Genomic DNA, 230,686 nt, shown 5'->3' on the forward strand with positions numbered 1-230,686 from the left:
GGCCCTGGCCACGGAGAATCCCGGCGGGCCCGCCTCCGAGGACTCCCTCACGCACGCCAAGAACGCGCTCTCGCTGGACGGCTGATCGCCACGGTGTCTCGTTGCGAGCGGTGGCCGGGCTTCAGCCGTCCCTTGCCTGCGGCGCGGTGAACGTCTTCGGGTGGCGCGTGGGGATGGGATTGGGGATCTCGCACCCGAGGCCCACGCCCCGGGTCGGCCCCGTAGACTTGCCGCGTGGCATTCATGAGCATCCCGCACTACTGCTTCCTGTGATCGGAAGTTCTTGAGGGCGACGCCGGACGGCATCGCCCTCCTCGGTGTGCCTGCTGCGTGAACCATGTTCCCCGTGCTGCCCGTAAAGGGCGGCCGGACGTGGGGTGTTCCGCTCCTTCATGGCGGCGCCCTTCCGCGCGCGTGCGGGCACGGTCCCTTCCCTTCACCGTGTGCCAGGAGTGCCTCATGCCCGCGTTGCTTCGCCCTGCCCTCGAACCGTTCCTCGACCTGTTGCGCTGCCCGGCCTGCCATGCCCGCCTCCACCCCGCCCGCGGCGCACTGCGCTGCCCGGTGGGTCACACCTACGACATCGCCCGCCACGGTTACGTCAGCCTGCTGACGGGCAACCGCGCCACCAGCGGTGACGACGCGCCCATGGCCCGGGCCCGGGCCCGGTTCCTGGCCACCGGCGGCTATGCGCCCATCCGCCGGGCCGTGGCCCGTCTGGCGTCCGCCAGCATGCCTGAGGAGGGCACGATCGTGGACGTGGGATGCGGCACGGGCTACTACCTGGCGGGCGCACTCGACCAGTGGCCGGGCGCCCGTGGTCTGGGGCTGGACACCTCGGTGCGCGCACTGCGCTCGGCAGCCCGAGCCCACGAACGAGCGGCGGCAGCGACCTGGGACGCCTTCCGTCCCTTCCCGCTGGCCGACGGGGTGGCGGACGTCGTGCTGGACGTGTTCGCCCCGCGCAACCCGTCCGAGTTCCACCGGGTGCTGCGCCCGGCCGGCCGGTTGGTCGTGGTACGTCCCACCGGCCGCCACCTGGCCGAGCTGCGCGGGTTGCCCGCGATGGTCTCGATCGACCCGGCCAAGGAACAGCGCCTGCACCAAGCGCTGAATCCCTGCTTCAAGGCCACCGTCACGGAACGCGTCGAGTACGCCCTGCCCCTGACCGAGCAGGAGGCCCTCGACCTGGTGGGGATGACGCCGAGCGCACGCCACGGGGCCCCTGCGGATCTGGCCGACAGCGGTTCCCTGCCCGGCCAGGTCACCGTCTCCGTGCTGGCCACCGCCTTCAGGGCCCGGTGACCGCGGGCGAACGGGGGCCTGCTCGGTAGCCTGTTCGGATGGACTGGGAGGAACGGGCGGTCGGCGCGGTCGTGGGCTCGGCGGTGGGTGATGCGCTGGGAGGCCCGTTCGAGTTCGGTCCCGAGGGGGCGTTCTCCGCCCGGTTCCCGGTGCCGGGGATCGGCGGCGAGATGTGCGGAGGAGGCGGCTGGGATCCGGGTGAGGCGACGGACGACACGCAGATGGCGGTCCTCGTCGCGGAGTCGTTGATCGAGCGGGGTGGGCTGGATCTGCCGGACGTCTTCGCCCGCTTTCAGCGGTGGGCCGCGTCCGAGCCGAAAGACATCGGTTTGCAGACCGAAGACGTGCTCACCAACGGCATGCCCTGGGACCTGGCCGCCGCCATCCACTTTCAGGTCAACCTGCGGGCGGCGGGCAACGGATCGCTCATGCGGGCATCCACGTCAGCGGTCCACTTCGCCCGCCACGGACGGCTGGCCACCATGGATGCGGCACGGCGCATCGCCGCCCTCACCCACGGCGACCGCGCCGCCTGGGAAGGCACCGCCGTCTTCCACGAACTCGTACGCCTCGCGCTCCACGGCGCCGATCCTCTCGCCGCGCTGCCGGAGATCCTGGACCTGGTGCACCCCGGGCACCGGGACCGGTACGCGGCCGTCCTCGCCCCCGGCTGGCACCCCGACCAGGCCACCGAGGTCAACGGCGCCGTCTGGCCCTGTCTGGGCTCCGCCGTATGGGCGCTTCGCACCACCGGCACGTTCGAAGAGGCGGTACGGGCGGCGATCGACCTCGGCGGCGACACCGACACCGTCGCCGCGGTCACCGGTGGCCTCGCCGGTGCCTGCTACGGACACGACGCCATCCCGCCCCGCTGGACCGGGTCACTCCACGTTCCGCTGCCGGGCTTCGGCCGGGTGCTGCGGCTCCCGGATCTGCTCGATCTCGTGCATCGTCTCGTGAGGTGACCCGCGGCCCCTGATCCGCTCCGACCCGTCAGGCGACCGGCTCCTGCCGACGGAGGGTGCGGCCTGGTGAAACAGGGGCGGGACGGCGCGCGCCGTCCCGCCAGGTGGTGCCGCTCTATACGTTCGGGACGCGCAGCTTGTCCCAGCTCTTCTTGCCCGGGATGCCGTCGGCGTCATCGCCGGAGTAGCCCAGCTTCCGCTGCCACGCCGCGTACGACTTCTTGTCGGCGGCCGTCCACTCCGGGCCCGGGCCCTCCTCGTAGCGGTCGCAGTCCTCGGCGACGAGCCGCTTGCCCATGGCGGTGATGATCTTGCTCACGCGGCCGTCGCGGAAGAAGTCGGCGCCCGGGAAGGGCTCGTACGACGCCGGGGGCTTCGGCTTGGTCTCGGTCGGGCCGTCGGGCTTGGTGTCGAGCCGCTTGCCGATGCGCGTGCGCATGGAGCTCATCGTGAAGCCCCGGGGGTCCACCTTGCCCGGCTGCCACTCCAGGTGGCCGATCACGGACCGCTCGCTCCAGCCGTGGGCGCGGCAAATGGCGGCGGACACCTTTTCGATGGCCAGCTTCTGTGCCTCCGGCCACGGGTCCTTGCCGTCGCCGAGATTGACGCATTCGAAGCCGTAGAAGCGGGCGTTGCCGTCCTTGTCGGCCTCGTTGTCGGTGGGCAGCTTGGTCTCGTTGATCACCGCGTTCAGGACGTCATTGTCGCCGAGGCCCGCGTGGTTGGCGCGGCCGTTGCCGACGAGGTGGACCTCGCCCTTCTTGTCGATGACGCCGTGGCACAGCGGTCCCGGCAGCGAGGCGTGGCCCTCGTAGCAGAGTTCGACGGAGCCGGCGGTGCCCGAGGTCACGGTGTGGTGGATCATGACACCGTGCACCGGGCCCCAGGCGCCCTGGGAATTGCGGTTGTGCGAGCGCCAGTTGCGGACTTCGTGGACGGTCAGACCCTCACCACGCAGGGCCTTCAGAAGTCTGTCGGCGCTCAGGGGTGTTGCCATATGGGTGCTCCTTCGGTGCTGCTTGGTATCCGTCTATATACGGATGCCCAGATGGCATGACTCAGTTGCGGTCGGTGTGCGGTGCATCAACTGCCGTACAGACGTGCGTTTCCGGCCTCGCAGTTCGACATCGCGTGCGCGAGGCGGCCTGTTCGGTCCGGCCGGTGCGCGGGGGATGTCGGTAGCATCGCGGTGAACCGCCAGTGGCCAGCCAGTCCGTGAAGGAGTGCCGACGTGCGACTCAGCCCGCGAACCGTGCATGAGATCGATTCGCCGATGGGTGCGACGTACGCCCTGCTGGCGGGCCGCAGTGGTGAGCGTGCGCTGCTCGACCTGGCCCAGGCGGCGCCGAGCTACCCGCCCGCCGCCGAGATGATCGAGCACGTCGCCGCGGTCGCGCACGAGCCGAACGGCGCCGCCTACGTGCCGGCCCCCGGGCTGCCGCGGCTGCGGGAGGCCTTCGCCGCCGATCTCGGCCATGGGTACGGGAGTCCGGTGGGGGCCGGCCAGATGGTCGTCACCGCCGGGTGTAATCAGGCGTTCTGCCTCGTCGCCCAGGCGCTCACCGAGCCGGGTGACGAGGTCATCGAAGTCCTGCCGTACTACTTCAACTACGACATGTGGCTGCGCATGAACGGCGTCGTGCCCCGCTATCTGGAGCCCGGGCCCGATCTCGTGCCGACCCCGGAAGCGGCCGAAGCGCTCATCACGCCGCGCACCCGGGCGATCGTGCTGGTCACCCCGGGCAATCCGAGTGGTGTCACCCTTCCGCCGGAGGTGCTCGCGGGTTTCTACGAGGTGGCGAAGCGGCATGACATCGCGCTGATCCTGGACGAGACCTACCGCTCGTTCCGCGACACCGAGCAGCCGGCGCACCGGCTGTTCGCCGAGCCGGACTGGGCGGGGACCCTGGTGAGCCTGCACAGCTTCTCCAAGGACCTCGCCATTCCCGGCTACCGGGTGGGCGCGGTCGTCGCTTCGCCGGAGCTGAACCGCGAGGTGATGAAGCTGCTCGACTGCGTGGCGATCTGCCCTCCGCGAGTCGGGCAGGAGGCCGCCTGGGCGGGGCTGACCTCGGCCCGGGAGTGGCGGCGTGCGCGGGCGGACGAGGTCACGGAGAAGCGGCGTTGGCTGGAGACCGTGATGGCCGACCGGCCGGGCGGTTTCGAGCTGCTGAGCTGCGGAGGGTTCTTCGGCTGGGTCCGCCACCCCTTCGCCGGGCGCGGCACCGACGAGGTCGTGCGCGACCTCGTCACCCGCTACGACACGCTCGTCATCCCGGGCACCGCCTTCCTGCCCGACGACCGCCAGGTGTTCCGGGTCAGCTTCGGCAACGTCGACCGGGCCGGGCTCACCGAGTTCGCCGGGCGGCTCCGGCTGATGGCCAAGGATGTCCTCGGCTGACCCTGCTCAGCCGGTCAGGTCGTCTCCAGGTCGCTGGTGTGGGTCTCCTTCAGGAACCACACGCACAGCGCGGAGACCACGGCGACCACCACGATGTAGCCGGACACCGGCACCGAGGAGCCGGTGGAGGCGACGAGCTGGGTGGCGAGGAGGGGCGTGATGCCACCGCCGACGATGCCGCTCGCGTTGTAGGCCACGGACGCGCCGGTGTAGCGGTAGCGGGTGGCGAACATCTCGGGGAGGAAGGCGCCCATCGGGCCGTACAGCGCGGCGAAGGCGAGCATCCCGACGGCCATCGCGAGCCCGATGAGCAGGGGCTCACCGGTGTTGATCAGGGCGAACATGGGGTACGCCCATACCGCGGCCAGTACCCCCGCGCTCAGGCAGACGTTGCGGCGGCCGACCCGGTCGGAGAGGACGGCCAGCAGCGGGGTGGCGACGCCCAGGACGAGGGCCGCGGCCATCGCGCACAGCAGCAGCATGTCCTTGTCGAGGTCCAGCACGGTGGTGCCGTAGGAGAGCGCGAAGGTCGTGATGGTGTAGAAGAGCGTGTGCGCGAGGATGAACGCGCAGGTCGCCAGGGCCAGGGTGGTGCCCTGACGGCGGACCACCTCGACGATGGGCGCCTTGGCCCGCTCGTGCTGTTCCAGCGCCTTCCGGAACACCGGTGTTTCGGCGATCCGCATCCGGATGTAGAAGCCGACCACCACCAGCGCCGCGCTGGCGAGGAACGGGATCCGCCACCCCCAGGACTCGAACGCCGCGTCGTCCATCACCCGGCCCAGCAGCAGGAACGAACCGCCCGCGGCGATGAAGCCGATGGCGGGGCCCATCTGCGGGAAGCTCGACCACAGCCCCCGCTTGTCCCGGGGCGCGTACTCCGTGGCCAGCAGCACCGCGCCGCCCCACTCGCCGCCCAGCCCCACGCCTTGCAGGAACCGGCACAGGACCAGCAGGACCGGTGCCGCGATGCCGACGTCCCGGTAGGTGGGCAGCAGTCCGATGGCGACCGTTCCCGTGCCCATGACGAGGAGGGAGGTGACCAGCATCGTCTTGCGGCCGGTGCGGTCGCCGAAGTGTCCGAAGATGACTGCGCCGATCGGGCGGGCGACGAAGCCGACACCGAAGGTGGCGAACGCGGCCAGGGTGCCCGCGAGCGCGGAGAAGGTGGGGAAGAACAGCTTGCCGAGGACGAGCGCGGCGGCGGTCCCGTAGATGTAGAAGTCGTAGAACTCGATGGCCGTTCCGACGAAACTGGCCACCGCGATCCGTGTGGTGGACACCGTACGGACGGCGGGTGGGGCGATGGTGGACATGGCGACGGCTCCTGGGTGACCTTGACTGCGGTCGGAGTATGGGGCGCGGCGGCGGGGCACGCCACCGTTGCCTGTCGGGAATCGGCCGGGTGCTTTCCTCGCTTTGTCGAAATCCCCCGGGGTGCGCGCCTTCCCTGCCGCACCATCCCGCCGGCCCGCCTGGCATGCTGCGGGCATGGTCACGGAAGCTGCCGCGGAGTTCGAATCGCACCGGCCTCGGCTCTTCTCGCTCGCGTACCGGATGCTCGGTTCGGCGAGTGAGGCCGAGGACGTCGTGCAGGACACGTATCTGCGCTGGAGCACGGCCGACCACTCCGCCGTCCGTACACCGGCCGCCTGGCTGACCAAGGTCATGACGAACCTCTGCATCAACCAGCTCACCTCCGCCCGTGCGCGAGTCCGTGTCCCTCGCGCTGCTCACCCTGATGGAGCGGCTCACCCCGGCCGAACGTGCGGTGTTCGTCCTGCGCGAGGCGTTCGGCCACAGCCACCGGGAGATCGCCGAAGCCGTCGGTATCGAGGAGGCTCACTCGCGGCAGTTGCACCGTCGGGCCCGCGACCAACTCAGCCACCCGCGAAGGCACTTCGACGTCGACGACGCACAACGCAAGAAGATCGTCGAGCGCTTCTTCGCTGCCACCTTCGAAGGCGATGTGGCCGGACTCGAGCAGCTGCTCGCCGACGATGTCGTTGCCTGGGCCGACGGCGGCGGCCAGGTGACCGCGGCACGCCGGCCGATCACCGGACACGAGAAGGTGCTTCGCTATCTGCTGGGCCTGGGCTCCCGGCCGGAGGCGGCGCGGGTCAGGGTCGGGTTCGCCGAGGTGAACGGCGAGTCGGGGGCTGTCGTCTTCGCAGGTCGGGCGCTGCTTGCCATCGTCGTACCGGAAATCCACGAGGGCCGGGTGAGCGCGGTTCGTACGGTCATCAACCCCGGCAAGCTGGCCTTCGCCGCCGGCCAGCTCGCGTGATCCACTTCACGTCATGAGCTGTCACGGATGCGCCGGCCCGCCGGTTCAGGAGGCATGACACATCACATCGTGGTTCTGGGAGCCGGGTACGCCGGACTGTCCGCCGCCAAGGGCGTGTCCCGCACATTGCGCCGCGGCGACATACGCATCACGCTGGTCAATGCCGTCGGCCATTTCGTGGAGCGGGTACGTCTGCACCAGCTCGCCGCCGGTCAGCCGCTCAAAGAACCAAGGTTCGCTGGCCGTGGCCGGGGCGGGCCTGACCGGCATCGAGGTGGCCACCGAGCTGGCCGAGGCCTACCCGGGGCGCACGGTGCAACTGGTCACCGGCGGTGAGCTGGGCACCGGGCTCTCGGAGCGCGGCCGACGATACCTCCGCACCGCCCTGGACCGGCACGGCGTCACGCTCCGGGAACACACCCGCGTCTGCGAAGTCGCCGCACACGGCCTGGTCCTCGCCGACGGCGGCGAGATCCCGACCGACGCCGTCGTCTGGACGGCAGGATTCCGCGTACCCGACCTGGCACGCGAGGCCGGGTTCGCGGTCGATCCCCGCGGCCTGATCATGGTCGACACGACGCTGCGCTCGATCTCCCACCCGGAGGTCTTCGCAGCGGGCGACGCCGCAGCGGCGTACGGACCTGACGGCGCCGCATCCCGCATGTCGTGCCAGACGGGGCTGCCGATGGGCGCGTACGTCGCGGGCAGCGTCGCCGCCTCGCTCACCGGCCGTGCCCCCAAACCGCTGCGCCTGCGCTACGTCTGGCAGAACATCAGCCTCGGTCGGCACGACGGCCTCACCCAGTTCACCCGCGCCGACGACAGCCCAGTCGCCGCCGTCCTCACCGGACGCGCCTCGGCCCGGTTCAAGGAGGCCGTCACGAGGGGCACGGTGCTGGCCCTGCGCCGCTGACCCGGGCCGCCACCGGCACCACGGACTCACGTACGGAGCGTCCTGCGCATCAGCGCGTGGAGGCGGAGCCCGAGGTGGAGCGTGAGCCGGTTGTCGCCGTCGGCCAGGTCGAGCCCGGTGAGTTCGGTGATCCGCTGGAGCCGGTAGTACAGCGATGTGCGGTGGAGGTGGAGGGCGCGTGCGGTGCGCGGGGCCGAACCTCCGTGGTCGAGGTAGGTGGTGAGGGTTTCGGTGAGGCGGCCCGACGGGTCCTGCGCGAGGAGGGTGCGCAGCGGTCCGGGCAGCAGCGCGGGGGTCAGGCGGTCCGGCGGGAGCAGCGACAGGGGTGCCAGCGCGCCGAGTTGCTCCCAGTGGACGATGCCGTCGCCGCCGGGCCGCGCACCGGCCGCCCGTGCGGCACCGGTGGCCTGCTCGTACGACATCCACGCCGCTTCGGCGCCGCCGTCCGCGGTCTCGCCGATTCCCGCGACGCACTCCGCCGTCCCGGCCAGCACCGACCGTGCCTGTTCGAGGAGGGCCGAGGCGCGGGCGCGCAGCGACTCGTCCGGCGGGGGGCGGTCGGAGAAGGTCAGCAGCACGCCGTGCGGTCCGTTGAGGCAGAACTCGGTCCGCCACGATCTGTCGGCCGCCACCCGTTCCAGCCCCGTGCGCAGCGCCACCTCCGCCGCTCCCCCGCGGTCGGCGGGTGGGTCACCGGCCACCGTTGCGACCGTGGCGGTGGCGTAGCGGGACGACGGCAGCCATCCACCGCGTGCGAGCGCGTCGCGCCCGGTTTCGCGCACGGTGGCCGAGGGGTTCAGCAGCTGGCGCAGCGCTCCCTCGCGGGCCGTGCGTTCGGTGTCCCCGGCGGCGAAGTCCTGGTACATCAGGGGCGCGAGGGTGTGCGTGGCGGCGGTGACGGCGTCGATGCTGGAGGAGGGCAGGGAGCCGTCGGGGTCGATGACGACGAGCAGGCCCAGCAGTTGGTGCCGCCACCGGATCGGTGCGCACAGCCGGGCCCGCATGCCGAGGTCGGCGCGCGGCGGGATGACGCCGGGTGCGGTCCAGCGGTCGACGCCCTGGGCGAGGATGTGTCCGGCGGCGGCGCTCCCCGCATCGCGCTGGAGCACGGCGCGCACCCGTACCCGGTCCTCGTCGCCGAAGTGGCGGCTGGCGCAGAGGATGTGAACGCGTGGATCGTTGACCGCGACGGAGCGGCCTATGCGCTCGGCCAAGTCGTCCACGACGTCCTGGAGTCGGGCTCCGGGCATCGCGCATCACCTCCCACCGGACGCTGTCACTGACAAGTGAAGATCATTACGCATGTCGGCTGCCAGGTGAAGGGTTATGACCTGGTGTTTTCTACAAATCGAGGATCCGGTACGGCAGGTTTGCGACGGCCGTCGGTGGTCCGGACACGTCGCGACGCGCAGGATCGGGCCATGCGCAGGGGACGACGGCTGGACGGCCGCACCGCACTCGTCTTCGGGGCCGGTTCGAGCGGTGACGGGGTGAGCAACGGCCAGGCGGCCGCGCTCGCGTTCGCCCGGGAGGGCGCGCGCGTCGCGACGATCGACATCGACGGGGACCAGGCGCGGCGTACGGCCGAGGCGATCACGGCCGAGGGCGGTGAGGCGCTGCCCCTGACGGCCGATGTGACGGTCGAGGAACAGGTGGCGGCCGCCGTCGTGGCGGCCGAGCGCGCCTTCGGCGCGCCGACGGTGCTGCACAACAACGTGGGCGTGGCCCGCTTGGGCGATGTCACCGGGCTGAGCCTCGCCGAGTGGCGGTCCACCCTCGCGGTCAACGTGGACGGTGTCTTCCTGACCTGCAAGCATGTGCTGCCGCGGATGGTGGCGGCGGGCGGTGGCGCGGTCGTCAACGTGTCGTCGATCGCCGCGATACGCGACACCGGTTACCCGTACCCCGGCTACAGCGCGGCGAAGGCGGCGGTCAATCAGCTCACGGTCACCCTGGCCCTGCGCCACGCCGCCGAGGGCATCCGCGTCAACGCCGTCCTTCCGGGGCTGATCGACACCCCGCTGGTGGCCCGGCAGATCGTGGCCGGTGCCGACGACCCCGGGGCCGCACTGGCGGCCCGCCACGCGGCGAGCCCGACGGGACGCATGGGCAGCCCCTGGGATGTCGCGGCGGCCGCCGTCTTCCTCGCCTCCGACGAGGCGGGTTACGTCAACAGCGTGTGCCTGCCGGTGGACGGCGGTCTCACGGCGCGCTGCTGAACTCCGCTCCGGGGTGCTTCGAATGCCGCGTTGCAGGTCCCCTCTTCGCCGTCGAAGGGCTCGACGACGAAGAGGAGGCCGGGCCCGTCATGAGGCGAACTCCGCGACGTCGCCCAGCGCTTGGTCGACCGCGACGACGATTTCCTCGATCTCCTCGGAGGAGATCACCAGCGGCCACTTGGCGAGTGTGGACACCAGAACACCCCTCGCCTCCATCGCCAGACGGAGCAGATCCGGCTCGTCGGACTCGATCGCGTACATCAGGCCGGTTCCCCGGACCGAGGTGACCTGCGGGTGCCTCTTGACGACGGAGGTCAGCCGACGTTCCAGCTCCGCACCGCGGGCCCGGACGTTCTCCAGGATTCCCTCGGTGGTCAGCGCTTCGACCACCGCCATCGACGCGGCGAGCGACAGCGGGTGCCCGTCGTTCGTCGAACCGATGAAGAACTGTTGGTCGTAGGGCAGGCCCCGGACCGCCTGGTACACCTCGTCGGACAGCACCACGGCCGACAGCGGGGCGTAGCCCGAGGTCAGCCCCTTGCCGAGGGTGAGCATGTCCGGCCGCAGGTCCAGTTGCCCGCTGCGGGTGAAGGCGCCGGTTCGGCCCATCCCGGTGGTGACCTCGTCGACGATGAGATGGATGCCGTGCGTCCGGCAGAACTGCGCCAGCGAGGTCAGGTACTCCCGTGTCAGCACGTGTCCGCCCTCGCCGACAACGGGTTCGACCACGACCGCGCTGACGCGTTCCGGGCCGAAGTCCGTCATCAGCCGTTCGAGATCGCTCGCCTGCCCGTCACCGTGCGCCTCGAACGGCCCCGGTGCGTGCATGACGTCCGGCAGGAGCGGCCCGGCCTGGTGATGCACGTACGGTATGCCGGTCAGGGCACCGCCGCCCGCCCCGAGCCCGTGGAAGCCGCGCCACATCCCGAAGACCGTGTTGCGCTCCGGGGCTCCCTGTGCCCGGTGCAGGAACCGCGACAGCAGGACCGCCGTCTCCACCGCCTGGGAGCCGTTGCTGCAATAACGGATCTTGTTCAGATGCGACGGCAGGTGCGGCAGCAGCGCCTCGGCCGCCTCCATCGAGAGGGCGCTGGGCCGTCCGTAGCCGATCAGGTTGGCGTACGGCAGGGTGTCCAGCTGCCGTCTGATGGCTTCCTTGATGCCCGGGTGGTCGTATCCGAGCGTGACGTTCCACAGGCCGGAGCGGGCGTCCAGCAACCACCTCCCGCCGGTGTCCCGCACCCGCACGCCCCGCCCCTCGGCCAGCATCGTCTCCGGGGAGACGGTCTTGAGGTAGGCGCCCATGGCGGGACTGTTCCACAGGGGATAGTCCTCAGAGCTGATCATTCGTCACCGGCGACGAATTCGTCGATAGCCTTGGCCAGTTCGGTGACCGTCGGGTTCTCGAAAACCATCATCAGCGGCAACTCCTTGTCGAACTTCTCCCGCAGCTTGTACGTCGCGAGAGTCGCCAGCATCGAGTTCCCGCCCACGGCGAAGAAGTCGTCGCTCGTGCTGAAGGTGTCCTTCTTCAGCACCTCGACCCAGACCTCGGCCACCGTCTTCTCGGTCGCGGTCTCGGCGCCGTCCACGGCCGGCGTTCCGGTTTCGGAGCTCATGACACGGTTCCCTTCGTTGGTGTCCCGGCCAGGCGGGACAGCGGAGTGTGCGGAGTGCGCAGAGCCGTGTTCAGCACGCGTACGAACTCGGCGCACAGGTACTCGACCCGGGACGGGCCGAAGACATCGAGGCTGTACTCGGCCACGCCGGATACGCCGTCGTCACCGCGGGTGAGCAGGACGTCCAGGTCGAACTTCGACGTGCCGTTGTAGACCTCCAGTACCTCCGCCCGGACACCCGGCAGGCGCAGGGCGCGTCCGCGTACGTCCTGGAGGGAGAACATGACCTGGAACAGCGGGGAGTACAGCGCGTCCCGCTTCGGGTTGAGCACGCCGACCAGCTCGTCGAACGGCAGGTCCTGGTGCGCGAAGGCGCCCACGGCCGTGTCCCTGGCCCGGCCCAGGATCTCGGTGAAGGCGGGGTCTCCGGACACATCGGTGCGCAGGACCAGCGTGTTGACGAAGAACCCGATGAGCGAGTCGGCGGCCGGGTCCGTGCGGCCGGACACGGCGGTTCCCACCGCCAGGTCCGTGCTGCCGCTGAAGGCGGCCAGGGCCGCCTTCAGCCCGGCCAGCAGCCCGGTGAACTCCGTCGCGCCGTGCCGCGCGCACAGCTCGGCGAGCCGCTGTGCCGCGTCGCCGTCCAGCAGCCGGAAGCGGTGCAGCCCGCCCGCTCCCGTGGGCCGCGACGGTCGGGGAGCCCCGTCCGACAGGTCCAGGGGCGGCACACCGGCGAGCCTGGTGCGCCAGTAGGCCAGGCTCTCCCCGCCCGGCCCGGGGGGTTCGGCGGCGACGCGGAACCAGGGGAAGGCGGCGCCTTTCGGAACCCGGAAAACCCCGGCGGGGCCCAGCTGCGAAACGGTCATGCCCTGTGCGAGTATGGCCGCCGAGTACGCCAGGCAGCAACAGTCAGGTGCTGTTCCACCAGCGGATCGCGGGCGTCCCGTTCCGCTGTGTCGTACGGCATGATCTCCCCGGGAGACTGGACATGCGCGCATACTTATCCCTGCTGAGCAGACCGCAAGTGGCCCGCCTGGCCATCTCGGCGGTAGCGAGCCGTATCGCCGCGCCGATGCTCAGCCTGAGTCTGCTCCTGGCGGTGAACTCCTCCCTCGGCTCGTACGGTTCGGCCGCCGGGGTTCCTCTCGGGGTACGCGGCGGCGCTGGCCGTGGCCGTTCCGGTGGCCGGCCGGCTCGTGGACCGGCTGCGGCCCCGCCGGGTCCTGGCCTACTACCTGGTGGCGAACATGGCCGCGTACGCGGTGCTGCTGTGGGCCCTCACCCAGCACGCCTCCGTGGGAGTGCTGATCGCGAGCGCGGCGGCGCTCGGCGCCACCACCCCGCCCGCGGGCCCCGTGGTGCGCTCCAGCTGGCCGGTGCTGGTGTCCGGGGAGCAGCTGAAGACGGCCTTCGCCCTGGACGCGGTGCTCAACGAGGTCATGTTCGTCACCGGCCCCCTGATCGTCTCGGGCCTGATGGCCTTCGCGTCGCCGAACGCCGCGGTGGTCTTCGCGGCGTGCAGCACGACCGCCGGAGTGCTGCTGTTGCTGACGGTCTCCCTGCCGCCGCCGAAGGGGGAACGTGCGGAGCGGCATTTCCTCGGTCCCCTGTCACACGGGCAGGTCCGGGTGCTGCTCGGCATCGTCGTCTGCGACACGGTCGCGTACGGCGGAATGGTCGTGGCGATCGCGGCGCTGGCCGGTGGGGACGGCGCCGGCGGTTCGTCCGGTGTGCTCCTGAGCGTCCTGTCCCTGGGCGCGGTGATCAGCGCGCTGATCTACGGGGCGCGCGAGCGCAAGGGACGTCCGGGGCCCCAGCTCGCCCTGTACCACGCCGCCTCCGCGGCACTCCTCCTGATCAGCGCCCAGGTGTCCCATCTGGTGTGGGCCGGGCTGGTCCTGCTGGCGGTGGGCATGGTCGGCGGCCCCCGGGACACCCTGCACCAGGTCGTGCTGGGCGAGGCCACGCCGGAGGAGTACCGCACCGAGGCGTTCGCCTGGATGAGCACCTTCATGTGGGGTGGTTACGCGCTCGGCTCGTCGCTCTCCGGCCAGCTGGTCAGCGCGGACGACGGCTCTCACACCTGGGCGTTCGCGGCCGCGGCAGCGGCGGCGGCACTGGCCGCGGTGGTGTCCCTGCTCGTGCGCCCGACTCCGGCCACGACCGGCGTGGCGGAACAGGCGTCCGCGGGCGAGGACGGCAAGGCCGCGGCCCGCCAGCCCGGTGCCGACCCCGCCACCGACTCCTCCCCCGGCGAGTCCTGAGCCGACGAGGACCGGCGTGGACCGGGCGAGGACCAGGCGAGCAGCGGCGGGAAATCCTTTAGCTGCGCAGCATCTTGACACTTCGTCACCCGTGCCTTCTCTTAATACCGCACAAAGTCGAACGCCCCCACACAGCACCGCACGGATGACGAGGAGTACCGGACATGACGTCACCCCACCCCAGACGCCGGGCCATGGCCGCCGCTCTGGCGGCCGTCACGTTCACGATGGCCGCGCCGGTCGTGGCGCAGGCAGCCGCCCCCGCGAAGGCACCGAGCGCCGCCCAACAGCGTTCGCCGCAGGCCGCGTTGGCGACCATCACCTGGACGCTGCAAAAGGTCAGCAATCCCACCCCGGACCAGCAGGACGCGTACAACCGCATCACCGCGGCCATGAACGCCGCGGTGGCCCGCTACAACAACCTCAGCGATCTCGGCAAGAACATCACCGTGCAGTACAACCCGGGTGTTCCCACCGCGGACGGCAACATCAACGGGACGATCCGCTTCGGCAACCGCGCCTATATGACCGAGCGCACCGCACTGCACGAGATCGCGCACACGATAGGCGTCGGCACGAGCAGCCGTTGGGCCGCGCTCACCAGCGGCGGCACATGGCGTGGCGCGGAGGCCACCAGGCTCGTCCGGCAGTACGACGGCGCCAGTGCCACGCTGTCCGCCGGAGGCGGCCACTTCTGGCCGTACGGTCTGAACTACGACAACGAGTTCTCCCAGACCGCGGCCGACCGGCACGTCAACATCGTCGCCGCGATGGTACGAGACGGCCTGTAGCGAACCCCGTGGCCCGTCATGCGGCGTGGCCGTAGTCGGGCAGGACCAGGCCGGTGTCGGCCGCGCGGAACTCGGCGCCCGTCAGCTCGGCGGGGTTGAGCAGGGCCGCGTTGCGGGCGTCGAGCACTTCCCGGGTGCCGGGGATCGTGATGGCAGCACCCGCGGTGGCCAGGGCCTGGTTCTGCGCCGCCGGTGATGGCTTCGGGGCGGAGCGAGCCGATGAGGTGTCCGTCGGCGTCCACGTACGAGTGTCGACGTGGGCTTTCCGCAGCTGCGGGAGCAGTCCCATGCGGTCCGCGACGCCGCGGGCCGTGCCGCGGATGTCGATGGGATAGCCGCCGCCGCGGATCGCGGATGCCTTCTCGACGACGGTGACCTCGAAGCCGTAGCGATCGCTCAGCCGAGCAGGTCCAGGACGGGCGCGAGCCCCGCCGGACGCCGGTCGACCGGCAGATGGTCGACGAAGTGCACCGGACAGCCCAGCGCCTCCGCGCCACCGTCCGCGACGCGGTTGTCCCCGACCATCAACACGTCGGAGGGTGACAGGCCGAGCGCGTCGCAGGCGGCCCCGAAGATGGCGGGGTCGGGCTTCTGCGTGCCCAGCTCGTAGGAGAGCACATAGGCGTCCACCAGCCCATCGAGGTCATGCGCCCGGAACACCGGCCGCAGGTCCCAGCCGATGTTGCTGACCACGGCCACCGGGATCCCGCGTCGGCGCAGTTCCCGCAGCGTTGTTCCGGTGTCCGGGTAGGGGTGCCAGGCGGCGGGCATCCGGTGGCGGTCGTACAGCGCCTGCGTCAGCTCCGCCCGCGGCAGCCCGGCCTCCTCGATCAACCCGCTGTAGGCCGCACGATGCTGATGGGAACTCAGATCCCGTTCGTGCCACAACCCTTCGAGCCGCGAGGGGATGCGCTGGGGCGAGGGTCCGCCCGGCAGTGCTCCGCACTCCGTCAGCCGCCGCACCCAGTCGGCGAACTCCTCGCCGTCCACCGGGACCGCGGTCTCCGCCAGGACCGCGCCGAGCCACTCCTCGACCGACTCGCACCGCAGCAACGTTCCGGAGAAGTCGAACATCACTCCCTTGACCATGCCGTCATCGTAAGCCGCCGCCGCTCACGGGGACATGGCAATCCGTACGCGGTCGCTGTCGTTCTCGGACAGGAACGAGGCCAGGCCCTGGCCCTCCTCGGTGACGGCCGCGCGCTCGGCCCGGGAGAAGCCCCGCAGCGGGGTGACCACGACGGTGTCCGCGTCGACCGTCCAGGTCGCGGCGACCCGGCCGTCCACCAGCACCATGCGGGCGCCCGCGACGGACAGGCCACGGTGGACATCGTCGATGATCCGGCTGCGGTCGTGGTAGCCGAGGATCGCGTTGTCGAACGCGGGCAGGAAACGCACCGGGGCGGGTGTGCCGGGGTCGGGGCGCGGCGCGTCGGGCAGGTCGAGCAGTTCGCGGCCGCGCGCGTCGCGGAAGGTGACCAGCTCCCCGCGGACGGCGGCCACCGCGGCGGGCAGTCCGGCGAGGCCGCACCAGGCGCGCAGGTCGGCCGAGGCCGCGGGGCCGAACGCGGCCAGATAGCGGCGCACCAGCGCTTCGCCGACCGGGTCGGTCCCCTCAGGGGCGGACGGGGCGATCTCGCGGCCCAGCCAGCGGGTGAGCGGGGTGTTGCGCACCCCCGACCTGACGCGCCACAGCCCGCGCGGCGGCAACTGCGCGACCGGGACGAGGGCGGCGATCGCCATCTCGCCCAGTGCCCTCGGGTTCGGCGCGGGCCAGCGGTCGGCGAGGATCCGCGCGACCTCGGCCATCGAGCGGGGCTCGCCGTCGGCCAGCACCGCGCGGGCCGCGGCGGCGAGTTCGGCGAGGTCCACCCCCTCCAGATCGCGGCGGTAGGTGCCCATCACCTTCTGGCGCAGCATGGTGTCATGGCGCGCCCGCCAGGCCAGGGTGTCGTCGGCGGTGAGGAGGTGCACGGTGCGGCGCATGAGGTGGGTTCGTACCACGTGCCGCCCGGTCAGCAGGCCGTCCAGGGCCGCCGGGTCGAACGCGCGCAGCCGCGACCAGAGGCCGGTGAACGGTTCCTGCGGCTCCTGCGCCTGAAGACCGCCGAGGTGCGCTACGGCGTCGAGCACCGGTACGTCGGCGCGGTCGAGCAGCAGCTGCCGGGCCAGCGTCGCGCGGCCCAGCGCCCGGTTGTCGAGGACGGTCATCCTCATCGTCACACGTGGTCCCTTCGGTCCTGCCGATTGCTGTCGGGTGCGGGACGACGATCGCAGGGGATGCGGTCAGGATGTGACCGCATCCCGGACCGCGTCGTCGGTCCCGCACCCGATGCGGGAACCGTGTTCCTCTGGCGCTACGACAGCGCCGGGCCCCCACTACGGCAGCGCCGGGCCGCGGTACTCGCTCATCGCGTCGATGAGCCAGCGCGCCAGGTAGTCGGCGAACGAGGACCGGGGGAACAGCCGGTACGTCGGGGCCTCGTCCACCTGCCAGAGCAGCACCGCGACCGGCCCCACCGTGGTCGACACCGCCCGGCCGGGGCCGAAGGCCCGGGGGTGCAGGTCCAGGGGGCAGCCCTTCTCCAGCACCTGCCGGGCGGACGGGCCGCTCAGCTCCAGCGTGGTGCGGTTCGCCGAGACGTCCACCACCGACCCCGGGTCTCCGGCGAGCGCCTCCCGCAACTCGGCGGCCACGGACGTCCCGCCCGCCGGAGACACCACGAGCCACTCGTCGGGGCCCAGCCACAGGAGCGTGTGGGGGCCGGATACGGCGGTCTGACCGCACTGCCGCGGGAGCGGTGCGCCCAGGGTCTTCTCGATGCGGTCGGCCGCTTCGGAGGCGGGGGCGACGCGCAGGTTCACCATGGTGATGAACGGCCACTCGGCAAGTCGGACGCCACGCTCACCGGTGACGGCGGCGGCGCGCATCCGCGCCTCCAGATGGGCCAGGGGGCTGGTGCGCAGGGCCACCGGGCCCGCGCCCGCGTCGATCGTCGGCTCAGCCATCGCGCTTGGTCCCTTCGGGGTCGTACAGGACGGAGTCGGCCACCAGGACGGGCACCAGTTCCTCGCCCACCGGGGCGAGCAGGGTCTGTCCGATCCTCGCCCGCCCACCGGCGACGAGGGCGAGGGCGAAGGGGCGGCCGAGGGCCGGGCTGTGGTAGCTGGAGGTGACGTGGCCGAGCATCGGCACCGGCCCGGCCTCGGGGGTGAGGGGCACGTCCGGCGCGACGAGCTGGGCGCCCTCGGGCAGCCGGGTCCTGCCGTCGCTCGGCAGCAGGCCGACCAGCTGCTTGCGGTCGGTGCGGGAGGTGTCCACGCGGGAGTAGGAGCGCTTTCCGACGAAGTCCTTCTGCTTGGAGACCACCCAGGACATGCCCGCGTCCTGCGGGGTCACGGTGCCGTCGGTGTCCTGGCCGACGATGATGTAGCCCTTCTCGGCGCGCAGGACGTGCATGGTCTCGGTGCCGTACGGGGTGATGTCGTACGGTCGGCCGATCGCGTACACCTCCTCCCAGACCGCCAGGCCGTACCACGCCGGGACGTTGATTTCGTAGGCGAGTTCGCCGGAGAAGGAGATCCGGCAGATGCGGGCCGGGACACCGGAGGCCAGGGTGGTCTCGCGGAAGGCCATGAAGGGGAACGCCTCGGCGGACAGGTCGACGTCGGGCGCGAGACCGGCGACGACCTCGCGGGACTGGGGGCCGACGACGGCGATCGTCGTCCACTGCTCGGTCACCGAGGTGCAGTGGACGTCGAGTTCGGGCCACTCGGTCTGAAGCCACTCCTCCAGCCAGTCCAGGACCCCGGCGGCCCCACCGGTCGTGGTGGTCATGAAGTAGCGGTTCTCGTCCAGTCGCAGCGTCACGCCGTCGTCGAAGATCATCCCGTCGGGCTTGCACATGACGCCGTAGCGGGCCATGCCGGGCTTCAGCTTCTTGAAGCCGTTGGTGTAGATCCGGCCCAGGAACTCGCCCGCGTCCGCGCCCCAGATCTCGATCTTGCCGAGGGTGGTGGCGTCCATGAACGCCACCCCCTCACGGGCCGCGCGGCACTCGCGGGCCACGGCAGTGTCCATGTCCTCGCCGGGCCGGGGGTAGTACCGGGGGCGCTTCCACTGCCCGACGTCCTCGAACTCCGCGCCGTGCGCCACGTGCCAGCCGTGGACGGACGTGGTCCGCTCCGGGTCGAACAGCTCGCCGCGCTCACGCCCGGCCAGGGCGGCGAAGGCCACCGGCGTGTACGGCGCCCGGTAGGAGGTGGTGCCGATGTCTCCGGGTGAGGCGCCCGCGCCGAGGGCCTGGGCGATCACACCGATCGCGTTGACGCCGGACGTCTTGCCCTGGTCGTTCGCCGTGCCGAGCGAGGTGTAGCGCTTGACGTGCTCGACACCGCGCATACCGGCGCCGACCGACCGCCAGACATCGGCGACCGACACATCGCGCTGGAGGTCGACGAAGTGGGTGTCCCAGCTGCCGGGTTCGCCCTCGGACGCGGGGACCAGCCACAGGGCCCGCACCGGGCCCCCTTCGGACCGCGCATCGTCGGACGGGGGCACGGGCACCGGGAACCCGGCCTCCGTCGCGGCCCGCGCACCGGCCCGCGCACCCTCGGCCAGACAGCCGTCGAGGCCGTACGTCCCGCGGGCCGCGCCGACGACCTGCTGGTCCCGCACGGTGCCGTCGGGCACGAAGGCGGCCAGGTCCTCGTCCCAGCGCAGTTTGCCCTGACGCTGGCTGTGCAGGTGCACCACCGGGCTCCATCCGCCCGAGACGGCCAGCAGGTCGCAGTCGAACGACTCGGGGGCGCCGGTGAGTTGCCCCTCGGCGTCGAGGGCCTGGACGGTGACACCGGTGATGCGGCTCTCCCCCGCGGTGCCGGCCACCGCGCTGCCCGTCAGCACCCGCGCCCCGGTCGCCACGGCCACTTCGGCGGCCCGGTGGGACAGCTCGGGCCGCGCGTCCACGACGGCGGCGATGTCGATCCCGGCGGCGTGCAGATCGGCGACCGTGTCATAGGCGCTGTCGTTGGTGGTGCTCACCACGGCCCGCGATCCCGGGGCCACGGCGTACCGGTTGAGGTACGAGCGCACGGCGGCGGCGAGCATCACCCCGGGGCGGTCGTTGCCCGCGAAGACCAGCGGACGCTCGTGGGCGCCGGTCGCCAGGACCACCCGGCGGGCCCGGATGTGCCACACCCGCTGGCGCGAGACGCCTTCGGACGGCTGGGGAGCGTTGGCCCCGAGGTGGTCGGTGCGGCGCTGGACGGCCAGCACGTAGTTGTCGTCGTACGAGCCGAATGCCGTGGTGCGCCGCAGGACGACGACCTCGGGCGCGGCGTCGAGGGCCGCGCGGACCTCGGCGGCCCACGCGAGGGCGCTCTGCTCGCCGACCGTCTCGGTGCTCCCGGAGAGCAGCGAGCCGCCCGGCTCGGACTGCTCGTCGAGGAGGATCACCCGGGCGCCGGAGCCCGCGGCGGCGGTGGCGGCGGCGAGCCCGGCGGGTCCGGCGCCGACGACCAGGACATCGGTATGGAGGTACTTCTTGTCGTAGACGGCGGGGTCGGGGGCCGGGTCGAGGCGGCCCATCCCGGACAGCGTGGTGGCGGACAGGCCGTCGTACAGCTCTGCCGTCGTCGCGGGCAGCATGCCCTCCGAGCACGGGCCGTCGATCTGCACCAGGGCGTTGGGCTCCTCGGGGCCCGCGGCGACGATGCCGCGCGGACGGCCGCGGTAGATCGACGGGGCGACCTCCACGAGCCCGTTCGCCAGCATCGCCGAGGCGACGGTGTCCCCGGGGTGCCCGGTCAGCTCACGGCCGTCGACGGTGAAACGCAGCACGGAGCCGCGGTCGACGCGGCCCCCGCCCGGGAGCCGGAATGGCTGGTCGGTCATCGGTTCCCTCCGGCCTGGGGCAGTGCGGGGCGGGGCTCGTCGAGCCGGTAGGCGGCCAGCACCTCGTACGTGGTGGTGTCGCGCAGGACGTTGAACCAGCGGCGGCACCCGGTGCCGTGCATCCACCGCTCGGCGAAGGGCCCCTTGGGGTTGTCGCGGTAGAAGACGTACGCGGCCCATTCCTCGTCGGTGAGGTCCGCGGTGTTTCCGGGGTAGGGGACGTGAGCCTGTCCCCCGTAGTGGTACTCGGCCTCGTCGCGAGGACCGCACCATGGGCAGGTGATCAGCAGCACGGTGTTCTCCTCAGTGGGCCACGGCCGCGGCGCCGTGTTCGTCGATCAGTGCGCCCGTCGTGAAGCGTTCGAGGGCGAAGGGGGCGTTCAGCGGGTGGGGCTCGCCGGTGGCGATGGTGTGCGCGAAGGTCCATCCGGCGGCCGGGGTGGCCTTGAAGCCACCGGTGCCCCAGCCGCAGTTGACGTAGAGGTTCTCGACGGGGGTGGCGCCGATGATCGGGGAGGCGTCCGGGGTGACGTCGACGATGCCGCCCCAGGTGCGCAGCACGTGCGCACGGGCGAAGACGGGGAACAGCTCGACGGCGGCGGCCATCTGGTGCTCGATCACATGGAACGAGCCGCGCTGCCCGTAGCCGTTGTACGCGTCGACGCCCGCGCCCATCACCAGCTCGCCCTTGTGGGCCTGGGACACGTAGACGTGCACGTGGTTGGACATCACCACCGTGGGGTGCACCGGCTCGTGCAGCTCGGACACCAGCGCCTGGAGCGGGTGGGACTGCACCGGCAGCCGGAAACCGGCCATCTCGGCCAGGACGCTGCTGTGTCCGGCGGCCGCGAGGCCGACCCGGCCCGCGAGGATGCGCCCGCGGCTGGTCTCCACGCCCACGACCCGGTCGCCGTCCTTGACGAAGCCGGTGACCTCGCACCCCTGGATCAGGTCCACGCCCAGCTCGTCCGCCCGCCGGGCCAGCGCCCAGGCCACGTGGTCGTGCTTGGCGATACCGGCTCGCGGCTGGAAGGTGGCGCCGAGGACCGGATACCGGGTGTCGGGCGAGACGTTGAGGATGGGGCAGACCTCGGCGACCTCGTCCGGGGTGAGCCACTGGGCGTCGACGCCGTTGAGGCGGTTGGCGCCCACGCGGCGCACCCCTTCGCGGACGTCCTGGAGGGTGTGCGCGAGGTTGAGGACGCCGCGCTGGCTGAACAGGAAGTCGTACTCCAGCTCCTCCGGGAGCCGCTCCCAGAGCCCCAGCGCGTGCTCGTACATCGCCGCGCTCTCGTCCCACAGGTAGTTGGAGCGGATGATCGTCGTGTTGCGGGCCATGTTGCCGCCGGCCAGCCAGCCCTTCTCCAGGACGGCCACGTTGGTGATGCCGTGGTTCTTGGCGAGGTAGTAGGCGGTGGCCAGGCCGTGGCCTCCCGCGCCGACGATGACGACGTCGTAGGAGGAGCGCGGCTCCGGGTTGCGCCAGAGGAAGTCCGGGTGCTCCGGCAGCGGCTGGGTGGTCATGCCGCGTCTCCGTTCAGGTGGGGATGTTCAGGTGGGGGTAGAGGGGGAACGCGGCGGCGAGCTTTTCGACCCGGTCGCGCAGCAGGCCCGCGTGCTCGTCGCCGAACTTCTCGTCCTTCAGGGCCTGGGCGATGATGTCGGCCACCTCGCGGAACTCCGTCTCGCCGAAGCCCCGGGCGGCCAGGGCCGGGGTGCCGATGCGCAGCCCCGAGGAGACCATCGGGGGACGCGGGTCGAACGGTACGGCGTTGCGGTTGACGGTGATGCCGATGCGGTGCAGCCGGTCCTCGGCCTGCTGCCCGTCGAGCGCGGAGGCGCGCAGGTCGACGAGGATCAGATGGACTTCGGTGCCACCGGTCAGCACCGTGATCCCGGCCTCGGCCACGTCGTCGGACAGCAGCCGCCCGGCGAGGATGCGGGCACCGGCCAGGGTGCGCTGCTGGCGCTCGGCGAACTCCTCGCTCGCCGCCACCTTGAAGGCCACCGCCTTCGCGGCGATGACGTGCTCCAGCGGGCCGCCCTGCTGGCCCGGGAAGACCGCGGAGTTGATCTTCTTGGCCAGGTCGGCGCGGCTGAGGATCACACCGCCGCGCGGGCCGCCGAGGGTCTTGTGGGTGGTGGTCGTCACCACGTCGGCGTACGGCACCGGGCTCGGGTGGAGGCCCGCGGCCACCAGCCCGGCGAAGTGCGCCATGTCCACCATCAGATACGCGCCCACCGCGTCGGCGATGCGCCGGAACGCGGCGAAGTCCAGCCGGCGGGGATAGGCCGACCAGCCGGCGACGATCATCTTGGGCCGGTGGGCGTGGGCGAGCCGCTCGACCTCGTCCATGTCGATGCGCATGTCGGACTCGCGCACGTGGTACGGCACGACGTTGTACAGCTTGCCGGAGTAGTTGATGCGCATGCCGTGGGTGAGATGGCCGCCGTGCGCCAGGTCGAGGCCGAGGATCGTGTCGCCGGGGTCCAGCAGCGCGAACATGGCGGCCGCGTTGGCCTGGGCGCCGGAGTGCGGCTGTACGTTGGCGGCCTCCGCGCCGAAGAGCTGCTTCACCCGGGCGATGGCCAGCTGCTCGACGACGTCGACGTGTTCGCAGCCGCCGTAGTAGCGGCGGCCCGGGTAGCCCTCCGCGTACTTGTTGGTCAGGACCGAGCCCTGTGCCTCCATGACAGCGGCCGGAGCGAAGTTCTCCGAGGCGATCATCTCGAGGGTGGACTGCTGACGGTGCAGCTCGGCGTCCACCGCGGTGGCGATATCCGGGTCGAGTGTGCTGAGCGGAAGGGTGAGGTGGGAGGTGACCGTGGTGATCGACGGGGTGGTTGCCATCTGTGCACCATCCTGAGAGCCAACTAATGGGCAACTGATATATCAGCCTCTGCGGTAAGGTATGGGAGCCCGCCGGGAGAGGTCAAGGGGGTTTCATGCAGCATGTGGCGACCGAGCCGAGGGGCGAGGAGCTGTCCCTCGCCGAGCGCGCCTACCGCGCCATCCGCGACCGGCTCGTCATGCTCGAGATCCGCCCGGGCGCGCCGATCAACGAGGACCAGCTGGCCCAGTCCCTCGGCGTCGGCCGGACGCCGGTGCGCGAGGCGCTCAAGCGGCTCCAGTACGAGCGCCTGATCACGACCTACCCCCGGCGCGGCACCTTCGCCACCGACGTCAACATCACCGACCTGGCCCACATCTCCGAGGTGCGCCAGGAGCTGGAGCCGCTGGCCGCCGCCCAGGCCGCGCGGCGCGCCACGGCGGCGGACCGTGCGGTCCTGACGGCGGCGCTACGGGAGCTGGGGAGCGTGGATTCCCGTCGGCACGGCGCCGATGAGCTGATGCGCCTGGACCTTCAGGTACACCGCGCCATCTACGCCGCCACCCACAACCCGTACCTGGAGGACACCCTCGTCCGCCACGACAACCTGGCCACGCGCATCTGGTGCCTGTTCATCGACCGGCTGTCCGACATGGCGGGCCACGTCGAAGAGCACGGACCGCTGCTCGAGGCGATCGTCGCCGGTGACGCCGAGAAGGCGGCCCAGCTCGCCCGCGACCATGTCGAGGGCTTCGAGCGGGCCATTCGCGCCGCGATCTGAGACGCCGTAAGGCATGAGCTGAAGCGCCGTTTCCGCGTCAGTGCGCGGCGTCCCGCGGATCGTCCCGGCGCAGTCGGGGCCTGCCCGCCAGGGTGGTCCACAGATGCGGGGCGGCGTCGTCCTCGGGGAGCTGGGCGATCATGAAGCGGACGCAGCGTTCGATCTTGACCCGCCACAGGCGGGCCGCCTCGTTTCCGTCGGCCTTGCGCAACGCCTCGTGGACGGCGGTGTCTTCGTCGCTGATGGTGTCGCACGCCTGGCTGTAGTCCATGTCCAGCACCGTGACGAACATGCGCAGACGGGCCGTGAGGCGTTCGAAGGTGTGCGCCGCCTGCGGGAGGTCCGCCGTGCGGGCGAGGGCGTCCTGATACCGCAAGTCCACTTCGCGTATGCGGGCGTGGTCGTTGTCCCGGGCGGCGTCGCGGACCTCCGCCAGGGCCGCTGAGGCCCTGGCGAGCTGGTCGCGCCCGAGCATGGCGACGCGCCGGATGAGCAGCGCGCCCAGGCTGGCGCGCAGGGCGTAGAGATCGAGGACGTCCTTCGCCCTGACGGTGGGGACGGCGGTCGCACCGCCCGGGAGCAGATCCAGCATGCCCTCCTCGGCCAGCGCCCGGAGCCCCGCGCGGACGACCCGGCGCGAGAGGCCGAGGCGGGCCGCGAGCGGCGCCTCCCGGACCCGGTCGCCGGGCCGGTGGCCGCCGGCGAGCACGGCTTCGCGCAACAGGCCCACGACGGGATCGGTCGTGAGGGGAGCACCGGGCGGCTCGTCGGGGGATGTGAACGTGGTCGCCGTGGGGACGTCGGCGTGGCCGGGCGCGCACACGTCCCGGGCGTTCGAGTCGTTTCCGGAGCCGCAGATGGCCGGGGTGTCGTACACCGGGCGCGGGGCGGCGACCCGGGTGAAGGGGTCCGCGGACGGGGTCCATGTGGTGGACCAGGTCAGCAGCGCGTCACGGAGGCGGTGCGGCCCGGGGGCGGTCCGGGGGGCCGTCTCGGGGGCGGTCTCGTGAGCGGGCCGGGCATCGGCGGCGAGGAGGCGCCGGGTCTCGTCGGTCCACGCCGCCGGGCCGGGTACGTGGTGCCAGCGCAGCCTCGGGGACACGTCCTGGCACACGGCGGGGCCCTCCGCGGGCACGCCGTGTGCCAGGAGATGCACCGCTCCCCCGGTATCGGCCGCCGCCCCCGCCCGCTCCAGGAACGTGCGCAGGGCGGGGTGGTCCGTCCAGGGCGTGTCCCGCGTGTCCCGCCCGCCCCGGAGCGCGGCGAAGGCGGAGGCCACGGCCAGGACGTGGGGCGCATCCCGCTCCTGGCCGAACAACCGGCCCGCGCAGGTGCGCGCGGCCCCGCCCCGTCCCGTCCGGACCGTCACGGCGAGCACGCACACCGGTGGCGCGATGAACAGACCGACCACCTCCTCGGCGCGGTCCGGCAGGGACCACGCCCGGCGCGGCCCGGCCGTGGCACCCGCCCCCGGCCGGATGCGGTAGGCGCGCCAGATCCGGCTCACGGTGCTCTGGTTCAGCCCGGTTTCGGCCGCCATGGAACGCGTCGACCAGGCGTGTCCGGCACCGGGCGGCGGTGGGGTGAGGGTGCGGACGAGGACATGGGCCACGGTGTCGTCATCCGCCGCGGGAGGCCGCCCGGGACGGGGTTGCTCGTCCAGGCCCGCCAGCCCACAAGAAACTGGCGCTGTACTCCTCCGGGGGACCGTTCCTCGATGGCTACGTCCTGAGCATCATCGGCGTCGCCATGGTGCAGATCACGCCGCAGCTGGACCTGTCCGACTCCGCGCAGGGCCTCATCGGCGCCTCGGCGCTCATCGGCATCTTCCTCGGTGCCTTCGTGGGCGGCTGGCTGACCGACAAGTTCGGCCGGCAACTCCTGTACACCATCGACCTGATCGCCATCATCGTCTGCTCGGTCGCCCAGTTCTGGGCCGCCGATCCGGTGTGGCTGTTCATCCTGCGCCTGCTGATCGGCATGGCGGTCGGCGCGGACTACCCCATCGCCACCTCCCTGCTGGCCGAGTTCACGCCGCGCCGTTACCGGGGGCCGCTGCTCGGCGGCCTGGTCGTCATGTGGTTCGTGGGCGCCGCCACCGCGTACGTCGTCGGAGAGGTCCTGCTGTCGGTCGGCGACGACGGGTGGCGGTGGATGCTCGCCAGCGCCACGCTGCCCGCCACGATCATCGTGCTGCTGCGCCATGGCACGCCCGAGTCCCCGCGCTGGCTGGCGAACAAGGGCCGCACCGACGAGGCCGAGGCCGTCCTCAAGCAGGTCTACGGTCCCGACGCGACGATCGCCGACCTGACCGCGGAGGAGCACGAGAACGTCGACGTCAAGGCGATCATGCGGTCCGGTTACGGCGGACGCATGCTGTACATCTCCGTCTTCTGGACCTGTTCCGTCGTCCCGCTGTTCGCCATCTACGCCTTCGGCCCGAAGATCCTGGACGCGCTTCAGCTCGAAGGCGGCCTCGCCAATATCGGGGAGGCGCTGATCACCGTCATGTTCCTCCTCGGCTGTGTGATCGCCCTGCTCGGGGTGAACCGGATGGGCCGCCGCACGCTGGTCATCCACAGTTTCGTCTGGTCGGGGCTGGCCCTGCTGCTGCTCGGCATCTTCCCCCACGCCCCCTCGGGCGTGATCATGACCCTGTTCGCCCTGTACGCGATCATCATCGGCGGCACCCAGATCCTCCAGTGGATCTACCCGAACGAACTGTTCCCGACCGAGGTACGCGGCTCCGCCGTCGGACTGGCCTCCTCCGTCAGCCGTATCGGCGCCGCCGTCGGCACCTATCTCGTCCCTGTGGCCCTGACCAGTTGGGGCATCGGCGGCACCATGATCGCCGCCGCCGCGATCAGCCTCGTCGGCGCCCTCGTGTCCGTCCTGTGGGCGCCCGAGACACGGGACATGGCCCTGCACGAAGCCGCCGCGTTGCATCCCCACACCGGCGAGACCGCCGAGACCGCCGGGCGCCCGGCAAGTGTCTGACCGCAGTCATCTCCCCCCGCAACGGCTAGGGAAGGACATGATGAAGGACGTAGTGATCGTCGGAGGCGGCATCGCGGGACTGGCCGCGGGCTGGCGACTGCGGCACTGGGACACGCTCCTGCTGGAGTCGGAGGGCCGGGTCGGCGGACGCATCCGCTCGGAGCGCCGCGGACCGTACTGGCTCAACTGGGGCGGGCACGTCTACGCAGGCGGAAACTCCTCCACGGCGTGGCTCCTGCGCGACACCGGCATCGACTCGACCCCGGTGACGGGATCGCTGGCCGGGCTGGCCATGAACGGCAAGCTGCTCCTCAAGGGCCGGGTGGAGAGCTATCCGTTCCGGATTCCGATGCCGTGGTCCGCCCGCGCCGGGATGGTGAAGGCCGGTGCCAAGGTCGCGCTCGCCGTCGCCAAGTACGCGAGGATCGTGCGGTTGCGGCCCGGCGAGGACGAGGCCGCCCGCCAGCGGCGGGTCTACAGCTTCATGAACGACCGCAGCTTCTCCGACTTCGTGGGCGACCTGCCCGAAGACGCCGAAGCGCTGTTCAAGCCCACGGTGACCCGCTCCGCCGCCGACATCGACCAGATCTCCGCCGGTGCCGGTGTCGGCTACTTCAGCCTGGTGTGGAACATCGGCGGTGGCCTCACGCAGAGCATCCTCGGCGGCCCCTCCACCCTCACCGAGGGCATCGCCGCGGCCCTGTCGGACCGGGTGCGGCTGAACGCGGCCGTCGACGAGATCGTCCAGAAGAAGGGCTCGGTCGTCGTCCGCTACCGGCAGGACGGGGTGGAACGGGAGGTCGAGGCGCGCTGCGTGGTGCTGGCCACTCCCGCGAACGTCAGCCACCGCATCGCGGTCGACCTCGACCGCGACGTCCGAGAGGCCCTGTCGAAGGTCGTCTACGGCCCGTACGTGAGCGCGGCGTTCCTCACCGACGAGACCGGGCGTCAGGTCTGGGACGACGCCTACGCCATCGCGACGCCGAAGCGGTCCTTCAACGTGCTGCTGAACATGTCGAACATCGCGCGCGGTCTGGAGCCGGAACGCCGTCCCGGCAGCAGCATCATGACCTTCTCGCCGGGCAGTCTGGCGCGGTCGCTGCTCGAACGCGACGACGACGAGATCCGCCGGACCTACCTCGACGACCTCGGCCAGGTCCTGCCGGGATTCCCCGAGAAGGTCGTCGAAGCCGAGGTGCAGCGCTGGCCCACCGGCGCGCCCTACTGCTTCCCCGGCCGCGGGACGTTGCAGTCGACGCTGACCCGCCGCAGCGGCCGGGTCCTCCTGGCCGGTGACTACCTCGGCACCCTCTACACCGAGACCGCGATCCAGACCGGCCTGTCCGCCGCGCAAGAGGCGCAGAGCCTGCTGGCCACCGACCGGCAGACCATCCCGCACGGCCTGGCGCCCCTGCGCGCCGTCACCTGAGTCCACCGCCCCCCCCTGTCCCCCAGTTTCTTCCGAGGAGACTCAAAGCATGTCGTCACAGCTGAGCGGTGTCCTGACCGCCCTTGCCTCACCGTTCGCGCCGGACGGACAGATCGACGAGAAGACGCTGCGCCGCCTGGTCGACCGCAGCGTCGACGGCGGGGTCGACGGAGTCGTCGCCTGTGGATCCACCGGTGAGTTCGCGGCGATGAGCGGCGCGGAGCGGCGCCAGGTGGTCGAGACCGTCGTCGACCAGGTGGCCGGACGGGTGCCGGTGATCGCGCAGACCGGGGCACTGAGCACGAAGGAAGCCGTCGCGCTGTCCCGCCACGCAGAAGCCGCCGGAGCCTCGGTCCTGATGGTCGTCGCCCCGTACTACGAGCCGCTCACGCTGGACGAGACGCTGCGCTACCTGCGCACCGTGGCCGACGCCGTGGACATCCCGATCATGCTCTACAACCTGCCCGCGGCCACCGGTGTCCCGCTCCCGCCGGAAACCGTCGGACAGCTCGCCCGCGAGGTCGAGAACATCCAGTACATCAAGGACACCAGCGCCGACATGGCCCAGGCCGGACAGCTGATCCACCGTTACGGCGACGTCATCTCCACCTTCATCGGCTGGGACAGCCTCCTTCTGACCGCGATCTCCGAGGGCGCCGCCGGTGTCATGGCCGGGACCGCGAACGTGATACCGGCCGAACTCGTCTCGATCCACCGTGCCTTGCGCGACGGCGAACTCGGGCGCGCGCGAGCCGAGTGGGCGCGGATCTACCCGCTGATGGACACCATGATGTCCGCGCCGTTCATTCCCGCGGTCAAGGCCGCCCTGGAGGCGGCCGGGTTCCCCATCGGGCCTCCCCGTGAGCCGCTGCTCGGGCTCGACGCCGCCACGACCGCCAGGATCTCCGCCCTGTACGAGGAGCTTCGCCAGCGGTCGGCGTGACGGCCCTCGGGCCCACGACCGCATCCCGGCTGTTTCCCACCACCACCCAGGGAGCCACTGCTCATGAGCACTGCCGCCGCTTCCACGACGGTCACCGTTCGCCGCGCAACGGACGCACCGGCGCTGATCTCCGCGGCCGACCTTCCTCCGACCGGCCACTTCGTGGACGGGACCTTCCTCGAGGGATCTTCCGGTCGCGTCATCGACGTGGTCGATCCGAGCACGGAGAGCGTCATCGCCCGGATTCCCGAGGGAACCGCCGAGGACATCGACCGAGCGGTCGCCGCCGCGGCCCGGGCCAAAGGCCCGTGGGCGCGGCTGGTCCCCAAGGACCGCTCGGAGGTGCTGCACGCCATCGCCGACCGGCTGGCCGAGCACACCGACCTCCTCGTCAGGCTGGAGTCGGCGAACACCGGCAAGCCGCTCGCGGTGTCACGGGACGACGTCGCCATGACCGTCGACACCTTCCGCTTCATGGCCGGTGCGGTGCGCGCGGCCACGTCGATGGCCGCCGGTGACTACGTCGAGGACCACCTGTCGGTCATCCTGCGGGAACCGCTCGGGGTCATCGGCGTGATCACACCGTGGAACTATCCGCTGCTCATGGCGGCCTGGAAGCTCGCGCCCATCCTCGCCGCGGGCAACACCCTGGTCATCAAGCCGTCCGAGCAGACCCCGCTGACCACGCTGAAGTTCGCCGAGCTCGTCGCCGATCTCCTGCCGCCCGGAGTGGTGAACGTGGTGACCGGCTACGGCGCGGTCGCCGGTGCCCGGCTCGCCGAGCACCCGGAGGTGGACATGATCGCCCTGACCGGTTCGGTCCCCAGCGGCCGCGCCGTGGCCCGGGCCGCCGCCGACACCCTCAAGCGCGTGCACCTCGAACTCGGCGGCAAGGCCCCGGTTCTGATCTTCCCGGACGCCGATCTCGCCGCGGCCGCCTCGGCCCTCCGCGAAGCCGGATTCTGGAACTCGGGCCAGGAATGCGGGGCCGCCTGCCGCGTCCTCGTCCACGAGTCGGTCGCCGAGGAGTTCGTCGACCACCTCGTCGGCGAGGTACGGGCATTGGTCGTCGGTGACCCACGCTCCGGCGAGGAGGTCGAGGTCGGCCCCATGGTTTCGAAGGCACACTTCGACCGTGTGACCGGGTACGTGGAGCGCGCGAAGAACGAAGGCGCCCGCGCGGCGACGGGAGGCGAAGCCCTCGACGGCCCCGGCTACTTCGTCGCCCCGACCGTGCTGGTCGACCTCCCCGAAGGCGCCGAAGCCACGCGCCAGGAGATCTTCGGCCCGGTGGTCACCGTCGAGACCTTCACCGACGAGGACGAGGCGGTACGCCGGGCCAACGACGTGCCCCTGGGCCTGTCCGCCTCGGTGTGGACCGAGAACGCCCGCCGCAGTCACGACGTCGCCGCACGCCTCGACAGCGGAACGGTCTGGGTGAACTCGCACCTCGTACTGGCCAGCGAGGTCCCGTGGGGCGGGTTCAAGGGATCCGGCTACGGCCGGGACCTGTCGATCTACGCCCTCCAGGACTACTCGCGCACCAAGCACGTCATGCACCACCACGGTCGCTGATCCCGCCTCAGGCTCCGGCCCGCTTCTCGGGCGGCTCCCACGCGGCGTGGTCGTGGGCGAAGGGCACACGACGCGGGTCGAAGTCGTGGGCCTGACCGGCCAGGACGACCGTGCCGTCCGGCCGGCGGGCGGTGGCCAGTTCCGTGGTCTGGACGAGGATGGGGGTGCCCGCCAGCAGCGGGTTGCCGCCGCAGTGGTCGAAGTGGAGGTGGCAGTTCACCACGAGCGTGATGTCGGCGAGGGCGGCACCGGCCGCCGCCAGCGCGGCCGGGAGGGCGCGGCGGTGAGGCCGGTAGTGGGCGTCGGCCTCGGGGCTGCCGGTGCCGATGCCCGTGTCGAAGAGGAGCAGGCCCCGCTCGTGCCGCACCAGATAGCCGAGCACCGGCTCGACCCGCGGGTACGAGCCGCCCGTCTCCGAGGACGGGCGGATGAAGCAGCCGAGGTCGAGCTGCCGGATCCGGATGTCGTTGGCCATGGCCCCAGCCTGGCAGGCCGCCCCCGGGGCCGCGCATGCCTCTGCTCTCGGCAGAGGCATGCGGGCCGGGCCGTCTGGATCCGCTGACGCCCATGAACGACGGGGTGGACGGTTACCCGACCGCGGCGATGACCGTCAGGAGCGCTTGTCGATGGTGATGAACGGGTCCCATTGGAAGTACCCCACCGGCTTCAGGTCACTGTCCAGGATCTGGAAGTAGAAGCGGTACGTGACCCGGCCGGTCTTGCGGACGTCCGCCTCCCAGTAGTGGTCCTCGTAGTCCTGGGTGACGAAGTCCGGCCTGCCGTCGGACCCCTCCTTCGGCATCGGATAGGTGCCGTCGCCCACCACGATCCGCGGCGTGCTGATCAGCGGATCGCCGCTCACGTACCGGTACAGCAGGGCGCTGTACTCGCTGTTGAGCGACAGTGTCGTCTCGCGCCAGCGGATGATGTCCCGGGGGTTGGCCCGGAAGTTCAGCTCGGCTCCCGACGTGCCGACGACGCGGTCGTGGCGGGTCGTCATGTAGATCAGGTCGTGGTCGACCTGGGTGGGCGCGTCGGGGTTCCTCGACGCACTGGGGTAGCGCTTGGCGATCGAGAACGCGTCGAACGCGATCATCACGTTGATGAACTCGGACATGTTCCTAACCCCTTTTCTGTTGCACCTTGTACGCCATGGCCCGCGGGTAGTCGTGCCGGTGCAGGCGGACGCGGACCAGCAGCGGCCCGGCGTTGAGCGGGTCGGTGGGGTCGGCGAGGCGGGCCAGCAGCTCGTCCAGCTCGGAGGTGTGCGCGATGCTGATCCCGTTCGCCGGGGTGTTCTTGCCGGAGAACACTTCCGCGAGGCGGTCGTAGTGCCACGGGTGGAGGACGTTGTAGAAGTCCGCCTCCTCCGGGTCGCCCGTGCCGTCGCGGGAGTCCCGGTCGGCGTAGTAGGACGGGTGCACCAGCATCTGCTCGATGCCGTAGAAGTGCCCGTTGTCCATGACGAACACCACCGACCGCAGCCCGAGCCGGGTGTGGGTGGAGATCTCCTGGCAGGTCTCCTGGAAGGCGCCGTCGCCGACGAACACCATCGGGCGGGCGTGATGGCGTTCGGGGGCGAGCGCGGCGCCGGTGGCCGCGCCGACGGACCAGCCGATGGACAGCCAGCTGATCTGCGACAGGAACCCGCCCTCGGGCAGGCTCAGGTTCATCGAGCCGATGAGGGAGAACGCGGCGTCGGACACGACCGTCCAGTCGTCTTGCGTCTCATGGCCCAGGAAGTGGTTGATCCGGTCGAACACGCCGTCGTAGGTGAGCCGTTCGGCGTGCCGGGATCGCGCGCCGCCGGTGCGGAGCGTGGCGCGGTGGCTCCGCAGGCTGGCGGGGCGGTCGCCGGGCGCGCCGTGGTGGGCGTGGGCCTCGGCGTAGTAGTCGGCGGTCAGTTCGCCGGAGCCGAAGCGCTTCACCAGCGCGTCCTGGAGGGCGGGCAGGAGCCGCTCCAGCTGGACGTCGGGGAAGTACCGGGTGCCGACGCTGACACCGCCCTGGGCCGCCATCACCCAGTCGGTGCCGACGCACTGCTCCCCGCCGAGGTTCTTCGACGTGGACCAGGCGCCGAGGCCGATCCGGCAGGTGGCCCACTCCTTGAAGATCCAGTGCACGTCCGAGTGGCTGGCAGCGCCGTTGTAGACGCCGTGGAACTGCCGCAGTTCCTCGTCGACGACGGCCTTGGCGCCGACGGTGGTGCAGAAGGGCACCCCGGTGGCGTCCGTCAGCTCGGTGAGCCGCCCGCCGAGGCGGAACCGGTCGATCTCCTCACCGGCCCAGATGATCGGGCGCGGCCTGCCGTCCGGGCCGGGGTGTTCGTCGATCAGGGTGAGGATGGCGTCCACCGCGTTGTCCAGCATCGTCTGGTTGCGGGTGCTGAACGGCCGCTCGCGGCGGAGGAGGGGCTGCTCGGCGACGGCGCAGGGCTCGTCCCACAGGTCCTCCATGACCTCCAGGTAGACGGGACTGCGCTCGGACAGGCAGGCGGTGAGCGCGGCGTCGATCTGGCCGGGGGCGAGGCCGGGGTTGGAGATGACCTGCGCCTCCACCGTGACCTGCCGGTAGACGTCCAGGTTGCTCTCCCGGCGGGGGCTCATGTGGGAGGTGAGGAGGCCGAGGGCGCGGTAGTTCTGCCACTGCTCGTAGGGCGGGCAGGCGTTGATGGCGACGAGCGGGACGTGTTCGACGTAGGCGCCGCCGCAGGCGTTGAGCAGGTTGAACGCGCCGACGCTGTAGGTGACCGCGGCCGCGCCGATGCCGTGGACGCGGGCGTAGGCGTCGGCGGCCTGGCCCGCGCCGCCCTCGGTGGGGGTGCCGACCCACTCGATGTCGCCCTCGGCCCGCAGGGTGGTGAGGAACGGGCCCAGGTGGTTGCCGGGGACGCCGAACAGATGGGTGATGCCCAACTCGGCCAGGCGGCGGGCCAGATAGCGGGCGACCGTGCACTCGGGGAAGACCGCGGTCACGAGCGGCCCTCCCGGTGCGCGCCCGGGGTGGTGACCAACGGGGCCTGGTGGACGGCGGTGGCGGCGCGGACGGCGCTCTCCAGGGCGCCCTCGATCCAGGCGTGCTTGAGGGAGGTGTGCTCCCCGGCGAAGTGGACGGGGCCTTCGGGGCGGGACACGTCCAGGTGGAAGCTGGTCATCTGGTGCGCGGTGTAGATGGCGGCCTCGCCGAACGCGTACGGGTCGCGCGCCCAGCTCTTGGTGGCGCCCCGGCCGGTGAAGAACACCTCGATGCGGCGGCCGTGCAAGGCCTGGAGGTTGCGCAGGGCGTAGACGTAGCGCTCGTCGTTGCGCATGGAGTCCCAGCGCGCGGCGTCGTCGGACCAGGAGTACGAGGCGAGCACCACGCCGCCGGTGCTGCCCTCGACCCGGTGCGACGGGTAGTACATGAACCGGTTGGGGTTGTCCGTGGCGGAGCCCCCTCCGAAGCAGTGGGAGGCGGGGCGGATAGCGGGGCCGCGCAGCGGCATGGTGTTGTTGAGCTGCCGCATGTCCTCGGTGACGCTGCTGTCCTTGACCGCGGCACCGAGCAGCCCGGCGCCCGCCTCGGCGACGAACGCGAGGGCGGGGGCGGTGTCGGTGTCCTGCTCGCCGCCCTGCTGGTAGTGCTCGTAGAGGCCCGGGCCGATGCTCTCCAGTTCGTTGCGCCAGTCGTCCTCGGTGAACTCCCACCACCGGTGGCTGAACTCCAGCAGCACCTTGGTGGCCTGGTCGTAGTGGGTCTCGATGATGGCGCGGCGCTTCTTGTACGACATCGAGGGGACGATCTCCACGAAGCGCAGGGCGGAGAACGGGATGGTGACGATCGCCAGGTCCGCCGTCCACAGGCGCGGCGGGGCCTGCGGGTCGTTCTCGGGAACGGTCTGCACGGCCACGCCCCACCCGTCGGGCCCGACGGCACCGGTGCCCTCGGGGTCGGCATCGCGGCTGGGGTCGTGGTATTCGAGGCGGATCATGCGGTGGCCGAGCTTCACCTCGTCGCGCAGGCCCTGGTGGAGGGCGTGCGGCAGGCGCCAACTGCCGCCGGGCACCTCCCAGTAGCGGACGCCCGGGTTGATGTCGCTGCGGCTCAGGAAGCTGTGGAAGAAGGAGAGGTGCAGCCGCGAGGACATGTTCTCCAGGGTTCCGACGGCCTCGATCGCCTCATCGCTGAGCCCGCCGCACTCGCGCAGGAAGCCGCCCATGGAGTAGCCGTCGAAGTCGCGGATGACCCGGGCCCAGCCCTCGATCCACTCGTCGAACGGCTTGTTGACGCGCCGCCCGTCGACAATGTCGGAGTAGTAGTCGCGTACGTACTCCAGCGCGTCATCGACCATCTTCACGACGGGCGCGCGGACCTCGTCGTCGGTGAGGTGGAAGCCCTCGTTGATCCGTTCCGGCGCGGTGCTGTAGTCGGCCCGCCGCACCTGGACGCGGTTGGCACGGATCCAGGAGTTGCCGCGCTTGTCGGGTTCCTGGAAGCCGGGGCTGTCCTCGCCGTGGGTCCAGGTGCGGCCGGTGAAGGACGTGTACGTCACCGGCGGGACGGCGGCCTCAGGGCCGCTGCCGGTGGAGGGGTCGATGTCCACGTTGTAGAACTGGCGGCGGCCGAGCCCGAGCTTGTCGACGAGGGCGAGGACGAGCGGATGGAAGTCGGGCAACCGCATGGCCCCGGCCTCGGCGTACTGGGCGGAGTCGTCGAAGGGCTGGTGGTGCTTGGTGGCGCGGAAGGTCTTGATGCGTCCGCCGACCCGGCTGGCGTTGGCCTCCAGGATGGTGACGTCGTGACCGGCGTCCTTGAGCAGACGGCCGGCGACGAGGCCGGTGATACCGGCGCCGACGATGAGGATCTTCTTGCGCGGATGCGGGGTGGGGCCGAGGTCGCCCGTGTCGATCAGAGTCTGGAGATAACCGAGCTTGAGATCCTTGTCGTCCGGCCCGATGAGGAGGAGCTCGCGAGCGAGCTTGAGACACGTCTGCCAGCGCGCACGGGTGGCGGAGTTGCCGCGTGGAGTGTCCGTCATAGCCCGCGATCCTAAATATGAAGAAACGATTATCTAGTTATCCAGGAAGGCAATGCATTGGCAAAGTCCCAAAAGGGCCGAACCAGCACATGACGGGATTTCAACTTGCCGACGATTCCCGGCAAGAGACTAGAACTCACGCCCGGGACGGAAGAGAAAAGAGAGTGACACGGAGGGCGCCGCAGGTGAGTGCACCGGCCGATCCATCGAACTGACCAGCGAATACGCACGGTCAGATATCGTGGGGTAGAACTGATTCGAACGCGAGAACGCCATCGCGCTGACGAATTCCATGGCCAACGCTTTCAGGGTTGCCCTCGTCCGGATTCATAAACCCGGCTCGGTCCAGCACCGGCGGCGCCCCCATGGTCAGTTGTCCCGCAGGACCGTCGTGGTCTTGTTCCCGGCGTAGTCCTCCAGGACCGCGACGACCTTGCTGGTGGCGCTGGACATGGTGACGGTCATCGCCGAACGGGTGGTGCGGCCGCGGACGATATACGGCTTGTTGCCCGATCCGTAGGTCGTGGCGAACGACTTCGGCTGGCCGTTCTCCAGGACCGTCAGCGTGTGCCAGTCACCAAGGGTGGGGCGGGAGAAGGCGAAGGTGTTTCCCGTGATCTTCACGGCGGACTTGGGATAGGGGCTGATGGCGGTGTCGGCGAAGGTGCCGCGCACACCGGTGGCCGTGCCGTCGGCCGTCTTCACGGTGAGCAGGTACTCATCTCCGCTCACGGGCACGTCGGTCAGGGTCGCGCCCGGCTGGTTGCCCGGCACCGTGACCTCCTTGGTGAAGGGCTTGGAGGTGTCGAGGCTGCGGACGGCCACGGTGACGGGCCGACCGGTCTGTCCCGGGGACCATGTGGCTTTCAGGGTGCCGTCGGGTGCCGCCTTGGCGGTCACGTCGGACGGGGCCGTGGAGAGGTCGAACGACACGGTCGCGGGCTTGCTCCGGGTGCCGTCGGTGCCGACCGCGACGAGCTTGATCTGCCCCGAGGTGGCGGTGAATCGCTTGACGTAGTAGACGTCGTCGTAGATGCCGCCGAGGTAGGTGTCGTCGAGGTAGACGTCGTAGCGGCGGACCGTGTCGTAGTCGCTGCGCTGCCAGGACAGGAACAGCTCGTCGCTTCCGGGCAGCAGCTGGTCGATGCGCAGCTTCTTCGGTGTCGCCGGGGTGCGGTCGACGCCGTCGTGCAATGCCAGGGCGCCCAGGTTGACCTGGTAGTCCTTGATCGGCTGTGCGCCCGCGGCAACCACGAGGCCGAGGGAGGCGATGCGCTCCCCGGCGTACTTCGACAGATCGGCGGAGACGGTGGTCCAGCCGTCCGTGTGCTTGCCGGAGCCGGACAGCGGCACCTGGACCACCTTGCCCGGGTCGGAGGCGAGCACCAGCGCGAGCCGCAGCTGGGAGTCGTCGTCCGCCGAGGGCTTGTTGTAGGTCAGGTCGAGTGTCGACGCCTTCGTGACGCTCAGGTCGGTCTTGTAGAGGCGCACGGTGTTGTCGCTGTCGAGCGTGCCGCTGAGGACCAGGGAGCTGCCCCCGTTGTAGCCGCCGATCTTCCGGTACGAGAAGCGGTCGGCGGGCGTGTACTCCGGGCCGTAGTCGAAGTCGGCCTCGAGGGACGACTTCGCGGCGTCGATCCACCACTGCCAGGTCACCGGGATGTCCTGGAGGTTGATGTTGCCCCACTCCGCGTCGTTGGAGAGCTTGCCGTCGCTCCAGGTCGACAGGCCGTGTCCGGTGTTGAAGGACGTCGCGAAGGTGCTGCCCTTGATGACGGAGCGCTCGGCGATGTACTTCGACATGCCCTTCCACGTGCCCTCCGGCGTGGTGGCGCCGTGGGACGAGCCGGTCCACCAGCGGCGTTCCCGGTCGAAGACGGCCGACTGGGCCGTGTCGTCGGTCTTCTTGGCGTAGTCGGAGGAGACGAAGTCGGCGCCGAGCGTGGCGATGCCGTTCATGGGTGCGCCGTCGGCGTCGAGGTTGTTGTCGAGGTCATACGGCTGGTCGAACTGGTACATGCCCGCCTCGACACCGGCGAAGACGCTCTTGCGCGGATCGAGCCCCAGGCCCTTCGCGTAGGTCTTCGACTTGGTGAGCTTGGACTTGTTCCACCAGTAGTTGAGGAAGATGGAGTCGGACACATCGCCCGCGGCCGCGTCCCGGACGAACGGGCCGTTCACCGCGTTGAACTCGTTCTGGTACGAGATCCTGCCGGTGGAGTTGTCGATCGAGTCGTACCACTGCACATACAGGCCGCCGTCGCGCAACTGCTTGAGGAACTTCTTGTAGGTGGGGATGTCGGCAGGGGCGACCGCCTCCTCCTGGTTGAGGAAATAGCCGTCGAAGCCGTAGTACCGGGCGACCTCGATGAGCTTCGCGGCGGCGGGGAACCTGCCGTCGGCGTCCCGCTGGAGCAGTTCGGAGTACGCCTGGTCGCCGCGGTCGTTCGGGGAGAAGAAGATGCAGCCCAGCGACCGTACGCCGTTGGCGTGGGCGGCGTTGGTGTAGCCGGGGTTGGGGAGGTTGACCGCCCCGAACTCGAACCACTTCTCCTTCCAGTCGAGGTCGGGGTCGTAGTAGTCCACGGGCACGCCTTCGGTGGGCATGCCGTGCCAGGACGCGTACACGTCGCTGTACTGCCAGTAGTTGAAGAGGTACTGGCTGAACTCGTTGGTGTACGGGTGGCTTTCGAAGAACGCGTTGCCGTAGTCGCCCGCGAGGGTGAGCATCTGGGTGTCGGCCGGCAGCGACGGTGTGCGCTGGGTCTGTGCGTTGGGGGCGATGCGGGTCTGGAGGGGCACCTTGGCGCGCAGCAGCTCGGCGTCGGTGTCGTCCGCGGGGTTCCACCGCAGCAGGTCGGTGGAGGAGTAGCCGTGCTGGTAGGGCTGGTTGGCTCCGACGGCGCTCTCCCCCGGCCAGGGGAGGGTGTCGCTCGCCAGGGCGCTGCCGGCGCCCAGGGTCAGGGCCAGTACGGCCGCGAGCACACCGGTGCGTATGCGGGCCGTGGTCCGTCTTCCGGTGCGGTGGTGTCGCCGTTGTCGTGCCATGCCGTGTCCTCGCTTCCCTGGTGGGGGCGGATCGTCGTACGGAGATCCATCACGTACAGATCGGTGCGGGCCCGTGCGGTCGCGCCCTCGGCGAAGCAGCGCGCGGCGGGCAGGTCCCAGGCGACGGTGACGCGGCCGCGCGGCGGGGCGGTGACCCGGCGGAAGGCGAGGAGTTCCCGTCGCCGGGGCAGTACCGCCCCGCCGGTGCGGTGGCCGAACAGCGGCACGATGACCTCGGCTTCGGTGGCGGCGGGGTTGGTGAGGCCGACTTCGACGTGGACGGATCGCCCGGTCACGGCGGCGGTGAGGTGGTCGAAGGCGACGGTCCCGTAGCGCAGGCCGAACCCGAAGGGGAACAGCACCGGGTCCGGCGCGTCCCGGTAGACGTCGGCGGCCGAGTGGCGGTCGTTGTACCGCACGGGCACGGCTCCGGAGTGGCGGAGCGCGGTGAACGGCAGCAGACCGACGGGTTCACAGCCGCCGAGGAGCGCGCCGGTGAGCGCATCGGCGCCGTGGGGGCCGGGGTACCCGGCCCACAGCACCGCGTCCGTGTGCTCCGTCACGGTGGTGAGCACGTGCGGCCTGCCCGCGACGACCACCGCCACGACGGGGCATGCGGACCGGGCGCGTACCGCGGTGACCAGGTCGTCCTGGTCTCCGGGCAGCGACACGTCCGCGAGGTCGACGCCCTCTCCGGCGGTCGCCACCACGGCGGGTCCCGCGACGGCCCCGTTGTCGGCGAAGGCGTCGTCGTAGGCGCGGTGGCTCGTCCCACCGAGGGCGAGGATCACGACGTCGGCGCCGCCCAGGTCGCTCCGGGAGGGCAGGCCCGGCGGGCACACGATCTCGGCGTGGGGCAGCGCCCGGCGCAGCGCGTGTTCCAGGGAGAGGGCCGATGACGCGGGCAGGGGCGGTACGTAGTCGCCCAGCATCGCGGTGACGTCGTGGGCGTTGGGCCCGGCGAGCACCACCTTGGTGAGGGATTGCGGGGTCAGCGGCAGCAGGTGGTCCGCGTTGTGCAGCAGGACGAGAGACTGGCGGGCCAGGCGGCGGGACAGCCGGTCCGTCGTGCGGGCGGCCAGAGTGAGCCGCTCCCGGCCGGGGACGGGCCGGGCCGGGTCGGTGTCCGGCAGAAGGCCCAGTCGGTGCTTGAGGGTGAGCACCCGGCGGCAGGCGGCGTCGACCAGCTCGGCCACGCGCGGGTCCTGGGCGGCGGTGGTTTCCAGCAGGGCGAAGGACTCGTCCCACAGGGACAGGTCCACACCGGCATTGAGGGCGGCCACGGCCGCGGCCTCGGGGCTTCCGGTCATCGCGGTCAGGCGGTCCACGGCCCGGCCGTCCGCCATGACGATGCCGTCGAACCCGCACTCGGCGCGCAGGAAGCCGGTGAGCAGGTCGCGGTTGGCACAGCAGGGCACGCCGTCGATGTCGTTGTAGGCGGCCATGAAGCCCAGCGCCCCCGCCTCGACCGCTGCCCGGACGCTCGGCAGGTGCAGTTCGCGCAGGTCGCGGGGGCCGATGACGGAGGACTGGCCGTTGCGTCCGCCGACCGCCTCGCCCTGGCCCGCCAAGTGCTTGAGGACGACGGCGACGCTGTCGGTGCCGGGCGCGTTCTGGTGGCCGCCCTGCATTCCGGTCACCACGGCACGGGTGAGTTCGGCGGCCAGCAGCGGGTCCTCGCCGAAACACTCCTCCGCCCGCCCCCAGCGCGGGTCGCGCAGCAGATCCAGCGCCGAGACCAGCGCCAGATGCACCCCGCTCGCCGCCAGTTCCGCGGCGACGGCCGCCGCCGCCTCGGTCAGCAGGTCGGGATCCCATCCGGCGGCGACGGCCAGGTTGGTGGGCAGCAGCGTCCCGCCGAGGGCCTGGTGGCCATGGGGTGCCTCTTCCGAGAGGAGCACCCCGATACGGTGGCGGCCGCCCCGGGCCACTTCCTCCTGCACCAGGGCCGCGACCTCGGCACGCTCCTCGGGCCGGATGCCGTCGTGCCAGGAGCGGCCCGACCAGGCGTCGGCGCGGAACAGCCCGTACAGGGCGCCGAGGCCACCCCAGCGGTCGATCTCGGTGCGGGCCCGGCGGGTGAGCCGGAAACCGCCGCGCCGGTCGCGTTCGACGGCCTGCCAGCCGTACAGGCGCTGGTTGAGCTGGCCGACCTTCTCCCGCGGGGTCAGCTCGGTGAGGAGGCGTTCGACGGCGGCGGGAACGGGGGCGGGCGCGGCGGCGGGCGCGGCCGGGTGTTCAGTGTTCGGCATGGGTGTGGGTCCGGTTGAGTACGTCCGCGTCGCTGACCGAGGTGTAGAAGGTGCGCCCGGTCGGTTCGGCGTGGACGAGGGAGGTGATGCCGCGGGCGCTCAGCGCGCCCGGGTCGGCGGCGGTCGCGGACGTGACCAGGGCGGGACGTGCTCCGGCGCGGGCGCGCCGCATCCAGGTCTCGAACACGCCGCCTCCCGGGGACAGTTCGGCTCGGGATACGGGGACGTCCTCGCCGTCGACCGGGACCACGACGGCTTCGCGCCGGGGCGCGGGGCGCGACCGGCCGCGGAGTTCGGTGGCGAGTGCGGCGAAGCGCTCCCCGATGGGCTTCACCGCGCCATCGGTGGCGATCAGGCCGAGGCTGTGTTCGAGGTCCGGGAAGTCTCCGAGCCGCCGTTCCACGTCGTGGGAGCACCACCAGGTGATGCCCCACAGCGCCTCGCTGTCGGCCGCCGCCCGTACCGTCCGTTCAAGGAAGTCGGGCGCCTGCTCCTCGGCGAGGTGGTTGAGCGGGGCGCCGACCTCCTGGAGCCACACCGGGCGGGCGGGGTCGACGGCGAAGGCGCGGGACAGCTCGATGAGATACGCGGCGTGGTGGACGCTCTCGTGGGACATGGCGCCGTACCCCTGCGCCGTGCCGTTGAAGATCCACGAGTGGACGACGCTCATGTGGCCGTACCGCGCGGAGTGGGCCGGGACGAAGGCGTGGCCGTCGGCGTACCAGACGGCGTCGTATTCGGCGTTCAGCCGGAAGTGGCGGGGGTCGCGCGGCCCGGTGCCGTGCAGGGCGTCGAGCCAGGAGGTCACCTGGTGTGACGTGGCGGGCATCGGGTTGGGGTGCACCGCCGAGGTGAACTGGTTGACCTCGTTGCCCAGGGTCAGGCCGAGGAAGTTGGGCAGGTCGTGCAGCTGCTCGTCGATCGCCTCCACCAGCCGGGCCTGGGCGGCGATGGCGTCGGGGTCGCTGAACATGCTGCGCCGGTGCCAGTCCGTCAGCCAGCTGGGCACGAAGTCGAAGCCGGACAGGTGTCCCTGGAGGACGTCGACGGCGGCGTCGAGACCGGCGTCGCCCGCGATCTCCACGACCGCGCGGATGTCCTGGAGGGCGCGGCGGCGGATCAGGGTGCGGTTGGGCTGCACCACGGGCCACAGCGGCAGGATGCGCACATGGTCGATTCCCAGGCCGGCCAGGGCCTTCATGTCGCTGCGGGTGCTCTCCGGGTCCGGGGCCAGCCAGGAGTAGAACCAGTCCTGGGAGGGCGTGTAGTTGACTCCAAACCTCAGCATCTCAACCTTTCAGACCGCCGGCTTCCAGCCCACGGAAGAAGTAGCGCTGGAGGACGGCGAAGAACGCCACGATGGGGGCCAGGGCGATGATGGTGCCGGCCGCGATGAGGCGCGGGTCCTCGTAGAAGGTGCCGCGCAGCCGGTTCAGGCCGACGGTGAGGGTGTAGTTCTGTTCGTCCGACAGGACGATGAGGGGCCAGAGGAAGTCGTTCCACGAGCCGACGAAGGCGAAGATGGCCACCACCGCGATGACGCCCTTGACCTGCGGCACGGAGATGCGGATGAACCGCTGCCAGGCGTTGGCGCCGTCGACGATGGCGGCCTCTTCCAGCTCGCCGGGAAGGTTGCGGAAGGCGTTGCGCATGAGCAGTACGTTCAGCGCCGCCACCAGGGTCGGCAGGGCGACCCCGAACAGCGTGTTCACCAGCCCGGTGGCCCTGACGGTGAGGAACTGCGCGATCAGGACGGTCTCGGACGGGACCAGCAGGGCGGCGACGCAGATGGCGGTCGCCACGCCCCGGCCACGGAAGCGCAGCTTGCCCAGCGCGTATCCGGCGCAGGTGGCTCCGACGACGTTGCCCACCACGGCCATGGCCGCCACGGCCAGGGAGTTCAGCAGATAGCGCGGCACCGGAATGCGGTCGAGCACCGTGGCGAAGTGGTCGAGCGTGGGGTGTTCGGGGATCAGCTTCGGTGGCTGTGTGTACAGCGGCTCTCCGGCTCCTTTCAGGGACAGCGAGAGCTGCCACACCAGCGGCCCCGCCAGGAGCACGGCCATGAGGAGGAGGACGAGGTAGCGCGCCGCGGAGCCCGGCGTGACCCTGCGCCGCCGGGCGGCGGTGGTGCGCGGGCGCGGAGAAGGCCGGGCCATCAGGAGTTCCTCCTGCGCTGGAGGGCGAGCTGCGCGAGCAGCAGCCCGCCGAGGATCACGAACATGACGAGACTGATCGCGCCCGCGTACCCGGTGCGCGCCTGGAGCCCGGTGCCCTCGCGCTGGATCAGCATGGTCATGGTGAGATCGCCCCCGCCCACTCCCCCGGTGCCGCCGGTGAGGACGTAGACCTCGCCGAACACGCGGAAGGCCGCCACGGAGGACAGCACGGCAATGAGCGTCATCGTGGACCGCACACCGGGAACCGTGACGGCCAGGAAGCTGCGCACCGCCCCGGCGCCGTCCATCGCCGCCGCGTCGTACAGGCTCTGGTCTATGTTGGCCAGGGCCGCCAGGTAGATGACCATGTAGTAGCCCAGGCCGGTCCATATGGTGACGAACATGGCGCTGAAGAGCAGCAGCCACCGGTCGGTGAGGAAGGGAAGGGGCCCGGCCACCGCGTGGAGCGTGGAGAACAGGGCGTTGACCAGGCCACGTTTGTCGAGCATGGTCGTCCAGATCAGGCCGACGACCACGGGCGACATCACGACGGGCAGGTACATGGTGGTGCGGAAGAAGCCGGTCAGCCGTCCCGCGCTGCTCACCAGGGTGGCGAGGACGAGCGGGAGGACCACCATGCAGGGCACCACGCACACGGTGTAGAGCGTGGAGTTCAGCAGGGCGGTGGTGAAGCGCTCATCGTCGAACATCCGGCGGAAGTTGTCCCAGCCGACGAACTCCCCCTGCCGCAGCAGGGTCGAGTCCGTGAACGACAGCCCCAGTGTGTTCGCGAACGGCACCAGGACCAGAGCCACAATGACCGTCAGTCCCGGCAGCAGGAACAGCCACGGGGTCAGGCTCCAGCGGTGCGTGGCCAGGACGCTCCCCCGGTGGCGGGAGAGGCGTTCGCGGTCCCCTCGCTTCACGGAGGTCCCACGGTGAAGGGAGAGGGTCACTTGTCCGCTTTCAGGCGCTCGTTGGAGTACCGGACGGAGGCGTCCAGTGCCGCCTTCACGGGCTTCTTGCCCAGCAGCGCCTGGGCGATCTGCTCCCGCAGCGTCTGGCTGTCGGCCGCGCCCGAGAACGCGGGCGGCCACCACACGACCGCCTTCCTCACCTGGGCCGCGCTCTCCCGTCGCACCGTGGTGGCCCGGTCCTTGTCGTCCTTGGTGAAGTAGGCGTCGTCCAGCGTCCCGGCGGACGAGGGGAAGACCGACGCCTTCTTGGCGAAGGTGAGCTGATGGGCGGAGTTCGTGACGTACGTGGCGAAGGCGGTGGCCAGGGACTGGTTCTTGGTCGCGGCGTTGACGACCAGGGACTCGAGGTACATGTTGGGGGCGCTGTCGCTGATGCGCGGCCCGATGCCCAGGTTCTTGTAGACGTCGGGCGCGGTGGCCTTCAGATCGTCCAGGGTGTACGAGCTGCCGGGCAGATAGGCCAGGCGCCCCGCCTTGAACTCCTCCACCTCCTTCGTCTGGAGGTTGTTCAGCGCTTCTTCGCCGATGCCCTTCTTGGCGTAGAGCGTGCGGAACCGCTCGACGTACTCCACGCCCTTGGCGTTGTTGTAGGTGAACTTCTTCCCGCCCGCGTCCATGAGCGGTACGCCGTACTCGCCGAAGGTCTCGATGGCGGGCATCCTGGCGATCATCATCGTGTCCGAGCACTTCTCGGCCATGGTTTCCGCCTGGTCGAACAGCTCGTCGTAGGTGGCGGGCAGGTTGCCGGGGTTCAGACCGCACTTCTTGAACAGCGACTTGTTGAAGAAGGACGGCCCGGTGTTCAGGTACCACGGGTAGCCGTACGTGCCGCCGCCCAGGCCCTCGAAGGTCATGGCCTTCCACGCCTTGTCCACGTAACGGCCCTCGGCCTTCGGGTCGGCCTTGCTCAGGTCGAGCAGGACACCCGCCTTGGCCAGGGTGTAGGCGGACTCCGGGCCCATGTCGACCACGTCGGGGAGGGAGCCGGCCGCGGCGTCGGCCGACAGCTTGTCCTGGTAGCCCTCCGCGGGCTGGTCGACCCACCTGATGTCGGTGCCCGGGTGGGCCTTCTCGAAGGAGGCGATGAGGTCGTTGAAGTACGAGGTGAACTTGTCGTTCTTCAGGTTCCAGGTCTGGAAGGTGATCTTGCCGGACACCTTTCCGTCCTCTGCCTTCGTCGTACTGTCGCCGCCGCCCATGACGCAGGCGGACAGCATCAGCGATCCCGCAGCGAGTCCCGCGATGAGCGCGGTCCGTCTTCCCGCTGGCGTCATTCGTCTTCTCCTCGTCCGGTGGGTGGGGTGGCGCCTTCGCACGCGGCGGAGCCGCACGTCGGCTCGGTGCCGGGGGCGATCCGCAGGGTCGCCACCTGGAAGGGGCCGAGGTCCAGGGCCGCACTCATCGCGGGACGGCGCGTACCGGCCGGTGTCCGGGGCAGGGCCGTGGGCAGGTCGTCCCCGGGCGCGAGTGCGCGTTCCAGCAGGTCGGTCTCCTCCACGGCGGCGCCCGCGCCGAGTTCCGCGCAGGGGCGGAGCAGGGCCTTCGCCCGGCTTCCCTGCGTTTCGTAGACCCGTACGACGACGTCCCCCGAACCGTCGTCGGCGAGTTTGATCCAGTCGACGACCGCGTGGCCTTGCAGCAGCTCGATCGCCACCAGGGGGTCCAGGGGCGGGAGCGGCGGGATGTCGGGCGCGTTGAACACGGAGGCGGCCTCGACCGTGGCGGGCACGTCGGCGCCGGGGAGCAGCGCCCAGCGGAAGTGGTGGGTTCCTGCGTCGGCGTCGGGGTCGGGGAAGCGGCTGCCCCTCAGCAGCGACAGCCGGACGACGGTGGCGTCGCGGTCGGCGCGCGCGTCGGCGCCGTACATGGTGTCGTTGAGGATGCCCACGCCGAAGGTGCCGTCGGCCACGTGGACGTACCGGTGCATGGCGGCCTCGAACATCGCGTCCTGCGCCTCGGTGTTCACCAGAAGCGGCCGCTCGACGTATCCGTACTGCGTCTCGAAGCGTGCCGTTGGCGCCATGACGTGGACCGGCAGGGCGACCTTGAGCAGGCGCTCGCGCTCCTGCCAGTCGACCGCGCACTCCGTCTCGAACCGGCCGGTGCCCGCCCTCAGCCACATCGTCAGCGTGACCGTCGACGCGCCGAACCGCCGGACGACCTCGACACCGGCGTCCGGCCCGTCATGCACCACCGTCCGGCTGGTGACGTCGTCCACCACCTGGAAGGTGCGCAGGGTGTGGCGGTCCACGTCCCACGCGTCCCACCGCACCGGCTCGTCCCGGAACAGCTGGAGTACGCCCGCGCGCCCGCCGGGCGGCACCACCTCACGTCCGCTGCGCGCGTCGTGGAGCGAGGTGAGGTGGCCATCGGCGTCCACGACGACCCGCAGCAGACCGTCGTCCAGCACGGTGGCACCGGCTTCCCCGTCGGTGACACGCACGGGGTCGGGCTCCGTGTCGGCGGTACGCGCAGGGACGAACGGAGGGAGCAGCCCCGCCGTCCCGCCCGCGGCGCCCAGCGCCTCGGCGGCCCGCTCGATGAGCCCGCGCAGCCGGGACTCCGTCGCCCGGTAGGTGGCTCGGGCCTCGCGGTGCACCCAGCTGATCGACGTGCCCGGCAGGATGTCGTGGAACTGGTGCAGCAGCACACCGCGCCAGATCTCGTCCAGGCTCTCCCCCGGATAGGGCACGCCCCGCAGGACCGTGGCCGCCGCACCGAGGTACTCGGCCGCCCGGAGCAGCGATTCGCAAGCCCGGTTGTGGCGCTTCATCGCCACCTGCGACGTCAGGGTGCCCCGGTGCAGCTCCAGGTACAGCTCGCCGCGGTGGACGGGCGCCAGTGGCCGTGCGACCGACTCGACCTCGCGCAGCTCCGCCTCGGCGTCCTCGAAGAACTCCGCCGGAGTGCGGGACACCACGCGTGGCGCGCCTTCCAGGTCGGCGAAGCGGCGCAGCCGTTCGGCCATCTCCCGGGTGGGGCCGCCTCCGCCGTCGCCGTAGCCGTAGGGCAGCAGCGAGTGTGAGGCGATCGCCTTGTCCTTGAAGGTGGTGACCGCGTGGCGCAGTTCGCGGGCGGTGACCTCGGCGGCGTAGGTCTCCGCGGGCGGGAAGTGGGTGAAGATCCGGGTGCCGTCGGTGCCCTCCCACCAGAAGGAGTGGTGCGGGAAGGTCGTGGTGTCGTTCCAGGAGATCTTCTGCGTCAGGAACCAGCGGGCCCCGGCCCGGCGTGCGAGCTGCGGCAGCGCTCCCGAGTAGCCGAAGGAGTCGGGCAGCCACACCTCCCGCGCTTCGAGACCGAAGCGGTCGAGGAAGTACCGTTTGCCGTAGGTGAGTTGGCGCACCATGGACTCACCGGTGGGGATGACGCCGTCCGGCTCCACCCACATGCCGCCGACGGGCACCAGCCGCCCTCGCTCCACGTGGTGCCGCACCCGCGCGAAGAGTTCGGGGTAGTGGTCTTCGAGCCAGGCGAAGTGCTGCGCGGCCGACATGGTGTAGACGAGGTCCGGGTTAGCGTCCAGCAGGGCGAGGGCGTTGGAAACGGTCCGGGCGAGTTTGCGCACCGTCTCGCGCAGCGGCCACAGCCACGCCGAGTCCATGTGGGCGTGGCCCACCGCGGTGATCCGGTGGGCGGAGGCATGGGCGGGGGCGGCCAGCAGCGGGGCGAGGTGGGCGCGTGCCCGGCGCGCACTGGCCGCGGCGTCCGTCTCGTCGTAGGCGTCGAGGGCGCGTTCGATGCCGTACAGCAGGCGCCAGTGGCGCGGTTCGTCCTCGGTGAGTTCGGCGGCCAGGCCGCCGAGGACGTCCAGGTCGGAGAGGAGGGCGTGCACCTCCGGCGAGAACACGGCGGTCTCCGCGCGCCGTAACCGGAACTGCTCGAAGGGTACCCGCGCGCCCTTCTCGCCGTGCTCGGTGGCGACGAAGGGCGGCAGGCCCAGCAGCAGGGGGTTTGCGGCGCCCTCCACATAGAGCACGAAGCGGCCGTCCGGGTCCAGCAGCCCTGGGCCGGTGTCCCCCATCCCTAGCCGGATCGCCGTCTGCCGCGGGTGCAGGCCCTTGACGACGGTGCCGTCCGGCGTGAAGACCAGGCCCTCGCAGTGGCCGCCGACGGAGTGGTCGAACCAGCCCAGGTCGAGCAGCAGGTCGACCGGTCCGGGCGTCCGGGGCTCGACCTTGCCGCTGACGCGGAACCAGGTCGTGGACCACGCGGGCCCCCACGCGTCGCCCAGGGCGAAGGGACGGTAGTCGGGGCGGCCGCGACGCGGCTCCGCCGTCAGCCCGAGGGCGTGACGGGGGCTCACCGGCTCGCCGTCGTCCCCGACCGTCCATGCCTCGATCCCGACGTCCCCCAGGCGGCTGTGGACCCGGGGAAGGATGCGCTCACGACGTACGCGGTCAAGCCGCTCAAGTGTCCTGCTGAAGTGACGGTGCATGCGTGGTCCTCATCGCGGAGGAGAAGCAACAGGTCGTCTAATACGTTTTAGTAAAATCGCGAGTGGCCGCAGATTAATACGTTTCAGTTCGTCAGTCACCGCGGCGGATCATCACGTTTACGTAAAGTCGACGTGGGTCACGAGGGAGGGCCGATGCCACCGAGGAACCATGCCTCGTCAGGAGCGGGGGCGGACGCGGACCCGGGCTCCCCCGGTCGCCCGCACACCGCGGAATCACCGGCCCGGCTGCGCAGCACCGACATCGCACGACTCGCGGGCGTCTCCGTCGCGGCGGTGTCCATCGCGGTCAACGGACGCCCCGGGCTGAGCGATGCGACCCGCAAGCGCATCCTCGATGTCGCGAACGAACTCAACTGGCGCCCGCACCTGGCCGCCCGCGCGCTCAAGGGCGCGGCCAACGACGTGGTCGGCATCGTCATCGCCCGTCCCGCGCGCACGCTCGGCGTCGAGCCCTTCTTCGCCCAGTTCCTCTCCGGCCTCCAGTCCTGCCTGTCCAACCGGGGGATCGCCACGCAGTTGCTCATCGTCGAGGACACCGAGACCCAGGTGGCGGTCTATCGGCGCTGGGCGGCGGAGAACCGCGTGGACGGGCTCGTCCTGCTCGACCTCGCGGTCGACGACGTCCGGCCCCAACTCGTCGCCGATCTGGGCATCCCCGCGGTGGTGCTGGGCAGCCACGGGAACCCCATGCCGCTGACCAGCGTCTGGGGGGACGACCACGCCGCGACGGTCAGCATCCTGCGCCATCTGGTCGCCCTCGGACACCGGCGCATCGGCCACGTCAGCGGCACGGTGGCCTACCAGCACACCCAGCGCCGACTGCGGGCCATCGGCGACGTACGCGACTCCACCGGCATCGACGTGACGTCCATCGCCACCGACTACTCCGATGCCCAGGGCGCTTCGGCGACCCGCCGCCTGCTCGAAACCCGCCCCCGCTACACGGCGGTGGTCTACGACAACGACGTCATGGCAGTCGCCGGGCTCGGCGTGGCCACCGAGATGGGCATCGCCGTTCCCGGCGAGGTCTCCGTGGTGTCCTTCGACGACTCCGTGCTCACCACCATGGCGCACCCCTCGCTCACCGCGCTCACGCGCGACACCTTCGCCCTCGGCACGCTGACGGCCACCGAACTGCTCCGCGTCATGGCCGAACGCCCCGCGCCCCGCCCCGTACAGGCCCCCACCCCTCAGCTCGTCATACGACAGAGCACCGCCGCTCCCGCCGAGCGGTGACGCTTCAGGCATCAGGAGGAGACCGTCATGGCCCAGCCCTTCCCGCCCACCGAACCGGACGCGCACGGACTCCTCGATGTCGGCGACGGAAACCGGATGTACTGGGAGACCGGCGGAAACCCCGAGGGGAAGGCGGCGCTGTGCGTGCACGGCGGCCCCGGCAGCGGCGGACACCGCGGCAGTCGCACGATGTTCGACCCCGAGGTCTACCGGGTCGTCGTGTTCGACCAGCGTGGCTGCGGTGACAGCCTGCCGCATGCCTCCGACCCGGCAGTCGGCCTCGCTCACAACACCACCCACCACCTCATCGCCGACATGGAGCGGCTGCGCGAGCACCTGGGCATCGAGCGCTGGCTCCTCTACGGCGGCTCCTGGGGCTCGACGCTGATCCTGGCCTACGCGGAGCGCCACCCCGAGCGGGTCTCCGAGATCGTCGTCCCCGGCGTCACCATGACCCGGCCCGACGAAATCGACTGGCTCTACCGCGGCGTCGGCCGTCTGCTGCCCGGCCCCTGGGAAGCGTTCCGCGACGCAGTGCCCGAGCCGGACCGCGGCGGCAATCTCGTGGCCGCCTACGACCGGCTGCTGAACAGCCCGGACGAGGCGGTCCGGGTCAAGGCGGCGCGGGACTGGTGCGCCTGGGAGGACGCGGTCATCGCCCATGAGGTGCTGGGCCGGCCGGGCTACTACAGCGACAAACCCGACGACGCGCTGATGGCCTTCACCCGGATCTGCGCGCACTACTTCGCCCACAACGCCTGGCTGGAGGACGGGCAACTGCTGCGGGACGCGCACCGGCTGGCGGGCATCCCCGGGGTGCTGATCCACGGGCGGCTCGACCTGGGCAGCCCGCTGAAGACCGCGTGGGAGTTGTCCAAGGCGTGGCCGGACGCGGAGCTGAAGGTGATCGACGACTCGGGGCACACAGGTAGTCCCGCGATGCGGGACGCGATCCTGGAAGCGATCGCCCGGTTCGGGAAGAACGCGTAGCGACCGCGGATCGGGGGGGGCGGTCCCCGTGCCGTCGGAGGCGGTCAGGCGGACGGCAGCGCGGCGGCGGCCGCCCCGGCGAGATCGGTGGCCATCTCGCAGGGCCGGTCCTTGCGGCCCGCTCCCTTGACGACCAGGGCCACCCGCTCCGTCCCCTTCACCCGGTCCACGCCGGGGTACTCGCGATGGACCACCTCGACGCGGCAGCTCCCCGGGCCCTCGTCCTCCGGCAGAACGATGGCCTGGTGATCGCTGAGCCGCGTCGACCGGGCGTTCTCGTCGTCGGGCAGGCTGCCCTGGTCGAAGCGCAGGTCCACCTCGTACTCGCTGGTGGTGCTCTTCCACTGGCAGTCCCAGCGGCCGAATCCGACGTCCGGGTCCTGGGCGTCGATGCCGGGCACCTCTTCCAGCGCCTTGATGTCGAGCAACGTACAGGCGTCCTGGTGCGCCAGCGAACTGGCCGGAAAGTCCGGGGAACGCCGGGGAATGGCGCCGCGGTTGAGCACCTTGACCGCGCGTCCCGTGGCTCTGTCGGCGGTGTCGCACAGCGGCTCCTTGACCTCATCAGGGCGTCTCGCGGCCGCGGTGACCCGGAGGCTGTTCTCGCGGGCGCCCGTCACCGCCACGGCCCGCTCGCACTCATCGCGCTCGGCGGCACGCTCCACGACGGTGACCCTGCCGGTGGTCCTCCTCGTCACGCCCTCCGGCAGCGGATCGGCGTCGAGCTCCACCCTGACGTCCACGACCTCCTCGCCGCGCTGCTTCAGGATGACGTCGCATCGGTTGAAGTTGCCGTAGTCGGCGTCCAGTTCGGCTTGCTCGTAACCGTGGAACACGTCTGCGTTCAGCAGGGCACAGGGGTTGGCCGTACGGGGGTCGCCGATGAAGTCCGCGCTGGTCAGCTTGGCCGGTTTCGCGGACGGCGGAGCGGGCTTGTCCGCCCCGGAATCGTCGCCCAGGCTCATCACGGCGAACGGAACGGCGATGGCCAGCGCGGTGACGGCGGCGGCACCGGCCATCAGCAGCGGGCGGCGCCGAGGGAGGCTCGCCGTCAGGCGCGGCTGCCGCCCTCCCGCGGCGTCCTCGCGGTACGCCACCGTGGCCGTATAGGGCGTGGTCGCCGCGGCCTCGGGGAGCGTCGGGAACTGCTCGGGCGGGCCCGCGATGTCCGCGAGGACGCCGAGCGCGTCGGCGGCCGTGGGCCGGGCCCCGGGGTCATGCTGGAGCATCGCGGTGAGCACTCCCCTGAGCGGCCCGACCCGGGGGCTGATGGCCTCCAGCCGGACCATGCGCCCGGCGCCGCGCAGCGGTGGAGTCCCCGTCACCAGGCAGTACAGGGTGGCGCCGAGGGAGAACACGTCGGACGCGCGCTCGGGTGCGCCCCGGAACGCCTCGGGAGCGGCGTAGTACGGGGTGAGGCTGACCGGTCCGTTGGGCGTGATCGTCTCGCTGCCGTCCACCCGGTACGCGGCGCCGAAGTCAGCCAGTTTGGCGACCCTCTCGTGGGTGACCACGATGTTGCCGGGCTTGACGTCGCAGTGCACGATGCCCTTGGCGTGCAGGGCCGCCAGCGCGCCCGCGATCTGCGCGCCGACGTGCGCCGCGAGCTCCGGGGCCATCTTCACCGGGACGTCCAGGCTCCCGCCGGTCACATGTTCCATCACCAGCCAGAACGTGGACCTCTTGCCCTTGCCCGCGCGGACGGCGTCGTAGAGGGTGACGACATTCGGGTGGCTGAACTTCGCGAGGGCGCGCGCTTCGGCCAGCAACTCGTCGAAGTCGGCCTGGCTGTTGTCCTCGAGCAGGGCCCGTTTGAGGACGACGGGTCGGCCCAGCTCCGTGTCGACGGCGAACCAGACCGCGCCTCTCCCTCCCTCGACGGGCCCCCTTGTGAGCCGGTATTTGCCCACCCTCTCCCCCCGCCGCACGGCGAACTCCCCTCTCGCGGAACCAGGATCCCTGCTGCCACCAGGCACGTAGACCGAACTTAGCGCCCACGGGGCGGACCCGCACCGGTTGTGCTGCCCTTGAGGGCGGCTCCGGGCACGGCGCGCGCCCGCGGCGAGCCCGACCTGGCCAGTTGAGAAGGGAATTCACGCGCCACTGCGAAAATCTTCACGTTTGTGAGGGTTGTGGCCGCCCGAAAGCGCATGCGGCGGTGCCGGGCTCGCCCGCGACGGGGAGGCCCGGCACCGCGTTGCGCCGGTCAGGAGTGGGTGACCTTGAGACCGGATATGCGGACCTCGCCGTAGTTGTCGCCGTCGCACGGGTCCGAGTTCTCGCAGTTGGCCTGCGTGTAGGCCCCTGCCTTGAAGTAGTTGGTGTCGCCGTCGTCGGAGATCGTGGTCTCACGCTCCCCGTTGTAATAGACGTCGATCTTGCCGTCCCGCGCCACGAACTTGGCCTCGAACTCGGTGCCCAGCTCGTAGTCGTCGGTGACGAGGTGGTGGCGGGAGTCGTCGCCCTTGGTGATGTAGAGCTTGCTGCCTTCGAGACGGAAGACCGTGACGTCGTCGTCCCCGCCGTGGATCTGGGCACCGACGAGATGCGGCTTGTCGTTGGGGAGCGCCATGAACGCCTCATTGACCACCAGGGTGTGGGTGCCTTCGGTGGTCGACCAGGCGGCCTCCTCTTCCCCGCCATCGGTCATCTCCCGCAGCTCGGCGCGCGGGTAGCTGGAGCCCCCCGTCGTCACGCCGTCGACGGCGGACCGGAACCGGACCGCGTCGCAGTCCTCGGTGACCTGGAACCAGGGCTTGGCGGAGAAGGTGGCGAGATCGGGCTGGGTGATCTCGGTCGGGTCCTCGTCCTCGCCGGTGGGCAGGGTCATCTTCCAGTTGGTGAGGTCGAGGACGTCGGCGGGGTACGTGCACCGGGCAGCCGCGGCGTCATGGGGGTCGGCGGCGTCGGCCTGCGCCGGAATCGCGAGGGCGGCCGCCGAGGCGACCGCGGTGATACCCGCGAGAGCGACGATGCGCATGCGCGTCATGGGAATGTTCCTTCCTGTGTCAGCCGTCGCCATCGTTCGCCGGCACTTCCGGGACGGGTCCCGAAGACGGGCACGGAGACGGACACGGGGGAACCGGCCCGACGATCACGCGGGATCGGGCCAGGGGGCGTCGTCCTCGATCAGGTCCAGGTCCGGCGGGACGAGCGTCGTGGACTCCACCAATCCCTTGAGCAGGTTGTGCAGCAGACCATTGTCGGCGGGGCGCCCCTGCGACTTGTCGTGCATCAGCGGGTACTTGAAGCCGGTTCGGTGCAGGCGGCGGCGTACGGCCTCGATCCGGTACTCGATCTTGCGTTCGTTCCAGCCCGCGTCCGGGCGGAGGTAGCCGAGCTGCCTGGCCGCCATGGCGTAGCTCATGGGGCGCGGATCCTCCTCGTACAGCAGGTAGCGCTGGCCGAGGACGACCAGCAGCAGCCGTTCGTCGTCGTCGAGGGGCCAGATCTCCGGCCGCAGGGTCTCGGCGCGCCGCCGCGAGACCGGCCCTTGGTCGTCGTGGCCCGCGACGTACAGCTCGACCAGGTGTTCCCGGTAGCCGGAGCCCTTGACGAACAGCGGGGTGTAGCCGGTGTCGAGCGGGATCGGCTCGGTGCTGAGATGTATCATCCGGCCGCGGGGCAGCCGGACGAGCTGCCGCCCGGTGTTCCGCAGCCACCACTGCCCCTGGCGGTAGGTCAGCTCGCCGTGGCGCCGGCTCACCCGGAGGTCGTCCACGCCGACCCCCAGGTCCACGTCCGGCTTCTGACCGCGCCCGAAGCAGACCGTCAGACCCGGCCAGGGCAGGGCGCTGAGGTCACCGGCCAGGGTGCGGGCATGCAGGCTGCCGGGCGCGGTGGGCGCGACTCCGCGCGCGAGGCTGGCGGAGAGGGGCATCGGGTGTCTCCTCGGTTCGGGGGATGCGCGGCACGTGCGCGGTCACACGCGCCCAGGGTCCGCTCCCTGCTCCGGGACCCGTCCCCACAGCTCGTTCCCCTCACAGCGTACGAGTCAACTCGCGTGTGACGGGTGCGGAACGGGACGGGTCCCGAAGCCGCGGACGGACGATCCCGGTACGACCCCCGGCATGGCCGACCCCGGCCACCGGACCAGCGGACCCGCGGACAGGGAGGGCACGATGACCAGCTCACCGGACGAGGACGACTGGCCGGAAGCGGCCCCGGCCCGGCGCCCGTCCCAGGTCACCGCGGCCGCCTCGCTCCTCATCGTCTCGGCGTTTCTCGGTACCACCATCGCCGTGAACGACCCGGCGATGACTCAGTTCGTGTACCTGCTGCTCTTCGTCACCATCGGTGCCGCCGTCCGCATCCTCGGCGGCGGACGTAAGGCCCGCGTCACGGGGACGGTGACGGCCGTGCTGTTGCTCCTCTATCTGGGCCCGCACGCGATCTGGGGGCTGGCGGCGCCGGGCGGGGTGTTCCAGCCGGATTACGCGGTGCGCGCCATCCTCGCCATCGGCGCCTCCGGCACCGGTGTGAGCCTCCTCTACGCACCGCGGAGCCGCGCGTACTTTCGCGTACGCCCCCGGCAGACCGTCCGGTGACGGCCCCTCGCCGCCCGGCAGGACTACCCGAATTCCGTCGGGTGAGTTAGGTTAGGCATACCTAAGTAGCTCGCTTGGTGTCCGCCCTACCCGCGCCTGGAGTCTCCGGATGCGTCCTTTCGCCACCCGCGCCACCACCCCGACCGCCGCCGAGCGCGTCCGGTCGATCCTCGCCGCCGCCCATTCGATGTCCGTGGTGAGCGACGGGGTCAGCACCGAAGTCCGCCGCCTCGACGGCACGGGGGCAATGGGCCACTTCCACCTCCACCCGCCGTTCGAGGGCACCCCGGGGGCCCGGACGGCGATGCGCATCCCGGTGCGGCTGGAGCTCACCGACATCGCCCCCACGCCCGTACGCGACCGCCTGCGCGCCCGCGTCACCGTGACCGGGCTGCTGGCCGCTCCGTACGACGCGGAGGCCAAGGAGAGCACCTGCCTGGAGTTCGGCCAGGCGGTCCTGGAGGACGACCGGGGGCGCACGTACGTCACCCTCCACACCCTCCAGGCGGCGCCCCTCGACCCCATCGCGACCAGCGAGGCGAGCATGCTGACCCATCTCGTCGACGACCACAGCGAGCTCGTCCCCCTGCTGCTGCGCCTCGTCCACCCCCACCCGGACAAGGACATGGTGCGCGCCCTCCCCGTGGCGATGGACCGCTACGGCATCACCCTGCGCCTGGAGCACCCGCGCACCCACCACGACGTCCGGCTGCCGTTCAAAACCCCCGTGACCGACATCAACCAGGCCGGACCCCAGATCCACGCCCTCCTCACCACGGCGCGCCGCCTCTCCCACTCGGGCAACCTGCTGGCCTGAACCACCGGCACCTCACCCGGCTTCGGCCCGGTGGCCGCTCATCACGGCCAGGCTTTCGTCGCGGATGGGCCGTGAGGTGTCGCGGTCGGGGCGGTAGGGAGCCAGGGCGGGATCGGGGGTGGCGGTGGTGAGTTCCTCGGCGGCGAGGGCGGCGAGGAGCGGCGCGAGGGTGACACCGCTGTGAGTCGCGATGGTGTAGAGGCCGGGCGCGTGGGGGTGCGGGCCGACCAGGGGAAGGCCGTCTTCGGGAACGGGGCGGACGCCGATCCGGGTGCCTCCCAGGGCGCGGAAGGCGGGCAGGACCGCGGCGCACCGGCCGAGGAGGTCCGCTTCGGGCGGCACCCGGGTTTCCGGGGTCGGGGCGAGGAGGGCGTCGACCGGCCAGGAGATGGCGCACACCCGGTTGCCCGGGGCGGGGCGCAGATCGACGCCGGGGGTGGCGACGATGGCGCGCAGCGGCTCGGCGAGCGGGACGGACTCGCCGACCAGGCCGGGGATCCGGCGCAACGGCAGCCGCACCCCGGCCAGTCCGGCGATGCGTCCGGCGTCGGGGCCCGCGCAGTTGACGACGTGGTCGGCCTCGAAGTGGCGGCCCCGCGCCTCGGCTCCGCGTACCCGTTCACCGTCCCGCAGCAGGGCGGTGACGGGGGTGTCGTAGCGGATGTCGGCGCCCAGGGCGGCGGCCCGGTCGAGGAGGGTGTGCGCGAGGTGGGGGGCGTCGTACCAGGTGGCGTCGTCGTGCACGACGAGTTCGGTGGCGCGGCAGGAGGCGGGGGCGACGGCGGGTGCGAGGGTGCGCAGTTCGCCGGGGTCGGCCGTACGGCAGGGGTGTCCCCAGTCGGCGAGGCGCTCGGCACGCGCGCGGAGGGTGCGCTGTTCCTCCTCGGTGTGGCCCCACTGGACGAGCGGTGCGGGGTGACGCCAGCCGGGGGCTCCGGTGCGGGCCCGGATCTCCCGCTCCAGTTCCCGGTGGAGCGCGGCGCTGCGCTGGTTGAGCAGGTAGTAGGAGTGGGGGGTCTTCAGGTGGGTGACGTCGATGGAGAAGGTGGCGCTCGAGGTGCCCGGGGTGCGGCCGCCGGCGTCGAGCACGGTGACGTCGGCACCTGCCTCGGCCAGGCGGTGGGCGGTGGCGGCGCCTATCACTCCGGCGCCGATGACGAGGGCACGGGTCATGGAGACTCCTTCAGAGGCGAGGCGGTTCAGAGGACCTTGCTGAGGAACGCGCGGGTGCGTTCGTGGCGCGGGTCGCTCAGCACGTCCGCGGGCGGGCCGGTCTCGATGACGGCGCCGTCGTCCATGAACACCAGCGTGTCGCCGACCTCCCGGGCGAAGCCCATCTCATGGGTGACGACGACCATGGTCATGCCGTCGTCGGCGAGCGCCCGCATCACCTCCAGCACTTCTCCGACGAGTTCGGGGTCGAGCGCGGAGGTGGGCTCGTCGAACAGCATCAGTTCGGGTCGCATGGCCAGGGCGCGGGCGATGGCAATGCGCTGCTGCTGGCCGCCGGAGAGCTGGGCGGGGTAGCTGTGTGTCTTGTCGGCGAGGCCGACGCGGTCGAGGAGTTCCGCGCCGCGTTCACGGGCCCGTGCCTTCGGCTCCTTGCCCACCTGGACGGGAGCCTCGATGACGTTTTCCAGCGCGGTCATGTGCGGAAAGAGGTTGAAGCGCTGGAAGACCATGCCGATGCCCCGGCGGCGCCGGGAGACGGCCTTCTCGCTCAGCTCGTGGAGCTTGCCGTCCCGCTCTTCGTAGCCGACGAGTTCGCCGCGGACGTAAAGGCGCCCCCGGTCGATGGTCTCCAGGTGGTTGATGCAGCGCAGGAAGGTGGACTTGCCGGAGCCGGAGGGGCCCACCAGGCACATTACCTCGCCGGGCGCGACGGTCAGGTCGATGCCCTTGAGCACGTCGGTGCGGCCGAAGCTCTTGTGCACGCTCTCGGCTCTGATCACGGCTGGGGTCAACGTGCGGTCTCCTCACGGTGTTTCCGGGCCGCGGCGCGCAGCCGCTGGAGCGGGGTGGGCGGCAGGGTGCGGCTGGTGCCGCGGCCGAAGCGCCGTTCCAGGTAGTACTGGCCGACGTTGAGCACGGAGGTGGCCACGAGGTACCAGAAGCAGGCGACGACCAGCAGCGGCACCTGCTGGAAGTTGCGCGAGTAGATGCCCTGGATGGAGGTCAGCAGCTCGGGCACGGCGATGGCGAAGACCAGCGAGGTGGTCTTCAGCATGGAGATCGCCTGGTTGCCGGTGGGCGGGATGATGATGCGCAGCGCCTGCGGCAGCACGATGCGGCGCAGGGTCTGCCCGCGGGACATGCCCAGTGCCTGCGCGGCCTCGCTCTGGCCGTCGTCGACGGAGGTGATGCCCGCGCGGACGATCTCGGCCATGTACGCCGCCTCGTGCAGCCCGAGGCCGAGGACGGCGGCGGTGAGCTGGGTGATGAGGACGTTCGTCTCGGCCTCCACGAACGTCGGCCCCCAGGGGACGCCGAGGCCGATCGTGGGGACGATCGCGGAGAGGAAGTACCAGAAGAGGAGCTGGACCAGCAGCGGGGTGCCTCGGAAGAGCCAGATGTAGGCCCAGCTGAGCCGGGACAGGATCGGGTTGGCGGACATCCGCAGAACGGCGAGGACGACACCGCCGACGATGCCGACCGCCATGGCGAGGGCGGTCAGCAGCAGGGTGGTCCGCAGCCCCTCCATGATCACCGGCGAGAAGAGGAACTCACCGACGGTCCCCCACTGCATCCGGGGATTGGTGATCCAGCCCTCCAGGAGGAAGACCAGCAGGAAGGTCACGACGACCGCGGCGACGCGCTGCCCCGGACGCCGCACGGGGACGGCGCGCAGGGTTTCCGCGGCGGGGCCGGAGCCTGTGCCGCCGGAGTCGGCCCGGGTGAGGGTCTCGGTCATGCCGCACCCCCGTTCACCGTGGCGTGCTTCAGCGCCCCGGACGTGAGCTTCCACTGCTTGAGGATCTTCGCGTAGGTGCCGTTGTCGATGAGTTTCTGAAGGGCACCGCGGACAGCCCGTACCAAGGTCCGCTCCTCCTTGTTGATCAGGATTCCGTACGGCAGGAAGCGGTACGGCTCACCGGCCGTGCGGAACCTGCCGTGCGACATCTCGGCCTGGTAGTCGACGGTGGGGGTGCCGCCGACGAACGCGTCGGCGCGGCCCGTGGACAGGGCCTGGAAACAGCCGACGGAGTCGGGGAAGACCAGTTTCTCCAGCTCGGGCTTGCCGTCCGCCGCACACTTCTTCGCCTGCGCCGCCACGTCGTCCACCTGCGAGGTGCCCTGCTCGACGGCGACCTGGCTGCCGCACAGGCTGGTGAGGGAGCGGATGTTCCCGGCGGCCTTCTCGGAGGCCAGGATCGAGCTGCTGGTCTTCATGTAGTCGACGAACGTGACCTGCGACTGGCGTTCCTTCTTGTCGAGCATCGCCTGGATCGCCACGTCGTAGCGGTGGGACCGGACACCGCCGATGATGCTGTCGAAGTTCGCCTGCACCAGGTGGACGCGGAGGCCGAGGACCTGGCCGACCGCGCGGATGAGGTCGGGTTCGGCGCCGATGACGGTCTTGTTGTCGAGGTCCAGAAGGGACAGCGGCGGGTAGTCGTTGCCGACGGCCGAGGTGAGCGAGCCCTTGTCGCGGATGTCCCGCGGGAGCAGGGCACGGAGTGCGGGGTCGACGCGCTGCTCGGGCACCTTGGACTGGTTGACGGACGTGGTGCCGCCACACGCCGTCACGGTCGGCGTGAGCAGTGCCGCGAGCGCGAGGGGAAGTGCGGTGGCGCGGGCTCGCGCCTGCCTTCCGGGCACGGTGCCTCCCTTCTGGGCTGCTGGTCAGGGGATCTGCGCAGGGCTGGTGGACGCCCAATCTGCGCGACGGCGAGGGCCCGGGCAAGAACAGGGAGAATGAACGTTTCCACGCGGAGTGTTAAGTTCCTTTGATGCTGACCCCGCCGCAGCTTCAGGCGATATGCGAGGTGGTCGCCGCGGGCTCGTTCCGTTCGGCCGCCCAGCGCCTCGGCTACACGCCCTCCGCCGTCTCCCAGCAGATCTCCACCATCGAACGCGCCCTGGGCGTCGCGCTCTTCGAGCGCTCACCGCGCAGCGTGCGCCCCACCCCGGCCGGGCTCCAGCTCGCCCGGCGCGCGGGGCGGCTGCTGGCCGACCTGTCCGCGACGGAGGACGAGATGCGCGCGTACGCCGCCGCCGAGCGGGGGCGGCTGCGGCTGGGCAGCTTCTGGTCCGCGGGGTTCCGGCTGGTGCCGACGGTGTTGACGGGGTTCCTCCGTGACCGGCCCGAGGTCGACGTCCGCTACGAGGAGGGCGACCCGCAGGTGACCGTGCCCGCGGTGGTGGAGGGGCGGCTGGATCTCGCCGTGATCTTCGAGTACGGCGTGGTGCCGCACAGTTGGCCCGATGGCCTCGACCACACGCTGGTACGGGAGGAGCCGCTGTACGTGCTCCTCCCGGCGGGGCACCCGCTGGGCGGACGGCGGCGCATCCGCCTCGCCGACCTGCGGGACGAGCGCTGGATCAGCTACCACGAGGACACCGACGCCGCCCGCTGTCTGCGCCACATCTGCGCGGCCGGCGGCTTCCTGCCCGAGGTGCTCTTCCGTACGAACGACTACAACCTGCCCTACGAACTGGTCCGGCAGGGCCTGGGGGTGGCGATCGCACCCGAACTCGCCATCATGGACACCTCCGCCTCACCCGACGCCGCCGGCACCCACCTCGTCCGGCTCACCGATCCCGCCCACACCCGCCGGGTCTATGCCACCCGGCGCACCAGCGACCCCAACCCGTTCCTCCCCCAGGCCCTCGCCCTCCTGCACACCGCCGCGGCCGCCCTGCCCGGGCGGGACGGCGGGGAATGGCCCACGGTCACCGGCTGACACCGGACCGCGCGGGCTCCTTGTCCTTCTTTTGCCACGCGTTCGCCGGGCATTGGCCTGAGCTTGTTTGCATGCAGGAATGGACCACATCACCTTCCTGGTGGCGGTCGTCGTCGTCACGGCCCTCGCCTTCGACTTCACCAACGGATTCCACGACACGGCGAACGCGATGGCGACCTCCATCGCCACCGGCGCGCTCACGCCCAGAACGGCGGTTCTGGTGAGCGGCGTCCTCAACGTGGTCGGGGCCTTCCTGTCCACCGAGGTCGCCAAGACCATCTCCGGCGGCATCGTCGACGACTCCCTGGTCACCCCAGGGATGATCTTCGCGGGACTGGTCGGTGCCATTCTCTGGAATCTGCTGACCTGGCTGGTCGGGCTGCCGTCGAGTTCGTCGCACGCCCTGTTCGGCGGGCTGATCGGGGCCGTGTGGGTCGGGGCGGGCACCCATGGTGTGCACTTCGACAAGGTCGTCGAGAAGGTGCTCATCCCGGCGGTGGCCTCGCCGGTCGTGGCCGGTGCCGCCGCGCTGCTGGCCACCTACCTCGCGTACCGGCTCACCGACCACGCCCGCAAGAGGTCGGTGACCAAGGGCTTCCGGGCCGGTCAGATCGCCTCGGCCTCGCTCGTCTCCCTCGCGCACGGCACGAACGACGCGCAGAAGACCATGGGGGTCATCACGCTGACCCTGATCTCGGCGGGCGCGCTCGGCCATGACGCCGGTCCGCCGCTGTGGGTGATCGCCTCCGCGGGGCTCGCCATCGGCCTCGGCACGTATCTGGGCGGCTGGCGGATCATCCGCACCATGGGCAAGGGCCTCACCGAGATCCAGTCGCCGCAGGGCTTCGCCGCCGAGACCGCCTCCACCACCGTCATCCTCACCTCCGCGCACCTCGGCTTCGCCCTGTCCACCACCCAGGTGGCCTCCGGCAGCATCCTCGGCGCGGGACTGGGGCGGCGGCTGGCGGAGGTGCGCTGGGGCGTCGCGGGCCGCATGGTCATCGCCTGGATGGTCACGCTGCCCGCCGCCGCGGTGGTCGGTGGCGTCTCCGCGAGCGTGGTCACCAACGGCGGCAACATCGGCGCCGCGGTGGTCGCCCTCGTCGGCGCGGCCCTCGCCGCGGGCATCGTGGTCCTCTCGCGCCGCAACCCCGTGCACGCGCGGAACGTGAACGACACCCACGAGGTCACCCTCCGCACCGAGCCGCCGGCCACGGTCGGCTCGGCCGCGTAACTCCTTTCCCGGCACGGCTGAATCACGGAGAGTGGAAAACGATGCAACTCGACTGGAGCGCCCTCGGCCAGGTCGCCGCGGTGAGCGTCGGCGTCACCGTCGCCGTGGTCACCGTCTTCGCCCTCGGCATCCTGGGCCTCGCCCGCGTCGAGGCGGCCCGTGAGGAGAACGGCACCGGCTCACCCGTCGGCCTCACCCAGGCCGGGCTGTGCTTCGTGGCATGCGCCGCGGTGGTGGGTTACGGAATCTATCTGATCGTGCCGCAGTTCCACTGAGGCACCGTGGCGGAAAGGAACACCGGATGACGACACCGCCCTTGCTGTCCGAGCTGGCCGACCTGCGGGTCGACTACAGCGACCACGACGACCCCGTGCTCATCCGGCCGGACGGAAGCCCGGTCGACACGTGGCGGGAGAACTATCCGTACGCGCAGCGCATGGAGCGCCCGGAGTACGAGTGGCACAAGCGGCTCCAGCAGATCGAACTGCTGAAGCTCCAGAGCTGGATCAAGGAGACCGGACGCCGGCTCGTCATCGTCTTCGAGGGCCGGGACGCCGCGGGCAAGGGCGGCACGATCAAGCGCTTCACCGAGCATCTCAACCCGCGCGGCGCACGCGTCGTCGCGCTGGAGAAGCCGACCGAGCGCGAGCGCGGCCAGTGGTACTTCCAGCGGTACGTGGAGCATCTGCCGACCGCGGGCGAGATCGTGCTCTTCGACCGGTCCTGGTACAACCGGGCCGGTGTCGAGCGGGTCATGGGCTTCTGCACGGAGGACGAGTACCGGCGCTTCATGCGCCAGGCGCCGATGTTCGAGCGGATGCTCGTGGACGACGGCGTGGACCTGGTGAAGTTCTGGTTCTCGGTGTCCCAGGGCGAGCAGCGCACGCGTTTCACGATCCGCCAGGTGGATCCCGTACGGCAGTGGAAGCTCAGCCCGATGGACCTCGCCTCGCTGGACCGCTGGGACGACTACACCGCCGCGAAGGTGGCCATGTTCCGCGACACGGACACCGATCACGCGCCCTGGACGGTGGTCAAGAGCAACGACAAGAAACGGGCCCGCGTCGAGGCCATGCGCAGCGTGCTCGCCCGTTTCGACTACGCCGACAAGGACGAGGAGGTCGTCGGCACCGCCGATCCGCGCATCGTGGGCGCGGCGGCGGGTCTGCTGGAGGCGGGCGAAGACGACACCGTCGACACCGACGGGGTTCGGTAGTCGCCCGGGCTCAGCCCCCCCCCGTGGCGGGGCGGCCGGTGCGCAGGGACGCGTAGGCGGCCAGGACGATGCGCAGCCGACGAGGAGACGGCCGAGAAGGTCTACCGGCTCGCCAACGAGGCGACGGCCGCACACTGCGCGCGGGCCCCCGGCCGGCTGTACGGACTCGGCCTGATTCCCCTCCAGCACCCGGACCAAGCCGTACCCGCGCTCGAACACGCCCTGGAACAGGGCCTGTTGGGTGTTGAGATCTCCAGCCACGCGCCCGGGCGGGAGCTGTCGGACCCGGCGTACGAACCCCTCTGGACGCGGGCCGAGCAGACCGACGCGATCCTCTTCCTGCATCCCTTCGGCTGCACGCTCGACGAGCGCCTGGCCCGGTGGTACCTGTCCAACACCGTCGGCCAGCCCACCGAGAACGCCGTCGCACTGTCCCACCTGATCTTCTCCGGTGTGCTGGACCGCCACCCCGGGCTGAAGCTGATCGCCGCGCACGGGGGTGGCTATCTGCCCACCCACATCGGCCGCTCCGACCACGCCTGGTCCGCCCGCTCCGACGCGGCCGCGGGCTGCGCACACCTGCCCAGCAGCTATCTGCGCCACCTGTACTTCGACTCCCTCGTCCACGACCCGCACGTACTGCGGGAGTTGATCCGCGTCGTCGGCGCCGACCGCGTCCTGCTCGGCTCCGACTACCCCTTCGACATGGGCACCGAGGACCCGGTCGGGGCGCTGCGCGCCGCCCGGCTGCCGGACCACGACACCGATGCCGTACGCGGCGGCAACGCGGCGCGCCTACTGCACCTGATCTGACCCCCACCCGCCCCGCCTGACCCCACACAGGAGGAAACCCGCCATGAGCGCACGTCTGCTCACCCACCTGCGGCACGTCGACCTCGCCGTGCCCGACTACGACAAGCAGCTCGACTTCTACTCCGGCGTCTGGGGCCTGGCCACGGTCGCCGAGGACTCCGGCATCTCCTTCCTGGCCGCCGAGGGCTCCCCGGAGCAGTAGGTCATACGGCTGCGCAGGGCGGAGGAGAAGCGGCTCGACCTCGTCTCCTACGGCGCCGCGAACCCGGCCGACGTGGACACCCTGGCCGAACAACTCCTCGCGGACCGAGTGCAGTTGATTTCTCAGCCGGGCAAGGTCGACACGCCCGGCGGCGGCTACGGCTTCCGCTTCTTCGACGTCGACGGACGCACCGTCGAGGTCTCGGCCGACGTCCGGGTACGGCAGCACCGCAGGATCGAGGAGAAGGAGGCGATCCCGGTCAAGCTGTCCCATGTGGTCCTCAATTCCCCCGATCTGAACCGCACCCGGGAGTGGTACGAGCGCCACCTCGGCTTCCGTCTCTCCGACACCCTGCACTCGCCGCACATGGGCGAGGTCATGCACTTCATGCGGATCAGCAGCCAGCACCACTCCATGGCCATCGCCCAGGGCCCGCACACCGCGCTGCACCACGTCTCCTTCGAGATGCGCGGCATCGACGAGTACATGCGCGGCACCGGCCGTCTGCTGCGGGCCGGGGTCCGCAAGGTCTGGGGCCCGGGCCGGCACATGGCGGGTGACAACACCTTCTCGTACTTCCTGGACCCACACGGCAACACCGTCGAGTACACCACCGAGCTGGAGCAGCTCGACGAGGACACCTGGCACCCGCACATCTACGACTTCTCCCGGCCCGAGGTCACCGACCAGTGGGGCACGGCCAACCCGATGAACGAACTGGTGGCCAAGGAGTCGTTCAACGACGTCGACCGCGGCGTGTTCGTCGCCCCGCCGGTCTGATCCCCCCACGACATCCGAGCTGGAGCCCTGACGATGCGCTTCGCCGCCTACGAACACCACCATCAGCAGCACGTCGCCGTCGTCGGGGAACACGGCACCCTCCATCCGGTCCCCGGCGCACGATCGCTCACCGAGCTGATCTCGCCGCGGCCCGCGGACGCAGTGGCGGCGCTCCTCGACGCGGGCACGGCCGCCCTCGATGCCGCGGGCGGCCCTCATGTGTCCCAGGTGCGGCTGCTGCCCCCGTTGCAGCCGCCCACCGTACGGGACTTCGTGACCTTCGAGGAGCATGTGGAGGGCGTGCGGCGGTCGGTCGACGGGACCGCCGGGGTACCGGAGGCCTGGTACGACGCGCCGGTCTTCTACTTCACCAACCCCTACGCGGTCATCGGCCCGTACGACGACGTCCCCGTGCCACCGGGCTCGCACGTCCTGGACTTCGAGCTGGAGGTCGCCGCCGTCATCGGGCGCGAGGGCCGCGACCTCACCCCCGCGCAGGCCCGCGACCACATCCTCGGCTACACCGTCTTCAACGACTGGTCGGCCCGTGACCTCCAGTCCCGGGAGATGCAGGTACGCCTCGGCCCGTGCAAGGGCAAGGACTCGGCCACCACGCTCGGCCCGTACCTGGTGACCGCCGACGAGCTGGAGCCGTACCGGGACGCCCAAGGTTTTCTGCGTCTCGCGCTCACCGCCGAGGTCAACGGAGAGGTGGTCGGCCAGGACCTGCTGTCCAATATGAGCTGGACCTTCGAGGAGATGGCCGCCTACGCCTCGCGCGGCACCCGGGTCCGCCCCGGTGACGTACTCGGCTCGGGCACCTGCGGCAACGGCGGCTGCCTCGCCGAGTTGTGGGGCCTGCGCGGGGAACGGACCCCTCCCCCGCTGAGGCCCGGCGACACCGTCACCCTCACCGTGGAAGGCATCGGTTCCGTGTCCAACACCGTGGTGGCGGGCCCCGTTCCGGTCCCGCTCCCCGCCGCCCGCCGACGCACCCGGGAGCGGCCATGACCACGCCGCGCCACTGGGCGCCCCTCGCCCCTCCGGCGGAGCCGAAAGCTCACGGGAGGCTGACGGGCAGGTTCGTGGTCGTCACGGGAGCCGCCCGTGGCCAGGGCGCGGCCGAGGCCGAGGCGCTCGCCCGTGAGGGGGCCCGGGTCATCGCGACCGACATCGAGCCGGTGGGCGATTGCCGCCGTCTGGACGTCACCAGCGACCAGGAGTGGTCCGTACTCGCCGCCGTGCTGCGGGAGACGTACGGCCAGGTCCACGGCCTGGTCAACAACGCGGGCGTCACATGGCGGGCCCGCCTCGGCGAGGTACGCCCGGAGGACTTCGACCGCGTCCACACGGTCAACGTCACCGGGCCGCTGTTGGGCATCCAGCATCTGGCCCCGCTGATGCCGCCCGGCTCGTCCATCGTCAACGTGGAGTCCGCCGCCGGGCTCACCGGCCACTATCCGGTCGCCTACACCGCGAGCAAGTGGGCGCTGCGGGGCATGTCGAGGACGGCGGCGACCGAGCTCGGTCCGCGCGGTATCCGCGTCAACACCATCCACCCGGGTTTCATCGAGTCCGAGATGACCGCCTCCGCCGCCCCCGCCTTCCGGGAGGCCAACATCCGCGAGACCCCGCTCGGCCGCACCGGCACCGTCGACGAGATCACCCCGCTCGTCGTGTTCCTGCTGTCCGACGAGGCGTCCTTCATCACCGGCGCCGAGATCCCGGTCGACGGCGGCCTCACCGCACACGGAGGCGCCAAGTCGATCTCCGACGCCTTGCGCGCCGAGGCACCGTGAGGCGGCCCGCGCGGTCCTATGACCGGCAAGACGCTCGTCGTCAGCGGCGGGCTCACGGTTCGCTGACCGGCGGGAGGGCGCGGGCGATGAGCTGGGCGAGATGGGTGCCGGTGCGCTCGGTGCGCTGGGCGATCTGCGTACGGCAGCTGAATCCGTCGGCGAGGATGTGGGTGCCGGGCGCGGCCGCGCGTACGGCGGGCAGCAGGACCTGCTCGCCCGCGGCCACCGATACGTCGTAGTGGCCGCGTTCGAAGCCGAAGTTTCCGGCCAGGCCGCAGCAGCCGGAAGCAAGGCTGGTGTTGTCGACTCCCATACGGTGCAACAGGGTGCCGTCGGCGCCGAAGCCCGAGGTCGCGTGCTGGTGGCAGTGGGTCTGGCTGATGGAGCGGGCCGGTACGGCCGGGGGCTGCCAGTCGGGTGCGTGGTGGACGAGGAGTTCGGCGAGGGTGACGGTGGCACGGGCCAGGGCGCGGGCGTCGTCGCCGGTGCCGTCTCCGTCGAGGAGTTCGGGCAGGTCGCTCTTGAGGGCCGCCGTGCAGCTCGGTTCCAGGCCGACCACCGGGATGCCCGCGCGGACCGCGGGGGCGAGAGCGGCGGTGGTGCGCCGGGCGATGCGGCGGGCGACGCCGAGCTGTCCGGTGGTGATCCAGGTCAGCCCGCAGCACTGGGTTCCCTCCGGAACCCGGACCCGGAACCCGGCGTTCTCCAGTACCGCCACCCCGGCTCGGAGCACATCGGGGGTGAAGTGGTTGTTGAACGAGTCGACCCACAGCAGCACCAGCCCCCGGTGCCCGTCGCCTTCCGGTGTGCGGGCGCGGAACCAGGACAGGAAGGTCTGGTCCGCGAAGCGCGGTATCTCCCGTTCCGCGGCGATGCCGCCCAGCCGTTTGACCAGGGGCGCGAGCCGGGACGACGTCAGCGCGTTGACCAGCCGCGGCATGCGGGCGGCCGGGCGGGACAGCAGGGGCAGCCAGCCCATGGTGTAGTGCGAGGCGGGCCGGATGCGCCGCTTGTAGTGATGGTGCAGGAACTCCGACTTGTAGGTGGCCATGTCGACGCCGACCGGGCAGTCGGTGCTGCATCCCTTGCAGGACAGACACAGGTCCAGCGCGTCGCGGACCTCGCGGGAGCGCCAGCCGTCGGTGATGACCTCGCCTTGGGTCATCTCGTGCAGCAGCCGGGCGCGGCCCCGGGTGGAGTCCTTCTCGTCCCGGGTGACCCGGTAGCTGGGGCACATGACGCCGCTGCCAGGGGCGGCGGTACGGCACTTGCCGACGCCGACGCAGCGGCGGGTGGCCTTGGCGAAGTCACCGTCGTCGGCGTGGAAGGGGAGGACCGTGGTCAGCGGGAGCGGAGTGCGGTGCGGGGTGACCCGCAGATTGCCGTCGACGGGCAGCGGCCGCACGATCATGCCGGGGTTGAGGCCGTTGTCGGGGTCCCAGATGTGCTTGAACTCCTCGAACAGGGCGATGACACCGGGCCCGTACATGAGCGGCAGCAGTTCGGAGCGGGCCTGGCCGTCGCCGTGTTCGCCGGACAGCGAGCCGCCGTGCGCGACGACCAGCTTGGCCGCGTCGATGACGAAGGCGCGGAAGACGGCCGTGCCGTGCTCGGTGGTGAAGTCGAAGTCGATGCGCACATGCAGACAGCCCTCGCCGAAGTGTCCGTACACGGCGCCGCTCAGCCGGTGCCGGTCCAGCAGGGCGGTGAACTGGCGTAGGTACGAGCCGAGTTGGCCGGGCGGTACGGCCGCGTCCTCCCATCCGGGCCAGGCTTCGGACCCGTCGGGCAGGCGGGTCGCCAGACCCGCCCCGTCCTCGCGGATCCGCCACAGCCGACGGGCCCGTACGGGGTCGGTGATGATCTCGCTGCCGGTGAGTCCCGTGGTCTGCCGGGCCGCTGTGACGAGCGCCCGGGCGCGTAGCGGGAGTTCGCCGGCCGGGCCGCCGAGTTCGGCGAACAGCCAGGCCCTCGCGGCGGGCAGGGTGTCGATGGCCGCGCGGGTCTCGGGCCGGGTGACGACATCGGTCAGCGCCTGGTCGAGCCCTTCGAGCGCGAGCAACGAGTGGTCCAGCAGGGCGGGCACCGCGTCGGCGGCCGCGCAGGCGTCCTCGTAGCCGAGAACCACCAGGGCTCGTGCGGGCGGGCGCGGAACGAGGCGGACGGTGGCCGAGAGGACGACCGCCAGGGTGCCCTCGCTGCCGACCAGCGCCCTGGCGAGGTGGAAGCGGCGTTCGGGCAGCAGGTGCTCCAGCGCGTAGCCCGACACCTGGCGCGGGAACCGCCCCAACTCGGTGCGCAGCGCGGCCAGGTTGTTCCGGGCGAGGTCGTACAGGGAGGCGATGAGCCGGCCGCGGTCGCCGCCGGAGGCGATGGCCTCGTCGATCTCGTCCTCGGTCATCTCTCCGAGGCGCACCACGGTGCCGCGGTAGGTGACGACTTCGAGTTCCACGATGTTGTCGGCGGTGCGGCCCCAGGCCACGGAGTGGGTTCCGCACGCGTTGTTGCCGATCATTCCGCCCAGGGTGCAGCGGCTGTGGGTGGAGGGGTCGGCGCCGAACAGCAGGTCGTGTCCGGCGGCGGCCGTCTGGAGGTCGTCCAGGACGATGCCCGGCTGTACGGTCGCGGTGCGCGCCTGCGGGTCGAGGTCGAGCAGCCGGTTGAAGTGGCGGGAGAAGTCGAGCACCACGCCCGGGCCGACGGCCTGTCCGGAGGTGCTGGTGCCCGCGCCACGGGCGGTGACGGGCACGCCGAGGCGGCGGCAGGTGGCGAGCGCGGCGAAGACGTGCTGCCGTGTCCGGGGGACGACCACGGCCAGCGGGACCTGCCGGTAGTTGGAGGCGTCGGACGCGTACTGCGCCCGGCGGCCCGCGTCGCCGTGCACCTCGCCGCAGTCCGCCCGGGCGAGGGCGTCGGTCACCGCTGCCGGGTCGACGCCGCCGATGCCTGGTGCTGTCGTGCTCACCGCGCTCGCTCCTCCTGTGCTCACCGGTCACCTGGGACTCACCGGTCGTATCCGCCCCGGCCGCCCCACGATGTGGGCAGGCGCGGACACACCACAAGGCCCAGCAGGGCGATAGTCTTGACGGAGGAGGGCAAGCGATCCTTATGCTCCTGTGGCCCCGTTCCGCCCCCGCCCGCTCCCTGCCCCCGAGGAGCCGCCGTGTTGAAGCCCCTGCATCTCCTCACGCTGAAGGCCGTCGTCGGCAGCGGCTCGTTCGCCGTCGCGGCCCGCGACCTCGGCTACACCGCCTCCGCGATCTCGCAGCAGATCTCGACCCTGGAGAAGGAGACCGGTCTGGTCCTGTTCGAGCGGGAGGCACACGGGATCCGTCCGACCGCCGCGGCCCACCGGCTGGTCGACCTCAGCGGCCGGGCGCTGGCCGCCCTGGACGATCTGGACCAGCAGGTGCGGGAGCTGGCCACCGGGGTCACCGGGCGGCTGAGGCTGGGCAGCTTCCCGACGGCCAGCGTCCGGCTGGTGCCCGCGGCGCTGTCGGCGCTCGCCGAGACCCACCCCCGGGCGCGGATCCAGCTGGAGGAGGGCGAACCGGAGGATCTCGTCGCCTTGCTCACCAGCGGCGACCTGGACATCGCCCTGGTCTACGAGTACGGGCTCAGCCCCCGGCAGTGGCCCGACGGGCTGACCCGCCACCCGTTGCTGCGGGAGGACCTAGTCCTGCTGCGGGCCGCCGACAGCAGGCTGGGGGCGAGCCTTCCCCAGCTGGCCGAGGCGCGCTGGATCACCAGCGGGGAGGGCACGGCCGGGGCCCGCTCGCTGGTCCGGCTCTGCGCGGCCGCCGGTTTCGACGCGGAGGTCGCGTTCCGGAGCAACAACTACGACGTCGTACGGGAGTTGGTGTCCACGGGGCTCGGAGTGGCGGTCGTCCCGGCGCTCGGCCACGCGCCCAGCGGGGCGATCCAGGCCACCCGGGTCGCCCAGCGGTCCGCGCACCGCCAGGTGATGGCCCTGCACCGCGCCGAGAACACCAATCCCCTGCTCGGCACGGTGCTCGACACCCTGCGGCGCGCGGTGCCCGCCGACGAGCCGTATCTGCACCCGGTCGAGGAGCCCGCGCCGTAGGGGGTGTCCGCAAAGTCCCCGCTACCGGGGCGGGACCTGGTCCGGCTCGGGCTCGGGCCGGTCGGAGTCGGCCATGGCGTCGAGGGCATCGAGGTCCACCGAGTCCCCCGGCATGACGCTCCGGGTGCGGCGGTATCCGTACAGGGCGTAGATGAGCAGGCCCGCGACGAGCCAGGCGCCCATCCGGAGCCAGGTCTCCCAGTGCAGGAACGACATCAGCCAGACGGAGAACACCATGCCGAGGACCGGCACGAAGGGCATGCCCGGGCAGCGGAAGCCCCGCTTGAGGTGGGGCTTGGTGTAGCGCAGGACCAGGACGGCCGCACAGACCACCACGAAGGCCAGCAGCACGCCGATGTTGGTGAGGTCGGCGACGGCCTTGATGGGCAGCAGGCCCGCCAGGACGGCGGCCACGCTGCCGATCACCCAGGTGGCGCGGTGCGGAACCTTGCGCTTCGGGTGGATGGCGCCGAACCACGTGGGCATCAGCCCGTCCCGGCTCAGGGCGTACCACAGGCGGGACGCGCCCATCATGAAGGAGAAGGTCACGGTGACGATGCCGATCACCGCGCCGACGGCGATGACATTGGCCAGCCCGTTCAGCCCGACGCTCGCGAAGGCGCTGGAGATGCCGCTGTTCGGGTCGAGCTCGCTGTAGTGCTGGACGCCGGTCAGCACGATGCATACCAGGACGTACAGCCCCATCGAGATCGCCAGGGAGAGCATCATCGCCTTGGGGAGCTTGCTGCGGGCCTCCACCGACTCCTCCGCGGCCGTGCTCAGGGCGTCGTAGCCGAACACGGCGAAGAAGACGGTCGCCGCTCCGGTGAACGCCCCGTCGAGCCCGAAGGGGGCGAAGGGCGTCAGATTGCCGGAGTCGACCTTGGTGAAGCCGACCACGATCACGACGAGCACGATGGCGATCTTGACGAAGGTCAGGACCGTCTCCACGCGTGCGGAGGTACGGGTGCCACGCGTCAGCAGCCAGGCCACGCCCAGGCAGATGATGCTCGCCAGCAGATCGATCCTGTGTCCGTCGCCGGTGCCGGGCGCTCCCAGCGCCCAGGTGGGCAGGTGGATGCCGACGTTCTCCAGCAGGAAGCCCATGTAGCCCGACATGCCGATCGCGACGACGGCGACGATGGCGGTGTACTCCAGCAGCAGGTCCCAGCCGACGATCCAGCCGACGATCTCGCCGAGGACGGCGGCGCAGTACGTGTACGACGATCCGGCCTTCGGGACCATCCCTGCGAACTCCGCGTAGGCGAAGGCGGCACACAGGGAGGCCGCACCGGCCACCAGGAACGAGATCAGCACGGCCGGACCGGCGACATCCTTGGCCACGGCCGCGGCCAAGGAGAAGATTCCGGCCCCGATGATGGCACCGATGCCGATCATGGTGAGCTGGGTGAGGCCGAGCGTGCGCACCATGCGCTCACCGGCGGGCTGCTCGGAGGGGAGGGTGCGCCGGAAGACTCCCTGGGGCCCTCTGCCCAGCAACGGGGGAACGGTGGATTTCGGGTGATTCGTGGACATCGCTCTCTCCCTGTCGGCCGGCGGCGGCCCGGAGGCCGCCGTCGTGGCGGGATCACCACTGGCCCGAAACCATCGCCCACGGCTCGCGGTGGGCAAAAGACACTTCAGCGCAACAACTTAAGGGCCTGAGACCAAGCAAAGCTGGCGCAGGCGCGGGGGCCGACCGCCCCGCGCCCACGCCGAGCCACGGGTCAGGGCCGAGCAGCCGCCTCCTTCCATGCCCGCGCCAGCCGCTCCGCCATCACGGTCTGGTCCCACAGCCCGGCCGGGTCGTCGGGCAGGACGGCGTCGTACAGCTCCAGGCGGGTGGCCTCCGGCAGGCGGCGGAGCGTGTCGCGGGCGGCCTTGGCCTCCGCCACCTTCAGGCCCAGGGCCTTACGGGTCTGTGGCGGCAGGAAATTGTGCCCGTCGTCCTTGATGTGCGGCAGGCCCGCCATCAGCAGGGCCGCCGCGGCGCGGTCGAGACCGGTGGCTTCGGCGAGCCGGGCGGCCGCGGCGGGGTCGAAGGGGACCGGTCCGACGCGTTCCAGCTCGTCCACGATCCGGTGCAGCCGCTCGGGCGTGGCCCGGCCCTCGGGCACCTCCTGGATGTCCAGGACACCTGCGGGGCGGGGCACGGTCCCCCGTTGCAGAAACGCCGCGATGTCCCAGGTGTCACCGGCATGGGAACGACCCCACTCGCTGTTGAGCATGGTGATGCTCAACGGCATCAGTGCGCCGTTCTCGTCGGACAGCGCGGCCCGCTGCTCGCTGTCCAGCAGTCCTCGCCGCAGTCCCGGTTCGGCCAGCGGTGTCAGGGCCCAGAACCTCAGCAGCCGGGACAGCGCCCGGCGGTGGGTGTCAGGGGTGACGGCGCTGACCGCACGGACCGCGAGGCCCCCGACGCGCCCCGGAAGCCCGGTCCAGTCGAAGGCGCTGCCGTGGTCCAGCCAGCGTTCCATCGCGGTGTCCGCGTCGATGGCACCGGAGAAGAACGCCGAGGTCAGCTCGATCTGCGCCACCGTGCCGCGGTAGCCGCTGCTGCACTTGCCGACCAGCCCCTCCAGCGCCCCGCCCAGGTCCTCCTCCGACACCTTCAGTCGTGCCCGGCGGGCCCGCTTCAGCCGGGTCAGGATCCGGTCCCGGTGGGTCCTCAGCCCGGCGGCTTCCCGGACGCATCCGACGACGCCGCGGACGAGCAGCGGATGGCTCACCTCGGGCAGCAGCCGTCCGACGGCGGTCCGCAGCGCCTCCTCGGAGGTGGCCGCGGCCTTCAGCAGGCGCCGCACGGTGTCCTCGGTGATCTGCCGCAGGGCCTGGGATCCGGCGGGGTCGCGCGGCGTGAGGAAGTGCCAGAAGGCGGGCGGCGGTATGAGCCGGGTCCCGGCGGCCACCGGGTCGGGCTCGCTGTCGACCCAGCCGTCGTTCTTCAGCTCGGCCTGCCAGTAGCACTCACCCGTGTCGGCGTCGCGGGCCACCACCGGGCGGTACTTGCCGACACCGCCGCTGAGCACCAGCCGCTTCTCGGAGCCCGGTATGTCGAGCAGACCCCAGATGGCGGTGGGCCCGGCCCCGTCGAGCGTGCCGTGGACGCCGTCGATCCGGTGATAGCGGACCTCTCCGGTCGTGCTGTCGCGGGCGACCCGCAGGCCCACCCGCGTGCCGTCGCTGCCGAGCGGTGAGTCCTTGACGCCGTAGGGCAGCGGCGCCAGGGACGAGGACTCGATGTCCCATCGTTCGTCCGCGGCGAGCAGGGACGGGCCGAAGAACTCCGGCAGCCCGGCTTCGGCGAGCTCCCCGGTCGTCAGGTCGACTCGGTGTGCCTGCGCTTCCCCGCCGTCGCCGGTGTGCCACCAGAAGTCCCGGCCGTCATGGAACATGTGGCCGTTCGGGCCGACCCGCTCCTCGCGCGGGCCGAGGACCCGGTGGCCCATGAACCGGCGGCCGTTCGGCGCCATGAACGTGTATCCGTGCCGATCCCTCTCGTAGTGGAGCGACTGCCACATCCGGGGCCGTACGGCGAAGGTCTCGTCCGGCGCGTCCGACCAGTAGTGCCGCTGCTTGCCGTTGACGTAGTGGAGGACGAGGAACTGTCCGTCGGAGAAGTGGACCTGGGGTGTGTGGTCGAAGCGGGCGGCTTCGTCCGGCACCCGCAGCCGGTGCTCCGCGATGCGGCCGCCGGGCCCTATCGCGATGGCCTTCCGGCGGTCGTGGACGGTCAGGACGGGCCAACTGGCCCGGCCCCAGAAGTTCTTGCCCTTCATCTCGGCGGCGGCCTCGTCCAGGGCGGCCCAGCCCAGCTCGTCCAGGATGCCCGCGCGCAGGGTGCGGGTCAGCGGCGTCACCATGTCGAGGTCCGCCATCCGGGCAGCCAGGTCGGGCGTCTCCTTCAGCGAGTCCGCTCGCAGGTTGTCCTCCAGCCAGCGGAGCGCGAGGACGGCGTCCGCCAGGGCGCCCGACCGTACGCGCCGGACGTTGCCGTCGATGATCCCGCGGAGGCCGGGCCGGAGGGAGCTCGCCCTCCACAGCCCGCGGAAGTCGTCCCCGCCCCGAGGAACGGAGCGGAGCAGCACCGGCCCGAACCGCTCGTCATCGAGCAGCGCCCGCAGATCGGCATCGGGAGACCCCTGCCAGTTCCTGAGCCACACCTTCGGGCCGGGGTCGGCCACCGGGATCCCCGCGTCCAGGCAGCGGACCAGCGCGACGGCGTCGATGCCGCACCGGTCCTCGGGCGCGCCGGAGCCGAATCGCACCGGTGTCCGCGCTTCCCGGATACGGTCCGCCAGCAGGGCCAGCAGCCGCAGCACCTCCTCGGGTACGGCGGGGGACGAGGCCCTGCCGTACCGGCCGAGCACCGCGGACAGCCACTCCCCCGCGTCCCCGGAGAGCTGGTCGAGGGCCCCGGCCTCCTGGAGCAGGCCGCACCACCAGGCATCCATCTCCGAGGGCGGCACCTCGGTCAGCCGCCACAGCAGCCGCTTCTTCAGCGCCGCGGAGGCGGCGACCGCGGGCACCAGCAGCTTGCGCTGCGCCGTCCAGAAGCCGTCCGCCGCCCGCCACAGGGCCGGGGTGTCCACCAGGCCCTCCAGCAGCAGCCGGTGCTCGGTGACGACGTCCAGCCCCGCGGCCTTGGCGAGCTTGCCGATGTCCTTGAGCATTGCGGGCCATGGGGCGAGCCCGCCCGTCGTCCGCCGCAGGGCCAGCTCCCGCAGATCGCGGTACGCCGCCACGGGATCGGGCCGCCCGGACAGCTCGCCGACGTACGCCGTGATGTCCTTGGCCGACAGGGCTCCGGCCAGCGCGAACTCCAGGAACACCGCGCGCCGTCGGGCCGGATCCATGCCCAGGGTGGCGTGCCGGTCGGCGGCCCGCGCCCGGCCGAACATCAGCGCGCCCTGCTTGTCCCGCCCGGCGGCGATGAACATCCGGCCGACCTCTTCCCAGAACACCGGCAGATGGTCATCGGGAAGTGTCGCCGCGATGCGCTGGAACTCCTCCAGCGCGGGGCCCGGCCGAGGGTCGACCAGCCGCCCGGCCCGCGCCATCTCGACGCCCGCGGACAGCGCGGTCCCGGTGTGGGCAGGGTCGTGGACCAGCGCCCAGGCCGGGTAGCGGAGGGCCAGGTCCTGCCCCGCCGCCACGGGTTCCCCCACGTCCGGCGCGGCGTACCCGAGGTCGGCCAGGAGCCGGTCCTCGACGGGCGCGACCGTCTGTCCCGTCAGCCGGACCACGGGCCGCGCGCCCAGCAGCGGATGGCCGTAGGTGCGGGCGGTGACCTCCTCCCCGCCCGGGGTGCCGGGCGGGGCCAGCCCCGCCGCCAGCGTTGACTGGGTGGTGTCCGTGTGCAGGTCGTGCGTCATCGGTCTTCGGACCCCCGTGGTTCGGTTCCCCCGTACATCAGCTCCGCCATCCGGCGTCCTTCGGACCAGGCCACCGGCCCCACCTCGCCGAGCGGGACCGGCCGCTCCGCCTCGTCGACCCACACCAGCCGCCCGGTCTCCGGGGACGAGCCGGGCTCGTCGCTCCCCAGCCAACAGCGGGCCTCCACCGTGACACCGCGCTCGGTGATCCTCAGCACGGCGAATCCGCCCCGCACATCGAAGCCGTGCTCGGCGGCGCGCGACCGCGCGAATCCGAACAGCTCGGCGTGTTCCTCCCCGCACACGTCGATGCCGGTGGCCCCGGGATCGCTCCCCTCCCGGGAGCGGTGAATCCTACGGTCCAACTGCTCGATCCCCTGGGTGACCCCCCGCTCCTCCAACAGCCGCCGCCACGGCTGGAGATCGTCCAGCAGGACGGGATGCACCAGCGTCACGGGCGACCCGGTCGGCGGCTCGTACGGCGCGCCGTCCTCCTCCCGCACGCACACCCGCCCCTCCGCGGACACCTTCTCCAGCAGTCCGGTCCGCCCATCGACACGCACCACCAGATACCGCAATCGGGTCCGCCAGCCGGGATCCGGCCACACCCGGGCGAGCAGCCCGGCGGGGACCGGTATCCCGCACAGCAGCCATGACTCCACGGTGGCGCGGCACTCCTTCTCGTGCCGGGCCAACTGTTCCTGGAGCGCCGCGAATTGCTCGCCGACCGGGCTTCTCCGTACGGCACCGGGGATGGATTTCAGGACCTGACCATTGGTCTTACGGCATCTCAGGTTCGTCCCGTCCAGGGCCAGTTCATGGCCGTGGATCGCGGGCACCCACGCGAGCGGAGTCATCATGCCGCCGACTATGACAGCACCCACCGACAATCGGCCCGAGAACCCTTGCCTCACTGAGGTTAGGCTAAGCTAAGAAAATCTTGGCGGTTCGAGCGGTGCGGGAGCACACATGAGACCGGTCGTCAGCGAGTGCAGGGACGCGGACCCGGCGGATCCGCCCACCGGGTTACCTCTCCCGGCGGAGGGACCGCGGGGCAGCACCATCGTCGTCAAGTTCGGCGGCCACGCCATGGTGGATGCCGGACTGCACCGCACCTTCGCCGCCGATGTCGTGGAGCTGTGGCACGCGGGTCTGCGTCCGGTCGTCGTCCACGGCGGCGGGCCGCAGATCAGCGCGATGCTCGACCGGCTCGGCCTGGAGACCCGTTTCGAGGCGGGCCTGCGGGTGACCACGGCGGAGACCATGGAAGTGGTGCGCATGGTGCTCACCGGCCGGGTCCAGCGGGAGCTGGTCGGCCACATCAACGCCCATGGCCCCTTCGCCGTGGGGATGACGGGCGAGGACGCGCACACGATGACCGCCGTGCGGCGGCCCGCCTGGGTGGACGGGCGGCCGGTGGACATCGGCCTCGTCGGCGACGTCGTGGACGTGAACCCGGGCATGGTGCGCACGCTCCTGGAGCGCGGGCACATCCCGGTGGTCTCCCCCGTGGCGCGCGGCGCGGACGGGCAGGTCTACAACGTCAACGCCGACCTCGCCGCGTCCGCCCTGGCCGTGGCCCTCGGCGCCGAGCGGCTGGTGATGCTCACCGATGTGGCGGGCCTCTACGCGAACTGGCCGCACAGCACCGAGGTGATCAAGCGCCTGACGGCCGACGCGCTGGACGAGCTGCTGCCGGGGCTGGCGAGCGGGATGCTGCCGAAGATGGAGGGCTGCCTGCGGGCCGTCCGGGGTGGCGTACGCGGGGCACACGTGCTCGACGGCCGCGTGCCGCACGCGGTGCTGCGCGGCGCCCTCGGCGAGACCGGCCACGGCACCACCGTCGTGCCGGACAACAGCCCTGTGGCACCCCGCCGCTGACGCCGCCCCCGTCACAGGCTCCGCGCGAGGATCCGCGCATTGCGCCGGGGATCCAGCGACTCCACCCAGGACGGAGGCGCCAGGCGTACGGCCGAGGGGACGAATCCGTACCGGAGGAACAGACCGCCACCGCCGGTCGTCGCCGTGAACAGGGCATCGAGCGACTGGGCGCGCGCCTTGGCCAGCACCCCGCGCAGGAGCCCGGCTCCCACGCCGCTCCCCTGCCTCCGCCCGGCCACGCAGAAGTTGTACACGACGCCCGCGGATCCGCGGCCCTCCCCCGGCGCGGCGGAGTGCACGCGCAGGCCCACGCAGCCCTCGACGGTGCCGTCGGGGGCCTCCGTCACGAGGAAGTCGGCCGCGTGGGCGGCGTAGAGCGAGACGGGCCGCTCCCGCAGCGCGCCCGAGCGCACGAAGGGCCGGGAGAGCGCGGCGAGTTCGGCGGCGTCCTCCTGGCGGGCGGTGCGTACGGGGGACGTCGGCGCACGGCGCACGACAAGCGCCGACGTACCGCTCACGACGCCGACTTCCCGGTCGCGTGGCCGTCGACGTACGTCGCCACCACCTCGATGGCCCCGATGCGCGAAGCGCCGACCCGCCGGGGGTCGTCGCCGAGCACGACCAGGTCGGCGCGCTTGCCCGGGGTGAGGCTTCCGACGCTGTCCTCCAGGTGGCAGGCGAACGCGCCCGCGACCGTGTAGGCGTGCAGGGCCTCGTCGACGGTGATGCCCTCGTCCGGGCCGATCACCCGGCCGGAGCCGGAGGCGCGCTCGACCATGAACTGGATGGCCCTCAGCGGAGATCCGTCCGTGACGGGGCGGTCGGAGCTGCCGACGAGGGGAATGCCGTGGTCCAGGAACGCCCTGCCGCGATAGAGCCAGGGCGCCCGCTCCTCGCCCATGATCGCCGCGTAGTCGTCGCCGAAGGAGCGCAGGAAGTTGGGCTGGACGACGGCGCTGACGCCGAGCCGCGCGAAGCGCGGGAGCTGATCGGGGCGGATCAAACCGGCGTGCTCGATGCGGTGGCGGGCGCCGGGGCGGGGGCGGAGGCGCTGGGCCCGCTCCAGGGCGTCCAGGGCGATGTCGGCCGCGCGGTCGCCGATCGCGTGGACGGCGAGCTGCCACCCGGCCAGATGGCCGTCCACGATGGTGTCCGCGAGCACCTCCGGGTCGTCCTGCACCTCACCCGCGTGGTCCAGCCCCTCGTACGGGCTGCTGAGCGCGGCGGTGCGGGCCATCATCCCGCCGTCGGTGAAGATCTTCAGCGCGCCCACGGAGAGCCGGTCGTCGCCGAAACCGGTGCGCAGGCCGAGGTCGAGGGATCGGGGAATGCCGTCGGCGTCGTGCGCGGCGACCGTACGCAGCCGGTCGGCGGAGACCATGAGCTGGACCCGCAGCGGCAACAGGCCCTCTTCGCGGGCGAGTTGATAGGCGCCCAGTTCGACCGGGCTGTGGCCGAAGAGGGTGCCGCCGATGCCCGCCTCGGCGCAGGTGGTGACGCCCTCGGCCAGACAGGTCCGGGCGGCGCGCCCGATCGCCTCGGCCAGGTCCGCCTGGGAGTGCGGCAGGCGCAGCGCGCGGGCGGCCCCCATGGCGCCCTCGGCCAGGAAGCCGTTCTCGTGCGGAAGATCGGCCGGGAGCAGCTCCAGGACCGCGGAGTTGACGACGCAGCCATGGCCGGAGTCGTGCAGCATGAACACCTTGCGCCCGTGGCTGACCCGGTCCAGTTCGGCGGCGGTCAGATGGCGACCCAGGGCCCGCTGGTCGTAACCGGCGATGCTCACCCAGGCGCCGGGCGGGCCCTGCCGGGTGACGGTCTCCTCCACGATGGCGAGCACTTGGTCGACCCGTACGCACCCCGCGATGCTCGGAGTGTTCTGCTTGAAGCCGGTCCAGGCCAGGTGCACATGGGCGTCGATGAATCCGGGCAGTACGGTGGCGCCCTGAAGGTCGATCACCTCGCGGGCGGGGAGGGAGGTCACGGCCTCGTCCAGGCCCACGATCCGGCCCCGCCACACGCCCAGGTCGTGGGCGACGGGATGGTCGGGGTCCATGGTGAGGAACCGTGCGTTCGTCAGTCTGGTGCAGAGCATCGGTCAGGGTTCTCCTGATGTGAACGCCAAACTTAGGTTAGGCTCGCCTAATTGACAGGAGCTTATCTGTGTCCCTTCCCTCTCACAAGGAGACGTTCATGCGCCTGGGCACGTCCGGCAGGGAGAACGCCTTCGTCGAGTTCGGACTGCCCGGCACGCCCGGCACCGACGAGTTCTGGGCGGCGGCGGGGACACCCGCGTCCTTACCCGCCGACGGCGGCGGCTGGGTGACCCTGTTCCTGTGGCGCGGGTCCCCGGCGGCCCTCGGCTTCGAGAGCTGGTCGGAGCCGGTGCCCCTGCGCCGGTGGGGCGACACCGACTGCTGGTACGCCGAGGTGCGCATGCCCGCGCGGCTGCGGGTGACGTACCAGTTCCTCGTGGACGACGCGGCGCACGCCGATCCGTTCAACCCGGTCGGCGCCGGTGGCGACCGGTCCATCGCCGCGACCCCGGATGCCCCGGCCCAGCCGCACTGGCCCGCCGTCGGCGACACGGACGTCCTGCCCCTCCCGCGCACCCGGATCCGCTGGAGCAGCGAACGGCTCGGCGGGCGGCGCACCGTGCGCGTCCACCCGGTGGGCGGCGGCGGGCCCGTGGTCCTGCTGCTCGACGGGGACGACTGGCTGTATCTGCACCCGGCCATGACGGCGTTCGACGCGGCCCACGCCAGTGGCGAGATGCCCGCCGTCACGCTCGTCTTCCTCCCGGCCACGGACCGGGAGACCGAGTTCGCGTGCCGGCCCGAGCTGTGGGAGGCGATCCGGGACGAACTGCTGCCGCTGGTGGCGGAGTCCGGCGTGCCCGCCGACCCGGACCGGCTGGTGGTCGCCGGGCAGAGCCTGGGCGGGCTGAGCGCGATGTACGCGGCGCTGGAGTTCCCGGACCTGGTGTCCCGCATCGCCTGCCAGTCGGGGTCGTTCTGGTGGACGCCCGGCGCCGCGGACCTGCCGGACCCCTTGGGCGGCCCGGTCGGCGGCACCCTCGCCGCACGTCTGCGGGAGCGCCCCGACCTGTCCGGTCTGCGCGTCGCGTTCGACGTGGGGGAACACGAGACCGCGATGCTCCCCCACTGCGAGCTCACCGAGACCCTGGCCGAACGCAGCGGCGCGACCGTACGGGTCTCGCGGTCGGCGTCCGGCCACGACCGGGCGGGCTGGCGGCAGGCCCTGCTCAGGGACGTCGCCTGGGCGCTGGGCTAGCGGGGTCACCTCGTTGGGCCGGGTTCACCTCGTTGGGCCGACGTCACCTCGTTGGGCCGGGTTCACCTCGCCACCGCCGCGCAGTAGCCCTCGTCGGTGGCGAGGAGGCGGCGATGGGTGCCCTCGGCGGTGATGACGCCGTCGTCCAGCACGAGGACACGGTCGGCGGCGTCCAGGAGGGCCGGGCTGCTGGTGATCACGACGGTGGTGCGGCCCCGGCGCAGCTTCGCCACGTTGCGCGCGATGAGCTGCTCGGTGACCGCGTCGACGGCTGTCGTCGGGTCGTGCAGGACGAGGACGTCGGTGTCGGCCGCCAAGGCCCGTGCCAGTGACAGCCGTTGGCGTTGGCCGCCCGAGAGGTTCGCACCGCGGTCGCGGACAGCGTAGTCGAGTCCTTCGCGGTGGAGGGCGACGACATCGGTCAGCATGGACGCCTCGACGGCCTCGGGCACCATCCGGCTGGTGCCCGACGGGTCGATGTTCGTACGGAGGGTGCCCGCGAAGATCTCCCCGTCGTACGGGTTCACCAGCATGTACCCGCGGACCTCCTCGATCGACAGGTCCACCAGTTCCTCCCCGCCGACCCGCACCACTCCCTCGTACGCGCCGGGCGGGACGTTCACGGCCAGGACCGACGCCAGGTCGGCGGCCGCACGCGGCTGGTAGGCGGCGATGGCCACGAACTCACCCGCGGCCACCTTGAACTTCAGCCTGCGCAGGGACCCGTACCGGACACCGTCGACGTCGAGGTCCCCGCCCGCGGCCGGGTGTCCCGGCCCGGGGGCCGTCACCGGCGGCGCGGCCAGCACCAGCGCCATCCGCTCGGCCGAGGCGCGCGCCATCATCACGTACTTCGGCATCTCCGAGAACAGCTTGAGGGGCTCCATGATGAACTGCGCCAGCCCCACGGCCATGACGAGTTCCCCGATGTTGATCCGGCCGCTCCACGCCAGCGAGCCCGCCGTGAGGGTCACGGCGGCGGCGAGGACCGCGTTGAGGGCCAGCGCGGTGCCCGCGTACACGCCGTTCACCTTGGCGACCGTGATCGCCTGGTGCTTCGCCTCCGTGCTGACCTTGCGGTAGGAGCGGAACGCCGCGTGGTTGCCGCCGAAGCCGTGCAGCGGGCGCAGGCCGGTGATCAGGTCGGCGACCTTCGCCCCCGCCCGCGCCACCCGGGCCTGCTGTTCGCGGGTACTGGAGCCGATCCGCTTGGACAGCACGCTGAGGACCGACAGGATCGCGACGGTGCCCACGATCACCAGCAGGCCGAGCCGGAAGTCGGCCAGGCCCAGCGCGACCGCCGCGACCAGCACCGCGACCAGCGAGCTGATCAGCAGCGGCACCACCTCGATGATGTCGGCGGTCTGGTCGGCGTCCTCAGTGGCGATGGTCAGCACCTCGCCGGACTTGAGGTCCATGTCCCTGGCCACCGGCTGGAGCCCGCAGGCCGCGACCTTCACCCGCCAGCGGTGTGCCTCGGTGGTGTTGGCCTTCTGGAGGATGCGCATCCCGAACCGCCACGACAGCGACACCGTCGTGATGATCACCGCCAGCGCGGCGATCGACAGGCCGAGCGCGCCGAGGTTCCGGTCCCGCATCGTGTGTTCCACGATCAGCCCGAGCGCGATGGGGAAGGCCGTCTCACCGGCCTGGTACAGGCCCATGAGGACGGTGCCCCAGGCCATGGCGCCGATGTTGCGGCGCAGGGCGGTCCGGAGGATGTCGGACCCCGGCCGGGGCCGCTGCGTGTCAGGAGTGGTCATCGAGGACTCAGGCATCGTTGTGGCGGGCATCGAGGTGGCTGGCAATCGCTTCCGGGGTTCGCAGGGTGAACAGGTCTCGGATCGTGATCACGGGGCCGTACTCCCGGCGGAGCAGCCCGATCAGCCGCACCGCCAGCATGGAGTGTCCTCCGAGGGACACGAAGTCGCTCACCGCGCTCACCTCGTCGTCGTCCAGGTCCAGTGCCTCGGCGAAGAACTCGCACACCACGGTCTCGGTCTCCGTCGCCGGTGCCCGCTCCCCCGCCGTGGTCAGCGCGCCCAGCGGCTTGGCCTCCGGCAATGCCTTGGTGTCAGCCTTCCCGTTGACCGTCAGCGGGATGCTGTCGACCTGGGCGTAGTGCGTCGGGCGCAGGAAGTCCGGCAGCCCGGCGCCCACTTCGGCCGCGACCGCCGCCAGCTCAGCCCCCTCCAGCACCAGATAGGCGGCCAGCCGGTACGCGCCGTCGACCTGCGGGTCGGGCTGGGCGACCGCGGCGACGAACCGCACCGCCGGGTGTGCCGCGAAGGCGGCCTCGACCTCGCCCAGTTCGACCCGGTGCCCCCGGATCTTGACCTGCTGGTCGGTGCGGCCCAGGTACATCAGGTTGCCGTCGGGCCGCCGGACCACCAGGTCCCCGGTGCGGTACATGCGCTCGCCGGGTGCGCCGAACGGGCACGCCACGAAGCGGTGCGCGGTCTGGGCGGGCTGCCCGAGATAGCCGCGCGCGATGCCGATGCCCGACACGTACAGCTCGCCGGGGACTCCGTCCGGAAGCGGCCGCAGCCACGGGTCCAGTACGTAGACATCGGTGTTGTCGATGGCCACGCCCACCACCGGGTCCTCGCATTCGAAGGTGCCGACGCCGAGGGTGTTGATGGTGTACTCGGTGGGTCCGTACAGGTTGTAGCCGACCGTCCCCTCGGTCTCGGCGAGCCGCTGCCACAGCGTCGGCGTGACGGCCTCGCCGCCCAGCAGCACCAGCGGCGGCCGTCGATCCGGATGGTCCAACAGTCCCTCGGCTACGAGCTGTTGGGCGTAGGTCGGGGTCACGTTGATGACGTCGATGCCGTGCTCCAGGCAGTACTCGACCAGCCGGGGCGCGTCACGGCGCAACTCCTCGTCGCAGATGTGGACCTCGTGCCCGTCGGCGAGCCACAGCAGCTCCTCCCACGACATGTCGAACGCGAACGACACCGTGTGCGCGATCCGGAAGACCCGGTGGCCGTGCTCCGCCAGCACCGGTTCGAAGATCCGGCGCTGGTGGTTGATCAGCATGTTGGTGAGCCCGGCGTACTCGGTCACCACGCCCTTCGGCTTCCCGGTCGATCCGGAGGTGTAGATCGTGTACGCGGGGTGCCGCAGCCGGTCCGGGTCGTCCGGTGCGAAGGTCACGTACGGCTCGGCGTCGGGCAGCGGACGGTCCAGCTCGATCAGCTCGCCCGTCAGACGGGGAGACACGGCGCTCACGGTGAGGATCACCTCGGGGCGGGCGTCCGCGACGATCGCGGCGATCCGCTCGTCCGGGTGGTCCAGCTCCAGCGGCACATACGCGGCGCCGACGCGCAGCACGGCGAACAGCGCCACGATCGAGTCGAGGGAGCGCGGGATCGCGAGACCCACGGTCGCCTCGGGGCCGATGCCGCGCCGCGCGAGCACACCGGCCACGGCGCGGCTGCGGTCCCGCAGCTCGGCGAAGGTCATGGTCGAGCCGTGGGCGACGAGCGCCACCCGCTGCGGGTCGCGGTCCGCCGCCTGGTCGAACCGGTCGACCACGGTGTCCGTGCCGATGTCCGTCCGCTCCCCGCGCGCGGGTTCCGGTCCCAGGCCGCGCAGCGCGCCGACCGGCCCGGTGGCCCGGGCCAGGTCTTCGAGCACGCGCAGATAGTCGCCGAGGAGACGACGGGCGTTCGCGGTGTCCTCGTCGCGGTATTCCAGCTTGACCGTGAGCCGGTCGCCGGGCGTGACGACCCAGGTGAACGGGTAGTGGGTGGAGTCGTCGGCCTTCACCGAGGTGATGCCGTGCCGGGCGTTCATCTCGGCGAACGCGTCCATGTCCAGGAAGTTCTGGAGCACGAACAGGTTGTCGAACAGGGTGTCGTGCCCGCTGGCCCGCTGGATCTCGCCGAGCCCCAGGTGTTCGTGCTCCATCGCCTCGACCCTGGCCGCCTGGACGGCCGACAGATACGCGCCGACCGTGTCGTCCGGCCGGGCCCGCGTCCACAGGGGCACGGTGTTGAGCAGCACGCCGACGATGGCGTCCAGGCCCTCGCCCTCCCGGCCGGAGACGGTCACGCCGAACACGGCGTCGCTGCGGCCCGTATGGGCGCCCAGCAGAAGGCCGAACGCGCCGGTCAGCACCGAGTTCAGCGTGACGCCGTGGGCCCTGGCCGCGTCCCGCAGCAGCTCCGACAGCTCGGCGGACAGCGTGTGCACGAGCGTGGCCGGGAGGCCGTCGGTGAGGGAGGGCGCCGGTCCGGCGAGCAGCGTCGGGCCGGGGAGCCCGGCCAGGTGTTCCGCCCAGAAGCGCTCCGATACGGCGGAGTCCCTGGCATCGAGCGCCCGGGCGTGGTCCTCGAAGCTCGGCGTGGCCGGGGTCGGCTCCGGCAACTCGCCCGCGAGGGCGGCTTGATAGGCGTCAAACAGCTCCCGCAGCACGATCTCGCGGGACCAGCCGTCCCACAGCAGCAGGTGGTAGCTGAGCAGCAGCCCGTCGCGGTCGTCGGGCAGCCGCACCACGGTCAGCCGGATCAGCGGCGGCTCCCCCGGATCGAATCCGGTGTCGCGGTCCCGGGCGCGCAGGGCGTCGACTTCCGCGTCCGTGGCGAGTGTGACCGTACGGACGTCGACCCGTCGGCCCGCCCCCAGCACCTGGACCGGGTTTCCGTCGTCGTCGGTGGCGAATCCGGCGCCCACGACCGGATACCGCGCGATCACGTACGCCATCGCCTCGGCCAGCGCATCGGTGTCCAGGCGCCGGTCGAAGGTGAACCAGCTCTGCGCGACATAGTGTCCGGCCGAGCCCGCCATCTGCGCCTGGAAGAACAGGCCCCGCTGGAGCGGGGTGACGGGTGCGGTGCGCTCGGCCGTCACGGAGGCGTCCGCGAGGTGTTCCAGTGCGCTCCGCCAGTGCTCGGCGATCTCGTCCGGGATGCCCTCGGCGAGGGTGAAGTCCGCGTGCAGGCTTCCGGTGGTCGCGTCGGTCCAGGCGTTGACCTCGACGGCGTACGGGCTGCCCTGGTCACCGCCCATGATGCGCGGCGCCTGGGACTCGCCGCCCCGGCCGAGGTAGTTGAACAGCACCTGCGGGCGGGCGTTCAGCAGCGGGGCCGTCTGCGGGTTGAGGTATCTCAGCTGCCCGTAGGCGAGGTGTCCGCGCTCGTCCGGCTGGCGTTCCGCCACCTCGTACGCCGCCGCGACGGGGTCGGTGTGCGCGCTGAGCCGTACGGGCGCGATGGAGGTGAACCAGCCGACGGTGCGGGTGTAGTCGTGGTGTTCCAGCGCCGGGACCCGGCCGTGCCGCTCCAGCTCGATGGCGAGGTCGGTGGGCGACGGCTGGACGCGGGTCAGCGCGGTGCGCAGGGCGCCGCACAGCAGCTCGGTGAGACCGACGCCGAGGGCAGCGGGCGCGGTGCGTGTCACGCGGTCGCTCACCTCGGGCGCGAGCACGACGGTGGCCTCGCGCAACTCCCCGATGCGCGGCAGCAGTTGGGGCGCCTCGAGCGTGGTGACCCACGCCCCGAGGCCGTCGATCGCCTGGGCGGACCGGAGGGTCAGCGCTTCGGCGTACTCGGCGTACGACGTGGTCGGCGGCGCCAGAGGCTCCCCGCGCAGGGCGGTGGCCAGGTCGTCCAGCAGGATCAGCCAGGACACCGCGTCGACGGCGAGGTGGTGCACGGTGACCACCAGGGTCCGGCTCGCCTCCCGCCACGAGAACGCGACGACGTTCCCGGACTCGGGGTCGAGCCGTCCGGCGGCCTCGTTCGCCACGGCCGTCGCGTCGGTGGTGTCCGCCGTCTCGACGGTGACCTCGCGGGCGGGCTCGGTACGCAGGGCCCACACCCCGTGCTCGACGCGCAGCCGCAGCCGGAGGGCCGGGTGCGCGGCCACGACGGCGTTCGCGGCGCGCTCGACGTCGGCGAATCCGGTGCCCTCGGGCGCCACAAGCGTCCTGGCCTGGGCGAGCCGGTCCAGAGATCCGCCCAGTTCCCGCTGGCGCAGGATGATCGGCGTCGGCGTGAGCGGGCCGTCCGCGCGGCGGGTGTGCGTCGGCACCGGCGCCTCGGCCCGCGGGGTACGCGATCCCAGGTGCTCGGCGAGCGCGCGCGGTGTCCTGTACAGGAACACGTCCCGTGGCACGATCGGCAGGCCGAGCGCCCTGGCCCGGTTGATCACGGTGATGGCGACGATGCTGTCGCCCCCGGCCCGGAAGAAGTCGGTGTCGCCGTCCACAGTGGATTCGGGCAGCGTCTCGGCGAAGATGCCGATCAGCGCGGTGAGCGCGTCGTCGCTCGCCGCCACCGGCGTGTCGTCCTGTGCGGCGCGCTCGATCAGGGCCTTGCGGTCCAGCTTGCCGTTGACCGTCAGCGGCAGGGCGTCGACCGGCAGCACCCGGCCGGGCACCATGTGCACGGGCAGCTTCGCGGACAGCAGGGCGGTGAGGTCGCCGGGCACCCGGCCCACGACGTGTGCGACCAGGTGGTCGCCGCCGTCCGCCACGGTGACGGCCACGTCGACCACGCCGTCGAGTGCCCTGATCGCCGATTCGACCTCGCCCAACTCGATCCGGAACCCCTTGAGTTGGACTTGGTCGTCGGCGCGGCCGGTGAACTCCAGCTCGCCGTCGAGGGTGCGGACGGCGAGGTCGCCCGTGTGGTACATGCGGGAGCCGTCGCCCGCGAACGGGTCGGCCACGAACCGGCCCGCGGTGAGCCCCGGCCTGCCCAGGTAGCCGAGCGCCACCTGATCACCGGCGACGTAGATGGCGCCCACCCGGCCCGGCGGCACCGGCCGGAGCCGGTCGTCGAGCAGATAGGTGACCAGGCCCGGAATCGGCCCGCCGATCGGGCTGACGTCGTCACCGGCGCCGAAGTCCTCGTCGGTCAGCACCCGGTGGGTGACATGGACGGTGGTCTCGGTGATGCCGTACATGTTGACCAGCTCGGGCGATCCGGTGCCGTGCCGCTCGACCCAGCCGCGCAGCCGCCCGAGGTCCAGTGCCTCACCGCCGAAGATGATCCGGCGCAGTGCGGGCAACGGCTCGTCGGCATGCCGGTCGGCCTCGATGAACTGGTAGAACGCCGACGGGGTCTGGTTGAGCACGGTCACTCCGCGCTCGCGGACCAGCCGGTGGAAGTCGACCGGCGAGCGGGTCAGCCCGTACTCCGGCACCAGCAGCTCACCCCCGTGCGCCAGCGCGCCCCACAGCTCCCAGACCGCGAAGTCGAAGGAGAAGGAGTGGAACTGGACCCATACGTCGTGCGGGCCGAAGTCCATGTCGGAGCGCGTGTTCGCGAGCAGCGACACCACGCTGGAGTGCGGGACGACGACACCCTTGGGCCGACCGGTCGATCCGGACGTGTAGATCACGTACGCGGGGTCGCGCCAACCGGGCCCGGGGCCGGGCTCGGTAGTGCCCCGTGGCAGCTCGTCTCCCTGCACCAGCACCCGGGCCCGCACATCCGCCCGAGCCAGCAGCCGGGTGAAGCGGTCACGCTGCTCGCGGTCCACCAGGACGACCTGCGGGGCGGCGTCGGCAAGGAGGTACTCCAGCCGGTCGTCCGGATAGGCCAGGTCCAGCGGTACGTACGCGCCGCCCGCGCTGACGATCGCGACCAGGGCGACGACCTGCTCGACGGAGCGCGGGACGGCGACGGCGACCCGCCGGCCCGGCCCGACCCCGGCCGCGCGCAGGGCCGAGACCAGCTCGTTCTTCGCGTCCGCCAGTTCGCCGTAGGTGAGCGACCGGGTGCCGCCGTCGAGATCGCACCGGGTGACGGCGGTGGCGGCCGGGTCGCGGCGCGCTGCGGCGTCGAACAGCGCGCCCAGGGTCGTCGGGGTGACCGGCGACGCGGGCCGCCAGGCGTCGCCGTCCGGCGCCAGGTCGTCGACCGGGGCGTCCGGCCGGGTGAGCAGGCCGGTGAGGGTCCGGGTGAACGTGCGCAGGATCGCCTGGGCGGTCGCCTCCCCCAGCAGTGCGCCGTCGTAGATCAGGTTGAAGCGCGGACGGCCGTCGAGCGCGCGCTCGACCACCAGCGTCAACGGGTAGTGCGGGGCGCCCTCGTTGACGATGTCGGCGATGACCAGTGTGTCGTCGGGCCGCCGCAGCGCGTCCACATCGGTCGCCACGTCGAACACCACCAGGGTGTCGAACAGCGTGCCCGCACCGGCCTGACGGCCGATCCTCGCCAGCGAGACATGCTGGTGCGGCAGCACCGCGCTCTGGTGTTCCCGCACGGCGGCGAGCAGCTCGCGGGCCGTGGTGGCACCGGCCCACCGGGCGCGCACGGGGATCGTGTTGATGAACAGACCCACCATGTCCTCGATGCCGGGCACCTCCGCGTCCCGCCCGGACACCGTGGAACCGAACACCACGTCCCTGCCGTGCAGGATGCCGCCCAGCGTCACCGCCCAGGCGCTGTGCACGGCCACGCTCAGCGGCACACCGGCCGCGCGGACGGCCGCGTCGATGTCGTCCTCCGGCACCACGGCGGTGTCGGCGAACCGGTCGGACGGGGTGTGCCCCTCGGCGATCAGCGAGGGGCCGGGCAGCTCGGCGAGCTGATCGCGCCACACCCGGTCGCTCTCGTCGTCGTCGCGTTCGGCGAGGTGGCGTACGTAGTCGGGGAAGCCGCCACGCGGGTACCCGGTCCCCGGCGCGTGGTACTCGGCCAGCAGCGCACGGAGCATGGGCGGTACCGACCAGCCGTCGGCGATGATGTGGTGCACGGTCTGCACCAGGATGTTCCGGCCGGAGCCCCCGCGGACGAGCGTGTAGCGCATCAGCGGGCCGGTGGCCAGGTCGAACCCGGCGCGGCGGTCCCGCTCGGCCAGGGCGCGGATCTCGTCGTCGGTGATGCCGGGGCGGTCCAGCGTGGTGAAGGGCGCCTCCCCACCGCTTTCCAGCACGGAGACCACGCGGCCGTCGGCGAGGGCCGTGAACCGCGCGGCCAGGTTCGGGTACAGCGTGAGCAGCCGGGTGGCCGCCGCCGCGAGCCGGTCGGCGTCCACCTCGCCGTCCAGCGTCAGCAGCTGCTGCTCGACGTACGCGCCCGCCGAGTCGTCGTCGAAGACCGAGTGGAAGTACAGGCCCTCCTGCAACGGGGTCAGCGGCAGGATGTCGCGCAGCGCCGGGCCGTCGAGGGCGTCGACGTCGGCCTGCGTCAGCGCCACCGCGCCGAAGTCGCTGGGAGAGTGGCCGCCCCGGTCGAGCGCGGCCAGCCCGGCCAGGGCCTCCTGGAAGTACGCGCCGAGGGTCGCGATGTCCTCGTCGGTGAACATCCCGTCGGGCCAGGAGATGGTGGTGACGAGTTCGTCGTCGCCGGTCGAGGCGGGTTCGGTGATCGCGTTGAACTCCAGGGCGCGGGGCAGCCGCATCCTCGGGTCGCGCTTCTCTCCCAACTGTCCGGTGGTGCCCGTGAGTTGCCAGTCCCCGGAGGCGCCCGCGTCGAAGCGGCCCAGGTAGTTGAAGAGCACCTGCGGGGCGGGCGCGTCGAACTCGGTGCCGTGCAGATACCGCAGGGCACCGTAGGAGACGCCGTTGCCCGGCACCCGGGCGAGGTCTTCCTTGACCGCCTTGAGCGCGGCGGCCAGGTACGCGGGCGCGGTGAAATCGGCTGCCGCTCCGGGGTCCACGGTCACCGGGAAGAGGGTGGTGAACCAGCCCACGGTCCGCGACAGCTCCGGTTCGAATCCGGCGGCGTCCGCCACGAACCGTCCTTCGCGGCCGTGGCCCTCCAGTTCGATGTGCGCGAACGTCTGCTCCTGTCCGAGGTCGCGGCGCCACCGGGCGAGGGTGACGGCGAGCGCGGTCAGCAGCACATCGTTGACGCCCGCGTGGAACTTCGCGGGAATCTCGCCCAGCAGCGCGGCCGTGACCTCGGGGCCGACCGAGACGGTCCGCACCCGCTCCCCCGCCACGGTGTCGGCCTCGGACAGCGCGCGCCTGCCCACGGGCCCGTCCGCTCCCGGCAGGGGACGCCGGTAGTAGGCGCGGTCCGCGTCGAACGCGGCCTGCTCCAGCAACTGCGTCCAGCGCCGGAACGACGTGCCCACCCCGGGCAGCTCGATCGGCGCGCCGGATGCGAACTGCCGCCACGCGGTGGCCAGGTCGTCCATGAGGACACGCCAGGACACGCCGTCGATCACCACGTGGTGAACGACCACGACCAGCTGCCGTTGCTCGCGTCGCCAGACGGCACGCAGCATCACGCCGCCCGCCGGGTCCAGCCCGTCGGTGGCGAGCGCGACACACTCCTCCAGCGGCCGGTCGCTCTCCTGCCACGAGGCCTGCCGTAACGCGACGGCCCGGTCCGCCTCCGGGATGTCGAAGCTCCAGCTGTCGCCGCGCACCAGCCGGGCGCGCAGCATGTCGTGGCGCCCGACCACGGCGGTGAGGATCGCGTCGAGGGCGTCGGCGGTCAGGTCCGCGGGGGTGTTCAGCACGACCGACTGCACGAAGCCGTCGATCGCGTCCGTGGTCTCGCCGAGCCACTGCACGATGGGCGATCCCACGACGGCACCGGTCGCGACATCGCCGTCGTCCACGGTGGCGGTGTCCTCGTCGAGCGCCACCGCCGCCAGCGCCCCCACGGTGCTGTGGGTGAAGATGTGCCGTGCCGTGAGGTGCAGGCCCGCGTCGCGCACCGCGCTCAGCAGCGAGATCGCCAGCAGGCTGTCCCCGCCGAGCTGGAAGAAGTCCTGGTCGACGCCGACCTCGTCCAGCCGCAGCACCTTGGCGACCGCCGCGCACAGCACGCGCTCGTTCTCGGTGGTGGGCGGTACGAGCGAGCCCCGTCCGGTCTCGGGCTCCGGCAGCGCGCGGCGGTCGAGCTTGCCGTTCGCGGTGAGCGGGAACTCCTTCATCACGACGACGTGGGCGGGCACCATGTACTCCACCATGTGCTCGGTGGCCCACGCCTTGACCTCGTCCGCGCGCAGCTCCTCGCTCCCGGCGGCCGGGATCACGTACCCCACCAGGTAGGTGCCGCCCGACGCGTTCTTCTTCGCGACGACGCAGGTGTGCCGTACCCCGGGGTGCTCCGCGAGACCGACTTCGACGTCCTCGATCTCCAGCCGCATACCGCGGATCTTGATCTGGTTGTCGGCCCGGCCGAGGAAGTCCAGCGACCCGTCGGGGGCGAACCGCGCGAGGTCACCGGTCCGGTACAGCCGGGACCCGTCCCCCGCGAAGGGGTTGGCCACGAACCGGGACGCCGTCAGGCCGGGCGCTCCGATGTACCCGCGCCCCAGCAGGAACCCTCCCACGTACAGTTCCCCGCCGACCCCGACCGGGACCGGGCGCAGTTCGTCGTCCAGCACGTACAACTGGGTGTTGGGGTTGGCCTTGCCGATCGACGTCGACAGGCGTTCCGCGGCGCCCCGGTAGATGACGTGCGAGACGCCGATCGTCGTCTCGGCCGGGCCGTAGCCGTGGTACAGCGGGATGTCGAGCCGGGTGCGGAACCGCTCGTACAGCTCCGGGGTCAGCACCTCGCCGCCGCACCACACGTGCCGCAGGCTGTCCAGCCGTCCGGAGTCGCCCGCGATCTCCAGCAGCACGTCCAGCATGGACGACACCAGGTAGGTGAAGGTGACGCGCTGCTCGTCGATCACACTGAGCAGATGGTGCGGGTCGCGTTCGCCGCCGGGGCGCAGGACCACCAGCCGGCCGCCGTGCACCAGCGGCAGGAAGATCTCGTTGATGGAGATGTCGAAGGAGAGCGGCGCCTTGAACAGCGACGCGTCGTCGTGGCCGAAGCCCAGGATCTCGTTGCCCTGCCACAGCAGGCGCTCGCTGATCGCCTCGTGCCGGATCATCGCGCCCTTGGGCCGCCCGGTCGAACCGGACGTGAAGATCACGTAGGCCAGGGAGCTGCCGGGGACGGTGACCCCGGTGCCCTCCGCGGGGCAGGAACCGTAGCGCCAGTCGCCGAGGTCGACGGCCACGGCTTCGGGTTCGCCCGGGGCGTGTTCGCCCGAGTCGTTGAGCTGCATCACGACGCGGGCGTCGTCGATGACGACGGCGCGGCGCGCGGCGGGCCACTGCGGATCGAGCGGTACGAACGCGCCCCCCGCCTGGAGGACGCCGAGCAGCCCGATCACCATGTCGGCGGAGCGGCCGAGGGAGATGCCGACGACCTGTTCGGGGCGGAGTCCGCGGTCGAGCAGATGGTGGGCCAGCCGACCCGCCAGCTCGGCCGTCTCACGGTAGGTCAGCGAGCGGTGCTCGTCGACGACGGCGATGGCGTCCGGCCTGGTCCGCGCCTGCTCGTGGAACATCTCCACGATGGTCGGGCGGACCCGGTCGGCGTGGGTGTCGTTCCACTCGGCCAGGGTGTCGAGCCTCGCCGCGACACTGGACGGGCCGATGGTGCCGAGGGGCCGGTCCGGGAAGTCGGCCAGGTCGTCCAGCGCGAGCTGTGCGTCGGCCGGTACGACGCCCTCCGGGACGGTGATGCTCCGGCCGTCCGCGCCGACCTCCCACTCGCCGGGCGTGGCACCGCCGTTGTCGACCCATCCGAGGACGTCGGCGAACAGGGTGGCGGGGGTGAGGTCGATGCCGTCGGGGCTGCGGCCCGTCGCCCAGTACGACAGCCCGATGGCGCACGCTTCGGCGATGGTCCGGTCGGAGAAGTCACCGGTCCGGCGGCGTACGTCGGCAACGCGCGTGGGAGGAAGCAGTACGCGACGAGCGCTCGGTTCCCTCATCGAAGACTCGGCCATCGAAGACTCAGCATTCCTTCCGCGTCATGAAAACCTCACCTGAATCCGGGGGGGGATCCCGGGGGTCTAACTGCCTTCGCGCCAGGCCCGCCACAGCCGCGCGTACCGCCCGCCCAGGGCCACCAGCTCCTCGTGGGTGCCCTGCTCCACCACGCGTCCCGCGTCCAGCACCGCGATCCGGTCCGCCGCCATCGCCTGGGTCAGCCGGTGCGCCACGAACAGCGTGGTCCGGCCCGAGCAGGCGGCCAGCACGGCCCGGTCCAGTTCGGCGGCGCCCTCGCTGCCCGCCTCCGCGGTCGACTCGTCGAGCACCACCACCGGCGAACGGCCCAGCACCAGCCGGGCCAGGGCGATCTGGGCGACCTTGGTGACGTCCAGCCGCTCGCCGCCCTCGCCGACCATGGTGTTCAGCCCGTCGGGCAGCGCGTCGACCCACCCGTCGGCGCCGACCGTGCGCAGGGCGTCCATCAGCTCGGCGTCGGTCGCCTCCGGCGCGGCCAGCCGCAGGTCGTCGGCGAGCGGACCGGAGAACACGTGGGTGTCCTGCGTCAGGATGCTCACCAGGGCCCGCGCCCCGGCCTCGTCCAGACCGGCGAGGTCGGTCGGCCCGATGTGCACCGATCCGGCCTGCGGGGTTCCGATGCCCGCGATCAGCGCGGCCAGGGTGGTCTTGCCCGCGCCCGTCGCGCCCACCAGCGCGAGCGAACCACCGGCCGGGATCGTCAGGCTGACGTCCCGGAGGACGGTCTCCTCGGCGTCGGGATAGCGATACGTCAGCCCCCTGACCGTCACCGGATGCGGCACGGCGTCCGCCGGTGCGACGGCCGCGCCGCCCACCAGCCGGTCCTCCGCGCCTTCCCCCAGCACCCCGACCAGCCGGGTCAGGCTCGCGCCCGACTTCTGCGCCTCGTCGAAGGTGAACATGATGGAGCCCAGCGGGGTGAACAGCCGGTGGAACATCAGCGGGGCCGACGACACCTCGCCCAGGCTGGCGGCATCGGCCTCCAGCAGGGCGTACCCCACCACGATGATCAGGACCAGCCCGATGAACTCGGCGCGGTTCTCCCTGCCGACGAACCGGCCGAAGAACCGGAACACGTCGATGCCGAGATTCCGCACCCGCCACGACTCGCTGGTGACCTTCTCGCGGAAGGCGCCCTCCAGGCGGTACGCCCGAACCGTGTCGATCCCGTTCAGGCCGCTGATCAGCGCCTGCGCGCGGTCCGCCTGGGCCGCCCGCTGCTTCTGGTAGAGCGGGGCGGAGCGGGGCAGGTACCAGCGCAGGGCCAGCGCGTACGCGGGCAGCGCGCCGGCGCCCGCCAGGCCGAGCCGCCAGTCCAGCCCGAACATGCCGACCGTGGCGATGACGACCAGCACGCCCGCCGAGAACACCGTGGGGACGGCCGTGCGGATGCCCTTGGACAGCACGGCCACGTCGTCACCGACCCGGGACAGCACGTCTCCCCGGCCGACCTGCTCGATCCGTGCGCTCGGCATCCCCAGCACCGCGCGGACGGCGCCTTCCCGCAGCCGTGCGAGCAGATCCGCGCCCAGCCGCCCGATCAGATACGTCGACACCGCGGTGGCCGCCGCGCCGAGCAGTGCGGCGGCCCCCATCAGCACCCCGATCGTGACCAGGGCCGAGCGCGGTTCGCCCTCGGCCACCCCGTCGACCACCTGGCCGAGCAGGAGCACCGGGAGCACCTGGAGCGCCGCCCCGGCCACCGTGGTGAGCACGGTGGCGGCCGTCAGCCAGGGCACCTCGCGGCAGTGCGCCGTGACCCATCGGGTGGCCACGCGTCCGGTGGCCGTGCGCAGGGTGGCCGGGGTGGCACGCGCGTCGGTGACGCTCACCCCCGGCCGGCCGACGTGACGAGCTGGTCGATCGCGTACGGCAGGGACAGCAGGGTGCTCTGGGACATGGCCGCGCCGACGGCCGGGCCCTCGCTGTCCAGCAGGTACGACACCTTGCCCTTCTTCACGGCGTCCAGGTTGGTGAACAGCTTGAACTTCTTCAGCTTCTGCTGGTCCGCCTTGTCGTTGACGACGAAGACGCGGTCGACGTCGACCAGGTCGACGCGCTCGGGGGAAAGGACGGTGAAGAACTTTCCGTCCGCGACCTTGTCGATCTCGGTCTGGTAGGAGAAGCCGATGCCCGTCACCAGCCGTCCGCGCACATCGGTGGAGGTGAACGGCGCCACCGAGTTCTCGTACCAGGACAGCGCGACAGCCTTCTGGTCGGCGAACTTCGGATGCGCCTTCTTGGCCGCGTCGAGCTTGTCCTGGATGCCCTGCACCAGCTCGGTGCCCTCGTCCTCCTTGCCCAGCGCCTTGGCGATCTGCACCGCGTTGTCCTGCCAGGGGGCGCTGAACGGCTCCTTCTCGCCCTTGGTGCGGCCCACGGTCGGGGCGATCTTGGAGAGCTTGCCGTAGGCGGCCTTGTCGATCTCGGAGTAGACCGCCACGATCAGGTCCGGCCGCAGGGCGGCGATCTTCTCGTAGTCGGGGCCGGAGTCGCCGTTCTTCATGACGACCTCGGGCCGGGTGTCGCCCCACTTGTCCTTCACCCAGGGCCACTGGGTGTTGATGTCGGGCTTCTTGCCCGCCGGGTTCGGGTACTGGTCGACCATGCCGACCGGCTTGACGCCGAGCGCCAGCATGGCCTGGTCGTCCGTGTAGCCCACGGAGACCACCCGCTTGGGCGCCTGGCTGATCTTCGTGGATCCGAACGCGTGCTCCACGGTGACCGGGAAGGCGCCGGAGGCGGCGGCCGGGGCGTCGTCGCTCGACGTGTCCGCCGAGTCGGAACCACATCCCGCGAGGAGGCCGACGCCGAGGGCCGCGGCGGAGAGTGCCGCCGCTAACCGCCGCCAGGGCGTCATACGCGTCGTTCTGTGGAGGAGCATCCGGAATCCCTTGCTGTCGCGCTGTCCGTTACGCCCTGTCTCAGGGCAGACACACTTTATCCCGGGCAAGTGAGGCTAGCCTAGCCTTACTTGCACATTCCTTACGGGATCTGGTCGAGCTGAACGTGCGTGCGGCCGATCGGCACGATGAGCGGCCGTTCGCCCACCGGATCGTCAACCACCGCGGCACGCAGCCCGAATGCCTCATCCAGCAACTCGGCCGTGATCACGTCGCGCGGATGTCCCTGCGCCAGGATCGAACCCGCCCGCATCACGATGAGGTTGTCGCTGTACCGCGTGGCCAGGTTGAGGTCGTGCAGCACCATGACCACGGTGCAGCCCGACTCGTGCAGGTCGTCCACCAGGTCGAGCACGTCGATCGCGTGTGCCAGATCCAGGTAGGTGGTCGGCTCGTCGAGGAGCAGCAGATCGGTGCCCTGGGCCAGGGTCATCGAGATCCACACGCGCTGACGCTGCCCGCCGGACAGCGAGTCGACCGGGCGGTCGGCCAGATCCGACACCCCCGTCATAGCCAGCGCGCGCTCCACGACACCGGCGTCGTCCGACGACCACTGCCGCAGCCAACTCTGGTGCGGATGACGGCCCCTGGCGACCAGGTCGGCCACCGTCAGACCCTCCGGCGCGACGGGAGCCTGCGGCAGCAGGCCCAGCTTCTTCGCCACCTCCCTGGTCCTGAGCTTGACGATGTCCTCGCCGTCCAGCACGACGGTCCCCTTGGACGGCTTGAGCAACCGCGTCAGGGTGCGCAGGAGGGTTGACTTGCCGCAGCCGTTGGGGCCGATGATCGTGGTGATCACGCCCGGCGGGATCGCCACATCCAGGCCGTCGATGACGTTCCGGCCGCCGTACCCGACCGTGACGCCCTTGGCCGCCAGCCGTGCGAGGCCCTGGGCCCCGGACTCGATCTCGGTGATGCACTCGGTGCTCACACGTCCCCCTGTATTCAGGATTGCCCAATTTCTTGCCATCTATCTGAGGTTCGCCCGCACCAGCAGATAGACGAGGAAGGGGCCGCCGATCGCGGCGGTGACCACGCCGACCGGGAGGGCGATCGGCAGTGCCGTGCGCGCGACCAGATCCGCGCCGATCAGCAGCAACGCGCCCACCATGCCGGAGGCCACCAGCGGCGGCGTCGGACACCTGGCCAGACGCATCGCCACCTGCGGCGCCACCAGCGCGACGAACGGGACCGGGCCCGCCGCGCTCACCGCCACACCGGCCAGCAGCACCGCGCACAGCAGCAGGACGGCCCGTACCGCCGTGTACCGGACGCCCAGGCCCGCGGCGACCTCGTCGCCCAGGTGCAGCGGCTTGAACTGGAACGCGACGCAGGACACGACGACCAGAAGGACGAGCGTGCACCACGTGCCCGTCCGGACCTCGCCCCACGACCGGTCGTCCAGCGAGCCGACCAGCCACGCCTGAGCCCGGGCCACGTCCTTGATGTCGGCCGTGACCAGCAGCCATGTCGTGATCGCCTCCATCACGGCGCTCACCGAGATGCCGATGAGGATGAGCCGGAAGCCGTCGATCCCGCGCCGCCACGCCAGGAAGTACACCAGCAGCCCCGTGCCGAGCCCGCCCGCGAGCGCCGCCGCGGACAGGCCCACGGTGCCTTCGACCGCCGCGGCGGCCCCGCCCGACGCCGTCACCAGGAACACCGAGACCGCCCCGGCGCCGCCGGTGATCCCCAGAATGTCCGGGCTGGCCAGCGGATTGCGCGCGATGGACTGCGTCAGCGCCCCGGACACCCCCAGCGCGATCCCCACGACCAGCCCGGCCAGGGCACGTGGCATCCGCAGGTCCATGATGACGAACTGGTCGACCCGCTCGCCCCCGCCGAGGACCGTGGCGATCACCCGGGACAGCCCGATGGGGAACTCCCCGACGCCGATGGACAGGCAGAACACCAGGAAGGTCGCCGCCACCAGCAGCAGCGTGACGCATACGAGCCAGGGCCGCCACACGAACGACACCTGGCCGAGCCGCACACCCGGCGCGACCACCGATCGCTTCACCTCTGTTCCGCTCATGCTTCCTTGAACTTTCCGCGCCACACCAGAACCGCGAAGAACGGGGCGCCCAGGAGGGCCACGACCACGCCCGCCTCCAACTCCCCCGGCCGCACGACCAAACGGCCCACGATGTCGCAGACCAGGAGTACGACGGCCCCGAGCAGACCCGCGTACGGCACCAGCCAGCGATAGTCCGGCCCGGTCAGATACCGCGCCACGTGGGCCACCATGAGCCCGAGGAACGCGATGGGCCCGCACGCCGCCGTCGCCGCGCCCGCCAGCAGGGTGATGGCGACGATGCCGACGGTCCGGCTCAGCGCGATGTTCACCCCGAGCCCCCGCGCCACGTCGTCCCCCAGGTTGAGCAGGTTGATGGCGGGCAGCGTGATCAGTGCCAGCACCAGCCCGACCGCGATGAACGCGGTCACCGGCCAGATGACGTCGAATCCGACACCGGCCACGGAGCCCGCGTTCCAGAACCGCAGCGCGTTCAGCGACTTCTGGTCCGACAGCGCGACCGCCGTGGTCATCGCCGCCAGGAACACCGTGATCCCCTGCCCGGCCAGGGCGAGCGTCAGCGGATTGCCGGCGCCCCGGCCGATGCTCGCCAGCCCGAACACGACGACTCCGGCGACCGCCGCCCCCAGGAAGGCGAACCAGACGTACTGGAACGGATCGGCGAACCCGAACACGGCGATCACCGACACCACGGCGAACGAGGCGCCGGAGTTCACCCCCAGCAGCCCCGTGTCCGCGATCGGGTTGCGCGTATATCCCTGGATCAGCGCCCCGCCGACCCCCAGCGCGATGCCCGCCACGATCGCGAGCACCGTCCGGGGCACCCGCACGGTCCGCACGATGAGCCTGATCTCGGTGAGCCGCTGGTCGGGGTCCGGCCCGGCGAACAGCCCGTGCCACACCTCGGCCGGGCTCAACGCGCGCGCGCCGACGGCCAGCGACACCGCCGCCACGGCCGCGAGGACGACGACGAGCGCGCCCAGACCCACCCCCCGCCGCCGACGGACCTCTGTGGTGCCCCCGGATACGGGGCGTTCGATTGCAGTCGTGCCCATGTCTCAGTACGTCATCCCTACCGCGCCGTGCTGCCGACTCCGTCGGCGACCGGCCGGGCCTCACCGGACGCGGACGTGACGCCCCGGTCGAGGAGCGAGTCCAGGATCTCGCCGACCCTGATCGCGGTGTTGGACAGCAGGGACGAGGTGATGCCGTGCGTGTGCTCCGTACCGCCCTGGAGATAGATGCCGCAGCGCAGGCCGGGATCGGTCGCGATGCGGTAGTCGCGCTCGACGCGGACGCGGCCCTCGTCGTCGCGGAGGCAGCGGTCGGCCACTTCGCCGAGGAGGCCGATGGGGTCGACGGGGCTGTAGCCGGTGGCGAAGACCACGACGTCCGCGTCCAGGAATGTCTCCTCGCCGGTGACGAGGGACCTCACGGTGGCGCGGACCTGGGCGGGGGTCTCCTTGACGTCGGTGAGCCGGGACACGTTGAGGAAGCGCAGCCGCTCGGCGCCGAGGACCTTCTCCCGGTACATCTGCCGGTACAGGTCGTCGATCAGGTCGATGTCCACCACGGAGTAGTTGGTGTTGCCGTGGTAGTCCATCAGCTGCCGCTTGACGTCCTCGGGCGCGGCGAAGTAGTCGTCGACCGCCTCGGGGTCGAAGATCCGGTTGGCGAAGCCGCTGTCGTCGGCGGGGCTGTAGCCGTAGCGGGAGAAGACCGCGCAGACCTCGGCCCCGGGGAAGCGGCGGTGCAGGTAGGCGACGTTCTCGGCGGCGCTCTGCCCGGCGCCCACGACGATGAACCGGGAGGGCGACGTGCCCTCCAGTCCGTCGGCCTTCGCCAGCAGCTCGGAGGTGTGCCAGACGCGGTCACCGCGCTCCACGCCCTCCGGCATGAGGGGGCGCAGCCCGGTACCGATGACGAGGTTGCGGGCCCGGTGGACCTCAAGACCCTCCCCCGACCGGACCGTCACGTCCAGGTACTCCACGGCCCCGTCACGGACGACGGGCGCGACGCCGACGACCTCGTGGCCGTAGGACACCATGTCCTCGACCTTGGCCGCGGCCCACTCGAAGTAGTCGTGGAACTCCACCCGCAGCGGGAAGAGGTTCTTGTGGTTGATGAAGTCGATCAGCCGCCCCTTGCTCTGGAGGTAGCAGAGGAAGCTGAACTCGCTGGCCGGGTTCCGCAGCGTCACCAGGTCCTTGAGAAAGGACACCTGCATGGTCGCGTCGTCGATCAGCATGCCACGGTGCCAGCCGAAGCGCGGCTGCTGCTCGAAGAAGTGAGCGCTGACCGCCTCGTGTCCGCCGACGCGTGCGTTGTGCTCACCGAGTGCGATCGCCATGGCCACGTTGGACGGCCCGAAGCCGATGCCAATGAGGTCGTGGACCGGTAAGTCGCGGACCGGCAATGCGTCACCAGGAAGAACCCGTGACATGTCACTCCCATCGTGCGGGGCAATCGCCTGTCAGGCGTGCGGAAGGTGCGAAGGGTGGGCACGCCGACGGAGCGACAGCCCACAACTTAGGCGAGCCTAAGCTAAACCCGCGGGGCTGTCGATAGGTCACGACGGGGAATCGGATGTCCGTACTCGCCAACTAAGAGATCACATGGGTCCGTTGCGGAATAAGGTAAGCCTTGCTTTACTTTTCCCCGGTCATCCCCTGCTTCGAGGAGGAACCCCATGCGGGTCGTCATGTTCGGTTACCAGACCTGGGGGCACCGCACCCTGCAAGCCCTCCTGGACTCCGAACACGACGTCTTACTGGTCGTGACGCACCCCAAGAGCGAGCACGCGTACGAGAAGATCTGGAGCGACTCCGTCGCCGACCTCGCCGAGGAGCACGGCGTCCCCGTGCTGATCCGCAACCGCCCCGACGACGAGTTGTTCGAGCGCCTCAAGGAGGCCGACCCGGACATCATCGTGGCGAACAACTGGCGCACGTGGATCCCGCCGCGCATCTTCGACCTGCCCCGCCGCGGCACGCTGAACGTCCACGACTCGCTGCTCCCGAAGTACGCCGGGTTCTCCCCGCTGATCTGGGCCCTGATCAACGGCGAGACCGAAGTGGGCGTCACCGCTCACATGATGAACGACGAACTCGACGCCGGCGACATCGTCCGGCAGGAGGCGGTCCCGGTCGGCCCGAAGGACACCGCCACCGACCTGTTCCACAAGACCGTCGACCTCATCGCCCCGGTCACGATCGGCGCGCTCGACCTCATCGCCACCGGGCAGACGGAGTTCACCAAGCAGGACCGGTCCCAGGCGAGCTTCTTCCACAAGCGGTCCGTCGAGGACATCCGCATCGACTGGACCTGGCCCGCGGAAGACCTCGAACGCCTGGTGCGCGCCCAGTCCGAGCCGTACCCCAGCACCTACGCCTTCCACAAGGGCAAGCGCCTCGAAATCCTGGCCGCGGTCGTGTCCGAGGGGCGGTACGGCGGCACTCCCGGCCGCATCTTCTACCGCGAGGGCGACGGCGTCGTGATCGTCGCCGGAGCCGACGCCCGCACCGGCCGCAACCACGGCCTGGCCATCACGCGCGTACGCACCGAGGACGGCCACGAGATGGCCGCCACCGAGTACTTCACCTCCATGGGCGGGTACCTGACCAGCCACCCCTGAGCCGCCGATATCACTCCTCGGTCCGGAAACAAGGGCCGATACGAGCCGTGGCCCCGTATCCGCTCATGCGGGTACGCGGCCACGGGTGTCAGGTACGCGGTGCGGTCAGAGGTCGGCCGCGGCGCTGTGCAGGTTCTTGGCGGCCAGGGCGAGGCCCTCGGTCTGGGTGTAGGCCGCGTCCTCGTGCTCGATGTTCACGGCCATGTCCGGGTCGACTTCCGCGAGGGCGCGCAGGAACTCGGTCCAGTAGGCGTTGTCGTGGCCGAGGCCGACGGCGACGAACTTCCACGCCGGGTTCTCCGGCCAGGCGTTGCACCAGAAGCCGTAGCCGGTGGGCACCTTGCCGGGGGCGTCGGCGGGCACGCGGGTGAACGACGAGTCCAGGACGCCGCGGATGTCGGCGCCCGGGCAGAGCGTCGCGTCCTTCGCGGCGGCGTGGAACACCAGCGGGCCGAGCCACTTGATGGAGGCCACGATGTCCATGCCCTGCCACATCAGGTGCGAGGGGTCCATCTCCGCGCCGACGTTGGTGGCGCCGGTCTCGTCGACCAGCCGCTTCAGGGTGACCGGGGAGAACACCAGGTTGTGCGGGTGCATCTCGACGGCGACCCGGACGTCGTTCTCCCGGGCCAGCGCGTCGATCTCCTTCCAGAACTCGACGGCCACGCCCCACTGGTAGTCCAGGACGTCCATGTAGACGCCGTCCCACGGGTTCACGACCCAGGAGGGGTACTTGGCGTCGGGGTCGGAGCCCGGTGTGCCGGACATGGTCACCACGTGCTTCACCCCGAGCAGCCCCGCGAGCCGGATGGTGCGGCGCAGGTCGTCGGCGTGTTTCGGGCCGACCCCGGGCAGCGGGTTGAGCGGGTTGCCGTTGCAGTTGAGGCCGGTGAGCTCCATCCCGCGGTCGGCGAAGGTGGCCAGGTACTCGTCCCGTGCGGTGGCCGAGGACAGCAGCAGGTCGACCGGGCAGTGGGGGGCGGGGATGAAGCCGCCGGTGTTGACCTCCACGGAGGTCAGCCCGTTCTCCTCGAGGATGTCGAGGGCCTCGGTGAGCGTGCGGTCGTGCAGACAGGCGGTGTAGGCGCCGAGCTTGAGAGCCATGGGGTGTCTCCCTCGTATGGGGGTGGTCAGGAGGTGGCCGGGATGGTGACGGCGGCACCGTCGTGCCGGGAGGACTCGACGACGGCCCGGATGATCTCCATGGTCCGCAGCCCGTCGGCGAAGGTGGCGCAGGCCGGCAGCGGGTCCTCGACGCCCGCGACCTGGTCGAGGAAGGCCCGTGCCTGGTAGGTGAACATCTCGGCGTTGCCGCCGCCCACGCCCGGTGCCTCCATCGGGTAGCCGCCCTTGAAGTACGGCATCTGCGGGCCCGCGATGATGTGGCGCGCGCCGCGTGTCCGGGCGTCCGGCTGGGCGTCGTCGAAGAGGTACTCGGCGGGCCGGTGCTGGTCGAACGCCGCCCGGCCGCCGAGCCCCACGACGTCGAAGCCGAGCCCGTTGGGCAGCCCGAAGGCGGTCCGCGACAGCGAGAAGGTGCCCACGAGACCGGACTCGAAGCGCGCGGTGAAGGACGCGGTGTCCTCGTTCTCGACCTCGCCGAACTCATCCGAGACGGGCGCGGCGTTGTGGCCGACGACCGCGCCCAGCGGCAGCGGGCGCTTGGGGATCTGCGTCGACAGCGAGGCGCCGGAGACCGCGGCGATGGGACCGGCGATGTACTCGGCGGTGTCGATCACGTGCGCACCGACGTCCCCGAGCGCGCCGGAGCCGGGGCCGCCCTTGAAGCGCCAGCTCAGCGGCCCGTTCGGGTCGGTGGCGTAGTCACACCAGTAGCGGCCGCTGAACAGCGTGAGGTCGCCCAGCTCACCACGCTGGACGTGATCGCGGACCGCGGAGATGGCGGGAGAGCGCCGGAAGGTGTATCCGACGGCCGTCACGACGTCGGCGGTGCGCTCCAGCTCGGCCATCGCGCGGGCGTCGTCGAGCGATCCGGCCAGGGGCTTCTCGCACAGCACGTGCTTGCCCGCGGCGACCAGGGCCTCGGCGATCGGGCGGTGCAGGTCGTTGCCGACGACGATGCTGACGGCGTCGATCGTCGGGTCCTCGGCCACCGCCTCCCAGCTGGGGAGCGCCTTCTCGTAGCCGTACCGGCGGGCGGCGTCCTCGCCGAGTGCGACGTTGGCGTCGGCTATGGCGGCCAGGCGGACCGGCGGCAGGCCGGCCCCGAAGACCGTGTTGACGTTGCGGTAACCGGCGGCGTGGGTGCGGCCGGCCATGCCGGCTCCGATTACCGCGACGGAAAGGGGCTTGCCGGACGTGGCCATGGGGTGTGCCTTTCAGCGTGTGGGGGTGGTCAGGTCGACGTGGAGTGGTGGTCAGGCAGCGGACTGGCCGCGGAAGTGGGCCTCGATGGCTTCCATCGAGCGGCCTCGCGTCTCGGGGACGGTGCGGAGGTAGTAGAAGATGGTGACGGTGTTGACCGCCGCGAAGAGCAGGAAGGTGGCACCGCCGACCGCGGCGATCAGCGGCGGGAAGGCCAGGGTCACCACGAAGTTGGCCGTCCAGGTGCCGAACACGGCCATGCCCATCGCGAATCCACGCAGACGGAGCGGGAAGATCTCGGAAAGCATCAGCCAGAAGACGGTCGCGACACACCCCTGCATGAACAGCAGGAACGTCAGCATGGACGCCAGGACGAGATAGCTGCGGGCGGCCGACTCGGGCAGGACCAGGAAACAGAAGGCGATCAGCACCAGGGACGCGGTGACGCCGATCTGTCCGGTGAGCAGCATCGGGCGCCGCCCGTACCGGCCGAGCAGCCACATGCCGGTGGAGACGGCGAGCACCGCGACGACACCGTTGGCGATGGTGGCGGTCAGCGCGGCCTGGGTGCCGAGTCCGGTGTCCAGCAGGATCGTGGGCGCGAAGTACATGATCGAGTTGACGCCGGTGAGCTGGGTCAGCGTGGCGAGCGCGAAGCCGAATATCACCAGGCGCCGTACCCACGGTGTGCGCAGATCGCCCCAACTGGCCCGGGGCTCCTCGGCGTCGGCCATGACGCGCCGCTTGATCTCGGCGAACTCCGGCTCGACCGCCTCCGGGTCGCGGATGAGGCCCAGGGTGCGGGCCGCGTCGTCGAAGCGGCCGCGGGAGGCGAGCCAGCGCGGTGACTCGGGAACGAACAGCATGCCGATCCACAGCAGCACGGCCGGGATCGTGGCCAGCGCGAGCATCCAGCGCCAGACGCCGCCTTCGCCCATGGTCTTCGCGATGACCGCGTTCGAGGTGTACGCCAGGAGCTGGCCGGTCACGATCATCAGCTCGTTCTGGGTCACCAGGCGGCCGCGGTGTGCGGCGGGGGCCAGCTCGGCGATGAAGACCGGCACGGTGGCGGACGCGCCGCCGACGGCGAGCCCGAGCAGGACCCGGAAGAGCACCATCACCACGAGGTCCGGTGCCAGCGCGGTGCCCAGGGCGCCGATGAAGAACAGCACGGCGAGCCCGAGGATCGCCCGTTTGCGCCCGTAGCGGTCGGAGAGGCGCCCGCCGTACAGGGCGCCGAACGCGGCGCCCGCCACGAGGGAGGACGCGACGATCCCCTCGGTCAGGGGGGTGAGTCCGAGTCCGCCCCGCTCGGCCGAGAGGGCCATGAAGGGCAGCGCGCCGGAGATGACGCCGGTGTCGTAGCCGAAGAGCAGTCCGCCGAACGTGGCGATGACGGTGATGACGCGCAGTCTCCGGTAGACCTCCGGCGAGGCGTGGTCCGTGACTGCGGTGCCGTGTGCGGGGGCCTGGGGCGTGTCGTCCCTGACGTCCATGGCCACCTCCTACTGGTTGGTGTGCGGGCGTAGTGGGTTTCCTGCGATGCGTCAGTCGGCGGCGGCGTACGGTTCGCGCTCGCCGGTCGCCACCTCGCACCCCTCGAGGTTGCCGACGGCCACCACGCCGGTCTGGAGCGGATACACATCCACTCCCACCCGGCCCATGGTCAGCACTTCCAACGGCATAGGGCGGTTTCCCTTCGCTTCTGCGGCCCGGGGGTGGCGGAATTAAAGCGCTTTAAAAGCACCTTCAGCGAGTACGATGCCCTCGCGTAAATGTCATGTCAATAGGTTGTCTCTACGCTGACGCGGGTCACCCTGCCGGGGCGGACGCCCCCGCCGGTGGCGTGGTCACCGGCGGGGCTGCCTGCTGGGCTGCGCTCATCACCGGTTGCCCTTCGCGGCGAACGTGGCGACGGTGTCGACGTTGGACTTGTCGACGAAGGCCGGGCCGGTCAGCACGGGTTCCTCGCCGCCACCGCTGTAGTTGCCGTTGTTCTTGTAGAGCCACAGCGAGTCGACCGCCAAGTAGCCCTGAAGGTAGGGCTGCTGGTCGACGGCGAACTGCACACTGCCCTTCTCGATGGCGGAGATGAGGTCCTTGTTGAGGTCGAAGGTGGCGACCTTCGCCTTGCTGCCCGCCTCGGACGCCGCCTGCGTGGCCGTGAGCGCGATCGGGGCGCCGAGCGTGACCACCTCGTCGATGGACTTGTCCTGCGAGAGCTTGGCTTTGATCGTCGACTTCACCGAGGGCATGTCGGTGCCGTTGACGTAGAGGATGTCGGTCTTGCCGCGGAAGGTCTTCTTGACCCCGTCGCAGCGCTCTTCGAGGTTGACGTCTCCCTGGGCCTGGATGACACACAGCGCGTGCTTGCCGCCGGTGGTGTTGAGCTTGCTGCCGAGTGCCCGGCCTGAGACGGACTCGTCCTGGCCGACGAACGACAACAGGCCCTGCTCCTTCCAGGCGGACAGGCCCGCGTTGAAGCCGACGACCGGGATACCGGCCTTCTCGGCCTTGGCGACCACGGCCTTCAGGGCGTCCGGCTTGGCCAGGGTGACGGCGATGCCGTCGACCTTCTGGTTGATCGCGTTCCGCACCAGGTTGGCCTGGTCGCCCGCGTTCTCGTCACTGGAGTAGATGAGCTTGACGTTGTCCTTGGCCGCGGCGGCCAGGGCGCCCTTGCGGATGGTGTCCCAGAAGGTGTCGCCCGCGGGGGCGTGAGTGACCATCGCGATCGTCATGCGGGGCGTGGAGGCCTTGCCCCCGGACACGTTGTTACCGGCCTCTGCGGCCTTCTTCCCGCCGGAGCTGCTGGAACAGCCCGCGAGGATCAGGGCGGCCGATGCGGCCACTGCCACGACGGGAACGGCTCTTCGGGAGCGGGAGCGGGAGAGGGAGACGCGGTTCATGGCTCGTGCACCTCACTGCGCAATTGGAAGGGGACGGGAGGGAGAGCGGAGGGAAGCCGGGCGCACGCGCCCGTACGGTGCCGTACTCGCGAGCCGGCTTCGCCGGGGTGACCAGAAGTGGCCAAGAGCGATTAAAGCGCTTTAAGTGCTGGTACTATCGACTCGTTTCGAGAGCGTGTCAAGGGCGTTGTGCGAGGAGATCGCTGTCCGGGAGGTACAGGTGGACGATGCCGATTCCGAGCGCCGCCAGAACGGTGCGAACAAGCGCCCCCGACTGGAGGACGTGGCGGCGCGCGTAGGCGTGTCCACCGCGTCCGTCTCCCTGGTGCTGCGCGGGGTGTCCGGCCCCAGCGAGCGCACCCGGCAGCGGGTCCTGAAAGCCGCCGCCGAGCTGGGCTACCAGGCGGATCGCACCGCCAGCCTGCTCGCCAGCAGGCGCACCCGGCTGCTCGGCGTCATGGTCGACGTCCACAGCCCGTACCACGCCGAAGTGGTCGACTACCTCCACACGGCCGCCGAAGAGGTCGGCTACGACCTCGTCCTCAGCACCCTGACCCGGACCCGCGACGAGCACACCGCCGTCGATACGCTGCTGGCCTTCCGCAGCGAGGCCCTGATCCTCCTCGGCCCGACCGCCCCCGCCGACACCCTCGCCGCCCTCGACCGCAAGGCCCCGGTGATCGTCGTCGGCCGCCGGATCACCGACGAGCAGCTGGACGTGGTCCGCACCGCGGACGACGACGGGGTCGGTCAGATCGTCGACCACCTGGTGGGGCTCGGCCACCGTGCGATCACCTACGTCGACGGCGGCAAGGGCGTCATCGCCACCGACCGGCGCCGCGGCTACCGCACCGCCATGCGCCGCCACGGCCTGGACCCGCACATCAACGTCCTGCGCGGCGACAACACCGAGGCGGCCGGTGAGCGCGCCGCCCGCCACCTCCTCGACGGCGCCACCCTGCCCACCGCCGTGGTGGCCTTCAACGACCAGTGCGCCATCGGCGTCCTGGCCGCCCTCTCCCGCGCCGGTGTCGCCGTCCCCGGCGAGGTGTCCGTGGCCGGATACGACGACGACACCCTCTCCCGGCTGAGCTGCTTCAACCTGACCACGGTCAGCCAGAACGCCGAGCAGCAGGCCCGGCACGCGGTGGCCGCCGCCGTCGAACGCCTCGACCACGGCCGCACCGACGCCCGCGAGGTCGTCCTGAGTCCGCAACTCGTCGTCCGCGGCACCGTGGCCGAGCCCGCCTGACCCGCTCCACACAAGGGCTCCATACAAGAGCTCCGCACAAAGCTCCGCACAAAAACGAGGGACTCCCGGCGCGCCCTGCGCACCGGGAGTCCCTCATTGCCACGCGGCAGAGCGCCTCAGATCAGGACTGGGGGCGGCTGCCGTGGTTGGCGCCGTTCTTACGACGGGCCTTCTTCTTGCGACGTCGCTTCGACGACATGTCGCCCTCCTTCCAACGATGCTCTACCTGTACCGATCACTTCGGTGTTCCACGTGGTGATCATGGCGCGCGTACCCAGCTCGCCACGCGTCACCCTTCATTGTGAAGCACCTCACGCCATCTTCACGCGATGGCCTAGCTTGCTAGGATGCTAGCATCGCCGATGTGGGTGATGAGGACGTCAAGCAGTTCAACGTGTACCTGCCGATCGGGCTGATCAAGCAGGTCAAGTACCGCGCCATCGAGTCGGGCATGTCGTTGTCGGCGCTGGTCGCCGACGCACTGCGCGCCTATCTCGACGACGCCGACGAATCCGGGCAGCAATCGAGCGAGCAGGAGACCTGACATGGCGACCGAAGGCATCGAGGCCGTGTTCCTGACGACACACAACTGGGGCAAGGCGGCCAAGTTCTTCCAGACCCTCGGCTACGAGCTGGAGTTCGCGACGGACCACAGCTCCGGCCAACTCCGCAACGGCGACGGGCCTTACGTGTTCATCGCCGAGGTCCCCGAGGACCAGGAGCCCGAGACGCGGATCGTGCTGAAGGTGCCCGACACGGACGCGCTCCGCCCCGATCCGGCGGCCGTCGAGGTGGTCACGCCATTCGAGGACACGCATTACGGGACCAGGGAGATGACCGTCCGCGACCCCGACGGGCGCGTGTGGAGCCTCCAGGCTCCCGCCGGGAACTGACCCACGGCGAAGGGGAACACCATGGCAGACGAGCAGTTCGAGGCGCCGGACAGCAGCGCGGTGCGGACCGCGCTCTGGCGGGCCATGCACGTCCGGGTCGACGCGCCCCCACACGTGGTCGAGGACGAGATCGGGCTGCGGCTGGCGGCCCCCGGGGACGACTGGCGGGACCGGCCGGACATGGACCCGCAGACCACCAGTGGGTTCCGGGCGGCCATGGTGGCGCGCGCCCGGTTCATCGAGGACCTGATCACCGAGCAGGCCGGGCGCGGGGTGGGCCAGCACGTCATCCTGGGCGCCGGCCTGGACACCTTCGCCCAGCGCAGGCCGGAGATCGCCTCCCGGCTGCGGATCTTCGAGGTCGACCAGCCCGGCCCCCAGGCATGGAAGCGCCGCCGCCTCGCCGAACTCGGCTACGGCATCCCGGAATGGCTGCACCTGGTGCCGTTCGACTTCGAGGCGGGCGGCTCCTGGCTGGAGCGGCTGGCCGCCGCCGGTTTCGATCCCGGGCAGCCGGCGGTCATCGTCTCCACCGGCGTCAGCATGTACCTCACCAAGGACGCCACCACCGCCACCCTCCGCCGGGTCGCCGGACTCGCCCCCGGCTCAACGCTCGCCATGACGTTCCTGCTGCCGACCGAACTCGTCGACGACGCCGACCGCCCCGGCCTGCGGGCGAGCGAGGAGGGCGCGCGGGCATCGGGAACGCCGTTCCTCAGCTTCTACACCCCGCAGGAGATGCTGGCCCTCGCCCGCGAAGCCGGTTTCCGGGACGCCCGCCATGTGCCGGGGGCATCGCACGCCGGGCGTTACTTCGCCGACCGCACCGATGGTCTCCGCCCGTCGAGTGGTGAGGATCTGCTATTGGCCACCGTCTGACGCCTCGTCAATCCCCGAGGAGCCGTGTCACATGGTCGTGGAAGGCGTGGGACGCGGGGTGCGTGGGGGCGTCGGGCAGGACCAGGTGGACGGTGAGGGGCGGGGCGTCGGACACCGGGAGATACCGGATGCCGGGGTGCGGGTGGCTGTGTTCGGTGCCCTCCGCGGTGACCCCCACGGCGTCGCCGACCGCGATGGCGGTCAGCCACTCGTCGACGTTGGCGACGTCGAAGGTCTGCGGGCGCTGGCCGCGCGGCCAGAGGTCGGCAGTGGTGGTGCTGGCGGTGGCGCAGAGCGCGACCGCGCGCGTGGCGAGGTCGGCCAGCCGCACGGCCGGGAGTTGCGCCAGCGGGTCGGTCTCGGGCACCGCGGCCACGCGGCGTTCGCCGTAGAGGGGGAAGGACCGCAGGCCGGTGTTCCCCGACGGCTCCGTCCGCAGGAACGCCACGTCGATCTGCCCGTGGCGCAGTGCGGTCTCCGGGTCGTCCCGGCGATGGACCTGCACCGGGGTGTCCGGGTGGTCCTGGCGCCAGCCGCGCAACAGTGGCACCGTGTGGCGGCCGAGCGCGGCCCAGGCGAAGCCGACCCGCAGCGGGCCCGAACCGGTCGTGATGTCCGCCAGCGCGGTCTCCACCTGGCTCAGGATGCGGTGTGCGTGTTCCCAGAGCCGCCTTCCGGCGTCGGTGAGGGCGAGGTGGCGGGTGGTGCGTTCGACGAGCTGGGTGCCGGTCCGGCGTTCCAACTGGTCGAGGGTGCGGGAGACGGCGGGCTGACTGATGCGCAGGACCGCCGCCGCGTCGGTGAAGGTGCCTTCGTCTCCGATCGCGGCCAGGACGCGCAGGTGCCGCAGCTCCACGTTCATAACCCCGGAGCATAGATGGCGCGCGGCGGACATTTCCCTCGCCGAGGAGCCGCGCGTAGCGTCCCGGCCATGAAGATCCTTCTGATCGGAGCAACCGGCAAGCTGGGTACGGCCGTTGGCGAGGCGCTGACCGGACGCGGCCATGAGGTCATCACCGTCGGGCGGACCGGCGGTGATCTGCGGTACGACATCGCAGATCCCGCGCAGGTCACGGAGATGTACGAGCGCGCGGGGTCGGTGGGCGCCGTGGTCGGCACGGCGGGCGACGTCCCGTACAAGCCGGTCCTGGAGATGAGCCCCGAGGACTATCGGTCCGCCTTCCACGGAAAGGTGCTGAACCAGATCGAGCTGGTGCGGCAGGGCGTCCCCCGTGTCGCGGAGCGCGGCTCGTTCACGCTGATCACGGGGGTGCTGGGGCGCGACCCGATCCCGACGAGCAGCGCGGCGTCGATGGCCAATGGCGCCGTCGAGGCGTTCGTGCGCGCGGCGGCCATCGAGATCGCCCCGCAGCGGATCAACGCGATCAGCCCGACCGTCTTCACCGAATCCCTGGAGAAGTACGGGGACTTCTTCCCCGGCATCCGGCCGGTCGACCTCGCCGAGGTGGCCCAGGCCTACGTCCGGTCCGTCGAAGGCGGCCAGACGGGGCAGGTCTACATTCTGGAGTGAGGACTCAGCACAGGTCACACTCGTCGTGAGCGCGCTGCTCCTGCTGCCCTTCCCCAGCTGGTACCAGCTCGTCCGGGCTGTTCATCGTCCACGCCACCGGGTTCTCCCCGCCCCCGAACCGCCCGCGCCCGATGTGGTAAATCCGCATTCGGGTGGGTAGGTGGCATGATGTGCGCTGGCTGAGCAACATCCGGACAGCGATAGCGTTCGCCCTGGTGGGGCCGCTGATCGTTTCCTTGCTGCTGGTGCCGTTCCGTACCGTCTTCCCCCCGACCGACGCGGCTCTCGTGCTGGTGGCGGTGGTGGTGGCCGTGGCGGCCCTGGGGTACCGGAGCGCCGGAGTGGTCGCGGCGCTGTCGGCCACCCTCTGGTTCGACTTCTTCCTGACCCGCCCGTGGGGTGCGCTGTCCGTCACCAGCGCCCAGGAGGGCTGGACGGCAGCTCTGCTGCTCGCCATCAGCCTCGCCGTCTCGGAGCTGGCGGTTCGCGCCCTCAGCCAGCGGGATCGGGCACGGTCGGCGCACGACCGCCTCAAGCTGCTGCACGACGCGGGCACGGCCATCGGCGCCACCCTCGACGCGGAGCGGACCGCGCAGGAGCTGGCGCAGGTGGCGGTGGGCCGGTTCGCCGACTTCGTCACCGTCGATCTGGCGGTGTGCGTCCTGGCCGGGGAGGAGATGCCCTCGGAGGGTGCCACATACGTGCGTCGGGTGGCCGTGGCCGGGGTCCGCCGGGACCATCCGCTGCTCCCCGAGGGCGGGCCGCCCCGCCTTGCCCTGTGCGATCCGCGGGCCCGTGGTTCGCCCTGCGGGCGGGCGAGGATCGAACCCGACCTGCGGGCCTGCGTCGACTGGCAGGCGCTGGTCCCCGAGCCCGCCGGGGCGGTGCTGGACCACGGCATGCGTTCGCTGATCACGGCTCCGCTGCGGGCGCGGGGCAGCGTGCTGGGGATGGTCGCCTTCTGGCGTACGCGGGACACCCGGCCCTTCACCGACAGCGACCTGTCCGACGCTCGGGAGCTGGCCGCCAAGGCCGCAGCGGCCATCGACAACGCGCGCCGTTACACGCGTGAGCGGGCCACCGCCCTGGCGCTCCAGCGCAATCTGCTGCCCCGGCATCTGCCCCAGCAGACGGCAGTCGATGTGGCGTCCCGCTATCTTCCGGCGGATTCGCGGGCCGGAGTGGGCGGCGACTGGTTCGATGTGATCCCGCTGTCCGGCAGCCGCGTGGCGCTCGTCGTCGGGGATGTGGTCGGCCACGGCATCAACGCCTCCGCCACCATGGGACGGCTGCGCACCGCCGTGCGCACCCTGGCCGATGTCGACCTGCCGCCCGACGAACTCCTCACCTACCTCGACGACCTGATCATCCACCTCACCGATGACGAACGGGACACCACCGCCGAAGAGGACGAAGAGGACACGGACACGGAGACCACCGGCGGGCTGGGAGCGACCTGTCTGTACGTGGTCTACGACCCGGTCTCCCGGCACTGCGCACTGGCGTCGGCCGGCCATCCGCTGCCCGTCCTCGTCACCCCCGGCGGCCGGGCCGACCTGATGCGCGGCTTCACCGGCCCGCCCCTCGGCCTGGGCGGCTTCCCGTTCGAGACCACCGAGCTGGACCTGGCCGAGGGCAGCGTACTCGCCCTGTACTCCGACGGTCTGGTGCGCGCGAGCGACCGCGACATCGACGCGGGGCTGACCAAGCTGTGCGACGCGCTGTCGGTGCCGGACGCCTCACTGAACGCGGCCTGCGACACCGTTCTGCGCACACTGGCTGCCGACCGCCCGGCGGACGACATCACCCTGCTGCTCGCCCGTACCCGCGCCCTGACCCCCGACCGGGTCGCCGGCTGGGACATCGCCGCCGACCCGGCCCTGGTCGTGCAGGCCCGGAAGCTGGCCGTGGAGCAGCTCGACACCTGGGGGCTGTGGGACATGGCCTTCATCACCGAGCTGCTGGTCAGCGAGCTGGTCACCAATGCCATCCGCTACGGCGCCGCACCGATCCGGCTGCGGCTGATCCGCGACCGCAAGCTGATCTGCGAGGTGTCCGACGCCAGCAGCACCACCCCCCATCTGCGCCGCACCCTCGCCTACGACGAGGGCGGCCGCGGCCTGGTGCTCGTCGCCCAGCTCAGCCACAACTGGGGAACGCGCCAGACCACCGCCGGAAAGACCATCTGGTGCGAGCAGATGCTGCCGGTCACGGAGTGAGCGGCCGAACTCACCCCGATACGGCAGCCGGCGGGACCGCGTCCTGGGCCCCGGCCTCGAGGAGCAGGTGCCAGCCCGGGGTGTAGGCGCTGTGCAGCACCAGCGACGCCGCGCCGACGGCGCCGACCGCGTCTCCGATGAGGCTCGGCTCGATGGCGATGGTGCGTACGGCGCGTGCGATGGAGCGGTCGTTGACCCAGGTGTCCATCGCGCGGCAGACCGTCTCCTCGATGTCGTGCAGCGCCTCGCCGCCGATCACGATACGGCGGACGTCGAGCAGGTTCACCGCGGTCACCGCCGCGCGGCCGATGCGCTCCGCCGCCCGGTCGACCGCCTCGGCGGCGTGCGGATCTCCCTTCGCCGCCGCGGCACACAGCCTGCCCCAGTCGGCACGTGTCCGCTTCGGGTCCAGGGTCAGGCCGAGCCGTTCGGCCTCGCACCTGCCGTGCTGGGCGGCGAAGGCCGCGAGGACCGCGTGGGGTGCCGCGTACGCCTCCAGGCAGCCGTGTGCACCGCAGTGGCACGCGGCCCCGCCCGACTCGACCACGACATGGCCGAACTCCCCCGCATTGCCGGAGTTTCCCCGCAGGACCGAGTCGGCGAGCATGATCCCGCCACCGATCCCGGCGCCCAGGTAGACGAAGAGGAAGTCGCCCGCCCGGTTCGCACCTCCGGCCCAGCGCTCCCCTATGGCGGCGGCAGTGGCGTCGTTGTCCATCACCACCGGCGGCCCGGTGGCCTCGGCCAGCAGGTCGGCGAGCGGTACGTGGTGCCAGGAGGGGAAGTTGGGCGGGTCGAGCACCATGCCACGGCGGCTGTCTATCGGCCCGGGAACGGCCACGCCCAGTCCGAGCACCCGGCGGGGCTCCACGCCCGACTCCCTGATCAGCGCCTTCACTCCGCGGCCCACCACCCGCACCAGCCGGTTCGGGTCGGTCTCGGAGGAGGTGCGCAGCCTGCGCCGCCGCAGCACCCGGCCGGACAGGTCGAGCAGGACGGCCACCGTGGTGTCGGGGTCGAGATGGACGCCGACGGCGTACGCGGCCTCCGGGCGCAGCGACAGCAGCGTACGCGGCTTGCCGCCGCGGGACGGGGCCTGGCCGGTCTCCTGGATCAGCCCCTCGTCGAGCAGCCGGCGCACCACGTTGGAGACGGTCTGGTTGGTCAGGCCGGTGGCCTCGGACGGCGGTACGACGACCACCGTACGGCTGTCCCTGCTGCGCGCGCCGCGCTTCCCCGACCCGGACACCGACCAGGGTGTGCACCGCTTCCGGTACGCCTTCGTCCCCGGCGCGGGCATCGCGGAGGCGGTGCGCGAGGGGTACCGGATCAACCTGCCGGAGCGTTCCGTGCCGGGTGACTCGGCGGTGGCGCCGCTCGTGGCGGTGGACGGCGATCCGGTGGTCGTGGAGTCGGTGAAGCTGGCCGACGACCGTTCGGGGGCGGTGGTGGTACGGCTGTACGAGGCGCTGGGCCGACGGGCGCGGTCCCCGGTCACCGCGGGGTTCCGGGTCGCCTCGGCCGTCGCCGTCGACCTGCTGGAGCGCCCGTTGCCGGACGGTCACGCGGCGTTCGAGGTGTCGGACGACGGTGCGGTGCCGCTCTCCCTGCGCCCTTTCCAGATCATCACTCTGCGCATGTTCCCGGCGATCGATTAGGCTCGGCAGATGGCGAAGTACTTCGATGTGCACCCCGACAATCCTCAAGCGCGCACGATCAGCAATGTGGCCGACAGGATCCGCTCCGGCGCGCTTGTCGCCTACCCGACGGACTCCTGCTTCGCGCTGGGCTGCCAGATGGGCAACCGCGACGGCATCAGCCGGATCCGGTCGATCCGTAACCTCGACGACCGTCACCACTTCACCCTGGTGTGCCAGGATTTCGCGCAGCTGGGTCAGTTCGTGCACATCGACAAGGACGTGTTCCGCGCGATCAAGGCGGCGACGCCCGGCAGCTACACCTTCATCCTGCCCGCCACGAAGGACGTGCCGCGGGCGCTGCCGCATCCGAAGAAGAAGACGGTCGGGGTGCGGATTCCGGACCACGCCGTCACTCAGGCGCTGCTCGCCGACCTCGGCGAGCCGCTGCTGTCCAGCACCCTGCTGCTGCCCGGCGAGGACGAGCCGATGACGCAGGGCTGGGAGATCAAGGAGCGGCTCGACCATGTGGTGGACGCCGTGGTCGACTCGGGAGACTGTGGCACCGAGCCGACCACGGTCATCGACTTCTCCGGCGGCGAAGCCCAGATCGTACGCCGAGGAGCGGGCGACACCGCGCGGTTCGAGTAGGACTAACCGTCGATGCACTTGGGGTACTTCGAGCCCCGGTTGCAGTCGTGGTAGTCGTACTTGCTGACCCGGAACTTCTTCTCCTCGCCCCCCTTAGCGGGATCGACGACCAGATAGAACTTCTTCCCGTCCTTCACCTTCTCGGTGACCTTCCCCTCCGGCCCTTTCTCGAAGTCCTGTGCGCACCCGGTGAGTGCGAGGGCGGTCACGGCCACGAGAGCGAGGGCGGGGGCGAGGCGGCGTTGCATGTGGTGCTCCTGATCGACTTGAAGACGAGGGCAGTCTAAGGTCATCCGCCGCCCCGCTGAGCAGGCAGGGTCCGGCGATCACACCCCCTTCACACACGGCGTCCCGGCACCGGCCGAATCGGGGCCTCGCGGGCTACCGTTGGAGCGAATGGCTCCACCGGTCCCAGCTTCTTGACCGACGCCGTGAGGACCAGCCATGACCGATGCCCCGAAGGCCGACCTGCACGAAGGGTTCCGCGACCCGCTGCGCGCCGGATCTGCTGCGCACGGCACGGCAGCGCGCCGTCCCGTCGCCGCCCAACCTCACCTGGCTCCACACGGCTCTCGAGACGTCGGAGCTGGAAGAGGGTTCGTACGACGCGGTCCGCAGGCCGGGCGTGACGACGACGCGCTGGTGCGCCCCCTGGACGATCTGCTGGAGCGTGCGCTTCCCCAGCCGCTGGCGGGGCGGAAGATCCCGCTGGAGCTGGCGGCGCGCGGAATGGCGGAGGTGGGGCTGGAGGCTCAGGCCGCCGGAGCCCACGACAGCCCGTTTCTCGCCGCGTTCACGGGGGTGCTCACCACCGCTCGCCGCCCGGATGAGGCGTGACCCTCGTTTTACTCAACTGCGCCTTCCGTCAAATCTCTTGACGCCCCACCACCTCGGCCTTAGCTTCGGCGTTTATAAATGCAGATTGAGTACGCACATGTAGACAGTCTCGGGGGCCAGGATGAGATCCGACCGGGCGCGCACCGTGCTCACCCTTGTGGTCTCGGGGACGATGCTGGTGACCAGCGCGTGTGCCGTGGCGAACAGCGACGCCGCCGGTGATGCCGGGAGCGCGGGCGGCGGCACGCTGCGGGTGGTGCTCACCCAGGAACCCCCGACGCTGGAGCCCTGCGAGTCGTCGCTGACCGCGACCGGAGTCGTCGTCCGCTCGAACGTCACCGAACCGCTGGTGGAACGGGACCCCACATCGGGCAGGCTGGAACCGCTGCTGGCGACCGGCTGGCGGCAGACGAAGCCCACGACGTGGACCTTCGGCATCCGCTCGGGCGTCACCTTCCAGAACGGGCGGCCGTTCACCGCGGAGGACGCCGCCTTCTCCATCGAACGCGCCGTCAACTCGGACCTCGCCTGCAACGTGGACGGCTATGTCTTCGGCGACGAGAAGCTCGACGTGCGCGCCGTCAGCCCCACCCGGCTGACCGTCACCACCCGGAAGGCCGACCCCATCCTCCCGCTGCGGCTCAGCTTCATCGAGATCGTGCCGCGCACCACCGACACCCGGGCCAAGGTGCGCGTACCGGTCGGGACCGGCCCCTACGCCGTCAGGAAGTGGGAAACCGGGGTCTCGATCTCCCTTGCCCGCAACGACACGTACTGGGGCAAGGCTCCCGCCTACCCCCGCGCCCGATATGTGTGGCGCAGCGACGCCAGTGTCCGTGCCGCGATGATCGACAAGGGCGAGGCCGACATCGCGACGGCGCTGGACCCCGTGGACGCGTCCAAGGACAGCACCGTCGCCTACCCCAACAACGAGACGACCGCCCTGCGGCTGGACGGCCGTGAGGCACCGCTGAACGACATCCGGGTGCGCAGGGCGATCGGCATGGCCGTCGACCGCACGGGCATCGTCGACGCCCTGCTCGGGGGACTCGCCAAGCCCGCCGCGCAACTCGTCCCGCCCGGCGTGGTGGGTCACGACGACGGCCTCGCCACCGCCCCGTACCGGGTGGCCGCGGCCCGCGCGCTGGTCGAGCGGGCGGCCGCCGACGGCGTCCCGGTCGAGCGGCGGATCACCCTCGTCGCGCGCAACGGCCAGTTCGCCGGGATCGCGGAGGTGGCCGAGGCGCTCCAGTACCAGATGGCGCGCATCGGGCTGAACGTACGGATCCGGATGGCGGACACCGCCACCCACCTCCAGTACCAGCTGCGCCCGCTCCCCCGCGGCGTCGGGCCGATAGCGCTGCTGATCATGCACGGCAACCAGGCCGGGGACGCGGCCTTCACCACCAGTCAGTACCTGCTGAGCGACGGCCCCCAGTCCACCTTCGGCACCCCGCGGCTCGACCGGCGCATCGCCGCGGCGAACGCGCTGTCCGGCAAGGCCCGCCAGAGGGCCTTCGCCGAGGTGCTCGCCTACCAGAACGAGAAGGTGGCGCAGTACGCCTACCTGGCCCATATGCGCGGGCTGCTCGGGCTGTCGCCCTCGGTGCGGTACCGCCCGGACTCCGCCACCGGGGACGAGATGCGGCTGGCCGAGGTCCGTCCCGTGAAGGCGGGGAACCACTGACATGGCGTCCTTCCTGCGCAAGCGCATCATCTCCAGCGCGATCCCCCTGGTGTTCGTGGTGCTGGGCGTGTTCTGCCTGGCCCGCCTCACCGGCAACCCCGTCGACCTCTACCTCCCGCTGAGCGCCACCCCCGAGCAGCGCGCGGAATTCTCCGCCGCCCACGGCTTCGACGACTCCGTCCCGGTGCAGCTGTGGGACTACCTCGGCAATGCCGCGCGGCTCGACTTCGGCGTATCGCTGCGCACCGGGGAGCCCGCCGACTCGATGGTGCTGGAGGCGTTTCCCGTCACCCTCCAGCTCGCCGGGATGACGATGCTGCTGGCGGTCCTCGGCGCCCTGCTGGTCGGCAGCCTCGCCGCCTACCGGCCCCAGTCGGCCGTCGACCGGCTCGCGGGGCTGCTGTCGATGACCGCGGCCAGCATCCCCGACTTCTGGTTCGCGATCATGGGTGTGCTGGTCTTCGGAGTGGCTCTGGACTGGCTGCCGACCTCCGGCACCCTGGGCGGTCCCGAGGTGTGGGTGCTGCCGCTGGCCACCTTGCTGATCCGCCCGTTCGGGGTGCTCGTCCAGGTGGTCCGCGGCAGCATGGTCGGCGCGCTGTCGGCTCCTTACGTCAAGGTCGCCCGCAGCAAGGGCGCCGATGCCACGCGCGTGGTGTTCGGGCACGCCCTGCGCAACGCCATCACACCCGTCCTGACCGTGGCCGGGGATCTCGCCGTCGGCCTCGTCAACGGCGCGGTGGTGGTGGAAACGGTCTTCGGCTGGCCCGGGATCGGCAAGCTCATGATCGACTCGATTCTCCAGCGCGACTTCGCGGTGTTGCAGGCCGCCGTCCTGCTCACCGCCGTGACGATCTTCGCGCTGAACATCCTCGTCGACGTCTGCCACGCGCTGATCGACCCCCGAGTGCGCCAGGCGGTACCGGCGTGAGCGAAGGAGCCACCATGCCCGCCCCCGACGACCGCACTTCGTCCGCGGCCACCTCGTCGCGTACCCGGCCGCCCCGCTGGTGGCGGCTGCTCGGCAGGGACCGGGGCGCGGCCGCCGCGGCCGTCATCCTGGCCCTGGTGTTCCTCGTCGCGCTGTTCGGCCGGCTGTTCCTCGGCGACCGGGCGGTACGGCAGGATCTGCGGGCCTCGCTGCGTCCGCCCTCCCTCGACCACGGCTTCTACGGGCTGCTCGGCACGGACGTCCTGGGCCGCAGCGTGCTGGCCCGGCTGGTGGACGCCGCCGCGACGACTCTGTCCATCGCGGTGCCCGCGGTGCTGTGCTCGCTGCTGATCGGCTCCGCCCTGGGGCTGTGGGCCGGGTACCACGGGGGCGTGCGCGAGAACGTCGCGATGCGCGTCGCCGATGTCATCCTCAGCTTTCCGTCCCTGCTGATCGCGGTGGTCGTGCTGTACGTGTTCGCACCCAGCGCGACGAACATCGTGCTGATCCTCGCCGTCGCGCGCATCCCCGTCTATCTGCGCACCGCCCGCGCCGAGGCGGCCGAGCTGAGAAGCCGTCTGTTCGTCGACGCGGCCCGGACCTTCGGTACGCCCGGCCCGGCCATCATCCGGCGGCACCTCCTGCCGATCGCGCTGCCGACCCTGCTGACCGTGGCCACGCTCGACTTCTGCTTCGTCATGCTGACCGAGTCCTCTTTGAGTTTCCTCGGCATCGGCATCCAGCCGCCCGAGGTGAGCTGGGGGCTGATGGTGGCCCAGGGGCGCCAGTACCTCCGGACCGCCTGGTGGATCGCCGTGCTGCCGGGGCTCGCCATCATGCTCACCACGGTGTCGGCCACGGTGCTCGCCGCCTGGGTACGCCTGGCCACCGACCCCGGCCAGCGGTGGCGGCTGACGCTGCCCCGGAAGCGGCGCGGCGAGCGGGCCGCCGTACCCCCGGAGATGATCGCATGAAGCCGTCCGCCCTCCCCTCGCCCGCCGCGACCGGCCGCCCCGCGCTCGAGGTCGAGGGGCTCCGCGTCGATCTGCACACCCCCTCCGGCACGGTCCGCGCCGTGGACGGCGTCAGCTTCGGCGTACACAAGGGGCGCACCCTGGCGCTCCTCGGCGAGTCCGGCTGCGGGAAGTCGATGACCGCGCTGTCCATCGCCGGGCTGCTCGACCCCGTGGCCGAGGTGACGGGCGGCTCGGTACGGGTGTCCGGCACCGAGGTGGTGGGGCTGGGCCGGGCCGAGCGCAGGAAGCTGGCCGGTCCCGTGCTGTCGATCGTCTTCCAGGACGCGCTGGCCGCGCTCAACCCCGTCCAGCCGGTCGGCCGCCAGCTCGCCGAGCCGTTCCGCATCCATCGCGGGCTCTCGCGCCGCCAGGCCGCGGAGAAGGCGGTGGAGCTGATGACACGCGTCGGCATCCCCGAGCCCCGGCTGCGGGCCCGCTCGTACCCGCATCAGTTCTCCGGCGGCATGCGCCAGCGGCTGCTGATCGCGATGGCCGTCGCCCTGGACCCCGATGTGCTGATCGCCGACGAGCCCACGACCGCGCTCGACGTCACCGTACAGGCGCAGATCATGCGGCTGCTGCGGGACCTCCAGACCGAACGGGACATGGCGCTCGTGCTGATCACCCACGACTTGGCGGTGGTCGCCCGGCGCGCGGACGACGTCGTGGTGATGTACGCGGGCAACGTGGTGGAGACCGGCCCGGTGCGAGAGGTGTTCTCCCGCCCCCGCCACCCCTACACCAGGGCGCTGCTGGACTCCGTGCCCGAACACGCCGTCAGGGGGCGTCCGTTGCCCGCCGTCCCCGGCAGCCCGCCCGAGCTGAGCGCGGTACCGTCCGGCTGTGTCTTCCGGGCCAGATGTCCGCTGGCCGACGAACGCTGCGCCCGGGAACGCCCTCCCCTGGAGCCCGTGGGCGCCTCGCGCTCGGCCGCCTGCCACTTCTCCGAGGAGCTCGACCGTGGCTGAGAACCCCGGAACACCTCTGCTCGACGTGCGCGGCGTGACGAAGTCGTTCGGCCACGGCCGCCGCCGGCTGACCGCGGTCGACGGAGTCGACATCCGGGTCGAGCGCGGACAGACCCTCGGCCTGGTGGGCGAGTCCGGATGCGGAAAGTCGACCCTGGCCCGGGTGGTCCTCGGGCTGGAGCGGCCGGACGCGGGAACGGTGCGCTTCGACGGCACCGATCCGTTCACCCTGAAGGGCAGGGAACTGCTGGCGTGGCGGCGCCGGGTGCAGATGGTGTTCCAGGACCCGTTCGCCTCGCTCAACGCCCGGATGTCCGCGGCCGACCTCATCGGCGAGCCGTGGCGCACCCACCGCGACATCGTGCCCACCGCACGGGAGCGGGACCGCCGGGTCGTTGAGCTGCTGTCCCTCGTCGGACTGCGGGAGAGCGACGCCCACCGCTATCCGAACGAGTTCTCCGGCGGGCAGCGGCAGCGCATCGGCATCGCCCGTGCGCTGGCCCTCGAACCCGACCTCATCGTGTGCGACGAACCCGTGTCCGCGCTGGACCTGTCGGTGCAGGCCCAGGTGCTCAATGTGCTCTCCGAGCTGCGGACGCGGCTCGGCGTCTCCTATGTGTTCATCTCCCACGACCTGTCCGTGGTCCGGTACGTCTCCGACCGGGTGGCGGTGATGTACCTGGGCAAGGTCATCGAACACGGCCGCGCCGACGATGTCTTCGACCGCCCGCTGCACCCCTACACCGCCGCCCTGATGTCATCCGCTCCCCGGCTGGAGGTGTCCGGGGCGGCACACGATACGGAGATCCCCCTGCACGGGGAGATCCCCTCCCCGTACGGCATTCCCTCGGGCTGCCGGTTCCGGACCCGCTGCTGGAAGAGCGAGCCCCGCTGCGCCGAGACCGCCCCCGCGGCCATCAGCCGCGAACCCGCGGCGCACACCGGGCGCGAGCCGCACGAGGCCCTGTGCCACTTCCCGCTCGACGGCTGATGCCGGTCCGGGCGGGCCGGGCGTCCCGATGCGGACGTCCGGCCTGCCGCTCCTGCCGTGGACGGTCAGGAAGGGTTGTCCGCGTGGGTGAGGGTGGTCCAGGCGTTGAAGTAGTTGTCGGTGCCGGACGGGCGGTGCGCCTCGGTGTACTTCTGCGTGTTGGACATGGCGATGCCGAGCCGGTTGTGGAGGGCGTTGAAGCCGACCTCGGTGACCTCGTCGAGGCCCTTCTTGACCGAGCCGCCGCACAGCCAGGACGGCACGGTGGCGCCGTTCTCGTAGGAGGTGTGGAAGCCCAGGGCCTGGCGCAACCGGTCCTGGATCTTCGGGTAGAGGTCCTGGCCCTGGATGCGGCTGGTCTCGGCGATGTCCGCGATGGAGGCGAGGCCCCAGCCGGTGTGCCCGAAGTCGCGGCAGGTCTCCTGGGAAAGGCCGTCGGTGAAAGTGCTCTGGCCCTGCCAGTACTTGACGATCTCGGCCTTGGTATCGATGCTGCTGTTCGCGGGCGGCTTGGGGAGATCGCCGTCGGCGGCCAGGTAGACGTACGCCGGGACGCGGGCGAGGTAGGTGCTGACGGCCTTGTCGTAACTGGTGCGGTCCTCGATGAAGACGGAGATGCCGATCGCCGCCTCGGTCATGACCAGTTGCCAGTTGCCGTTCTTGGTCTCGGCGCCGCTGATCACCTCGGGCAGGTACACGTTGCGCAGCATGGTGGCGAAGCGGCCGGAGTTCGCCCAGCCGCCGTCGTAGGTGTACTTGATGATCTCGGCGGCGCGTGGCCAGGTGGATCCGGCCCAGCCGGTCTGGAGCGGGGCGTTGCTGTTGGTGTGATCGGTGATGGTCGCGGACCAGGCGTCCATGATCTCGATCGCCTTCTTGGCGTACCTGCTGTCCCGGGTGAAGTACCAGGCGAGCGCGTCGGTGTAGGCCGCGATGGCATCTTGGCGCTCGTCGGTGCAGCCGTAGTTGGGGTTGGACGACGATCCGCATTCCACGATGGCGCGTGGCTTGGGGTTACGCGACAGTGAGGCGTAGGAGCTGGCCATCATGTTGTCGTACGCGGCCTTCCAGGGCTGCTGACCGGCCTGCACCTTCGCCCGGGCGTAGTCGAGCTGGCCCCGGCTCACCAGCACTCCGGGGTGGGTGAAGGTGGTCGGCGCGGCGGTCGCGCGCGGGGCCGAACCGGTGAGCTGAAGGCTCAACAGCCCGGCCAGCAGGGCGAGAACACTGAGCAGCGCGGTTCTGGTTCTGGTTCTGGCTCGTGCCATTCGATGACCTCTTCCATGCTCGTTGGCCTGGACCATTGGATAGTCGTGGGCATGTCAATACTTGTCAATGCTCGCGTATGTAGCCGGTGTTCATCTCCTTGTCCATGAAGGTCATTGCGAACGCGAGCCCCGATCCGGCGCCGCGGCCCGCCGCCACGCTGGTGAGGATGTCCTGAGGCGTGCGGGCGCAGTGGCCCATGATGCCCACCCGCAGGGTGCGCACACCCGCCGACGGGGCGAGGGCGGCCTCGGTCACGTCCTCGACGGCCGCGCTCGCGGCGGCGAGCAGGGCGCGGGCGTGGGAGACGAGCCGCTGCCCGGCGACGGTGGGCACGACGGGGCCCCTGCCGCGGTCCAGCAGCCGGGTGCCGAACTCCCCTGTGATCACACCGGCGTAGACGGTCTCCCAGCCCTTCAGCCCGACGTCGACCCCGTGGCGACCCGGTGCCGGGCGGCAGAGCGACCGCGCGAACGGCGCCACGATGATGCCCGCGCCCGGGGTGACGGCGGGCGCCATCGGGCTGGCCGCCATCGCCCTCGGACTGCTGGTGTCCGCGCTCGCCGCGGCGCAGGCCCAGCCCGTGGTCGCGCTGCTCGCCGCGATCGTGATCGGCGCCGGGTACGGCCTGTGCGTCGCGTACGGCCTGACCGAGGTCGCCGCCCTCGCGCCGCCGCACCAGCTGGCGCGCCTGACCTCGTACTTCTGGACGATGGCCTACCTGGGCTTCCTCGCCCCCTACGTCATCACCCTGTTCAACGGGGTCTTCTCCCCGCCCGCGATCCTCACCGGCGCGGCCGTGCTCGCGGTGGTCACGCTCGCGGCGGTCACCTACCGCGGCACCCGTCACCACGCCGAAAACTAAGGTGGCCCCAACACAGCCAGCGGAGAGGCGAGCCGGTAAAAATGGGGAAGATGGAATCATTGCCCGAGTCCTTCTATCGGCACCTGGGCGGCGGCCGCTATGCGTCCAGTCCTGCCACGGCGGGGCCGTGGAGCCCGAAGACGCAGCACGGCGGCCCTCCCTCCGCGCTGCTGGGCAGGGCGCTGGAACGGCACGCGGCCCGGGAGGGGTTGCGCATCGCGCGCATCACGCTGGATCTGCCGCGCCCGGTTCCCGTGGGCGAGCTGGAGGTCCACGTCCGTACGCTCCGCTCGGGCGGGCGCACCGAGCTGCTGGAGGGCGAGCTGACCGCCGACGGCAAGAGCGTGCTGGTGGCCCGGGCCTGGAAAATCGCCACCAGTCCTGCCGACACCCCGTCGCTGCGGCCGGTTCCGGACCCGCCCGAGCTGCCGCGGGCGCAGCCCGCGCAGACGATGGCGGGCGCTCACCTGGACGGCTACATCTCCGCGATGGAGTGGCGGTTCGAGCCGGGGAACGCGTTCGACACGCCCGGCCCGGGCACGGCCTGGGCGCGGCAGCGCATTCCGCTGGTGGCCGGTGAGGAGGACACTCCCCTGACCCGCGCCCTCACGCTGGCCGACAGCAACTGGGCCGTGGCCTTCGAACTCGACCATCAGCAGCGGTTCGTCATCAACACCGACATCACGCTGGCGCTGCACCGGGAACCCGTCGGCGAATGGTTCTGCATACGCGCCGCCACCGCGGCCAGCCCCCACGGGTCCGGCCTGGCGCTCGGGCAGCTCGACGACGAGGCCGGGGACTGCGGCCGCATCCTCCAGACCCTGCTGGTCGCCGACCGCTCGGACGCCTCCGGACAGTGAGCACCGGGGGGGGCGTCTCTTGGGCTCGGGCGCACCCGGCACGTACCATCCCGGCAGTGTGGGGCCCGCCATTTCCTCCGGCCCGCCCCGCCACCCGTCAGCAAGGAGTTCTCATGTCCAAGCCGCCGCTGCCGCCCGAGGCCGTCGCCCTGCTGCGCCGCCCCAATCCGGCCGTCATGGCCACCGTGCGCTCGGACGGCACCCCCGTGTCCACTCCCACCTGGTACGCGTGGGAGGACGGCCGGGTCCTGGTCAACCTGGACGACGGCCGGGTACGGCTGAAGCACCTGCGCCGCGATCCCCGGGTGACCCTCACCGTCCTGGACAAGGACGACTGGTACACCCATGTCACGCTCATCGGACGTGTCGTCGAGCTGCGTGAGGACGAGGGCCTGGCCGACATCGACCGCATCGCGCACCACTACATCGGTGGCCCGTATCCGGACCGGGTCCGCGCCCGGACCAGCGCGTGGATCGAGGTCGAGCGGTGGCACGGCTGGGGTTCGATGAAGGACAACGACCAGGCTTCCGGGTAAGCGTCGAACATCCCGGCCGCCCCGGCCCCAGGAAGCCCCGGAGCCGGGGCAGGGACCTTCGTGTCAGGCGGTGACGGTCTCCCTCAGGTGTTCCGGGGACGCCGTCGCCCCCTGCTCGTCCTCCGTGATGCCGAGCTCCACCCGCGCGCGGTCCACCATCCGGCGGGCGTGCCGCAGCCCGATCCGGTCCAGCGCACCGGCCAGTTCGGCGAGATCGGCGGCCGTTCCGTCCCGGTCGCGTCCCAGCCGGGCCAGGGACTTGACGAGCCCCAGTCTGGCGAGGGCCTCGCCGCGCGGCTCGCTCATGGTGCGGAACTCGGTCAGCGCCTCCTGGTAGATGTCACGCGCCTCGGCGAAGCGGCCCGCGCGATAGAGCACATTGCCGCGCATCTTGTGGTTGTAGGCCAGCGCGCTCATGAGGTTCATCGTGCGGCACGTCACCTCCGCCTCGGCGAGCAGCTCCAGCGCACGGTCCGCGTCGCCGTCGCGCACCGAGACGATGTCGGCCAGGCCGCGCAGCGCCCAGGCGTGTCCGCGCCGGTCGTCGGCCTGCGCGGCGATCGCCGCGGACTCCTCGAACATCGCGTACGCCGTGTCGTACGACCCGGTGTTGCGATGCATCTGGGCGATGCCCTCCAGCGCCCATACGGTGTGCCGTGCCTCGCCACGTTCCCGCGCCTCGGCGAGGAGTTGCTCGTGCAGCGCGCTCACGGCCTCGTAATCCCCTTGGATGCGGCCCGTCTCCGCCATGCCCGCGAGCGCGTAGCCGCGGGCGAGGATGTCCCCTCCGTGTTCGGCGAGTTCGGCCGCGAAGCCGAGCAGCCGCCATGCCAGCGCCAGTGCGCCCCGCTGCCGGGCGAGCGTGCCGCCGCTCCACAGCGCCCACGCCATGGCCCCGGCGTCCCCCGCCGTGCGGGCCGCCCGATAGCTGGCCTTCCACTCGCGGTCGGCATCCGTCACGTGTCCCAGCCTGCGGTGGGCTTCGGCCACCGCCAGCCCCACGCGTGCCGTCTCACGCGGGCAGCCGCTCCGCTCGGCCGCCCGCAACTGCTCGGTGCCCGCGGCCAGTACGTCGACCAACGATGAGTTCACGGACAGGGTGGTGGTGAGGGAGCCCTGGTACTCCGGGGCGAATGCCTTGCCGTACATGGATGCCTTTCCGTCGGTGATTCCCGCGGAAGCGCATGCCACCCGCTATACACCGCGTCTATACATCACGTGCATAGCAGGGTGCAAACGACCCCCTCTCCGGTGGCCGCCGCGCGTCCGCTGCCGATCAAGACGCGATACGGCCCGGGGAGGTTGTTCCGGATCCGTGTCATCCACATACGGGTTCCCGGACGGCCGGACGCCCGGGAACCCGCCACGGTCAGGTGGTGCGCAGTGCCTGGCCCGGGAGCGAGGCCAGCAGTTCCCGGGTGTACGCGTGGCGCGGGGCCTTCAGGACCTCGTCCACATCGCCCCGCTCCACGACCCGCCCCTCCTTGAACACCAGCACGCGGTCGGCGAGATGGTGCACCACGCCCAGGTCGTGCGAGATGAAGAGCAGCGAGGTCCCGAGTTCCGCCCGCAGGTCCCCGATCAGGTCGAGCACCTGGGCCTGGATCAGGACGTCCAGTGCGGACAGCGGCTCGTCGCACACGATGATCTCCGGCTCGGCGATCAGCGCCCGCGCTATCGCCACCCGCTGACGCTGCCCGCCGGACAGCGAGCGGGGGCGGCGGGTGAGATGGCCCGCGGTCAGCCCGACGCGTTCGAGGGCGGCGACGGCCAGGTCACGCCGCTGGGCCCGGGAGTCCTGCCGCGGGATGTTCTCCGCCAGCACCTGGCCCACGGTCCAGCGCGGGTCGAAGGAGCTGAGCGGGTCCTGCGGTACGTACTGGACCAGCCGCCGCGAGGCCCTGCGCTCCCGCTCGGTCAGCACGCTCCAGGGGTGGCCGTGCAGCCGTACCTCGCCGGAGTCGGGCCGGGTGAGGGCGAGCACGATGTCGGCGCAGGTCGTCTTGCCCGAGCCGGACTCCCCGACGATGCCCAGCGCCTCCCCGCGGTGGAGCCGGAACGACACGTCGTCCAGGGCGGTGAACCGCTCCTGACCGGGGCCGCGCAGGGCGTACGTCTTGGTCAGGCGGCTCGCCTCCAGGACCACCTCGTCGTCGGACCGCCGCGGGGAGCCCGGTTCGCCGGGGGTGGCGGTGGCGGTGGGGCGGTCACCGGTCAGCCGCGCGCCGCGCGAGGCGGCCGAGGGGATCGCCGCCAGCAGCTGCCGGGTGTACGGGGCGCGGGGGCGCCGGAGCACCTCGCGCACCGGCCCGTCCTCCACCACCCGGCCGCGTTCCATCACCAGGACGCGGTCGGCGATGTCCGCGACGACGGCCAGGTCATGGCTGATCAGCAGCAGCCCCGTGCCGTCGGCGACGCGGGCGGCGAGGAGTTCGACGATCTGCCGCTGCACGGTCACGTCCAGCGCCGTGGTCGGCTCGTCGGCGATGATCAGCCGGGGTTCGGCGGCGATGGCGGAGGCGATCAGGGCGCGCTGGCGCAGTCCCCCGGACAGCTCGTGCGGATGGGCGTCGATCCGCCGTTCCGGCTCCGGCATGCCGACCGCCCGCAAGGTGTCCAGGACACGTTCGCGCGCCCGGGCGCGGGGCACCAGCCGGTGGTGCCGGATCGCCTCGCCCACCTCCTGGCCCACGGTACGGAGCGGGTCGAGGGAGACCAGCGCGTCCTGGAGGACGAGTCCGGCGAACCGGCCGCGCAGCGCACGCCAGTCCCGCTGGGAGAAGCGGGTCGCGTCCCGGCCGTCGACCCGCAGCGCGTCGGCCCGGATCACCGCCTCCCGGGGGTTCAGCCCGACGAGGGAGCGGGCGGTGACGCTCTTGCCCGAGCCCGATGCGCCGACGATCGCCACGCACTCCCCCGGGTGGACCGCGAAGGAGACGCCGTGCACGGCGGGTACCGTGCCGCCGCGCGCACGGAAACCGACGCGCAGCGCGTCCACTTCGACGAGCGGGCGGGCGGAGGCCGTGTCGCTTGCGGTCATGAGGTCCTGCCTTCCAGGAGGAGTTGCAGCTTGCGGCCGACGACGGTGAAGGCGATCACCGTGGCGGTCATCGCCAGCCCCGGGAAGAGCCCGGCCCACCAGGCGGTACGGAGGATGTCGCGGCCCTCGGACAGCATCACGCCCCACTCGGGCACCGGGGGCTGGGGGCCGAGGCCGAGGAAGCTCAGCCCGGAGACGGCCACGATCGAGGTGCCGATGTCGATGGTGGCGATGACGGGGATGGCGACCAGGACGTTGGGGGCGATGTGGCGTGCCAGGATCCAGCCGCGGCCGCGTCCCTGGACCACGGCGTGGGTGACGTATCCGGCGTCCTTCACCGCCCGGGTCTGCGCGCGGATCACCCGGGCGAACTTCGGTACGCCCGAGATGCCGATCGCCACCGCGATGTTGAAGACACCGGGCCCGGTGAAGACCACCACGAGCATCGCCAGCAGCACGCCCGGAAACGCGGAGACCACGTCGAGCACCCGCGCCACGGCCTCGTCGGCTGCCCGGCCGGACAGCCCGGCGAGGACGCCGGTCAGCAGGCCGAGGACCAGGCTGATGAGCATGGCCGCCACGCCGAGCAGCAGGGAGTAGCGCGCCCCGTGCACGACCCTGGCGAACACGTCCCGGCCGAGCAGGTCGGTGCCGAACCAGTGCCGCGCGCCGGGTGCCTGGAGGGATTCGGGCATCGAGGAGCGGAGCGGGTCGGTGTCGCCGAAGAGACCGGGGAAGGCGGCGGCGAGCAGCAATACGGCGATGAGTGCGGCGCACAGCGCGGTGCCGGTGTGGCGCAGCAAACCAAGACGTGGGGTCATCGGGTCCTCAGCCTCGGGTCGATGAGCAGGTTGACGATGTCGACGAGCGTGGAGATGACCACGTACGCGAAAGCGGCGAGCAGGACGACGGCGAGCACGACCGGCACGTCCTTGTTGGTCACGGCGGTCAGTGTGACGGCGCCGAGCCCGGGACGGCCGAAGACGGTTTCGGTGATGACGGCGCCGCCGAGCAGGTTGCCGATCATCCAGCCGCCCAGGTTGATCACCGGTGGCAGCGCGTGGGCCAGGGCGTGGCGCAGCCGCACCAGGGTCTCGCCGACGCCCCGCGCCCGTACGGTGGTGATGAACGGCTGCTCCAGCGTGGATTCCAGTGCTTCCCGCAGGACTTGGGACAGCAGTCCGGCCATGGGCAGTCCGAGGGTGACGGCGGGCAGGACGAGGGAGGCCGCCCCGCGGTCGGCGGTGACCGGGAACCAGCCCAGCTCGAACGAGAACACCATCAGCAGCAGGATCCCGAGCCAGTACACCGGCGTGGAGGTGGCGACGAGTTCGGCCAGTGAGGCCAGTGCGCGCAGGGGACGCGCCCGGCCCGCGGTGGCGGTCGCCACCGACAGGGCGAGGACGAGGGCCAGGCCCGCCGCGAGCAGGGTCAGTTGGGCCGTGGGCCACAGCTGGTCGCCGACGATGGAGGCGACCGGCTGCCGCATCGCGTAGGAGGTGCCGAGGTCGCCGTGCAGCAGCCGTCCCAGATAGTCCAGGTACTGCACGAGGGGCGGCCGGTCCAGGCCCCATTCGGCGGCGACCGCCTCCTGGGCTCCCGGATAGGTCTGGTCGCCGAGCAGGATGTCCTCGATCTTTCCCGGCATGGTGTGCAGCACGACGTAGGCCACGGTGGCGGCCGCCCACATCACACCGAGACCGGTGGCGACGCGGGTGGCGATCCTCCGCCGGGCCACGGCTCCCGGCCGGGCCGGGCGGGTGTCCGCGGGGCGGTCGGTGGTGGCGGCGGCCGTGGTCATCGGCCGACCCGTACCGCGTAGGAGGTGGCGGGCGAGTCGAGCTGGGTCTCGAAGCCGAGCCCGTGGACCGTGTCGGAGGCGGCGATCTGGTAGTGCGGGGCGAACAGCGGGACGATGTACGCCCGGTCCACGGCGCGCCGCTGGATCTTCGCGAGCAGGGGGCGGCGCCGCTCCAGGTCGGTGGTGGCCAGGGCCCGGTTGATCATGGCGTCGAGCTTTCTGTCGTACCCGTGGACGTTGCCGTAGAGGAACTCGGTGCTGCCGAGGACCTGCCGCAGCTCCAGCCCGGCGTCCAGCGGATTGAGTGTGTTCGGGTAGATGCTCCAGTTGCCGGTGGCCTTCTGGTCGGTGAACTCCCCGGCAGTGTTGATCTTCAGATCGAGGTCGAGTCCGATGTTCTGCCGCAGCTCGGCCTGGAGCGCCTCGATCAGCACATCGCGGTTGTCGCGCACATACGGCTGGGGATAGCCGACCTCGAGGGTGAGCCTCTCGCCGTCCTTGGTGCGGTAGCCGTCGCCGTCGCGGCCGGTCCACCCCGCCTCGTCCAGCAGCCGGTTGGCCTTCTTCGGGTCGTTGCCCCAGGTGCCCTTCAGCGAGGCGTCGTAGTCGGAGTTGTCCGGGCCGATGTTGGACCAGGCGCGCGGCACGGTGCCCCGGTAGACGGCCTTCACCACCGCGTCCAGATCGGCGCCGTCGCGCAGCGCGCGCCGGACCCGGATGTCGGCGCCGGGCCCCCGGGTGTAGTTGATGTTGAGGGTGAACGAGGTCTGCCGGGACGGTCCGGTGCGGTACTGGAAACCCTTCACGCCCTTGAACAGCGGTACGTCCAGGGGCTGTACGCCCTCGATGGCGTCCACCTGCCCCGAGGCGAGCGCGCCGGAACGAGTGGAGTACTCGGGCAGGAAGCGGTAGGTGACGGCGTCGAGATACGCCGGGCCGCGGTGCCGCGAGAAGCCGGGCGGCCAGTCGTAGCGGGGGTTCTTGCGGAAGCGCACGGACTGGCCGCGGGTGTAGTTGTCGAGGGTGAACGGGCCGGTGCCGACGAGCGACCGGCTCGCGTTGCACAGCGTGTCGCCCTTCTTCAGCGAGGACGGCGAGAGGAAGCCCAGCTTGACGCTGGAGAGCGACTCCAGGAGCGAGGAGTCGGGCTTCTTCAGCTCGATCCGCAGCGTGTGCGGGTCGGGCGCGGTGCTGCGCTCGTAGTTGACGAGCAGGCTGGCGGCGTCCGCGGCGTTCGCCGGGTCGGCGACGTAGTCGAAGTTGGCCTTCGCGGCCGTCGCGTCGAAGCGGGTGCCGTCGCTGAACGTCACGTCGTCACGGAGCCGGAAGGTGTAGACCGTGCCGCCGTCGGAGATCTTCCAGTGCGTGGCCAGCCAGGGCGCGAAGGTGCCGTCCGGCTTCTTAGCGATCAGCGAGTCGACGTAGTTGCGGATGATGATGAACGCGTTCTGCTGTGTGGAGCGGTGCGGGTCGAAGCACTGCGGCTCCGTGGTGACACCCCAGGTCAGGGAGTTGCCCGCAGCGGAAGTGCGGGACCCGGCCCCGGAGGGCGCGCAGCCGGCGAGCAGCAGCAGCGCCTCGAGGGCGGCGGCGAGGAGGCGGCGGTTACGCATGGCTCCCCCGCTCGGCGTCGCGGGCGGTGTGCAGCGGCTTCGCGAAGCAGACGCTGTACGGGTCGAGCGCGTACGGCGGATACGCCGGGATGCGATGCCAGCCCTCGCGGGCGTAGAGGGCGGCGGCCTCCGGCTGCTCGATCCCGGTCTGGAGCATCAGCCGGGTGATGCCCCGCTTGGCGGCGGACGCCTCGACGGCCGCCAGCGCCGCCACGGCCAGCCCGCGCCCGCGGTGGTCGGCGTGTACGAACACCCGCTTGATCTCCCACCGGCCACCGGTGAGCGCGCGCAGCGAGGCGGTGGCGACGGGTTCGCCGGACCCGGTGAAGGCGACCCAGGTGACGGCGACCTCGTCGGGGGTGGGAGGGGGCGGCAGATGTGGGCGTGGCCCGTACTTCGCGTACCGCGGCTTGATCTCCGCGTCCATCAGCGCCCGCAGTTCGGCGGCCGCAGGGTCGTCCCACCCGAGTGCCACCCAGTGGACGGGGACGGGACCGCCGGGGGCGGGCAGGGCCGCGGAGAGGGCGGTGGGTGTGTGGGTCATCGGGCCGCCTCCGGCTTCAGTGCCCCGGCCAGTCGGCCCACGGCCGTGGCCACGTCGTCCTCGGCCACCGCGCCGATGCCGAGCCGGATGCGCCCCGGGGAGCCGGTGCCGCCGGGCGGGGAGAAGTGGCTGCCGACACCGAAGTCGGTACCGAGGGCGTGGGCCCGCGTCCGCGCCGCGTGCAGATCCAGACCCTCGTCCGCCACGGTGGCCCACAGGAACAGCCCGCCCTCCGGCAGCCGGGCCTCGATGCGGCCGGGGAGCGCCGTGGCGAGCGCCTCGTGGAGGGCGCGGGCCCTGCGCCCGTACAGCGCCCGTGCGTCGGCGGTGATGCGGTCGAAGAGGCCGGGCGTGGTCAGCAGTGCGGTGGCGATGGTCTGGGTGAAGGTCGAGGAGTGCTGGTCCTGGTTGGCGCGCAGCCGCGCCACCGCCGGGAGCAGCCATGGCGGGCCGACGATCCAGCCGAGGCGCAGACCGGGCCCGAGGGTCTTGGAGAAGCTGTTGACGCGGACCACCCGGTCGCTGTCGGTGCTCGGCTGGGGGACGGTGTCGCCGGAGTACCGCAGTTCGCGGTACGGGCTGTCGGCGACGACCGTGAAGCCGTAAGCCTCGGCGAGTTCGACGAGCCGGACGCGGGCGGCGGCGGGCAGCGTGGCGCCGGTCGGGTTGTGGAAGTCGGGCACGGTGTAGAGCACCTTGGGGCGGGCGCCGCCTTCGAGCGCCCCGGCGAGGGCGTCGATGTCCAGGCCGTCCGGGCCGGTGGGGACCGGCAGGTACGTGACGTGGGACCGGCCGAGGACGCGCAGTGCGAGCGGGTAGCCGGGGTCCTCGACCGCGACCAGGTCGCCGGGGTCGAGCAGGGCGTCGAAGACCAGCGAGAGCGAATGCAGTGCCCCGTTGGTGACGAGCACGCGGTCCGCGGAGACCCCTTCGTGGTGGCCGATCCATGCGCGCAGCTCCGGCGTCCCCTCCACACCGGAGTACTGGAACGCGGCGGCTGCCGACGGGCCACCGAGCAGGCCGGCCGCGGCCTCGGCCAGCTCCTTGACCGGCAGTGCCTCATCGGCGGGAGTGCCGCTGGTGAGCGGGAGGAAGCCGGGGACTCCGGCCGGTGGCGGGGCGCCGAAGCCGCCCAGGGCGGTGGTGTCGGCGCCGCGGCGGGAGAGGGCCATGAGGTGATCTCCAGAGCAGGTGGGTGTTTCGTTGGGTGGCCGGAGCGCCCGGGGCGGCTCGGCGGGCAGGGCGTTCAGAGGGCCTTGCCGGGGTTGAGGATGCCGAGCGGGTCGAACACGGCCTTGACGCCTCGCTGGAGCGCGAGTCCGGCCGCGCCGAGTTCGTCCTCCAGCCAGCGCCGCTTGGTGACACCGACCCCGTGCTCGCCGGTGATGGTCCCTCCCAGGGCCAGCGCCGCGCGCACCAACTCATCGGCTGCGGCGTCCAGTTCGGGTGGCGCGGGGGAGGTGGCGGCGGTGCCCTCGGGGATGGGCAGGGAGAGCACCGGATGCAGATTGCCGTCGGCGGCGTGGGCGACGGCCGCGAAGTCCAGCCCGTACCGTCGCCCGATGCGCTCCCCCTCCTCGTACATCCGCGCCACCTTCGACTTGGGTACGGCGACGTCCTCGCCGACCGTCCACAGCGGGCGGGTCCGGCCGCGTCCGGAACGGCGCAGCTCCCACAGCCGTTCGGCCTCCGCCTCATCGGTGATCCGGCGCGCGTCCCCGCCGGTGTGGCGCAGCGCCGCGGCGACGTCCTCGGCCTCGGCCGCGGCGGCGTGTCCGTCCGTCTGCACCAGCAGCAGGACGTGGCCGCCGTCGGTGAGCCGGGAGCCGCTGTGCTCGTCGATGTTGCGGAGACTGGCGTGGTCGATCAGTTCGGCGACCGCCGGGACGACGCCGGTGCGCGAGATCTGCCGTACCCCGTCCAGCGCGGCGCGTACAGAGGGGTAGTACGCGCTGACCGTGGCGGTGGCGGCGGGGAGCGGACGCAGTCGTACGGTGGCGCCGACGATCACTCCGAGGGTGCCCTCGGAGCCGACGAACAGGGCGGTCAGGTCCAGTCCGGTGACCCCTTTGACGCTGCGGTGGCCGGTGCGCAGGGCGGTTCCGTCGGCGAGCACGACATCGAGCGCCAGGACGGAGTCACGGGTGACGCCGTACTTGGCGGAGCGCAGGCCGCCCGCGTTGGTGGCGATGTTGCCGCCGATGGTGGAGATGGCCTGGCTGGCCGGGTCGGGCGCGTAGTACAGCCCGTACGCGGCCAGAGCGCCGTTGAGGTCGGAGTTGATCACCCCGGGCTGGACGACGGCCACCTCGTCCTCGGGCGAGATCTCCACGATGCGGTTCAGCCGCTCGGTGCTGAGCACCAGGCAGCCGTCGACGGCGGTCGCGCCACCAGAGAGGCCGGTGCCCGCGCCACGGGTCACCACGGGGACGCGGTGCCGGTGAGCGAGTGTCAGGACGGTGGCCACCTCGGCCGCGTCTCCAGGGCGCACGACGGCGAGCGCCCGGGCCCCGGCCGCTCCGGAGCGGTCGTCGAGGTACGGGAGGAGGTCCGCTTCGTCGGCCAGGGGCGCGGACGGCTCGGCGAGGGCTTGGCCGAGCTCCCGCAGGAACGTGTCGGTCACGATGGTTTTCCTCAGGGGATGCGTGGCCTCTTCGGTGCCGACGCAGGCGAGTTGACGAGCCGTCATGACTCACGGGCGCACGAGAGCACCGGCCCGTACGGGCAGACGGAGCACGTCAGAACAAGTGAAAGAGGAAGGCGCCCGACGGGCAGCCGTCAATGCCTCAACAACACTGCGCGCTCACCACTCGACCGAAGTCGACGTGGTGGCGGTGCACCAAAAGCGTGGAGGCCATGGGCGTCACCCAACACCGGCATTCGTGTACTGGTCAAGCAGCGACCACCATGCGGAACGGCGGACGGCCACCGGACACACCGCCCATCTCACCATGCGGTCTATTCTTGACCTGGGCAGACAGGAATGTGAGCATCCCATCCCATGTCGCGGACCCTCTTCTGCACGCGCCGCCGCACGGTCGATCACATGGTGATCACCAGTGCCGCCTGTTTCTCTCACTGATCTCATTCCCGCTCGGGGCCGGCCCGTCTCCCTTCGGCGTGCCCGCCCGCACTCTCTTCAGAGCGTCGAGGAGTCCACACGGTGATCCGTGTAGAGAAACTGCATAAAACCTTCGGTACCGGTACCGGTAGCCGTGCGCGGCCGGTGCTCCATGAAGTCGACCTGGACATCGCGCAGGGCACCATCGGCGCCGTCGTCGGCCCCAGCGGCGCGGGGAAGAGTACCCTGGCACGCTGCGTCAATCTACTCGAACGCCCCACATCCGGGCGGGTATGGGTGGCCGGAACCGATGTGACGGACCTTCCGGAGCGTGAACTCCGCCCTGCCCGGCGGGCCATCGGAACCGTCTTCCAGTCCGCCAATCTGCTGCGCAGGCGTACGGCGGCGGAGAACGTCGCCATGCCACTGCGGTATCTCGGGGTGACCGCACGGGACGAGAAGCGCCGCGTCGCCGAACTGCTGGAGCGGGTCGGCCTCGCGGACCGGGCCGACGACTACCCCGCGCAGCTGTCCGGCGGTCAGCGCCAACGCGTGGGCATCGCACGGGCGTTGGCCCTGCGCCCCAAGGTGCTGCTGTCCGACGAGGCCACCTCCGGCCTCGACCCCGCCGCCACCCGGTCCGTCCTGGCCCTGCTGCGCGAGCTGCGGACGGACCTGGATCTGGCCATCCTCCTGATCACCCACGAGATGGAGGTGGTCCGCGAAGTGGCGGACACCGCCGCCCTGCTGCGCGAGGGGCGCGTCGTCGAGTCGGGCCCCGTCGACCGGCTCGTGGCCGACCCGCACTCCGCGCTCGGCAACGCGCTGCTCCCCGACCGGCCGGTCTCCCCGAACCGGCAGGGCCTCGGCACCTGGCGGCTCACCTACCAGGGACACGCGGTGCCCACGGACTGGCTGACGCGGCTCGGCGCGGACCACGGACTCGACGTCCACGTACTGTCCGCGACGGTGGAGGAGATCGCCGGGCGGGTGGCGGGCCGCGCGACCGTCGCGGTCGGCCACGACCGGGCGGACGAGCTGACGTCCGTCCTGGCGGGCTGGGGCATCCACGCCGAACCGGTGCCCCCGGAGCGGACCCCACCCGCCGACGAACCGGTGCGCTTCGCGCCGGTGCGCGAGGCGGTCACGGAGGCGGTCGCATGAGCACCGAACCCGACCAGCTCTGGCCCCTGCTCTTCCCCGCGATCGGCCAGACCCTCCAGATGGTCGTGGCCGTCATGCTCATCGTCGTCGCCGTGGGCACCCCGGTGGGCGTGGTGCTCCACAACGCCTCGCCCGGCGCGCTGTTTCCGCACCGGGCCCTGCGGGCCGCGCTCAGCTGGGTGGTCAACCTGGGCCGTTCGCTGCCGTTCCTGATCCTGATGGCCGCGATCATCCCGTTCACCCGGTACGTGGCGGGCACGACCATCGGGGTGTCCGCCGCGATCGTCCCGATGTCGCTCGCGGGCATCCCCTACGTCGCGCGGCTGGTGGAAACGGCCCTGCGCGAGGTGCCCCGCGAAGCCGCCGAAGCGGGGCGCGCCGCGGGCGGCTCACGCCTTCAGGTGATCGTGTCCGTGCAGCTGGCGGAGGCGCTGCCCGCGCTCGCGGGAAGTCTGACGATCGCGATCGTCGGCATGCTGGAGTTCTCCGCCATCGCCGGGACCATCGGGGCCGGTGGCATCGGCTACCTGGCCATCAGTTACGGCTACGAGCGCTTCGACACGACGGTCATGGCCGCCACGATCGTCACCCTCATCGTCATGGTGCAGCTGATCCAGTTCACCGGTGACCGCATGGTGCGCCGTCTGGCCCACTGAGACGCCCGCTGAGACGCCCGCTGAGACGCCCGCTGAGGCCGCTCAGCCCCGCCGCGCCCCCGCACCCTCCTCATCCCACCGGGGAACACCCATGCCTTTCGTCCATGACCACGGCTTCGAACTGAAGTCAAGACTGCCCCGCCGCATCGCCGTCACGGCCGCGACCAGTGCCGTTGCCCTCGCCATCGGCTCGCTGGTCGCCGCGCGGGTGGGCGGCGAGGACCACCCGCCCCTGGGAAGGACCCTGAGGGTCGGCTACAACCAGGGCAGCATCCCGCAGAGCGCCATCGTGAAGTACCTCGCCGCCAAGGTCGACCAGGACCACGGCATCACGGTCAAGCCGTATCCCGTCAACGAGGCCAACCAGGTCAACGGCTCGACCGCGGACGGCAAGCTGGCCGCGAACATCACCCAGCATGCCGAGTGGCTCAAGGTCATCGTGGCCAACGAGGGCTACCAGGCGAAGGCCGTGCAGCCCCTCTTCACCCAGGCGTTCGCCCTCTACTCGCAGAAGTACGGCAGCGTGAAGGACCTCCCGCACGGCGCACGGATCACCCTCCCCAACGACCCGGCGAACCAGACCCAGGCGCTGCTGACCCTCCAGAAGGTGGGGCTGATCAAGCTCAAGAAGGACGTGGACCCACTCACCGCGCAGCTGGGCGACATCGCCGGGAACCCCCACGGCTTCCGCTGGCACGAGGTGTCCCTGGACGCCATCGCCCGCTCCCTCCCCGACGTCGACGCCGCCATCAACTACGCCTACAAGTTCCGCGTCGCCAAGATCCCGATCAAGCAGCGCATCCTGCTGCCGCGGGCCGACGAACGCTTCGCCATCCAGCTCGTCGTCGGCACCGCCTATGCCGACGACCCCGCCATCACCCGGCTCAAGGCCGCGTTCGCCGACCCCAGGGTGGCCCGCTTCATCAGACACCACCTGGACGTGGAGACCCAGCCCGCCACGATCCCCGCCGACCAGCGACAGCGAGCCGCCCCATGACCCTCTCGCCCGGCAGGCGACACCTGCACCTCAACGTCAACATCTTCCAGTCCGGGATCTTCGCCGGTGCGTGGCGGGCCCCCGACGGCGACCCGCGCGCCGCCTTCTCCCTCGACCACTACCTCACCACCGCCCGCATCGCCGAGGCCGCGAAGCTCGACGCCGTCTTCCTCGCGGACACCCCCGTGCTCACCCCCGACGTGGCCCACCGCCCCGAATACGCCCTGGAACCCACCGTCATCCTCGCCGGGATCGCGGCGCACACCAGCCGCATCGGCCTCATCGCCACCGCCTCCACCAGCTACAACGAGCCCTACAACATCGCCCGCCGGTTCGCCTCGCTGGACCACCTCAGCCGGGGCCGCGCCGGGTTCAACGCGGTGACCACGGCCGGCCCCGCCGCCGCCCGCAACTTCGGGCTGGATCAGGCACCCACCCACCGCGACCGCTACCGGCGCGCCGCCGAGTTCGTCGAGACCGTCGGCGAGCTGTGGGACAGCTGGGACGACGACGCCCTCATCGGGGACCCCGCGCGGGGCGTGTTCGCCGACCCGGCCCGTATCCACACCATCGACCACCGGGGCGAGTTCTTCCGCGTACGGGGGCCGCTCAACACCCCGCGCTCGCCGCAGGGCCGTCCCGTCCTCGTCCAGGCGGGCGGATCGCCCGACGGCATCGAACTCGCCGCCGCGCACGCCGAGGCCGTCTTCAGCGCCGCACAGACCCTGGACGAGGGCACGGCGTACTACCGGGCTGTGAAGTCCCGGGCCGCCGCGCTCGGCCGCGACCCCGAGGGGCTCGTCGTGCTGCCCGGGCTGTCGACGGTCGTCGCCGCCACCCGCGATGAGGCGCTGGAGCGGCTGAACAGCCTCCAGGACCTCATCCCGCTCCGCTACGGTCTTGACCGGCTCGCCGCCCTCCTCGGCATCGACGCCGACGCCCTCGACCCGGACGCGGAACTGCCGTGGGACCTCATCGGCCCCGCCGAAGACGTCCAAGGGCTCCAGACCTTCTTCACCGTCACCACCGACCTCGCCCGGCGCGAGCGGCTCACCGCCCGGCAGCTGATCCGGCGGCTCGGCGGCGGACTCGGCCACCGCGTCGTCGCCGGCAGTCCGGCCGACATCGCCGACACCATCGAGGAGTGGTTCACCGCGGGCGCGGCCGACGGCTTCAACCTGATGCCCGACGTGCTCCCGAGCGGACTCGCCTCCTTCGCCGAGCACGTGGTCCCGGAGCTGCGCCGCCGAGGGCTGTTCCGTGACACTTACGCGGGCGCCACGCTCCGCGACCACTTCGGCCTGGCCCGGCCACTGGTGGCCCGCCACGCACCCGACACGGCGGAGGTTCTGGCCCGATGACACGCCAACTCAGGATGACACGCCAACTCAGTCTGCTGGTGAACATCACCGGCGTCGGCGCCCACCCCGGCGCCTGGACCCTGCCCGGTCCGGCCCCGGACGCCTACGTCGACCCCGAACACCATCTGCGGGTGGCCCGCACCGCCGAGCACGGCGCCCTCGACGGGTTGTTCCTGGCCGACATCCCCGCCCTCCACGGCGACATCGGCCAGGGCCCCGGGCAGGCCCTGGAACCGTCGATGCTGCTGACCTACCTCGCCGCCGCCACCGAGCGCATCGGGGTCGTCTTCACCGGGTCCACCACCTTCAACGAGCCCTACAACCTGGCCCGCCGGGTGCTCTCGATCGACCACGCCTCGCGGGGGCGCGCCGGATGGAACGCGGTCGCCACCTTCTTCCCCGAGGCGGCGCGGAACTTCGGCCTCGACACCGTCCTCGACCCCGGCACCCGCTACCGCAGGGCGGAGGAGTTCATCGGCTTGGTGCACCGGCTGTGGGATTCCTGGGAGGACGGCGCGCTCATCGCGGACACCGACGGCGCGCGCTTCGCCGACCCCGGCCGGATTCACTCCGCCGACCACACCGGTGAGTTCTTCGACGTGGCGGGGCCGCTCAACGTGCCGCGCTCCCCGCAGGGCCGCCCCGTGCAACTCCAGGCCGGGGCCTCGCCGCAGGGCGTGGCGCTCGCGGGACGGTTCGCCGAGGCGGTCTACGCCCCGCTGCTCGACGAGGAGGCGGCCCGCGGCTACCGCGCGCGGCTCGCCGGGCAGGCGCACCGGTACGGACGCGACGTGTCCGGCATCCGGCTGCTGCCCGGCCTCACCCCGGTGATCGGCAGCACCGAGGCCGAGGCCCGCGCCCGCTTCTCCGCGCTCGAGGCGGGCGTACGCCAGGACGCGCGGCAGGTCGGCCGGGTGGCCCGTACGCTGGGCCTCGATCCCGCCACCACCGACCCCGAAGCCCCGCTGACCGAGGCCCAGTTGTCCGGGCCGCCACCGGACCGGCTGCCCACCGGCTTCTTCCGCACCCACGCCGAGATCGCCCGCCGGGAGGGGCTGTCCCTGGCCGGGCTCGCCGCACGCACCATCGGCGGCCACCGGTCGGTCATCGGCACTCCCGAGCGGATCGCCGACGACATCACCGGCTGGTGGTCGGCCGGTCTGGTGGACGGCTTCACCCTGCTGCCCGACGCGCTGCCCGACGGCCTGGACACCTTCGTCGACCACGTCGTGCCGCTCCTGCGGCAGCGCGGCGTCTTCCGCCACGGCTACACGGGCACGACCCTCCGCGACCACCTGGGGCTCCCCGTACCGGCACCGTCCTCCGAACAGAAAGGGGCCCCGGCCCGATGAACACCACCACCGCCCCACGGGCCGTCACCGTACGGGACGTCCTCGACCGCGTCGCCGGGCTGACCGACACCCTCGCCGTCGACACCGCGCGCCGCGAGGCCGAGCGGGAGCTGCCGTACGGGTCCATGGACGCGGTGCGGGCGAGCGCCATCGGATGCCTGCGGGTCCCGGCGGCGTACGGAGGCCCGGGGGCGAGCCTCGTCGACGTGTTCCAGACCGTCGTCGACCTGGCCGAAGCGGACTCCAATGTGGCACAGGCGCTCCGCCCGCACTTCGGCTTCCTCGAGAAGCTCATCAGCGACGGCGGGAAGGCGGACCGCGAGCGGTGGTTCACCGCGGCGCTGGCGGGCGAACTCTTCGGCAACGCCACCGGGGAGACCGCGGCCAAGCACCCCGGCGACATCCACACCGCCCTGGTGCCCGACGGCGATCGCTACCGGCTCAGCGGCACGAAGTACTACAGCACCGGCAGCCTGTTCGCCGACTGGGTGGTCATCGCCGCGAAGAACCACCTCGACCAGCGGGTCCGCGTCGTCCTCCCCCATGACCGCCCCGGGCTGCGGCTGCTCGACGACTGGGACGGCATGGGCCAGCGCATGACGGCGAGCGGCACCACGGAGCTGGACGAGGTGGTGGTGTACCCGCGGGAGGTCATCGTGGACGAGGCCGTGGGCGTGCGCCGGACCCACCTCGGCGCGTACCACCAGCTCTACCTCGCCGCCGTGGAGACCGGCATCGCCAAGAACGCGGTGCGCGACGCGATCGGCTACGCCCGAGACCGCGCCCGCGCGGTCCGGCACAGCGGCGTCGACCACGCGGTTCAGGACCCGTTCGTGCAGCACACTGTGGGCGAGATGGCGGCGCTCGGGTACGGGGCGGAGGCCACCGTGCTGCGCGCCGCGGCCGCCATCGACCGCGCCCTCGCAGGCCCCCGCGGCGAGGACGGTGTCGCAGGCGACGAACCGGCGCTCGCGGACGCGGCCACCGAGGTGGCGCAGGCGCAGGTGGTCGCCGCCCAGGCAGCTCTGCGGGCGGCGGAACGGCTGTACGACGTGGGCGGGGCCTCCGCCACCCGGCGCGCGTTCAACTTCGACCGCCACTGGCGCAATGCCCGCACCCTGGTCAGCCACAATCCGATCGCCCACAAGGCACGCGTGGTGGGCGACTACCTCCTCAACGCCGAGCCGCCGCCGCTGACGGGGTTCTTCTGAGCGGGGGCACGGGCAGCCGATGACACACAGCCGTCACCCGGTGCTCGTCTCCAGCCAGCCAGCCGCCCGCCGGGCAGCGCCCGAGGGGGCCGAGCCGAATATTGGCCTTCCCTTAACGAAACGCTGGAGCCACGCTGGCTCTGCCCTGAACCAGGGGCAACTACGGTGGTCTGCGGTCCCGCCCGTACGGAGGAAACATGCCACCCGATTCCGGATCGCCCCCTTTACCGGACGACCACTCGGCCGCCGAGACCCGCGTCGGGCCAGGTGAGGAGGGGAACGACGCGTCAAGCGTCCGGGACCGCTGGAGGGACCGCAAGACCACGGTCCTCACCGCGGCCGGTACCGCGCTGGTCCTCGCCGGATGTGCCCTGGCCATGTCGACGATCATCGACTCGGCCTCCGTCTCCTTCGGCAGCAGGCAGCCCGCAGGGGGACAAGTCTCGCTCACCGCCCCTCCGAGCCAGGAGGACGAGTCCGCTCCACCATCCGCCCCGTCATCCGCCCCCGAGGAGACTCCTCCGACCGGCTCCACCGCCCCTCAACCGTCGGCCAGCAGCGGTCCGGCAAGCCCCTCTCAGGGCGACGACGAGGATGACCGCGAAGACCGCTATGACGATGAAGACGACGAGGCGGACGACGACGGGTAGACCGTCTCCGCGCTGAACCCCAGCCCGGACGACGAGGCCGTCGTGGTGATCGCCCGCAGCGCCGAGGAGGCCATCGTCGTCTCATGAGGCCGCCCGGCGGGGGCCGGTGCGACGGCGGGCTCCGCGAGGCCGAGGTGGTCGCGCAGGGTGGTGCCCGTGTAGTCGTGCCGGAACACGCCGCGTTCCTGGAGCAGCGGGACGACGGTGTCGGCGAACGCGTCGAGGCCGCCGGGGGTGATGTGCGGGACCAGGATGAAGCCGTCGGCGGCGTCCGCCTGGACGAGCGCGTTGATGGTGTCGGCGACCGTGGCCGGGGAGCCGACGAACGACTGCCGTCCGGTGGTCTCGATGACCAGCTCGCGGATCGACAGGCTCTCCGCGGCGGCGCGCTCGCGCCACTCCCGGGCGATGGCGCGCGGGTCCCGGTGGGTGCGTACGCTGGCCCTGCCCCGGGCGACGGTGTTCTCGCCGGGGGCGGGATCGATGGCGGGGAGCGGGCCGTCGGGGTCGTAGACGGAGAGGTCGCGGTTCCAGACGTGTTCCAGATACCGGAGCGCGGTCTGTCCGCTGACCTGTTGCCGTCGCACCTCGTGGGCCAGTTCCTGTGCCTCGGCGTCGGTGTCGGCGAGCGCGAAGGTCGCCGCCGGCAGGATCAGCAGCTGGTCGGGGGTGCGGCCATGGTGCGCCAGGCGGCCCTTGACGTCGGCGTAGAACTCCCGGCCCGGGCTCCAGGGTGCTGTACCGGCTGAAGATCGCGTCCGCGCTCGATGCGGCGAATTCGCGCCCCTCCTCGGAGTCGCCCGCCTGGAAGATCACCGGGCGTCCCTGCGGGCTGCGCGGCACGTTGAACTATCCGGCGATGTCGAAGTGCTGTCCCTCGTGGACGAACGCACCGGCGCGCGCGTCCTCGAGGAAGACGCCGGTCTCCTGGTCGGCGACGATCTCGTCGCCGTGCCAGGAGTCCGCGATCGCCTTGGAGAGGTGGAACGGCTCGGTGTGGGTGGCGACCGCGGTCGGCACCAGCCCGATGTGCCGGGTCAGGGGCGCGACCCGGGCCGCGACGAGGACCGCGTCGAGTCGGCCGCGCACCTGGTCGGTACGTTCGTCGGGCTGCGTACGGTGCGAGGACTGGAGCGCGAGCCCGTCTTCGAGGGTCACGAAGTCGAGCAGGCCGCGTTCGGCCTCGGTGACCACATCGGTCCAGTACTCGGCGGTGAGCAGGTCGCGGGGCCGGGCCCCCGGCTCGCGCCATGCGGCCGGGTGCCAGCCCGCACCGTCGAGTGCGACGGCGAGATGGAGTGGCGAGGGGCGGCCCCCGCGACTGCCCGTCATGAGGTCTGCTCGGGCGGGTTGATCCGCGAGGTCTTGATCGCGGATGGCTTGGTGCCCCACTTGTCGAGGATGCGGGCATAGGTCCCGTTCTTGATCAGCTCGTTGACGGCGGCCTGGAAGGCCCGGGTGAGCCGCGAGCCCTTCTTGAAGGCGAAGCCCACATCGAGCCGGTGGTACTCACCGAGGAAGGTGGTCTGCGCGGCCTTCTGGGCCGCCTGGTAGCGGAGGCCGTTGATGGTGGACATCTCCACGTCGATCCGGCCCTGCTGGAGCGCGGTGAGGATCGCCCCGTTCTCCGAGTAGACCTTCACCTCGTACGGCTTCTTGCCCGCCTCGGCGCACACCTCCTTCTGTGCTTCGAGGGTCGCCTCGAAGGTGGTGCCCGCGCCGGTGCCGATGGTCAGGCCGCACAGCCGGGTGAGGTCGGTGACCTTGCCGCCGAGCGCGGTGTTGCCCTTCTTCACCGCGAAGCCCTGGCCGTCGTTGATGTAGGTGGCGAAGTCGACGGTCTTCAGCCGCTCGGCGGTGACGCCGAAGTTGCCGGTTCCGACGTCGAACTTGCCGCTGCCGAGGGCGGGCAGGATCGTCTCGAACGAGGCGTCCTGACGCTTCAGCGTGACGCCGAGGACCTTGGCCACCGCGTTCGCGAGGTCGATGTCCTGGCCCACCGGCTTCCCGCCCGTCCCCTGCGGGTAGTACGCGTTCGGCGGTCCCCCCACCGAGCTGCCGATCCGCAGCGTGCCCGACTTCCTGACATCGGCGGGCAGCAGGGCGGCGACGGAGCCGACCTTGTGCACCGAGGCGACCGGGTTCTCGGTCGGCGCGGGGGACGCGGCGCCCGCCGCCGAGGTCCCTCCGGTGCCGCCGGAGCCGCAGCCCGCCAGCGTCGACGCGAGCACGGTTGCGGCAACGGCCGGACGGAGGCGCGGTCTCGCGCGGGTGTGGTTCACGGGGTGTGGGCCTTTCGGATACGGGCGTCGGTGCGGGTGCCACGGTCGGTGGCGAGGTGTTTCTCGAACGGGAGCGGGCCGATGGTCTCCGGGTCGGCCTCGGTGTCGAACAGCGGTGTGTAGCCGGTGGCCAGGTAGAGGCCGCGGGCCTCGGGCTGGCGCGGCCCGGTGGTCAGGTAGACGCGCCGGTAGCCGTAGTTCCCCGCCTCGCGCTCCAGTTCGGCCACGACCCGGCGGGCGAGGCCGCGCCGGCGATGGGCGGAGTGGGTCCAGATCCGTTTCAGTTCGGCCGTGGTCGCGTCGTACCGGCGGAAGGCGCCACCCGCGGCCGGCTCCCCGTGTTCCAGCAGCAGGAGCAGCACGCCGCCGTGGGCGGGGGTGAACTCCTCGTCGGGGTACCGGGCGAGTTCGGCGTGCGCGTCCTTGCCGTAACGGGTGGAGTACTCGTCACCCAGTCCACGCAACAGCGGCGCCACGCGCGGGTCGCCGACCTCGGCGGGGACGACGGTCAGCCCGGTGGACGGCCGCTGCGTGACTGCGGTCATGCGCGCACCGCCGCGAGGGCCTGTGGGCCGCGCGCCGCGCGCTCGGCGTCGCGCTTGGCGACCTCCTCGCGGACGATGGGGATCACGTGCCGTCCGAAGTCGATCGCGTCGCCCAGCAGGTCGTAGCCCCGGGCCGAGAGGATGTCGACGCCCAGGTCGTAGTAGTCCAGCAGCGCCTGGGCCACCGTCTCGGGGGTGCCGACCAGGGCGTTGGAGTTGCCCGCGCCACCGGTGGCGGCCGCGGTCGGGGTCCACAGGGCGCGGTCGTAGCGCTCCCCCTGCTCCGCGATGGCGATCAGCCGCTGGGAGCCGGTGTTCTCGGGGGCGCCGTTGCGGTGGTGTCGTACGAGCCCCCGCTCACGCCGCGCGCGGATCGCGCCGACCGTGCGGTGGGCCTTCTCCCAGGCCAGTTCCTCGGTGGGAGCGATGATCGGCCGGAACGCCGCCTGGATGCGCGGGACATCGGTGCGGCCCGCCGCCCGCGCGGCCGCTTTCACCGCCTCGATCTGTTCCGCGGTCTTCTCCAGGGGCTCGCCCCACAGGCAGTAGATGTCGGCCTCCGCTCCCCCGGCCGCGTAGGCCGCCGGGGAGGAGCCGCCGAAGGAAACCCGGGGTCCGGGCTGCTGTACGGGGAGGACATCGCTGACGAAGTCGTGGAAGCGGTAGTACTCCCCCTCGTGGTCGAAGGGCTCGCGGGCCGTCCAGATCTTCTTCACGATCCGGATGTACTCGCGGGTGCGCTCGTAGCGCTGGTCCTTGGTGCGGGTGTCGCCCTCCCGGCCCTGCTCGTGGTCGTTGCCGCCGGTGATGAAGTGCACCGTCAGCCGCCCCTCGCTGATCTGGTCGAGGGTGGCGAACGTCTTGGCGGCGTACGTGGGGTACGAGACGTTGGGCCGGTGGGCGAGCAGGATCTGGAGGCGCTCCAGCCTGCTCGCGATGTACGCGGCGGCCGGGGCGGGATCCGGCGCTCCGGAGCCGTAGGCGAAGAGCACCCGGTCCCAGCCGTGGTCCTCGTGCGCCCGGGCGAGCCGGAGCGTGTACTCCTTGTCGAAGGCGGCGCCGGAGCGCGGGGTGGTCTCGGAGCCGTCATGGGTGGCGGCGATGCCGAGGAATTCCACGGGCATGCGAAGGGCCTTTCGGAAAAGGGCGGAGGAGTCCCGCGGACGGGCGGGGTGCCGCTGGCCCAGCCGCATATGACGGTGGATCAGCGTGGTGCGGAGCGCGGGTGGCACAGGCGTGATGAGGCCGGAGGGGTGCGAAGGCAGCGCGTGTCCGGGTTCGCAGGACCGTTCGCACCCGGGCGGCGCCCGTGTGCTGCGGTCGTGCGAGGAGAGAACTCGGCCCGCGACGGGGCCACCGAGGGAGGGAAGGGCCGGTCAGACAGCCCGCTGCCGAGTCAGGCGCAACACATCGCGGACCACACACGACCGAAGTCGATGTGGTCGCGGGAGACCAAGCGCAGCTGGGCAGTCATGGGACTAATTGAGCAGGACGAACGGCGTCGCGTCAACCAGTGCTCGGATGGCGGACCGGCGGTGACGGACCGGTGATGACCGACTCCCCCGCCACATTGACATTCACGCCCTGCCGACACATACCATCGCCCCTGGACCGGCTCCGCTGCGCGCGGCAGCCCCTCCGGCCGCGTTGAGGGACGCGGCGAGCGTGATGAACCGCCCCGCCCCGGGCCACACCGTGCCACCGGGGTGCTCACCCCCCACGCCCGCGATCCTTCCCCCGGAGAAGCCTCAGATGGCCACGCCTTCCGATGTCACCGCCCCCGACGCCGTGTCCGTGTCCGCATCCGCGCGCAAGCAGCCGGGAGACGCGGCCCCGGGCCCCGGTGATTCCGGCGACCTGCCGCCGATCGTGCCGCGTCGGCACCTCGGCCGGTGGTTCGCCGCGGCCGTCGCGCTGCTGGTGTTCGCCATGGTGGTGAACTCCGTCGTCCGCAACCCCGCCTTCCAGTGGCACGTGGTGGGGAGCTACTTCACCACCAGCGCCGTGCTGGGCGGGCTGCTGCTGACCCTGTGGCTGACCGCGGTGGTCATGGTGCTCGGCTTTCTGCTCGGCACCCTGCTGGCCGTGATGCGGCTGTCCGCCAACCCGGTGCTGAGTACGCTGAGTTGGGGCTACGTGTGGATCTTCCGCTCCACACCGCTGCTGGTCCAGCTGCTGTTCTGGTTCAACATCGGCGCCCTCTACCCGACGCTCGGTGTCGGTGTCCCCTTCGGCCCCCAGTTCGTCACCGTCAAGACCGTCAACCTGTTCGGCCCCGCCCTCACCGCCGTCATCGGCCTGACCCTGCACGAGGCCGCGTACGCAGCCGAGGTGGTACGCGGTGGCATCCTCTCCGTGGACTCCGGCCAGACCCAGGCCGCCCAGGCGCTCGGCCTGGGGCGGTGGCGCACACTGCGCCGGATCGTCGTCCCCCAGGCGATGCGCTCCATCGTGCCGACGGCCGGGAACATGCTGATCGGCACCCTGAAGGGCACCAGCATCGTCAGCGTCCTGGCCGTGCACGACCTGCTGTACTCGGTGCAGCTGGTCTACAACCAGACCTACCAGGTCATCCCTCTGCTGATGGTGGCCACCCTCTGGTACATCGCCGTCACGACGGTGCTGAGCGCAGGGCAGTTCTACGTCGAGCGGCACTACGCGCGCGGGGCCGCCCGTACCCTGCCGCCCACTCCTGTGCAACGCCTGCGCGGACAGGTGGCCGCCCTGCGCGCCCGGCTGCGGTGAGCTGCGCACAGGGCGGCCCGTCAAATGACCGGTGGCGTGGCTGTGACGTGGCCCGTGACGTGGCGTCAGCTGGGCTCGACGGGGGTCCTGAGCCGGGTGTGCGCCGCCCAGTCCAGGATCTGCACCGCGGCTCCGGCGGCCTCCAGGCCCCGGCAGTGCGCGTGGTGTCGGCGGGCGATGCCGTCGAGATCGAGGTGGCGGCCGAACGCCGGGTGGGCGGCCAGTCTCCGTGCGTAGGCCCACACATGCGGATGATCGGTGATGCGGTGCACCGCGGCGGCGTCCAGATGGTGCCGGTGCACGGTGTCGAGCCACACCAGGGTCACCCACACCTGCACATCGGCGGCGGTCAGTTCGTCGCCGAGGACGTGGGCCCGGGTCGCGAGCCGCCGCTCCAGCGCGTCCAGCGCGCCGAACACGGTGTCGAGCGCGGTGTCGCGCGCCACGTCGTCGGTGCCCGGCTGTCCGGCGCGCTGGGCGGCGTCGTCGATGCCGTGCTCGCAGAGGCGTGCGATCGTCTCCATCTCCCCCTCCGTGCCGCACGGGTGGAGCACGGGGCGGTCGGGGCTCGCGCCGCCGAAGCGGTGGTCCAGGTCGCGCAGGATGTCGGGGGTGTGCGTGCTGACGATCCTGCCCGACCAGTCGTCGCTGAGCACCGGTGCGGCGGTCGGCCCGGTGTAGCGGTGCGCGCTGGCCTCGTACATCAGGCCCAGGGCCGAGTGCCCGCCGTCCGGTCCGTCGGGCACGGCGGGCAACAGGGTCACCGGGAGGGTGTCACCGAGGCCGAGCAGACTGTGGGTGATGGCGATCCGCAGACAGTGGCGGCACGACAGCGACAGATGGAGGCGGTAGCGGCGCGGCACGGCGTAGTGTCCACTGCGCGCGTCCCGGCCGATCCTGCCCCGGAACGATGCGACGGACAGCGAGGACGGCGCGGCTTTCCCAGGTGTGACGGACACGTTTCTCCCCAGGTCGGGTTCTTCGCTGGTGGTGAGACGTACGGTGAGCGGCCGGCGGTGGACGGCGTGCGGTGAGCGCGCGGCGGCGTTCGTCGCATCGCCGCATGACGACGCTGTCAGATACCCCCGGAGGCCGATCGGCTCAGGTCAGAGGACTTGCGGCGCTGCACACGCGCAGCAGGTCGATGTGACGGCGGGAGGTCAGAAGGGGAGATGGCCGCTGCGTGCGGACCGCTCGTTCGGCGGCCGCCTGCCCTGGCCTCATCATTCCCCACCTATTCGCTAGGAATCCCTCACGAGGAGTGTCGAGTGCCTCACGGATTCCGTCAAGAGGTGTCCCACGTCCTGGCTACGGGGCCCTACGGGTTGGTCCACGCCTCGGGGTCCTCGGCGAGGTCCAGAACCTCCTCGGGCAGCTCGGCCGCGGCGACCTCGGCGAGGGTGACCTCACCGAGGATCTTGCGGACATTGGCCCGCACCGCGATCCACAGCGGCAGCAGCGACTCCGCCGGGCCGCAGTACGACAGCTCGGGCGGGCGTACGCCCCGTACGGACACCAGGGGCCCGTCGACCACACGGATCACATCGGCGATCGTGATCTCGTCGGCGGGGCGGGCCAGCCGATAGCCGCCCTTCCCGCCGCGCTGGCTGGCCACCAGGCCACCCCGGCGCAGATCGCCCAGGATCCCTTCGAGGAACTTGTGCGGAACGCCCTGCGACGCGGCGATCACCTCAGCCTTGAGAGAGGTACCTTCCGCCGCCACCGCCAGCTCCAGGGCCGCCCGCACCGCATAGTCCGCCTTCGCAGAGATCCGCATGCGGTGATTATCCGCCACCGGGAGCCGCGGCGATCAGAAGGGCAGGGCGAACGGAGGGTGCTCGCCGTGGAGGAAGTAGTCCCCCACCTCCTGGAGCCGGGGCGCGACCGGGACGCAGAGGGTGTGGGTGCGCACGTTGCGCCAGAACCGGTCGAATCCGTACGCCGAGGCGGCGGAGCGTGCACCGAGGACGTCCAGCGCGCGGGCCGTGACGTCCTGCGCGGCACCGGCGGCGGCCGCCTCGGCCGCCGCCGCCAGCATGGTGATCTCGGCGCACTCGTCGTCGGTGAGGTCCTCGCCGCGCGCCAGCCCGCAGTCCAGCGCTTCCAGCGCCTGGTCGGCGAGGGCGGACGCGGAGAACGTGGCGACGGTCAGCTCCCCGTAGGTCGTCAGCACGTACGGATTGCGGGGCGAGCCGTACGACGGCCCGTCCAGCCGCCAGGGCACGTCCGCGGCCCGGGTGTACTCGCGGGCTTCGGCGAGCACGCCCTGGGCGATCCCGAGACAGATCTGGGCCGAGACCAGCCGCCCGGTCGGCGCGGACAGCCCGGCGAAGGGCGACATGGTGCCGTCGTCCGAGGACAGCGGGCCGAGAACGGCGTCGCTCTCGACCGCCACCGCGTCGAACTCCACGCTCCCGCCCGCCGCCAGCCGCTGCCCGAAGGTGTCGCCGCCGTCGCCCCCGGCCACCACGCCGGGCCGCCGGGCGTCGACGAGCACGGCCAGCGGCTCCCCCGTCTCGGCGTGGTCGGCGCGCACCGCGAGCCGGTCGGCGACGAGGACGCCGGTCGCGTACCCCTGGCGTCCGTTCAGCACATAGCCCCCCGGCCCCGGGGTGAGCGTCAGACGCGGCTCCACGGAGGCCAGCCCGCCGCCCCAGCACCACTGACCGGCCGCGGACTCCCGTTCGACGCGGGCGGCGAGGCCGGGCCCGCCGAAGAACCTCGCGCTCGACGACAGCAGGTAGTGACAGCCGAGCACTTGGCCGATCGCCCCGTCGGCCGCGGCTATCGTCCGTATGACGGCGTGAGCCGTGGGCCAGTCCGCGCCGCCGCCCCCGCTCTCGACGGGTATCAGCAACGACAGGAGTCCCGCCTCCCGAAGCCGCGAGACCTCGTCGAAGGGCGTCTTCCCGGCCTGGTCGCGGACCACCGCGTCGGTGGCCAGGTCGTCCGCCGCCTCGTGGGCGACCTGTAGCCAACGCGCGCGGTCGCGTGTTTCCGTTACCGCATCCACCACCGTCACGCCTGCTCCTCTTCCTTCGGCTAGGGTCGGCCACCTGCCATGATTCCCTATTAACCCAGTAGGAAAAATAGGGAATCCAGCCGCAGACGTCCACCCGCTATCGTCTGTGCGTGAACGCGAGCGCAGGGCACGAGATGATCGACATCCCGTCGGGGCAGGTGACACTGTCGGACCGGCGGACCCAGCGCAGTTGGCCGGTCCGGCTCACGCCGTACCAGCTGGGTGTGTTTCCGGTCACCCAGGCGCTGTACGCCCGGATCACCGGCCTGCGGCCGAGCACCGCCCAGGGGGACTCATCGCCCGTCGAGGGTGTTTCCTGGCGGGACGCGGTGGAGTTCTGCAACGCCCTGTCACAGCGCGACGGATTCGCGCCCGCCTACCGCCTGGACGCCGAGGGCGAAGGCGTCGAGTGGGACGCGGCCGCGGATGGCTACCGGCTGCCGACGGAAGCAGAGTGGGAGCACGCCTGCCGAGCAGGTACGACCGGACCGCGTTACGGGCCGCTCGACGACATCGCCTGGTACCGCGGCAACGCCCGGGAGCAACTCCACGACGTGGGCGGCAAACAGCCCAACGCGTGGGGCCTCCACGACATGCTCGGCAACGTCTGGGAATGGTGCTGGGACCTTTACGACGCCGAGGTCTACGGCAGCTACCGGGTGCTCCGCGGCGGTGGCTGGTTCGATGAGCACTGGAGCTGCCGGGCCTCCGTGCGACGCCGCAGCCACCCGACCTTCCGGGTGGACGACGTCGGATTCCGCGTCGCGCGGTCCGCAGTGCGCTGACCCTACGAGAGGCTCCGGCCCGGAGGTGGCAGGTGACGGCGGACAGCGGCGGCAACAGGTCGCAGTTCGAGGCGGCCACGGGCGACGAGGCGCCCCTCGGCGCGGACCCCCGGGAGCGGGCGGCGGCGGTGCGGGCGGCGTTCGACGGCCTGCGGGAGATCCGCAGGCTGATGAACACCGACCGGGACGACCCCCTCGCCACGCCCGCCCCCTGGGAGCGGCACCAGCCGGTACGGGCCGTGGCCATCGCCCTGGAGGCGGCGGCCATCCCACCCTCGGCCGTCGGCGCCGACGGCCACCGGCTGGCGACGGGATACCGCTGCGGCGAGGCCGAGCAGCCGGGGGTGGTCCGGGTCGAGTGGCTGGGGCCCCCGGGAAGTGGCGCCGCGTACGCGGCGGGAGAAGAGCTGGCCCGCTGCGCTCGCGTGCTGCGCGAGCTGGGCTGGGAGGCCCTGGAGTACCGCGGGCGCGGCCGCCACCGCTACTTGGAGGTCGAGCCGCTTCCCTGACGCCGGGCAGGCGCCCCGCATCCCGCGGCGACGCACGCGGCGGCGAGGAGGATGCCGAAGCCGACCGTCAGGGCGGTGGTGTAGCCGTGCACCGATGCCGCGGTCGGCGTGGCGTCGCGTACCGACGCGAGGTGGGACGCCGTGGCACTGGCCGCGATGGTGTTGAGCAGTGCGGTGCCGAGCGCGGCTCCCAGTTGCTGGGAGGCGTTGTAGGCGGCCGATGCGGCTCCGACGTCGTTCCGGGACATGTCCGCCGTGGCCAGGCTCGCCGTCGGGGGCATGACGCAGCCGAGACCGAGCCCGGTGAGCACCAGGGCGGGCACCAGGTGGAGCGGCAGGATGTCCGTGCTCTGCGGTGTCAGGCGGGTCAGGACGAACATCCCGGCGGCCGCGGCGAGCAGACCGGGGAGGATCAACGCCGCGGGTGCGACGCGTCCGTGCAGTCTCCCGGCGATGAGGGTGGAACCGAGCAGGGCGGCCAGGGCGTTGATGATGAGCGTCAGGCCTGCCTGGACCGGCGAATAGCCCAGGACGGTCTGGGTGTAGTAGCTCATGAACAGGTAGAAGCCGAACATCGCGACGAACATCAGGGTGATCGAGAGGAACGCACCGGCGCGGGCCCGGTGCAGGAGCACCCGCATCGGCAGCAGCGGGCGGGGCGCCCGGACCTCGACGGCCGCGAACGCGGCCAGCAGCAGGACACCCCCGGCCAGCAGCGCCAGCACCTTCGGCGCGCCCCAGCCGAGCGGTTCGGCTTCGTTGAAGGCGTACACCACTGCGGCGAACCCGGTGGCGCTGAGCAGTGCGCCCGCGACGTCGAGCCTCCCGCCGCCGCGGACCGGGCGGTCCGGTGGCACGAACGTCGCACCGAGGACGGCGAGGAGGGCGACGGGGACGTTGATGTACAGGCACCAGCGCCAGCTGACGTACTCCGTCAGCAGTCCCCCGGCGACCAGGCCCAGGGCCGACCCGGCGGCACCGACCGCGGCGAACACACCGAACGCCCGGCCGCGTTCGCGCGGCTCCGTGAACGTCATGGTCAGCAACGACAACCCGGCGGGCGCGAGGACGGCGGCGAAAACACCCTGGAGGGCCCGGGCCCCGAAGAACATCCCGGGATCCACGGCGGCCCCACCCAGCGCGGACGCCGCGGCGAAGCCGACCAGGCCGATGACGAACGCCCGCCGGTGGCCCAGCGCGCCACTGATCCGGCCCCCGATCAGCAGCAACCCGCCGAAGGCCAGGGCATACGCGGTGATCGCCCATTGCCGATTCGCATCGGACATCCCGAGCGCGCTCTGCGCGGAGGGCAGCGCGATGTTCACGATCGTCCCGTCCAGCACCACGAGCAGCTGGGCCGCACTCACCGCCGGCAGTGTCCACCACCGCCGCTGCGGCGCGGTGCGTTCCGTGGTGTCGGGGGTGTCGGGCGTGTCGGCGGCAGGCTCCGCCTCGGGCGGTTCGATGTCTTGGGCATCCATGAGTTCAAGTGTTTCGTTGAAGTCATCCCGGAGACTTTCCTCGCCCCTGGGGCGAGGAATCAGGGCCGGTGGGCGGACAACCCTCAAGCCGCCGGTTGAACCCGGCCACGCAGGATCACCATGGCGAGCCCCTCCGCATCGAGCCGTTCCGCCCGCTCCCATCCGGCACTCAGCAGGCCGATCTCCGTCTCGTCCAGCGCGATGTCCCGCCGCTCCTCGGGGATCGTCGCGGCGAGCGGTGTGATCACCACGATCGCGCCGCCTTCCCTCAGCCGACGGCCGAGGTCGTCCATGGCCCGTGTGGGGTTACGGAGGAAGGGATAGACCAGCCGGAGCGTGATCAGGTCGTAGCCGTCCCGGCCCAACGCGGCGAGATCGTCCCGCTCGATGTCCAGGCGCAGCCACCGCACACCCGCCGGGTGATCGGCACCGGCCCGGTCGAGGGCGCTGTCGGCCCAGTCGACCGCGTCGACGGCGTAGCCCACCGAGGCCAGATGCGCGGCCAGTTCGCCCAGGCCGCAGCCCACATCCAGGGCGCGGCCGCCCCCGGCGGGGGCGGGCACGTGCGCGGACAGCAGTGCGCGTTCGGTGTCCCCCAGGGGCCGGAATGTCTTTCCGTCGGCGTAGTGGGCGTCCCATTCATCCTGCCGTGTGTGTCCCAACGGACTACTCCTCGGGGGCTCAGGGGGCGGGGTCGGGTCCAGCCGTTCTCGGTGCAGAGCTGTCGAACACTTCCCCTCCCCGTCGGGACCTACGCTCGGATCGACGAGCGCCGGAGGAGCGGCCCGGGTTTCCGCTGGTCCAACCAGTCGGTATGTTGGCGGGTCTGCCGAACAGACCCATTGGGAGTGCCCCATGACGCAGCAGTCCGTGCCGCCCGCACCGCGCATCGAAGGCCACTGCGACCCGCGGTTCGCCGCCGTGCGCGCCGCGTTCGAAGCCAACTTCACCGAGCGCGAGGAACTGGGCGCGGCGGTGGCCGTCCACGTGGGCGGGCGGACCGTGGTGGACCTGTGGGGCGGCTGGGCGGATGCCGGGCGCGAACGGGCGTGGGAGCGGGACACCGTGGCGAACGTCTGGTCCACCACCAAGGGTGTGACGGCCCTGTGCGCGCATGTGCTCGCGGACCGGGGGCTGCTGGACTTCGACGCCCCGGTGGCCTCGTACTGGCCGGAGTTCGCGGCGGCGGGCAAGGGCACCCTGCCGGTGCGCCATCTGCTCTCCCACCGGGCGGGGCTGGCCGGGCTGCGGGAGAAGCACACCGTGGCCGACCTGTGCGACTGGGAGAAGACCTGCGCGCGGCTGGCCGCCACCGAGCCGTGGTGGGAGCCCGGAACGCGGTCCGGCTACCACGCGATAACGTACGGCCACTTGGTCGGCGAGGTGATCCGGCGCATCACCGGTGTCCTGCCCGGGGAGTTCCTGCGCCGGGAGATCACCGGGCCGCTGGGGATCGATTTCAGCATCGGTCTGCCGGAGAAGGAGGCCGGGCGGGTGGCGGAGCTGGTCCATCCGCCCGCCGCCGCGTCCAGCGAACAGGCCGCGGTGTTCGCCCAGTTGGAGCCCGTCGCGATCGCCGCGCTGGCCAATCCGCTCGTCGGGGCCGCCGAGGCCAACACTCCGCGGTGGCGGGCCGCCGAGATCCCGGCCGCCAACGGCCACGGGACGGCCCGTGCGATCGCCGCCCTCTACGGCATCTACGCCCGCCATGGCCTGTCCGGGGACCACCGTGTGCTCTCGCCCGAGGCCGTCGAGCGGGCCCGCGAGGGGCAGGGGGCGTGCCGTGACCTGATCCTGGGGCACGGCTTCACCCATGACACCGAAACCGGGCTCGGTGTGTGGCTGAGCGGTCCGAACAACTCCTACGGCCCCAACCACCGCGCCTTCGGCCACGACGGCTTCGGCGGCTCCTGCGGCCACGCCGATCCCGAAGCCCAGGTCAGCCTCGGCTATGTCATGAACCGCATGGGTCCGCGCATCGCCGACGACCCCCGGAAGATGGCCCTGATCGACGCGGTGTACACGGCACTGCGTTGACGCTGCGGTCGGCGTTGCCGACGGTCTGAGAAAAAACTGTTATCGGCGGTGGTGTGGCTCCGTCTCCTGAGCGTCCCGTGTCATTCCCGTTCAGGAGTTGAGCCACATGCCGCACGACAACAAGCACCGCCTCAGCCGCAGGAGCCTCTTCACGCTCGGCGGTGGCCTCGTGGCGGCCGGGGCCGTCGGCGGCGGGGTCGCCGCGCTCGCCGGGGGCGGCGCCTCGGCCGCCCCGGCGGACGTCGCGCACCCCGGCGCGCTGCACGGCGCCGGGGATCTGCATCGCGCCAAGGTGCGCGTGGCGGCGGGCGACGACCCGTGGCTGGCGGGCTGGAAGAGATTGACCGCCAACCGGCACTCCGCGAGCACCTGGCAGCCCAGGCCCCAGGCCACCGTCGTCCGCGGCGGCAGCGGCCAGAACTACCCCACCCTGTACCACGACGTCCACGCCGCCTATCAGAACGCCCTGCGCTGGAGGATCGGCGGCACCAAGGCGAACGGCGACACCGCCGTCGCGATCCTCAACGCCTGGTCGGCCACGCTGAAGGAGATCACCGGCAACGCGGACCGCTTCCTGGCCGCCGGTCTCTACGGCTACCAGTTCGCGAACGCCGCCGAGCTGATGCGCGGCTACGACGGCTTTCACCTCACCCGCTTCCAGTCGATGATGAAGCGCGTCTTCCAGCCGCTCAACGAGGACTTCCTGACCCGTCACAACGACGCCTGCGTCACCAATTACTGGGCCAACTGGGACCTCTGCAACACCGCGTCGCTCATGGCGATCGGCATCCTCCGCGACGACGCCACCGCGTTCGACCGCGCCGTGACGTACATGAAGTCCGGCGAGGGCAACGGCTCCATCCGGCACGCCGTCCCCTTCGTCTACGAAGGCCAGGGGCTCGCGCAGTGGCAGGAGAGCGGCCGCGACCAGGGCCACACCATGATGGGCATGGGGCAGATGGGCGCGATCTGCGAGATGGCCTGGAATCAGGGCGTCGACCTGTACGGCTACGACGACAACCGGTTCATGAAGGCCGCCGAGTACGTCGCCAAGTACAACCTCGGACAGGACGTGCCCTTCACCACCTACACCTGGGGCACCGGCCAGAACTGCGCGCAGCGGTCGCAGACTGTGATCTCCGACGCGGGGCGTGGGCAGATTCGCCCTGTCTGGGCGTCTTTGCGCTACCACTACGCGCGGCGCCGCGGGCTCTCCGTCCCCTTCATCACGGCGATGGCTGAGAAGGTGGGCGTCGAGGGCGGAGGCGGCGACTACGGACCGAACAGCGGAGGCTTCGACCAGCTCGGCTTCGGGACGCTCCTCTACGCGAAGTGATCGCCCCGTACGAGAAGGGACGGCGGAAGGGCAGGTTTTGGACGGGCGCAGTGTGAACGGGCGGCAGTGGCGCGCCACCATCGCGGCGGCGCAGAACGGCGACCGGCGCGCGCTCGACGAGCTGATCGAGGGCTGGCTGCCGCTCGTCTACAACATCGTCGGACGGGCCCTGAACGGCCACGCGGACGTGGACGACGTCGTGCAGGAGACCATGCTGCGCGCCGTCCACGGCCTGGGCTCGCTGCGCGATCCGGACGGCTTCCGGTCCTGGCTGGTCGCCATCACCATGCGCCAGATACGCGACCGGGCGCGTCGGCGGACCGCCGACGCGCTGCCCGGCAACGGACGCGACGCACACGATGCCCACGGCGCCCACGGCGCCCCGGATTTCGCGGAACTGACCGTATTGCGGCTCCAGTTGGAGGGGCAGCGGCGGGAGGTCGCGGAGGCGGTGCGCTGGCTCGCGGACGAAGACCGGGAACTGCTGTCGCTGTGGTGGCTGGAGGTCGCGGGCGAACTCACCCGGCGCGAGCTGGCGGCGGCCGTCGGCATCAGCCGTCAGCACGCCGCCGTGCGGGTCCAGCGGATGAAGGCGCGCCTGGAGACCGCGCGGGGCATCGTCCGGGCGCTCGACTCCTCGTGTCCGGACCTGCGCGAGGTGGCCGACGGCTGGGACGGACGGCCCGATTCGGTGTGGCGCAAGCGGCTGGCCCGGCACATCCGGGGGTGTGCGCGCTGCTCCGGAGGGCGCGAGGATGCCGTACCGGCCGAGCGGCTGCTCGTCGGCATCGCGCTGGTGCCGCTGCCGGTCGGCTTCACGCTCGCGACGGCGCTGGGCGGCAAGACGGCGGCTGCGGCCGCCACGGCCTCTGCGGCCACCGCCTCGGCCGCCTCCGCCTCTGCGGGTGCCGCCTCTTCGGGTGCCGCCTCGGCCGCGGCTCCGGCGGGCTGGTCGGCCAAGGTGCTCGGCGCGCTGGCCAAGCCCGCGGTGGCGGTGACCGCCGGGGCGGCCATCGCCGCGGGCGGCGCGTACGTCGTGACGCAAGCGCCGGACGAGCCCCCGCCGCGCGCCGCGCCGCCCACCGCCGCGAGCACGGCGCGACCGCCGTCGTCCGCGCCCCCGCCCTCCCCCACGCCGTCGCCCTCGCGCCCCGAGAGGCAGCTGTACGGCACGGTCGTGGACACGGTCGACCGCGCTCCCGCGGCCGGCACCCGGCCCGCGGCGCTGCCGCGGCGCGCCGACGGCACGGTGACGCTGACGGGGGCGCCGCCGACCGGGCTGACCCACCGGGGCGAGCAGGTCACGTTCACGGGGCGCGGATACTTCCGGGTGCGCTGGCAGGTGCTGCCCGGACAGCGCCCCGGCGCGCTCGTCATGCCGACGTGGACCGGCCTGCGCGGCAAGCTGTTCCACGTGGCCTCCGGCGGCGGGCGGCGCCTGGACGACGTACAGCCGGGTTCGGTGGACGGCACGACCTGGATGGGCGGCCCCGCCACCGGCACCACCGTGCTGCCCACCGGGACCCAGCAGATGTGGCAGAACGAGTACTACTGGCTGGACGGCAGCGTCACCCTCCACCAGAACGAACGGGGCGCGGACTACAACCTCTTCGCCCAGGCGTCCCGTTGGGACCAGGTGACCGACGACGTGGCCACGCCGCCCGACGCGGGCGCGGGCATCGTCCGTTACGGGCTGGTCCGCGACACCGGCGAGGACACGGCACCGGTGCCGCAGTATCTGACGCGCGCACGGCCCGCGGACCCCGCGACCGTGCGGCAGCGGTCCCGGGTCACTCCCCCGCCCCACTGAGGCGTGCGCCAACTCTCGTTCCATCTATTGACGTGTCCTGACCGGCGTTCTACTTTCTGGTCGCCTTTCCGAACGACGTTTGACATATCGAACACCCGTCTGCCCGTCGCCCCCAGAAACGAGGCCATCCATGGCACCCGCACCCGCCAGACGAGCCGTCCTCCGTGCCGCCGCACTCGTCGCGGCGGCCCCGGCACTGACCTCGCTCGCCGTCGGCCGGGCAACTGCCGCTTCAGGGGCCGCGACCGGTGCCGAGGTCCCGGCCGCCTGGACACTCCAGCCGTTCAGCCCCGAGGACGTGGCGCTCCGGAAAAGCGTCTTCACGGCCAAGCGCCAACTGATGCTGGACTTCGGCCGCGGCTACGACGTCAACCGGCTGCTCCAGGTCTTCCGGGCCAACGCGGGCCTCTCCACCCGTGGCGCGGTCGCCCCCGGCGGCTGGGAGGGGCTGGACGGCGAGGCCAACGGAAACCTCCGCGGACACTTCACCGGCCACTTCCTCACCATGCTCTCCCAGGCGTACACCGGCACCGGCGAGAAGGTGTACGCGGACAAGATCCGCCACATGGTCGGGGCGCTGGACGAGGTCCGCGAGGCGCTGCGGCGCGATCCGGCGGTGCTCAGCGTTCCGGGTAGGTTCGGCGCCGCCGCGGAGAACGTCCGCGGGTCCTACCAGTACGTGGACCTGCCGGACACCGTGCTCGACGGCGCCACCGCGGTCACCTTCGCGGCCTGGGTCAAGCCCGCCCACGACGCGGGCTGGACCCGGATCCTCGACTTCGGCGACGACACCACCCGCTATCTCTATCTGACCGCCCGCAACGCGAAGGGCAACCCCCGCTTCGCCATCACCACCTCGGGGGCGGGCGGCGAGCAGGCCCTCGACGGCACGGCGCCCCTGCCCCTGGACGAGTGGAGCCATGTGGCGGTGACGATCGCGGACGGCACCGGGATCCTGTACGTCAATGGCTCGGCGGTCGCGAAGAACACCGCGATGACCCTCACCCCGGCCGCCCTGGGCACCCTGCGCGACCACTGGCTCGGCCGGTCCCACTACGCCGCCGACCCGGTGTTCGCGGGCGCCTTCGACGAGGTCGGCATCTGGTCGCGGGCCCTGACCGCGGCCCAGGTAGCGGAGCTCCAGGACCACCCGGCCGCCGAGTCGTCCGCCGGGGCCGGAAACCTGGCCGCGTACACCTTCGAGGAGACCTCCGGCGGCACCTTCGCCGACTCCTCGGGCCACGACCGCCACGCCACCCTGCGCCGCACCTGGGGAGCGCCGAGCCACCCCGGGTTCCTCGCGGCCTACCCGGAGACGCAGTTCATCACCCTGGAGTCGATGACGAGCGGCGACTACACCGTGGTCTGGGCGCCGTACTACACCGCGCACAAGATCCTGCGCGGGCTGCTCGACGCCCATCTCGGCACGGGCGACGCACGGGCCCTGGACCTCGCCGAGGGCATGTGCGACTGGATGTACTCCCGGCTGTCCAAGCTGCCCCGCAGCACGCTCCAGCGGATGTGGGGGATCTTCTCCAGCGGCGAGTTCGGGGGCATCGTCGAGGCGATCTGCGATCTGTACGCGATCAGCGGCAAGGCCCAGCACCTGGCGCTGGCCCGCCTGTTCGACCTCGACAAGCTCATCGACGCCTGCGCCGCGGGCAACGACACCCTGGACGGACTGCACGCCAACCAGCACATCCCGATCTTCACCGGTCTGGTCCGGCTGTACGACGAGACGAAGGAGGAGCGCTACCTCACCGCGGCGAAGAACTTCTGGGACATGGTCGTCCCGACCCGGATGTACGGCATCGGCGGCACCAGCAACCGGGAGTTCTGGGGCGCGCGCGGCGCCATCGCCAAGACCCTCGGCGACACCACCGCCGAGACCTGCTGCGCCTACAACATGCTCAAGCTGAGCAGGATGCTGTTCTTCCACGAGCAGGACCCGGCGTACATGGACTACTACGAGCGCGCCCTGTACAACCAGGTGCTCGGCTCCAAGCAGGACAAGGCCGACGCGGAGAAGCCGCTCGTCACGTACTTCATCGGCCTGGTGCCGGGGCATGTGCGCGACTACACCCCGAAGGCGGGCACGACCTGCTGCGAGGGCACCGGCATGGAGAGCGCCACCAAGTACCAGGACTCGGTGTACTTCAGGCGAGCCGACGGCACCGCGCTGTACGTCAACCTGTACAGCCCGTCCACGCTCACCTGGGCCGAGAAGGGCATCACCGTCACCCAGTCCACCGGCTATCCGAGGGAGCAGGGTTCCACGCTCACCGTCCGGGGCCGCACCGCCGCCTTCGATCTGCGGCTGCGCGTGCCCGCGTGGGCGACGGGCGGCTTCCGGGTGACGGTCAACGGCAAGGCGGTGAAGGGGACCTGGACCCCCGGCAGCTATGCCTCGGTGTCCCGCACCTGGCGCGACGGGGACACCGTCCGGGTCGACATCCCGTTCCGGCTGCGGGTGGAGAAGGCGCTCGACGACCCCCGCGTGCAGACCCTGTTCTACGGTCCGGTCAACCTGGTGGCGCGCGACGCACGGACGTCCTTCCTCACCTTCGGCCTCTACCGCAACGCCGCCCTCTCCGGCGACCTGCTGCCCACGCTCACCCCCGTACCGGGCAAGCCGCTCCACTACACGCTCGACGGCGTCGAGTTCGCCCCGTTCTCCGAAGGCACCGAGGAACCGACGCACGCCTACTTCCACCGGTCCGAGCCGACCGTGGTCTTCGGCGCGACCGACTCCGGCGTCGCCAACCCCGCCCGGGACGACGGCACCACCCTCCTCGACGCGATCTGGGCCGCCGCCCCGTACCGGAACAAGAGCGCTCTGGTCAGGCGCGTCCAGTCCACCGTGGACGCCTGGGTGACCGCGGGACTGCTCACCGCTGCGGACGGCCGGCGCGTCGTCGCCGCGGCGAAGAAGGCCGACTACCTATCCTGAACGAACGCACGTGCGACGGCGCTTGGTGCAAGCCCGGCGCCGCGCGCCCTGCCTCAACGCGGCCGTCCGCGGCTATGGTGAGCGGGTCCGAGGGGTACGGGCCCCGGCGGGGGAAGCGCGTCGGCGCTGGTGAGAGAGGGGCTGCTGTGGACGGCGGCACGGTGGGGCTCCGGATCGCATCGGCAGTGGTCGTGCCGGTGGTCAAACGACTGCTGGTGCCGCCCGCGAGCGCTCCGGCGGCCGAGTTCGGCGAGCGCCCGGTCCCGATCCGCCGGCTGGTGTCCTTCGCCAAGGAGCACCGCACCCTGACCGAGGACGATCTGCACAAGCTCGCCCGGGAGCTGGTCCGCCGCGCCGTGCGGGCCGCGGGTCCCCACGATCCGCCGATCGGCGCCGACGAGCACGACTCCGTCGGGCAGGCGCTGACCCGCACCCTGCACGCGCTCGGCGACCTGGACATGGACGACGTCCACGCCTTCGCGCTCGGCCCCGAGCGGCTGGCCGCGGAGCTGTCCAGGAGCGCGGGCCCCGACACCCGCAGGCTCCTCAGCGACGACGCCGCCCGCTTCCACGACCGCCTCCTGGAGACGGCGTGCGTCCATCTCATGCGCTTCTTCAGCCAGCGGCCCGGGTTCGCGGCCCGTGCGCAAATCGAGCAGAGCCGCGAGATCCGGGAGCAGAGCGAGAAATTGGACAGGATCCTGCGGCGGCTGCCCGACATCAGCCGCCAGGACGCGGAGTTCGAGGAGGACTACGCGCGCTACGTCGTCGAGTGCCACGGCAGGCTCACGATCTACGGCGTCGATCTGCGCGAACCCGATGGCCAGGACTGGCCGCTGGAGACCGCGTATCTGAGCCTGGAGGCCAGGCCGTACCGCGAGGGGACCGATCCGGTCCCGGTGGAGAACGGTGAACCGGGCAGCGACCGGGACGCGGAGGCCGAGCGGGCCGCGGGCCCGGCCGAGGCGGTCTTCACCCGCCACGAGCGGGTGCTGCTGCGCGGGGTCGCCGGCACCGGCAAGACGACCGTGGTGCAGTGGCTGGCCCTCGCCACGGCGCAGCAGGAGCGGGTGCCGGGCGGGCTGTCGCAGCTGTTCGGCCGCGTCCCCTTCGTCCTGCCGCTGCGCACCCTGGCGCGCAAGGGCGCCGAGCTGCCCATGCCCGAGGACTTCCTGCGCTGGATCGGCTGTCCACTGGTGGGTACGGAACCGGAGGGATGGGCGGCACGGGTGCTTCAGCACGGGCGCGGCGTGCTCCTGATCGACGGGGCCGACGAGATCCCGAAGGAGGACCGGACCCGCACTCGGGCCTGGCTCAAGAAGCTGCTCGGCGTCTTCCCCGGCAATCTGTGGCTGCTCACCTCCCGCCCGTCGGCCCTGGAGCGGGGCTGGCTGGCGCGCGAGGGCTTCCAGGAGTTCGCGCTCGCCGCGATGCGGCCCGCCGACATGAAGCAGTTCATCCGGCGCTGGCACGCGGCGGCCGGGGCGTCGGAGGAGCTGGGCGAGTCGCTGACGCTGTCGCTGCGCAGGAGCCCCGAGTTGAGCCGCCTGGCGACCAATCCGCTGATGTGCGGCCTGATCTGCGCCCTGCACCGGGAGCGCCGCGGCTTCCTGCCCCAGGGCCGCGCCTCGCTGTACGAGGCGGCGCTGTCGATGCTCCTGGAGCGGCGTGACCTGGAGCGCGAGGTGTACGGCCGCAGCCGCCCGGTGCTGGACCAGAAGTCGGCGACGGAGCCGCTCCAGAAGCTGGCGTACTGGCTGATCCGCAACGAGCGGACGCAGCTGGACCGTCCGGACGCGGTGGATGTGGTGCGACGGCTACAGCCCTCCGTCCCCCGTCTGGCGGAAGTCGGGACGGCGGAGGAAGCTTTGCAGCATCTGCTGGAGCGTTCCGGTTTGTTGCGGGAACCCGCCACAGGTGCGGTGAACTTCATTCACCGGACTTTTCAGGATTTCCTGGGCGCCAGGGCCGTACTGGAAGAGCGCGACATGGGCATGCTGGTGAACAACGCGCACTTGGACCAGTGGGAGGACGTGGTTCAGATGGCCGTCGCACAGGCCCGTCACCAGGAGCGCGCCGACCTGCTGACCCGCCTCCGCGAGCGGGGCGACCGCGAGCAGGACGCGGCGGTGCGGGCGCGGTTACGGCTCCTCGCCCTCGCCTCCCTCGAACAGGCCACCCGCCTGGAGCCGACCGTGCGGGAAGCGATCGAGGACCGGGCCGCGCGGCTGCTCCCACCGCGCAGTCTGCGGGAGGCCAGGTCACTGGCGCAGACGGGCCCGCTGCTGCTCGGCCTGCTGCCCGCCGCGAAGGACCTGGAGGGCGACGAGGAGCTGGCCACCGTCCACGCGATATGCCAGATCGGCGGAGACGCCGCCATCCCCAGGCTGCGGGAGTTCCTGCGCACCGGCCAGCCCGCGGTGCGCGCTCAGCTCCTCGGCCACTGGGACCGGTTCGACACGACGGCGTACGCCGAGGAGATCGTGCGCCCGCTCCTCGACACCGCCCCCGAGGAGATCGTCACGGTGCGCTCGCACGCCGAGCTGGACGCGCTGCGCACCATGTCCGGGTATCAACGCGTGGGGCTGCACGGCGACTTCAGCCCCGACGAGATCCGCGACTCGCTCGACCCGCGGCGGCTGCGCGAGCTGCGCCTGCGCAACACCCTCCAGCTGGAGGATCTCGGTCTGCTCTCCGCCTACCCCGAGCTGGAGACGCTCGCCCTCCAGGGCTGCCGGAACGTCAAAGACCCGGCGCCGCTGACCCGGCTGCCGCGGCTGCGGCGGCTGGAGCTGCGGGATCTCCCCCAGTTCGAGACGCTGCTGAAGCTGGCGGACTGCCCTCGGCTGGAGGGCCTCCTCGTCGGCCGGGAAGTGCCCTGGCGCGGTCTGTCCGATCTTCCGCGCGCCGCCGAGCTGCGGCTGCTGGCGCTGCCGTCGTCGGCGGCCCAGCTCGCGGGCATCGTGGCGTGCCGGGGGCTCGAGGAGCTGCGGCTACAGGACGCGAGCGAGCGGCTGACGCCCGACGAGTGGGGCTCGCTCGTCGCCGAGTTGCCGAACCTGCGCAAGCTGACGCTCTCCCCGCAGCAGCTGAGCATGCTGCTGTTCGCCCCTCGTACCGAGATCCCCCAGGTCACCCATCTGGATGTGCGGGCCAGGGCGGGTGCCGCGGTTCCGCTGCGGCGGATCGCCCGGCGCCTTCCGGGACTCGAGGAGATCCATCTGTCGCAGGTCGCGGAACTCGACCTCGCCTCCCTCGCCGGACTGCGCCGACTGCGCCGGGTGCGGCTCGTCTACCCCGGCGAGGTCCGCGGAGCGGACTCGCTTCCCGACAGCGTCGAACTGGATGTCTATCCGCACCCCTGACACGCGGCACCGCCCCGCACCCGTGTTCGACACGGAGTCCCCGCTGGTCACTACCTCGTACCGATCCTGCCTTCACCTGGTGTGTTGCTCCCGCGACGGGTAAATTCTCTGTTTACAGGCGTAGTTGGTACGGATGTCAGCGGCTGATGTCTCGGGGGAGCGGTGCCGCCCGCCTCCGGAGTTGTGGCCGCCGGCAGCGTTGAGCAACGGAGGCGGGACACAGCCAGATGCGCGTATCGGAAGGGTCACCGCTCTATGGCCGGGACCCCCTGCTGCGCTCGCTCGTTCCGCGGCTCACCGGCCTGGCCTTCGACGAGAGATCCCGTACGGCCCGGGAACACCAGGGCGATCTGCCCGTGGTGCTGGTGACCGGCCACCACGGCATCGGGCGCAGCGCCGTCCTCACGGAACTGGCCGCGTGCTACCGGGACCGGCTGCCGCTCGCCCACGTACGGGTCGTCGCCACCGAAACCGCCGCCTTCCCGTCCGCACCGGCCGACGGGGGCGCTCCCACCGCCTCCACCCTGGTCGAGATCCTGACGGAGCTGGTGTGCGGGCTCGCGCCCGGGCTGCGCCGCCGCTTCCCCGTTCTGGTGCCGGGGCTGTTCGCCGTCTCCGGCTGGCACCACGGCAACGCCGAGCAGCGGGACGCGGCGTGTCTCCGGTTCGCCCGGCTGCTGCTCGCCTGCCGCCTCACCGGCGGGGACGAGAACGCGCTGCGGCACGCCTGGGCCACCGCCGTCGAAGGCCGTCTGGATGCCGTCGGCGCGGACGACGGTATCGGCGCGGAGCCGGAGTCGTCGGACGCTTCCGACCCGTCGGGCGCTTCGGACCCGTCGGACCGGGACGCGGTCACCGCCGCCGTGGTGGCCGAGTACGCCGAACGGTACCCGTCGGCCACGCCCCAGGAGTGGTACCGGCGGCGCTTTCCCCGGGGCGCGGAGGGGCAGGATCCGCTGGTACTGCTCGGGCAGTGGTTCCAGCAGGGCGGGGACTACCGGCATGCGGCCGAGCAGAGCCTGATGGCCGCCTTCCTGCACGATGTGGCCGCCTCCTACGGCAGGTTGCAGCGGTGGAACCGGGAGCCGTGGCCGCTCATCCTGCTCGACGACACCCACCACCCGCCCGGGCAGAACTTCCTCGATCTGCTCCTGGAGCACCGGGCGGGGCCCGAGCGCCCCGACCGTGAGGAGCTGGTCGTCGTGGCCACCCGGCTCGGCGGCCCGCCGGAGGACGCCTCCGCCGCGGTCCACCGCCACCTCCCCGACCTGGTGAAGTCCTCCGGCTGGGAACGCAAGGGCCTCAGCCCCTCCGCCGGGCTGCTCACCGTCCCCCTCACCCCGCTGAGCCGGGACGACATCCTGCCGCTCCTGGTGCCGGACCGGCCCGCCCGGCCGCTGCACCCCTATCTGGCCTCCGCCGTGCACTCCCTCACCGGCGGGCATCCCGCGGTGACCACCGTGCTGTGCGCGGCGGTGCTGGACGCCACCGCGAAGGGCACCGTCGTCGGCCCGCGGGACCTGCTCCACCTCCACGCCGAGGACGGGCGCCCGGTCACCGAAGCGCTCCTCGAGCAGCTGCTGCCGGACCGGCGCCAGCGCGACCGGCTGACCCTGCTCTCGCTCGCCCGCGACAGCACGGCGGCCGAGGCGCTGGCCGACCATCTGCGCCTCCAGGGCCCCGATCAGCTGCCCGCCAACTCCGCCACGGACTACCTCGAAGAGCAGCAGTGGCAGCGCCTCACCCCGCCGGACGAGCCGCTGGTCACCGACCCCCTGCTGCGGACCCTGCTGGTGCACGAGGCGCGCCGCACCTCGCGGGCGGCCGACGACGGCCGCGGCTGGCAGGACATCCACCGCTTTCTGCGGATGCACCACGCGCAGCGCGGCGAGATCGGCGAGGCGGACGCACTGCGGCACACGCTCGCCGCCGGGAACGCCGAGGCCGTGGTGGCCATGCTGGCGGAGGAGTTCCAGTCGGAGCAGGACGAACAGGCCGCCGGACACTGGCTGTTGTGCCTCCAGTACGCCGCCACCGCGCCCACCCCGCCCGCCGGTGAGTGGACCGACGACCGCATGCAGGTCGCCCTCGGCGCGCACGACGGCCGGTATGCGGGACTGCACGAGATCGAGCGGTGCGTCAACCGGCTGCTGCACGCCCTGTGGCATGTGTCGGAACCGCACGCCGAACCGGACCCCGACATGTGCAAGGCCGTCGGCGAAGAGCTGGCCTACCTCTCACCGCGGCACCCGTCCTGGCACGCCGTTCTGGGCCAGGCCGCCCGCAGCTGGCCTGCGGCGGCGCGGAAGAAGCGCCCCTTCCCCATCACCGGTCAGTGAGGAAGCATGCTGCTGCGTCTGTTCCGTCGTCATCCCCGCGAGTGGGGTCCGGTCGAGTGGCTGGCCGTCGTCGGACTCGGCGCACTGGCCGCCGCCGCGATCGCCGTCGTCGTCAGCATGGCGCGGGGCCCCGGCAGATGCGGTGACGATCTGCGGGACATCGACGGAGACTGCGTAGGCGTCACCGCGGACGCTTTCGAGGCGGACCCGGGCCTCAAGAGCCTCATCCAGGCGGTGGCCGACGAGAACGCCCGGGTGCGGCAGAACGCGGAGTCCCCGTCGAGCGGCCCCGAGATCCCGTACGTGCGCATCGCGCTGATGATGCCCTTCACCGCCGACGAACACAGCGCCATGACCACGGACATGATCCGCCGCGGACTCGCCGGTGCCCTCGCCGCGCAGCGGCAGGCCAACCGCTTCGGCGGCCCGCACTACCAGCTGCTGCTCGCCCCCGACGGCCGCAACCTCGACCACTGGGAACCCGTCGTCACCCGCCTCGCCGAACTGTCCAAGGACACCCGCGCGCCACTGGTCGGCGTGACCGGCATCCCCAGCAGTACGCCGGAGACGCGCAGGGCGATCGCCGCGCTCAGCGAGCACAAGATCCCCACGGTCGGCCCGGTCATCACCGCGGCCAACATGAACGCCCCGTACTTCTTCAAGACATCGGCCAACAACGACCAGTTCGCCCGCGCCCTGGCGCGCTACCTGGCCGAGCGGCCGGGTGAGCACCGGGGGTTCCTGGTCTGGGACAACCGTGACGGGGACGTGTACTCGAAGAACCTGCGCAGCGTCTTCGAAAGACACTTCGGCGACGCGTACGGCCTGGCCCACCACAACACGAACTTCACCGGCACCTCCGGAACCGACCAGGGAATCCCCCAGCGCTTCACCGACCCCGTGCGGAAGATCTGCAACGAGAAGTCCGACACCGTCTTCTTCGCCGGCCGCGACCAAGACCTGCCCGCGTTCATCGAGCGCCTGGCGCAGGAGGGCGACTGCGGCCGCACCACGAAGCTGCGCATCCTCAAGGTGGGCATCGGCCTGGAACCCACCCTCACCACCGAGGCGCTCACCCAGCGGCTGGACGACGCCCGGGCGACGATAGTCGACGCATCCTGCGTCGACCCCGCCTGGTGGAACGGGAAGAACAAGCCCGAGAAGGCCCTCGGCCGCTTCCTCGACCAGTTCAACCAGCTGAAGGAGCAGCACACGCTCGGCGCCAAGCCGCTCGACGACGGCTACGCCGTGATGTACCACGACGCCTTCGCGCTCCTCGCCAACGCCGTGGACCGCACCTTCTCCGAATTCAACGATGGCGGCCGCCGGGCCCCGAAGTCCCCGCGCATCCCCATGAAGGCCGACGTCTACAACACCCTCAACTACCCGAGCATCTCCGGCGACTCCTGCGATTCCTGTCTGATCGGCGCGGGAGGAACCTATGGCTTCGAAGGCCCGGGCAAGAACGACCAATGGGCCGTGTGCAAGCCGGTCCCGGTCGTCGAATACCCACCCCGCCCCACCGCCCAGCCCGCACCCACCCTCTACCGCACCTACCGCAACGACGCGAAGAGCGCCTGCCCCTCCTGACGGCGTCACGCAGGCTGTCGGCACCACACAGGTCTCGCCGGTGCCTCAGGGCATCGCACGGGTGGCCGCATGGCGGTGGACGTACGAACCGGCAACCCGGCGCCCCCGACCTCGCGGTCCCCGACACGTTCTGGTGGATGACCATGCGTCAACTGGCAAGCCTCCTCCGGCAGATCCACTACGTGAACATTCAGGCCAGGAGTAGCCTCACCGCATGTTTGCAGAGCCTGATTCACGAACCGGAACGGTGCTGAGCGATGGTAAGCCCTCCGTGTCCGTCCCCCTTCGCGTCGGCGTCCTCGGCGCGTCCTCGATCGCCCGGCGGCGGACACTCCCCGCGTTGCGCGACCTCCCGGACATCACGGTCGTCGCCATCGCCAGCCGCGACCGCAAGAAGGCCGATGACTTCGCCGCCGACTTCGGCTGCGCCGCCGTACAGGGCTATGAGCAGCTGATCGAACGCGAGGACATCGACGCCGTCTACGTCTCGCTGCCCAACGCCCTGCACTACCCATGGGTGCGTGAACTGCTCACCCACGGCAAACACGTGCTGGCCGAGAAGCCGCTCACCACCACTCCACAGGACACCGCGGAGCTGGTGCGGCTGGCGGCGGAGCGGAGACTGGTCCTCCGGGAGAACGTCGCGTTCGTCCACCACGGGCTGCACCGGCGGGTGGCCGAGATGGTGGCGGACGACCGCATCGGTGAACTCCGGCACGTCGAGGCGTCGTTCTGCTTCCCGCCGCTGCCCCCCACCGACGTGCGCTATCAGGCGGACCTCGGCGGCGGGGCCCTCCTCGACACCGGAATCTATCCCGTACGGCTCGCCCAGTACTTCCTCGGCGACGAGCTGACCGTCGCCGGCGCCGCACTGCGCGAGGGGCCGGAGGCGGGAGTTGACGTAGCGGGCAGCGCCCTGCTCGTGGCGACGGCCGGGGCAACCGCCGCGCTCACCTTCGGCTTCGAGCACAGCTACGGCGCGAAGTACACGCTGTGGGGCAGCAAGGCGCGACTGACCGTCGACCGGGCGTTCACTCCGCCGCACACCATGTCGCCGCTGATCCGCATCGACGAGCAGGACCACGCCGAGGAGATCGTGCTCCCCGCCGAGCACCAGTTCGCCAACTCGATAGCCTCCTTTGCCGACGCGGTACGGCGGACGCAGGCCACGGGGGCGGACTCCGGCCACGCCGCATGGGCCGCCACGACAGTGCGTACCGCCGAACTGCTCGCCCGGATCTCCGAGGCGGCCGTACGCGTCAGCGGGCGGACGCAGTCCTGATGGAGATCATCGGCCAGGGAATCATCGCTCGCAATGTGGCCACGATCGCGGACCGGCATCCGCATGCGACAGTGCCCGGCCCCCGCGCGTTCGAGGGCCGGGGCGCCACGGCACCCGTCTGACCAGAGCCGGGCGACGGTGGAGGCATGGCCGGGCGGGTGCGCCGCTGCGCCTATGTCTTCTGACTCCGCTCCGTCGCCCGCTCTTGGCGGTGATCTTCCCGCGCTTGTCCTCCAGGTACAGGCCCTCGGATGACGACGGCGCCAGCCGGGGAAGGGAAGCGGCAGTGCTCAGAGCGCGGGGACCTCGGCGGCGGCCAGCATGTCCTCGATGAGGTCGGCAGCGCGCGGGGTGCCGCCCTCGGCCTGGGCGTCGGCCTGCAACTGCTTGGACCGGCCGATCCGTTCCTGATCCGTGACCAGGTCGTTCAGCGCCGCGCGAAGGGTCTCGGCGGTGGCGTCAGCGGTGTCCACACGGCGGGCGACGCCGAGTTCCACGAGCCGGTCGGCGTTCATGAACTGCTCCGCTGCCTGCGGCACCGCGATCATGGGAACGCCGGCGAGGAGCCCGATGCCGCAGCTGCCCATGCCGGCGTGGGTGACGAAGGCGTCGGCCTGTTCCAGGATCGCCCGCTGCGGGATCCACGAGGAGTGCACCTCGACGTTGGACGGGATGGTGCCGAGTTCCCCGGGGTCGGTGTGCTTGCCGATCTGGAGTACAACGTGCCAGCCGGGCAGGTCGCCGAAGGCGGCGATGCACTGGCGGTAGAACGCCGGCTGGTGCGTGTATGACGAACCGAGCGAGATCAGCAGCACCTTGTCCGCGGCCGCCGGGCGGGTCCAGCCATCCGTGTCCGCTCGGGTGTCGAAGCAGGGGCCGACGATGGTCACCCTGTCGGCGTCGACCCGATCGACGTGCGGCTGCATCGCTCGCGGGATCAGGGCGAGCGCCTTGGCGGGCGGGCTGGAGAACGTGTCCACGTCCGTGGTGGTCGCACCGCAGTCGGCGAGCCACTTCGCGAACCTTTCCCGGTACGCGTCGGCGCCCGGCAACTTCTGTAGAAGCGCCACGACTTCCTCCTGGTAGCCGTCCCAGCCGACGAACGTCGGGGACAGTTGCACGAGGGGACGGCCCTGCGCTTCCGCGAGGACACGCGCGGCAGAGGCGCCGATGTCGTAGAGGTACAGGTCGGCCGGATCGTCGTCGTAGGCGGCCCGCAGTTGCGGGAGCGCCTGGACGGCGTCGTCCAGGAACAGGCCCGCCGCAGCGATGGGATCGGCAGGCCAGTCGTTGTCCCCGACGGGCAACGTGGAGGTGCAGGGCACCAGCTCCGCTCCGACGGACTCGATCCGGTCGGCCACGCGCGGGTCGTTGGCGTAGGTGACCCGGTGCCCGCGGGCCACCAGCTCACGGATGATCGGAAGGCTGGGCAGGACATGGCTGATGGTGGGGACGCCGACCATCGCGATATGGGCGCGGCGACGGGACATGGGCGATCACTCGTTTCTGGCGCGGGACGGGTGCGGGCGGTGTGGCGAGGACGCGGTGTCAGGGCTGGTCGCCTGCGCGGCGGCCTCCTCCAGGCCGGCGACGGTCCCCGGCATAATAGTCCGAACGTGCGTGCTGCATGGGCCAGTTACACCCACGCCACGGCGAGGAGCCAGGCGATGTCCGCGGCGTCGTAGCGGGTGCGGATGAGCCGGGCGGGGTTGCCGCCGACGATGCCGAACCACACGTCGTTGCCGACGACCGTGTCGCCCCGGCCGGGCAGGTCGGTGATCAGGTCGAAGTGCTCCGCCCAGGAGCCCCCATGGTGCGGAACGGGAAGGTGGAGCGCAGCGGCGCTGCGCGCGACGAGCGCGGGGCCGCGAGGTGCCGTGCCAGGCGTCGGGAGCCCGGCATGATCGGCAAGACACCCCCTAGGCGCAGGACGGGCACAGTCCGCGGTAGGTGACCTCGGCCTCGGAGACCGTGAAGCCGAAGCGCTCCTCCGTGGGGAGGGCGGCCAGGGGGTCGCCGGTGGGGTGGACGTCGCGGATGGTGCCGCAGCTGGAGCACACCAGGTGCTGGTGGGGGTGGTGTGCGTTGGGGTCGTAGCGCTTGGCGCGGCCGTCGGTGGAGACCTCCGTGACCTCGCGGAGGGAGACCAGCTCGCCCAGGGTGTTGTAGACGGTCGCCCGGGAGATCTCGGGCAGCCGCTCCGCCGCGCGGGCGTGCACCTCGTCGGCGGTGAGGTGCACATGGTCCCCGTCGAGGACCTCCGCCACGACACGCCGCTGGGAGGTCATCCGCCAGCCACGCCCTCGCAGTCGCCGCAGCAGGTCACTCATACAGGCTCACCTATTCACGTTCGGTGGGATGCCCGGATTTTACCCATGAGGGTCCGGGACCTCTGATGGGATCTGGGTTTGGCGTGCTTATTGACTTAGATTCTGTCCATCGTAGGATCGGTTCCGGCGATAGCCAAGGGACAGGAAGACTCCAATTCGGCAGGAGACGGAGACGTGGGGCCCGGCCCCGACTGTTCCACCGCCCGCAGTTCCTGGGCACCTGATCCGCCTGGTCCGGAAGGATTCCCATGTCTGAGAACCATGAAGCAATCGTCGTAGACGCGAAGACGGAGGGCGAGGGCGGAGGTGGCTGCCCGGTCGCGCACGGGCGTGCCCCGCATCCGACTCAGGGCGGCGGAAACCGCCAGTGGTGGCCGGAGCGGCTCAATCTGAAGATCCTGGCCAAGAACCCTGCCGTGGCCGACCCCCTCGGCGAGGACTTCGACTATGCCGAGGCGTTCAACAGCCTCGACCTCGCGGCCGTGAAGCAGGACATCGCGGAGGTGCTGACCACCTCGCAGGACTGGTGGCCGGCCGACTTCGGCCACTACGGCCCGTTCATGATCCGGATGGCCTGGCACAGCGCGGGCACCTACCGGATCAGCGACGGCCGCGGCGGTGGCGGCACCGGTCAGCAGCGCTTCGCACCCCTCAACAGCTGGCCGGACAACGGGAACCTGGACAAGGCCCGCCGTCTGCTGTGGCCGGTCAAGAAGAAGTACGGCCAGAGCCTTTCGTGGGCCGACCTCATGATCCTCACCGGCAATGTCGCCCTGGAGGCGATGGGCTTCGAGACCTTCGGCTTCGGCGGCGGCCGTGCGGACGTCTGGGAGCCCGAGGACGACGTGTACTGGGGCCCCGAGACCACCTGGCTCGGCGACGAGCGCTACAGCGGCGACCGGGAGCTGGAGAACCCCCTCGGTGCGGTGCAGATGGGCCTCATCTACGTCAACCCGGAGGGCCCGAACGGCAACCCGGACCCGCTCGCCGCGGCCCGCGACATCCGTGAGACCTTCCGCCGGATGGCGATGAACGACGAGGAGACGGTCGCCCTGATCGCGGGCGGTCACACCTTCGGCAAGACCCATGGCGCGGGCCCGGCGGAGCACGTCGGCGCCGACCCCGAGGCCGCCACCATGGAGGAGCAGGGCCTGGGCTGGAGGAACACCTACGGCACCGGCAAGGGCGCGGACGCCATCACCTCCGGTCTGGAGGTCACCTGGACCACGACCCCGACCCAGTGGAGCAACGGGTTCTTCAAGAACCTCTTCGAGTACGAGTACGAGCTGACCCAGAGCCCGGCCGGTGCCAACCAGTGGGTGGCCAAGGACGCCCCGGAGATCGTCCCGGACGCGCACGACCCGTCGAAGAAGCACCGTCCGCAGATGCTCACCACCGACCTGTCGCTGCGCTTCGACCCGATCTACGGACCGATCTCCCGCCGGTTCTACGAGAACCCCCAGGAGTTCGCGGACGCCTTCGCCCGCGCCTGGTACAAGCTGACCCACCGCGACATGGGTCCGAAGTCGCTCTTCCTCGGCCCGGAGGTCCCGGAGGAGACCCTGCTGTGGCAGGACCCGCTGCCGGAGGCCGAGGGCGAGACCATCGGCGCCGAGGACATCGCGGCCCTCAAGGCCAAGCTCCTCGACTCGGGCCTGACCGTCTCGCAGCTGGTCGGCACCGCGTGGGCGTCGGCCTCGACCTTCCGCGGCAGCGACAAGCGCGGCGGCGCCAACGGTGCGCGCATCCGCCTCGAGCCGCAGCGCGGGTGGGAGGTCAACAACCCCGACCAGCTGGCGACGGTGCTGCGCGTCCTGGAGAGCATCCAGCGGGAGTTCAACTCCGGCGCCAAGAAGGTGTCCCTGGCCGACCTGATCGTGCTCGGCGGCTCCGCGGCCGTGGAGAAGGCGGCCAAGGACGCGGGCCACACCATCGAGGTGCCCTTCACCCCGGGCCGTGTCGACGCGACCGAGGAGCACACCGACGTCGACTCGTTCGCCGCGCTGGAGCCGACCGCTGACGGGTTCCGCAACTACCTCGGCAAGGGCAACCGGCTCCCGGCCGAGTACCTGCTGATCGACCGGGCGAACCTGCTGACCCTGAGCGCCCCCGAGCTGACGGTCCTCGTCGGTGGCCTGCGCGTCCTGGGCGCCAACCACGCCCAGTCCTCGCACGGCGTCCTCACCGACGCCCCGGGCACCCTGACCAACGACTTCTTCGTCAACCTGCTCGACCTGGGCACGCAGTGGAAGTCGACGTCCGAGGCCCAGGACACGTTCGAGGGCCGCGACGCCGCCACGGGCGAGGTCAAGTGGACGGGCACCCGTGCCGACCTGGTCTTCGGGTCGAACTCCGAGCTGCGCGCGCTCGCGGAGGTCTACGCGAGCGATGACGCGAAGGAGAAGTTCGTGAAGGACTTCGTCGAGGCGTGGACCAAGGTCATGAACCTCGACCGGTTCGACCTCGCCTGATCAACCCCGCTCAACAGCGTCCAGGCCGGCCCGCACGGGTCGGCCTGGACGTCTTTCACGGCACGTACGGCATGTTGTACGGGGTGACCACCTGGATCGCCGAGGGCAGGGCGGGCCCGTCGTCGGGCAGCGCCTTGTGGGCGCGCATGATGGTCTGGCAGGCGCGGCGCATGTCCTGGCGCAGGTCGTGGTGGAGCACCGCGGAGAGGCGGCGTTCGCGCAGGAGCCGGGTGTTGTCGTGGTCCAGGTCGTGGGCGATGAACACCGCGCACTCCCGTGCGAGGGTGTCGAAGGCATCGAGGGTCGCGGCGTTGCCACCGCCGATGGAGTAGACGCCGACGATGTCGTGGTCGCGCTCCAGCGCCGCGAGGACCAGGTCGCGCTGGGTGGCGTCGAGGCCGTCGCTGTCGGTGACCTCCACCAGGGACCGCCCGGGGTGGGCGTTCCGCATCGCGCCGCGGAAGCCCATCTCGCGTTCCTCCTCGCCACGGAAGGATCCCCGGCTGATGGTGACGAGCACATGGCCGGGACGGCCGCCGAGCCACTGCCCGACCAGATAGGCGGCGGTGGCCCCGGCGGCACGGTTGTCGATGCCGACGTACCCCACGCGCGCGCTGCTGGGCAGGTCGGTCACCAGGGTGACGACGGGGATGCCCGCTTCGACCAGGCGGCTGACGGCGGCCCCGACCTCCGGCAGGTCCGGGGCCTTGAGGATCACGCCCTGTGAACCCCGCTTGGCGATCTTGTCCATGGCCGCGATCAGCTCCGCGGCGGGGCCGGTCTCCCGGAAGTGGAAGCGCGAGCGCACCACGGCGGGGTGGAGGGACGGCAGTTCGGCTTCGAGTGCGTCGCGTACGGCGGTGGAGAACCGGTCCGGCGCCTGCATCACGATGTCGATCATGAAGGTGCGGCCCCCGATGCGGACCTGGGTCCGCTGGCGGTCCAGGTCCTTCACCGCCTGGTGGACCTCCATGACGGTGCTCTCCCGTACGCCACCCCGGTAGTTGAGGACCCGGTCGACGGTGGCCTCGCTCAGCCCGGCCTGCCGGGCGATCTCCTTGATCGTATAGGGGTGCCGCATGGCTCGTTTCCCGAAGTCGATGATGGGTTTTTGATGGGTTGCTGCCGATTGATTGATGGAAGCGGGTTCATAAGACTGGCAGAAACGCAGGCACGGCGAAAGGACCCAGGATGTCCCCCACCGACGCGGCACCACGGACGTGGCTGACCGAGGACGACTGCGCTCTCGACGCGTTCCGTGCCCTGGTCGAGCAGGGCACCGACCCGCACGACCACCCCTCGGCCGAGCGCATCGAGCACGATGTCCCGCTGTACGACGGCGACCGGCTCCGCGGCCTCGCGGCCACCCGGGAGGGGCGCCGGGCGGTCCAGGACGAGCTGGTGCGGGCCCTGCTGGACGGGCCCGGCGTGGTGGTGCTGCGGCGCGCGTATCCGGACCCCGCCGTCGTGGACCGCGCGTCCGGCGCGTTCAACGCGCTGATCGAGGAGGAGCGGGCGCAGGGCGGCGCACGCGGTGACCACTTCGCGAAGCCGGGCGCCAACGACCGGGTGTGGAACGCGCTGGACAAGATGGCCGTGCGCGCGCCGGAGGCGTTCGCGGACTACTACGCCAACGACCTGCTGGAGCTGGTCTCCGAGGCGTGGCTGGGACCGGCGTACCAGGTCACCTCGCAGGTCAACGTGGTCAACCCGGGTGGCGCCGCGCAGAGTGTGCACCGCGACTACCACCTGGGCTTCCTCCCCCAGGAGCGGGCGGCCGCGTACCCGGCGCACGTCCACCGGCTGTCGCCCGTCCTGACCCTCCAGGGCGCGGTGGCGCACTGCGACATGCCGGTCGAGTCGGGGCCGACGCTGTTCCTGCCGCATTCGCAGAAGTACGAGCCCGGCTATCTGGCCTGGCGGTTGCCGGAGTTCATCGAGTACTTCGAAGAACACCACGTCCAGCTGCCGCTGGAGAAGGGCGACGCGGTGTTCTTCAACCCCGCGCTGTTCCACGCCGCCGGGCACAACCGCTCGGCCGACATCAAACGCATGGCCAATCTGCTCCAGATCTCCTCCGCCTTCGGCCGCGCGATGGAGAGCGTGGACCGCCAGGCGATGGCGAACGCGCTCTTTCCGGTGCTGCTGCGCCGCAAGGCCGAGGGCGTCTCCGAGGAGTGGCTGCACCGGGTGGTCGCCGCCACGGCCGAGGGCTACGCCTTCCCCACCAATCTGGACCTCGACCCGCCAGTCGGCGGGCTCGCCCCGCCCTCCCAGGCGGACACCCTCCGGCAGGCCGTGGCCGAGGGCTGGGACCCGGAGCGGCTGCGTCAGGAACTGCACGCGGGCGCCAAGCGCCGCCAGAGCTGAAGGGGGCGCAACACCTCATGGGACTGCTCGAGGACAAGGTCGTCCTGGTCAACGGTGGCAGCCAGGGTGTGGGCGCGGGGATCGTGCGGGCGGCCGTGCGCGAAGGCGCGGCCGTCGTCTTCACCGGGCGCCGGGCCGAGGTCGCCGAGCCGCTCGCCGCGGACACCGGCGCCCGCTTCGTCCGCGCGGACCTGGCCGATCCGGAGCAGGCGCGCGAGAGCGTCGTACGGGCCGTGGACACCCACGGCCGCGTCGACTGCCTGGTCAACGCGGCCGGGCTGACCTCGCGCGGCTCGCTGCTGGACACCACGCCGGAGCTGTTCGACGCGCATATGGCGATCAACCTGCGCGCGCCGTTCTTCGCGATGCAGGCGGCGGTGGCCGACATGACGGCCCGCAAGGCGCCGGGGACCATCGTCAACATCCTCTCCAACTGCGCGCACGGCGGCCCGCCCCATCTGGCGCCGTACTCGGCCGCGAAGGCGGGGCTGGCGGGACTGACCCGCAACGCGGCCTACGCCCACCGCTGGGACCGTATCCGCATCAACGGCCTCAACATCGGCTGGACGGACACCGAGGGCGAGGACGCGACGCAGCGCGCCTTCCACGGTGCGGGCGACGACTGGCGGGAGAAGGCCGCCGCGGCGCAGCCGATGGGAAAGCTGGGGCAGGTCGACGAGATCGCGGACTTCGTGGTCTTCCTGCTCTCCGAGCGCAGTGGTGTGGTCACCGGTTCGGTCATCGACTGGGACCAGAACATCATCGGCGGATTCGACTGAACCGCCCCGTGGGCTGAAGGAGCACGATGGTCATGCGTATGGGCATCCTGGGGCTGGGCCGGATCGGCGCGTTCCACGCACAGACCCTGTCCGAACTCGACACGGTGGACTCCCTGGTGGTCACCGACCCGGTGGCCGCCGCCACCGCCCTGGCAACGGAACGGTGGGGCGCCACCGCGGTGGACTCCCCCGAGGCCGTGTTCGCCGCGGGCGTGGACGGCGTCGTGATCGCCGCCGCGACCGATGTCCACCCGGAACTGATCCTCGCCGCGGTCGAGGCGGGTGTGCCCGCGTTCTGCGAGAAGCCCGTGGCCCGCGGGATCGAGGAGGGCGTCGAGGTGCTGCGCGCGGTCGAGGACAGCGGCGTCCAGGTGCACATCGGATTCAACCGGCGCTTCGACGCGGGCTGCGTGGCCGCGCGCCGGGCCGTGGCGAGCGGTGAGCTGGGGCCGCTGCACACCGTGCGGTCCACCACGCTGGACCCCGCCCCTCCCCCGGCCTCGTACGTCGCGGTCTCGGGGGGCATCTTCCGTGACTGCGGCGTGCACGACTTCGACATCGTGCGCTGGGTGACGGGCCGCGAGGTGGCCGAGGTGTACGCGACCGGCGGCAACCGGGGTGCGGAGTACATCCGTGAGGCGGGCGACGTCGACACGGCGTCCGCGCTGCTCACCCTCGACGACGGCACGATCGCCGTCGTCTCCAACTCCCGGCACAACGCCCGGGGTTACGACGTACGTCTGGAGTTGCACGGCATGACGGACAGCATCGCGGTCGGCCTGGAGGACAGGCTGCCGCTGCGTTCGGTCGAACCGGGTGTCACCTTCCCGGCCGGGCCGCCGCACGACTTCTTCATGGACCGCTTCGCCGACGCCTACCGCGCCGAACTCACCGCCTTCACCGAGGTGGTGGCGGGCACCCGGACCTCTCCCTGCACGGTGGCGGACGCCATCGAGGCGAGCTGGATCGCCGAGGCCTGCGCCCGGTCGCTGCACGAGCACCGGCCCGTACGGCTCGAAGAGGTACGGGTGCACCGCGATGAGGTGCGTACGGCATGACGGACGAGCCCTTGCGGATCGGTGTGCTGGGCGCGGCGCGGATCGCCGAGCTGTCGATCGTCGGTCCGGCCCGTGCGGGCGGCCACCGTCTCGTCGCGGTGGCCGCCCGCGACCGCGGCCGGGCGGAGGCGTTCGCCGCCGCACACGGCGTCGAGCGGGTGGCCGCGTCGTACGCCGCCCTCGTCACCGACCCGGAGATCGAGGTGGTCTACAACCCGCTGGCCAACGGGCTGCACGGGCCGTGGAACCTGGCCGCCCTGGCGGCGGGCAAACATGTGCTCACCGAGAAGCCGTCCGCGAGCAACGCCGAGGAGGCGGCCGAGGTCCATCGGGCGGCGCTCACGGCGGGCACCGTCTTCATGGAGGGCTTCCACTATCTGTTCCATCCCGTCACCCGGCGGCTGCACGACCTGCTGGACGGCGGGGAGCTGGGTGAACTCCGGCACGTGGAGACCGTGGTGGCCATGCCCGCGCCGCCGGACACCGATGTGCGCTGGTCGCTCCCGCTCGCCGGTGGCGCGCTCATGGACCTGGGGTGCTACAGCCTGCACGCGCAGCGGGTGCTCGCCCCCTGGGCCGGTGGCGCGCCCCGCCTGGTCGCCGCGCGCGGCGCAGAGCGGGCGGGGACACCGGGGGTGGACGAATGGCTCGATGCCGACCTGGAGTTCCCGGGTGGCGCGACCGGTACGGCCCGCTGCCACATGGCGTACCACGAGTGGCGGATGAACTGCCGGGTCGTGGGGACACGCGGCGAGGCGACGGCGGTGAACTTCGTCCAGCCGCATCTGGACGACCGGGTCGTGGTGCGCACGGCCGCCGGTGAACGCGTCGAGGAACTCGGCCGCCGGTCCTCGTACACGTACCAGCTCGAAGCCTTCGCCGCCCAGCTGCGCCACGGCGCGCCGCGGCCCCTCGACGCCGAGGACGCGCTGACGACCATGCGTCTCGTCGACGACTGCTACCGGGCGGCCGGTTTCCCGGTCCGGCCGCGGACGGTGGTGCCCACCGCGGGGTGAGAGGCGGTGAGGAGGGGGCCGGGTCGGCCCCCTCCTCGTCACCGCGCCGGGTGGAGCACCTCCAGGGCCGTGCGGTACGCCACGTCGGCGGCTTCCCGCACCGGAAGCGCCCGGTGCGCATCGGAGAGGATCTCCACTCCCCACGGGCCGGACCAGCCGGTGGCGCGGAGCGCGGTGATGATGTCCGGCAGGGCCAAGGACCCCTCGCCGCACAGGCGGCGACGCCGGACGGTGTCCTCGAAGAGCGTGCCGGCGACCTGACGGTCCGCGTCGTTCAGCTCCACGCCCACGATGCGCGACCGCGGTACGCCCGCCAGGTCGGCCGGTGGGGTGTGGGCGCGCTCGGTGTGCCAGACGTCGATGATGAGGCCGCCCGCCGGGTGGCCGGCGGCCTCGACCAGCCGGAGTCCGTCGTGCACGGTCTTGAGGTTGGACCAGGGGAGGAACTCGATTCCGAGCCGGGCGCCCACGTCATCCGCCTGCGCGGCCAGGGCGGCGAACTCCTCGGCCCAGGCGTCGGGGTCCCAGGGCCGGTCCTCGACATCGGGTCCGATCTTGATGTGATGGGCGCCGAGCGCCTCGGCGGTCCGCAGGAGGTCGCCGCGTACCGCGTCCGAGGCCGCGCGCCGCTGTCCCTCGGTCCACCAGTCGACCAGGAGCTCCAGCTCCAGGTGGACGAGTCCGTTGTCCTCCAGGAGCGACCGGATCCCGGCGAGTCCGTACGCGCGCTCGGCCTCCACCAGGTCCGCGTACAGCAGCCCGAAGCCCGTGAACCCGGCGGCGCCCGCCGCCTCCGCCCGCTCGCGCAAGGTCAGCGGGCTGCGCTCGTCGTCCCACCCGGGCGCGGCGTCCCCCGCGGTGGTCCAGCAGGTGGCGAGCAGATCCTCGGCGGTCATGGTGGCGTTCTCCTCCCAGAGGCGCGAGCGGCCGGCGGCCGGGGTTCACCTGGACCCACACGCTAGGCGTGCCCGAGCGGATTGCTGAAGAGGCGGAAACCATCATTAACCCATCATCGGCACCATCCTTTTCCCCTCGACCCGCGCGCGCCCGGGCGGGGAGGGCCGACGTCGTGAGCGGTGGCCGCCGCGTCTACCGTGGGTGATCTCCGCCCGGGGAGCCGGGGACCTTCCCGCCGATCCTGAAAGGCACTCATGGCAACCGTCGAAACCTCGGTGCGCGACGGGGTGGCACATCTGGTGCTCAACCGCGCGTCCGCGCTCAACGCACTCGACACCGACACCGTGCTGGCCATGCGCGCGGCGCTGGACCGGTGGCGCGACGACCCCGGTGTCCGCGCGGTCGTCGTCCGCAGCGGCACCCCGAGGGCGTTCTGCGCGGGAGGGGACATCCGGGCGATCCGTGAGGCGGCGCTGCGGGGCGACTTCGCCGCCACGACGCGCTTCTTCCGCGAGGAGTACGCCCTGAACCAGGAGATCGCCGAGTACCCCAAGCCGTATCTGGCGCTGATCGACGGGGTCGCCATGGGCGGCGGCCTCGGCATCTCCGTGCACGGTGCGGTGCGCGTGGCCACCGAGCGGTCGGTGTTCGCAATGCCGGAAACGCTCATCGGTTTCTATCCCGATGTCGGCGCCTGCTTCTTCCTGCCCCGGCTCGGCGGCGCGTTCCTGCCCCGGCTCGGCGGCGCGCTCGGCCGCTACCTCGGGCTGGCCGGCGCGCGCCTCAGCGGGGCCGACGCGGTCAAGGCGGGGCTGGCGACCCACTTCGTGTCCTCCGCCGATCTGCCCGAGTTCACCGCCGCGCTGGACACGACCGAAGCGGCCGATGCGCTCGCCAAGTACGCCCGTACCGCGCCACCGTCCGACCTGGACGACACCGGCGACCGCATCGCCGCCGCGTTCGCGCCCGGCACCCTGTCCGACGTGGTCGGCCGCCTCCGGGCGGACGGTTCGGCCTGGGCGGAGACGACGCTCGGCTCCCTCGCGGCCGCGTCACCGCTCAGCCTCCGGCTGACCGACGAGCTGCTGCGCCTGGGCGAGCGCGACACTCTCGCCGAGTGCCTCCGGCGGGACCTGGCGGTGGCGTCCCGGCTGGTCCGTGAGCCGGACTTCGCCGAGGGTGTCCGCGCGAAGCTGGTGGACAAGACCCGGGACGCGCGCTGGTCGTACGGCTCGGCGGAGGCGGTTCCCCACGAGCGGATCGCCGAACTGCTCGGCGGCTAACGTGGTGCCCCGCTGTGTACCTACCACCGCAGAGGGAGTGGTGTGCTGTGCCGGGTCCTCCGAGCAGGGGCGTGCTGGTCACCGGGGCGTCCAGGGGCATCGGCCGGGCGGTCGCGCGGGCGTTCGCGGAGCGTGGCGACCGGGTGGCCGTGCACTACGGGGCGCGGGCGGCGGACGCCGAGGAGACCCGGGCGGAGCTGCCGGGCGAGGGGCACGTGGTCATCGGCGGCGACCTCGGTGACCCGGGCGCGGCGCAGCGGATCGCCGACACCGCCGAGGAGGCGCTGGGCGGGGTCGATGTGCTGGTCAACAACGCCGCCGTGGCCACCTCGGAGGGCAACGCGCACCGGGTGGCCGACGTGTCGTACGCGGAGTGGCAGCAGGTCTGGCGGCGGATGGTCGACGTGAATCTGCTCGGGGCGGCGAACGTGAGCTACTGCGTGGCGCGGCACCTCATCGACCGTGGTGCGCCCGGCCGGATCGTGCACATCGGCTCGCGCGGGGCGTTCCGTGGCGAGCCCGACCACCCGGCCTACGGGGCGAGCAAGGCCGCGCTGCACGCGCTCGGCCAGTCGCTGGCGGTCGCGCTGGCGCCGTACGGGATCGCGGTGACCTCGGTGGCGCCCGGGTTCACCGCCACCGAGCGGGTGGCGGGACGGCTGGCCGGGGAGTCGGGGGACGCGCTGCGGGAGCAGAGTCCGTTCGGCAGGGTCGGCACGCCGCAGGAAGTGGCGGCCGCGGTGGTGTACCTGGCGTCGGCGGAGGCCACCTGGGCGTCGGGGACGGTCCTGGATCTCAACGGGGCGTCACATCTGCGGCTGTGAGCGGGGCGGCGAAGGAGGACACGTGTCCACGAAGGACGAGCGGGCCGCTGCTCGGCCTGGTGGCCGACCCATGGCGGGGCGAGGTCCAGGCGGTGGACGGCCTGCCCGCCCTGCTGATCTGCCGGGAGGCGGGCGCCCGCGCGTTCGACGACACCGGGCCGACCGCGGGCGTGCCGTCGGGCGGGCTGCTGGTCGCGGCGCCCGGGGCGGCGGAGGAGACGTACGACATCTGGCGCACCGCCCGGGCGGGTCACGGTGGCTAGGCGTCGCCGTCCAGATGGGCGAGGAAGTCCCGCAGGGCGGCGTTGACTTCGTCCGGGCGCTCCTGCTGGGTCCAGTGGCCGCAGCCGTGCAGCGTCACCTCGTCGTGCAGTTGGGGGGCGATCCGGCGCAGTGAGGCGCGTAGGGTGTCCATGCCGCGGAACGAGGTGACCAGGTCGCGGTCGCCCACCACGTACAGCGCGGGCTGGTCGATGCCGCGGCCCCGGAAGGGGGCGAGGAGTTCCTGGTTGCGCTCGATGTTGCGGTACCAGTTGAGGGGGCCGGTGAAGGCCCGGGTGCCGTGTTCGGCGTAGTCGCGGGCGAAGACCTCGATGTCCGCTTCGGTGAGCCAGCCGGGCAGCTGGTCCGGCTCGGGCACGGTGTCCAGCAGGGCCCGGCCCTCCGGGATGACCCAGGGCCGGGGCCGCTCGTTCTTCGGGTTGTCCCCGGAGCCGCTGAACAGGATCCGGCGGAGGGACGACGCGATGTCCTGCCCCAACTCGGCGTCGGCGACGCCCGGTTGCTGGAAGTAGTTCTGGTAGAAGCCCTCGCCGTAGTACCTCCGGGTGGCCGAGGGCGGGGCCATTCCGGCGGGCAGCGCCGGCGGGACGCTCAGCCCGGCCACGGCACGTACGACATCGGGGCGCAGCATCGCCGTGATCCAGGCAACCGGCGCGCCCCAGTCGTGTCCGACGACCACCGCCTGTTCCTCGCCGAGGGCGCGGATCAGGCCGATCACATCACCGGCCAGATGGAGCAGGGTGTAGGAGGCGATGTCCTCGGGCTGCTCACTGCGCGCGTAGCCGCGCTGGTCGGGGGCGACGACGCGGTATCCGGCCTCGGCCAGCGGGCCGAACTGGTGGCGCCAGGAGTACCAGCTCTCCGGAAAGCCGTGCAGCAGCAGGACCAGCGGCCCCTGTCCCTGCTCCGCGATGTGCAACCGCACTCCGTTCACCTCGACGACGTCATGCTTGACCGGGCTGTGCACTGTGTTTCCTCTTCCGCGTGGGGCGCTCTACTGCCGAGTAACGATGCTATATGCACGCGTTCTCGAGGTCGTTGAAGAGGTGGCCCAAGTGGGCACGGACGGCCGACGCACCGCCGCGCTCCTGGTGTTATCCGGGGACGCCGACGGGGTCGACGCCGGTCAGGGTGCGGCTGGTGTCCCACAGCCGCTCCGCGACGGCGGTGTCGGTGAGGTGAGCCCACACCGGTTCGGTCCGGGGCCTGCCGCGCAGACCGAAGACGCGCGGTCCCCACAGCTGCCCGCCACGCACATCGGGATCGAGCACCGCTCGCACCGCGGGCCACGCCCCGGCGTGTTTGCCCTGGAGGAGAACCCCGGCGGGCGCCCCGCGCAGCCAGGTGCCGGGGGTGCGTACGTGTACGGGCGGCCGCGAGGGGGTGAGGGAGTCGAGGGCGCCGCCGGGGTGGACCACCACGCTCGCCACCGCGCTGCCGGTGGCGAGCAGGCGGCGGTCGAGTTCGAGGCCGAAGGACATCTGCGCCAGCTTGGACCGTCCGTAGGAGCGCTTCGGCCGGTAGTCCTGCCGGGACTGCGGGTCGTCCAGGTCGAGCCGTTCGGTCTTCGCCGCGAAGCTGCCCATGGTTACGACGCGGCCCGCCGGTGCGGCCGACAGCAGCGGCATCAGCCACCTGGTGAGCGCGAAGTGTCCGAGATGGTTCGTGCCGAACATCAGCTCGTGGCCGTCCACGGTCGTACGGCGGGGCGGATCGTCGAGGGCGACCCCGGCGTTGTGGACCACCGCGTCGAGGTGTGCCGACTCCAGTGCGTCCACCGCGGTTTCGAGCGATGCGAGGTCGGCGAGGTCCAACCGCAGGATACGCACCCGCGCACCAGGGACACGCCCGCGGATCGCGGTCACGGCGGCTTCGGCCTTCATCGGACTCCGGCTGCCCAGCACGACGGTGGCCCCGGTGGCGGACAGTTGCTCCGCGATGAAGTACCCGATGCCCGCGTTGCCGCCGGTGACCAGGAAGATGCGGCCATGGGCACGCGGCAGCCGATGGACATCCCAGCGCGGGGTGGAAGACACGGACGACATGGCGGCAAGCTCCCTAGCGGCGAAAGACCCGGACGCTCGGGGTGAGCGCCCTGCCGTCGAAGATCCCAGCGGCCACCGACACACCGGCGACGGATCGGCTACGGATCGCCGACAGACCGCTCAGTCGAGGACCGCGGTGGCTTCGATCTCGACGAGATGGTCGGGTACGTCCAGTGCCGCAACGCCCAGCAGCGTGGCCGGCGGGACCGGGGTGACGCCCAGCTTCGCGGCCGCCCGGGCGATCCCCTCCAGGAGCGCGGGCATCTTGTCGGGCGTCCAGTCGACGACGTGGACGGTCAGTTTCGCCACGTCGTCGAAGGAGCCGCCGGCCGCGGCGAGGGCGGTGGCGATGTTGAGGTAGCACTGCTCGACCTGCGCCGCGAGATCGCCCTCGCCGACCGTGGCCCCTTCGGCGTCCCAGGCGACCTGCCCGGCGATGAAGACCAGCTTCGACCCGGACGCGATCGACACCTGCCGGTAGACGTCGATGGCGGGCAATTCGCTGGGGTTTACCAGGGTGATGGCCATGCTGCCAGCTCTCCTTGTATACGGCTCAAGGTCTCTTGTGGTGACTCGGGAACCGTAGGAGAGTGGCCGCTGACATGGAAGAACGCACTTTTCCGTGACCGAGGAACCTTATGGTGACCCAGCAGTTCAAGGGCATCGGCCACACGTCTCGGTCACATCGAGACCGCCTCAGAAGTCCATTTCCACGTAGTCGATGTCGGTGAACTCCACCAGGAGGCCGTCCGCGCGGCGGCCGCTGTCCTTGAAGTAGATCTCCTGGAAGCCTTCGGCGGCGATGTCCCGGAGTTGCTGTTCGGTGGCGCCGGTGGACTGGGCCTCGAAGAGGCGGGCCGCGTAGGCGGGGGGCAGGTGCTGGGTGATCAGGCGGATGCGGCCGTCGTCGGTGGAGCCGGGGGCGGCGGTGAAGCCGAAGCGGGCCCGGGTCTCGATGACGATGCCGGTCGTGGTGGCGGCCTGCTTCCTGGCCCGGGCGCGCACCCGGGGCTGCCAGTCCTTGCGCACCTCATCGGCGAGGCGGGCGGCGAGGTCCTTGCGGGGGCGCTTGAACTGGCCGGTGAGATAGCGCTCGACCGTGCGCTGCGATACGCCGAGCCGTCGCGCGACCGCCTTGGTGGAGCCCTTCTCCTGCTTCACCAGGAAACGCATCTGCGCGGGGGCGGTTTTCGGGATGGGGCGGGTGAAGGTGGCCTCCGTCGCCTTGTCGAGGCTGTCGCCCATGATGCCCATGGTGCTCGTCTCCTCCCCTACTCACCGTCGAGCGCGGCGTCGGTGCCCTTGATGTGGCGGGCGGGGTTGTGGCCCTCGTCGAGGAGCTGCGCCGCCCACAGGAACTCCTGGGTGCCCTCGTGCTTGACCATGCCGGGCGAGACACCGAGCCGGAAACCGCCGGGCAGCGGCTTGCCGTCGGGGGTGTGCGGCAGGAAGTCGAGCGGGCTCGGGCCGTCGGAGAGATAGACGACGCAGTCCGAGAGGACGGCTACGGGGAAGAGCCCGGTGTCCGCGAACTTGCGCATCTTGCGGTGCATGTTCACCCGCGCGGTGGAGATGACGGCGGCACGGATGTCGGGGCGCCAGGTGGGGCGCTCCAGGGCGGGCCAGCGTTCGCCGGGGCGGTAGCGGGCGCCCTGGGGCCGCTCGCGCAGCTTGCCGATGCCGCCCTTGACCGTGGCCTTGATGGCGGACAGGACGGCGGCCTGCCCGGGGTCGGCCTGCTTGTGCCGCTCCATGGCGGCGAGGAAGTCCGGCGGGCTCATGCCGGACACCACGCCGAGCCGCTCCATGGTGGCCATGTAGGCGTCGCGCAGCCGGGTGTACCAGGCGTCCAGGTAGGGGCCGGTTTCGGGGCGGACCCACGCTTCGACGGGCCGTACCTCGTGGCCGAGTTCGACGGCGTACGCGACGGTCGGCGTGGCGTACCAGGCCGGGCCCTCGGGGCGGTTGCCGTGCGGGGTGAAGGGGTTCGGGAGGCGCGGGTCGAGGTCGATGTGGGAGAGGTCGACCAGCCAGCTGCCGGGCAGCGCCTTGTCGAAGGCGGGCGCCGTGCGGTGTTCGGGCGCGCCGAGCCCGACGGTGAGGCGGTTGGCGGCGGCGGCGAAGGCCATGTTGACGTCGATGCCCACGGCGTGGGTGTGCGCGCATTCGGCGTCGGTGAGCAGCTCGGGATCGCGGATCCAGTCGTACGCCTCCTCGTCCAGCATCTCGGCCGGGGTGCGCTGGTGGCCGCGCGGGTACAGCTGGGCGACGACGGGGTGCTCGTCCGGCGCCTCCGGTGGCGCCGGGTCGACCGGCGCGCTGAGCGACCCGGGCTGCGGGCCGGAGCCCCAGGTGCCGGTCGCCTCGTCCTTCACGGCGCGGGTGGGCGGGCGCAGGGCGGTCATCAGCTCCAGCCCGGTGACGGCGGTGGTGCCGCGCGGGGTGATGACGCGGGTGGCGTAGTCGCCCAGTACGCTCGCCAGTTCGGCCGGGGCGAACCGGTCGGCGCTCCCCCAGGCGCGGGAGTCGAGCGCGCCCCACGGGAGGACCGCGAACTGCACGCAGTGGCGGCGGCCGCCCTGCGCCGGGCGGTAGACCCAGGCCCAGGGGCCGAAGCCGCGGCGGGTGAGCTGCCACTTGGCCCTGGTGATCTGCTTGACGACCTTGTGGTCGTCGGGCAGTCGCAGGTTTCGGCGGTCGGTCAGTTCGGCGGGCAGCCCGAGGCGTTCGGCGGCGGACGCGGTGAGGACGAGCAGGGGGTCGGCGTCCTTGCCGTTGCGGTGCAGCCGGGGGGCGCCCAAATGGCCCTCGGTCAGGGCCCAGGCGACCAGGGTCGGAATGTCCTTCAGCGGGCAGTCCAGGACCAGGCCGCCGATGCAGTACGCGGATCCGTCGCCGTCCACGACGGCCAGCGGGCCGCTTGCGAAGCGGGGTTCGGTGGCGGGAGGGGTGGTGGCGGACGGGGCGACCGGAGTCTTGCGCGCCGCGTGTTGCCTCGCGGGCCGCCGGGGTGCCGCGGCTTCCGCGACGGGCGGCCCGGACTCCGCCGCGGGCGACGGAACCGCCGGTGTCGCGGGGGGAGAAACGGGGGCGGGGACGGCCGCGGGCGCGGGGGGCGCGGGGTGGGGCGCCTCCGCAGCGGGGGCGGGCGCCGGGGCCGAAGCGGGGGCGGGAGCCGAGGCCGAAGCGGGGGCGGGAGCCGAGGCCGGGGCCGGGGCCGGGTACAGCTTGGCCAGTTCGCTCAGGAAGTGGGCGTACGCCTCGCGCTGCGGCGGCCGGGGATCGGTCTTTCCGCTCTCCCAGTTGGCCACCGTCGCACGGCGCACCTTCAGCGCCTTGGCGACCTGCTCGTGGCTCAGGCCGTGTGCCGTGCGCAGCCGCTCCCGCTCGGCCGGTGGCGGCAGCGGGGACTGGCCCGCGATCAGTGCGTCGATCGCGTCGAACAACTCGGACATGGAACGCCTCCCGCCCCCCGTTATACACAGGAGCGGACTTCCGGCGCACATATCGCGGACAGCCGCACGGAGCGGTCGGCAGCCTGAGCCAACAGCCGGAGTGCCTACCGTTCGGGGACGTAGAAACCCGTGGTGAAGCTATGTCGAGACGTCGTCCAGGTCGTCCCACTGGGCGAGCAGGTCCTCCTCGGTGGGCTCGGGGCCGGGGGCGGCGGTGCCGAGGGGCTGCTCGGCCCAGATGATCTTGCCGGTGGGGGTGTAGCGGGTGCCCCAGCGCTGGGCGAACTGGGCCACCAGGAACAGGCCCCGGCCGCCCTCGTCCGTGGAGGCGGCGCGGCGCAGATGGGGGGAGGTGCTGCTGCCGTCGGCGACCTCGCAGATGAGGCTGCGGTCGCGGACGAGGCGCACATGGATGGGTCCGGAGCCGTAGCGGATGGCGTTGGTGATCAGCTCGCTGAGGATGAGTTCGGTGGTGAAGCCGCTCTCCTCCAGGCCCCACCCGGCCAGCCGCCGGGCGGCCTCGGCGCGGATTCCGGCGACGGCGGCGGGGTCGGAGGGGACGTCCCACTCGGCGACGGAGTCGGGGTCCAGGAGGTGGGTGCGGGCGACCAGGAGGGCGATGTCGTCCCTCGGGTGCGAGGAGGCCATCGCATCGAAGACGGCCTGGCAGATCTCCTCGGGGCCGCGCCCGGGATGGCCCGCCAGGGTGCTGCGCAGCAGGCGCAGACCGGTGTCCCGGTCGCGGTCGCGGTCCTCGACCAGACCGTCGGTGTACAGGGCCAGTCGGCTGCCCTCGGGCAGCAGCAGTTCGGTCGTCTCGACGGGTTCGCCGCCGAGGCCGAGCGGCGGGGCGAGGGGGACCTCGGGGAAGGTGACGGTGCCGTCGGGGTACATCAGGGCAGGGCCCGGGTGGCCCGCCCGGGCCATGGTGCAGCGGCCGGTGACCGGGTCGTAGATCGCGTACAGACAGGTGGCCCCGCTGATCGGCGCGGCGTCGCTATCCGCGGCGACCTGGTCCTGGTCGAAGCGGGTGACCAGCTCGTCGAGATGGGTGAGGATCTCGTCCGGCGGCAGGTCCAGGGCGGAGAAGTTGTGCACGGCGGTACGCAGCCGCCCCATGGTGGCGGCGGCGTGCAGCCCGTGGCCGACGACATCGCCGACGACGAGTGCGACCCGGGCGCCGGGCAGCGGGATGACGTCGAACCAGTCGCCGCCGACACCGGCCTGGGCGGGCAGATAGCGGTGCGCCACCTCCAGGGCGTCCTGCTCTGGCAGACCCTGCGGCAGCAGACTGCGCTGGAGGGTGACGGCCATGGAGTGCTCGCGGGTGTAGCGGCGGGCGTTGTCGATGGCGACGGCGGCGCGCGCGACCAGCTCCTCGGTGAGGGCCACGTCCTCCTGGTCGAACGGCTCGGACTTCTCGGAACGCCAGAAGGTGGCGATGCCCAGGGTGACGTCCCGGGCGCGCAGCGGGATGGTGATCATCGAGTGGATGCCGTACTCGACGATCCGGACGGCCTGCTCGGGGTCCTGCTCCTGCCATCCGGCGAAGTCCCGGATGTCGGCGTCGAGCACCGGCCGCCCGGCGCCGAAGCCGAGCGCCTGCGGCGCGCCGCGCACGTAGGTCGTCCGCTTGCCGACCCGCCACAGCGGGTGGTCGTCGCGGATGCCGAAGGTGGCCGTACGGCACATGGCGTCGCCGGACGGCTCGTCGCCGCGCAGCACCGGGTCCACCAGGTCGACGGTGGCGAAGTCGGCGAACCACGGCACCGCGAACCGGGTCAGCTCCTCGGTGGTGCGGGAGACGTCGAGGGTGGTGCCGATCTTCGCGCCCGAGTCGTACAGCAGCCGCAGCCGCTTCTCCGCCACCTCGGCCTGGCCGGACAGCGCACGCAGTTCGGTGGTGTCCCGGAGGGTGGCGACGCTGCCGGGCGCGCCACCGTTCCACTGGGTGGAGCGCTGGTTGACGGCCAGCAGCCGGTCCCCCGCGAGATGCACCTCGTCGGTGGCCACCCGGCCGGAGGACAGCAGCTCGGCGGTGCGCGGCTCGAGCCCCAGGTCGCGGACGTGGTGGCCCTCGGCGTCCGGGGGCAGGTCGAGCAGTCGGCGCGCCTCGTCGTTGACGAGGACGAGGCAGCCGTCACCGTCGACGATGAGCACGCCCTCGCGGACGGAGTGCAACACCGCGTCGTGGTGCTCGTACATACGGGTCATCTGGGCCGGGCCCAGACCGTGGGTCTGGCGCCGCAGCCTGCGGCCCACCAGCGCGGTACCCGCGGTGGCGAGGGCGAGCGCGCCCCCGGCCGCGCCGAGGACCAGCGGCAGCTGGCGGGTGACCCGGCCGCTGACGTCCTGGGCGGTCATCCCGGCGCAGATCACGCCGACGACCGTCCCGTCGGCCTTCCGGATCGGGACCGTGGCCTGCACTTCCTGGCCGAGGGGGCCCTGCACCGTCTCCGTGACGACCTTGCCGCGCAGCGCGGGCTTGTAGTCGGCGACGAGCTGCCTGCCGATCTGCTGCGGCAGCGGGTGGGTGTAGCGGACGCCCTTGGGGTTCGCCGCGACGACGAAGTCCAGGCCCGCCCGCTTACGGACCTGCTCGGCCCGCGGCTGGAGCACGGTGGTCGGATGGCGTGACGTCATGGCCTCCGCGGTGCCCGGGGAGCCGGCGAATGCCTGGGCCACGGCGGTGGACCGGTTGACGGCCTCCTGCTCGCTGTCGTTCCGCGCCTGGAGTACGAGCGCCAGCGTCGCCACGGCAATGAGCATGACGACAACGACCGCCTGTACGGCAAACACCTGCCCGGCGATGCTGCGCACGCCCAGCAGGGAGCGCAAGCGACCCCGCGACCGGACAGGCGGGGAGAGCTTCGATCGACCGAAAAATCCGATCACCCCCTATTCCTAACACCTCACGGCGCCAGGACGTGAGCAGCTGGGATGAGACAGTACCCGGGACCGGGCGGTTGATACGTTCCAGTCACCCACCGGTGGACCTCGGTGGCTTTGCGTAGGGGGCGGGAGGCGGGTTCGGAAGCCGGGAGGGAGGGGAAGGACCCTGCCGCCGGGTCGTGGTTCCGCCGTGGTTCCCGTGTCCGTCCGGCATCCGCACCACGTGTTGTCCGATCACGGCCGCCGCCTCCGGGGCGCGGCCCGGTGAGCATGGAGGCGAGTGCCGTTGTCGACGCATCTTCACAGACGGAAGCGGCATCACAGACGGATGCGTCATCAGGCATCCCGGCTCAGGACCACGGTGGGGGCCGTCGTCCTGTCGGTGCTGGCCCTGCTGGTGCCCGCCGCCGCGTCCGGCCCGGCGGTGGCCGCCGGGCGCGCCGCGGCCGCTCCCGGGGTGATCCCGGCGCCGGTGCGGTGGACCGGGCAGGAGGGCACGCTGCGGCTGGCCGCCACGGCGGCGGTGGTCGCGCGGACGCCGGAGCTGCGCGGTGACACGTCGACGTTCGCCGACGACGTGGCCGACGCGACGGGGCTGGGGCTGTCCGTGGTGACCGGCGGGGACGGCGCGGCGGGCGATGTGGTGCTGGGTGTGGACGCGTCCCGGAAGGATCTGGGCGCGGAGGGGTACGAACTGGTCGTCGGCGACACCGTGCGGATCACCGGGGCCACCGCCGCCGGGGCGTTCCTGGGGACCCGGACCGTGCTCCAGATGCTCGGCGACGGGCGCGAGCTGCCGCACGGCAGCACGGTCGACGTGCCGCGGTACGCCGAGCGCGGGGTGGGGGTGTGCGCCTGCTACATCCACGTCTCGCTGGACTGGTTCGAGCGGCTGATGCGCGAGATGGCGTATCTGAAGCTGAACCAGCTGTGGATCGAGGCGAAGGTGGCCAGCGACGACTACCCGAAGACGAAGTTCTGGGGGTACTACACCAAGGACGAGGTGCGGCGGCTGTCGGCGATGGCCCGGAAGTACCACATCACGCTCATCCCCGAGATCAACTCCCCCGGGCACATCGACCCGTATCTCCAGAACCACCCCGAACTCCAGCTCACGGACACGAAGGGGACGCGGTCGCCGTCACGGCTGGACATCACCCGGCCCGAGGCGTTCGCCTTCTACACCGGGCTGCTGGACGAGGCGCTGACCGTGTGGGACACCCCGTACTGGCACATGGGCGCGGACGAATACATGCTCGGCTCCGACTACGCCGCGTATCCGCAGATCGCCGCGTACGCCAAGGCCAAGTACGGCGCCCGGGCGACCCCGCAGGACGCGTTCGTGGACTTCGTCAACCGGGTCGACGACCATGTGCGCGCCGACGGGCGGACCCTGCGGATCTGGAACGACGGGCTGACCGGCGACAACACCATCCCCGTGAACAAGGACATCCGGGTCGAGCACTGGACCGCCGAAGCCGAGCAGCCGCCCTCGGCCCTGCTCGCCCGGGGCCATCAGGTGATGAACTCGGCCTACGCGCTCTACCTCATCCGCGGCGGCTCGCCCATGAAGACGCGGGAGCTGTACGAGAGCGACTGGACGCCGCTGCGCTTCGAGGGCGAGACGCTGAGCGGCCCCCAGCCGGGCATCACCGGGGCGAAGATCACCATGTGGCCGGACTCGGCGGCGGCCCAGACCGAGAACGAGGTCGAGACGGAGGCGTATCTGCCGCTGCGCTTCCTCGCCCAGGCCACCTGGGGCAGCCCGAAACCGGCCGCCACGTACGACGGGTTCAGCACGCTCGCCCGGGACATCGGCCACGCGCCCGGCTGGGAGAACGTGGTGCGGCTGCCGGTGAGGGACGGTACGTACGCCCTCACGCTGCCCGGCTCCGCCACCCGGCTGACCACCACGGGTGGCGGCGAGGGCGCCACCGCGCGGTTCGGTGAGGACGGCGGCGCGGCGTGGCGGCTGTCGGCCACCGCGGACGGCTACTACACGCTCCGCGCCGTGCGCGGGGGCACCGCCACCGCCTACTGCCTGGACATGGTGAAGGGGGCCCGCTACCTCGGTGCCCCGCTGGAGGCGGGCGCCACGGTCACCGTGCAGACGTGCTCGGCCACGACCCGCACCCAGCGGTGGCAGCTGACCGGCACCGGGACGCGGGTGCGGCTGGTCAACGCCATCTCCCAGCTCGGCATCGCGCAGCGCGCCGCCGACGGGGTCGCGGTGCAGCAGCCGCCGGACCAGCAGGCGGCGGCCGAGCTGCGCCCGGTGGCCGCCGCGGCGCCTCGGGGCGGCGGCTGAGCCGAGGACTTCACCCGCGGGCCAGGATCCGCCGGGCGCGCTCCAGGACCGGCTTGTCCACCATCCGGCCGTCGACCGTGGTGACCGCTGCTCCGGCTTCTCCGGCGTCGAGCACCGTACGGGCCCACCGCACCTCGGCGTCGGAGGGGGCGAACCCGTCGGCCACCGGCCGGAGTTGTGCGGGGTGGACGCAGAGCTTTCCGGTGAAGCCCAGCCGCCGGGCGTGGGCGACGTCGGCGGTGAGGGCGCCGGTGTCCCGTACCGCGGTGGTGACCCCGTCGAGCGGCGGACAGCTGCCCGCGGCGGCCGAGGCGAGGACCAGCCGGGAGCGCGCGTACGCCAGGGCCGTGTGGTCGTCGGGGGCGACGCCGAGCTGACCCGCGAGGTCGACGTTGCCGAAGGCCGCGCGGACGGCACCGGGCGTGGCGCACAGCTCGGTGGCCCGCTCCACGCCGAGGGCGGTCTCGATGAGCGGGATGAGGGCGCACCGGCCCGCGGTGCGCGCGGCGATCTCCCGGAGGACGGCCGTGTCCTCGGCCTTGGGCACCATGACCGGGCAGCCGTGGGCGGCCACCACGTCGAGGTCGGCCTCGGACCAGGGGGTGCCGGGCGGGTTGATCCGTACGACCGCCCGGTGGCCCCGGTCGAGCCACGCGGAGACCTCGTCGCGTGCCCGGTCCTTGTCCTCGGCCGCGACGGCGTCCTCCAGGTCGATGATGACCAGGTCGGCGCCGGAGTCGCGGGCCGTGGCGAAGCGGTCGGGCCGGTGTCCGGGGACGAAGAGCGGATTCCGGGCGGTGGCGATGCGGTCGGTGTCCCCGCTCATGCGAACGTCACCTCCGCCGTGGCGTGCCGTTCCTCCCGCCGGGTCGCGATGCGCAGGTCGGCGCCGCCGTCGGTGGGGGTGCCGCACGCCAGGAGGTGTTCACCGGCGAACAGCGGCCGCCGCAGCCGGTAGGACAGGGAGCGCACCTGCCGTGCGGGGGCGTGGCGGCGGACCAGTTCCAGCATGAGCAGGGCGAGGAGCGGGCCGTGGACGACGGGGCCCGGGTAGCCCTCCTCCCCCTGGGCGTACGGGGTGTCGTAGTGGATGCGGTGGGCGTTCGCGGTGAGCGCGCTGAACCGGAACAGCAGCGTCGGGTCCGGGCGCAGGGGCAGCCGCCACGGTTCGCCGGAGTCGGGTACGGCGGAGTCGTCGGCGCCGACCGGGGTGTGCCGGGCGGAGCCGCGGCCCGACCGGTAGACGATGTCCTGCTCTTCGACGAGACAGAGGTGGCCGTGCTGCCGGAATTCACGGCGTTCGGTGACGAAGAGCAACTCCCCCGTGCCGCCGTGTTTGGCCGTCACCGGGCCCAGGCTGGTGACGCGTTCGGCGGGCACGCCGAGGCGGAGCGGCCGGGTGACCTCGCAGCGTCCTCCGGCGATCATCCGCTGCCGGTCGGGGATGGGAGGCAGGAAGTGTCCGTGCCGCGGGTGTCCGTCGGTTCCGAGTTCGTGCTGCGCGGGCCAGTGCAGGAAGTGGATCCACTGCCACAGCGGCGGCAGCGGGTCACCGGCCTCCGCCACCGGTCCGGGCAGGTCCAGGAGCGCCGACAGGGCCGCTGCGGGCCCTGCGGGGAGGGGGTCTTCGGCGGTGACCGGCCCGGGCATCCATGACTGCACGCAGGAGCCGAGCGGGGTCGGGGTGGGCTGCATCGTCTTTCCGTCCTGGTGTGCGGATTTCCGTCCTGGTGGGCCGAGGGGTGGGTCAGCGCAGCACGAAGGGGTTGCCCACGGCGGCGCCGGTGTTGATCCAGACGCTCTTGTTCTCCAGGTATGCGCTGATGGCCTCGATGCCGTTCTCGCGGCCGACGCCGGAGTCCTTGACGCCGCCGAAGGGCACCAGCGGGCTCACCGCGCGGTAGGTGTTGACCCAGACCGTGCCGGAGCGGATGCGGTCGGACATGCGGAAGGCGCGGCCGATGTCGCTGGTCCACACCCCCGCCCCGAGGCCGTAGCGGCTGTCGTTGGCGAGGGTGACGGCCTCGTCCTCGTCCCGGAACGGGATGACCGCGAGGACGGGGCCGAAGACCTCTTCCTGGGCGATGCGCATGGTGTTGCGCACGCCGGTGAAGACGGTCGGTTCGACGAACCAGCCGCTGCCGCACTCGGGCCGGGTCGCGGCCTTCCCGCCCAGGGCGAGCGCGGCGCCCTCCCGCCGGGCGATGTCGACGTAGTCGAGCACCTTGGCGTACTGCGCGGGTGTGGTGATGGGGCCGACCTGGGTGTGCTGGTCCATCGGGTCGCCCATGCGGGCGGTGCCCGCGAGGTCCACCACGCGGCGTACCACCTCGTCGTGCACGCTCTCCTGGACCAGGAGCCGGGACCCGGCGATGCAGGTCTGGCCGGTCGCGGCGAAGATGCCGGAGACGGCGCCGTTCGCCGCGGCCTCCAGGTCGGCGTCGGCGAAGACGATGTTGGGGGACTTTCCGCCGAGTTCCAGGCTGACGTGCTTGAAGTCGCGGGCGGCGGCCTGGTTGATGTGGCGGCCGGTGGTGTCGGAACCGGTGAACGAGATCTTCCGGACCAGCGGGTGTTCGACCAGGGCGGCCCCGACGTCCTGTCCGAAGCCGGTGACGACGTTGACCACGCCGGGCGGCAGCCCCGCCTCGTGGAAGAGGCGGACGAGTTCCAGCGTGGAGGCGGAGGTGAATTCCGACGGCTTGACGACCACCGTGCACCCGGCGGCCAGGGCCGGTGCGATCTTCCACGCCAGCAGCATCAGCGGGGAGTTCCACGGGGTGATGGCCGCGACGACGCCGACGGGCTCCTTCTTCGTGTAGGTGAAGTAGCCCTTCTTGTCGATCGGGACGACGGTGCCCTCGACCTTGTCGGCGAGCCCGCCGTAGTAGGCGAACCACTCGGGCAGGTAGCGCAGTTGGCCGTACATCTCGGTGAAGAGCTTGCCGTTGTCGCGGACCTCGGTCTCGGCCAGACGGCGGGCGTGGGCGGCGATCGTGTCACCGAGCCGCCGCAGCAGCGCGCCCCGGGCGCTTGCGGTCAGCTCGGCCCATGAGCCGGTGTGGAGGGCGCGGTGGGCGGCCCGCACGGCGTCGTCCACATCGGTGGGGCCGCCCTGGGCGATCTCGGCCCAGGGGGTGCCCAGGTAGGGGTTGTCGGTGGGGAACCACTCGCCGTTGGCGGGTGCGCGGCTCTCGCCGTCGATGAACATGTCGTAGCGCTGCATGGGATTCCCGTTTCGGCGGTACGGCCGCGTCAGAAGGTGTTCAGGCCGAGGGCGGCGCGGAAGGTGTTCTTGTTGGACACGCCGTCGCGCGGTGGCAGGGCGCGCGGTGGCTCGCTGGTGGTGATCAGCACCTGCGCGTAGGTGGTCGCCGTGCGCGCCCGGATGCGGGTCGCGAGGTCGTCGGTCTGTGCGTGGTCGGTGATCCGCAGGGCGTCGGGGATGCCGAATCCCCGGGCCACGGCGACCGGATCGGTGCCGAGGCCGGTGTGGCTGGGCTGCATGCCGGTCTCGCCGAAGTGCGCGTTGTCCAGCACGACGACGGTGAGGTTGGGCGGCAGGACGGCACCGATGGTGGCCAGCGCGCCGATGCCCATCAGGTGTTCGCCGTCGCCGGTGACGGCGACGACCGGTCGCTCCGGCTGGGCCAGGGCGAGGCCGAGGGCGAGCGGTACGGCGGCGCCCATGGCGCCCCAGAGGTAGAAGGTGCCGGGGCGGTCTCCCGCGGCGAACACGTCATAGCTGGACGCGCCGAGCCCGGTCACCATCAGGGCGTCGTCGGGGAGGCGGGAGACCAGCTCGGCGACGAAGCGGCGCCGGTCCAAACGGACGTGGGTGTCGGCGGCGGTCATCAGTCGCGCTCCCACTTCTTGCGGCCGATCAGTTTCTGCCCGAGGAGCACGGCGACGCGCTCCCCCGCCCCGAACACCGCGTCCATGGCCGCCTCGACGGTGTCCCCGACCTCCTCGGGGGCGTCGGCCCGCAGGACGGTGATGCCCATGAGTTCCAGGGCCTGCTGGGTGGCGCGCCCCATGGGGCCCTGCCACGGGTTGAACTCGGCGTACTCGCCCCGCATCGTCACCAGCGTGAGGAAGGGGAACCCAGCCATCTGCGGCAGGGAGAACATGTTGACGCAGTTGCCGACGCCGCTGCTCTGCATCAGCAGCACCGCGCGCTGCCCGCCCAGCCACGCGCCGCAGACCACGGCCACGCCCTCTTCCTCGGTGGTCAGGACCACATCGTGGATGGCGGGGTCACGCCGCGCCTCGCGGATGACGTGGGAGTGGCCGGTGTCCGGTACGTAGGCGATCTGCTGGACGCCCCGCTTCTTCAGGGCGGTGAACACGGCCTCCTGCCACGCAGGCGCCGGGGCATGGGTGGTCTGGGTCATCCGCTGCGACTCCACTGCTCGGTCGGCTCGGGTCGCCCCACATCATCTGGGCTGATGGCCGGGGTTGAACAATAGAAAGCAGTGATGGACACATGCGGTCACGGCATGAGGTCAGGGGCCGGGCTCCGCCAGGAACGACGACACGACCGCGCTCGCCTCCGGACGGCACTCGTCGAAATAGCCGTGCCGGGCGCCCTCGAAGAGGTGCGTACGGGCCCCCGGGATACGGGACGCGAGCAGCGGCGCGTTGGCCGCCGGGGTGAGCCGGTCGTCGTCCCCGTGCAGGATCAGCGTCGGCGCGACGATCTCCGGCAGTACGTCCCACGCGTCGTGTTCGTTGCTGGCCACCAGGTGGCGCCGCCGCGCGTGCGGGGGCATGCCGGGGTCGCCGAGGGTCGTGTACGGGCCGGGGTGCGCGGACCGCCAGGCCGGGGTGTACATCAGGTCGACCAGCGCTTCCCGTGCCGCCCGTGCGTCGGGCTGGGCCAGGGACCGGCGTACGGCGTTGTCGCGCTCGGTGGCGTGCGGACCGCCGGGCGAGGTGCAGCCGAGCACCAGCCGCCGGATCCGGGCCGGGTGGCGAGCGGCCACCCACTGGGCCACCCGGCCGCCCATGGAGGTCCCGTACAGATCGGTGCGCTCGATGCCCAGGTGGTCGAGGACGGCGATCACATCGTCGGCGAGGCCCCGGGTGGAGTGGTGCTCGTCGGGCTTTCCGCTGTCTCCGGTGCCGCGCCAGTCCACGGTGAGGGTGCTGTGCGTGGCGTGGAAGTCCGCGCGTACGCCGTCCCACCAGTGGTGGTTGTTCGCCTGACCCGCCAGCAGCACCAGCGGCGGCCCGGCTCCCTCGCGCTGGTAGGCCAGCGGGGTGCCGTCCAGGGCGCGGGCGTGTCCGCGGATGCGCCGGCCGGTGTCGGTGTCTGCGTCCGTGCCTGTCACGTGTTCCTTGCCTTTCTCGTTGCCTGCTGGTGGCGTGCGGTCACACGCCGTCGGTGCGCGGGGTTTGCGCGTGCAGGTGCGCGGAGGGCCATCTGCCGTCGCGCACGGCCGATTCGATGTGCCGGATCAGCTCCCGGGCGACGACGTCCACCGCGGGTGGTGTCCGCCCGGCGCGCGGGGTGCCCAGGACGATCGAGCGCCACACGTCGGGTTCGCACAGCGGTGCGGCACTCAGTGTGCCCCGGGCCACGTCGTCGGCGATGCCCATCCCGGGCAGGATCGTCCAGCCGTGACCGGCCTGGACGAGGTGTTTCTGCACCCGCATGGAGTTGGTCTGCACGACGACGTCCATCGTGACCCCGGCCCGTCCGGCGGCCCCGTCGATCAGGCTGCGCAGGGCGTGGCCGGAGGCGGGCATGACCAGGGGATGCGCGGCGGCCTGCGCGAAGGGGACGGGACGGTCGGCGCGCAGGCCCTCGTCCGGTGGCGCGGCCACCCACAGGCTCTCCCGCACCAGGGGGCGGGCGTTCAGCGACGGGGTGCTGGCCAGGTTGTAGAGCAGGGTCAGGTCCAGGTCACCGTCGTCCAGCCACTGCTGGAGGTGCCCGGAGTACGCCGTCATCAGGCGCAGCTCGATGCCCGGCTGATCCCGGGCGAGGGCGGACACCAGCGGCTCCGCCAGCAGGTCGGTGGTGCTCTCCAGCATGCCCACGGTGACGATGCCGGTCAGGACCCCCGGGGTCGGCTGCACCTCCGCGCGGGCCCGCTCCAGCTCGTTGAGGGCGCGGCGGGCCCGGTCGACCATGATCGTGCCGGCCTCCGTGGGCCGCATGCCCTGCCGGGTCCGCTCGAAGAGCGGGACGCCGAGTTCCTGTTCCAGGGTGCGGATCTGCCGGGTCACCGCGGGCTGGACCAGGTGGAGCAGCTCCGCGGCCCGGGTGACGCTGCCCGCCTCGGCGACCGTGACGAGCGCCTTGAGTTGTCTGACGTCCACCGTCTACTCCTCCTCTCCTCCTGGGCCATCCGCACCCCGCATGGGTACATCACGGATTGCTATTTCACCGTGATGGTCATGAGTGCTCATGATGACACCGGGCTCGGAACACCGGGAAGCGAGGGTGACGGGCCGCCTGAGGAGCATGTCCCGGCCAGCCGTCTGGAGGTCGCCACCGTGACCGAGCTTCCGCTCTCCGGCATCACCGTCGTCAGCGTCGAACAGGCGGTGGCTGCGCCCTTCGCCACGCGCCAGCTGGCCGATCTGGGCGCACGCGTCATCAAGGTGGAGCGCCCGGAAGGCGGTGACTTCGCCCGCCGCTACGACACCACGGTGCACGGCGAGTCCAGCTACTTCGTGTGGCTCAACCGGTCGAAGGAATCCCTGACCCTGGATCTGAAGGAGGCCCGCGGCCGGGACATCGTGGAGCAACTGCTCGGCGAGGCCGATGTGTTCGTGCAGAACCTCGCCCCGGGAGCGGCCGCCCGGCTGGGCCTGGGTGCGGACGCCCTCGCCGAACGCCATCCGTCGCTCATCTGCTGCGCCATCTCCGGCTACGGGACCAGCGGGCCGTGGGCCGACCGCAAGGCCTACGACCTGCTGGTGCAGTGCCAGACCGGTCTGGTGTCGCTGACCGGCACCGCCGGGGAGACCGCCCGAGTCGGGGTGTCGATCGCCGACATCGCGGCCGGTGTGTACGCGTACTCGGGCATCCTCACGGCCCTGTTCACCCGGGCGACCACGGGCGTGGCCCGCGCCGTGGAGGTGTCGCTGTTCGAGGCCCTGGCCGAGTGGATCGGCCAGCCCGCCTATTACACCCGCCATGGCGGCACCCAGCCGCCGCGGATGGGCACGCAGCACGCCACGATCGCCCCGTACGGCGCCTACCCGGCCGCTGACGGCAGGGAAGTGCTGTTCTCCGTCCAGAACGAGCGGGAGTGGCGCGCGCTGTGCGACCGGTTCCTGGGCCGCCCGGAGCTGGTCGACGATCCGCGGTTCGCCACGGGATCGGCGCGGGTGGCCCACCGCGAGGAGCTGAACGCGATCGTGGCGGAGCGGTTCCGGGCGCTGGACAGCTCGCGGGTGGGGCAGCTGCTGGACGAGGCGGGCATCGCCAACGCCGGGGTGAACGACGTCGGGGAATTCCTCGACCACCCGGTGCTGGCCGCCCGGGAGCGGTGGCGCGAGGTGCCCATCCCCGGGGCGGTGGTCCCGGCGCTGCTCCCGCCCGTGGACCTCGCCGGTGTCACGGCCCGGATGGACGCCGTACCGGCCCTCGGCGAGCACACCGACACGATCCTCGCCGCGCTGGGACACAGCCCGGCCGAGATCAGCGGCCTCCGGGCCGAGCGGGTCGTCTGAGCCCCCTCACGTATCCCTCATCAAGGAGCGCGACTGCATGAGCACCCTCGACACCCTGTCCGAGGACGAGCGGTTCATCGTCAGCACGGTGCACGACTTCGTCGACAGGGAGGTGAAGCCGGTCGTCCAGGAGCTGGAGCACACCAACACCTACCCCGAGGCCCTGATCGGGCAGATGAAGCAGCTCGGCATCTTCGGCCTCGCCATCCCCGAGGAGTACGGCGGCACGCCGGTCTCCACCCCCTGCTACGTCCTGGTCACCGAGGAGCTGGCCCGCGGCTGGATGAGCCTGGCGGGGGCGATGGGCGGCCACACCGTGGTCTCCAAACTGCTGCTGCACCACGGCACCGAGGAGCAGAAGCGCCGCTATCTGCCGAAGATGGCCACCGGGGAGGTCCGGGCCACCATGGCGCTGACCGAACCGGGCGGCGGCTCCGACCTTCAGGCGATGCGCACCGTCGCCCGCAAGGACACCGACGGCTATGTGGTGAGCGGATCGAAGACCTGGATCACCAACTCCCGCCGCTCCCGGCTGATCGCCCTGCTCTGCAAGACCGACCCCGACGCCACCCCCGCCCACCGGGGCATCTCCATCCTGCTCGTGGAGCACGGGCCGGGCCTGACGGTCTCGCGCGACCTGCCCAAGCTCGGCTACAAGGGCGTCGAGAGCTGCGAACTCTCCTTCGACGACTACCGCGCCCCGGCCGACGCGCTCCTGGGCGGTGTCGAGGGCGCGGGGTTCGCCCAGATGATGAAGGGCCTGGAGACCGGCAGGCTCCAGGTGGCCGCCCGCGCGCTCGGCGTCGGGCGGGCGGCGTTCGAGGACGCGCTGGCGTACGCGCAGGAGCGCGAGTCGTTCGGCAAGCCGATCTGGCGGCACCAGTCGATCGGCAACTACCTCGCCGACATGGCCACCTCGCTGACCGCCGCCCGTCAGCTCACCCTGCACGCGGCGCGGGAGGCCGACGCGGGGCGGCGCGTGGACATGGAGGCGGGCATGGCGAAGCTGTTCGCCTCCGAGACCGCCATGCAGATCGCGCTCAACGCCGTCCGCATCCACGGGGGTTACGGCTACTCCACCGAGTTCGACGTGGAGCGCTACTTCCGCGACGCACCGCTGATGATCGTCGGTGAGGGCACCAACGAGATCCAGCGGAATGTGATCGCGAGCCAGCTCGTGAAGCGCGGCGGCCTGGAATGACCGCCACCGGACACGCCTCGGCGAGTCGCCACGCATATCGCTGGCATACACATCAGGACCTTCACAATATGGAATGTGGTTGGTGGACTGGCTGAGTGAACGACGACATGACTCTCCTCGCCGCTTACGGCGCCCTGGACAGCGCCGCGGTCAGCGACGCGCTCGACGGGCTGGACCTGCCCCCAGGACTCGGTGGCATCGGGCCGGTCTGGGGCCACCGCAAGGTGGTGGGATTCGCCGCACCGGTCGAACTCGCCCCGGGCGCCCCGGGCACGTCCGGGGCCCATATCGCCACATCGGCCGTAGATGCAGGCGGCCCGGAGGATGTCCTGGTGATCGCGGGCGGCGGGCGGACGGACGTCTCCTGCTGGGGCGGCCTGCTGAGTTTGGGCGCCTCCCTGCGCGGGGTGCGTGGCGTGGTGGCCGACGGGGCGTGCCGCGATGTCGGCGAGGCCCGTGACGCGGGCTTCCCGGTGTACGCGCGGGCCACCACCCCCGTGACCGCACGGGGCCGCCTGCACCAGGTGTCCTCCGGCGAGCCGGTCCGGGTCGGCCCGGCCACGGTGGCGCAGGGGGACATCGTCCTCGCCGACGAGACCGGCGTGGCCTTCGTACCCCGCGCCCGGGCCCATGAGGTCCTGCGGGCCGCCCAGGCGCTGGCCCGGCGCGAGAGCGCCATCGCCGAGGAGCTGCGCGGCGGAGCGTCCCTGCCGGACGCCATGCGTGACGCCCGGCTCGCCGGAACGGAGGAGCGGCACTGATGGACACGCCCACCCAGCGGGCCGCGGCCCTGCCGACCGCCGCGCTGTCCGACGCGCTGGACGCCCTGGGGCTGCCCGGCTCCGTCCTCGGCGTGGCGCCCCTGTCCCCCACGGCCCGGCTGACGGGGCCCGCCTTCACCGTCCGCTACGAACCGGCCGACGCCGACAAGGGCAGCGTCGGTGACTTCCTGGACGATGTGCCTGCGGGCGCGGTCGTGGTCATCGACAACGCCGGGCGCACGGACTGCACGGTGTGGGGCGGGATCATGACGCAGACCGCGGCGGTCCGCGGTGTCGCGGGCACCGTGATCCACGGCGCCTGCCGCGACGTGGCCACCTCGGTCGAGGCGGACTATCCGCTGTTCAGCAGCGGCCGGTTCATGCGCACCGGCAAGGACCGGGTGCGGCTCGCCGCGGTGGGTACGCAGCTGTCCCTGGGCGGTGTTCCGGTGGCCCCGGACGACCTGGTGCGCGGCGACGCCGATGGCGTGGTGGTCGTACCCGCCGCGAGGCTGCCCGAGGTCGTCGGGCTGGCGACACGGATCGAGCGCACCGAGCGCGACATCGTCGCCGCGGTACGGGCGGGGCGCAGCCTGCGCCAGGCCCGTGCCTCCTTCGGCTACCACCTGCTCCAGCGGAGCAGCCGATGACGGACCTCGCCACCGGCGGACACTCCACCGCCACGCTGTACGAGGCGTCCGCCACCGACTGCGCCTGCGCACCGGGGCTGCGCCCGGTCTGGCCCGGCGCCCGGCTGGCCGGGCCCGCCTACACCGTGCGGGGCGTGGGCGGTGACAACCTCGCGCTGCACCACGCGGTCGCCGCCGCCCCGCCCGGCCATGTCCTCGTCGCCGATCTCCAGGGCGCGGTCCACGGGCACTGGGGCGAGGTGCTGGCCGTGGCCGCCCAGGTGCGCGGGCTGCTGGGGCTGGTGGTCGACGGCGGGATCCGCGACACCGCCGAACTCGCCGAGCTGGGTTTTCCCGTCTTCGCCTCGTCGGTCGCGGTGTTCCGCACCACCAAGGACCACCCCGGTGTGCTCGGTGCGCCGCTGGTGCTGCGCGGGGTCCCGGTGAGCACCGGCGACCTGATCGTCGCCGACGCCGACGGCGTCGTATGCCTGCCCCGCGCGGTCGCGCCCTCGGTCGTGGCCCGCGCCGATGAGCGCGTGGCGAAGGAGCGGGACATCCTCGGTCGGCTCCGTGACGGGCACACCACCCTCGACCTCTACGGCCTCTCGACGAGACGGCAGACGACTCGATGATCGAGGTCCGCCAAGCCCGCTACTTCATCGCGGTCGCCGAGGAACTGCACTTCGGCCGGGCCGCCGAGCGCCTCCAGATGTCGCAGCCGCCGCTGAGCCAGGCCATCCGGCACCTCGAGCGACAGCTCGACGCCCAGCTGCTGGAACGCTCCAGCCGTTCCGTGGCCCTGACGGAGCCCGGCGCCGTCTTCCTCCAGCACTGCTACGCGCTGACGGCGGCGGCCGAGCGCGCGCAGGTGGCCGCAGCGCAGGCGCAGGCCGGGTACCTGGGCACCCTGACCATCGGCGCGGTCACCTCGGCCTTCTCGGAGGCGCTGCCCGCCATCTTCGGCCGTCTCCGCGCCGAGCGCCCGCGCATCGAGCTGCGGGTGCGGGAACTGGACACCACCGAGGGTGTGCAGGGCCTCCTCGACGGACGTCTGGACATCGCCGTGATCCGCCACACCGGCAACGACGAGCGGCTGCGCTCGGATCCACTGCGCCGGGACCGGCTGGTGGCCGCCCTCCCGGAGGGGCATCCGCTCGCCGACGGGGACACCGTGGACCTCGCGGCCCTCGCGGACCAGCCGTGGGTGTGGATCCCGCGGGCCATCTCGCCGAGGTACCACGACGAACTCGTGGCGGTCTGCCATCAGGCGGGTTTCAGCCCGGAGCCCCGGCACCGGGCGAACTCCATCCACTCGCAGCTGGCCATGGTCGGCTGCGGTCTGGGGGTCGGCCTCGTGCCGCACACCTCGTCCCAGCCACCGGTGCCCGGCGTGGTGTGCCGTCCGCTGCGGGAGCCCGCCCATCTCGTCGAGCTGGCCGTGGTCCGGCGTGCGACAGACCCCAGCCCGCTGGTGGCGCAGTTCGTACGGCACGCGTTGCCGACGCCGTGAGAACACGCGTTGCCCGCACAGTGAGGAAGAGAGACGCACCATGCACCCCAGCAATGGCTTCGCCTGGTCACGTCAGGAGCTGACCGTCGACGGCGTGGCACTCGACGTCGCGACCGCGCACCGCGGCGGGGCACACGCCCCGATCCTGTTCCTGCACGGCTTCGGCTCGTCCAAGGAGGACTACACCGACATCGCGAACCACGCCGCCTTCGACGGGCACCCGGTCGTGGCCTACGACGCCCCCGGCTGCGGCGACACCGTCTGCGGGGATCCGACGGCCGTCTCGATCCCCTTTCTGGTGGACACCGCGGTGGCCGTGCTCGACCGGCTCGGCATCGAGCGGTTCCATCTCGTCGGGCATTCGATGGGCGGTCTCACGGCCCTGATGCTGGCCGCCCGCCACCCCGACCGGGTGCTCAGCTTCGTCGACATCGAGGGCAACGTCGCGCCCGAGGACTGCTTCCTCAGCCGGCAGATCGTCTCCCACCCGGCCACGGACGGCGCAACCTTCCTCGAGGGCTTCATCGAACGCAACCGGCGCTCGCCCGCCTACGCGGCCCCGCTGTTCGCGTCGAGCCTGCCCCACAAGGTCCGCGCCGACGCGATCCGCGGGATCTTCGAGTCGATGGTCGAGCTGAGCGACCACGGAGACCTCATGACCACGTTCCTGGGCCTGCCGTTTCCCCGCATGTTCATGTACGGCGACCAGAACGCGTCGCTGTCCTATCTGCCGCGGCTGGCCGCGGCGGGCGTCGAACTCGCCGAGATCCCGCAGTGCGGACACTTCCCCATGTATTCCAACCCGCCGGCCATGTGGGCCCGCATCGCCGACTTCCAGGGGAAGGTGCCGGACCCGTGGTGGTGAGCCCGGGATCGGCCTATCCTGCGCACGCGTTGATCGACTTCCTATGGAGGACGCATGACCGTCGGCAACACTCCCTCCCGGGCCGTGGTGGTGGGCACCGGATCCCGTGCGCAGATGTTCACCACGGCGCTGGCCCACCGCCCCGGGCTGCGGGTCGCCGCGCTGTGCGACCCGAACCCGGTGCGCATCGCCCACCACCAGCGGCTGCTGAAGGAGGCCGGTGAGCCGGAGGCGGCCGCTTGGAGCCCGGAGGACTTCGAGCGCCGACTGCGTGCCGACGACATCCAGGAAGTGGTCGTGACCTGCGTGGACGCGCTGCACGACGCCTACATCGTGCCCGCGCTGCGGGCCGGTTGCCGGGTGGTCACCGAGAAGCCGATGACCACCGACGCCGCCAAGTGCCGCCACATCCTCCGCACCGTCGAGGAGACCGGCAACCATCTGGCGGTGGCCTTCAACTACCGCTTCAACCCGGTCCACGAGGAAGTCCACCGGCAGCTGTCCGCGGGCGCCATCGGCGAGGTGCTGTCGGTGCACTTCGAGTGGCTGCTGGACACCCGGCACGGCGCGGACTACTTCCGCCGATGGCACCGCGAGAAGCAGCACAGCGGCGGGCTGATGGTGCACAAGTCCAGCCACCACTTCGACCTGGTCAACTGGTGGCTGGGGGCCAGGCCGCAGGAGGTCTTCGGCTACGGCAGGCTCGGCTTCTACGGCCGCGAGGCGGGCGAGCGCAGCGGTTACCGGCGCGAGTACGAGCGGGCCCACGGCGCGTCCGCCGCGAGCGACGACCCGTTCGCGCTGGAGCTGGCCGACAACGACGCGCTGCGCGCGCTGTACCTCGACGCCGAGGGGGCGGACGGCTACCACCGGGACCGCAACGTGTTCGGCGACGGCATCACCATCGAGGACGACATGTCGCTGCTGGTGCGCTACGACACCGGCGCCACCATGACGTACCACCTGACCGCGTACTCCCCGTGGGAGGGCTACCGCGTGATGTTCAACGGCACCCGCGGCCGACTGGAGCTGGAGGTGGAGGAGAGCCGGTGGCAGCCACCCGTGCTGGGCACCGCCTCCGGCCGCGGCACGATCCACGGCGACGAGGCGCTCGCCAACGCGGGCGGCCCGCGGGTGGTGCTGCGCCCGCTGTGGGAGCCGCCGCGGGAGGTGGAGCTGCCCGCGTTCGACCACGCGGGGCACGGTGGCGGGGACGAGCGCATGCTGACGGCGCTGTACGGACCGCTGAACCCCCTCGACCCGGCGGCGGCCACCGGGACGCCCGCCGCCGCGGACGCCTCCGACGCGTCGAAGCAGCGCGCCACCGAGGCGGACGGAGCGCTGGCCCTGGTCACCGGCCTGGCCGCGAATGAATCGTTTGTCTCCAGGAAGCCCGTGGCCACGGCGGATGTGGTGCCGGTCTGAGTACCCGGCTGGACCGCCGGGCGCGCCGACCGGCAGGCGCTGGGGGGCGCTAGGCGCTCAATCGTTCCTGCCGGTCGGTCAGTTCCAGGTCCATGTGCTGGGCGAGGCCGATGGCGAGAGCCGCCACCGTCGGGTGCTGCCAGACGAAGTTCGCGGCGAGCTTGATGTTCAGGCCGGTTTCCAGGCGTACCCGCAGCTCCATGGCCAGCAGCGAGTCGAAGCCGAGGGACTTCAGCGGGGTCTGCGGGTCGAGGGTGGTGCTGCTCAGCCGCAGGACGACCCGGATGTGGTCGGTCAGGTACGCCTCCAGGGCGGCGCGGCGGGCGAGCCCGGCCGGGATGGCGGTCAGCCGGGCCCGGATGTCGTCGGTGTTCTCCTGGGCGTCGGCCGGGTGGTCCTCGCCGGGGAGGAGCAGTCCGAACAGGGACGAGTGGTGCCCTGCGGCCGGGATCCAGCTGGTGGGCTCCCCGGGGATGACACCGGTGTGCACCCGCCCGTACGCCAGCAGGGTGCCGAGCGCACGCAGCCCCTGGTCGGTGGGGATGGTCTGGTAGCCGCGGTCGGCGAAGCCGGTGGCGACGCCGGTCTCGCCCCACGGGCCCCAGTTGACGGCCAGGGTGCGCAGGTCCTGGGCGGAGCGCCAGGCGGCGAAGCCGTCCAGCCAGGCGTTCGCGGCGGCGTAGGCGCCCTGCCCGGGGTTGCCGAGCAGCGAGGCCATGGAGGAGAACACCGCGAACCAGTCGAGCCGCATCCCGGCGGTGGCCCGGTGCAGCCGCCACGCCCCGGTGACCTTCGGTGTCCACACCCGGTGCAGCTGGTCGTCATGGATGTTGGTGACCGCCGCGTCGTCGAGGACCATGGCGCAGTGGACGACGCCGTCGAGCCGTGCCCCGTCCGCGGTGGCGGCGGCCACCAGCCGGTCGGCGGTGCCGGGGCGGCCGATGTCGCCGAGGATGACGGTGACCCGGGTGCCGGTGGACGACAGTTCGGCGAGCGTCTGCGCGTCGGCGGCCAGGGGCGCGGTACGGCCGTTGAGCACGAGGTGGCCCGCGCCCTGGCCCGCCAGCCAGCGGGCGGTGGCCAGGCCGAGCCCGCGCAGGCCCCCGGTGATCAGATACGTGCCGCCCCGGCGCACCGGGAGGGGCCCGTCGGGCAGGACGGCGCTGATCTCGCCCTGCTGCGGGAGGGTCAGCACCAGCTTGCCGAGGTGGCGGGCGCCCGCCATCTGCCGGAACGCCTCGGTGACATCGGCCAGCGGATAGGTGGTGCAGCGCAGCGGCTTGAGGCGGCCTGCGGCGAACTCGTCGAGCACCTCGTGCAGCATGGCGGCGAACACCGCGGGGCGGGAGGTCTGGAGTTCCACGAGGTCGACCGTGCTGAAGGTGATGTTGTGGCGCAGGGGTGAGAGTCCGAGCGGGGCGTCGGAGAGGATGTCGCGGACGCCGAGTTCGATGAAGCGGCCGAAGGGGCGCAGCGACTCCAGTCCGGCCCGGATGGCCGCGCCGGACAGGGAGTTGAGGACGACGTCGACGCCCTCGCCGCCGGTGGCCTCCATGACCTGGTCGCGGAAGTCGAGCGAGCGGGAGTCCATGACGTGGGTGATGCCCATGGAGCGCAGATAGCGGCACTTGTCCTCGCTGCCGGCGGTGGCCAGCACCTCGGCGCCCAGCAGCCGGGCGACGGCGATGGCGGCCAGTCCGGTGCCGCCGGTGGCCGAGTGGATCAGCACCCGTTCGCCCGCCGTGACGCGGGCGATGTGGCGCAGCGCGTACCAGGCGGTGATGAAGGCCAGGGGCAGTCCGGCGGCGGTGGCCGGGTCGAGGCCGTCCGGGATGGGGCCGGTGCAGTCGGCGGGTACGACGGTGAAGGAGCCGAAGGCGCCGCCGCGGGCGTCGGCGGCGACGACCCGGTCGCCGACGCGGACGTGGTCGACGCCGGGGCCGACGGCTGTCACCTCGCCCGCGCATTCGAATCCGAGCCGGTAGCGGACGTCACTGTCGCCGGGGAGCAGGCCCATGGCGGTGAGGACGTCGCGGAAGTTCATGCCCGCGGCCAGGACGCGCAGTTCGGCCTCGCCGGGGCCGGGCGGGCGCCGCCCGGCGGTGGCGAGTTCCAGGGTGCCGAGGTCGCCGAGGCGGCCGGCCCGCAGCCGGAAGCCGTCGGTGCCGCAGCGCACGGTGCGGGCGGCGGCCGTGGTGCGTTCGGTGTCGGTCAGGGGTGCGTAGGCGAGCCGGGCGGTGTGGCGTGTTCCGTCGCGGAGGGCGATCTCGTCCTCGGCGGCGTCGGCGAGGAGTTCGGGGACGAGGTCGAGCGGTGCGGCCGGGTCCGTGTCGACCAGGGTGGCGCGCAGGTCGGGGTGTTCGTACGCGAGCACGCGTACCAGTCCGCGCAGTGCGCTCTGCGCCGGGTCGGGCACGTCCTCGGGTGTCACGGCCCGGGCGCCCCGGGTGACGGCGTACAGGCGCGGCGGGCCGGTGGGCCCGGCCGGGACCGCGGCGAGGGCCTGGGCGGTGGCGAGCAGCCGCCGGGTGCGGCGCAGGGCGTCGCCGCCGCTGTCGTCGCCGTTGTCGTCGGCCTGCGTGGCCTCGGGAGCGTCGGTACGTGGCGCAGTGCCGCACAGGAGGACGACACCCCGCGGCAGGGCGCCGGGGCCGGTGAGCCGGGCGGTGAGGTCCTCGCGGAGGGCGTCGAGCGGTGTGTCGTCCAGGGGCGGGTCCCAGAGCCGGGTGGTGGCTCCGGCGGCGCGCAGCGCACCGGCGGCGGTGTGCGCGGCGCCGTCGCCCTCGCCGACGATGAGCCAGTGGCCGGGCGGGCGTGCGTCGTCCGGGGCGGGCAGCTCGGCGCGTTTCCAGCCGACCTCCAGGAACCACTGGTCGACCTCGGTGGTCTGCTGGGCGGCGCGGCGGGCGATCCGCAGGCCGTCGATGGCGAGGATGGGGCGGCCGTCCCCGTCGAGCAGCCGGATATGGCCGACGAGGGCCCCGGCGGTGGACTCGGCCGTCAGCCGGGCGTGGCAGTAGACGGCGGTGGCGGGGTCGCCGAGGACGCGGGCGGTCTGGATCCCGACGGGCAGCACCAGCCCCTGGTCGCCGTCCTTCAGCAGCCCGGCGACCAGGAGCTGGGCGCACAGGTCGACCAGGACGGGGTGGATGCGCAGGGCGTGTCCGGGGGTGCGGGCGGCGTCGGGGATCCGTACCCGGGCCCAGAAGCTGTTGCCGTGGCGGGAGGTGTGCACCTCGCTGATGCCGTTGAACGCCGGGCCGTGTTCGATGCCCCGGGCCCGCAGGTTGGCGTACAGGGCGGCCGGGTCGAGGGGGGCGGGGTGGCGCAGGGCCAGGGTGCGCACGGAGGCGGGGCGGGGTCGGGCGGGTGCGGCGAGGCGGCGCAGTACGGCACCGGCCTGCCGGATCCAGGTGCCCTCGTCGTCGCGTCCGAAGATCTCGCAGGTGGCGCGGTCGGGGGCGGCCACGGTCACCGTGGTGCTGAGGTCGGTGTGCTCGGCGATGGTCAGGAGTTCGTGGAAGCGCAGATCGGTGACCTCGACCTCGGTGGGGTCGGCGTCGAAGACCTGGCAGGCGGTGGTGAGCGCGAGGGCGTAGTAGGCGGCGCCGGGCAGGACGGGGGTGCCGTGCACCCGGTGGTCGTCCAGCCAGGGCAGGGTGGCGGTGCCGGTGTTCGCGCGCCAGGAGTGGCGGAGGGATTCGCCGGGCACTTCGGTGTGGCTGCCGGGCAGTTCACCGGCGGACCGGGCGGGGGTGTCGGCGGTGGCTGCGGGGAGGGCGGGGGCGGCCCAGTGGGGGGTGCGGTCGAAGGTGATGGCGGGGACGTCGGCGAGGTCACCGTCCCCGTACAGGTGCGCCCAGTCCACGGGGACGCCCGCGCAGTGGAGGGCGGCGAGCTGGGTGCGGAAGGTGGTGGTCTCGTCCTCGCCGCGGCGCAGCGTGGGCAGGACCACCGGATCCCGGGTCAGATCGGCGAGGGTGCGGGCGACGGGGTGGGTGACCACGGGGTGCGGGGAGATCTCCACGTACACCAGGTGGCGGTCGGCCGCGGCGGCGGTGAGCGCGGCGGAGAAGCGCACCGGGCGGCGGAGGTTGGCGCACCAGTAGGAGGCGTCGAAGGCGGGGACGTCGTGCGGGTCGTCGAGGACGGTGGTGTAGAAGGGGACGTCCGGCTGCCGGGGGGTCAGATCGGCGAGAACGGTGCGCAGTTCGGGGAGCAGGGGGTCGACCTGCGGGGAATGCGAGGCCACGTCGACGGCGACCTGGGCGGCGGGCACGCCGCGGGCCTCCCAGCCGGCGACGAGGCGTTCCACGCGTGCGGTGTCCCCGGCCACGACGGTGGAGCCGGGCGCGGCCATGACGGCGACGGTGACGGCACCGGAATCGTCGGTGGCCGCGGTGTCGAGTTCGGCCTGCACCTCGTCGGCGGGCAGGCCCACGGTGGCCATGGCGCCGTTTCCGGCGACGCGGGTGAGCAGCGCGGAGCGGCGGCAGATGACCTTGACGCCGTCGGCCAGGGAGAGCGCCCCGGCCACCACGGCGGCCGCGACCTCGCCCATGGAGTGGCCGACGACCCCGGCGGGTTCGACGCCGTGGGCGCGCCAGGTGGCGGCGAGGGCGGTCTGGAGGGCGAACAGCACGGGCTGGACGCGGGCGCAGCCGGTCACCGGCTCGCCCGCGCGGATGATGTCGAGCACCGAGAACCCGGTCTCGGCGGCGATGAGTTCATCGGCCTCGGCGAGCGCGGCGGCGAAGGCGGGTTCGCGCTCCAGCAGTCCGCGTCCCATGCCGGGCCACTGCGAGCCCTGCCCGGAGAACACCCACACCGGCCGCCGGGACACCTCGGCGCCCACGGCGCCGGTCACCACCGCGGGGTGGGCCTGGCCGGTGGCGAACGCCCGGAGGGCCTGGGCGAGTTCGCCGTGGGTGGTGGCGGTGACGCCGAGCCGCCCGCGGCCCGCGGCCCGGCGCAGGGCGAGGGTGTGGGCGATGTCGCGCAGCGGTACGGCCGCGCCGTCGCCCTCCAGCCAGTCGGCCATGCGCCGCGCCGCGACCGGCAGCGCGGCGGGGGACCCGGCCGGGAGGAGGACGATGTGCGGGTCGGCGGCGGTGGTGTGGCGCGGCCGCCGCGCGCGGGGACGGGCCGGGGTGGCGGGCGGCTGTTCCAGCACCACATGGGCGTTGGTCCCGGAGAACCCGAAGGAGGAGACGGCCGCGAGGCGGGGGCCGGTGCGCACGGGCCAGGGGGTGAGTTCCCGGGGGACGAAGAAGCGGGTGGCCTCGGCGTCGATGGCCGGGTTCCAGCGGGTGAAGTGCAGATTGGGCGGGATGAGGCCCTGGTTCAGGCAGAGGATGGCCTTGATGAGACCGGTGACCCCGGCGGCGGGTTCGAGGTGGCCGAGGTTGGTTTTGACGGACGCCAGGGCGCAGCGGTCACGACCGGTGCCGTACACCTCGGCGAGGCTGGTGAACTCGACGGGGTCGCCGACCGGGGTGCCGGTGCCGTGGGTTTCGACCATGCCCACGTCGCGGGCGTCGATTCCGGCGCGGGCGAGCGCCTCCTCGTACAGGAGGCGCTGGGCGGTGGGCGAGGGTGCGGCGAGCCCGTCGGAGTGGCCGTCCTGGTTGACGGCGGAGCCGCGCAGGACGGCGAGGACGCGGTCCCGGTCGCGGATGGCGTCGGTGAGGCGTTTGAGGACGACGATGCCGCAGCCCTCGCCGCGCACGAAGCCGTCGGCGGCGGCGTCGAAGGCGTGGCAGTGGCCGGTGTGGGAGAGCATGCCCATCCGGTCGAAGGAGCGGGTGACTCTGGGTTCGAACATCAGGGTGACGCCACCGGCGAGGGCCAGATCGCATTCGCCCGCGCGCAGCGCCTGGGCCGCGAGGTGCACGGCGACCAGGGAGGAGGAGCAGGCGGTGTCCAGGGCCAGGCAGGGCCCCTGGAGGCCGAGGAGGTAGGAGATCCGCCCGGCGGCGACGCAGTGCGCGTTGGACAGGGCCGAGCCCTGCTGTTCCTGGGTGTGCCGGTCGAGGCGGTCCGCGTAGTCGTTGTAGCTGAGGCCGGTGAAGACGCCGGTGGCGGTGCCCGCGAGGCGGTCGGGCGGTGTTCCGGCGTGTTCCAGGGCCTCCCAGGCCACTTCGAGCAGCAGCCGGTGCTGCGGGTCGAGGACGTCGGCCTCGCGGCCGGAGACGCCGAAGAAGTCGGCGTCGAAGCCGGACACTTCGCGCAGATAGCCCCCGAGGGCGGGCAGGCCGGAGCCGCCCGCCGGGCCGCTGGGGGACGGCGGCCCCCACAGGGCGGTGCGCTCGGCGGGCGGCGCGGCGACCGCGTCCCGTCCCTCGGCGAGCAGGTGCCACAGCGCGGCGGGCGAGTCGATGTCACCGGGGAGGCGGCAGCCCATGCCGACCACGGCTATGCGGGTGGGCGGGTGGGCGGAGGCAGGGGTGTTGTGACGCATCGGGGTCTCCGTGGGGTGTTCGGCCTGTGGGGTGGAGGCCGGCAAGGGGCGGGGTCGCGGGCTGAGGGGGTGTCCGCCCGGCAACGCAGCGAGAGGGGTGCCTCCCAGCGGTGGCTGGGGGATCGTGTGAGGCGTCGCGGGCCGGCGGGGCTCTGCGGGTACCCCCCTACGTGGCGTCCGGGCTGCCCAGCAGGATCGCGTGCTTCACGCCGCCGATCTGGTAGTTGAAGCTCAGCGCGTAGTCGAAGTCGAGGGGACGGGTGCGGGTGCCGGGGACCGGGTCGAAGGGCAGGCCGTCGGCGGGTTCCTCGCAGTTGGCGGTGGGGCACACCTCGCCCTGTTCCATCATCATCAGGGTCAGGGCGGCGCCGACGCAGCCGATGGGCGATCCGTGGTGGCCGAAGCACGCCTCCTGGGTGGTCACCAGGACGGAGCTGTCCGGTCCGTACAGCTCTCGGATGGCGTTGACCTCCAGGGCGGTGACGGCGGCGCCGCCGTCGCAGGCGCCGTTGACGTACGGGATCTGCTCGATCCGCCACCGGTCGCCGAGGCAGGCGCGGACGGCCCGGACGAGTTGTGCGCCGCCCGCGTCGGTGGCGAGGGGGTTGTCGAGGCCGTCGCGGGTCATGGCGGTGGCGAGCACCTGGCCGTAGAGGTGTGCGCCGCGGCGCAGGGCGTGTTCCCGGCTCTCCAGGATCACGGTGGCGGATCCCTCGCCGTGGTTGATGCATTCGGCGCGCCGGTCGTAGGGGCGCATGAGGGAGTCGAACGAGGCGAGGAGGTCCGGCATGGCGGCGGCGTCCATCGCCTCGTGGGCGCGCTGGGCGCCCACTTGGAGCTGCTGGCCGTGCTGGATCAGGGCGATGTCGAAGACGTCGACTCCGGTCACGGCGGCCATCTCGACCTCGCCGGTGGCGATCATCCGGCGGGCGTTGCCGATCTGCACGGCGGCGGACGAGCAGCCGCAGGTCACCGTGAAGCAGGGGCCGGTGGAGCGGGCCGCCGCGGCCTGGACGACCGCGACGTCGGAGGGGGTCGCGCCGAGTGCGGCGGCGACGAACATCTCCACGCCGTCCAGCGCGGCGGCCTCGTCGGACTGGGTGTTCAGCAGCGAGAGGTACACGCCGACGTTGGAGTCCACTCCGCCGCGGCCGACGAGCAGGGCCGCCTCGCTCAGATCCCCGGCCTGGAGGTCCAGTTCGGCGTCGGCGCAGGCCTCCACCAGGGACACCAGGCCGAAGCGGTGGGCGTCGGTGTAGTGGCGGGAGAAGAACTCGGGTATTTCGGGGAGCCGTTCGCCGAAATGTTCTGGGGTGAGGTTCACCGCACCGTAGGCGATGTCGCGTCGGACGAGGGCGGAGCGGCCGTGGGAGGCGATATCCCACACCTGACCCGCCGTGAATACGGGCCCGGCGTCGCCCGGCAGGCAGAAACCCAGACCGGTGACCACGACGTCCCGCGGTCTTTTCACGGCGCTCTCCTGAAGCTGATAATAGTTGTCATGACGACCACCTGATCATCGTTCGGAAACGATTTATGGAATAGACGACATTACGCCGCGGTAAGGACCGCCGGAAGGTTGTGCCGTATCACCGAGGCGGATACGGAAGGTACGGCGCCCGGATTCGTACGCCCGGCGCCCGGGGCACACCACCGCTCCGCTATCGGACCCCGTGTTCCCGCGCACGCCCCCTCTTGCAGAAACTTCCTGAAAACCAGGGAAACCCAGGGAAAACACGGCGGTTTGCGGGCATCTCATCGGTACGTCATTTCGACTGTTCATCACCGGCCGCCGAAAGGACCCCACATGGCGAACCAGTCCGCACCGTTCGACGACCTGGACCGCAAGATCGTCGCGGCTCTGGTGGCGAATGCCAGGGCGAGCTTCACGGAGATCGGCGCCGCGATCGGGCTGTCGGCGTCCGCGGTCAAGCGGCGGGTCGACCGGATGCGGGAGAACGACGTGATCACCGGCTTCACCACGACCGTGCGCCCGGCCGCCCTGGGCTGGCGGACCGAGGCGTACGTCGAGGTGTACTGCGACAGCGCGGCCCCGCCGCGGCGGCTGGCGGAGGTGGTGCGCAGCTACCCGGAGATCACCGCGGCCATGACGGTGACCGGGGGCGCCGACGCCCTGCTGCACGTCATGGCCAGGGATGTGGAGCACTTCGAGGAGGTGCTGGAGCGCATCCGGACCGAACCCTTCATCCGGAAGACGATCAGCTACATGGTGCTGTCGCATCTGATCGCGGGCAGCGCCGAGGCCGGTGCCAGCCCCGCCGCCCCACCCGGGGCACTGGACGCAATGAACGATCGCTGAACCGGCGAGAGACGCAACATCACTGCGCCATCACGCAATTTTCCTTTCTTGTGTCCCCTCTCGTCCGCTTTCTACCGTTGAATCATTCCCCGGCCCGCGGAAGCGAGAGGACTGCTCCGTGCCCCAGACCCGTGTGCCGCGCCCCCGGCGCTATCTGACCTGTCCCCCCAGATTCTTCGACGTCCGGTACGCCATCAATCCGTGGATGCGCGAGGACACCGTGGTCGACACCGCGCTCGCCCAGGCCCAGTGGGAGACGCTGATCCGCATCTATAGCGACCACGGCCACCGGGTGGAGACCGCGGAGCCGGTGCCGGGCCTGCCGGACATGGTGTTCGCGGCGAATTCGGCCCTGGTCCTGGAGGGCCGGGTCTTCGGCTCCCGCTTCCACGCGCCCCAGCGCCGGCCGGAACAGCTCGCCTACACGTCCTGGTTCAAGGCGGCCGGATTCGAGGTGCACCCGCCGGAGGCGGTGTGCGAGGGCGAGGGCGACCTCGTCCCCGCCGGCCGGTTCGTCCTGGCCGGTACGGGGTTCCGTACGACGCGCGCCGCCCACCAGGAGGTGCAGGAGTTCTTCGGGGTGCCCGTGATCAGCCTGCTCCTGGTGGACCCGTACTTCTACCACCTGGACACCGCCCTGTTCACGCTCGACGACGAGAACATCGCCTACTACCCGGGGGCGTTCTCCCCCGGCAGCCGTGAGGTCCTGGAGCGCCTCTTCCCGGAGGCGCTGATCGCCACCCGGGACGATGCCATGGCCTTCGGGCTCAACTCCGTCTCCGACGGCTGCCACGTGTTCGTCGCCCCGCGCGCGACCGGCCTCATCGGCCAGCTCACCGACCGCGGTTACGTCCCCGTCCCCGTCGACCTGTCGGAGCTGCACAAGGCCGGCGGGGGCATCAAGTGCTGCACTCAGGAGATCCGCTGATGACCGCACCCGCACGCACCGCCCGGGCCACCGGCGCCCGCCCCGCGCGCTCCTCGGAGGAGCTGATCCGCGCCGAGGACTCCTCGCTCGCCCACAACTACCATCCGCTGCCCGTGGTCGTGTCCCGCGCCGAGGGCGTCTGGGTGTGGGACGTCGAGGGCCGCCGCTACCTCGACATGCTGGCCGGCTACTCGGCCCTCAACTTCGGCCACCGCCACCCGGCGCTCGTCGAGGCCGCCCACCGCCAGCTCGATCAGCTCACCCTCACCTCGCGCGCCTTCCACAACGACCGGCTCGCCGGATTCGCCGAGGGCCTCGCGCGGCTCACCGGCCTGGAGATGGTGCTGCCGATGAACACCGGCGCCGAGGCGGTGGAGAGCGGCATCAAGCTGGCCCGCAAATGGGCGTACGAGGTCAAGGGCGTCGCCCCGGATCAGGCGACGATCGTGGTGGCCGACGGCAACTTCCACGGCCGTACGACGACGATCGTGGGGTTCTCCAGCGACCCCGTGGCCCGCGAGGGGTTCGGCCCGTTCGCCCCGGGCTTCCGCGTCGTGCCGTACAACGACCTCGCCGCGCTGGAGGCGGCGGTCGACGAGACCACGGCCGCCGTGCTGATCGAGCCCATCCAGGGCGAGGCGGGCGTGCTGATTCCGGACGACGGCTATCTGCGCGGGGTCCGCGACCTCACCCGGCGGGCCGGGGCGCTGTTCATCGCGGATGAGATCCAGTCCGGCCTGGGCCGCACCGGCACCACCCTCGCGGTCGACCACGAGTCGGTCCGGCCGGATGTGCTGCTGCTCGGCAAGGCGCTGGGCGGCGGCATCGTGCCGGTCTCCGCCGTGGTCGCCGACCGCGCGGTGATGGGCGTGCTGCGCCCCGGTGAGCACGGCTCCACCTTCGGCGGCAACCCGCTGGCCGCGGCCGTCGGCTCGGCCGTGGTCGACCTGCTGAGCACCGGGGAATTCCAGCGCCGCGCAGCCGAGTTGGGCGAGGTGCTGGACGCCGGGCTGAGCGCGCTGCACGGCAGGGGCGTGGCGGGGCACCGCTGCCGCGGCCTGTGGGCGGGGGTCGACGTGGACCCTGCGCTGGGGACCGGGCGCGAGATCGGCGAACGGCTCATGCGCGAGGGCATCCTGGTCAAGGACACCCACGGTTCGACGATCCGGCTGGCCCCGCCGCTGACCATCACCCGCGAGGAACTGGAGGCGTCGCTGGCGTCGCTGGAGAAGGTACTCGGCTGACCGAAGCGGGCCCCGCACAGCCCGAAACAGACCCGACGGCGACTTTGAGCGCCGGGCCGCATTACGTTCCATACGGCCCGGCGCTTCGTCATGTTCAACGTGCCTCCGAGATTCTTTTTCGGGGCCCTCCCAAGCCCTCTGAACCGTAGATAACGCGCAGGTCACGGCCCTCTTATCGAGTTTTTATGTACGTTGTTGAGCATTCGACTGTTGCGGATCTCCCGATGTGGAACACTTCCTGTCAACTCGCCGGGAAGACCTGGTGGAGAGTATGAAGTCCTTGCAGGTCAGCATGGGTTGAGAAGGCGAGCGTGCAGGGTGCGGGAAGGAGTTGCGGCTGGAGTGGACACGGAGCCGGTCACGGTGACGGCCGCATACCGGGTGGACCCCGGCCGCGAAACCGAGTTCTATGCCTGGGCGATTGAGATGCTCAATGCCGCGGCAAGCCTTCCGGGATACCTCGGGGGCGGCGTCATGGGCTCCGGTCAGGCGTCCTCGGAGTGGCACGTCATCTACCGATTCGACAGGGAAGTATCCGCACAGGGATGGGAATCCTCGCTCGAGCGCGCCCGGTTGGCGACTCGGGCCGGACCCTTCGTACAAGAAAAGGGAACGCAGCGCACCTCAGGGCTACAGAACTGGTTGAAGGGTCCGGTGCGGCCGCTGCCGCCGCCCCCCAAATGGAAACTCTGGCTGGTGAACCTGGGCGCCGTGTTCCCTCCGGTCCTCATGTTCAACGTGCTGGTGATCCCGTTCCTCGAGGGCACCAATTTCCTGCTGCGGACCCTGGCTCTGTGTCTTGGCGTGACCGCGATGGTGACCTGGCTCGTCATGCCGCGCCTACAGCGGGTCCTCAAGAAGTGGCTCTACCCGCCGCTTCAGTCGATCCGAGGACGTCACAGGCGCATGGCGGTGGACGGCCCGAAGCAAGGAGGCAAATCCGGATGGAATCGCTGAGGACGCTCCTCGTCGATAATTACGACTCGTACACGTACAACCTCTTCCATCTGCTCACCGAGGTCAACGGTGAGGAACCGGAGGTGCTTCTCAACGACGCGCCCGAATGCGCGGACATCGACCTCTCCGAGTTCGACAACATCGTGGTCTCCCCCGGCCCCGGACATCCGGCCGACGCCCGTGACTTCGCCGGCGCCGCCCGGCTCATCGAGCGGGCCACGATCCCGGTGCTGGGCGTGTGCCTGGGCCACCAGGGCATCGCGCTCGGCGCCCAGGCGCGGGTGGTGCCCGCCCCCGAGCCGCGGCACGGCCACCTCTCCCGGATCAAGCACGGCGGGAAGGGCATCTTCCGCGGCATCCCCCAGGACTTCACCGCCGTCCGCTACCACTCGCTGTGCGTGGCCGAGCCGCTGCCGCTGGGGCTCCAGGGCATCGCCTGGTCCGAGGACGGCGTGCTGATGGGACTGCGGCACCGGGCCCGCCCGCTGTGGGGTGTGCAGTTCCACCCGGAGTCGGTGCTCACCGGATACGGCCACCGGATGTTCAGCAACTTCCGCGACCTGACGATCGAGCACGCCAACGGCGAGTCCGTGACGTCCACCGCCACCCCCGGCGAGCCCCGCAAGCCCCGCGCCCCGCGTCCGAAGAAGCCGGTGGCGGCGAGCGCCCCGGCCGCGGGCGGCGCGGAGGCCCGCTCCTACCGGCTGCACGCCCGCTGGCTGGCCGACGCGACCGACACCGAGGCGGCCTTCACCCGGCTGTACGCGGACGCGCCGCGCGCCTTCTGGCTGGACAGTTCGCGGTCCCAGTCCGGCGAGGCACGCTTCTCCTTCCTCGGCGACGGACAGGGGCCGCTGGCCGAGTTCGTGGCGTACGACACCGCCACCAAGGTGTGCGAGATCGAGCGGCCCGGGCAGCCCGCCACCCGTTACGAGGGCAGCGTCTTCGACTACCTCAAGGGGGAGCTGGCCGCCAGGAAGGTCCACGCCCCGGACCTGCCCTTCGACTTCACCGGCGGCTACGTGGGCTACTTCGGCTACGAGATGAAGGCCGACTGCGGCGCCCCCGGCCGCCACGAGGCCGCGACCCCGGACGCCTGCTGGCTGTTCGCCGACCGCTTCGTCGCGGTCGACCACCAGGAGGGCGTCACCTACATCTGCTGCCTCAGCGAGGACACCCCCGACGGCCACCGCGACGCCAAGGAGTGGCTGGACGCGACCGTGACCGTGCTCAGCGGGATACCCGCGCGGACCGAGCCGCTGCCCCCGCCGCCCCCGCTCACCACCACCGCCGCCGTCGAACCGTGGCTGGTCCGGGACCGGGAGAAGTACCTCGCCTCGATCGAGGCGAGCCTGCGCGAGCTGCGGGCCGGGGTGAGCTACGAGATCTGCCTCACCAACTCCGCGTGGCTGCCCGCCCCGAGCGACTCGTACACCTTCTACCGGACGCTGCGCCGCTGCAACCCGGCCCCGTACGCCGCCTATCTGCGGTTCGGCGACACCGACGTGGCGTGTGCCTCCCCCGAGCGCTTCCTGCGCGTCACCCCCGACGGCATCGCCGAGGCCAAGCCGATCAAGGGCACGGCACCCCGCTCCGGGGACCCCGACAAGGACGCCCGGGCGCTGGCCGCCCTCGCCACCAGCGCCAAGCCCCGGGCCGAGAACCTGATGATCGTGGACCTGCTCCGCAACGACCTGGGGCGGGTGTGCAAGCCGGGCAGTGTGTACGTCCCGCGGCTGATGAACACCGAGTCGTACGCCACCGTGCACCAGCTGGTGTCCACCGTGCGCGGCCGGCTGCGCCAGGACACCAGCACCGTGGACTGCGTACGGGCCTGCTTCCCCGGCGGCTCGATGACCGGCGCCCCCAAGCTGCGCACCATGGAGATCATCGACGCGCTGGAGACCGAGGCCCGCGGCGTGTACTCGGGCGCCCTCGGCTTCCTCAGCTGCAACGGCGCGGCCGACCTCAGCATCGTGATCCGCACGGCGGTGTTCACGGGTGGCCGGATGCACATCGGAGCGGGCGGCGCCATCGTCCTCGACTCCGATCCGGCCGAGGAGTACGACGAGATGCTGCTGAAGACCGCGGCGACGATGCGCGCCTACGACGCGTCGGAACAGCGGCCCGCCGGCGAGCTGGACGACCTGCTGGTGGCAGCGGCCCCGTCGCTGCCGGACACCCCCGCGAAGGAGCTGGAACGGTGACCGCTCTCTCGGATCTCTCCGGTCTCTCGGAGTCTGCCCTCGTCGACCCGGTCCTCGCCCGCTCCGGGCTCGCGTTATCCGGCCCGTCGGTCTTCGTCCCGTCGGTGTCCGCCAACGTGGCCACGCATCTGGCGGCGCTCGCCGACCGGTGCGACTGGTCGGCCCGGCCCGCCTTCCTGGAGGCGCACCGGGTCTGGACCCACGGCGAGGTCCACGACCGTGCCGCGCGCGCCGCCACCGTGCTGGCGGGGCGCGGGGTGGGTGCCGGGGACCGGGTGCTGATGGCGCTGCCCGACGGCCTCATGTGGGTGGCCACGTTCCTGGCCGTGGCCCGGCTGGGGGCGACGGCGGTGCTGGTCAACCCCGGGCTCACCGCCGACGACCACCGCTTCATGGCCGAGGACTCGCGGGCCGCGCTGTGTGTCTCGGGGCCCGACCTCGAGGGCCACTTCGACACCGCGCGCTGGCTCGGCGCTGACCAGCTGTCGGCGCTGACGAACCCGGACGGCATCGACGCCGCGGCCGCGGCGCGGGAGGCCGAGCCGGTGACGGCCGACGCCCCGCTGTACGTCCAGTACACCTCGGGGACCACCGGCCGCCCGAAGGCGGTGACCCACACCCATGGCCATGTGGCGGCGTACTACGACCTGGTGGGCCGGGACGTGCTGGACATCGGCCCGGACGACGTGACGTTCTCGGTGTCCAAGCTGTTCTACGCCTACGGGTTCGGGAACGCCTTCGTCTTCCCGCTGTTCTCCGGGTCGTCCGCGGTACTGAGCGCGCAGCGTCCCGGCCCCGGGCTCACCGACGACCTGGTGGCCCGGCACCGGGTGACCCTGCTGTACTCGGTGCCGTCCGCGTACGCCGCCCTGGTGGACGAGCGCGGCACCGGCCACACCCCCTGCTTCGCCTCGGTGCGCGCGGCGGTCAGCGCGGGCGAGAGCCTGCCGCGCGGCCTTGGCGAACGGGTCGCCGAGATGCTGGGCGCCCCGGTGCTGGAGCAGATCGGCTCCACCGAGGCGGGCCACGCGTTCTGCGCGAACACCGTCTGGGAGAACGCCCCCGGCACCCTGGGCCGCCCGGTGCCGCGCTTCGAACTGGAGCTGCGGGACAGCGGCGGCACCGTGGTGGAGGCCGCCCCCGACGAGGCGGCCGAGGGCGAGTTGTGGGTGCGCGGGCCGACGGTGGCCTCCGTCCGCCCGGCGGACGACGGCTGGCTCGCCACCCGGGACCGGGCCCGGCGCAACCCGGACGGCACGTACCAGCACCTGGGCCGGGTCGACGATCTGGAGATGGTCGGCGGGATCACCGTGTCCCCGCTGGAGGTCGAGGAGGTGCTGCGGCACCACCCGGCCGTACGGGAGGTGGCGGTGGCCGCCGTCCCCGACAGCCGCGGCGCGACCCGGCTGCACGCCTTCGTGGTGCCGACCGCGCCGGCGGCCGGGGGCCGGACGGTCGACGAGCGGGCCCTGTCGGACGACCTGATCGCGCTGGCCCGGAAGCGGCTCGCCGCGTTCAAGGCGCCGCGCACGGTGCGGGTCGTGTCGTCCCTGCCCCGGACGCAGACCGGCAAGCTGCGGCGCCACGTCGTACGGACGGGCGCCTGGTGACCGGCCCGCGCCCCGCCCGCCGTGCCGCCTCCGCGCGCACCCTCGTGAACGATTCCGAACGGTAGGTACTGCATATGTTGGAGCGGCTACTCCCCGAGCGCGGGTTCTACCTCGGGCTGATGTTCCAGGAGGCCGCGGCCCGCCACGGCAGGGTCCGGGTGACGCTCGACCGGCCGCTGGACGTGGCGCCGGACGCCGGTACGGACCTCGGGTACACCGATCTGGCGGATCTGGTCGACGACGTGGCCGCCCGGCTGTGGTCGGCGGGGGTGCGGCCGAGCGAGCACGTGGCGATCCACAAGCGCGACAACGTCGACATCGTGCTGCTGGCCTGCGCCGTCTCCCGGATCGGCGCGGTGCCCGCGCTGCTGTCGCCCTCGCTGGACGGCGGGGTGGCCGCGGTGCTGCTGGACCGGCTGCACGCGCCCTGGCTGATCACCGACCGGGCCACGCTGGAATCCACCCTGAGCGGTCTGGACACCGGGCTCGCCCGTGGGGTGCTCACGGTGGACGAGGCGCCCGGGCACGCACACGCGATCCCGTTCGCCAAGTACGCCGGGGTGCCGCGCCGCGCGCCCATCCGGCTCCACCCCCGCGAACCCTCGCTCATCACGCACAGCTCCGGCACCACCGGCATCCCCAAGCTGGCGGTGCACTGCGCGCACACCATGTGGAACCGGCTCGTGCCGCAGCAGGCGCTGGGGCGGGCCACCCGCGGCGAGTCCGCCGCGCTGCACATGTCGTTCGTGCACTCGCGCTTCTACCATCTGCTGGGCGTGCTGCTGCACTTCGGCAGCCCGCTGCTGCTGCTCCTCGACCCCGACCCGGCCCATGCGGGCCCCCTGCTCGCCAAGTACCGGCCCGGCATCGTGGAGACCCACCCCAACACCTTCGTGCTGTGGGAGGACCTGGCCGACGCGCCCGGAATGCCGCTGGCCAACGTACGGGCGTACGGCTCCACCTTCGACGCCATCCATCCGCGCACCGTGCAGCGGCTGCTCGGCGCGTCCCGGCGCCGCGACCCGCGGCTGGTGCAGCTGTACGGGCAGAGCGAGACCGGGCCGATCGCCTTCGGCTGGTACACCCGGCGCGGCGCGGACCGGGTGCAGGGACGGCGGGTGGGCACCGGCATCCCCGGGTTCACCCGGATCCGGGTGGTGGACGAGCGCGGCCGGACGTGTCCGCCGGGCAAACCGGGTGCCATCGAGGCCCGTACCCGCGGCCGGATCCTCACCTATCTCGGCGCCGCCGACCAGTACGCCCAGCAGGTGGACCGCGGCTGGTGGCGGATGGGCGACATGGGGTACCGCGACCGCTGGGGCGCGCTGTACCTGCTCGACCGCGAGGTCGACCAGCACGCCACGGTCGACTCCAACCTGGAGGTCGAGGACGAGCTGCTGTCCCGGGTCGCCGAACTCCGCGAGGTGATCATCGTCCACGGGCCCAGCCTGGAGCCGGTGCCGGTGGTGTGCACCCGCGGGGACGAACCCCTGGACGCCGACCGCTGGCGGCTGGCCACCTCGGACCTGCCTCCGCTGGCCGAGCCGGTGCAGTGCCGCTTCGAGGACCTGCCCCGCACGAGCACCTGGAAGATCAAGCGGCTGGAGATCAGCCGGCTGCTGGCCGAGGGCGAACTGCCCACGCTGTCCACCGCCCGGGCCCATGGCTGACCCGGCGGCGGTCGCAGAACCGGTCCTCGTGGTGGGCGCCGGGCCGGTCGGGATGACGGCGGCGCTCGCGCTGCGCGCCCGCGGACTGCCGGTCACCGTGCTGGAGTCGGGGGCGAAGGACCGGGTGCGGCCCGGGAGCCGCGCGCTGTTCGTGCACCGGCAGTCGCTGCGGCTGCTGGAGCGGGCCCGCCCCGGGCTCGGGCAGCGCGTCGCGGCGTACGGCACGACCTGGCGGACCCGGCGCACCCTCTACCGCGGGCGCCAGGTGTTCGCGCAGACCTATCCGGAGTCCCCGGGCAAGGATGCGCTGCCCGCCTTCGCGAGCCTGCGCCAGGTGGACACCGAGCGGTTCCTGTACGAGGCGTGCCTGGAGGCGGGCGTGGACTTCCGCTTCGACGCCGAGGTGACCGGGGTCGAGGCCACCGGCACCGGGGTGACGGTGACCGCGGCGGACGGCGACGGCTGGACGGCCGGTCATGTGATCGCCGCCGACGGGGCCCGCTCCGGGGTGCGCAAGGCGCTGGGCATCCCGCTGGAGGGCACCCGTTCCGAGGGCTATCACGTGGTCGTGGACGTGGCGGATCCGGCGGGCGGGGAGATGCCGGTCGAGCGGGTCTTCCACTACGAGCACCCCGGCACCGGCGGCCGCACCGTGCTGCGGGTGCCGTTCACCGGCGGCTTCCAGATCGATCTCCAGTGCCGGGCGGACGACCCGCCGGGCACGTACGACACCGAGCGGGCGGTGCGCCGCTGGCTGCCCCGGCTGGTGGGCGAGGACTGCGCGCACCAAGTGCTGTGGGTGTCCCGGTACCACTTCCTGCGGAAGGTGGCCGCGTCGTTCACCGATCCGACCGGCCGGGTGCTGCTGGCGGGCGAGGCGGCCCATCTCTTCCCGCCCTTCGGGGCGCGCGGGATGAACAGCGGGATCGCGGACGCGGTCGCGGCGGCCGACGCCATATCGGTGGCATGCTCCGACCCGTCGAGGGCACCCGTGGCCATCGGCGAGTTCGCTTCCGCCCGCCGCCGTGCCGCGCTGTTCAACAGCGTGGCCGCGGGGGCGGCCCTGGACCATATGCGGCCGCGCCGCTGGGGGCGGATGACCCAGCGCGCGGCGGCCACGCTGGCCCCGGTGGTCCCCCGGTGCGGTGCGTGGCTGGAGCACGCCCCGTACGGCCCCCGCAACGGCCCGATGGCCGATGCGGCGCGGAAGTACTGACGGTGGAGGGGAACGAAGGCGTGAACACGGACATGATCACGGCACAGGACACCGGTCAGGAGCGGCGCTCGGACCAGCAGCAGTGGACGCTGATGTGGCGCGAGGACGGCGGGCTGATGCCCTCCCGCCCGGTGCCCGACAGCGCGCTGCTGGCCGCCGACTCCTGGCTGGTCGACGAGGGCCGGGTACGGGCGCTGGACCACCACCACCGGCGGTTCGCCGCCGCGTGCGCCGAGGCGACGGGCGACTCCCCGGCCCGGATCGAGCGCTTCTGGCGGGACGTGGCGGCGGCGCTGCCGCGCACCGGCCGCTGGTTCCCGCGGGTCGAGCTGGCCGGTCCGGAACCGGCCCGGCTCTATCTGCGGATACGGCCCGCACCGCCCCGGACGGCCAATGTGGCCGTCTGTCTGACCGAGGAGTTCGATCCGCGCATCCATCCGCGCCGCAAGGGACCGGATCTGTCCCTGCTGGCGCATCTGCGCCACCGGGCCGCCCAGCGCGGCGCGCAGGAGCTGATGCTCACCACTCCCTCGGGTCTGGTGCTGGAGGGGACGACGGCGAACGTCCTGTGGTGGGAGGACGACGTCCTGTGCCTGCCGCCGCCGGA

183 protein-coding genes and 6 pseudogenes (2 of these 189 cut by a window edge) are annotated in these 230,686 nt (G+C 71.8%); 93 read left to right on the forward strand and 96 right to left on the reverse strand.

The features are described from left to right. The 3 genes from HYQ63_RS02035 to HYQ63_RS02045 form a co-directional block, all read left to right on the forward strand. Positions 1–85: the final stretch of an FAD-dependent monooxygenase gene (locus tag HYQ63_RS02035; protein ID WP_179932212.1), read on the forward strand. The gene continues 1,025 nt to the left of window position 1, outside the view; only the last 85 of its 1,110 coding nucleotides appear in the window; its start codon lies beyond the left edge, outside the window; the stop codon is at positions 83–85. Between the two features lie 374 nt (positions 86–459). After that, positions 460–1,305 carry a putative RNA methyltransferase gene (locus HYQ63_RS02040; RefSeq protein ID WP_179932213.1) on the forward strand — a complete coding sequence of 282 codons (846 nt, stop codon included), beginning with the start codon at positions 460–462 and terminating at the stop codon, positions 1,303–1,305. Positions 1,306–1,343: 38 nt separating this feature from the next. After that, positions 1,344–2,270 (forward strand): ADP-ribosylglycohydrolase family protein, encoded by a 927-nt coding sequence (locus HYQ63_RS02045; protein ID WP_179932214.1) that lies wholly within the window; start codon positions 1,344–1,346, stop codon positions 2,268–2,270. Between the two features lie 115 nt (positions 2,271–2,385). On the opposite strand, the gene HYQ63_RS02050 is transcribed toward HYQ63_RS02045, so the two are convergent. Next, positions 2,386–3,267 carry a peptidoglycan-binding protein gene (locus tag HYQ63_RS02050; protein WP_179932215.1) on the reverse strand — a complete coding sequence of 294 codons (882 nt, stop codon included), beginning with the start codon at positions 3,265–3,267 and terminating at the stop codon, positions 2,386–2,388. A 234-nt stretch (positions 3,268–3,501) separates the two neighbouring features. Between HYQ63_RS02050 and HYQ63_RS02055 the strand changes: the two genes are divergently transcribed. Next, the gene (locus HYQ63_RS02055; RefSeq protein ID WP_179932216.1) at positions 3,502–4,671 is read left to right on the forward strand and encodes an aminotransferase; all 1,170 of its coding nucleotides are present in this window, start codon (positions 3,502–3,504) and stop codon (positions 4,669–4,671) included. A 14-nt stretch (positions 4,672–4,685) separates the two neighbouring features. Here HYQ63_RS02055 and HYQ63_RS02060 read toward each other — a convergent pair whose 3' ends face one another. Then, entirely contained in the window at positions 4,686–5,987 is a 1,302-nt protein-coding gene (locus HYQ63_RS02060) for an MFS transporter (RefSeq protein WP_179932217.1), read from the reverse strand. A 241-nt stretch (positions 5,988–6,228) separates the two neighbouring features. Between HYQ63_RS02060 and HYQ63_RS44265 the strand changes: the two are divergent. The 3 genes and pseudogenes from HYQ63_RS44265 to HYQ63_RS02070 form a co-directional block, all read left to right on the forward strand. Beyond that, a pseudogene (locus tag HYQ63_RS44265) lies at positions 6,229–6,318 on the forward strand (RNA polymerase subunit sigma-24); the annotation flags it as partial. Between the two features lie 58 nt (positions 6,319–6,376). Further along, positions 6,377–6,958, forward strand: coding sequence for a sigma factor-like helix-turn-helix DNA-binding protein (locus tag HYQ63_RS02065; protein WP_257231539.1), 582 nt, complete (start codon positions 6,377–6,379; stop codon positions 6,956–6,958). 244 nt (positions 6,959–7,202) lie between these two features. Further along, positions 7,203–7,871 (forward strand): FAD-dependent oxidoreductase, encoded by a 669-nt coding sequence (locus HYQ63_RS02070; RefSeq protein WP_257231540.1) that lies wholly within the window; start codon positions 7,203–7,205, stop codon positions 7,869–7,871. 26 nt (positions 7,872–7,897) lie between these two features. On the opposite strand, the gene HYQ63_RS02075 is transcribed toward HYQ63_RS02070, so the two are convergent. Next, complete coding sequence (locus HYQ63_RS02075) at positions 7,898–9,121, reverse strand: CdaR family transcriptional regulator (RefSeq protein WP_179932218.1); 1,224 nt, start codon at positions 9,119–9,121, stop codon at positions 7,898–7,900. A 171-nt stretch (positions 9,122–9,292) separates the two neighbouring features. On the opposite strand from HYQ63_RS02075, the gene HYQ63_RS02080 reads away from it, so the two are divergent. After that, positions 9,293–10,090 (forward strand): SDR family NAD(P)-dependent oxidoreductase, encoded by a 798-nt coding sequence (locus HYQ63_RS02080; protein ID WP_179932219.1) that lies wholly within the window; start codon positions 9,293–9,295, stop codon positions 10,088–10,090. 87 nt (positions 10,091–10,177) lie between these two features. On the opposite strand, the gene HYQ63_RS02085 is transcribed toward HYQ63_RS02080, so the two are convergent. From HYQ63_RS02085 to HYQ63_RS02095, 3 genes are read right to left on the reverse strand one after another with little or no spacing between them, the layout of a single operon-like run. After that, entirely contained in the window at positions 10,178–11,437 is a 1,260-nt protein-coding gene (locus HYQ63_RS02085; protein ID WP_179932220.1) for an aminotransferase class III-fold pyridoxal phosphate-dependent enzyme, read from the reverse strand. Then, positions 11,434–11,709 (reverse strand): phosphopantetheine-binding protein, encoded by a 276-nt coding sequence (locus tag HYQ63_RS02090; protein ID WP_179932221.1) that lies wholly within the window; start codon positions 11,707–11,709, stop codon positions 11,434–11,436. Before HYQ63_RS02090 ends, HYQ63_RS02085 begins: the two co-directional genes overlap by 4 nt. After that, a complete protein-coding gene (locus HYQ63_RS02095; protein WP_179932222.1) occupies positions 11,706–12,575 on the reverse strand; it encodes a condensation domain-containing protein in 870 nt (289 codons plus the stop codon). Before HYQ63_RS02095 ends, HYQ63_RS02090 begins: the two co-directional genes overlap by 4 nt. A gap of 288 nt (positions 12,576–12,863) precedes the next feature. On the opposite strand from HYQ63_RS02095, the pseudogene HYQ63_RS02100 reads away from it, so the two are divergent. Continuing rightward, positions 12,864–13,973: pseudogene (locus tag HYQ63_RS02100) on the forward strand (MFS transporter); the annotation flags it as partial. A 164-nt stretch (positions 13,974–14,137) separates the two neighbouring features. After that, positions 14,138–14,764 (forward strand): hypothetical protein, encoded by a 627-nt coding sequence (locus HYQ63_RS02105; protein ID WP_179932224.1) that lies wholly within the window; start codon positions 14,138–14,140, stop codon positions 14,762–14,764. A gap of 16 nt (positions 14,765–14,780) precedes the next feature. On the opposite strand, the gene HYQ63_RS45835 is transcribed toward HYQ63_RS02105, so the two are convergent. The 8 genes from HYQ63_RS45835 to glyA all read right to left on the reverse strand — a co-directional run bounded on the left by HYQ63_RS45835 (position 14,781) and on the right by glyA (position 23,511). Next, positions 14,781–15,053, reverse strand: coding sequence for a hypothetical protein (locus tag HYQ63_RS45835; RefSeq protein WP_373689010.1), 273 nt, complete (start codon positions 15,051–15,053; stop codon positions 14,781–14,783). Between the two features lie 107 nt (positions 15,054–15,160). Beyond that, positions 15,161–15,853 (reverse strand): HAD family hydrolase, encoded by a 693-nt coding sequence (locus tag HYQ63_RS02115; RefSeq protein ID WP_179932225.1) that lies wholly within the window; start codon positions 15,851–15,853, stop codon positions 15,161–15,163. 24 nt (positions 15,854–15,877) lie between these two features. After that, positions 15,878–16,975, reverse strand: a complete 1,098-nt coding sequence (locus HYQ63_RS02120) for a winged helix DNA-binding domain-containing protein (protein WP_179939655.1) — start codon at positions 16,973–16,975, stop codon at positions 15,878–15,880. A gap of 168 nt (positions 16,976–17,143) precedes the next feature. Then, on the reverse strand, positions 17,144–17,773 hold the full coding sequence (locus tag HYQ63_RS02125) for a sarcosine oxidase subunit gamma (protein ID WP_179932226.1): 630 nt from the start codon (positions 17,771–17,773) through the stop codon (positions 17,144–17,146). Continuing rightward, the gene (locus HYQ63_RS02130) at positions 17,766–20,660 is read right to left on the reverse strand and encodes a sarcosine oxidase subunit alpha family protein (RefSeq protein WP_179932227.1); all 2,895 of its coding nucleotides are present in this window, start codon (positions 20,658–20,660) and stop codon (positions 17,766–17,768) included. Before HYQ63_RS02130 ends, HYQ63_RS02125 begins: the two co-directional genes overlap by 8 nt. Next, positions 20,657–20,953, reverse strand: coding sequence for a sarcosine oxidase subunit delta (locus tag HYQ63_RS02135; RefSeq protein WP_009712259.1), 297 nt, complete (start codon positions 20,951–20,953; stop codon positions 20,657–20,659). The genes HYQ63_RS02130 and HYQ63_RS02135 overlap by 4 nt, the downstream gene beginning before the upstream one ends. 10 nt (positions 20,954–20,963) lie before the next feature. Continuing rightward, positions 20,964–22,184, reverse strand: a complete 1,221-nt coding sequence (locus HYQ63_RS02140; RefSeq protein WP_179932228.1) for a sarcosine oxidase subunit beta family protein — start codon at positions 22,182–22,184, stop codon at positions 20,964–20,966. Between the two features lie 13 nt (positions 22,185–22,197). Next, positions 22,198–23,511 carry a serine hydroxymethyltransferase gene (glyA, locus tag HYQ63_RS02145; protein ID WP_179932229.1) on the reverse strand — a complete coding sequence of 438 codons (1,314 nt, stop codon included), beginning with the start codon at positions 23,509–23,511 and terminating at the stop codon, positions 22,198–22,200. Positions 23,512–23,606: 95 nt separating this feature from the next. Here glyA and HYQ63_RS02150 point away from each other — a divergent pair, with 95 nt between their 5' ends. After that, positions 23,607–24,272, forward strand: coding sequence for a GntR family transcriptional regulator (locus tag HYQ63_RS02150; protein WP_179932230.1), 666 nt, complete (start codon positions 23,607–23,609; stop codon positions 24,270–24,272). A gap of 37 nt (positions 24,273–24,309) precedes the next feature. Here the strand turns inward: HYQ63_RS02150 and HYQ63_RS02155 are convergent, their stop codons facing one another. Further along, on the reverse strand, positions 24,310–25,944 hold the full coding sequence (locus HYQ63_RS02155) for a GntR family transcriptional regulator (RefSeq protein ID WP_373689195.1): 1,635 nt from the start codon (positions 25,942–25,944) through the stop codon (positions 24,310–24,312). Positions 25,945–25,961: 17 nt separating this feature from the next. On the opposite strand from HYQ63_RS02155, the gene HYQ63_RS02160 reads away from it, so the two are divergent. The 4 genes from HYQ63_RS02160 to HYQ63_RS02175 all read left to right on the forward strand — a co-directional run bounded on the left by HYQ63_RS02160 (position 25,962) and on the right by HYQ63_RS02175 (position 31,216). After that, entirely contained in the window at positions 25,962–27,269 is a 1,308-nt protein-coding gene (locus HYQ63_RS02160; RefSeq protein ID WP_257232555.1) for an MFS transporter, read from the forward strand. 37 nt (positions 27,270–27,306) lie between these two features. Further along, the gene (locus HYQ63_RS02165; RefSeq protein ID WP_218929532.1) at positions 27,307–28,698 is read left to right on the forward strand and encodes an NAD(P)/FAD-dependent oxidoreductase; all 1,392 of its coding nucleotides are present in this window, start codon (positions 27,307–27,309) and stop codon (positions 28,696–28,698) included. A 49-nt stretch (positions 28,699–28,747) separates the two neighbouring features. Next, on the forward strand, positions 28,748–29,641 hold the full coding sequence (locus HYQ63_RS02170) for a dihydrodipicolinate synthase family protein (protein WP_179932232.1): 894 nt from the start codon (positions 28,748–28,750) through the stop codon (positions 29,639–29,641). 63 nt (positions 29,642–29,704) lie between these two features. Beyond that, complete coding sequence (locus HYQ63_RS02175; protein WP_179932233.1) at positions 29,705–31,216, forward strand: aminobutyraldehyde dehydrogenase; 1,512 nt, start codon at positions 29,705–29,707, stop codon at positions 31,214–31,216. Positions 31,217–31,223: 7 nt separating this feature from the next. Here HYQ63_RS02175 and HYQ63_RS02180 read toward each other — a convergent pair whose 3' ends face one another. The 11 genes from HYQ63_RS02180 to HYQ63_RS02230 all read right to left on the reverse strand — a co-directional run bounded on the left by HYQ63_RS02180 (position 31,224) and on the right by HYQ63_RS02230 (position 49,104). Continuing rightward, positions 31,224–31,691 carry an MBL fold metallo-hydrolase gene (locus tag HYQ63_RS02180; RefSeq protein WP_179932234.1) on the reverse strand — a complete coding sequence of 156 codons (468 nt, stop codon included), beginning with the start codon at positions 31,689–31,691 and terminating at the stop codon, positions 31,224–31,226. 135 nt (positions 31,692–31,826) lie between these two features. Further along, entirely contained in the window at positions 31,827–32,333 is a 507-nt protein-coding gene (locus tag HYQ63_RS02185) for an inclusion body family protein (RefSeq protein WP_123103698.1), read from the reverse strand. A 4-nt stretch (positions 32,334–32,337) separates the two neighbouring features. Further along, positions 32,338–34,191 carry a thiamine pyrophosphate-binding protein gene (locus HYQ63_RS02190; protein ID WP_179932235.1) on the reverse strand — a complete coding sequence of 618 codons (1,854 nt, stop codon included), beginning with the start codon at positions 34,189–34,191 and terminating at the stop codon, positions 32,338–32,340. Further along, on the reverse strand, positions 34,188–36,233 hold the full coding sequence (locus tag HYQ63_RS02195) for an FAD-dependent oxidoreductase (RefSeq protein WP_179932236.1): 2,046 nt from the start codon (positions 36,231–36,233) through the stop codon (positions 34,188–34,190). Before HYQ63_RS02195 ends, HYQ63_RS02190 begins: the two co-directional genes overlap by 4 nt. Before the next feature lie 369 nt (positions 36,234–36,602). After that, positions 36,603–39,281 carry an endo-beta-N-acetylglucosaminidase gene (locus HYQ63_RS02200; RefSeq protein ID WP_179932237.1) on the reverse strand — a complete coding sequence of 893 codons (2,679 nt, stop codon included), beginning with the start codon at positions 39,279–39,281 and terminating at the stop codon, positions 36,603–36,605. Then, the gene (locus HYQ63_RS02205; protein ID WP_179932238.1) at positions 39,194–41,533 is read right to left on the reverse strand and encodes a glycoside hydrolase family 3 protein; all 2,340 of its coding nucleotides are present in this window, start codon (positions 41,531–41,533) and stop codon (positions 39,194–39,196) included. Before HYQ63_RS02205 ends, HYQ63_RS02200 begins: the two co-directional genes overlap by 88 nt. Further along, a complete protein-coding gene (locus HYQ63_RS02210) occupies positions 41,520–42,821 on the reverse strand; it encodes a glycosyl hydrolase (RefSeq protein WP_179932239.1) in 1,302 nt (433 codons plus the stop codon). The genes HYQ63_RS02205 and HYQ63_RS02210 overlap by 14 nt, the downstream gene beginning before the upstream one ends. Position 42,822: 1 nt before the next feature. Next, positions 42,823–43,692 carry a carbohydrate ABC transporter permease gene (locus tag HYQ63_RS02215; RefSeq protein ID WP_179932240.1) on the reverse strand — a complete coding sequence of 290 codons (870 nt, stop codon included), beginning with the start codon at positions 43,690–43,692 and terminating at the stop codon, positions 42,823–42,825. Further along, positions 43,692–44,618, reverse strand: a complete 927-nt coding sequence (locus tag HYQ63_RS02220) for a carbohydrate ABC transporter permease (RefSeq protein ID WP_257231543.1) — start codon at positions 44,616–44,618, stop codon at positions 43,692–43,694. The genes HYQ63_RS02215 and HYQ63_RS02220 overlap by 1 nt, the downstream gene beginning before the upstream one ends. Positions 44,619–44,644: 26 nt before the next feature. Next, entirely contained in the window at positions 44,645–45,943 is a 1,299-nt protein-coding gene (locus HYQ63_RS02225) for an ABC transporter substrate-binding protein (RefSeq protein WP_179932242.1), read from the reverse strand. After that, a complete protein-coding gene (locus HYQ63_RS02230) occupies positions 45,940–49,104 on the reverse strand; it encodes an alpha-mannosidase (RefSeq protein WP_257231544.1) in 3,165 nt (1,054 codons plus the stop codon). The genes HYQ63_RS02225 and HYQ63_RS02230 overlap by 4 nt, the downstream gene beginning before the upstream one ends. Positions 49,105–49,257: 153 nt before the next feature. Between HYQ63_RS02230 and HYQ63_RS02235 the strand changes: the two genes are divergently transcribed. Then, positions 49,258–50,361 carry a LacI family DNA-binding transcriptional regulator gene (locus HYQ63_RS02235; protein ID WP_218929533.1) on the forward strand — a complete coding sequence of 368 codons (1,104 nt, stop codon included), beginning with the start codon at positions 49,258–49,260 and terminating at the stop codon, positions 50,359–50,361. 27 nt (positions 50,362–50,388) lie between these two features. Then, complete coding sequence (pip, locus tag HYQ63_RS02240) at positions 50,389–51,351, forward strand: prolyl aminopeptidase (RefSeq protein WP_179932243.1); 963 nt, start codon at positions 50,389–50,391, stop codon at positions 51,349–51,351. Between the two features lie 44 nt (positions 51,352–51,395). Here pip and HYQ63_RS02245 read toward each other — a convergent pair whose 3' ends face one another. From HYQ63_RS02245 to HYQ63_RS02255, 3 genes are all read right to left on the reverse strand, one after another. Then, positions 51,396–53,279, reverse strand: a complete 1,884-nt coding sequence (locus HYQ63_RS02245; RefSeq protein ID WP_179932244.1) for a serine/threonine-protein kinase — start codon at positions 53,277–53,279, stop codon at positions 51,396–51,398. A 278-nt stretch (positions 53,280–53,557) separates the two neighbouring features. After that, complete coding sequence (locus HYQ63_RS02250) at positions 53,558–54,340, reverse strand: polysaccharide lyase family 7 protein (RefSeq protein ID WP_179932245.1); 783 nt, start codon at positions 54,338–54,340, stop codon at positions 53,558–53,560. A gap of 105 nt (positions 54,341–54,445) precedes the next feature. Further along, entirely contained in the window at positions 54,446–55,231 is a 786-nt protein-coding gene (locus HYQ63_RS02255) for an FHA domain-containing protein (protein WP_179932246.1), read from the reverse strand. A gap of 241 nt (positions 55,232–55,472) precedes the next feature. Between HYQ63_RS02255 and HYQ63_RS02260 the strand changes: the two genes are divergently transcribed. Both HYQ63_RS02260 and HYQ63_RS02265 read left to right on the forward strand, forming a co-directional pair. Further along, entirely contained in the window at positions 55,473–55,898 is a 426-nt protein-coding gene (locus HYQ63_RS02260; RefSeq protein ID WP_179932247.1) for a hypothetical protein, read from the forward strand. Between the two features lie 109 nt (positions 55,899–56,007). Then, on the forward strand, positions 56,008–56,715 hold the full coding sequence (locus tag HYQ63_RS02265; RefSeq protein ID WP_179932248.1) for a DUF2470 domain-containing protein: 708 nt from the start codon (positions 56,008–56,010) through the stop codon (positions 56,713–56,715). Positions 56,716–56,727: 12 nt separating this feature from the next. On the opposite strand, the gene HYQ63_RS02270 is transcribed toward HYQ63_RS02265, so the two are convergent. Genes HYQ63_RS02270 through HYQ63_RS02285 form a run of 4 tightly spaced genes read right to left on the reverse strand, consistent with a single transcriptional unit; the run spans position 56,728 to position 60,534 of the window. After that, positions 56,728–57,888: an FAD-binding oxidoreductase gene (locus HYQ63_RS02270; RefSeq protein ID WP_179932249.1), complete on the reverse strand. Its 1,161-nt coding sequence runs from the start codon at positions 57,886–57,888 to the stop codon at positions 56,728–56,730. 26 nt (positions 57,889–57,914) lie between these two features. After that, positions 57,915–58,679 carry an amino acid ABC transporter ATP-binding protein gene (locus HYQ63_RS02275; RefSeq protein WP_306664806.1) on the reverse strand — a complete coding sequence of 255 codons (765 nt, stop codon included), beginning with the start codon at positions 58,677–58,679 and terminating at the stop codon, positions 57,915–57,917. Then, complete coding sequence (locus HYQ63_RS02280) at positions 58,676–59,626, reverse strand: amino acid ABC transporter permease (RefSeq protein WP_179932250.1); 951 nt, start codon at positions 59,624–59,626, stop codon at positions 58,676–58,678. The genes HYQ63_RS02275 and HYQ63_RS02280 overlap by 4 nt, the downstream gene beginning before the upstream one ends. Next, on the reverse strand, positions 59,623–60,534 hold the full coding sequence (locus tag HYQ63_RS02285) for an ABC transporter substrate-binding protein (protein WP_179932251.1): 912 nt from the start codon (positions 60,532–60,534) through the stop codon (positions 59,623–59,625). Before HYQ63_RS02285 ends, HYQ63_RS02280 begins: the two co-directional genes overlap by 4 nt. Positions 60,535–60,665: 131 nt before the next feature. Here HYQ63_RS02285 and HYQ63_RS02290 point away from each other — a divergent pair, with 131 nt between their 5' ends. The 8 genes and pseudogenes from HYQ63_RS02290 (at position 60,666) to HYQ63_RS02325 (ending at position 67,663) form a co-directional block, all read left to right on the forward strand. Beyond that, a complete protein-coding gene (locus tag HYQ63_RS02290; RefSeq protein WP_179932252.1) occupies positions 60,666–61,619 on the forward strand; it encodes a LysR family transcriptional regulator in 954 nt (317 codons plus the stop codon). A gap of 79 nt (positions 61,620–61,698) precedes the next feature. After that, positions 61,699–62,853 (forward strand): inorganic phosphate transporter, encoded by a 1,155-nt coding sequence (locus HYQ63_RS02295; protein WP_179932253.1) that lies wholly within the window; start codon positions 61,699–61,701, stop codon positions 62,851–62,853. Positions 62,854–62,894: 41 nt separating this feature from the next. Beyond that, a complete protein-coding gene (locus tag HYQ63_RS02300) occupies positions 62,895–63,128 on the forward strand; it encodes a hypothetical protein (RefSeq protein ID WP_179932254.1) in 234 nt (77 codons plus the stop codon). A 26-nt stretch (positions 63,129–63,154) separates the two neighbouring features. Further along, a complete protein-coding gene (gene ppk2, locus HYQ63_RS02305) occupies positions 63,155–64,069 on the forward strand; it encodes a polyphosphate kinase 2 (RefSeq protein WP_179932255.1) in 915 nt (304 codons plus the stop codon). Positions 64,070–64,144: 75 nt separating this feature from the next. Further along, positions 64,145–64,882, forward strand: a pseudogene (locus HYQ63_RS02310) (amidohydrolase family protein); the annotation flags it as partial. Positions 64,883–64,925: 43 nt separating this feature from the next. Further along, a pseudogene (locus HYQ63_RS02315) lies at positions 64,926–65,864 on the forward strand (VOC family protein). Between the two features lie 33 nt (positions 65,865–65,897). Next, positions 65,898–66,875: a fumarylacetoacetate hydrolase family protein gene (locus HYQ63_RS02320; RefSeq protein ID WP_179932256.1), complete on the forward strand. Its 978-nt coding sequence runs from the start codon at positions 65,898–65,900 to the stop codon at positions 66,873–66,875. Continuing rightward, positions 66,872–67,663 carry an SDR family NAD(P)-dependent oxidoreductase gene (locus HYQ63_RS02325; RefSeq protein WP_179932257.1) on the forward strand — a complete coding sequence of 264 codons (792 nt, stop codon included), beginning with the start codon at positions 66,872–66,874 and terminating at the stop codon, positions 67,661–67,663. Before HYQ63_RS02320 ends, HYQ63_RS02325 begins: the two co-directional genes overlap by 4 nt. Positions 67,664–67,715: 52 nt before the next feature. Here the strand turns inward: HYQ63_RS02325 and HYQ63_RS02330 are convergent, their stop codons facing one another. Continuing rightward, positions 67,716–70,628 (reverse strand): FAD-binding and (Fe-S)-binding domain-containing protein, encoded by a 2,913-nt coding sequence (locus HYQ63_RS02330; protein WP_179932258.1) that lies wholly within the window; start codon positions 70,626–70,628, stop codon positions 67,716–67,718. A gap of 198 nt (positions 70,629–70,826) precedes the next feature. Between HYQ63_RS02330 and HYQ63_RS02335 the strand changes: the two genes are divergently transcribed. Beyond that, positions 70,827–71,747, forward strand: coding sequence for a LysR family transcriptional regulator (locus HYQ63_RS02335; protein WP_179932259.1), 921 nt, complete (start codon positions 70,827–70,829; stop codon positions 71,745–71,747). Between the two features lie 21 nt (positions 71,748–71,768). Here the strand turns inward: HYQ63_RS02335 and HYQ63_RS02340 are convergent, their stop codons facing one another. From HYQ63_RS02340 to HYQ63_RS02350, 3 genes are all read right to left on the reverse strand, one after another. Next, positions 71,769–73,178 (reverse strand): amino acid permease, encoded by a 1,410-nt coding sequence (locus HYQ63_RS02340; RefSeq protein ID WP_218929639.1) that lies wholly within the window; start codon positions 73,176–73,178, stop codon positions 71,769–71,771. A 296-nt stretch (positions 73,179–73,474) separates the two neighbouring features. Then, entirely contained in the window at positions 73,475–77,122 is a 3,648-nt protein-coding gene (locus HYQ63_RS02345; protein WP_179932261.1) for a hypothetical protein, read from the reverse strand. Next, on the reverse strand, positions 77,119–77,982 hold the full coding sequence (locus tag HYQ63_RS02350; RefSeq protein WP_257231545.1) for a DUF4132 domain-containing protein: 864 nt from the start codon (positions 77,980–77,982) through the stop codon (positions 77,119–77,121). Before HYQ63_RS02350 ends, HYQ63_RS02345 begins: the two co-directional genes overlap by 4 nt. 109 nt (positions 77,983–78,091) lie before the next feature. Here HYQ63_RS02350 and argB point away from each other — a divergent pair, with 109 nt between their 5' ends. Next, positions 78,092–79,003, forward strand: a complete 912-nt coding sequence (gene argB / locus HYQ63_RS02355; protein ID WP_257231546.1) for an acetylglutamate kinase — start codon at positions 78,092–78,094, stop codon at positions 79,001–79,003. An 11-nt stretch (positions 79,004–79,014) separates the two neighbouring features. On the opposite strand, the gene HYQ63_RS02360 is transcribed toward argB, so the two are convergent. Together HYQ63_RS02360 and HYQ63_RS02365 are read right to left on the reverse strand one after the other, a co-directional pair. After that, positions 79,015–79,521 carry a GNAT family N-acetyltransferase gene (locus HYQ63_RS02360; protein WP_179932262.1) on the reverse strand — a complete coding sequence of 169 codons (507 nt, stop codon included), beginning with the start codon at positions 79,519–79,521 and terminating at the stop codon, positions 79,015–79,017. Beyond that, positions 79,518–81,095, reverse strand: a complete 1,578-nt coding sequence (locus tag HYQ63_RS02365; RefSeq protein ID WP_179932263.1) for an amidohydrolase — start codon at positions 81,093–81,095, stop codon at positions 79,518–79,520. The genes HYQ63_RS02360 and HYQ63_RS02365 overlap by 4 nt, the downstream gene beginning before the upstream one ends. A gap of 98 nt (positions 81,096–81,193) precedes the next feature. On the opposite strand from HYQ63_RS02365, the gene HYQ63_RS02370 reads away from it, so the two are divergent. After that, positions 81,194–82,294 (forward strand): alpha/beta hydrolase-fold protein, encoded by a 1,101-nt coding sequence (locus HYQ63_RS02370; RefSeq protein ID WP_179932264.1) that lies wholly within the window; start codon positions 81,194–81,196, stop codon positions 82,292–82,294. A 62-nt stretch (positions 82,295–82,356) separates the two neighbouring features. Here the strand turns inward: HYQ63_RS02370 and HYQ63_RS02375 are convergent, their stop codons facing one another. The 8 genes from HYQ63_RS02375 to HYQ63_RS02410 all read right to left on the reverse strand — a co-directional run bounded on the left by HYQ63_RS02375 (position 82,357) and on the right by HYQ63_RS02410 (position 102,402). Then, positions 82,357–84,057, reverse strand: coding sequence for an ABC transporter ATP-binding protein (locus tag HYQ63_RS02375; protein ID WP_179932265.1), 1,701 nt, complete (start codon positions 84,055–84,057; stop codon positions 82,357–82,359). 7 nt (positions 84,058–84,064) lie between these two features. Then, on the reverse strand, positions 84,065–94,984 hold the full coding sequence (locus tag HYQ63_RS02380; RefSeq protein WP_179932266.1) for a non-ribosomal peptide synthetase: 10,920 nt from the start codon (positions 94,982–94,984) through the stop codon (positions 84,065–84,067). Positions 94,985–95,065: 81 nt separating this feature from the next. After that, positions 95,066–96,853, reverse strand: a complete 1,788-nt coding sequence (locus HYQ63_RS02385) for an ABC transporter ATP-binding protein (protein ID WP_179932267.1) — start codon at positions 96,851–96,853, stop codon at positions 95,066–95,068. Continuing rightward, on the reverse strand, positions 96,850–97,905 hold the full coding sequence (locus tag HYQ63_RS02390) for an iron-siderophore ABC transporter substrate-binding protein (protein WP_179932268.1): 1,056 nt from the start codon (positions 97,903–97,905) through the stop codon (positions 96,850–96,852). The genes HYQ63_RS02385 and HYQ63_RS02390 overlap by 4 nt, the downstream gene beginning before the upstream one ends. A 101-nt stretch (positions 97,906–98,006) precedes the next feature. Next, positions 98,007–98,855 carry an ABC transporter ATP-binding protein gene (locus tag HYQ63_RS02395; RefSeq protein WP_179932269.1) on the reverse strand — a complete coding sequence of 283 codons (849 nt, stop codon included), beginning with the start codon at positions 98,853–98,855 and terminating at the stop codon, positions 98,007–98,009. A 39-nt stretch (positions 98,856–98,894) separates the two neighbouring features. After that, the gene (locus HYQ63_RS02400; protein ID WP_179932270.1) at positions 98,895–99,959 is read right to left on the reverse strand and encodes an iron chelate uptake ABC transporter family permease subunit; all 1,065 of its coding nucleotides are present in this window, start codon (positions 99,957–99,959) and stop codon (positions 98,895–98,897) included. After that, positions 99,956–101,014 carry an iron ABC transporter permease gene (locus HYQ63_RS02405; RefSeq protein ID WP_179932271.1) on the reverse strand — a complete coding sequence of 353 codons (1,059 nt, stop codon included), beginning with the start codon at positions 101,012–101,014 and terminating at the stop codon, positions 99,956–99,958. Before HYQ63_RS02405 ends, HYQ63_RS02400 begins: the two co-directional genes overlap by 4 nt. Positions 101,015–101,031: 17 nt before the next feature. After that, the gene (locus HYQ63_RS02410) at positions 101,032–102,402 is read right to left on the reverse strand and encodes a lysine N(6)-hydroxylase/L-ornithine N(5)-oxygenase family protein (RefSeq protein WP_179932272.1); all 1,371 of its coding nucleotides are present in this window, start codon (positions 102,400–102,402) and stop codon (positions 101,032–101,034) included. 246 nt (positions 102,403–102,648) lie between these two features. Between HYQ63_RS02410 and HYQ63_RS02415 the strand changes: the two genes are divergently transcribed. Continuing rightward, positions 102,649–103,593, forward strand: coding sequence for a methionyl-tRNA formyltransferase (locus HYQ63_RS02415; RefSeq protein ID WP_179932273.1), 945 nt, complete (start codon positions 102,649–102,651; stop codon positions 103,591–103,593). Between the two features lie 105 nt (positions 103,594–103,698). On the opposite strand, the gene HYQ63_RS02420 is transcribed toward HYQ63_RS02415, so the two are convergent. The 5 genes from HYQ63_RS02420 to HYQ63_RS02440 all read right to left on the reverse strand — a co-directional run bounded on the left by HYQ63_RS02420 (position 103,699) and on the right by HYQ63_RS02440 (position 108,827). Further along, entirely contained in the window at positions 103,699–104,697 is a 999-nt protein-coding gene (locus tag HYQ63_RS02420) for a sugar phosphate isomerase/epimerase (protein ID WP_179932274.1), read from the reverse strand. A gap of 26 nt (positions 104,698–104,723) precedes the next feature. Continuing rightward, positions 104,724–105,920, reverse strand: a complete 1,197-nt coding sequence (locus HYQ63_RS02425; protein WP_179932275.1) for a Gfo/Idh/MocA family protein — start codon at positions 105,918–105,920, stop codon at positions 104,724–104,726. Between the two features lie 51 nt (positions 105,921–105,971). Next, positions 105,972–107,414: a sugar porter family MFS transporter gene (locus tag HYQ63_RS02430; RefSeq protein WP_257231548.1), complete on the reverse strand. Its 1,443-nt coding sequence runs from the start codon at positions 107,412–107,414 to the stop codon at positions 105,972–105,974. A 51-nt stretch (positions 107,415–107,465) separates the two neighbouring features. Next, positions 107,466–107,603 (reverse strand): hypothetical protein, encoded by a 138-nt coding sequence (locus HYQ63_RS02435; RefSeq protein WP_179931890.1) that lies wholly within the window; start codon positions 107,601–107,603, stop codon positions 107,466–107,468. A 198-nt stretch (positions 107,604–107,801) separates the two neighbouring features. Further along, positions 107,802–108,827, reverse strand: coding sequence for a sugar ABC transporter substrate-binding protein (locus tag HYQ63_RS02440; RefSeq protein ID WP_179932276.1), 1,026 nt, complete (start codon positions 108,825–108,827; stop codon positions 107,802–107,804). Between the two features lie 220 nt (positions 108,828–109,047). Here HYQ63_RS02440 and HYQ63_RS02445 point away from each other — a divergent pair, with 220 nt between their 5' ends. Then, positions 109,048–110,079 (forward strand): LacI family DNA-binding transcriptional regulator, encoded by a 1,032-nt coding sequence (locus HYQ63_RS02445; protein WP_179932277.1) that lies wholly within the window; start codon positions 109,048–109,050, stop codon positions 110,077–110,079. Between the two features lie 121 nt (positions 110,080–110,200). Here the strand turns inward: HYQ63_RS02445 and HYQ63_RS45840 are convergent, their stop codons facing one another. Beyond that, a complete protein-coding gene (locus tag HYQ63_RS45840; RefSeq protein ID WP_370443954.1) occupies positions 110,201–110,278 on the reverse strand; it encodes a 50S ribosomal protein bL37 in 78 nt (25 codons plus the stop codon). A 165-nt stretch (positions 110,279–110,443) separates the two neighbouring features. On the opposite strand from HYQ63_RS45840, the gene HYQ63_RS02450 reads away from it, so the two are divergent. The 3 genes from HYQ63_RS02450 to HYQ63_RS02460 are packed head-to-tail and all read left to right on the forward strand — an operon-like array spanning position 110,444 to position 111,851. Next, positions 110,444–110,623, forward strand: coding sequence for a ribbon-helix-helix protein, CopG family (locus HYQ63_RS02450; protein ID WP_009712330.1), 180 nt, complete (start codon positions 110,444–110,446; stop codon positions 110,621–110,623). 1 nt (position 110,624) lies between these two features. Continuing rightward, positions 110,625–110,972, forward strand: a complete 348-nt coding sequence (locus tag HYQ63_RS02455) for a glyoxalase/bleomycin resistance/extradiol dioxygenase family protein (protein ID WP_179932278.1) — start codon at positions 110,625–110,627, stop codon at positions 110,970–110,972. A gap of 21 nt (positions 110,973–110,993) precedes the next feature. Further along, positions 110,994–111,851 carry a class I SAM-dependent methyltransferase gene (locus HYQ63_RS02460; protein ID WP_179932279.1) on the forward strand — a complete coding sequence of 286 codons (858 nt, stop codon included), beginning with the start codon at positions 110,994–110,996 and terminating at the stop codon, positions 111,849–111,851. Positions 111,852–111,858: 7 nt separating this feature from the next. On the opposite strand, the gene HYQ63_RS02465 is transcribed toward HYQ63_RS02460, so the two are convergent. Beyond that, the gene (locus tag HYQ63_RS02465) at positions 111,859–112,713 is read right to left on the reverse strand and encodes a LysR family transcriptional regulator (protein WP_179932280.1); all 855 of its coding nucleotides are present in this window, start codon (positions 112,711–112,713) and stop codon (positions 111,859–111,861) included. A 69-nt stretch (positions 112,714–112,782) separates the two neighbouring features. Here HYQ63_RS02465 and HYQ63_RS02470 point away from each other — a divergent pair, with 69 nt between their 5' ends. Together HYQ63_RS02470 and HYQ63_RS02475 are read left to right on the forward strand one after the other, a co-directional pair. Further along, positions 112,783–113,382, forward strand: coding sequence for a short chain dehydrogenase (locus HYQ63_RS02470; RefSeq protein WP_179932281.1), 600 nt, complete (start codon positions 112,783–112,785; stop codon positions 113,380–113,382). 170 nt (positions 113,383–113,552) lie between these two features. After that, positions 113,553–115,601 (forward strand): SpoIIE family protein phosphatase, encoded by a 2,049-nt coding sequence (locus HYQ63_RS02475; protein WP_257231550.1) that lies wholly within the window; start codon positions 113,553–113,555, stop codon positions 115,599–115,601. 10 nt (positions 115,602–115,611) lie between these two features. Here the strand turns inward: HYQ63_RS02475 and HYQ63_RS02480 are convergent, their stop codons facing one another. Continuing rightward, complete coding sequence (locus tag HYQ63_RS02480) at positions 115,612–116,802, reverse strand: ROK family protein (protein WP_373689012.1); 1,191 nt, start codon at positions 116,800–116,802, stop codon at positions 115,612–115,614. Between HYQ63_RS02480 and HYQ63_RS02485 the strand changes: the two genes are divergently transcribed. After that, positions 116,774–117,259 (forward strand): glycosyl hydrolase-related protein, encoded by a 486-nt coding sequence (locus HYQ63_RS02485; RefSeq protein WP_373689014.1) that lies wholly within the window; start codon positions 116,774–116,776, stop codon positions 117,257–117,259. The two genes, HYQ63_RS02480 and HYQ63_RS02485, sit on opposite strands and share 29 nt — an antisense overlap. Positions 117,260–117,268: 9 nt before the next feature. Continuing rightward, positions 117,269–117,889: an L-threonylcarbamoyladenylate synthase gene (locus HYQ63_RS02490; protein WP_179932285.1), complete on the forward strand. Its 621-nt coding sequence runs from the start codon at positions 117,269–117,271 to the stop codon at positions 117,887–117,889. Between the two features lie 2 nt (positions 117,890–117,891). Here HYQ63_RS02490 and HYQ63_RS02495 read toward each other — a convergent pair whose 3' ends face one another. Beyond that, complete coding sequence (locus tag HYQ63_RS02495) at positions 117,892–118,137, reverse strand: hypothetical protein (protein ID WP_179932286.1); 246 nt, start codon at positions 118,135–118,137, stop codon at positions 117,892–117,894. 196 nt (positions 118,138–118,333) lie between these two features. On the opposite strand from HYQ63_RS02495, the gene HYQ63_RS02500 reads away from it, so the two are divergent. The 6 genes from HYQ63_RS02500 to HYQ63_RS02525 all read left to right on the forward strand — a co-directional run bounded on the left by HYQ63_RS02500 (position 118,334) and on the right by HYQ63_RS02525 (position 124,319). Further along, positions 118,334–118,726, forward strand: coding sequence for a hypothetical protein (locus HYQ63_RS02500; protein ID WP_179932287.1), 393 nt, complete (start codon positions 118,334–118,336; stop codon positions 118,724–118,726). A 121-nt stretch (positions 118,727–118,847) separates the two neighbouring features. Beyond that, the gene (locus HYQ63_RS02505) at positions 118,848–120,413 is read left to right on the forward strand and encodes an ABC transporter substrate-binding protein (RefSeq protein ID WP_179932288.1); all 1,566 of its coding nucleotides are present in this window, start codon (positions 118,848–118,850) and stop codon (positions 120,411–120,413) included. Between the two features lies 1 nt (position 120,414). Next, the gene (locus tag HYQ63_RS02510) at positions 120,415–121,344 is read left to right on the forward strand and encodes an ABC transporter permease (protein WP_179932289.1); all 930 of its coding nucleotides are present in this window, start codon (positions 120,415–120,417) and stop codon (positions 121,342–121,344) included. A gap of 14 nt (positions 121,345–121,358) precedes the next feature. After that, entirely contained in the window at positions 121,359–122,318 is a 960-nt protein-coding gene (locus tag HYQ63_RS02515) for an ABC transporter permease (RefSeq protein WP_179932290.1), read from the forward strand. Further along, on the forward strand, positions 122,315–123,328 hold the full coding sequence (locus HYQ63_RS02520) for an ABC transporter ATP-binding protein (RefSeq protein ID WP_179932291.1): 1,014 nt from the start codon (positions 122,315–122,317) through the stop codon (positions 123,326–123,328). The genes HYQ63_RS02515 and HYQ63_RS02520 overlap by 4 nt, the downstream gene beginning before the upstream one ends. Then, positions 123,321–124,319 carry an ABC transporter ATP-binding protein gene (locus HYQ63_RS02525; protein WP_179932292.1) on the forward strand — a complete coding sequence of 333 codons (999 nt, stop codon included), beginning with the start codon at positions 123,321–123,323 and terminating at the stop codon, positions 124,317–124,319. Before HYQ63_RS02520 ends, HYQ63_RS02525 begins: the two co-directional genes overlap by 8 nt. A gap of 65 nt (positions 124,320–124,384) precedes the next feature. Here HYQ63_RS02525 and HYQ63_RS02530 read toward each other — a convergent pair whose 3' ends face one another. Next, a complete protein-coding gene (locus HYQ63_RS02530) occupies positions 124,385–125,587 on the reverse strand; it encodes an alginate lyase family protein (RefSeq protein ID WP_179932293.1) in 1,203 nt (400 codons plus the stop codon). A gap of 64 nt (positions 125,588–125,651) precedes the next feature. Next, positions 125,652–126,104 carry a hypothetical protein gene (locus tag HYQ63_RS44275; RefSeq protein ID WP_257231552.1) on the reverse strand — a complete coding sequence of 151 codons (453 nt, stop codon included), beginning with the start codon at positions 126,102–126,104 and terminating at the stop codon, positions 125,652–125,654. Here HYQ63_RS44275 and HYQ63_RS02540 point away from each other — a divergent pair. From HYQ63_RS02540 to HYQ63_RS02550, 3 genes are all read left to right on the forward strand, one after another. Then, a complete protein-coding gene (locus tag HYQ63_RS02540) occupies positions 126,088–126,450 on the forward strand; it encodes a hypothetical protein (protein WP_257231553.1) in 363 nt (120 codons plus the stop codon). The two genes, HYQ63_RS44275 and HYQ63_RS02540, sit on opposite strands and share 17 nt — an antisense overlap. 50 nt (positions 126,451–126,500) lie before the next feature. Beyond that, the gene (locus HYQ63_RS02545) at positions 126,501–127,310 is read left to right on the forward strand and encodes a thioesterase family protein (RefSeq protein WP_257231554.1); all 810 of its coding nucleotides are present in this window, start codon (positions 126,501–126,503) and stop codon (positions 127,308–127,310) included. A gap of 113 nt (positions 127,311–127,423) precedes the next feature. Beyond that, positions 127,424–127,846: a PPOX class F420-dependent oxidoreductase gene (locus tag HYQ63_RS02550; protein ID WP_179932295.1), complete on the forward strand. Its 423-nt coding sequence runs from the start codon at positions 127,424–127,426 to the stop codon at positions 127,844–127,846. Between the two features lie 63 nt (positions 127,847–127,909). On the opposite strand, the gene HYQ63_RS02555 is transcribed toward HYQ63_RS02550, so the two are convergent. From HYQ63_RS02555 to HYQ63_RS02590, 8 genes are all read right to left on the reverse strand, one after another. Continuing rightward, positions 127,910–128,995 carry a tetratricopeptide repeat protein gene (locus tag HYQ63_RS02555; protein ID WP_179932296.1) on the reverse strand — a complete coding sequence of 362 codons (1,086 nt, stop codon included), beginning with the start codon at positions 128,993–128,995 and terminating at the stop codon, positions 127,910–127,912. 220 nt (positions 128,996–129,215) lie between these two features. Next, the gene (locus tag HYQ63_RS02560; RefSeq protein WP_179932297.1) at positions 129,216–130,886 is read right to left on the reverse strand and encodes an ABC transporter ATP-binding protein; all 1,671 of its coding nucleotides are present in this window, start codon (positions 130,884–130,886) and stop codon (positions 129,216–129,218) included. Further along, on the reverse strand, positions 130,883–131,707 hold the full coding sequence (locus tag HYQ63_RS02565) for an ABC transporter permease (RefSeq protein ID WP_179932298.1): 825 nt from the start codon (positions 131,705–131,707) through the stop codon (positions 130,883–130,885). The genes HYQ63_RS02560 and HYQ63_RS02565 overlap by 4 nt, the downstream gene beginning before the upstream one ends. Beyond that, positions 131,704–132,687, reverse strand: coding sequence for an ABC transporter permease (locus HYQ63_RS02570; RefSeq protein WP_179932299.1), 984 nt, complete (start codon positions 132,685–132,687; stop codon positions 131,704–131,706). The genes HYQ63_RS02565 and HYQ63_RS02570 overlap by 4 nt, the downstream gene beginning before the upstream one ends. Next, positions 132,684–134,300: an ABC transporter substrate-binding protein gene (locus HYQ63_RS02575; protein ID WP_179932300.1), complete on the reverse strand. Its 1,617-nt coding sequence runs from the start codon at positions 134,298–134,300 to the stop codon at positions 132,684–132,686. Before HYQ63_RS02575 ends, HYQ63_RS02570 begins: the two co-directional genes overlap by 4 nt. Then, on the reverse strand, positions 134,293–134,844 hold the full coding sequence (locus tag HYQ63_RS02580; RefSeq protein ID WP_179932301.1) for a GNAT family N-acetyltransferase: 552 nt from the start codon (positions 134,842–134,844) through the stop codon (positions 134,293–134,295). The genes HYQ63_RS02575 and HYQ63_RS02580 overlap by 8 nt, the downstream gene beginning before the upstream one ends. Further along, positions 134,841–136,016 carry a PLP-dependent aminotransferase family protein gene (locus tag HYQ63_RS02585; protein WP_179932302.1) on the reverse strand — a complete coding sequence of 392 codons (1,176 nt, stop codon included), beginning with the start codon at positions 136,014–136,016 and terminating at the stop codon, positions 134,841–134,843. The genes HYQ63_RS02580 and HYQ63_RS02585 overlap by 4 nt, the downstream gene beginning before the upstream one ends. Before the next feature lie 74 nt (positions 136,017–136,090). Further along, on the reverse strand, positions 136,091–137,467 hold the full coding sequence (locus tag HYQ63_RS02590) for an FAD-binding oxidoreductase (RefSeq protein ID WP_257231555.1): 1,377 nt from the start codon (positions 137,465–137,467) through the stop codon (positions 136,091–136,093). Positions 137,468–138,070: 603 nt separating this feature from the next. On the opposite strand from HYQ63_RS02590, the gene HYQ63_RS02595 reads away from it, so the two are divergent. The 6 genes from HYQ63_RS02595 to HYQ63_RS02620 all read left to right on the forward strand — a co-directional run bounded on the left by HYQ63_RS02595 (position 138,071) and on the right by HYQ63_RS02620 (position 144,646). Next, the gene (locus HYQ63_RS02595; RefSeq protein ID WP_257231556.1) at positions 138,071–139,069 is read left to right on the forward strand and encodes a methionine ABC transporter ATP-binding protein; all 999 of its coding nucleotides are present in this window, start codon (positions 138,071–138,073) and stop codon (positions 139,067–139,069) included. Further along, on the forward strand, positions 139,066–139,725 hold the full coding sequence (locus tag HYQ63_RS02600; RefSeq protein ID WP_179932305.1) for a methionine ABC transporter permease: 660 nt from the start codon (positions 139,066–139,068) through the stop codon (positions 139,723–139,725). Before HYQ63_RS02595 ends, HYQ63_RS02600 begins: the two co-directional genes overlap by 4 nt. 91 nt (positions 139,726–139,816) lie before the next feature. Beyond that, entirely contained in the window at positions 139,817–140,722 is a 906-nt protein-coding gene (locus HYQ63_RS02605) for a MetQ/NlpA family ABC transporter substrate-binding protein (protein WP_179932306.1), read from the forward strand. Next, positions 140,719–142,083: an LLM class flavin-dependent oxidoreductase gene (locus HYQ63_RS02610; RefSeq protein ID WP_179932307.1), complete on the forward strand. Its 1,365-nt coding sequence runs from the start codon at positions 140,719–140,721 to the stop codon at positions 142,081–142,083. Before HYQ63_RS02605 ends, HYQ63_RS02610 begins: the two co-directional genes overlap by 4 nt. Before the next feature lie 14 nt (positions 142,084–142,097). Continuing rightward, complete coding sequence (locus tag HYQ63_RS02615) at positions 142,098–143,435, forward strand: NtaA/DmoA family FMN-dependent monooxygenase (RefSeq protein WP_179932308.1); 1,338 nt, start codon at positions 142,098–142,100, stop codon at positions 143,433–143,435. Further along, positions 143,432–144,646 carry an acyl-CoA dehydrogenase family protein gene (locus tag HYQ63_RS02620; protein ID WP_179932309.1) on the forward strand — a complete coding sequence of 405 codons (1,215 nt, stop codon included), beginning with the start codon at positions 143,432–143,434 and terminating at the stop codon, positions 144,644–144,646. The genes HYQ63_RS02615 and HYQ63_RS02620 overlap by 4 nt, the downstream gene beginning before the upstream one ends. 610 nt (positions 144,647–145,256) lie before the next feature. Here the strand turns inward: HYQ63_RS02620 and HYQ63_RS45845 are convergent. The 5 genes and pseudogenes from HYQ63_RS45845 to HYQ63_RS02640 form a co-directional block, all read right to left on the reverse strand. Beyond that, positions 145,257–145,985 (reverse strand): hypothetical protein, encoded by a 729-nt coding sequence (locus tag HYQ63_RS45845; protein ID WP_373689196.1) that lies wholly within the window; start codon positions 145,983–145,985, stop codon positions 145,257–145,259. A 163-nt stretch (positions 145,986–146,148) separates the two neighbouring features. Beyond that, positions 146,149–146,628 (reverse strand): annotated as a pseudogene (locus HYQ63_RS45850) (FMNH2-dependent monooxygenase); the annotation flags it as partial. Then, positions 146,625–147,578: an ABC transporter substrate-binding protein gene (locus tag HYQ63_RS02630; RefSeq protein WP_179932310.1), complete on the reverse strand. Its 954-nt coding sequence runs from the start codon at positions 147,576–147,578 to the stop codon at positions 146,625–146,627. The pseudogene HYQ63_RS45850 and the gene HYQ63_RS02630, both read right to left, overlap by 4 nt. Beyond that, on the reverse strand, positions 147,575–148,123 hold the full coding sequence (locus tag HYQ63_RS02635; RefSeq protein ID WP_179932311.1) for a GNAT family N-acetyltransferase: 549 nt from the start codon (positions 148,121–148,123) through the stop codon (positions 147,575–147,577). The genes HYQ63_RS02630 and HYQ63_RS02635 overlap by 4 nt, the downstream gene beginning before the upstream one ends. Further along, the gene (locus tag HYQ63_RS02640; RefSeq protein WP_179932312.1) at positions 148,120–149,247 is read right to left on the reverse strand and encodes an LLM class flavin-dependent oxidoreductase; all 1,128 of its coding nucleotides are present in this window, start codon (positions 149,245–149,247) and stop codon (positions 148,120–148,122) included. Before HYQ63_RS02640 ends, HYQ63_RS02635 begins: the two co-directional genes overlap by 4 nt. 628 nt (positions 149,248–149,875) lie before the next feature. Here HYQ63_RS02640 and HYQ63_RS02645 point away from each other — a divergent pair. Continuing rightward, positions 149,876–150,868, forward strand: coding sequence for an amino acid ABC transporter permease (locus HYQ63_RS02645; RefSeq protein WP_179932313.1), 993 nt, complete (start codon positions 149,876–149,878; stop codon positions 150,866–150,868). Positions 150,869–150,933: 65 nt separating this feature from the next. Here the strand turns inward: HYQ63_RS02645 and HYQ63_RS02650 are convergent, their stop codons facing one another. The 3 genes from HYQ63_RS02650 to HYQ63_RS02660 form a co-directional block, all read right to left on the reverse strand. Continuing rightward, positions 150,934–151,827, reverse strand: coding sequence for a glutathione S-transferase C-terminal domain-containing protein (locus HYQ63_RS02650; protein ID WP_179932314.1), 894 nt, complete (start codon positions 151,825–151,827; stop codon positions 150,934–150,936). Positions 151,828–152,186: 359 nt separating this feature from the next. After that, positions 152,187–152,645 carry an Rrf2 family transcriptional regulator gene (locus HYQ63_RS02655; protein WP_179932315.1) on the reverse strand — a complete coding sequence of 153 codons (459 nt, stop codon included), beginning with the start codon at positions 152,643–152,645 and terminating at the stop codon, positions 152,187–152,189. Positions 152,646–152,678: 33 nt separating this feature from the next. Further along, complete coding sequence (locus tag HYQ63_RS02660) at positions 152,679–153,890, reverse strand: acyl-CoA dehydrogenase family protein (protein ID WP_179932316.1); 1,212 nt, start codon at positions 153,888–153,890, stop codon at positions 152,679–152,681. A gap of 134 nt (positions 153,891–154,024) precedes the next feature. On the opposite strand from HYQ63_RS02660, the gene HYQ63_RS02665 reads away from it, so the two are divergent. Beyond that, the gene (locus tag HYQ63_RS02665; protein WP_179939670.1) at positions 154,025–154,675 is read left to right on the forward strand and encodes a formylglycine-generating enzyme family protein; all 651 of its coding nucleotides are present in this window, start codon (positions 154,025–154,027) and stop codon (positions 154,673–154,675) included. 32 nt (positions 154,676–154,707) lie between these two features. Then, complete coding sequence (locus tag HYQ63_RS02670) at positions 154,708–155,184, forward strand: hypothetical protein (RefSeq protein ID WP_179932317.1); 477 nt, start codon at positions 154,708–154,710, stop codon at positions 155,182–155,184. Here the strand turns inward: HYQ63_RS02670 and HYQ63_RS02675 are convergent. Together HYQ63_RS02675 and HYQ63_RS02680 are read right to left on the reverse strand one after the other, a co-directional pair. Beyond that, the gene (locus HYQ63_RS02675; RefSeq protein ID WP_257231559.1) at positions 155,157–156,665 is read right to left on the reverse strand and encodes an MFS transporter; all 1,509 of its coding nucleotides are present in this window, start codon (positions 156,663–156,665) and stop codon (positions 155,157–155,159) included. The genes HYQ63_RS02670 and HYQ63_RS02675 overlap by 28 nt on opposite strands. Positions 156,666–156,748: 83 nt before the next feature. After that, positions 156,749–157,327, reverse strand: a complete 579-nt coding sequence (locus HYQ63_RS02680) for a bifunctional 2-polyprenyl-6-hydroxyphenol methylase/3-demethylubiquinol 3-O-methyltransferase UbiG (protein ID WP_179932318.1) — start codon at positions 157,325–157,327, stop codon at positions 156,749–156,751. Positions 157,328–157,520: 193 nt separating this feature from the next. Between HYQ63_RS02680 and HYQ63_RS02685 the strand changes: the two genes are divergently transcribed. The 10 genes from HYQ63_RS02685 (at position 157,521) to HYQ63_RS44285 (ending at position 173,496) form a co-directional block, all read left to right on the forward strand. Further along, complete coding sequence (locus HYQ63_RS02685) at positions 157,521–158,702, forward strand: serine hydrolase (RefSeq protein ID WP_179932319.1); 1,182 nt, start codon at positions 157,521–157,523, stop codon at positions 158,700–158,702. A 106-nt stretch (positions 158,703–158,808) separates the two neighbouring features. Beyond that, entirely contained in the window at positions 158,809–160,038 is a 1,230-nt protein-coding gene (locus tag HYQ63_RS02690; protein WP_179932320.1) for an alginate lyase family protein, read from the forward strand. Between the two features lie 52 nt (positions 160,039–160,090). Beyond that, positions 160,091–161,848 (forward strand): sigma-70 family RNA polymerase sigma factor, encoded by a 1,758-nt coding sequence (locus tag HYQ63_RS02695; protein ID WP_179939674.1) that lies wholly within the window; start codon positions 160,091–160,093, stop codon positions 161,846–161,848. Positions 161,849–161,978: 130 nt separating this feature from the next. Continuing rightward, positions 161,979–164,798, forward strand: a complete 2,820-nt coding sequence (locus HYQ63_RS02700; protein WP_179932321.1) for a beta-L-arabinofuranosidase domain-containing protein — start codon at positions 161,979–161,981, stop codon at positions 164,796–164,798. A gap of 146 nt (positions 164,799–164,944) precedes the next feature. Further along, positions 164,945–168,163: an NACHT domain-containing NTPase gene (locus HYQ63_RS02705; RefSeq protein WP_179932322.1), complete on the forward strand. Its 3,219-nt coding sequence runs from the start codon at positions 164,945–164,947 to the stop codon at positions 168,161–168,163. Positions 168,164–168,390: 227 nt separating this feature from the next. Further along, the gene (locus HYQ63_RS02710) at positions 168,391–170,502 is read left to right on the forward strand and encodes an ATP-binding protein (RefSeq protein WP_179932323.1); all 2,112 of its coding nucleotides are present in this window, start codon (positions 168,391–168,393) and stop codon (positions 170,500–170,502) included. Positions 170,503–170,508: 6 nt separating this feature from the next. Beyond that, positions 170,509–172,092, forward strand: coding sequence for an ABC transporter substrate-binding protein (locus HYQ63_RS02715; protein ID WP_179932324.1), 1,584 nt, complete (start codon positions 170,509–170,511; stop codon positions 172,090–172,092). Continuing rightward, on the forward strand, positions 171,975–172,346 hold the full coding sequence (locus HYQ63_RS45550) for an NDP-hexose 2,3-dehydratase family protein (protein ID WP_179932325.1): 372 nt from the start codon (positions 171,975–171,977) through the stop codon (positions 172,344–172,346). The genes HYQ63_RS02715 and HYQ63_RS45550 overlap by 118 nt, the downstream gene beginning before the upstream one ends. A 17-nt stretch (positions 172,347–172,363) precedes the next feature. Continuing rightward, positions 172,364–173,374, forward strand: coding sequence for a Gfo/Idh/MocA family protein (locus tag HYQ63_RS02725; RefSeq protein ID WP_179932326.1), 1,011 nt, complete (start codon positions 172,364–172,366; stop codon positions 173,372–173,374). Then, positions 173,374–173,496, forward strand: coding sequence for a hypothetical protein (locus HYQ63_RS44285; protein WP_257231560.1), 123 nt, complete (start codon positions 173,374–173,376; stop codon positions 173,494–173,496). The genes HYQ63_RS02725 and HYQ63_RS44285 overlap by 1 nt, the downstream gene beginning before the upstream one ends. A gap of 168 nt (positions 173,497–173,664) precedes the next feature. Here the strand turns inward: HYQ63_RS44285 and HYQ63_RS02730 are convergent, their stop codons facing one another. From HYQ63_RS02730 to HYQ63_RS02740, 3 genes and pseudogenes are all read right to left on the reverse strand, one after another. Further along, a complete protein-coding gene (locus HYQ63_RS02730; protein ID WP_257231561.1) occupies positions 173,665–174,864 on the reverse strand; it encodes a macrolide family glycosyltransferase in 1,200 nt (399 codons plus the stop codon). 152 nt (positions 174,865–175,016) lie between these two features. Beyond that, positions 175,017–175,133: pseudogene (locus HYQ63_RS44290) on the reverse strand (antibiotic acetyltransferase); the annotation flags it as partial. A gap of 160 nt (positions 175,134–175,293) precedes the next feature. Beyond that, complete coding sequence (locus tag HYQ63_RS02740; protein ID WP_123102789.1) at positions 175,294–175,704, reverse strand: Fur family transcriptional regulator; 411 nt, start codon at positions 175,702–175,704, stop codon at positions 175,294–175,296. 248 nt (positions 175,705–175,952) lie between these two features. Between HYQ63_RS02740 and katG the strand changes: the two genes are divergently transcribed. Then, the gene (katG, locus tag HYQ63_RS02745; protein WP_179932327.1) at positions 175,953–178,175 is read left to right on the forward strand and encodes a catalase/peroxidase HPI; all 2,223 of its coding nucleotides are present in this window, start codon (positions 175,953–175,955) and stop codon (positions 178,173–178,175) included. A 55-nt stretch (positions 178,176–178,230) separates the two neighbouring features. Here katG and HYQ63_RS02750 read toward each other — a convergent pair whose 3' ends face one another. Then, complete coding sequence (locus tag HYQ63_RS02750) at positions 178,231–179,256, reverse strand: LacI family DNA-binding transcriptional regulator (protein ID WP_179932328.1); 1,026 nt, start codon at positions 179,254–179,256, stop codon at positions 178,231–178,233. Positions 179,257–179,366: 110 nt separating this feature from the next. Here HYQ63_RS02750 and HYQ63_RS02755 point away from each other — a divergent pair, with 110 nt between their 5' ends. Genes HYQ63_RS02755 through HYQ63_RS02770 form a run of 4 tightly spaced genes read left to right on the forward strand, consistent with a single transcriptional unit; the run spans position 179,367 to position 183,398 of the window. Further along, the gene (locus HYQ63_RS02755; protein WP_179932329.1) at positions 179,367–180,545 is read left to right on the forward strand and encodes a phytanoyl-CoA dioxygenase family protein; all 1,179 of its coding nucleotides are present in this window, start codon (positions 179,367–179,369) and stop codon (positions 180,543–180,545) included. 17 nt (positions 180,546–180,562) lie between these two features. After that, complete coding sequence (locus tag HYQ63_RS02760) at positions 180,563–181,324, forward strand: SDR family oxidoreductase (protein ID WP_179932330.1); 762 nt, start codon at positions 180,563–180,565, stop codon at positions 181,322–181,324. Positions 181,325–181,356: 32 nt separating this feature from the next. After that, positions 181,357–182,382, forward strand: a complete 1,026-nt coding sequence (locus HYQ63_RS02765; protein ID WP_179932331.1) for a Gfo/Idh/MocA family oxidoreductase — start codon at positions 181,357–181,359, stop codon at positions 182,380–182,382. Continuing rightward, a complete protein-coding gene (locus HYQ63_RS02770) occupies positions 182,379–183,398 on the forward strand; it encodes a Gfo/Idh/MocA family protein (RefSeq protein WP_179932332.1) in 1,020 nt (339 codons plus the stop codon). Before HYQ63_RS02765 ends, HYQ63_RS02770 begins: the two co-directional genes overlap by 4 nt. 38 nt (positions 183,399–183,436) lie before the next feature. Here the strand turns inward: HYQ63_RS02770 and HYQ63_RS02775 are convergent, their stop codons facing one another. After that, a complete protein-coding gene (locus HYQ63_RS02775) occupies positions 183,437–184,294 on the reverse strand; it encodes a sugar phosphate isomerase/epimerase (RefSeq protein WP_179932333.1) in 858 nt (285 codons plus the stop codon). Positions 184,295–184,549: 255 nt separating this feature from the next. Here HYQ63_RS02775 and HYQ63_RS02780 point away from each other — a divergent pair, with 255 nt between their 5' ends. The 3 genes from HYQ63_RS02780 to HYQ63_RS02790 are packed head-to-tail and all read left to right on the forward strand — an operon-like array spanning position 184,550 to position 186,665. After that, positions 184,550–185,578: an enoyl-CoA hydratase/isomerase family protein gene (locus HYQ63_RS02780; protein WP_179932334.1), complete on the forward strand. Its 1,029-nt coding sequence runs from the start codon at positions 184,550–184,552 to the stop codon at positions 185,576–185,578. A 47-nt stretch (positions 185,579–185,625) separates the two neighbouring features. Beyond that, a complete protein-coding gene (locus tag HYQ63_RS02785) occupies positions 185,626–186,402 on the forward strand; it encodes an SDR family NAD(P)-dependent oxidoreductase (RefSeq protein ID WP_179932335.1) in 777 nt (258 codons plus the stop codon). A 59-nt stretch (positions 186,403–186,461) separates the two neighbouring features. After that, complete coding sequence (locus HYQ63_RS02790; protein WP_179932336.1) at positions 186,462–186,665, forward strand: hypothetical protein; 204 nt, start codon at positions 186,462–186,464, stop codon at positions 186,663–186,665. Here HYQ63_RS02790 and HYQ63_RS02795 read toward each other — a convergent pair. The 6 genes from HYQ63_RS02795 to HYQ63_RS02820 all read right to left on the reverse strand — a co-directional run bounded on the left by HYQ63_RS02795 (position 186,662) and on the right by HYQ63_RS02820 (position 195,013). Continuing rightward, complete coding sequence (locus tag HYQ63_RS02795) at positions 186,662–187,651, reverse strand: alpha/beta fold hydrolase (protein ID WP_179932337.1); 990 nt, start codon at positions 187,649–187,651, stop codon at positions 186,662–186,664. The two genes, HYQ63_RS02790 and HYQ63_RS02795, sit on opposite strands and share 4 nt — an antisense overlap. 127 nt (positions 187,652–187,778) lie before the next feature. Then, the gene (locus HYQ63_RS02800) at positions 187,779–188,729 is read right to left on the reverse strand and encodes an SDR family NAD(P)-dependent oxidoreductase (protein WP_179932338.1); all 951 of its coding nucleotides are present in this window, start codon (positions 188,727–188,729) and stop codon (positions 187,779–187,781) included. A gap of 120 nt (positions 188,730–188,849) precedes the next feature. Next, complete coding sequence (locus tag HYQ63_RS02805) at positions 188,850–189,257, reverse strand: RidA family protein (RefSeq protein WP_179932339.1); 408 nt, start codon at positions 189,255–189,257, stop codon at positions 188,850–188,852. A 168-nt stretch (positions 189,258–189,425) separates the two neighbouring features. Then, on the reverse strand, positions 189,426–189,983 hold the full coding sequence (locus tag HYQ63_RS02810) for a helix-turn-helix domain-containing protein (protein ID WP_179932340.1): 558 nt from the start codon (positions 189,981–189,983) through the stop codon (positions 189,426–189,428). Positions 189,984–190,000: 17 nt separating this feature from the next. Continuing rightward, positions 190,001–192,184: a helix-turn-helix transcriptional regulator gene (locus HYQ63_RS02815; RefSeq protein ID WP_179932341.1), complete on the reverse strand. Its 2,184-nt coding sequence runs from the start codon at positions 192,182–192,184 to the stop codon at positions 190,001–190,003. A 138-nt stretch (positions 192,185–192,322) separates the two neighbouring features. Continuing rightward, positions 192,323–195,013 (reverse strand): SpoIIE family protein phosphatase/ATP-binding protein, encoded by a 2,691-nt coding sequence (locus HYQ63_RS02820; protein WP_257232557.1) that lies wholly within the window; start codon positions 195,011–195,013, stop codon positions 192,323–192,325. Positions 195,014–195,404: 391 nt separating this feature from the next. On the opposite strand from HYQ63_RS02820, the gene HYQ63_RS02825 reads away from it, so the two are divergent. Continuing rightward, the gene (locus HYQ63_RS02825) at positions 195,405–197,384 is read left to right on the forward strand and encodes a family 20 glycosylhydrolase (RefSeq protein ID WP_179932343.1); all 1,980 of its coding nucleotides are present in this window, start codon (positions 195,405–195,407) and stop codon (positions 197,382–197,384) included. Positions 197,385–197,394: 10 nt separating this feature from the next. Here the strand turns inward: HYQ63_RS02825 and HYQ63_RS02830 are convergent, their stop codons facing one another. The 7 genes from HYQ63_RS02830 to HYQ63_RS02860 form a co-directional block, all read right to left on the reverse strand. Continuing rightward, positions 197,395–198,210, reverse strand: a complete 816-nt coding sequence (locus HYQ63_RS02830; RefSeq protein WP_179932344.1) for a CoA ester lyase — start codon at positions 198,208–198,210, stop codon at positions 197,395–197,397. Beyond that, on the reverse strand, positions 198,207–199,079 hold the full coding sequence (locus HYQ63_RS02835) for a hypothetical protein (protein ID WP_179932345.1): 873 nt from the start codon (positions 199,077–199,079) through the stop codon (positions 198,207–198,209). Before HYQ63_RS02835 ends, HYQ63_RS02830 begins: the two co-directional genes overlap by 4 nt. A gap of 52 nt (positions 199,080–199,131) precedes the next feature. After that, positions 199,132–200,610 (reverse strand): aldehyde dehydrogenase, encoded by a 1,479-nt coding sequence (locus HYQ63_RS02840; RefSeq protein ID WP_179932346.1) that lies wholly within the window; start codon positions 200,608–200,610, stop codon positions 199,132–199,134. 29 nt (positions 200,611–200,639) lie between these two features. Further along, entirely contained in the window at positions 200,640–201,239 is a 600-nt protein-coding gene (locus tag HYQ63_RS02845; RefSeq protein ID WP_179932347.1) for a thiamine pyrophosphate-dependent enzyme, read from the reverse strand. Next, positions 201,239–201,778, reverse strand: coding sequence for a thiamine pyrophosphate-binding protein (locus tag HYQ63_RS02850; RefSeq protein ID WP_179932348.1), 540 nt, complete (start codon positions 201,776–201,778; stop codon positions 201,239–201,241). Before HYQ63_RS02850 ends, HYQ63_RS02845 begins: the two co-directional genes overlap by 1 nt. A gap of 111 nt (positions 201,779–201,889) precedes the next feature. Beyond that, a complete protein-coding gene (locus HYQ63_RS02855) occupies positions 201,890–202,717 on the reverse strand; it encodes an alpha/beta fold hydrolase (protein WP_373689015.1) in 828 nt (275 codons plus the stop codon). Between the two features lie 40 nt (positions 202,718–202,757). Then, positions 202,758–203,711 (reverse strand): LysR family transcriptional regulator, encoded by a 954-nt coding sequence (locus HYQ63_RS02860; RefSeq protein ID WP_179932349.1) that lies wholly within the window; start codon positions 203,709–203,711, stop codon positions 202,758–202,760. Between the two features lie 177 nt (positions 203,712–203,888). On the opposite strand from HYQ63_RS02860, the gene HYQ63_RS02865 reads away from it, so the two are divergent. From HYQ63_RS02865 to HYQ63_RS02900, 8 genes are all read left to right on the forward strand, one after another. After that, complete coding sequence (locus HYQ63_RS02865) at positions 203,889–205,073, forward strand: CaiB/BaiF CoA-transferase family protein (protein WP_257232558.1); 1,185 nt, start codon at positions 203,889–203,891, stop codon at positions 205,071–205,073. A gap of 37 nt (positions 205,074–205,110) precedes the next feature. After that, positions 205,111–206,274 (forward strand): acyl-CoA dehydrogenase family protein, encoded by a 1,164-nt coding sequence (locus HYQ63_RS02870; protein WP_179932351.1) that lies wholly within the window; start codon positions 205,111–205,113, stop codon positions 206,272–206,274. A 95-nt stretch (positions 206,275–206,369) separates the two neighbouring features. Continuing rightward, on the forward strand, positions 206,370–207,035 hold the full coding sequence (locus HYQ63_RS02875) for an RraA family protein (protein ID WP_218929538.1): 666 nt from the start codon (positions 206,370–206,372) through the stop codon (positions 207,033–207,035). Continuing rightward, positions 207,035–207,685: an RraA family protein gene (locus HYQ63_RS02880; protein ID WP_179932352.1), complete on the forward strand. Its 651-nt coding sequence runs from the start codon at positions 207,035–207,037 to the stop codon at positions 207,683–207,685. Before HYQ63_RS02875 ends, HYQ63_RS02880 begins: the two co-directional genes overlap by 1 nt. Then, entirely contained in the window at positions 207,682–208,299 is a 618-nt protein-coding gene (locus HYQ63_RS02885; RefSeq protein ID WP_179932353.1) for an RraA family protein, read from the forward strand. The genes HYQ63_RS02880 and HYQ63_RS02885 overlap by 4 nt, the downstream gene beginning before the upstream one ends. After that, entirely contained in the window at positions 208,296–209,177 is an 882-nt protein-coding gene (locus HYQ63_RS02890) for a LysR family transcriptional regulator (protein WP_179932354.1), read from the forward strand. Before HYQ63_RS02885 ends, HYQ63_RS02890 begins: the two co-directional genes overlap by 4 nt. A 40-nt stretch (positions 209,178–209,217) precedes the next feature. After that, a complete protein-coding gene (locus tag HYQ63_RS02895) occupies positions 209,218–210,042 on the forward strand; it encodes an alpha/beta fold hydrolase (RefSeq protein ID WP_179932355.1) in 825 nt (274 codons plus the stop codon). Between the two features lie 54 nt (positions 210,043–210,096). Further along, positions 210,097–211,467 carry a Gfo/Idh/MocA family protein gene (locus tag HYQ63_RS02900; RefSeq protein ID WP_179932356.1) on the forward strand — a complete coding sequence of 457 codons (1,371 nt, stop codon included), beginning with the start codon at positions 210,097–210,099 and terminating at the stop codon, positions 211,465–211,467. 49 nt (positions 211,468–211,516) lie between these two features. Here HYQ63_RS02900 and HYQ63_RS02905 read toward each other — a convergent pair whose 3' ends face one another. Next, positions 211,517–217,927, reverse strand: a complete 6,411-nt coding sequence (locus HYQ63_RS02905; RefSeq protein ID WP_179932357.1) for a type I polyketide synthase — start codon at positions 217,925–217,927, stop codon at positions 211,517–211,519. Between the two features lie 166 nt (positions 217,928–218,093). Beyond that, positions 218,094–219,398, reverse strand: a complete 1,305-nt coding sequence (locus HYQ63_RS02910; protein ID WP_179932358.1) for a beta-ketoacyl synthase N-terminal-like domain-containing protein — start codon at positions 219,396–219,398, stop codon at positions 218,094–218,096. 336 nt (positions 219,399–219,734) lie between these two features. Here HYQ63_RS02910 and HYQ63_RS02915 point away from each other — a divergent pair, with 336 nt between their 5' ends. The 9 genes from HYQ63_RS02915 to HYQ63_RS02955 form a co-directional block, all read left to right on the forward strand. Further along, positions 219,735–220,247 carry an Lrp/AsnC family transcriptional regulator gene (locus HYQ63_RS02915; protein ID WP_123101553.1) on the forward strand — a complete coding sequence of 171 codons (513 nt, stop codon included), beginning with the start codon at positions 219,735–219,737 and terminating at the stop codon, positions 220,245–220,247. 118 nt (positions 220,248–220,365) lie between these two features. Next, a complete protein-coding gene (ddaH, locus tag HYQ63_RS02920) occupies positions 220,366–221,175 on the forward strand; it encodes a dimethylargininase (protein ID WP_179932359.1) in 810 nt (269 codons plus the stop codon). Then, positions 221,175–222,419 carry an ornithine--oxo-acid transaminase gene (gene rocD, locus HYQ63_RS02925; protein WP_179932360.1) on the forward strand — a complete coding sequence of 415 codons (1,245 nt, stop codon included), beginning with the start codon at positions 221,175–221,177 and terminating at the stop codon, positions 222,417–222,419. The genes ddaH and rocD overlap by 1 nt, the downstream gene beginning before the upstream one ends. Before the next feature lie 342 nt (positions 222,420–222,761). Continuing rightward, the gene (locus HYQ63_RS02930) at positions 222,762–223,376 is read left to right on the forward strand and encodes a membrane protein (protein WP_009712429.1); all 615 of its coding nucleotides are present in this window, start codon (positions 222,762–222,764) and stop codon (positions 223,374–223,376) included. Beyond that, a complete protein-coding gene (gene pabB, locus HYQ63_RS02935; protein ID WP_179932361.1) occupies positions 223,364–225,583 on the forward strand; it encodes an aminodeoxychorismate synthase component I in 2,220 nt (739 codons plus the stop codon). The genes HYQ63_RS02930 and pabB overlap by 13 nt, the downstream gene beginning before the upstream one ends. Before the next feature lie 104 nt (positions 225,584–225,687). Continuing rightward, positions 225,688–227,193, forward strand: a complete 1,506-nt coding sequence (locus HYQ63_RS02940) for an AMP-binding protein (RefSeq protein ID WP_179939682.1) — start codon at positions 225,688–225,690, stop codon at positions 227,191–227,193. A gap of 74 nt (positions 227,194–227,267) precedes the next feature. Continuing rightward, the gene (locus tag HYQ63_RS02945) at positions 227,268–228,863 is read left to right on the forward strand and encodes a class I adenylate-forming enzyme family protein (RefSeq protein ID WP_179932362.1); all 1,596 of its coding nucleotides are present in this window, start codon (positions 227,268–227,270) and stop codon (positions 228,861–228,863) included. Next, entirely contained in the window at positions 228,856–230,079 is a 1,224-nt protein-coding gene (locus HYQ63_RS02950) for an FAD-dependent oxidoreductase (protein WP_179932363.1), read from the forward strand. Before HYQ63_RS02945 ends, HYQ63_RS02950 begins: the two co-directional genes overlap by 8 nt. Before the next feature lie 32 nt (positions 230,080–230,111). After that, a protein-coding gene (locus HYQ63_RS02955; protein WP_179939684.1) for an aminotransferase class IV crosses the window boundary here: on the forward strand, positions 230,112–230,686 show its 5' portion. Its footprint extends 268 nt past the window's final position; only the first 575 of its 843 coding nucleotides appear in the window; it begins with the start codon at positions 230,112–230,114; its stop codon lies beyond the right edge, outside the window.

The sequence above is a fragment of the Streptomyces sp. Rer75 genome (assembly GCF_013414305.1).
Taxonomy (GTDB): Bacteria; Actinomycetota; Actinomycetes; order Streptomycetales; family Streptomycetaceae; genus Streptomyces; species Streptomyces himastatinicus.

What these genes read in the sequence shown, in the direction of transcription:
- rocD (WP_179932360.1), top strand. Translation starts at nt 221,175, where the DNA reads ATGACCGCACCCGCACGCACCGCCCGGGCCACCGGCGCCCGCCCCGCG.
- HYQ63_RS02440 (WP_179932276.1), bottom strand. Translation starts at nt 108,827, where the DNA reads ATGAACCGCGTCTCCCTCTCCCGCTCCCGCTCCCGAAGAGCCGTTCCC.
- HYQ63_RS02210 (WP_179932239.1), bottom strand. Translation starts at nt 42,821, where the DNA reads ATGCTGAGGTTTGGAGTCAACTACACGCCCTCCCAGGACTGGTTCTAC.
- HYQ63_RS02460 (WP_179932279.1), top strand. Translation starts at nt 110,994, where the DNA reads ATGGCAGACGAGCAGTTCGAGGCGCCGGACAGCAGCGCGGTGCGGACC.
- HYQ63_RS02215 (WP_179932240.1), bottom strand. Translation starts at nt 43,692, where the DNA reads ATGGCCCGGCCTTCTCCGCGCCCGCGCACCACCGCCGCCCGGCGGCGC.
- HYQ63_RS02375 (WP_179932265.1), bottom strand. Translation starts at nt 84,057, where the DNA reads ATGACCACTCCTGACACGCAGCGGCCCCGGCCGGGGTCCGACATCCTC.
- HYQ63_RS02845 (WP_179932347.1), bottom strand. Translation starts at nt 201,239, where the DNA reads ATGACCGCCGCCGACACCCACGTCCGTTTGGACCGGCGCCGCTTCGTC.
- HYQ63_RS02810 (WP_179932340.1), bottom strand. Translation starts at nt 189,983, where the DNA reads ATGGGCATCATGGGCGACAGCCTCGACAAGGCGACGGAGGCCACCTTC.
- HYQ63_RS02410 (WP_179932272.1), bottom strand. Translation starts at nt 102,402, where the DNA reads ATGTCACGGGTTCTTCCTGGTGACGCATTGCCGGTCCGCGACTTACCG.
- HYQ63_RS02180 (WP_179932234.1), bottom strand. Translation starts at nt 31,691, where the DNA reads ATGGCCAACGACATCCGGATCCGGCAGCTCGACCTCGGCTGCTTCATC.
- HYQ63_RS02455 (WP_179932278.1), top strand. Translation starts at nt 110,625, where the DNA reads ATGGCGACCGAAGGCATCGAGGCCGTGTTCCTGACGACACACAACTGG.
- pip (WP_179932243.1), top strand. Translation starts at nt 50,389, where the DNA reads ATGGCCCAGCCCTTCCCGCCCACCGAACCGGACGCGCACGGACTCCTC.
- HYQ63_RS02295 (WP_179932253.1), top strand. Translation starts at nt 61,699, where the DNA reads ATGGACCACATCACCTTCCTGGTGGCGGTCGTCGTCGTCACGGCCCTC.
- HYQ63_RS02225 (WP_179932242.1), bottom strand. Translation starts at nt 45,943, where the DNA reads ATGACGCCAGCGGGAAGACGGACCGCGCTCATCGCGGGACTCGCTGCG.
- HYQ63_RS02170 (WP_179932232.1), top strand. Translation starts at nt 28,748, where the DNA reads ATGTCGTCACAGCTGAGCGGTGTCCTGACCGCCCTTGCCTCACCGTTC.
- HYQ63_RS02895 (WP_179932355.1), top strand. Translation starts at nt 209,218, where the DNA reads ATGCACCCCAGCAATGGCTTCGCCTGGTCACGTCAGGAGCTGACCGTC.
- HYQ63_RS02265 (WP_179932248.1), top strand. Translation starts at nt 56,008, where the DNA reads ATGCGTCCTTTCGCCACCCGCGCCACCACCCCGACCGCCGCCGAGCGC.
- HYQ63_RS02515 (WP_179932290.1), top strand. Translation starts at nt 121,359, where the DNA reads ATGCCCGCCCCCGACGACCGCACTTCGTCCGCGGCCACCTCGTCGCGT.
- HYQ63_RS02230 (WP_257231544.1), bottom strand. Translation starts at nt 49,104, where the DNA reads ATGCACCGTCACTTCAGCAGGACACTTGAGCGGCTTGACCGCGTACGT.
- HYQ63_RS02905 (WP_179932357.1), bottom strand. Translation starts at nt 217,927, where the DNA reads ATGCGTCACAACACCCCTGCCTCCGCCCACCCGCCCACCCGCATAGCC.
- HYQ63_RS02500 (WP_179932287.1), top strand. Translation starts at nt 118,334, where the DNA reads ATGACCGATGCCCCGAAGGCCGACCTGCACGAAGGGTTCCGCGACCCG.
- HYQ63_RS02830 (WP_179932344.1), bottom strand. Translation starts at nt 198,210, where the DNA reads ATGAGCGGGGACACCGACCGCATCGCCACCGCCCGGAATCCGCTCTTC.
- HYQ63_RS02105 (WP_179932224.1), top strand. Translation starts at nt 14,138, where the DNA reads ATGACGTCACCCCACCCCAGACGCCGGGCCATGGCCGCCGCTCTGGCG.
- HYQ63_RS02235 (WP_218929533.1), top strand. Translation starts at nt 49,258, where the DNA reads ATGCCACCGAGGAACCATGCCTCGTCAGGAGCGGGGGCGGACGCGGAC.
- HYQ63_RS02675 (WP_257231559.1), bottom strand. Translation starts at nt 156,665, where the DNA reads ATGGATGCCCAAGACATCGAACCGCCCGAGGCGGAGCCTGCCGCCGAC.
- HYQ63_RS02175 (WP_179932233.1), top strand. Translation starts at nt 29,705, where the DNA reads ATGAGCACTGCCGCCGCTTCCACGACGGTCACCGTTCGCCGCGCAACG.
- HYQ63_RS02765 (WP_179932331.1), top strand. Translation starts at nt 181,357, where the DNA reads ATGCGTATGGGCATCCTGGGGCTGGGCCGGATCGGCGCGTTCCACGCA.
- HYQ63_RS02755 (WP_179932329.1), top strand. Translation starts at nt 179,367, where the DNA reads ATGTCCCCCACCGACGCGGCACCACGGACGTGGCTGACCGAGGACGAC.
- HYQ63_RS02130 (WP_179932227.1), bottom strand. Translation starts at nt 20,660, where the DNA reads ATGACCGACCAGCCATTCCGGCTCCCGGGCGGGGGCCGCGTCGACCGC.
- HYQ63_RS02270 (WP_179932249.1), bottom strand. Translation starts at nt 57,888, where the DNA reads ATGACCCGTGCCCTCGTCATCGGCGCCGGAGTGATAGGCGCCGCCACC.
- HYQ63_RS02040 (WP_179932213.1), top strand. Translation starts at nt 460, where the DNA reads ATGCCCGCGTTGCTTCGCCCTGCCCTCGAACCGTTCCTCGACCTGTTG.
- HYQ63_RS02320 (WP_179932256.1), top strand. Translation starts at nt 65,898, where the DNA reads ATGCGCTTCGCCGCCTACGAACACCACCATCAGCAGCACGTCGCCGTC.
- HYQ63_RS02850 (WP_179932348.1), bottom strand. Translation starts at nt 201,778, where the DNA reads ATGACCCAGACCACCCATGCCCCGGCGCCTGCGTGGCAGGAGGCCGTG.
- HYQ63_RS02565 (WP_179932298.1), bottom strand. Translation starts at nt 131,707, where the DNA reads ATGACCCCACGTCTTGGTTTGCTGCGCCACACCGGCACCGCGCTGTGC.
- HYQ63_RS02425 (WP_179932275.1), bottom strand. Translation starts at nt 105,920, where the DNA reads ATGGCCACGTCCGGCAAGCCCCTTTCCGTCGCGGTAATCGGAGCCGGC.
- HYQ63_RS02090 (WP_179932221.1), bottom strand. Translation starts at nt 11,709, where the DNA reads ATGAGCTCCGAAACCGGAACGCCGGCCGTGGACGGCGCCGAGACCGCG.
- HYQ63_RS02655 (WP_179932315.1), bottom strand. Translation starts at nt 152,645, where the DNA reads ATGCGGATCTCTGCGAAGGCGGACTATGCGGTGCGGGCGGCCCTGGAG.
- HYQ63_RS02185 (WP_123103698.1), bottom strand. Translation starts at nt 32,333, where the DNA reads ATGTCCGAGTTCATCAACGTGATGATCGCGTTCGACGCGTTCTCGATC.
- HYQ63_RS02350 (WP_257231545.1), bottom strand. Translation starts at nt 77,982, where the DNA reads ATGATGACTCCGCTCGCGTGGGTGCCCGCGATCCACGGCCATGAACTG.
- HYQ63_RS02050 (WP_179932215.1), bottom strand. Translation starts at nt 3,267, where the DNA reads ATGGCAACACCCCTGAGCGCCGACAGACTTCTGAAGGCCCTGCGTGGT.
- HYQ63_RS02690 (WP_179932320.1), top strand. Translation starts at nt 158,809, where the DNA reads ATGCCGCACGACAACAAGCACCGCCTCAGCCGCAGGAGCCTCTTCACG.
- HYQ63_RS02340 (WP_218929639.1), bottom strand. Translation starts at nt 73,178, where the DNA reads ATGGTGCGCACGCTCGGCCTCACCCAGCTCACCATGATCGGCATCGGT.
- HYQ63_RS02800 (WP_179932338.1), bottom strand. Translation starts at nt 188,729, where the DNA reads ATGTCGTCCGTGTCTTCCACCCCGCGCTGGGATGTCCATCGGCTGCCG.
- HYQ63_RS02080 (WP_179932219.1), top strand. Translation starts at nt 9,293, where the DNA reads ATGCGCAGGGGACGACGGCTGGACGGCCGCACCGCACTCGTCTTCGGG.
- HYQ63_RS02665 (WP_179939670.1), top strand. Translation starts at nt 154,025, where the DNA reads ATGATCGACATCCCGTCGGGGCAGGTGACACTGTCGGACCGGCGGACC.
- HYQ63_RS02870 (WP_179932351.1), top strand. Translation starts at nt 205,111, where the DNA reads ATGAGCACCCTCGACACCCTGTCCGAGGACGAGCGGTTCATCGTCAGC.
- HYQ63_RS02890 (WP_179932354.1), top strand. Translation starts at nt 208,296, where the DNA reads ATGATCGAGGTCCGCCAAGCCCGCTACTTCATCGCGGTCGCCGAGGAA.
- HYQ63_RS02250 (WP_179932245.1), bottom strand. Translation starts at nt 54,340, where the DNA reads ATGACGCGCATGCGCATCGTCGCTCTCGCGGGTATCACCGCGGTCGCC.
- argB (WP_257231546.1), top strand. Translation starts at nt 78,092, where the DNA reads ATGAGACCGGTCGTCAGCGAGTGCAGGGACGCGGACCCGGCGGATCCG.
- HYQ63_RS02430 (WP_257231548.1), bottom strand. Translation starts at nt 107,414, where the DNA reads ATGGACGTCAGGGACGACACGCCCCAGGCCCCCGCACACGGCACCGCA.
- HYQ63_RS02740 (WP_123102789.1), bottom strand. Translation starts at nt 175,704, where the DNA reads ATGAGTGACCTGCTGCGGCGACTGCGAGGGCGTGGCTGGCGGATGACC.
- HYQ63_RS02545 (WP_257231554.1), top strand. Translation starts at nt 126,501, where the DNA reads ATGGAATCATTGCCCGAGTCCTTCTATCGGCACCTGGGCGGCGGCCGC.
- pabB (WP_179932361.1), top strand. Translation starts at nt 223,364, where the DNA reads ATGGAATCGCTGAGGACGCTCCTCGTCGATAATTACGACTCGTACACG.
- HYQ63_RS44275 (WP_257231552.1), bottom strand. Translation starts at nt 126,104, where the DNA reads ATGGCGCCCGCCGTCACCCCGGGCGCGGGCATCATCGTGGCGCCGTTC.
- HYQ63_RS02060 (WP_179932217.1), bottom strand. Translation starts at nt 5,987, where the DNA reads ATGTCCACCATCGCCCCACCCGCCGTCCGTACGGTGTCCACCACACGG.
- katG (WP_179932327.1), top strand. Translation starts at nt 175,953, where the DNA reads ATGTCTGAGAACCATGAAGCAATCGTCGTAGACGCGAAGACGGAGGGC.
- HYQ63_RS02760 (WP_179932330.1), top strand. Translation starts at nt 180,563, where the DNA reads ATGGGACTGCTCGAGGACAAGGTCGTCCTGGTCAACGGTGGCAGCCAG.
- HYQ63_RS02780 (WP_179932334.1), top strand. Translation starts at nt 184,550, where the DNA reads ATGGCAACCGTCGAAACCTCGGTGCGCGACGGGGTGGCACATCTGGTG.
- HYQ63_RS02915 (WP_123101553.1), top strand. Translation starts at nt 219,735, where the DNA reads ATGGCGAACCAGTCCGCACCGTTCGACGACCTGGACCGCAAGATCGTC.
- HYQ63_RS02290 (WP_179932252.1), top strand. Translation starts at nt 60,666, where the DNA reads ATGCTGACCCCGCCGCAGCTTCAGGCGATATGCGAGGTGGTCGCCGCG.
- HYQ63_RS02840 (WP_179932346.1), bottom strand. Translation starts at nt 200,610, where the DNA reads ATGCAGCGCTACGACATGTTCATCGACGGCGAGAGCCGCGCACCCGCC.
- HYQ63_RS02880 (WP_179932352.1), top strand. Translation starts at nt 207,035, where the DNA reads ATGGACACGCCCACCCAGCGGGCCGCGGCCCTGCCGACCGCCGCGCTG.
- HYQ63_RS02510 (WP_179932289.1), top strand. Translation starts at nt 120,415, where the DNA reads ATGGCGTCCTTCCTGCGCAAGCGCATCATCTCCAGCGCGATCCCCCTG.
- HYQ63_RS45835 (WP_373689010.1), bottom strand. Translation starts at nt 15,053, where the DNA reads ATGGGACTGCTCCCGCAGCTGCGGAAAGCCCACGTCGACACTCGTACG.
- HYQ63_RS02495 (WP_179932286.1), bottom strand. Translation starts at nt 118,137, where the DNA reads ATGCAACGCCGCCTCGCCCCCGCCCTCGCTCTCGTGGCCGTGACCGCC.
- HYQ63_RS02195 (WP_179932236.1), bottom strand. Translation starts at nt 36,233, where the DNA reads ATGACGGACACTCCACGCGGCAACTCCGCCACCCGTGCGCGCTGGCAG.
- HYQ63_RS02835 (WP_179932345.1), bottom strand. Translation starts at nt 199,079, where the DNA reads ATGCAGCCCACCCCGACCCCGCTCGGCTCCTGCGTGCAGTCATGGATG.
- HYQ63_RS02095 (WP_179932222.1), bottom strand. Translation starts at nt 12,575, where the DNA reads ATGACCGTTTCGCAGCTGGGCCCCGCCGGGGTTTTCCGGGTTCCGAAA.
- HYQ63_RS02750 (WP_179932328.1), bottom strand. Translation starts at nt 179,256, where the DNA reads ATGCGGCACCCCTATACGATCAAGGAGATCGCCCGGCAGGCCGGGCTG.
- HYQ63_RS02600 (WP_179932305.1), top strand. Translation starts at nt 139,066, where the DNA reads ATGAGCACCGAACCCGACCAGCTCTGGCCCCTGCTCTTCCCCGCGATC.
- HYQ63_RS02950 (WP_179932363.1), top strand. Translation starts at nt 228,856, where the DNA reads ATGGCTGACCCGGCGGCGGTCGCAGAACCGGTCCTCGTGGTGGGCGCC.
- HYQ63_RS02825 (WP_179932343.1), top strand. Translation starts at nt 195,405, where the DNA reads ATGCGTCATCAGGCATCCCGGCTCAGGACCACGGTGGGGGCCGTCGTC.
- HYQ63_RS02125 (WP_179932226.1), bottom strand. Translation starts at nt 17,773, where the DNA reads ATGGCTGAGCCGACGATCGACGCGGGCGCGGGCCCGGTGGCCCTGCGC.
- HYQ63_RS02570 (WP_179932299.1), bottom strand. Translation starts at nt 132,687, where the DNA reads ATGACCACGGCCGCCGCCACCACCGACCGCCCCGCGGACACCCGCCCG.
- HYQ63_RS02200 (WP_179932237.1), bottom strand. Translation starts at nt 39,281, where the DNA reads ATGGCACGACAACGGCGACACCACCGCACCGGAAGACGGACCACGGCC.
- HYQ63_RS45840 (WP_370443954.1), bottom strand. Translation starts at nt 110,278, where the DNA reads ATGTCGTCGAAGCGACGTCGCAAGAAGAAGGCCCGTCGTAAGAACGGC.
- HYQ63_RS02415 (WP_179932273.1), top strand. Translation starts at nt 102,649, where the DNA reads ATGCGGGTCGTCATGTTCGGTTACCAGACCTGGGGGCACCGCACCCTG.
- HYQ63_RS02520 (WP_179932291.1), top strand. Translation starts at nt 122,315, where the DNA reads ATGAAGCCGTCCGCCCTCCCCTCGCCCGCCGCGACCGGCCGCCCCGCG.
- HYQ63_RS02885 (WP_179932353.1), top strand. Translation starts at nt 207,682, where the DNA reads ATGACGGACCTCGCCACCGGCGGACACTCCACCGCCACGCTGTACGAG.
- HYQ63_RS02620 (WP_179932309.1), top strand. Translation starts at nt 143,432, where the DNA reads ATGAACACCACCACCGCCCCACGGGCCGTCACCGTACGGGACGTCCTC.
- HYQ63_RS02140 (WP_179932228.1), bottom strand. Translation starts at nt 22,184, where the DNA reads ATGACCACCCAGCCGCTGCCGGAGCACCCGGACTTCCTCTGGCGCAAC.
- HYQ63_RS02715 (WP_179932324.1), top strand. Translation starts at nt 170,509, where the DNA reads ATGCTGCTGCGTCTGTTCCGTCGTCATCCCCGCGAGTGGGGTCCGGTC.
- HYQ63_RS02685 (WP_179932319.1), top strand. Translation starts at nt 157,521, where the DNA reads ATGACGCAGCAGTCCGTGCCGCCCGCACCGCGCATCGAAGGCCACTGC.
- HYQ63_RS02380 (WP_179932266.1), bottom strand. Translation starts at nt 94,984, where the DNA reads ATGAGGGAACCGAGCGCTCGTCGCGTACTGCTTCCTCCCACGCGCGTT.
- HYQ63_RS02900 (WP_179932356.1), top strand. Translation starts at nt 210,097, where the DNA reads ATGACCGTCGGCAACACTCCCTCCCGGGCCGTGGTGGTGGGCACCGGA.
- glyA (WP_179932229.1), bottom strand. Translation starts at nt 23,511, where the DNA reads ATGGCAACCACCCCGTCGATCACCACGGTCACCTCCCACCTCACCCTT.
- HYQ63_RS02405 (WP_179932271.1), bottom strand. Translation starts at nt 101,014, where the DNA reads ATGGGCACGACTGCAATCGAACGCCCCGTATCCGGGGGCACCACAGAG.
- HYQ63_RS02465 (WP_179932280.1), bottom strand. Translation starts at nt 112,713, where the DNA reads ATGAACGTGGAGCTGCGGCACCTGCGCGTCCTGGCCGCGATCGGAGAC.
- HYQ63_RS02150 (WP_179932230.1), top strand. Translation starts at nt 23,607, where the DNA reads ATGCAGCATGTGGCGACCGAGCCGAGGGGCGAGGAGCTGTCCCTCGCC.
- HYQ63_RS02805 (WP_179932339.1), bottom strand. Translation starts at nt 189,257, where the DNA reads ATGGCCATCACCCTGGTAAACCCCAGCGAATTGCCCGCCATCGACGTC.
- HYQ63_RS02435 (WP_179931890.1), bottom strand. Translation starts at nt 107,603, where the DNA reads ATGCCGTTGGAAGTGCTGACCATGGGCCGGGTGGGAGTGGATGTGTAT.
- HYQ63_RS02365 (WP_179932263.1), bottom strand. Translation starts at nt 81,095, where the DNA reads ATGCTCTGCACCAGACTGACGAACGCACGGTTCCTCACCATGGACCCC.
- HYQ63_RS02640 (WP_179932312.1), bottom strand. Translation starts at nt 149,247, where the DNA reads ATGCCCGTGGAATTCCTCGGCATCGCCGCCACCCATGACGGCTCCGAG.
- HYQ63_RS02710 (WP_179932323.1), top strand. Translation starts at nt 168,391, where the DNA reads ATGCGCGTATCGGAAGGGTCACCGCTCTATGGCCGGGACCCCCTGCTG.
- HYQ63_RS02325 (WP_179932257.1), top strand. Translation starts at nt 66,872, where the DNA reads ATGACCACGCCGCGCCACTGGGCGCCCCTCGCCCCTCCGGCGGAGCCG.
- HYQ63_RS02605 (WP_179932306.1), top strand. Translation starts at nt 139,817, where the DNA reads ATGCCTTTCGTCCATGACCACGGCTTCGAACTGAAGTCAAGACTGCCC.
- HYQ63_RS02575 (WP_179932300.1), bottom strand. Translation starts at nt 134,300, where the DNA reads ATGCGTAACCGCCGCCTCCTCGCCGCCGCCCTCGAGGCGCTGCTGCTG.
- HYQ63_RS02420 (WP_179932274.1), bottom strand. Translation starts at nt 104,697, where the DNA reads ATGGCTCTCAAGCTCGGCGCCTACACCGCCTGTCTGCACGACCGCACG.
- HYQ63_RS02260 (WP_179932247.1), top strand. Translation starts at nt 55,473, where the DNA reads ATGACCAGCTCACCGGACGAGGACGACTGGCCGGAAGCGGCCCCGGCC.
- HYQ63_RS02645 (WP_179932313.1), top strand. Translation starts at nt 149,876, where the DNA reads ATGGCCACGCCTTCCGATGTCACCGCCCCCGACGCCGTGTCCGTGTCC.
- HYQ63_RS45550 (WP_179932325.1), top strand. Translation starts at nt 171,975, where the DNA reads ATGGGCCGTGTGCAAGCCGGTCCCGGTCGTCGAATACCCACCCCGCCC.
- HYQ63_RS02400 (WP_179932270.1), bottom strand. Translation starts at nt 99,959, where the DNA reads ATGAGCGGAACAGAGGTGAAGCGATCGGTGGTCGCGCCGGGTGTGCGG.
- HYQ63_RS02255 (WP_179932246.1), bottom strand. Translation starts at nt 55,231, where the DNA reads ATGCCCCTCTCCGCCAGCCTCGCGCGCGGAGTCGCGCCCACCGCGCCC.
- HYQ63_RS02470 (WP_179932281.1), top strand. Translation starts at nt 112,783, where the DNA reads ATGAAGATCCTTCTGATCGGAGCAACCGGCAAGCTGGGTACGGCCGTT.
- HYQ63_RS02580 (WP_179932301.1), bottom strand. Translation starts at nt 134,844, where the DNA reads ATGACCCACACACCCACCGCCCTCTCCGCGGCCCTGCCCGCCCCCGGC.
- HYQ63_RS02280 (WP_179932250.1), bottom strand. Translation starts at nt 59,626, where the DNA reads ATGACCGAGACCCTCACCCGGGCCGACTCCGGCGGCACAGGCTCCGGC.
- HYQ63_RS02770 (WP_179932332.1), top strand. Translation starts at nt 182,379, where the DNA reads ATGACGGACGAGCCCTTGCGGATCGGTGTGCTGGGCGCGGCGCGGATC.
- HYQ63_RS02775 (WP_179932333.1), bottom strand. Translation starts at nt 184,294, where the DNA reads ATGACCGCCGAGGATCTGCTCGCCACCTGCTGGACCACCGCGGGGGAC.
- HYQ63_RS02370 (WP_179932264.1), top strand. Translation starts at nt 81,194, where the DNA reads ATGCGCCTGGGCACGTCCGGCAGGGAGAACGCCTTCGTCGAGTTCGGA.
- HYQ63_RS02610 (WP_179932307.1), top strand. Translation starts at nt 140,719, where the DNA reads ATGACCCTCTCGCCCGGCAGGCGACACCTGCACCTCAACGTCAACATC.
- HYQ63_RS02490 (WP_179932285.1), top strand. Translation starts at nt 117,269, where the DNA reads ATGGCGAAGTACTTCGATGTGCACCCCGACAATCCTCAAGCGCGCACG.
- HYQ63_RS02730 (WP_257231561.1), bottom strand. Translation starts at nt 174,864, where the DNA reads ATGTCCCGTCGCCGCGCCCATATCGCGATGGTCGGCGTCCCCACCATC.
- HYQ63_RS02635 (WP_179932311.1), bottom strand. Translation starts at nt 148,123, where the DNA reads ATGACCGCAGTCACGCAGCGGCCGTCCACCGGGCTGACCGTCGTCCCC.
- HYQ63_RS02550 (WP_179932295.1), top strand. Translation starts at nt 127,424, where the DNA reads ATGTCCAAGCCGCCGCTGCCGCCCGAGGCCGTCGCCCTGCTGCGCCGC.
- HYQ63_RS02075 (WP_179932218.1), bottom strand. Translation starts at nt 9,121, where the DNA reads ATGCCCGGAGCCCGACTCCAGGACGTCGTGGACGACTTGGCCGAGCGC.
- HYQ63_RS02205 (WP_179932238.1), bottom strand. Translation starts at nt 41,533, where the DNA reads ATGCCGAACACTGAACACCCGGCCGCGCCCGCCGCCGCGCCCGCCCCC.
- HYQ63_RS02530 (WP_179932293.1), bottom strand. Translation starts at nt 125,587, where the DNA reads ATGGCACGAGCCAGAACCAGAACCAGAACCGCGCTGCTCAGTGTTCTC.
- HYQ63_RS02115 (WP_179932225.1), bottom strand. Translation starts at nt 15,853, where the DNA reads ATGGTCAAGGGAGTGATGTTCGACTTCTCCGGAACGTTGCTGCGGTGC.
- HYQ63_RS02505 (WP_179932288.1), top strand. Translation starts at nt 118,848, where the DNA reads ATGAGATCCGACCGGGCGCGCACCGTGCTCACCCTTGTGGTCTCGGGG.
- HYQ63_RS02815 (WP_179932341.1), bottom strand. Translation starts at nt 192,184, where the DNA reads ATGTCCGAGTTGTTCGACGCGATCGACGCACTGATCGCGGGCCAGTCC.
- HYQ63_RS02300 (WP_179932254.1), top strand. Translation starts at nt 62,895, where the DNA reads ATGCAACTCGACTGGAGCGCCCTCGGCCAGGTCGCCGCGGTGAGCGTC.
- HYQ63_RS02700 (WP_179932321.1), top strand. Translation starts at nt 161,979, where the DNA reads ATGGCACCCGCACCCGCCAGACGAGCCGTCCTCCGTGCCGCCGCACTC.
- HYQ63_RS02120 (WP_179939655.1), bottom strand. Translation starts at nt 16,975, where the DNA reads ATGACCGTCCTCGACAACCGGGCGCTGGGCCGCGCGACGCTGGCCCGG.
- HYQ63_RS44285 (WP_257231560.1), top strand. Translation starts at nt 173,374, where the DNA reads ATGGAGATCATCGGCCAGGGAATCATCGCTCGCAATGTGGCCACGATC.
- HYQ63_RS02945 (WP_179932362.1), top strand. Translation starts at nt 227,268, where the DNA reads ATGTTGGAGCGGCTACTCCCCGAGCGCGGGTTCTACCTCGGGCTGATG.
- HYQ63_RS02345 (WP_179932261.1), bottom strand. Translation starts at nt 77,122, where the DNA reads ATGACGCACGACCTGCACACGGACACCACCCAGTCAACGCTGGCGGCG.
- HYQ63_RS02085 (WP_179932220.1), bottom strand. Translation starts at nt 11,437, where the DNA reads ATGATCAGCTCTGAGGACTATCCCCTGTGGAACAGTCCCGCCATGGGC.
- HYQ63_RS02045 (WP_179932214.1), top strand. Translation starts at nt 1,344, where the DNA reads ATGGACTGGGAGGAACGGGCGGTCGGCGCGGTCGTGGGCTCGGCGGTG.
- HYQ63_RS02560 (WP_179932297.1), bottom strand. Translation starts at nt 130,886, where the DNA reads ATGACCGCAAGCGACACGGCCTCCGCCCGCCCGCTCGTCGAAGTGGAC.
- HYQ63_RS02615 (WP_179932308.1), top strand. Translation starts at nt 142,098, where the DNA reads ATGACACGCCAACTCAGTCTGCTGGTGAACATCACCGGCGTCGGCGCC.
- HYQ63_RS02555 (WP_179932296.1), bottom strand. Translation starts at nt 128,995, where the DNA reads ATGTACGGCAAGGCATTCGCCCCGGAGTACCAGGGCTCCCTCACCACC.
- ppk2 (WP_179932255.1), top strand. Translation starts at nt 63,155, where the DNA reads ATGACGACACCGCCCTTGCTGTCCGAGCTGGCCGACCTGCGGGTCGAC.
- HYQ63_RS02165 (WP_218929532.1), top strand. Translation starts at nt 27,307, where the DNA reads ATGATGAAGGACGTAGTGATCGTCGGAGGCGGCATCGCGGGACTGGCC.
- HYQ63_RS02585 (WP_179932302.1), bottom strand. Translation starts at nt 136,016, where the DNA reads ATGGCCCTCTCCCGCCGCGGCGCCGACACCACCGCCCTGGGCGGCTTC.
- HYQ63_RS02390 (WP_179932268.1), bottom strand. Translation starts at nt 97,905, where the DNA reads ATGCTCCTCCACAGAACGACGCGTATGACGCCCTGGCGGCGGTTAGCG.